Origin of the sequence: Mesorhizobium sp. LNJC394B00 (genome assembly GCF_000502555.1) — a bacterium.
Classification (GTDB): domain Bacteria; phylum Pseudomonadota; class Alphaproteobacteria; order Rhizobiales; family Rhizobiaceae; genus Mesorhizobium.
Genome location: NZ_AYWH01000009.1, coordinates 1 through 168317 on the forward strand (window position 1 = coordinate 1; position 168317 = coordinate 168317).

Consider the following 168317-nt stretch of genomic DNA (forward strand, 5'->3'; position numbering starts at 1 on the left):
CCATGCTGCCGATGGCCGAGGCACCGGAAGCCGACCGAACGGCACAGGGCCAGGCCTTCGAGACCTTCCGCCACAGCTACAATGAGGAACGTCCCCATGAGGCGCTGGGCATGGATACGCCCGCCCAGCACTACCGGTCCTCACAGCGCGCCATGCCCAGGACACCACCCGAGCCCGTCTATCCGGCCGAGGCCTCGGTCCGCCGCGTGCGCCACAATGGCGAGATCCGATGGAATGGCGGCTTCATATATGTCTCGCAAGCGCTGGCGGGCGAACCGGTCGCTGCGTTGGAGACCGAAGACGGACAATGGACACTCTCATTCCATGCCCACCCGCTCGGCATCATCGACACACGGCACATGAAGCTTGTCCGCCGCAGCGCCGCGCCAACCAATCCGCTTGGCGCTGCGGCGGACGCATAGGGGGAGAGAAGTGTCACCTATGTATCCGGTTCAAAGTGTTACCCATCTATCGGCTGGACAANGCGGACGCATAGGGGGAGAGAAGTGTCACCTATGTATCCGGTTCAAAGTGTTACCCATCTATCGGCTGGACAAGCCTTTGCTTCGGAGGACGGGCGCCGGTTCGGACAGCTTTGCGCCCTTCCTCTACCCCGTCGATCGGGGGAGAGGTGTCGAGAGAAGCTCGACGGAGTGGGGGGCGACCCTGGCGGGGCAAGACCACCACCGCGACGAGACCTTGACCGGGCGGAGCTTGTCGTACACACGATTTGTGACGATTTCGGAGAACAAAAATGGCCGCCGCAGACGACATCGCTCTGATCCAGAAACAGGAAGAGACGCTGGTCTTCCCGGCCTTCGACGAGGCCGTCGCCTTCAAGGTCGGCGCGGCGATCCGCGAGCGGGCGCTGGCCGAAAAGCTGCCCATCATTGTCGATATCAGGCTGTGGGATCGGCCGCTGTTTTATGCCGCGATGCCCGGTTCAAACGCCTCCAACCCCGACTGGGCACGACGCAAGATCAATGTGGTCAAGCGCTACCTCAGGAGCACCTATCGCCTGGTGCTGGAACAGCAGCGACCGGACCGCACCTTCAAGGTCGGCGAGGGGCTGGATATTGCTGATTACGTACTGGCCGGCGGCGGGTTTCCGGTGACTGTAAAGGGGGCTGGCGTGATCGGCGTCATCGCCGTCTCCGGCCTGCCGGAACGCCAGGACCACGGCGTCGTCGTCGATGCACTGTGCGATCATCTCGGCGTTGATCGGACACAATTGGCGCTGCCGCCGGAAGATAAATCGTGACGCTAGCGCTGCCCCTCATCCGCCTGCCGGCACCTTCTCCCCGTATAGTGACGGGGAGAAGAGAAGCACCCCAACGCCGGCGAACCCCTCTCCCCGTCTCTATACGGGGAGAGGGTAAGGGTGAGGGGCGGCGCCGGCTTTTCGGAAGCTCGCAAACCGCGGATGGCGGCCAATTATGACCGTGCTCGACCCAAAATCCTTTCTCATCTCGATCTTCAATGCCGCCGTTGCCGCTGCCGATCCTGAACGGACCATCCGGGATCATCTGCCGGCCAGGCCGAAGGGGCGGACCATTGTCATTGGCGCCGGCAAGGGATCGGCGCAGATGGCGGCGGCATTCGAGAAGGTGTGGGACGGGCCGATCGAAGGGCTGGTCGTCACCCGCTACGGCTATGGCGCCAAATGCGAGCGCATCGAAATCATCGAGGCGGCACATCCGGTGCCGGACGCTGCCGGTCTTGAGGCGTCGCGGCGCCTGCTCGAAAAGGTGCAAGGGCTGACTGCGGACGACCTGGTAGTGGCGCTGATATCGGGCGGAGGATCGGCGCTGCTGCCGTCGCCTGCCGCCGGCCTGACGCTCGCCGATGAAACCGCCGTCAACGAGGCGCTGCTTGCCTCCGGCGCGCCGATCGCGGCGATGAACACAATCCGCAAGCATCTCTCGACCATCAAGGGCGGCCGGCTGGCAGCTGCCGCCTGGCCGGCCAGACTGGTATCACTGGTTGTCTCTGACATTCCCGGCGACAACCCGGCGCTGGTGGCCTCCGGCCCGACCGTGCCCGACTCCGGCAACCGGGCCGATGCGCTGGCCTCGATAGCGGCCTACGGCATGAAACTGCCCGACGCCGTCATGGCGCACATCAACTCGCCAGAGGCCGATGCGCCAGATCTGGATGACCAGCGCTTTTCACGCAATGAAGTGCACCTGATCGCCTCGGCTGGCGTGTCGCTGGAAGCGGCAGCCGCTGAGGCAAAACGGCAGGGCATCGAAGCCGTCATCCTCTCCGATTCCATCGAGGGCGAGGCGCGCGAGGTCGGTGGCGTGCATGCAGCCATTGCGCGCGAAGTGGCGACGCGCAACCGGCCGTTCAAAAAGCCGGTGCTGATCCTGTCCGGCGGCGAGACGACCGTGACCTTGCGGGCCCCTGTTGACGGAAAAAGGGGCAAGGGCGGCCGCAACTCCGAATTCCTGCTCGCCTTTGCCATCGGCATCAGCGGCGCGGAAGGTATTCATGCACTGGCCGCCGATACCGACGGCATCGATGGCTCGGAAGACAATGCCGGCGCCTTTGCCGACGGCTCGACCGTCTCGCGCATGCGTGCCGCCGGCGTCGACGCCAAGGCGATGCTGGCCGGCAACAATGCCTGGACGGCGTTCAACGCGATCGGCGATCTGTTCGTGCCGGGGCCGACGGGTACGAATGTGAATGATCTGAGGGCAATCCTGATCAGTTAATTCGGCCGTGGCGGCCGAAGTTTCCAACGTTGGATTCACGACCGTAGGTGATTGGCTGAAGCAACTCAGCTTCGTCGCTGAGGCTTTCGCTCATCTCACGACCCCATCAGCCGCTTCACCTCTTTCATATCCTTTAGGAACCGCTCGCGCTCAGCCTCCTTGTCCGTCGGCTCGTGAATGCGCAGGATAAAGGAGGGCTGGATGGTGATGAACACGCGCAAGCCATCCTCGCGTTCGATCAACTGGCCGCGCATTTTCGTCACGGCAATGGCCTTGCCCAGCAGCGACAACGCCGCCGTTGCCCCAAGCGCCACGGCGAGGTCCGGCTTGATCAGCTCAAGCTCCCGGCCGATCCACCAGCGGCAGGCCTGGACTTCGCCGGTATTTGGCTTCGAGTGGATGCGGCGCTTGCCGCGCGGCTCGAACTTGAAGTGCTTGACGGCGTTGGTGACGTAGACTTTTTGCCGGTCGACGCCTGCGTCATCGAGAATCGCATCGAACACTTTGCCCGCTGGCCCGACAAAAGGTTTGCCGGCGAGATCTTCCTGATCGCCAGGTTGTTCGCCGACGAAGACCACTTTGGCGTCATCCGGCCCCTCGCCGAACACGGTCTGTGTCGCGTCGCGCCAGAGCGGGCAGCGACGACAACCCTTTGCAGCCTCGCGCAAATCGGAAATCGTCTTGGCATCGTCTTCATCCGGCGCCTCGGCCGGCTCGGGCTTCGGCCAATGTCTTGCCTGCAGCTTGGCGTGGTGCGGCGCCGGCGTTGTCGGCAGTCTGGCAATCATATCCCTGGCGGCCTCGTCCGCTCCTGCGATCAGATCTGGAATGAGCGAGGCCTCGGGAAGGTTCCGCCAATATTTCTTCGGCATCTCCTTCTGCATCGCCTTCACCTTGAGCCGCGCCGGGTTGAAGATGTTTTCGAAATAGGTCCGCCACAACGCCTCGGTGTCGTCCTGATCGGGTGCATCGCCCTTGGCCGCACCCGGCCCGATCGCCAGCCTTTCGCCGTTCCAGTCGGCGGAGGCATAGGGCGTCAGAATGGTCCAGCGCATGCCGGTGAACCGCCGGACGAAGAAATCCGCGTTGCGCTCGACAATGAAATGCTCCGGCTCGAACCAGGCGACGTAGCGCTCGTTCTCGCCGTCGCCGATCTTCCGGAAGCGTACGAAGGCATGCATCTTATGGCTGTCGCGCCGCACCGCCTTTTCCATGGCTTCGAGCCGCCTGGTGTCGGGATCGGATGCGATCGCCAGCAGTTTCGGCTCAGTGCGCAGGCGCCAAAGCATCCAGTAGAGAAAGGCAAACCGGCCGGGGTCGGAGTGGCAGAAGGCGGTTTCGGCATGGGCGATGAACTCGCGCGGGACGGTAAGCTGCGCGCCCTCTGGCACCGCCGGCAAGGCATCTTGAGGATCATTGGCGTCGGACCCGACACCCCAACTAATATCCTCAGGCCGGACCTCATTCAGCGCCAGACGCCGTGCCGCATCGCGCCAACCGGCGAAATCGGTCTGGCTCGCTAGCCGGACAGTGTATCGGGCAAGGTCGAGCTGAGCCGGCTGCATGGTCAAAACAGCGACAGTTGTTCGCAGGACTTTACGATCGTGTCGCGCAGGCCTGTCTTGTCGGTGAGTCCGCCCGGCGACCAGCCTTCGGCGATGATGAAGGGCCTCAGCTTGGCGATCGAATGGCAGATCCGTCCGACATCTTCCAGCCGCATGCGTCGGTGGCGGCGGGTTTCAAGGATCTTCGCCACCACCTTGGTGCCCAGACCCGGAACCCGCAGCAGCGCTTCGCGGTCGGCGCGGTTGATGTCGACGGGAAACCTCGCCCGATTGCGCAAAGCCCAGGCGAGCTTGGGGTCAATGGCGAGATCGAGCATGCCGTCGCTGCTGCCGGCGAGGATTTCCGGCTGCGAAAAGCCGTAGAAACGCATCAGCCAGTCGGCCTGATAGAGCCGGTGCTCGCGCATCAGCGGCGGTTTTTGCAGCGGCAGCGACGATGACGAATCCGGGATCGGGCTGAAGGCGGAATAATAGACGCGCCGCAGGTGATAGCTGCCATAGAGCCGCGCGCTGGTGTGCAAAATGCCGTCGTCGGATGTTTTGTCGGCGCCGACAATCATCTGCGTCGACTGACCTCCGGGCGCAAAGCGTTCGCGCTTCTTGGTCCTCAGCGTCGGCTCGGCTTTTTCCTCCATCTTCCGGCGCAGGTTCGCCATGGAAAGCCGGATCGTTTCCGGCTTCTTCTCCGGCGCCAGTTTCTTGACGCCCTCATCGGTCGGCAGTTCGACGTTGATAGACAGCCGATCGGCGTAGAGCCCGGCCTGCTCGACCAGTTCGGCCGAGCTTTCCGGAATGGTCTTCAGATGAATATAGCCGGAGAATTTTTCGTCCAGCCGCAGCCGCCGCGCCACTTCCACCATTTCGGCCATGGTCTCGTCGGGCGAACGGATGACGCCGGAGGACAGGAACAGGCCTTCGATGTAGTTGCGCCGATAAAAGTCCATGGTCAGCTGCACCACCTCGTCGATGCTAAAGCGGGCGCGGCGCACATTCGATGACGAGCGGTTGATGCAGTAGCTGCAATCGTAAATGCAGAAATTGGTGAGCAGGATTTTCAGGAGCGAAATGCAGCGGCCATCCGGCGCGTAGGAATGGCAGATGCCCATGCCTTCTGTGGAGCCGATACCGCCGGATTGGAGCGAATCCTTCTTCGCCGAGCCGGACGAAGCACAGGAGGCGTCGTATTTGGCGGCGTCAGACAGGATTGCCAGCTTTTCACGGACGGTGGGCGCGCTCATCTGTTCATGATATGTTCTTGAAGGCTGCAGCGCCACCTCATTTGATGCAGGCGGCGAAAAAGTGATCGCCGCCCGCCGTCAGGGCAATCAGAGACCGTTTCGAAATTCGCTCTGGCGAGTCATATGGTGGTGGTTTCGAGAACCGAAGCGCAGCGGACATTTGGTCCGTGAGCATCGGAAGCGCAGAAACCACCATCGATGGCCGCCGGAGTAGAATTTCGAAACGGTCTCTCAGACCTCGTGCAGGTAGAGGTGGTAGTCCAGCTCGCTCACCGTACGCGCGACGCGCAGATACTCCGACTGCTTGATCGCCACGAAGGTGCGATGCAGATCCTCGCCAAGCGCCTCTTTCAGGAAGCTCGAGGCCCGCGCCGCCTCGATCGCGGCGCGCCAGTCGACCGGCATGGTCGTGCGCGTGACAGCGGCTTCATAGCCATTCCCAGTGGTTTCAGGGCCGGGGTCGAGGCCTTCGTCCAGACCCTTGATGATGCCGGCCAGCACCGTTGCCGCGATCAGGTAGGGATTGGCGTCGACGCCCGACGGCCGGTGCTCGATGCGCCGGTTCTTGGCGTCGCCGGCCGGCACGCGCAGCGCCACCGAACGGTTGTTGACGCCCCAGGTCGGCGCCACCGGCGCATAGGACTGCGAGACGAAGCGCCGCCAGGAATTGGCGTGCGGCGCAAACACCAGCATCGATTCGGCCATGGTCTGGATCAGCCCGCCGAGCCCCTGCAGCAGCGGCAGCGACCAGCTTTCGCCGCCGGCTTCGGCAAAAACGTTGCGGCCGTTCTTGTCCTGCAGCGAAACATGGAAATGCATGCCGGAGCCGGCATATTTTTCGATCGGCTTGGCCATGAAGCAGGCGGTAACACCATGGCGGCGCGCCTGCGCCCGCACCAGCCGCTTCAACATGACGAGGTCGTCGGCCGCCCGCATGACATCCTTGCGGTAATTCAGCGTCAGCTCGTACTGGCCGGGCGCGTATTCCGAAATCACCGTTTCGGCCGGAATGCCTTGCGCCTTAGCCGCGGCATAGATGTCGGAAAACAACGGCTCCATGCCGTGCAGATGGTCGACGGAATAGACTTCCGTCTTGGCCGAGCGGCGGCCGTCGAGCACGGCGTCCGCCGGTTTTACCTTGCCGTCGGCGTCACGCTCATTGGCAAGCAGGAAAAATTCGAGTTCGAAGGCGCCGGCGGGATAGAGGCCCTTGGCCGCCAAGATGTCGACCTGCCTGGCCAGCGCCAGCCGTGGGTCCGACGACATAGGCTGTCCCTCGAGATGGTACATCGCCATCAGCAACTGGCCGCGCGGCGGGTTCGTGCCGTAAAGCGGCACCAGCGTGCCGGGGATCGGCCATGCCCTGAGATCGCCGTCTCCAGTCGTCCAGATCAGCCCGGTTTCGTGCACATCCTCGCCGGTGATGTCGAGGCCGAGGATCGAGATCGGCATGTGGCGGCCGCCCTCGAAGATGCTTTTCAGCTCATGCCGGCGCACGATCTTGCCGCGGCCGACCCCGTTGGCGTCGGTCAAGACGATATCGAAGGCTTCGATTTCGGGATGGGCGTCGAGAAAGGCTTGCGCCTCGGCGGGCGTCGAGCCCGAAGGTGAAGTCATGATTAGTGTACTCGAGTTTGGCTTGGCAGCTTGTCTCATGCCGTCAGCCTTGCCGCAACCGTGGCGAAGGCGGTGATCAGCCGGTTGACCTGGGCGCCGGTGGTGGCCGGTGAGATCAGCATCATGTTGTGAAAGGGCGCGATCAGCACGCCCTGGTTGACCAGCGCGACATGGATAGCCGCCTCAAGCTCCGGCGCATGGGCAGTCTCGGCTTCGGCGCCGTTCCTGAGCGGGCCAGGGGCGCAGATGAACTCGACGCGGGCGCCGACGCGGGCGACATGCCAGGGCAGATTGTAGCGATCGATGACGCCGGTCAGCCCGGCATCGAGCCGCAGGGCGAGGCGATCCATCCGGGCATAATTCTCCTGCGTCATCACCTCTTCGAGCGTTGCGCGCATGGCTGCGAACTGCAGCGGGTTCGCCGACAGCGTCGTGCCCATGCCGGAATAGCCCGGCTCCTTGGTTCGATTGTAGTCGGCATAGCGCGAGGCGACCTCGTCGCTCATGCCCCACACGCTTGCCGGCACTCCGCCGGCGATCGGCTTGCCCAGCACGAACAGGTCGGGCTGCAGCCCGAATTTCCTGGTGTAGCCGCCGGGTCCAGTCGAAATCGTGTGCGTCTCGTCTATCAGAAGCAGCGTTCCGGCCGCGCGCGTCAGTTTGCGCAAGGCGTCGTGAAAACCCGGATCGGGCAGCACCATGCAGGAATTGGTCAGCACCGGCTCAGCAATGACGCAGGCGACATCCTTGTCCTTGAGCGCTGCTTGCAGCGCGGCGACATCGTTGAATTCAATGACCTTCGCCGTCTTGGTCAGGTCGCGAAACTCACCCGCCAGCCCCGGCCGATTCACGGGCTTGCCGTCGACCATCCGGACCATCGTCTCGTCGACCGAGCCGTGATAGCAGCCGTTGAAGACCAGTATCTTTTCGCGGCCGGTGACGGCGCGGGCGACGCGCAGCGCGAAGCGGTTGGCGTCGGTGGCGGTGGTGGCGATCTGCCAGAACGGCAGACCGAAACGCTGAGTGAGCAGCGGCCCGATGGCCAGCGCATCTTCCGAAGGCAGCATATAGGTCAGGCCGCGCCCGGCCTGGCGGCGGATGGCGCGCGCCACCGGCGGCGGCGAATGGCCGAACATCGAGCCGGTGTCACCGAGGCAGAAATCGTCCAGCCTGTTGCCGTCGATATCCGTGATGGCGGCGCCCTTGGCGCTTTCGACCAGGATCGGGAATGGCGTCGGCCAGTCGTTCATCCAGTGCATCGGCACACCGCCGAAGAAGCCTGGCAGGCCGTTACCGACCTTGGCCTGCGATTTCGGCCGCGCCTTGCGGAAGGTGTTCGCCTCGCTTGTCCGCAATGCAGCGATGCGGTCACGGCTGATACCGCCAATGGACGCCTTTGAACTGTTCGTGCTGTGCATGAAATCCCTCTCGGCCGGCACACTACCCAATTGGCGACGGCAACCGCAATTGGCCGTGTTGGTGCGCTGCATTGGGTCAGCAGCAAGTTCGGCAGACTTGACCTTCCGGCGCAGTCGGGCGCCAATGCGATCGGGTCTGTGGTTTGGGGAGAAAAATGCGGACGATCATCTGCGCTATTGCGCTACTCTTGTCGGCCGCTGCGGCTTCCGCATCGGGCGGCGTCTGGTGTTCCGTCGATGACAAAGCGGTGCAATTCGAGGTCGGCGCCGGGGTCACCAGAGGTATGGGCGGCCCGACCTTCAATTTTCGCGGCGATCTCGAGATACTTGGCCGGCCGGAAGGCGACAGTCTGCGCAAGACCGTCTTCGAGGATTCCGACCTCACCCAGTACTGGCTGGACGACAAGGAGTTGCGGCTGAACGTCTACCACGAGCATCAGCTCGGAGATAAATTCAACTCTGTCGAACTGACGATCCTGACCAAGACCAGTGACGAGGGCGTCTATGACGGCCGGTACACGCTTGCCGTCTACGACAACGCCGCCGACACGGAACAGGACGGCAAGCCGAAAGAATTGACCGGCAAGGTGTCGTGCGGAGCCGAATAGGTCACGCCGAGATATCGATGACGCCGCAGTCGCCGGCGGCACTGCCGAAGGCGACCCGGCGCTCTTCCTTATCCCACATCATCGCGGTGATGGCGCCCTTGCCCGGGCGGCGCAACAGCACCTCTTTGGCATCGGTAAAGCGCACCGCCATGACCATGCCGTCATCATAGCCGACGGCGACGACATCCTGGCTCGGATGGCAGGCAACCGATGTCACCATGGCGTTGCCGCGCGTGCCGAGCTCCAGCGGCGCCTTGCCCATCGGGCCGTCCTTGCCCGAAAACGGCCAGACGATCGCCGCCGGCGCGCCGGAACTCGCCAGCCATTTGCCCTTCACGCTCCACGACAGGCTTTTGACCTTGCCGGGATAGCCGGTCATGCGCATGTGCTTGCCGTCGGCGAGCTTCCAGCCATGCAGCGCGTTTTCCTGCATGGTGGTGACGAGGAAGGCGCCATCCGGCGAGAAGGTGACGCCGGTATGGGCACCGGCCCATTCCAGCTCCACCGGCTTGCCGTCGGCGGCCGGGAAATGCAGCGTCGCGCCATTGTAGCGGGCGACGCCGAAGCGTATGCCCTTGGGGGAGAAGGCCAGCCCCTCGACCGAACGCGGATGGGCAAACTCTTTGGTCTTGCCGTCGGCAAAGCGCACGAACGCAGTCTTGCCTGTGGCATAGGCGATAGCGCCTTGCGGCCCGGCGGCGACGCTGGTGATCCACTTCTTGCCGGCGCTCGCCAATTCGCCGACGGTGCCACCTGCGGTGACAGCAAAAATCTTGCCGTCCTCGCCGCCGGTGATCAGGCGGTCGTTGGCGGCGTCATGGAACGTGGAGAGCAGGCCGTCATTGGCCTGAATTGTCTTGTGGCCGTTGTCGAGCCTATGAACTGTCCCATCGGCCAGCGCATAATGCGGCACGTTGTCGAGGAAGACGGCGGCAAGGCAGTGACCTTCCAGGTCGAGGGGAGCAACTGTGGGCATCAGGACCATTCCAATGAAGCTGTCACCACTCCCGGGAAGCCATTGAGGCGGCCAGGCCTGGCGTCAACCTTCCCCTTTGTGGGAGAAGGTGGATCGGCGCGCAGCGCCGAGACGGATGAGGGGTGTTGGACGGATCGCCGTCGGTGCCGAGCTGGAGCACCCCTCATCCGACCTCGCTTCGCGAGGCCACCTACTCCCACAAGGGGAGAAGGAAGAGCGGGCAGCGCTAGCGCCATAGAGTCCGGAAATCAAGCCGCCTGGCAGGCGTCAAAGCTCTTCTTCAGCCGTTCGGCGTCAAGCTCGCGGCCGATGAACACCAGCCGGCTCTCATGCTTTTCGCCGTCTTTCCAGGCGCGCTGGTGGTCGCCTTCGATGATCATGTGCACGCCTTGGATGACATAGCGCTCGTCGTCGCCCTTGAGCGCGATGATGCCTTTCAGCCGCAGGATGTTGGGACCTTCCATCTGAGTGATCTTCTCGATCCACGGGAAGAATTTCTTCGGGTCCATCTCGCCGCCGCGCAGCGACACCGACTGCACGGTCACGTCATGGATGTCGGAGGGATGCGCGTGATCGTGATGATGATGGTCGTGATCATGGTCGTGGTGATCGTGGTCGTGATCATGGTGGTCGTGATCATGATCGTGCGCCTCGAGAAAATGCGGATCGTTTTCCAATGCGCGCGACAGGTCGAAGGCGCCGCGGTCGAGCACTTCGGACAGCGCCACGCCGGCGCGCGTGGTGCGGTGAATCCTGGCCGCCGGGTTGATGGCGCGGATGGTCGCTTCGACCTTGGCCAGCTCTTCGGGCGTCACCAGGTCGGTCTTGTTCAGCACGACAACATCGGCAAACGCGATCTGGTCCTCGGCTTCCTTGGAATCCTTCAACCTGAGCGGCAGGTGCTTGGCGTCGACCAGGGCCACGACAGCGTCGAGTTTGGTCTTGGAGCGCACGTCGTCGTCCATGAAGAAGGTCTGCGCCACCGGCACCGGATCGGCGAGGCCGGTGGTCTCGACGACGATGGCGTCGAAGCGGCCGGGACGGCGCATCAGGCCTTCGACGACGCGGATCAGGTCGCCGCGCACCGTGCAGCAGACGCAGCCATTGTTCATTTCGTAGATTTCCTCGTCGGATTCCACGATCAAATCATTGTCGATGCCGATCTCGCCGAATTCATTGACGATGACGGCATAACGCTTGCCATGGTTTTCCGACAGGATGCGGTTGAGCAGCGTCGTCTTGCCGGCGCCGAGATAGCCGGTGAGAACGGTCACGGGGATTTGCGTCTGTGCTTCGCTCATATCTTGCCTCGAAATGGCTGGGCCACGGAATTGCGGGCCGCAAGAAGGGATTGTTGGCCTGATATAGGATGTGTGCCGGCCTTTTGCACGAGGCAAACCGCCTGGGTGTTTGACCCAGGATTGACGAAGCGGATGGGTAGACCCGAGAGGCCGAGTGCGAGGGATGCCGATCATCAACGTGTCGCTGGAAACGCCTCTTCGTTGACCTGTGCTGAGCCGCGCCGCGTCAAACCGTTGCAATCGCCTTGGCGGAAACTCGTTTGTCATCTAACTGAAATAAACATCTGGCATCACCATTTCGAGCACCACAAATGCTTGCCGGCAAAGCTGTTTCGAAAGCCGGAATCTTTTTGATCGTCGATTGCCAACCGGCCGGCTGCGTCTATGCTGCACGCACCGGTACGGCCGAAGAGGGATCACCATGGCCAAGGCGGACAAGACTGCAACGATGAGCCGGCTGCATTCGGCGGCAAGGCTGGCAAGGACCGCGCTGGCGGCGCGGCTTCTGGCGCACGGCTTCTATGCCGGCCAGGACCAGATCATGCTGACGCTCGACCGCGAGGACGGCCAGACGCCCGGCAATCTCGCCGGCCGCCTCGGCGTGCGCCCGCCGACCATCACCAAGACCATCAACCGGCTGCAGGCCCAGGGCTTTTTGGAAAAGCGCGCTTCTTCCGCGGATGCACGCCAGGCGCATATCTTTCTCACCGACACCGGCCGCGAGATCATCCACGCCATCGAGAAGTCGGTGAAGAAGACCGAGAAGCAGGCGTTGAAGGGCCTCGACAAGAAAGAACAGAAGACGCTGTTCAAGCTGCTCGCCCGCATCGAGGCCAATTTGTCGAACGAGGAGCTGGTGCTTGTCGACGACGATGGCGACATCGACGATTGATCTTCCTCACCTAGGCGGCTACCGAAGGCCCGCGCACCAGGGTCGACCAGCGGCCGGGCGTCAGGCCGAATGCTTTCTTGAAATGCCTGTTGAAATGGCTCTGGTCGCTGAAGCCGGCGCCAACGGCAATCTCGGCCAGCGGCTCGCCCACCTCGATCATCCGTCTTGCCTTTTGCAGCCGGCGCATCAGCAGGAACCGATGCGGGCTGGTGGAATAGGTCGCGCGAAAATGGCGTGACAGCGCATAGCGGTCGAGCCCGGTGACGGCTTCCAGCTCATCGGAACGAACGGACCGCTCGGCATTCTCCTCGAGATAGCCGCGCGCCAGCGCTGCCGCACGCGAGGCCGACTTCCCCATCGGCTTTGCTTTCTGTCCCGCATGACGCCCCAGATGCTGCGCCAGCTCCGCAACGAAATCGGCGACGAACAGCTCGTCCAGTTCCTCATCGAGCGGCGACAGGGCCGAAAGCAGCGTGCCACGCAAGGCAGGATCGCTGACCACAGCATCCCTGACGAAAGGCAGCGGCGCGCCGTCGAGGCAGTCGAGCAGCAGTGAGGGTTCCAGATAGAGGATCCGGTAGCGCAGACCATCCTCGGTCCCGGCGCCGCCATCGTGCACTTCGTCGGGATGCAGCACGATAACCTGGCCGGGCAGGCTGTGGTTGACAGTGCCCCTGTAGTGGAAGCGCTGCACACCGGAAAGCGTCACGCCGACGGCAAGTGTATCATGACGGTGCAGGTCGAAGGCGTTGCCATGGAAATGCGCCTCGATGCGCTCGATGCCGGTGCTGCCTGGCGCCGAGACGATCCGGTCTTCATCCGCGCACGAACGTCCAAGACCCTGTGTCGCCTCACCGTCTAGATCGTGCGTCATCACCTATCCCTGCCCTTCATGGGCGTGCTCCGGAGTCCTCATTTTGGTGTTCGATACGAAATTTGCAATCGTGCTGCGGGACGATCTCGCCGTCTGGCAAAAGCTCAACGTCACGGCCTTCCTGAGCAGCGGCGTCGTCGCGCAATTCCCCGACATTATCGGCGAACCCTACCGCGACCGCGCCGGCAACCTTTACAATCCTCTGTCCATCCAGCCGGTCATCGTGCTTTCGGCCGATGGGCCGACGCTCAACTCCATCCACCGGAAGGCGCTGGAGCGGAGCGTGACGGCGTCAGCCTATGTCGAGGAGATGTTTGCCACCGGCTTCGATGCGGCCAACCGCGCCGTCTTCGCCGAGTTCGGCCCTGAGGACGCCAAGATCGTCGGCATCGCGCTGCGTGCCGACAAGAAACTCGTCGACAAGATCACCAAGGGCGCCCGCATGCACGCCTAATTCAGCAGGAAGCGTGTAACGGCGCTCATGAATTCAGTCGGCCGCTCGACGTTCAGCATATGGACGCCCGGAAGCAGTGTAAGCGTGGCGCCGGGGATGCTGGCTGCGATCGCCTCGCTGTGGCTTGCCAGCGTTACCTCGTCGTCTTCTCCACCGATCACCAGAGTGGGGGCGGTAATGAGGGAGACAGTCCGGCGCAGATCGCAATCGCGTACGGCGGCGAAGCATCCCGCGAGACCTTGGGGCGGCGTCGCCAGGACCATCGCGCGGAACGCGTCGACGGTTTGGTTTGGGCCGGCAAGCATCGAGGCGGGAAACCAGTTGTGCATGAACATGTCCGCGGCGGCCGACATGTCGCTCGCAGCAAGGACAGTACGGATCTGCTCGTCAAAGTAAGAAGCCGGCCCGAGATGTGGCGAGGTGTTGGAAAGGATGAGACGCTCGATGCGGTCCGGGGCATGGATACCCAGCCACTGCCCTACGAAGCCGCCCAGCGACAGCCCGCAGAAATGCACGCGGGCGATCTGAAGCGCATCCAGCAGCTCAAGGACGTCGCGGCCCAGCCGATCGAGCGAATAGGCTCCGGCCGGAGCATCGGAACTGCCGTGGCCGCGCAGATCATAGCGCAGCACCCGGAAAGATCCGGCAAATTCCGCAAGCTGCCGGTCCCACATATGCAGGTTCGTCGCAATGGAATTCGAGAGCACAAGCACAGGGCCGGCCCCCGCCAGCTGATAGGCGATCCGGCAGCCGTCGCGCGTCGTAAAATAAAGCGTGTCAGTCATCTGGTCCTCATCTCACCCTGGCGAAAGGAGTTCGATGCTCCCGCCGCCCTTTGAATGAGCCACCCTAGGCCTCGTAATTATCCAGGAAAATTACTATGATTGGACAATCTCAGTAGGTTTTGGCGATAATGAATGGTCTAACTCCACGACCTACGGTGCTTTGACGCCGTGGCAAGCGAGGGCAGCTTCCAGGCGGCCGCCCTTGCCTTGAACCGATCGCATCCATCCGTCTTCGCCGCTGTCGCACGCCTCGAGCAGTTGCTCGGGCTCACACTTCTCGACCGCAGCGGATATCGGGTGGGGCTGACGGAGGCGGGCCGCGAGTTTCACGCGCGAGCGCAGCTGACATTGCGCGAGCTCGACCATCTGCGAACCTATGCGGGCCAGTTGGCGAGTGGCGAGGAGACGGTCCTGCGTGTGGTCGTGGGTGATCTGTGCCCGCGACCGCAAATCCTGCCTATGCTCAGCGGCTTCTTTGCCGAACGCACCGGGACACGCCTGCACCTGGAGTACGAGGCGGTCGGCGGTCCGCTCGAACGGTTGATGGAAGGCGAGGCTGACCTCATCTTCCATCGCACGGATCCTTCCGATCCGCATCTCGAGCGGATCCATCTCTGCGCGGTGCCCCTCGTGCCGGTGGTGGCGCCTGGGTTCCTTCCGTTCGCGCCTGGCCGCGAGATTGCGCCGGAGCAGATGCGGCCCTTCACCCAGTGCGTGATCCGCGACACGGCGCGGCGGCCGTCGCCGGAGAGCTATTTCCTCGTCGACGGTGCGCATCAGTGCTCGGTGCCGGATCATCTGATGAAGAAGGAACTGATCCTTCACGGATTGGCCTGGGGCCATCTGCCGGCATGGCTGATCGAGGACGAACTGCGGGATAGGAGGCTGATCTCGATCGCTGGTGCACATCTGCCCGGCCGGACGGAGATCCTGGCGGCGGTGCGCCGGCGCGACCGACCGCATGGACCCGTCGCCGAGGCGTTGTGGCTTCATCTCCAGGCGCAAGTGGCATCCGACGGCAAAGCACCGGGATGTCAGAACGTCGCAGCGGAACGCAAAGCGCCTTAGCTGGCATCGGATCGGCCTGCGCTGAACCTGTCTCAGACGCCTGTTGTGCCAGTCGCTTTTGGCTTGCCGGGCGCTGGAGATTGCCGCAAAGGTTAAGCGTTGATCCTCCCTGCCCGGCCTGACATTTGAACGTTCCCGCAAGATCAGACGAAAGCGCAACGCCGCCCGCGGCGATGCTGTTCATGCTGTCCACCTATGTCTTTTTCACCTTTCTCGACACATCGAGCAAATATCTGGTGCTGGCCGGCGTCTCGGCGCTGATCGTCGCCTGGGCCCGCTTCACCGTCCATGTCCTGCTTGTCGGCGTTTTTCTGCGCGGCTGGCGCGAGCCGTCGCGCTTCCGCGCCAACAATCTGTCGGCCCACATCCTGCGCGGCGGACTGCTGTTCGGCTCGACCATGTGCAACGTCATGGCGCTCAAGACACTGCAATTGGCCGAGACCACCTCGATCTACTTCTTCGGCCCGATGGTGATCACCGCCCTTGCCGGTCCGCTGCTCGGCGAATGGGCGGGCTGGCGGCGCTGGCTGGCGATCCTGACGGGTTTTGTCGGCGTGCTCGTCATCACAAGGCCGGGCGTCGGCGTTTTCGGTGTCGGCCACCTCTTCGCGCTCGGCTCCATGCTGTCGAACTGTTTTTACGTCATCATGACGCGTCGCATGTCGGCCAGCGAAAGCTCGGAAAGCCTGATCCTGTTTTCGGCGCTGGCGCCGGCCGTGCTCCTTTTGCCGATGCTGCCGTTCTCGCATCAGCTGCCGCAGGATGGCTGGCATTGGGTCATACTGGTGATGCTGGGCGTGTTTGGCGCCGGCGGCCACTGGCTTCTGGTGCAGGCCTATCGCCTGGCAACCACCACGGCGCTGGCGCTGTATCCCTATTCGCAGATGGTCTGGATGATCCTGTCCGGCTGGATCATCTTCCACCAGTTCCCCGACCGCTGGACGCTGGTGGGTGCTGCCATCATCGTCGCCAGCGGCCTTTACATCATCCATCGCGAGCACCGTTTGCGGCTGCGCAATCGCACGACCGTCGATGCCGAGGCGGAGGCGCTGGCGAAAAAACTTTGATTTGCTCCGAATCCGATGGCATAACGCCGCATTTAAAAAATTTAAAAACTCGGGGAGCCAAGGGCTGGCACAAAAGATCAAGCTTTCGACGATCGCGGATGCGCTTGGCGTGTCCACGGCCACCGTCTCCCTCGCCTTGCGCGACAGCCCGCTGGTCGCCGGCGCCACGCGTGACCGCATCAAGGAACATGCGCGGGCCATCGGTTATATCTACAACCGCCGCGCCGCCTCACTGCGCACCTCGCGCTCGGGCATTGTCGGCGTCGTCGTGCACGACATCATGAACCCGTTCTTCGCCGAGATCCTGCGCTCGATCGAAAGCGAACTCGATCGCAGCCGGCAGACCTTCATCCTGTCCAACCATTATGACCAGCTGGAAAAGCAACGCACCTTCATCGATACGCTGCTGCAGCTTGGCGCCGACGGCGTCATCATGTCGCCGGCCATCGGCACGCCGGCCTCTGACATCGTCATGGCCGAGGAAAACGGCCTGCCGGCGGTGCTGATCGCACGCAGCGTGGAAGGCGCCGACGTGCCGGTGTTTCGCGGCGACGATGCCTATGGCACGGCACTTGCCACCAATCATCTGATCTCGCTCGGGCACAAGCGCATCGCCATGATCGGCGGCACCGACCAGACCTCGACCGGGCGCGACCGCTACCAGGGCTATCTCAACGCCATGGAGGCCGCCGGGCTTGAGGTCAGGCCGTCCTGGCGCATCGCCGGGCCGCGCACCAAGCAGGGCGGATTCGAGGCGGCTGGACAGTTTCTGGCGCTTAAAGACAAGCCAACCGCCGCTTGCTGCTGGAATGATCTGGTCGCCATCGGCCTGATGAACGGCATTGCCCGCGCCGGCCTGGTGCCGGGCGCCGACATCTCGGTGACCGGTTATGACGATCTCGAGGAGGCGGCAATCGCGACACCGGCGCTCACCACAGTCTGGAATGGCCAGCGAGAGGTCGGCCGCCGTGCCGCCAGCGCGCTGCTCGACAAGCTGAACGGACAGGCGGTACGGCCGTCACAGGAACTGATCAAGCCGGAACTGCATGTGCGCCAGTCGACCGGCAAGCCGGTGGAGCGTGCATGACCAAGACTGATGCGTTGCAGACCGTCGCCGTTCTGGTGCCAGGACATTTCAACGACCATGCGGTCGAGCGCATCGACCGCACCTTCAAGCGGGTCAAGATAGAGCGAGCCGATCCCGCCCTGGTCACCGAGGAGATGCGCCATGACGTGCGCGCCATTGCGTCCTTTGCCGGCGTCAATGCGGCATTGATGGATGCATTGCCCAACCTCGAACTCATCGCCTCCTTCGGCGTCGGCTATGATTCGGTCGATGCCGGCCATGCGGCCAAGAAAAACATCATGGTCACCAACACCCCCGATGTTTTGACCGAGGAGGTCGCCGACACCACGATCGGCCTTTTGCTCAACACCGTGCGTGAACTTTACAACGCCGAGAAATGGCTGCGCGACGGCAGTTGGGTGAAGAAGGGCAACTATCCCCTGAGCCGGCTGACCTTGCGCGGTCGGCATGTCGGCATTTTCGGCATGGGCCGCATCGGCCTTGCCATTGCGCGCCGGCTGGAAGCGTTCGGGCTGCCGGTGGCCTACCACAACAGGCGCAAGGTCGAAGGTCTGGCTTATGAATACCACCCGACGCTGAAGGGCCTTGCCGAAGCGGTCGATACGCTGATTTCCGTAGTGCCGGGCGGCGCTTCCACGGAGAAGGCGGTCAATGCCGAAATCCTGGCGGCGCTTGGCGCCAACGGCGTTTTCGTCAACATCGGCCGTGGCAGCACGGTCGACGAGGCAGACCTCGCCGCAGCGCTTGCCAACGGCACCATCGCCGCGGCCGGGCTCGATGTTTTCGCCGATGAACCGAATGTGCCCAAGGCTTTGCTGGAGGCGCCCAACACCTCGCTTTTGCCCCATGTCGGTTCGGCCTCGCACCACACGCGCCGCGCCATGGCGGATCTGTGCGTCGACAATCTGGTATCCTGGTTCAGCGAGCGCCGGCCACTGACCCCGGTGCCGGAGACGGCGCAAGTCAAGCCACGAAGCTGAGCGGCTGTCTGCCACACTCGTTAACGTCGGCTTAACGCTTTGGAATCATTCTGCATCTGCGCCGGGGGGCGCGGAGTGCAAGATGACGAAACTTCCGGCATTGATTGCGGCAGCGGCACTTTTCGCCGGCTTTCAGCTGTTTCACGGCGGCAGCAGTGAAAGTTCGGCCAATGAAGCAAGGCCGGCAACCACCTTCAGGCTGGTCGCCAATGGCGACGAAGGCGACTGCGCGGTTAGCCGCGGCGCCGCGATTGACGATGGCCTGTCGCTGTTGACCGTGGCGCCGAACTGCCGCGGGTTGCTGCCGGGGATCGAGCGGGCAAAATTCTGGCGAGAGGGCGAGGACGGCACGATCGCGTTCAGCGCCGACGGCACCGACCCGATCGTCACCTTCTCGGTTGCGGATGGCGACGGCTACGAATCCTACGCTCCGGCCACGCCGCTGCTTTCGCTGGCGACAACCGGCGAACGGGATCAATCCGCCGGCAATTGATCGTCGGGATTTATTCCGCCGCCGCCCGCGCGCCGGCCTTCGCCGCCGCATGCAGCCGCACCGCATCGCCGAAGGCGCGGAAGATCTTGGCCGAGTTGTTGTCCGACTTGACCCAGTATTCGGGGTGCCATTGCACGCCGACGGCGAAGGCGCGGGCGTCCTTCACCGAAACTGCCTCCACCGTGCCGTCGCCGGCAACCGCCTCGACCTGCAGCTTCGAGCCGAGCCGGTCGATGCCTTGGCGGTGCAGCGAGTTGACCTTGATGTCGCCGGCGCCAAACACGCCGGCCAGGCAGCTGCCCGGCTTGATCGAAATGGTCTGGTGAATGGCGAAGCGTTCGTCCTGGTTGTCGCTCACCGGCGCGCGATGGTCGAGCGAGCCTTCGCGCTCCTGGATCTCGGTGCCAAGCGTGCCGCCCAGCGCAACGTTCAACTCCTGGATGCCGCGGCAGATGGCAAGCAGCGGCACGCCGCGCTCGATCGCCTTGCGGATTAGCGGCAGCGTGGTGGAATCGCGCGCCGGGTCGTAGGGGCCGTTGGCTTCGCTGGCGTCGCCGCCATAGAGCGATGGATGCACGTTGGACTTCGAGCCAGTGACCATGACACCGTCGACCGAAGACAACAGCTCGTCGAAGTCGAGCCGGTCACCGAATGACGGCACCAAAAGCGGGAACACGCCGGCGCCGGAAAGTGCTGCCTCGATATATTGCTGCGGGACGGCATGCCAGGTGTAGTTGTCGAACTGACGGACGTCGGTTGATATGGCGACGAGCGGCTGGTGCATTTTGGGTCCGGATTCCATTTGGCGCGAAGCGAATAGCTATTGTGCCTGCAAAATAGGCGATCCGAAGGCGCTTTTCCATGGCAAGTTTCGCCATCTCGCATGGGCCACGCGGCGAACGTTAGACTATAGTTGCAGGCTGGCCGGCCGGCCCGCGGATTTGTCGCCAGCGCCGCCGTCAAATCCCGCCACCATGCTGGACTCGACCTTTTGCCCGTGTATTGTTTCGGGCAAATCGATACCGGACGTGAGGAGATGTCCCTGATATCGGTTGTTGGTCCAATAGGGAGGAACTGCATGGATCGTCGTTCATTCATCCGCAAGGCCGGGGTCACCGGCGTGGGCGCAGCGGCGGCTGCCGCTACGCTAGCCGCACCGGCAATCGCCCAGTCCAATCCGAAAGTGACGTGGCGGTTGGCGTCATCCTTTCCCAAGTCACTCGATACGATCTATGGCGGCGCCGAAGTCTTCTCCAAGATGCTGTCTGAGGCGACGGACGGCAATTTCCAGGTCCAGGTCTTCGCCTCCGGCGAACTCGTGCCCGGCCTGCAGGCCGCCGACGCCACCACTGCCGGCACCGTCGAGGCCTGCCACACGGTGTCATACTATTATTGGGGCAAGGACCCGACATGGGCGCTCGGTGCGGCGGTGCCGTTCTCGCTCAACGCGCGCGGCATGAACGCCTGGCACTATCATGGCGGCGGCATCGACCTGTTCAACGAGTTTCTTGCCACGCAGGGTCTTTTCGGCCTGCCCGGCGGCAACACCGGCGTGCAGATGGGCGGCTGGTTCCGCAAGGAGATCAACACCGTCGCCGACCTGTCCGGCCTCAAGATGCGCATCGGCGGCTTTGCCGGCAAAGTGGTGCAGAAGCTCGGCGTCGTGCCGCAGCAGATCGCCGGTGGCGACATCTATCCGGCGCTGGAAAAAGGCACGATCGACGCCGCCGAATGGGTCGGCCCCTATGACGACGAGAAGCTCGGCTTCTACAAGGTCGCGCCCTACTACTATTATCCCGGCTGGTGGGAAGGCGGCCCGACCGTCCATCTCTTGTTCAACAAGGCCAAGTACGAGGAGCTGTCGCCCGCCTACAAGTCGCTTGTGCACACCGCCGCGCAGGCGGCGGACGCCAACATGCTGCAGAAATACGATTTTCTCAATCCTGCGGCGGTGAAGCGGCTGGTGGCCGGCGGCGCGAAATTGCGCCCGTTCAGCCAGGACATCATGGCCGCCTGTTTCGAGAAGGCCAATGAGGTCTACACCGAAATGGAAGCCACCAACGCACCGTTCAAGAAGATCTGGGACTCGATCAAGGGCTTCCGCAAGGAGCACTATCTGTGGGCGCAGGTGGCCGAGTACAATTACGACACCTTCATGATGGTCCAGCAGCGCAACGGCAAACTGTAGGCTGGGATCTGTCCCTTCTCCCCGTCACTATACGGGGAGAAGGTCCCGGCAGGTGGATGAGGGGCGGCGCAAACTTCGGCGATCGATCGCCTTGGGCTTGGTAGCCGCCCCGAAATTATAGCTTATTTTTCCGAGCGTTGACGCTACCCCTCACCTGCCTGCCGGCATCCTGTCCCCGTATAGTGACGGGGAGAGGGGCGCGGTCATCGCCGTTTCGCCAATCGCCAACGCCGCAGGATTGAGGCTGCCCTTCATTCCATGCCCGGCACCACCAACACCTTGACCTCGCCGGGCGCTGCCGGATTGGCGATCACCGAGGCGGCTTCCTCCAGGCCGACCTGCCTTGAGATGAGCTTGTCGATCTCGATTGCGCCGGACGCGACAAGGTCCGCCGCCCGCCTGTGGGTGAAGGGGTTGATGAACGAGCCGAGAACCTTCAGTTCGCGAAACAGGATGTCGAACGGTTCGAAGGGCACTTTCACGCCTTGCGGCATCACGCCGACGATCACCACCGAGCCGCCGGACTTCGCCAGCCGCATCGATTGTTCGACGGTATCGGGGACACCGGCGCATTCGAGCACCACGTCGGCCCCGCCGGGCACAAGGCCGGTTGGGCCGGCGATCGCCTCGATCGGGTCGACCGCGTTTGGGTCGACCGTCGCCGTTGCACCGAGCTCTTCGGCGAGCGCACGGCGGGAGGCCTGCCGCGTCGACAGGATGATGGTCGCCGCTCCTGCGAGCCTCGCCAATTGCACGGTAAGCAGGCCGATGACGCCGCCACCAAGCACCACCACGGCAGCGCCGGGTCTGATTCCGGCGAGGTCGACAGCGTGCAGGCAGCAGGCCAGCGGCTCGCAGAAGGCGCCATGCGTTGGCTTGAGGTTCGCAGGCAGAAGAAAGGCCTGGTTCTGCGGCATCACGACGTAGTCGGCGAAGCCGCCGTCGCGATGGATGCCGATGGCCCTGAGATTGCTGCACAGATTGACGCGGCCGGCTCGGCAATGACTGCAGCGTCCGCAGAAGATGTTGGGATCGCCGGTAACACGGTCACCGATGGCGATGCCGGAAACCGCGTCGCCGACAGCCTCGACGATGCCGCAGAATTCGTGACCAAGCGTCACCGGCGGGCTCGAAGGGAATTCGCCGTGGAGGAGGTGACGGTCGGTGCCGCAAACGCCGCAGGCTTCGACGCGCACCAGAACGTCCTGCGGTCCCGCAACAGGCTTGTCGACCTCCCGTAGCGCAATGCTGCCCACGGCTTCCAGGCGCACGGCTCTCATGACATCCTCACTCAGGTTCTCAGTGTTCACACATCAGTTGAAGTTCGGCGGCTGCGACAGGTCGGTCGCCGGCGCCGCCGGCTTGGCGGGCGGCGTCTCGCCGAAATTCGGCGGCTGCGAGAGATCGTTCGACGGTGGCGCCGCAGGTGATGGGCCACCGTTGGCTGGTGGTGGTGTGCCGAGAGGCGCAAGGCCTGGCATATCAGGCAAGTTGATCTCGATCGTTCCCGGATCGACGGCCGCACCCTTGTAGCGCATGACCATTTGCGGGAAGGCGATGGTCAGCCCGATCATGATCACCTGGATGCAGACGAAGGGCACGGCGCCCCAATAGATCTGGCCGGTGGTCACCGGCGCGATCTGCTTGCCGGTGAGGCGATCGAGATAGGGCACGCGCGCGGCGACAGAGCGCAGGTAGAACAGCGCAAAGCCGAAAGGCGGGTGCATGAAGCTTGTCTGCATGTTGACGCCGAGCAGCACGCCGAACCAGATCAGGTCGATGCCGAGCTTATCGGCAGCCGGCGCCAAGAGCGGTACGATGATGAAGGCGAGCTCGAAGAAGTCGAGGAAGAAGGCGAGCACGAAGACCAGGATGTTGACGCCGATCAGGAAGCCGACTTCGCCGCCCGGCAGCGACGTCAACAAATGCTCGACCCAGACGTGGCCGTTGACGCCGTAGAAGGTCAGCGAGAACACCCGCGCGCCGATCAGGATGAACAGCACGAAGGAGGAAAGCCTGGTGGTCGACGCGAGCGCCTGTTTGATGACATCCAGCGACAACCGCCCCTTCATTGCCGCCATCGCCAGGGCGCCAACCGCGCCCATGGCGCCGCCCTCCGTCGGGGTGGCGATGCCGAGGAAGATGGTGCCCAGCACCAGGAAGATCAGCGCCAGAGGCGGGATCAAAACGATGATCACCTGCTGCGCCAACCTGGACATCATGTTGATGTTCAGACCCTTGTCGGCGATCGCCACGATATAGATCAGGATCACCCCGATGCTGGCGCCAAGGATATCGGCATTGTCGCCATGCGCCGGCGCAAGGTAGCGATAGGCCGCATAGGAAGCCGCGACTGCCACCAGCAGTGCCGCGAGCAGCGACAGCACGCCGTGGCCAAGCGTGCGGGCCGCCAGCGGCAACGCCGGCATCGAGTTCGGCCGGACGATCGACATGATCAGGATGTAGAGCGTGTAAAGGCCGGTCAGCACCAGGCCGGGGATCAGCGCGCCGGCATACATGTCGCCGACCGAACGGCCGAGCTGGTCGGCCAGAACGATCAGCACCAGCGACGGCGGGATGATCTGGGCGAGTGTGCCGGATGCCGCGATGACGCCCGACGCCAGTCGTCGGTCATAGCCGTAGCGCAGCATGATCGGCAGCGAGATCAGGCCCATGGCGATGACCGAAGCCGCGACCACGCCCGTGGTCGCGGCAAGCAGCGCGCCGACGAAAATCACCGCATAGGCAAGGCCGCCGCGAACCGGGCCGAACAGCTGGCCGATCGTGTCGAGCAGGTCCTCGGCCATGCCCGATCGTTCCAGCACGATGCCCATGAAGGTGAAGAACGGGATTGCCAAGAGCGTGTCGTTCGACATCACCCGGCTGCCGTAGAAATTGTCGGGCAGCGCATGCAGCAGCGGCCACGCCAGGTTGATCGAGCCGCCCGAATAGGGCGACAGCACGACACCGATGAAGAAGAACATCAGGCCGTTGGCGGCGAGCGAGAAAGCGACGGGGTAGCCGATCAGCAGGAAGATGATCAGCGAAGCGAACATGATCGGCGCCATGTTCTGGGCGATGAACTCGATCATGGGCGCGCCTCCTGGGCGAGCGCCTTGGCTTCTTCGGCAAGGGCTTTCGCCTCGAGCTCGGCCTGTTCGTGCACCGAGATGAACGGATTGGGATCGTCCATGTCGCCGCGCATGATGGCGATCTTCTTGATGATCTCGGAGATGCCCTGCAGCGCCAGCAGAAAGAAGCCGACGAGCAGGATCGCCTTGGCCGGCCAGATGATCAGGCCGCCGGAATTGTTCGACATTTCGCCGCTGCGGAACGACAGCGACACGTAGGGTATAAAATAGATCACCATCAGCGTCACGAACGGCATCAGGAAGAAGACATGGCCGAGCAGGTCGATCCAGTGCTGCACGCGGCGCGACCACATGCCGTAGACGATGTCGATGCGGATATGGTCGTTCTGTTTCAGCGTGTAGGCGGCGGCCAGCATGAAGGCGGCGCCGAACAGGTACCACTGCAGTTCCAGCCAGGCATTCGACGAGACGTCGAAGACCTTGCGGATGATGGCATTGGCGGCGCTGACCAGGATTGCCAGCAGGATCAGCCACGATATCCACCGGCCGATGAACTCGTTCATACGGTCGATCGTTCTGGATAGAGCGAGCAGCCCTGCCATGCATTTCCTCCCTGAGGTCGAAGGCGCGCCGGCTCCCCTATTTTCCGTCGCGCCGCTGTGGCCCAACGGTATGCCGTGCGTGGTTCGGCGGGTCAACATGGCATGGGCGCGATCAACGCCGTCGTGACGGGAGGCAGGGGATAAGTGCCGACCGGCTGCTGCGTCATGCAACCAAAGTCTGACAGCGGATGCGGCGATCAGGCGATCTTCTGCTGGTCGCGGCCGGGACCGATCAGCACAAGTGCCGCGACCAGGAACAGATACATCCAGCCATCGCGCCATTCGATCGGGAAATAGCCGGCCCATAGCGACTCCGCCATGCCGAAGGCGGCCGCACCGAGCGCGGCCCGAGGCGGAGAGAGATAGCCGCCCACCGCCGTCACGAACAGGATTTTCAGCCCGTAGACGAGGCCGGAGCCGAAGCTGACATTGCCGTAGTAAAGGGCGGCCATGATTCCGGCCAGCGCGGCGCAGAAACCGCCGAACAGCACCGCATGCCGGAACACTGCGCGCACGTCCACGCCGCACATGGCAGCCGCTTTGGGATCGTCGGAGACGGCGCGCCAGCGGCGGCCGAAGCCCGAGCGGGCAAACGCCCATGCAGCGAGCATGATTGCCGCCAGAACCACCGCGCAATCGATGAGCTGGATCAGCGTCAGCGTCGCCTGGAAGCCGGCATCCTGAGCAAAAACGATGGGCTGCGCCAGCATCGGCGGCAGCCACCAATCATGCGTGTCGGCGGCGATACGGCTTGCTTCCGACAGCACCAGCAGGATGCCGAGCGTCGTCACCACAATGGCATTGGGCGTGCGGTCGGCCAGCGGTTCGAAGACGCTGCGCGACAGCACGTGGCCGATCAGCGCGGCATAAAGGAAAGCCGTGACGACGCCGAGCACCACTGCCGCCAGCAAGGTCAGCCACAATACCTGATAGCCGAAGGCCACGGTCAGGATCATCGTCTGGCCGCAAAAGGCGAACAGCGCGCCATAGGCGAGATTGGTCCGGTGCAGGATGCCGTTGGTCAGCACGTAGCCGAAGGCAAGCAGCGCATAGAGCGCGCCGGAATGCAGCCCGTTCAGCACCTGCTGGAAGAAATAGAGCATAGACAGCTTTCCGGGCGCTGGAGCCCGCGCCAATGTTTGCATCCTAGAATCTAACTTGTCAAATGCGGTTTATCGGTTAGATTTCTGATATGACGGTATCTTGGACCTCGCATCGCTTCACCGGCGGCATTCTTGCGCTCGATACGGCCAACACCGTGGTGTTGCGCAACGATCCGGAAAAGACCTTCGACCGTTTTGACGATCCGGCCGAGATCGCGCGCTTCGCCGATGCCGCAAGCGGCTTTCGCGGCGCCGAGCTTGGCGGCAGACCGCTGGAGGCGACCTCGCCGGACAGGATCGCCCCGGTGGTGCTGGCGATCCGCGAGACGACCGACCGCCTGTTTCGCGGCGCGGTGTCGAAAGGCGCGCTTGCCGCCGGCGACCTCGCCGCTTTTCTCAAGGCCTGCGCCGACGGCCTCGATCGGAGCCCGGCCGAAATCGGCGCCCCGGGCAGACCGTTCGGCGATCCGGCGACGCCGATCGCGTTCGAGGCGGCGCTGGCGGTTTCGGCCTTGTCGCTGCTGCGCGACGACACGGTCGCCAGGCTCAGGATCTGTCCCAATTGCAGCTGGCTGTTTCTCGACAGGAGCCGCAATTCCAGCCGCCTTTGGTGCGATATGGCTGTGTGCGGCAACCGCCAGAAAGCAAGCCGTCACTATCGCCGCCGCCGCACGGCGGCACATGAGGTCAACAATGCCTAGGGTTGTTTTTCGTTCGATCCTTGTCGGTGCTGCGCTCATTGCAGCCGTTGCGCTTGGCGCCTGCCGCGACACCGGCGGCGACGGCAAGCTGTTCGAGGTTTCCGGCAAGGTCGTCGTCTTCAATTACCGCCTCGCCCGGGCGACCTATGTCGTGACGCTGCGGCCCCTGCAGCCGATGGGCGAAGGCCAGGTTGCGGTCGCCAGCTTCCAGAATCCGGCCGGCGGTTCTCCCCTGGTGATCGAGCAGAAGGTCTGGCCGAAGCTCGACAAGGTCAGCCTGGAAAGCCCGGCGCTCACCTGTATCGTCAAGGACAAGCCCTATGCGATTTCGATCAGCATCAGGGGTCCTGACGGCACGTTCCTGCAGAAGATCGACACGACGCTGATGTCGAGCGAGGACCAGTCGATCCTTCCCGACCGGCCGCTGGTGGTCGACCAGCTCTATACGGCCAATCCCGATCTTGCCGGCCATCCCGACGGCAAGCTGCCGGGTGAGCCGAAGCCGGATTGCTCGAAAGGCTGACGCGTCTTTGCCCGGCGCGACTGCGTGGAAATTTCTGGTCGCCGGACAACCGCCGCGGACCGATTTCGTGCCGGATACGCGACGGCAGCGGATCGTTCGTTGCGCTTTGCCTGGCACTTTCGATTTCGTTTGACCTGCCTTGCAAGCGGAGAAAGACTGCGCCATCTCACTCCTACGTTGGCTGCGCGCCCCGGTGCTGTCTCCGCAGAGGAAATGCCTGATGACGCTGCACGACGTCGCGCTCGACGACAAGTTCGATCTCGGTAAGGAGCGCATCTTCCTGTCCGGCGCACAGGCGGTCATCCGCATGCTTTTGATGCAGCGCGAGCGCGACCGCCAGGCCGGCCTCAACACGGCCGGCTTCGTGTCCGGTTATCGCGGCTCGCCGCTCGGCGGCCTCGACATGCAGCTGTGGCGGGCGAAAAAGCAGCTGGCGCAGGCCGACATCGTTTTCCAGCCCGGCCTCAACGAGGAGCTTGCCGCCACCGCCTGCTGGGGCTCTCAGCAGACGGGATTGCTGGGTGAAGGCACGCATGACGGCGTGTTTTCGGTCTGGTACGGCAAGGGGCCGGGCGTCGACCGCTCCGGCGACGTTTTCCGCCACGCCAACCTCGCGGGATCGTCGAAGTATGGCGGCGTGCTTGCGCTGATGGGCGACGACCATATGGCCGAATCATCGACCAATGCGCACGCCACCGAATTCCTGTTCGTCGACACCATGGTGCCGATCCTCAACCCGGCCGGCGTTCAGGAGATCATCGACTACGGCCTCTACGGCTTTGCCATGTCGCGCTTCGCCGGCACCTGGGCGGCGATCAAATGCGTCAAGGACAACATCGAATCCTCGGCCTCCGTCGATGCCGCGCTCGAGCGCCTGAACATCGTCGTGCCGGAGTTCGATATGCCGCCCGGCGGCCTCAACATCCGCGATGAGATCGACATGCTCGGCCAGGAGGAGCGCCTGCACGAATACAAGCGCGCCGCTGCGTCCGCCTTCATCCATGCCAACGGCCTGAACCGCATCGTCTATTCGGGCGGGCGCGCGCCGAAGCTCGGTATCATCACGCTCGGCAAAAGCTATCTCGATGTCCGCCAGGCGCTGGAAGATATCGGCATCGACGAGGCCGCCGCCGGCCGCATCGGCATCCGCCTGTTCAAGGTCGGCTGCCCGTGGCCGCTCGACCTGCAGCATATCTCAGAATTCGCCCGCGGCCTCGACACCATCGTCGTCGTCGAGGAGAAGCGCTCGCTTATCGAGGTGCAGCTGCGCGAAAACCTCTACGGCACCGCCACGCAGCCGACGATCGTCGGCAAGAAGGACGAGCGCGGCGACTGGCTGTTCCCGGCCAAGGGCGCGCTCGACCCCAACGAGATCGCCATTGCGCTGGGCGAGCGCATCCTGCGCACAATCGGCTCTTCGGAAGAGATCGCTGCCAAGGTGGCAAAGCTGCGCCAGTTCCAGGCGATGCTTGCCGACACCAGCGATATCGGTTCGCGCACGCCGTTCTTCTGCTCCGGCTGCCCGCACAATTCCTCGACCAAGGTGCCCGACGGCTCGATCGCCGCCGCCGGTATCGGCTGCCATTTCATGGCGCTGTGGATGGACCGCAACACGGTCGGCTTCACCGCCATGGGCGGCGAGGGCGCACAATGGGTCGGCCAGGCGCCATTCTCCAAGCGCGGCCACATTTTCCAGAATCTCGGCGACGGGACCTACAATCACTCCGGCACGCTGGCGATCCGCTTCGCGCTGTCGACCGATGCCAACATCACCTACAAGATCCTCTACAACGACGCCGTCGCCATGACCGGCGGTCAGCCGCATGAGGGCGGCCTGACTGTCGACATGATCGCCAGGCAGGTGCGCGCCGAAGGCGTCGAGCGCATCGCCATCGTCACCGACGAGCCGGAGAAATATGCGGGGAAGGCCGAATTCCCCTCCGGCGCCACCATCCACCACCGCGACGACCTCGACCTCGTCCAGCGCGAGCTGCGCGACGTCAAGGGCGTCTCGGTGCTGCTCTACGACCAGACCTGCGCCGCCGAAAAGCGCCGCCGCCGCAAGCGCGGCACCTTCCCGGATCCCGACAAGCGGGTCTTCATCAACGAACTGGTCTGCGAGGGCTGCGGCGATTGCGGCCTGCAATCGAACTGCGTCTCGATCCAGCCGGTCGAGACCGAGTTCGGCCGCAAGCGCAGAATAGACCAGTCGAGCTGCAACAAGGATTTCTCCTGCGTCAACGGCTTCTGCCCGTCCTTCGTCACCGTGCACGGCGCCAAGATCAGGAAGGCCGAAGGCATTGCCGGCCGCTCCGACCCGCTTGACGGCGTGCCGGTGCCGGCCGAATTCCCGCTCGGTAGCGAGGGTTGGGCGGCGATCATCGACGGCGTCGGCGGCACCGGCGTCGTCACCATAGGTGCTGTGCTCGGCATGGCCGCCCATCTCGAGGACAAGGGCTGCGGCATGATCGACATGGCCGGCCTCGCCCAGAAGGGCGGCTCGGTGTTCACCCATGTCCGCATCGCCCGCACCCCGGACGACATCCACGCGATCCGCGTTTCGGCCGGCAAGGCGGACCTGGTGCTCGGCTGCGACCTCGTCGTCTCGGGCGCCAAGAAGGTGCTTGGCGCGGTACGCGAAGGCCATACCATCTTCCTCGCCAACACCGCCGAGATCATGCCTGGCGAGTTCGCCCGTTCGGCCGATTTCTCGCTGCCGATCGAGCGCCTGAAGAAGGCGATCCGTGCTGCCGCCGGCGAAGACAAGACCCATTTCTTCGACGCCACGCGCACCGCCACCCAATTGTTCGGCAATTCGCTCGGCGCCAACATGTTCATGCTCGGCTTCGCTTTCCAGCATGGCGGGCTGCCGCTGTCCGCGCAAGCCGTTGAAAGAGCGATTGAATTGAATGGCGAGGCGGTGGCGATGAACATCGCCGCCTTCCGCTGGGGCCGGCGCGCCGCGCATCAGCCGGAGTTTGTGCGCGGCCTCATCGCGCAACCGAGCAAGGCCACTGAGATCGCCGAGACGCTGGACGATATCATCGCCCGCCGCGTCGCTTTCCTCTCTGCCTATCAGAATGCCGCCTATGGCAGGCGCTATGTCGAGCGGCTGGCGGTCCTGCGTGCCGCCGAGGCAAAGGCCGTGCCCGGCTCGACCGCGGTGACCGAGGCAGCCGCCAAAAATCTGTTCAAGCTGATGGCGATCAAGGACGAATATGAGGTGGCGCGGCTCTACACTGACGGCTCCTTCGCTATGGAGCTGTCAAAACAGTTCCAGAGCTACGAAAAGCTCGAATTTCATCTGGCGCCGCCGATCATGGGCAGGCGCGGCAATGACGGCAAGCCGAGGAAATCGAGCTTCGGCCCGTGGATGATGAAGGGTTTTCGCCTGCTGGCGGCGCTGAAAAGCCTGCGCGGCACGGCCTTCGACGTGTTCGGCTACAGCGCCGAGCGGCGCATGGAGCGGCAGCTTCTGGCCCGCTATGAGGCCGATCTGGAGCTTGTCGCCAAAGCACTTGCGCCAGGCAGGATCGAGGCCGCCATCGCCCTTGTCTCGGTGCCGGCGCTCATTCGCGGCTACGGCCATGTCAGGCAAGCCAGCGCCGAAAAGGCAGAGGGCGAGCGCACAAGGCTTGTCGAGCGGCTGGCCAACACGCCGGCGCGGCCTGAACTTCAGGCCGCCGAGTGATCGATACGCCTTGTTTACCTGAACACGAATTTTCGCGGTTTACGCCGATGGAGCCGACTTGACGCCAGGCGTCGGAACGGCATCTCTAAACCTTTCTTAAGGCGAATGTGACATGACTGCGGTTCGTGCGACACCGCAGGCCATGCAAGAAAACAAAGCCGCAGAGATAGGTGAGGACGTCTATGCTGGGTTCGTGCGATCGTTGTTCAACGATCCCGGGATCCTGCTGATTGGCGCATTTTGCCATGGCCTCATCGGCATTCTGGTTTATTTTACCTCGGGGCATCCGGCCTATCTTGCATTGGCCGCGCTTATGCTTGCGGCGGGGCTTTACCGTTACTACGGCATCCGCAAAGGCCTGCGCATAGGCAGTTTCGAAACTTATGAACAAGCCAAGAAGTGGGAACGCTACTACCTGGTTGGCGGCACCATCCAGGCTTTCTTCATGGGGCTTTTCTGCTTCACCTCAATCTATCTCATTCCCGATGTCTTCGGGGAAAGCGCCGCCATCGCCGTCATAATGGGCTCGACGGTGACCATTGTCGGCCGCAATTACGGCTCCAAGACCATGGTTGCGGTGCAGGCCTTCACGGTCGTGCTGCCGATCGCGGTCGGGCTGATGCTCAAGGGACATCTCGGCGATTTCATCCTCGGCCTCTACATCGTGCCGTTCATCTTCATCATCACCCGGATGGCCAGCCACGTCCGCACCGTGCTGTTCAACGCCATTTCGGAGCGCAAGACGGCCGCCAGGCTCGCCGAGCGCTTCAACCGCGCGCTCAACACCATGTCGCATGGCCTGGTCATGCTCGGCCCCGACGGCAAGGTCGTGGTCGGCAATGCCGAAGCCGCGCATCTGATGTCGCTGCGCTCGCCTGACCAACTGCTCGGGCGGTCGATCCATTCGCTGCTCCTGCGCGGCGTCGCCGGAGGCATGCTGGCGCCGAAAGACTGTCGTTATGTCGAAGCGCAGCTGACGCGCGCCTTGCGCGAGGGCCGCGACCGCAAGGTGCTGGTCTCCTTCTCCAATGGCCAGCACTATGAGTTCTCGGCCCGCGAAGGCAATCAGGATCTCGGTGTCATCACCTTCGAGGACGTCACCGCCCGCGTCGAGGCTGAGGAAAAAATCCGCTTCATGGCGCGCTATGACAGCCTTACCGGCCTGCCGAACCGCGCGTATTTCCATGAGCTGGTCGGCGAGGCCATGGCGTCGGGCAGCCGCGACCGCCTGTGCGCCCTGGCGGTGCTCGATCTCGACGATTTCAAGAGCGTCAACGACACCCTCGGCCATCCGGTCGGCGACGGACTTATCTATGCCGTTGCCGAGCGGCTGGCGGCCGTCGCCGGGCAAGGCGTCAATGTCAGCCGTTTCGGCGGCGACGAGTTCATGATCTTCTTCGACCGCGTCGAGGATGAAAGCCATCTGACGGGCCTGCTCGACCAGATCTTTGCCGATCTGCAGGGCGAGGTCGACGTCGCAGGCCACGGTCTGCGCATCCAGGCAAGCGCGGGCGCCGTGCTGTCCAGGGTCGACGACACCGATGTCGACGCCATGATCGTCAAGGCCGATCTGGCGCTCTACAAGGCCAAGGAACTCGGCAAGAACAACTGGCGGCTGTTCGAGGCAGCGATGGATGCGGCGTTCCGCAACCGCCAGCTGATGAAGGCCGACCTGCGCACGGCGGTCGAAGGCAAGGCGCTGCGGGTGGTCTATCAGCCGATCGTGGCGATGAACACCATGCGCATCGCCAGCTGCGAGGCCCTGTGCCGCTGGGATCATCCCGATCTCGGGCCGGTTTCGCCCAGCATCTTCATTCCGCTGGCCGAAGAAATGGGCATCATCTCCGAGATCAGCACTTTTGTGCTCGCGGCTGCCTGCGCCGAATGCGCCAAATGGCCGGGCCAGACCAGCGTCTCGGTCAACCTTTCGGCCAAGGATTTCCGCAACCGCGACGTTGTCCAGAAGGTTCGCGACGCGCTTGCCACTTCGGGGCTCGCCGCCGGCCGCCTCGAGATCGAAGTCACCGAAACCGCGCTGCTCGACGACAAATCGCTAACGCGCCAGTATATCGAGGAACTGAAGCAGCTTGGCGTGCGCATTGCGCTCGACGATTTCGGCACCGGCTATTCAAGCCTGAGCTACCTCCACAAGCTGCCGCTCGACAAGATCAAGATCGACCGTTCGTTCCTGATGGACGTGACCCAGAACAAGCGTTCGCTCGACTTGTTGAAGGGCATCGTCGACCTGACCCGCGTGCTCGGGCTGACCGTCACCATCGAAGGTGTGGAAACCTTCGAACAGCTGAAGATCCTGGTGCATTCGGTCAAGCCGGACCTCGTCCAGGGCTTCCTGTTTGGCGCAGCACTTAGTGCCTCGGGCATAGAGACCATGTCCAACGTGACCTGGCCTTTCGCCGCCGAGCTGCGGCCGGCGGCAAAACTCGCCACGCCCTGACCCGTCATTAAATTGCGCTTGAAAAGCCCGTCTAAAAAGCGTTGTATTGTCTAGACGTTAACTGATTGTTAAGGTTAATGATCGGTAAACACAGACGATTAGAGTTTCATCTTCTTGTTCCTTCGGTCGTCCGGTATTGTTCTCCTGCGGCGGTACGAGGGGAAGTAATGGACACGCATCAGTCAGGTGTGCTTTCGGGTGCGGCAGTCAAATCTGGCCCGCCTTCCCTGTTCGCCCGCAACGTCCTCGACGTCCTCGAGCGTGTCGAATACCGGCGCTGCGAAAGCGGCGAGGATCTCGAAGCGGTCTACCGGCTGCGCTACAAGGCCTTTCATACACACGGCCTGCTTGACACCATTACCGAACAGAAGCTCGTCGATCACCTTGACGAAGTGCGCAATTGCTACTGTTTCGGCGTCTTCATGGATGGCGAGCTGGTCAGCACCGTCAGGCTCCACCATTTGACCCGTGAGACCCCCGAAGCGCCGATCATGACCGTTTTCGGCGACCGGCTGCTGCTGCGGCTGGCGCGCGGTGAGACCTTCATCGACCCGAGCCGGTTGGCGATCGATCCGCAAATGTCGTCGGCCAACCGCGCCCTGCCCTATGTCACGCTGCGGCTCGCGGTTATCGCCAACACCTTCTTCAACGCCACCAGCTGCATTTCGATGATCCGCGAGGAGCACACGGCCTTCTACCATCGCATCTTCGGATCGGTGCAGGTCGGCGAGCCGCGCCTCTACCCGCCCTTCACCATGCCGATCTTCTTCTATGAATCGATCTGCGAGCAGAACATGGCCCCGACGCTGGAGCGCTTTCCCTTCTTCCAGTCGACGGCGCTGGAGCGGCGTATGCTGTTTGCCAAGGCGCCGGCCGGCGAGCTCGCGCCGCTGACCATCCTGCCCACCGCTAAATATTTTCGCGAAGCAGCGTAATGTCGGCAAAGCCGGCGCACTTTAGCGCCCGGTGCGAGGAGCTTTCCGGCCGCTTCGGCGTTCTGGACGTCACGACCCCGACGCGGCCATAGAAAGGAACCGACATGCATATTCCCGAGCTAGCACTGACCCCGCTGATCTCGCTGATTGCCGGCGTGCTGATCCTGGTGATGCCGCGGCTGCTCAACTACATCGTCGCGCTCTATCTGATCGTCATTGGGCTGCTCGGGCTGTTTCCGCATCTAGCCGGTTGAAACGCAAAACCCTCAACGTTCGACGTTAGGCCGGCGACAAGCCCTGCCGCCGGCTTTCAACATTCCTTTGAGGCTGTTGTCACTGGTCGTGCGGCAATAGCGCCATTGCTCTTGGCCCGGCTTTTCGCTATGTGCCTCAAAGATGTCTTCGAAGGGGTATTCCTATGGCTGATCACACGCCGACCGGTCCTGTCGAACTGGGCGCGAAGATGGACTATGCCGAACATGACCGCACCTATCATGGCTTTCTGACGCTGGCCAAATACGGCTCGCTGTTCTGCGGCGCCCTGCTCCTGGCCATGGCTTTCGGCTTCTTCGCAGGCGGCTTCTTCTCCGCGACCATCCTGTTCGTGCTGATCCTCGCCCTCGGCGCCTTCATTCTCCGATAGTCTCTTCAGACCCTTGCCAAGGGCGTAGCCGGACATCCGGCCGCACTCTTTCGCAAAGCCGCACTCTTGCGCAAACAGGTTCCAGCCGAAAGGATCATGCGGTGGGACAGACGGTTTTCATCCCTCGCGAGCTCGATGCCAGCGAGCCTCGTGTCGCGGCCTCGCCCGATACCGTGAAGCGGCTGGCGGCGCTGGGCTTCGACGTCACCGTCGAGACGGGCGCCGGCACCAGGTCGCGCATCCCCGATGAGGAGTTCGCCAAGGCGGGTGCCGCGATCGGCAAGGCTTCGAATGCGAGCCGGGCGGATGTGGTGCTGAAGGTGCGCCGGCCGACCGACGCCGAGCTGAAGGGCTACAAATCGGGTGCGGCGGTCATCGCCATCATGGATCCCTACGGCAATGATGCCGCGGTCGCGGCGCTTGCCGAGGCTGGGGTCACCGCCTTCTCGATGGAATTCATGCCGCGCATCACCCGCGCCCAGTCGATGGACGTGCTGTCGTCGCAGGCCAATCTCGCCGGCTACCAGGCCGTGATCGACGGCGCATCGGAGTATGACCGCGCGCTGCCGATGATGATGACGGCGGCCGGCACGGTGCCGGCGGCGAAGATCTTCATTATGGGCGTCGGCGTTGCCGGCCTGCAGGCGATCGCCACGGCGCGCCGTCTCGGCGCCGTCGTCACCGCCACCGACGTTCGTCCCGCCGCCAAGGAACAGGTGGCGTCGCTCGGCGCAAAGTTCCTCGCCGTCGAGGACGAGGAGTTCAAGGCGGCCGAGACCGCCGGCGGCTACGCCAAGGAAATGTCGAAGGAGTACCAGGCCAAGCAGGCAGCGCTCACCGCTGAGCACATAGCCAAGCAGGACATCGTCATCACCACGGCGCTGATCCCCGGCCGTCCGGCGCCGAAGCTGGTGTCGGCGGCGATGGTCGCCTCGATGAAGCCGGGCTCGGTGATCGTCGACCTCGCCGTCGAGCGCGGCGGCAATGTCGAAGGCGCAGTTGCAGGCCAGGTGGTGACCACGGCCAATGGCGTGAAAATCGTCGGCCACCTCAACGTGCCCGGCCGCGTCGCCGCATCGGCCTCGCTGCTCTACGCCAGGAACCTGTTCGCCTTCCTCGAGACGCTGGTCGACAAGACCAGCAAGACGCTCGCCATCAACCGCGAAGACGATCTGGTCAAGGCGACGATGCTGACCGACGCTGGCCGCGTGGTGCATCCGGCCTTCGCCAAGGCGGCGGAACAGCCCCATGTCGAACCGGCGGCCATTCCGGCGGAGACCATGGTGGCTGATGCCACGCCGAAGAAGGCTGCACCGAAAAAGGCGTCCGACAAAGCCACTGCCGGCAAGTCCGCCGCCAAGCCGAAGGGGATCGCGTGATGGATCAGACCTTGCAGAAAGCCCTCGATCAGCTTGACCAGGCAAGTGCCGCCGTCCGGCTGGCTGTGCAGAACCTGGCCAATGCGCCCGGTGGCGCCGATGCGGCGGGCGATGCCGCGCACGCACTGTCCGGCGGCGCCATCGATCCCTTCGTCTTCCGCTTCGCCATCTTCGTACTTGCGATCTTCGTCGGATACTACGTCGTCTGGTCGGTGACGCCGGCGCTGCACACGCCGCTGATGGCGGTCACCAACGCCATCTCCTCGGTCATCGTCGTCGGCGCGCTGCTGGCCGTCGGCATCTCGGCCTCCGGCATTGCCACCGGCTTCGGCTTCGTCGCGCTGATGCTGGTCTCGGTCAACATCTTTGGCGGCTTCCTGGTCACCCAGCGCATGCTGGCCATGTACAAGAAGAAGGACCGGTAGAGAGCCATGAACGCCAACTTCGCGTCCTTCCTCTACCTGGTCTCCGGCGTCCTGTTCATCATGGCGCTGCGCGGCCTGTCGCATCCGACCACCAGCCGCCAAGGCAATCTCTACGGCATGATCGGCATGGGCATTGCCGTTGCCACCACGCTGGCGCTGGCGACTCCGTCCGCCGGGCGCTTCGGCCTGATCGTGCTTGGTCTGGCCATCGGCGGCGGCGTCGGCGCCGTTACAGCGCGCCGCATCGCCATGACGTCGATGCCGCAGCTGGTCGCCGCCTTCCACTCGCTGGTCGGCCTTGCCGCCGTCATGGTAGCGGCAGCCGCCATCTACGCGCCGGAAAGTTTCGGCATCGGCACGAATGGCGACATCCACGCCCAGGCGCTGATCGAGATGAGCCTTGGCGTTGCCATCGGCGCCATCACTTTCACCGGCTCCGTCATCGCCTTCCTCAAGCTCGATGGCCGCATGTCGGGCAAGCCGATCATGATCGGCGGCCGTCACATCATCAACGCGGTCCTCGGCATCGCGCTGATCGTGCTGATCGTGCTTCTGGTCACCACCGAGGCCAAGCTGGTGTTCTGGCTCATCGTCGCGGCGTCGCTGGCGCTCGGCGTCCTCTTGATCATCCCGATCGGCGGCGCCGACATGCCGGTCGTCGTCTCGATGCTGAATTCCTATTCCGGCTGGGCGGCGGCCGCACTCGGCTTCACGCTTGGCAATCTGGCGCTGATCATCACCGGCGCTCTGGTCGGCTCGTCCGGCGCCATCCTGTCCTACATCATGTGCAAGGGCATGAACCGGTCGTTCATCTCGGTCATCCTCGGCGGCTTCGGCGGCGAGACCGCGGCGGTTGCCGATGACGGCATCGAACGCACGGTCAAGCAGGGCTCGGCCGACGACGCCGCCTATCTGATGATGAACGCACAGAAGGTCATCATCGTGCCGGGCTACGGCATGGCGGTCGCCCAGGCCCAGCACGCGCTGCGCGAAATGGCCGACAAGCTCAAGGCCAATGGCGTGGACGTCAAATACGCCATCCACCCCGTGGCCGGCCGCATGCCCGGCCACATGAACGTGCTGCTCGCCGAAGCCAATGTTCCCTATGACGAAGTGTTCGAACTGGAAGACATCAACTCCGAGTTCGCGCAGGCCGATGTCGCCTATGTCATCGGCGCCAATGACGTCACCAATCCGTCCGCGCGCGACGACAAGTCGTCGCCGATCTACGGTATGCCGATCCTCGACGTCGACAAGGCCCGCACCTGCCTGTTCGTCAAGCGCTCGCTCGGCTCGGGCTACGCCGGCATCGACAACACGCTGTTCTACAAGGACGGCACCATGATGCTGCTCGGCGACGCCAAGAAGATGACCGAGGAAATCGTCAAGGCCATGGATCACTGATCCCGCCGCAACTTTCCACTGGAAGGTTGTCGGTCCATCATCGGAAACAAAAAAAGCCCGGTTCGACCGGGCTTTTTATGTTGAAGACCGGTTCAGCGGCTGGTCAGGAAAACCGCTTCCTCGTCGTCGCGCTGCCTGCCGCCCAGTGCTGCCGCAGCGCTGGCGATGAAGGCGCCGATAACCAGCGACAGGGCGCCAAGCAGTGCGAAGGTGGCGCTGCCTTTCCGGGCGGCGTCGGCGGCCTGCTTGGCCTTGACCTTGGCGTCCTCGACCCTGGCCACCAAGGCGTCGACACGCGCCTTGGCGTCAGCCTCGGAAAGCCCGGTGCGGGCGGCGACGAGCTGCGACAGATAGGTCTTGTCGTCAGCCGAAATTTCGCCTGCCGCCGCACTGGCGATGAGGATGCGCGAAGCCTGCCCGGCCGCAGCCGCATCGCTGTCCGGATTGGCCGCCGCGAGCCTGGCGGCATCAGCCGGACGGAACAGCGTATCCACGAGATAGGATGTCGCATTGTCGGTCGGTGCGCTGCCGGCATTGGCGGACGCGCCGGCCGAAGCACCCATGGCGGCGCCCGAGGCAACAGTAGAAGCCGCCTGCACGCCTGAACCAAGCACTGCCGACAGCGCCGACCCGAGAATGCCGACGACCAGCAATGTCGCCAGCGCCCAGGCGAGGAGGCCGTGCGCGGTGTCACGGAAATAGACCTCGTCGGTGTGGATGCCGACCCATTTGGTGCGCAGGCGTCCGGCAAGATAGCCACCGACCCCGGAGGACAGCCATTGCACGATGATGAGCCAGATGGCGCCGGACACCGCGAAGGTGGTCAGCGAGGCACTGGCGCCGGACCACGGCGAGACCATGGTCAGCCCCAGCCCCGAACCGAGCAGCATGAGGATGAAGGTCAGCGTCGAGGCCGCGAAGGCGCCGGCGATGATCGGACCCCAGCTGACGGCCGGGGCGGAGGATTCTGTTGAGGCGGATACGTCGACAGCCGATACGGTGGACTGCATCGACGCCTCCTACCGTACGAACAGCATGATGAGAATGATGATCGGGATCGGAATACCGAGCAACCAGAGCAAAATACCGCGTCCCATAAAGAGCCTCCCTGCGAGAAATTGATCGATGTCGTCACAATGTTCCTGAGCGATTTCCGTTCCGAGGAGCAATGAAATGATTTGCTTGCCGGGAACGGAACTATTTTCCGCGCGGCCCGAGGCACGACTGCGAAACTGTGGATTGGTTCACGGAGTTCCACATGGGCTGCCGTGTATTGTTGGCTCGGTGAGCCGGGGGTAGCATGAGCGATCCCGCCGTCGGATGTCGTCAACGGAGACGCTGATGCCCAAGACTGTCGCATCGCTGGCTTACAAAAAGGCGCAGCCCAGCCAGGCGGTGGTGATCGTGCATGGCATGGGCGAGCAGCGGCCGATGGGTACGCTGAGGGGATTCGTCCAGGCGGTCTGGAGCAGCGATCCCACCCGTGCTCCACCCTACGCCCAGATTCCCGATCCGGCCGTTTCCGGCGCCACGATCAACCAGAGCTGGATCACGCCCGACAGCCGGACCAAGTCACACGAGCTGCGCCGCATCACCACGCCCTACGACGTCGATGGCCGCCGTACCGATTTCTACGAGCTTTATTGGGCCGACATCACGCAAGGCACGACGCGCGGCCGGCTGGCCGCCTGGGTGACGAACCTGTTGTGGCGCAAGCCCGCCGACATTCCGCTCGACGCCCGCAAGCTTTACGTCGCCACACTTCTGATCGTTATCGTCATTCTGGGCGCAGCACTCGTGCTGGCAACATCGGTCTGGCAACAGGCCGTTACCTTGACGACCGGCCTGATGATCACCACCCTCGCTTCTTTTGTCATCTGGGCGGTGGATCAGTTCGCCCTGCCCTATTTCGGTGACGTCGCCGCTTATGTGCGCGCCGAGGCGGCGACGATCGAGAAGCGTGCGCTGATCCGCGACAGAGGCCTGACGTTGCTCAAGACGCTGATGAAGGACGATGCTTACGACCGCATCGTGCTGGTCTCGCACAGCCTTGGGTCGATCATCGCCTATGATTTGCTGCAGATCCTGTGGGCCGAGTTCCGGCCGCGAAGGCTGGAAGCGGTCCGCGACAAGGCCAAACTGGCGGCGGTCGAGGCCGTCGACAAGGCAACGCTCGGCTCTGATGGGTCAGCGTGGCCAAAGAACCTTGAAGACCTCGCCGGATTCCGGCGCGGTCAATGGGCGCTCTACCAGCAGCTTCGGACCAAGGACGCCGACCACCCGCTGCCCTGGAAGATCAGCGATTTCGTCACGCTTGGCAGTCCGCTCTCCCACAGCGAATTCCTGGTGACCTACAATCTCGCGGAATTCAGGCGTGGCCTTGCCGAGCGCCTGTTCTCGGCTTGCCCGCCGATTGCCGATGACGGGCGCCCCGGCGGCACCGTGCTTTACCGGGAAGGACACAGCCAAGGCAAGGCGCAGCGCGCGGTGCATCATGGCGCGGTGTTTGCGGCAACGCGCTGGACGAACGTCTACGACCGCGGCAATGGCTGGGCGACAGGCGATCCGATTTCCGGTCCGATGACGGAAAACTTCGGCCCCGGTGTGGAGAACATCCAGATCGAGCTTCGCAGCTCACTTGGCCGTATCTTCACCCACACGCTTTATTGGTCATCGACGGCAAACGGCGTCGAAATCGCCCTGCCGGCGGGCACCGCGCCGCGCTCGCATCTGCAAGTGCTGCGCGACGCCGTCGATCTCGGGCGAAAGCTGGAACCGAGTTGAGTGGCGGCGTTGAGAACGGTTCATCGCAAACGCTGGAGATTGGCTGAGGCCTCACCCACGTCATCCTAAGGCGAAGCAGGAGCGAAGCTCCGTCGCGAAGACCCTAGGATGACGAAGCGATGGGCGCGCAGCCATCAAATGTCCAAATTGGCCACCGACAGCGCGTTGTCCTGGATGAATTCGCGCCGCGGCTCGACCTCGTCGCCCATCAGCCGCGAGAACAAGCTGTCAGCATCGGTTGCGTCATTCACCTTGACCTGCAGCAGCGAGCGCACATTCGGGTCGAGCGTGGTTTCCCACAGCTGCTCGGCATTCATCTCGCCGAGGCCCTTGTAGCGCTGCATGGTCAGGCCCTTGCGGCCGGTCGCAAACACCGCGTTGAGCAGCGCCAGCGGCCCCGAAATGACTTCGGATACATCCTTGCGGCGCAGCACCGGCGGTTCGCCATAGACCTCGGTGAGGCGCGGCGCATAGCGATCGAGCTGGCGTGCGTCGGCTGAATTTATCAGCCCGGCGTCGATCTGCGCAAATTCCTTGACGCTGCGCACCGTGCGTTCGAACACGTAGCCGCCGACGCCTTCATTGGAGGTCGACAGCCGGCCGGTCCAGCCGCGCTCGGTGTCCTCGGCAATGATGTCGAGGCGCTGGGCGACGCGTTCGGCCATGGCATTGGCGCGGCCGAGGTCGTTTAGCACATCGGCGTTGAGCGCGCCGGCGATCGCCGCCTGTTCGACCACGCCCCTGTTGTAGCGCGTGTGCAGCCCGTTGATGAGCTGGCGCACGGCCAGTGCATCATCGATCGAGCCGCGCAGATCCTGTCCGGCCCGCGCCTCGCCGGAGGCAAGCGTCAGCGACGCCTCCTCCAGCCCGGAGCCGATCAGGAATTCCTCGAAGGCGCTCTCGTCCTTGATGTATTGCGAGCTCTTGCCGCGCGTCACTTTGTAGAGCGGCGGCTGGGCGATGTAGAGATGGCCGCGCTCGATCAGCTCCGGCATCTGGCGGAAGAAGAAGGTGAGCAGCAAGGTCCTGATATGGGCGCCGTCGACGTCGGCGTCGGTCATCAGGATGATCTTGTGGTAGCGCAATTTGTCGGCGTTGAACTCGTCCTTGCCGATCGAGGTGCCGAGCGCGGTGATCAGCGTGCCGATCATCTCGGAGCCGAGCATGCGGTCGAAGCGGGCGCGCTCGACATTGAGGATCTTGCCGCGCAACGGCAGGATCGCCTGGTTCTGGCGCGAACGGCCGCCCTTGGCCGAGCCGCCGGCGGAATCACCCTCAACGATGAAGATTTCGGATTTCGCCGGGTCGCGCTCCTGGCAGTCGGCGAGCTTGCCAGGCAGAGAGGTGACGCCGAGCGAGCTTTTGCGGGTGATGTCTCGGGCCTTGCGCGCGGCTTCGCGCGCCGCAGCCGCCTGGATCACCTTGTCGATGACCACCTTGCCCTCGGTCGGGTGTTCTTCCAGCCAGGTGCCAAGCGCCTCGTTGACCAGGCCTTCGACCACCGGTCGGACTTCCGACGAGACCAGCTTGTCCTTGGTCTGCGAGGAGAATTTCGGGTCGGGAACCTTGACCGACAGCACCGCCGTCAGGCCTTCGCGGCAGTCGTCGCCGATCAGCGCCACCTTTTCCTTCTTGGTCAGGCCCGACGATTCGCCATAGCCGGTGATCTGGCGCGTCAGCGCGCCACGGAAGCCGGCCAGATGGGTGCCGCCATCGCGCTGCGGGATGTTGTTGGTGAAGGCCAGCACGTTCTCGTGGTAGCTGTCGTTCCACCACATCGCCACTTCGACGGTGATGCCGTCGCGCTCGGCCTTGATGGCGATCGGCTTGTCGATCAACGGTTTCTTGACCCGGTCGAGATATTTGACGAACTCTTCCAGGCCGCCATCATAGTGCAGCTCGTGGCGCACGAGATCGGCATGGCGGGCATCGGTCAAAATGATGCGCACGCCGGAATTCAGGAAGGCGAGCTCGCGCAGCCGGTGCTCCAGCGTGCCGAAGTCGAACTCGACCATGGTGAAGGTTTCGGCCGACGGAAAGAAGGTGATTTCGGAACCGCTGCGGCCTTCATAGGTGCCGGGCTGCTTGTTCTGCTCATAGCTGCCGGTCGCCTTGAGCGGCGCATCGGCATTGCCATGCGTGAAGCTCATCTCGAAAATCTGGCCGTTGCGGCGGATTTTCAGCTTCAGCCAGGCCGACAACGCGTTGACCACCGAGACGCCGACGCCGTGCAGGCCGCCAGACACCTTGTAGGAATTCTGGTCGAATTTGCCGCCGGCATGCAGCTGGGTCATGATCACTTCGGCCGCCGAAATGCCTTCTCCGGTGTGGATATCGGTCGGAATCCCGCGGCCATTGTCGATAACGGTGACCGAACCATCGGGATTGAGCGTCACCGTGACCAGGTCGGCATGGCCGGCCAGCGCCTCGTCGATGGCGTTGTCGACCACCTCATAGACCATGTGATGCAGGCCCGAGCCGTCGTCGGTATCGCCGATATACATGCCCGGCCGCTTGCGGACAGCGTCCAACCCCTTCAAAACCTTGATGGAATCGGCGCCGTATTCGGCCTCAGCGCCGTTGGCGTTGTCGCTTTGATCGCTCATGAAAACCTGTCTGATTGATGCCGCATGCCCAGCGCGAAAAAATGGCTTCGAATCACGCCGCTTTGATGTCCTAGATATAGGCGCAAAAGGCGGTTTTTCCAAGGTTTGCGGGCATTTCAGGGCTGATTCCCGAGCTGGCAGCCGGCTATTTTTTCGCGGCTTTCAATTTGGCCAGAAGACCGCGCAGATATTTGATCGTGGGTTTGTCCCTCGGCGCCAGTTTGCCTGTGCGGTCAAGCTCCAGCGTCAGGTCTAACGCCTGCGACAACACAGCCTTCGGATTCTTCGCCACATAGGCATAGTTGATGTAGGCCTGTACCAGATCGAATTGCCAGATCGCATTGTCCGGATCGGACAGGGCCAACCGCTGGCGGATGGCCAGGCTGGCTTCGAAGGCCTTCTTCGAGCCCTCATAGTGGCGCTGCTTGGTCTCCAGCAGGCCTATTTCCTCGAACGTGATCGACAGGTCGCGCTGCCAATCGGAATTGCCCGGGTCGAGCTTTGCCAACCGGTCGGCAATGACGAGACTGTCCTGGTAGTTCTGCAAAGCACCGGCGATATCGCCCTGGGCATCAAACACGCCGGCAATTTTTTCCAGACAGACCGACAGGTCGCGCTGCCAATCGGTGTTGCCTGGGTCGCTGGCGGCAAGGTCTCGCGCCGTGGCCAGCGCCTGCTGGTAGGCCTCCAACGCGAGTGGCCAGTCCTTCTGGTCGCCGTAAGCATTGCCGATCTTGGCGTAACCGACCGACAGGTCGCGCTTCAAATCGGTGTCGTTTGAGTCGCGGCGCACCAGCGCTTCGGCGATTATTTGGCTCTTGTTGTAGGCGTCGAGCGCGCCCGCAGCGTCGCCACGCTCGCGCAGGACGTCGCCGATCCTGGTGTAGCTGACGGAGACGGCGCGCTGATGCCTGGGGTCGTCGGGGTTGTTCTGCGCCAGCGCCAGCCGAATTCTCAGGCTCTCTTCGAATGCAGTCTGGGCGCCATCCAGCTGGCCGGCGGTGCGGGCAAGACCGCCGATTTCGTCGTAGGTAATGGTCAGGTCGCGCAGCAGATAGACGCTGTTCGGCTCGGCATCGGCCAATTGCTGCTTGATGGACAGGCTTTGCTGGTAGGCTTGGGCTGCCGCACCCACATCGCCTTGCGTGGCCAGCACATTGCCGATCTTGTCATGGGCCATGGCGAGATCGCCGAGCCAGTCCTTCTTGTCCGGCACGTCTGTGGTCAGGCCCTGCAACATGTCCTTGGCCGCCTCATAGTTTTGCAGGGAGGCCGGCAGATCGCCTTGCGCCATCTTGATGTTGGCGAACTTGATATGGCCGATGGCGAGGTCGCGCTTGACGCTCGGATCGGTTTCCTGGCGCGCTCGCTGCTCAAGATTGGCGACCAGCGCCGCAAAGGCGCGGCCGGCGGCGTCGGTGTTGCCGACCGTTGTGTAGAGGATGCCGAGCTCTTCCAGCGTGCGGCTTTGGCGGTCGGCCTGTTCCAGGCTGAGCGAGGTCTGCCCGGCTTCGCCATAGAGCGCCAGCACCGTTTCATAGTCCTTGATGGCGGTTGCATAGTCCAGGGTGGCACGCGCCGCGCCGCCCGAGAGAAATCGCGTCGCGGCTTCGGACAGGGTGCGGCTGACGAAATTGGCCTTCAACGCCTGGCGCGAGACATTGTCGACGTCGGCGGCCTTGGCGAGGATCACGCGTGCACCATCGAAAGCGCCGAGCGCCAACTGTTCCTCGGCCTGGCGGCGCAGTTCGGTCACCTGCGGGTCGTCGGCGGCCAGCGTCTTCATCTCGCCGCGCACCTTGACGAAGGCGTCGGCCGCCTCGCGCAGCTTGGCGTCCAGGCTTTCGCCGGAGAGATGGCTGGTGTCGGAACTGATCAGCGCGCCATAGAGCGGCGCCAGCGGCATGTCGGCATCGCTGGCGACCCGTTCGACCGCGCCGCGCATTTCCGGCGTCACATCGGCCATGGCAAGCAACAGCCGCTCGCGCTCCGGCAGTTGTTCCTTGGCCGCCGAGGCGAAGAACAGCTTCGGCAGCCCGCTCTCGACGTAGGGCAGCTGTTTTCCGCGCGAAAGGTCGTAGACCTCCTGCTGCACCAGCGTCAGCACCGAGCGGATTTCGAGCCCGTCGGTGCCGAGGTATTTGATCAGCGCCGCTGTAAAGGGCGAATTCGCACCGGTACCGTCGGCAGCCGTCTCGCCGGGCGCCGCCGAAAAGGCGAACAGGATGTTTTCCGCCTTGCCGACGCGTCCGAGGCCCGGCTTGATCTTGTCCACCAGGTCCTTGATCAGCGATGTGGCGCCACGCCCGTCGCCGTTGCCGCCTGTGAACGGATCGCTGCGGCAGGCGTCGAGCACGATCAGCCCGACCTTCGCCGTGGCGGCAACCGCATCGCGCACTTCCTCCAACGGCAGGCTGGTCTCCTCCAGCTGGTCGAGCGAGGAGGCATCGGCATCGACCGGCAGAAGACGGTTGTCGCCGGAGATTTCGACGCCATGGCCGGAGAAATACACCAGCGCCACGTCGGCGCCCATGGCGTCCTCGCGAAAATCGTCGAGAGCCCGGCGCATGCGCCTGAGATCACGATTGGTCTCGACCACGACCTCGAAGCCGAGCTTCTTCAGCGCCACTTCCATCACCTCGCCGTCATTGACAGGATTGGCCAGCGGCCGCACCAGCCGGTAGTCGTCCTCGGCAATGACCAACGCCACGCGCCGCTCCGCCACCGCTGTGGCGGTGGTCGCAAGCATCAACAGCAAGGCAAACAACAGGCGCAAATCGAACCGCCCCCGGCTCAGTCACCTGCCGACCATTCCACCTCTTTATGGCATGAGCAAGCCGCGGCCGGCTGCGTTACGTAGCCCGCATCGGCTTCAGCGCCCCGCTCCAGCGCGAGAGCTCGTCCAGCATGGTCTTGGTCCCACCCTCTACCTGCTCACTAGCCTGGAAGGAGCCGTCGCTCTCCAGCAGTTTCTGATACATCGGCAGCGCGACGCCTTCCGAGATGGGCATGACGCCCACCGCGGTCAGCAGCGGCTTCAGCGCCTGCGCGGCGCGCAGGCCTCCGGAAACGCCGCCATAGCTGAAGATGGCGGCTGGCTTGTATTTCCATTCGCGCGCAAGGTAGTCGATGGCGTTGACGATCGCAGGCGCCACGAAATAATTGTACTCCGGCGCAACGAACACGAAGGCGTCGGCGGCATCAATGACCTTCGACCAGGCTTTGGTGTGGTCGTTCTGGTAATTGCCGAGCCTGGGGTGATGCGGCTCGTCCAGAACCGGCAGATGGAACGTGGCAATGTCGGTCAGCACCGGTTCGAATTTGCCGTGCTCGCGGGCAAAATCCTCCAGCCAGTGGGCGAAGACCGGCCCGGCGCGGCCCGGCCGCGTGCTGCCGATTATGATGTTCAGCTTGTGCTTCAAGCGGACTCTCCTGGGCGATTGGCAGTAGCTGTTGGTAACTGTCACCTATGGCAGAGTGTCCAACCGGACAAGCCGCAACCGTTTCACCGGCGGTCACGATCCGATGAACACACCGTCTGTCGGGCACACCGGGCGCTGCAGCGTTTCAGTTTGCCGTTCGGTCACATGGACGCCCGGATTGCCAGCCACTACATCTGAGCTATCAGCGGAGCACCTCATGGACACGCAGCCCGTCCCCTTCGTGCCGCCGGCGCCCAGGCCGCGCACGACGCCGCCTTCGACGCTGGAGATGATGCGGATCGTCTACCGCAATCCGCTCGAACTGTGGGGCGAGCACACCTACAACGAGCCCTGGATTTCGGCGAATGGCGTCGGCGGGCATCTGATCGTCGCCAACGATCCCGGCCTTATCCGCCACGTGCTGATCGACAACGCCAAGAACTACAAGATGGCGACGGTGCGCCAGATGATCCTGCGACCGATCTTGCGCGACGGGCTGTTGACCGCCGAAGGCGAGGTGTGGAAGCGCTCGCGCAAGGCGATGGCGCCGGTGTTCACGCCGCGGCATATCTTCGGCTTCGCCGAGCCGATGCTGCGCCGCACGATGCAGTTCGTCGCCCGCTATGACGAAGGCGGCATGACCGATGTCGCCCATGACATGACGCTGCTCACCTACGATATCCTGGCCGAGACGCTGTTTTCGGGCGAGATTGCGGGCGAGCCCGGCAGTTTCGCGCAGGAGATCGACCGCCTGTTCGAAACCATGGGCCGTGTCGATCCGCTCGACCTGTTGCGCGCGCCCGAATGGCTGCCGCGGCTGACCCGCATCCGCGGCCGCAAGACCATGGCCTATTTCCGCAAGATCGTCACCGATACGGTCAAGATGCGCGAGGAGCGGCTGAAGCGCGACCCCGACACCGCGCCGCAGGATTTCCTGACGCTTCTGCTGCGCGCCGAAGGCCCCGACGGGCTGACGCGGGCGGAAGTCGAGGACAACATCATCACCTTCATCGGCGCCGGCCACGAGACCACCGCGCGGGCACTGGGCTGGACGATCTACTGCCTCGCCGAAGCGCCGTGGGAGCGTGAAAAGGTCGAGCGCGAGATCGAGGCCGTGCTGGCGCGCGAACCCGACCCAACGAAATGGCTCGACGCAATGCCGTTCACCCGCGCCGCCTTCGAGGAGGCGCTGCGGCTTTATCCGCCGGCGCCGTCGATCAACCGCGAGCCGATCGAGACGGAGACCTGGAACGATCTGGTGCTCCCCAAGCGCGCGGCCGTACTGGTCATGCCCTGGGTAGTGCACCGCCACAGAAAACTGTGGGACATGCCCGACGCCTTCATGCCCGAACGCTTCCATCCGGGAAACCGCGAGAAGATCGACCGCTTCCAGTATCTGCCGTTCGGCGCCGGTCCGCGCATCTGCATCGGCGCCAGCTTCGCCATGCAGGAGGCGATCATTGCGCTGGCCGTCATGCTGTCGCGCTTCCGCTTCGACGTGACGGCCGAGACCAAGCCGTGGCCGGTGCAGAAACTGACGACACAGCCGCAAGGCGGCCTGCCGATGCAGGTCACGCGGCGCGTTTAACGGCGCAACGCCTTGTTACGCGATCCCGGCAGGCTTGCGCTGGAACTGGCCTGCGGCGCGGAAGCGCCAGAGATAGCTGGGCAGGATTGTGCCGATAGACTGCGGCTGGATGTCGAGGCCGGCAAGGTTCCGGTTGGCCTTGTTGGCCTCCTCCGACACAATATTGGGCTGGCGCAGCAGCAGCACCTGGTCCTTGGTCAGCAACGGGTTGGGCAGCAGGCCGAGGATCGAGGCCTGCAGATTGGCCATCCACCACGGCACCGGCACCAGGAGCCGCTTGCGCTCGATGACGGTGAGCAGCTCTTCCATGCACTGCTTGAAGGTGAGCACTTGCGGCCCGCCGAGTTCATAGATCTGGCCGCCCTTGATCTTGCCCTCGACCGAACGCGCCACCGCTTCGGCGACATCGCCGACATAGACCGGCTGGAACTTGGTCTGGCCGCCGCCGATTAGCGGCAGCACCGGCGAATAGCGCGCCATGTCGGCGAAGCGGTTGAAGAAACTGTCCTCGGGTCCGAAATTGATCGACGGACGGAAGATGACGGCGTCCGGGATCGTCTCCAGGACGGCCTTTTCGCCGAGCGCCTTGGTGCGGGCATAGTCGGATTCGGCGTTGAGGTCGGCGCCCAGCGCCGAGATGTGGGTGAGCCCTGCGCCGACCGAGCGTGCGGCTTCGGCGACGGCGCGGGCGCCGAATTCGTGCACGGTGTTGAATTTCTGCCGGCCGCTTTCATGCGGGATGGCGACCAGATTGATGACATGGTCGGCGCCCTGCACGGCGCGGTCGACAGACCAGCGCACGCGCACATTGGCCTGCACCGGCTGGATCTGGCCGACATTGCCGAGCGGCTGCAGATGTCCCGCTAGATCGGGCCGGCGCACCCCCACCCTGATGCGGTAGCCGCGCTTGGCCAGCGCCCGCAGGATGTGGCGGCCGACGAAGCCGGAGCCGCCGAAGACGACCACGAGCTTGGGGATCTGCAGGATTTCGGTCATGGCTGGCTCCGGCGCTCGAAAGCTTGGCTGAAGCCGTTTCATAGTCCGTTTTGGGCCAAAGGCAAAGGGTGACGCGTCGTCGCTGCCACCCTCTTATGGACCCTTCAGAACGCCTTGCCGAGGCGCGCGTCGACCGACTGGCGGTTGCCGCCGCGGATAACGAAGAACAGCAGGATCGCCGCCCATAGAAGCGACTTTTCAGCGCCGGAAAAGCCCTGGCCGACAGTGATCCAGTGGAACCAGACGGTGACCAGCAGCACGATCATACCGGCAAAGGCTGCGGGCCGAGTCAACAGGCCGATGGCGATCAGAATGCCGCCGAAGAATTCGGTGTAGGACAAAAGCAACGACCAGAACGCGCCGGGATAGAAGCCGAGGCCTTCGACCATCTCGGCGGCGCCGAAAGGGTTGGTGATCTTCTGCGAGCCGTGAATGGTGAGAAACCCGCCGGCGACGACGCGCAGAAGGGTTTCGGCGCCGTCATGCAGCGACGAGTACAGGCGGCCAAACACCGGAATGATCAGTCTGCCGCGGGAGCGTCGGTGGTTGCGGACATCGTAGCTCCTGTTGTTGTGATGACCTCTCGCAAACGCCCGATGGTTCCGGCAAGTCAAGTTAACACGAACGCAGAAAACCCCGCCGAAGCGGGGTTTTCCGGGTGACGCAACTGTCGGGACAGAGCGCAACGCGGCGGATAACCTGAGACGGCATACGCCCGCCCGGGCCCTAAACGCATCCGACAGAAGACACCGACCGGGCAAACCCGACCCGGCAGCTATTGGTCGTTGCGATCGGTAGAAAGGTTCAGCCAGGTCGCGTAAAAATTCGTTGTCGCAGGACTGCTTCAGCCCGAATAGCGCTCGGCGAATTCGGAAATGCGCTGCACTACGGCTTTGGAGGCATTGATGCCGCGCGCCTGCGCCTTCTCGGCCGCTTCGGCCCGCGCCCGGCCCGGCACGTGCACGCCAAAGCGCCGGCGCAGCCGGTCGAGCTGGTCCTTCATGCGCTGCTCGAAATCCGGGTCGAGCAGCTTGGGCTCGACAGCGAGCACGAACAGGCCGGTTCCGGGGCTGTCCGGTCCGCCGGAGAACCACGGCGCGTCGAGCGACCAGTTGGCGCCCGACAGGCCGGCAGCCAGGACTTCGACCATCAGCGCGATGTTGGCGCCACGCTGGCCGCCGAAGGCCAGCATGGCGCCCTTCATGGCCGCGGCCGGATCGGTGGTCGGATTGCCGCTGGCGTCCAGCGCCCAGCCTTCGGGGATCTTCTTGCCGTCCTCGGCCGCCTTGCGGATGTTGACGAAGGCGGTGGCGCTCGACGACTGGTCGATGACCAGCGGCGCGCCATCGGCGGCGGGTGCCGCAAACGACATCGGGTTGGTGCAATAGACCGGCTTGACCGAGCCCGAGCCTGCCAGCACCGCCGGCCCGTTGGTGGCGGCGAAGGAGACCAATCCCAGCTGCGCCAGACGCCCAGTGAAATAGCCTAGTGCGCCGCAGGTATAAGCGTTCTTCTGCGAGAAGATGGCGACGCCGAACAGCTTTGCCGCCTTGGCGAGGTCGTCGATGGTGCGGTCGAAGCCGGTATGGGCGAGGCCGCCACGCGCATCGGATTGATAGACGGCGAGCGCCGGCCTGGTGATCACGGGATCGGCATTGCCGTCGATGCGGCCGGCTTCCAGCGCTTCGAGGTAATCGATGAAATGGGTCAGCCCGACGGTCGAAAGCCCTTCCGCCTCGGCGGCAATGATCGAGGCGGTGAGCGACTTCGCCGCCTCCTCATTGGCGCCGGCGCCGAGCGCCGCCATCCGGCACAGCCCTGTTGCCTGGTCGAGAGAGAGTTGCATGGTGCGGACCCGATTGGTGGTGAGTGATTAGGGAGTAGTCAGTAGGGAGTAGCGAAAGCAAGCGGTTTCCCGGTCATATGCTGACTACTCACTACTGCCTACTCACTATTCCCTAGCCCACCTTGTTCGGTATGCGCGCCTCGATCTTGCTGAATGCAAACACCAGTATGCCGGTGATGATCATGTAGATCAGCGCCAAAAGCAGCAAGGGTTCGTAGGTGAGGTAGGTGTCCTGCCGGACCTTGGACGAGACTGCGAAGATGTCGATGACGCTGATCGTCGCCACCAGCGGCGTCGACTTCAGCTGCAGCACGGTTTCGCCGGTCAGCGTCGGCAGCGCCCGGTAGATGGCCTGCGGCAGCCAGATGCGGCGGAAAATCTTCCAGCGGCTCATGCCGAAAGCGCGGGCCGCCTCTAACTGCCCCTTCGGCACGCCGGCAAAGGCGCCGCGCATCACTTCGCCCTCATAGCCGGCGAAGGACAAGGTCAGCGCCAGCACTCCATAAGGCCAGGCTTGCCTCAGATACGGCCACATCCAGGATTCGCGGATCCAGGGAAATTGCGGAAACAGCGAGCCCAGCCCGTAATAGAGCAGCCATAGCTGGATCAGCAGCGGCGTGCCCCTGATGACGGTGCAGAATGTCCTGGCGGGCGCGGAAAACCAGAAAAAGCCGGCGGCCTGCGCGAGCCCGAGCGGCACGGCGAGCAGGAAGCCGAGAAAGCAGGTGACGGCCAGGATCCACAGCGACCGCCAGATGCCGAGAAGCCCCATTTCATAATATTGCGGCAGCCAGTCCCAGCGCATGAAGAAGGCAGCGCTCAGCACCAGCCCGATCGCGATCAGGATCAGCACGATGCGATGCGGCTGCAGCCACAGCGACGTCCGCGCGGCAACATTGATGATGATCGCTTCTCCGGCCATCAGCGCGCATCCTTGAGCGACGGCATACCGCGCCGCGACCAGGCCTCGAGGCGGCCGATGAGCAGGTTGGAGACCAGCGACAAGATGAGATAGAGCACGCCCGCGGCGAAAAAGAAGGTGAAATAGGCTTTGGTGACGCCCGCCGCCTGCCGCGTCGCCAGCGCCAGTTCGTAAAAGCCGACGACTGCCAGAAGGGCCGTATCCTTGGTGGCGATCAGCCACAGATTGGCGAGCCCGGGTATGGCGAAGGGCAGCATCGCCGGCAAGGTGATGCGCCGCAGCATGAGCCCGGGTGACATGCCATAGGCGCGAGCGGCTTCGATCTGGCCCTGCGGTATGGCCAGGATGGCGCCACGGATCACTTCGGTCGAATAGGCGCCCTGGACAAAGCCGAGCACGGCGATGCCTGCCGCAAGGCCGCTGACGTCGACGCGCTGGTAGCCCATTGCCGTCAGCGCCTGGTTAATCAGGTCTGTTCCGGCATAATAGAGCAGCAGGATCAGCACCAGTTCGGGCACGGCGCGCACGATGGTGGTGTAAACCGCCAGCAAGTCGCGTACGACCGGCCCGCCGTAAAGTTTGCCAAAGGCGCCACCGGTGCCGATCAGGAGACCAAGGACCGTGGCGCCGAGCGCGATCTCGATCGAATGGAGCAGCCCAAGCAACAGCGTGCCGCCCCAGCCCGGCGGATTGGGCGAGAGAAGTTCTATGATGCCGGCCGCCGAGGCCGAAAGAAGTGCGTCGATCAGCGTCGCCCCCGGATTGCTGGCTTCAACCACCGCCGACGGCAGCGTCGGTGGCAGCATGTCTGGGAAAGGTCGGGCAGGAGGGGCATGGCGTTGGCGCCGTGCCCCTCAGCTCATGCGAGGATCGTCAGTTCGACTGCGCGCCGCCACCACCGTAAATGTCGAAATCGAAGTATTTCTTCGATATCTCGTCATATTTGCCGTTCGAGCGGATCGCCTTGATGCCGGCGTTGATCTTGGCCTTAAGGTCGGTGTCTTCCTTGCGCACGCCGGCGCCCACGCCCGGTCCGAGCACTTCATCGTCCGGAGCCACCATGCCCTTCAGATCGCAGCAGGCCTTGCCCTGGTCCGACTTCAGGAATGCGTCGAGCGCGATCGAATCCGCCTGGACGGCGTCGAGGCGGCCTGCGGCCAGATCGTTGTTGGCTTCGTCCTGGGTCTGGTATTCCTTGATCTCGGCGGCCGTGGGGCCGAAATGCTTCTTGGCATAGGCCGAATGGGTGGTCGACACCTGCACGCCGAGCACTTTGCCCTTGAGATCGTCCGGCGTGGCGCCGAATTTCTGGTCCTTCGGGCCGATGATGGCGGTCGGCGTGTTGTAGTACTTATCCGAGAAGTCGATGGTCTTCTCGCGTTCGGCGGTGATCGACATCGAACTGGCGATGACGTCGATCTTCTTGGTCGTCAGCGCCGGGATGATGCCGTCCCAGGCGACAGGCGTGATGACGCAGTCGAGCTTCTCCTCGGCGCAGACGGCGTCGATGAACTCGATTTCCCAGCCAACCCATTTGCCGGAAGCGTCCGGCGAGGTGAAGGGCGGATAGGGCTCGGCGGCGACACCGATCTTGACCGGATCGGCCTTGGCCACGCCCATGGCGGCAACGCCGAGCAGCAGCGCTGCGGCGAATGTTTTCAGAACAGTCTTCATGTCACGACTCCCAGTTTGTTGTTGGTTCCCGGTTTTCTTCCGTCCCGGCTTGTCCTAGCCGATGTTGCGGATGAACTGCTTCAGCCTTTCGGATTTCGGTGCGCCGAATATCTGCTCCGGCGGCCCCTCTTCCTCGACCAGCCCGTTGCAGAGGTAGACGACATGGGTCGCGACCTCGCGGGCGAATTTCATTTCATGCGTGACCAGCACCATGGTGCGGCCCTCGCGCGCCAGGTCGCCGATCACCTTCAGCACCTCGCCGACCAGCTCCGGGTCGAGCGCCGAGGTCGGCTCGTCGAACAGCATGACGCGCGGGTTGATGGCCAGGGCGCGGGCGATCGCCGCGCGCTGCTGCTGGCCGCCCGAGAGATAGGCCGGATAGACGTCGCGCTTTTCGGCCAGGCCGACGCGCGCCAAAAGCTTTTCGGCTTCCCTGATCGCCACGTCGCGCCTGACGCCCAGAACATGCACCGGAACCTCGATGACGTTCTCGATCAGCGTCATGTGGCTCCACAGGTTGAAGTTCTGGAACACCATGCCGAGCTTGGCGCGGATGCGTTCGATCTGCCGGCGGTCGGCGGGCACGGTGTGGCCGTGGCTGTCGGCCTTGAGTTTGATCTCCTCGCCATTGACGCGGATGATGCCGCTGGTCGGGTTTTCCAGGCAGTTGATGCAGCGCAGCAGCGTCGACTTGCCGGAACCCGAGCCGCCGATAATGGCGATCACCTCGCCGTCGCGCGCCGACAGCGAAACGCCTTTCAGCACATGCAGATGGCCGAATTTCTTGTGCAGGTTCTCGACATGGATGGCTTCGGCGGCGCCGTCCTGCGCCTTGCCGGATTGGACTGCGGCGGTTCCCGCCGCGCTCACCGGGGAACCTCTGCCCCAGGGTCCACGGCAGATCGTCGAACGTCTATCCGGCTAATCAACATACGCTGTAATGCCCACTCCAGACTTCAGCATGGACCCAACAGCGCGAGCCCGTCAATCCCGCTCATTACGGCACTTGCGGCCTTATTGTGCAAGTGTATAAATAGCCTCCGATGAAAATTTTTCCATTTTTTTCACCTTGAACACGGCATTGAAAAGGGCACTGATGAGCGCTTTCGGATCACAATCCATGGCGGCGCCGTTGCGGCGCGTGCTGATGCGGTCGGCGGCCAATGCCATGCGCGGTGCCGACCGGGCTACCTGGCACTATGGCCCGGGTTTCGACCCGGCGAAAGCGGCGGCGCAGCACGCGGCTCTCGCTGAGCTGGTGACGGCGTCCGGCGCCGAAATCGAATGGATCGATGACAAGGCCGACGGGCTGTCGGATTCCGTATTCACCCACGACCCGTCGCTGATGACCGACCGCGGCGCGCTGATCCTGTCCATGGGCAAGCCATTGCGCGCCCGGGAGCCATCGCTGCATGAGGAAACCTACACACGCCTGGGTATTCCCATCCTCGGCCGCGTCCAGGCTCCCGGCCAGGTCGAAGGCGGCGATTGCGTATGGCTGGATGCCAGCACGCTGGTGATCGGGCGCGGGGTGCGCTCCAACCAGGAAGGCATACAGCAGGTTTCCAACCTGCTGACGCCGCTCGGCATTTCCGTCTACGGCTTCGATCTGCCGCTGTGGCAGGGCGAGGAGGCGTGCCTGCATCTGATGTCGGTGATCAGCCCGCTGGCCGACGACCTGGCCCTGGTCTATTCACCGCTTTTGCCGGCGCCGTTCTATCAGTTGCTGAAGGCGCGCGGCATCCGGCTGGTGGAAGGCGACGCCGAAGAGTTTGCCGCGTCCAACGGCCTCAGCCTGAACGTGCTGCCGACCAGCCCGCACAAGGTCATTGCCGTCGCCGGCTTTCCCAAGACCAAGGCCGCGATGGAAGCCGCCGGCTGCACGGTTCAAATCTTCGAGGCGGATGCCCTCTGCATCGCCTGCGAAGGTGGGCCGACATGCCTGACGCGGCCCATCCTGCGGCAATGAATGAGCGCCGCAAGTTCCGCCGCGAGGGCGAGGAGCGGCGGCGGCAGGATTTGATCGACGCGACCCTGGACAGCGTGGCCGAACATGGGCTGGAGGGCGCCAGCCTGCGCACCATCGCACTGCGCGCCGGCGTCACCGCGGGGCTGATCCGGCACTATTTCCCCGGCAAGGAAGACTTGCTGCAGGAAGCGTACGCGGCGCTGATGGGCCGTATGACCGAGCAGGCGAAGGCAGCATTGCTCATGGAAGACGCCGCGCCGCGCCAGCGCCTTGCGGCCTTCGTTACCGCCAACCTCAACGCCCCGATCATCGATGCACGCGTGTTTTCGCTCTGGGCAACCTTCATCGGCCGCGCCGGCGCGGATCCGAGCCTGGCTCGCGCCCACCGCGAAGGCTATCTTGGCTTTCGCAACGAGGTGGAAGCAGTCGTTGCTGAAGTGCTCGGCGCCGAGCAGCGCAGGCCAAACGCAAATGAACTGCGCCGCCATGCCATTGCCATCAACGCGATCATCGACGGGCTCTGGATCGAAGGCTGTATGGCCGCAGAGATGTTCTCGCCTGGCGAATTGGCGGCGATCGGCGTCAAAGCCATAGAGGCCGAGCTCGGCCTCGCACCGCAAAAGGGAGAGAAGCCATGACCACCATCGGCGAAGCGCTGATCACGCTGCTCGAAGCGCATGGCGTCGACACCGTTTTCGGCATTCCTGGCGTCCACACTGTCGAGCTTTACCGCGGGCTGGCGCGTTCAAAGATACGCCATGTCACGCCGCGTCACGAACAGGGCGCCGGCTTCATGGCCGACGGCTATGCCCGTGCCAGCGGCCGGCCGGGCGTTGCCTTTGTCATCACCGGACCGGGGCTGACCAACACCATCACCGCAATGGGCCAGGCGCGCGCCGATTCGGTGCCGATGCTGGTGATTTCGGGCGTCAACGCGATGCCGACGCTGGGAAAGGGGCTGGGCTTCCTGCACGAACTGCCGGACCAGCGCGGCATGATGGAGAAGGTGGCGCTGTTTTCGCAGCGTGTCACCGAGGCCAGCGAATTGCCTGGCGCTTTGGCGCGGGCCTTCGCGCTGTTTTCGTCGTCGCGGCCGGGCCCCGTCCATATCGAGATCCCGACCGACGTCATGGTCAAACCGGCCGACGGCATCGCTGCTTCGCTCACCAATGCAGCGCCGCCGGCGCCGGATGGCGCAGCCATTGCCGAGGCAGCCAAACTGATCGCAGCCGCGCGCCGGCCGCTGATCCTTGCCGGTGGCGGCGCCAAGCGCGCCGAACAGCCACTGCAGCGCCTGGCCGAGCGGCTCGGCGCACCTGTCGTCCAGACCGCCAATGCGCGCGGTCTGCTGCACGCGCATCCGCTTTGCGTGCCGGCCAGCCCCAGCCTGAAGGCGGTGCGTGCGCTGATGGCAGACGCCGATCTGGTCATCGCCGCCGGCACCGAATTCGGCCCGACCGACTATGACGGTTACAGCGATGGCGGCTTCGTGCTGCCCGCCAATCTGATCCGCATCGATATCGGCGCCGACCAGCTCGCCCGCCGCCCGGTGAGCGTCGGCATCCAGGCCGATTGCGCGGAGGCGCTTGGCGCACTGCTTGGCGCGCTCCACCCTGATCATGCCGCGGCGAAGGACGGCGAGAGCCGCGCAGCCGCGTCGAGAAAGGCGGCCTTTGCCGAGCTCAGCCCGGCCTATGCCGCGCAGGTGCGTGCGGTGGAAACCATTCGCGACGCGCTGCCGGGCGCCATCATCGTCGGCGATTCCACCCAGCCGATCTACGCCGCCAACCTTTACTACGACCATGACCGGCCAGGCGGCTGGTTCAATGCCGCCACCGGTTTCGGCGCGCTCGGCTACGGACCACCGGCGGCGATCGGCGCAGCCCTTGCCATGCCCGGCGTGCCGGTGGTCTGCCTCACCGGCGACGGCGGCTTCCAGTTCACCTTGCCGGAGCTGGGCGCGGCGCTCGATGCACCCGCACCGGTCATCTTCGTCGTCTGGAACAACAGATGCTATCGCGAGATCGAAACGTCGATGCTCGATGTCGGCGTCGAGCCGGTCGGCGTGTCGCCGGCGCCGCCGGATTTCTGCAAGCTGGCCGAGGCCTACGGCATATCAGCCGAACGGCTTGCCGGTACTGCCGGTCTCGCCGATGCGCTCAAACGCGCACGCGCAACGGGCATGCCTCACGTCGTCGAAATCACCATCGACTGACGCTTGACCGCGCGCTTTACGTCAATGCGCGGGTCAGAAGGGGGCGGTCGGCGACTTCGAGCGATGCAAAGACGCAACAACTGCCATGTCGAGATGTCGGTTGAGTGATCGTGCAAAAGGCGCGACGCTCTGCGTCGGCGCGGCACGACAAGCGACATAATCATAAGAAACGACAGGAGCGTCCAGGATGACGGAAACAGTTCAGGGCAAGCATATCGTGGTGACCGGTGGCACCGGGGCGCTGGGTGCCGCGGTCGTCGGCAAATTGCTGGGGGACGGCGCGATCTGCCATGTGCCGAATGCCCACGCGTCGGCCCCCTCGCATTTCCCCTTCGCGGCCCATGATCGCGTCCGGCTGGCGCACAATGTCGATCTCGCCGATCCTGCCAAGGTCGATGCCTTCTATGACAGCGTCCCCGAATTGTGGGCCTCCATCCATCTGGCCGGCGGCTTTGCCATGGCCCCCGTCGAGAAGATCGAATCCGCATCCTTTGCCGAAATGATGGACACCAACGCCCGCACCGCCTTTCTGTGCTGCCGCGCTGCGGTGCGCTCCATGCTGGGCTCGAACACAGCGGGCCGCATCGTCAATGTCACGGCACGCGCCGGGCTCGATCCGCGCCGAGGCGCCGGCATGGTCGCCTATACCGCCAGCAAAGCGGCGGTGGCGGCGATGACCGTGGCGATGGCGGAAGAGCTGAAGCACAAAGGCATACTGGTCAACGCGGTGGCGCCCTCGACGCTCGATACGCCAGCCAACCGCGCCGACATGCCGGACGCCGATTTCGGCAGATGGGTCAGCCTCGAAGCCGCCGCCGAGGCAATCGCCTATCTGGCATCACCGGCCAATCTGGCAATGAGCGGAACGCTGGCGCCGCTCTACGGCCGCGCCTGAAGTTCCGCCGCGCAGAGCGGCTCATTTGGTTTGGCTTCCGATGGCGGCCTTTGCCGACCTCGCCTGATCTACAGCGGAGGTTGGCCATTCAATCATGGCGACCCGCCGACGCCTCCACGGCATTAGAAGGGCTGCGACTACGTCAGGTTCGAGACGCCCGCTTCCACGACCTCGACTGCGTCGCCGATGGCGATCGTGCCGGCGTTGTTGGGAATGGCATTCTGGCCGAAAATGATGCCGCCCTTGGCGGAGCGGTGGAGTTTGCCAAGCGTCTGCAACGGCTCGCGCGGGTCCGGCTGCTCGCCGCTCAACGGATCTCGGGTGGTGATGACGCAGCGCGAGCAGGGCTTTGCGATCCGCAACTCCACCGTGCCGATGCGGATCGTCTTCCAGCTGTCTTCAGGCCATGCGCCGTCTGCGTCGACGACGATGTTTGGCCGGAACCGCGCCATCTCGATGGGCCTGGCAAGATGGCTGTTCAGATGGTTCAGCGAGCCTGTCGTGGCGATCAGCAGCGGAAAACCGTCGGCAAAGCCGACGAAATCGCCGGGCTGGCCGAATTCCGCATCGACCGGCCGGTTTTGCGGATCGTCGAAATAGACGAGATCGACAGGCCGGCCAAGAATAGCCGAGAGATAGGCGCCGGCGGCCGGATCGCCCGGCCGCGCGGCAGCCATATCCTTCCAGATCTTGACTTGCCGGAGCGCGGTGCCGGGAGCCGGAGCCTCGACGAAGTGCGAGCCATGCCTGTCATGTTTCAACAGGATGCCCGTTCCGCGATGCTCGACGTCGATCGTCGTCATATCAGGTATCTGGCGAATGGTGAGGAACTGCCCATCCTTGTCGACGACCATCCAGCGGCGGTCGCCTTCCATGCCCATTGTCTCGATGTCGGCGCTCGGCACGGCATGGCCGCGCAGGCTCTTGACCGGATAGCGATAGAGTTCGACGACCTTCATCGCGCATGCTTCTCCGTTGCCCGAAGGGCCGGACTTCCGTGTTTACGTCTGCAACGACGGCCGAGCCTACAACCGCGCGTGTGGAATTGAAGGGGTTGCACAGTCTTAGTCTAGTGCCAATCGCGCAGCCGAGCATGAAAAACCCGCGAGCCTTGCGGCCCGCGGGTTTTCTTGTTCAGGCTGCGCGCGAGGCGCAGCCGAGGCTTACGCTTGCGCGAAGCGGCTTACGCGCTGCGCGCAAAGCGGCTTAGCTGCCCTGCTTCTTCAGCGCGGCGCCAAGGATGTCGCCCAGCGAAGCGCCGGAGTCGGTAGAGCCGTACTGTGCGACGGCTTCCTTCTCTTCGGCGATTTCCAGCGCCTTGATCGAGACCTGCAGCTTGCGGGTCTTCTTGTCGAAGGCGATGACGCGGGCGTCCAGCTTCTGGCCGACCGAGAAGCGCTCGGGGCGCTGCTCGTCACGGTCACGGCTGAGGTCGTTGCGCTTGATGAAGGTCTCTATGCCGCTGTCGACCAGCCGCACTTCCAGGCCGCCATCCTTGATGCCGGTGACTTCGCAGGTGACGACCGCGTTCTTGCGCAGTTCGCCTGAAGTCGCCGCTTCGCCGACCGTATCCTTGGCCAGCTGCTTGATGCCGAGCGAGATGCGCTCCTTGTCGATGTCGACGTCGAGCACCTGCGCCTTGACCATGTCGCCGCGATTGTACTCTTCGATGACCTGCTCACCCGGACGGGTCCAGTCGAGGTCCGAGAGGTGCACCATGCCGTCCACGTCGCCTTCAAGGCCGATGAACAGGCCGAACTCGGTCTTGTTCTTGACCTCGCCCTCGACCTGGCTGCCGACCGGATGGCTCGCGGCAAAAGCCTGCCACGGATTCTCGAGCGTCTGCTTGAGGCCGAGCGAGATGCGGCGCTTGGCCGGATCGACCTCGAGCACGACCACGTCGACTTCCTGCGTCGTCGACAGGATCTTGCCGGGGTGCACGTTCTTCTTGGTCCACGACATTTCCGAAACGTGGATGAGGCCTTCGATGCCCGGCTCCAGCTCGACGAACGCGCCGTAGTCGGTGATGTTGGTGACGGTACCCTTGATCTTCTTGCCGATCGGGAACTTGGTGCCGATCTCGGACCACGGATCGCTCTCGAGCTGCTTCATGCCGAGCGAGATGCGGTGGGTTTCCTGGTTGATGCGGATGATCTGCACCTTGACCGTCTGACCGATGTTGAGGATCTCGGTCGGGTGGTTGACGCGGCGCCATGCCATGTCGGTGACATGCAGCAGGCCATCGATGCCGCCGAGGTCGACGAACGCACCGTAATCGGTGATGTTCTTGACGACGCCTTCGACAACCTGGCCTTCTTCGAGGTTCTGCACGATTTCCGAACGCTGTTCGGCGCGGCTTTCCTCGAGCACGGTGCGGCGCGACACAACGATGTTGCCGCGGCGGCGATCCATCTTGAGGATCTCGAAGGGCTGCGGGTTGTGCATCAGCGGGGAGACATCGCGGATCGGGCGGATATCGACCTGGCTGCGCGGCAGAAAGGCCACGGCGCCGTCGAGGTCGACAGTGAAGCCGCCCTTGACCTGGTTGAAGATGACGCCTTCGACGCGCTCACCCTTGGTGAACTTCTCTTCGAGCTTGACCCAGCTCTCTTCGCGGCGGGCCTTGTCGCGCGACAGGACGGCTTCGCCCAGCGCGTTTTCGATGCGCTCAACCATAACCTCGACCGTGTCGCCGACCTTGAGCGTCGAGTCCTTGCCCTTGACGCCGAATTCCTTCAGCGGCACGCGGCCTTCGACCTTGAGGCCGACATCGATGATGGCCATGTCTTTTTCGATCGCCAGGATCGTGCCCTTGACGACCTGACCTTCGCCGGAGTGACCGGTGGTAAATGATTCTTCGAGCAGGCTCGCGAAATCGTCGCGAGTGGGATTTGCAGCTGACATATTTTCTCCTGGAGTGCCCCGCATCTGAAGCGGAACGGGCGCCGTGGGTTAGCGTTGCGTTGGCCTGCCGGCGTTCCGGGCTACAAAAGCCCTGGGCCGCCTAAGCGGCAATTCCGGCGCATGAAGAATGCTGGCAGGCTGGTTCGTGCCCGATATGGGTATTTTCTTCGCTTCCGGCAATCGGTGGAGCGGGAAAACCCTGGATCAGGCTTTGTCTCTCTTAGCCAGGGCGTCGTCGATGATCGCTTTGGCCGCTAGAAACGCGGCCTCTATAGCCATTTCGGAGGTATCAAGCAAGTGCGCGTCCGCCGCCGGCTTCAGCGGCGAGTCGGCGCGGCCCATGTCGCGCTCGTCGCGCCGCACGATATCGGCAAGGATTTCGGCGTAATCGGCAGTGCCGCCAATGCTCTCGATCTCCGCCAGCCGGCGCTGCGCGCGCACCTGCGCGCTCGCCGTCACATAGAGTTTTATGTCGGCATCGGGGCACACGACGGTGCCGATATCGCGCCCGTCGAGCACCGCGCCTGGCGGTGTCCTGGCGAAATCGCGCTGCTTTTCGACCAGGATGCGCCGGACGGTAGGGTAAATCGCGACCTTCGAGGCCGCCTCGCCAACCGCATGCGCCGACAGCACCGCACGGTCGAGCTTTGCCAGATCGACCTGGCGTGCGGCGGTTTCGGCTGCTGAGACATTGTCGAGTGGCAGCGCGTGCCGGATCAACGCATAGGCGACGGCGCGGTAGGTGAGGCCGGTGTCGAGCAGGTTGAGGCGGTAGTGGTCGGCCAGCCGTCGGGCCAGCGTGCCTTTGCCGGCGCCGGCGGGACCGTCGATGGCGATGGTGAAGGTCATTGGCGGGCCAACACGAAAGACAGACGCCGCGATCCTTCGCGCCCCCCTCTGTCCTGCCGGACATCTCCCCCTCCAGAGGGGAGATCAGAAGCTTCTGCGCCCCACTCTTTCCTGCAATTTCGAAAACTGGCGAAAGCCGCTGTGACGGCCGATCTCCCCCCTTGAGGGGGAGATGTCCGGCAGGACAGAGGGGGGCGCTGTCCCGCCGACATCTCTGCTTGCTTTGCGCTTGGCATCAACCTACCCGATCTCCGCACCGAGCCCCGTCATCAGACCCATGAACTCCGGGAAACTCGTCGCGATCATGGCGGCGTCGTCGATGGTCACCGGCTTTTCCGTTGCCAGCCCCATTACCAGGAAGCTCATGGCGATACGATGGTCGAGATGCGTCTGCACCGTCGTGTCCTGGCCATTGGGATGGCCGCCCAGCCCCTTGCCGCCGGGCTTTCCGCGCACCGCGAGCGAAGCTTCGCCTTCGGCGCAGTCGACGCCGTTGAGCTTCAGCCCATTGGCAACCGCTGCCAGTCGGTCGGATTCCTTCACCCGCAGCTCTTCCAGCCCCTGCATCAACGTCTCGCCCTCGGCGAAGCTCGCGGCAACCGCCAGCACCGGATATTCGTCGATCATAGACGGCGCCCGCTCGGGCGGCACGGTGACGCCCTTGAGCTCGGAGTAGCGCACGCGCAGATCGGCAACATCCTCGCCGCCGGCATTGCGCGGGTTCAAGATGTCGATCTGGCCGCCCATTTCCTGCAACGTTAGAAGCAGGCCGGTGCGGGTGGGGTTCATCAGCACGTTCTCGATGACGATGTCCGAACCCGGCACGATCAGTGCCGCGACCAGCGGGAAGCCGGCCGAGGAGGGGTCGCCGGGCACGGCGATGGTCTGCCCCGTCAATTTGCCCTGGCCCTCGATGAAGATGTGGCGCACGCCGCGCTCGTCGGTCTCGACCGAGAGATTGGCGCCAAATCCCCTAAGCATCTTTTCGGTATGATCGCGCGTCATCACCGGTTCGATCACGGTGGTGATGCCGGGCGTGTTGAGGCCTGCCAGCAGCACGGCCGACTTCACCTGCGCCGAGGCCATCGGCACGCGGTAGGTAATGGGTGCGGCGTGTTTCGGCCCATGCAGCGTGATCGGCATGCGGTCGCCCGGCGTCGCCTTCAGCACCTGCACGCCCATCTGGCGCAAGGGTTCGAGCACGCGGCCCATCGGCCGTCCCGACAGCGATGCGTCGCCGATGAAGGTCGTTTCCATGTCGTAAGTGCCGACGAGGCCCATTGTGAGGCGGGAGCCGGTACCGGCATTGCCGAAATCGAGCGGGCCTTCCGGCTGCAGCAGCGCGCCATTGCCGGTGCCGCGGATCACCCACTCGGCGCCGCGCTTCTCGATATGCGCGCCCATCGCCTTCATGGCGGCCGCCGTGCGCATCACATCCTCGCCTTCGAGCAGGCCGGTGACGCGGGTTTCGCCGGAGGCAAGGCCGCCGAACATCATGGAACGGTGCGAAATCGACTTGTCGCCCGGCACGCGAGCGGTGCCGGAAAGGGCGGATGATTTGCGGGCGGTGGCCGGCTTGGCAGCGGCGGCGTGAGACATGGAATTTCCCTGGACGGAATGCCGGCGCACCGGCGCTTTTCATTTGTTGCGGCGGTCTCGTATCACGGCGGGCACGAATGGTCATCCCCATGGTCGTCGCTTGGCGCGAGGCCTTTCAGTGCTTGGTTTTGTGACGCCGGCTTTTCGCTTTGACAGCGCGGTAAACTGTGGTTAAGGGGACCACTCTTTTACTGACGAGGCTTGACGTGGCAAAAAACGAACTTGGCACAAAGCGTGTCGACCCTGAAACGGGCCGAAAATTCTACGACCTGAACAAGGACCCTGTCGTCTCGCCCTATACGGGCAAGACGTATCCGCGTTCCTATTTCGAGGACGGCAAGATCGCCGCCCTCGAAGAGGAAGAGGAAGTGGCCGAGAAGGAAGTGGACGCCGAGGAAGAAGAAGGCGTTGAAGTCGTCTCGCTTGAAGAGGCCGACGAAGACGTCAAGGCCGGCGACGAGCTTCCCGACCTGGGCGACGACGAGGACGATGTCGATCTAGGCGACGATGAGGACGATACTTTCCTTGCCGACGAAGAGGAAGAAGACGACGATGTCGCCGACATGATCGGCGTCGGCGACGACGACGACGAAGTCTAAGAACGCTTCGAACGCATGCATTTAGCGGCGTTCACGGGCTATGACGAAAAAGCGGCCCTCGAAGGCTTGATCTTCAGGGAAGGCGGGGTTAGAAGCCGCCTGCACTAAACGGCGCGGTCCTGAAACCCGCGCCGGACCTCTCGCCGGCAACGGCGACGGCTGACTGCCGGAGTGGGGCCATAGCTCAGTTGGGAGAGCGCTTGAATGGCATTCAAGAGGTCGTCGGTTCGATCCCGATTGGCTCCACCAAACAGTCTCTTTCCGACGCTCGGTTTCGCGGCATTCATGCTTGTCGCCTGCCAGTCGGCGCCTGAACCATCATCGCCGCCCGCACCTCAGCCCATGGAGCCTGCCGCGATCTCTGCTCCTGATGGTGCGGCGGTCCTCGATCCATCCGTGCGGGTTATGCCGCCCGGCGAAGGCGTCCCGGCCAAATATGTCGCGTTTTCCGGCATATGGGGCGGACAGCTGGACGGGATGTATGACGGCAAGCTCGCCGTGCTGACGATTACGCGCGGCGGCAATGTCACCGCCACCTATGCCTGGGGCGATGTCGCCGACAACAAACCGGGCGTGGCCGATGGCGAAGGCAAGATTTTCGGCAACACGTTGAAACTGCGGCGCCTTCCCAATGGCGCGGACGTCAGCGCGGTCATTCAGGCGGACGGAACGCTGGCCGTCACCTATGGGCTTGCCGACCGAACCTATACGGGCACGTTCACCAAGCAATAATCGCGAGAGCTAATCTTCCGGGGGAGCCACGGCTGGCCCCTTCCCTTGATCAGTGCAATCCGAATTCGCGCAGCAATTCTTCACGGTAGCGCACGAAGCGGCTCTCGCTGCGCTCGCGCGGGCGTGGCAGGTCGATGTCGATCAACCGCGCCGCGCCGCCTTTCTCCTTGGGCAGGATCAGCACCCGGTCAGCCAGATAGATCGCCTCCTCCAGATCGTGGGTGACCATCACCATGGTGACGTTCTCCTCGCTCCAGATGCGCGCCAGTTCCTCCTGCATGCCGATCTTGGTCATGGCGTCCAGGGCCCCCAGCGGCTCGTCGAGCAGGAGGATCTCGGGCTGCACGGTGAGCGCCCGGGCGATGCCGACGCGCTGCGCCATGCCGCCGGAAAGCTGGCTCGGAAAAGCATCGGCGAATTCGGCAAGGCCGACCAGGGCGACGTAGAAGCGGGCGCGTTCCTCGGCCTGCCTCTTGGGAACACCGCGCACTTCGAGGCCGAACGCGACATTGCCGAGCACGCTCAGCCACGGCAGCAGCCGCGGCTCCTGGAAGATCACGGCACGCTCGGCGCCGACGCCATGCACCGGCTGGCCGTCGATCGCGACACCGCCGCTGTCGGCCGCCTCCAGCCCGGCCAGAATACGCAGCAGCGTGGTCTTGCCGGAGCCGCTGGCGCCGACAATGACCAGGCATTCCCCCGAACGAATGTCGAGGTTGAGCGTCCGCAGCACGGCAAGCTGGCGCCCGCCGAGGCTGAAGGATTTGGACAGGTCGCGGATCGAGACCTCCCCGCCGCGGTTGGAACCGGTCATCTCATCTCTCAGCTATTTCAGAGCTCAGTTGATCTTGGTTTCGCCGGGCCGGTACAGAATGTCGGCGGCTTTCAGCTTGCCCTTGGCCAGACGGCCGTCGCGCTCCAGCACGGCGACCCAGAAGTCGATGTCGCGGTCGGTCGCCTGCGCACCTTCGCGCAGACCAAAGCCGGTCCAGTAGCGGGCGAGATCGCCGTTTTCACCGCGCTTGTCGAGGATAGTGGCCAGCACCTTGCGGGCTTCGTCCGGGTTCTGGCGCGACCAGTCCGAGGCGCGCGCCGACTGTTCGACGAAGTTGCGCGCCGCATCCGGGTTGGCGGCAATGAAGTCGCGCCTGAGTACGACGAAGCCGCCGGCGAGTTCGCCGAGCACCTGCGTGTCGTCGAACACGCCGCGCACGCCGCCATTGGCGACCAGCGCGCCGGCAAAGGTCGCCTGCCAGTAGCCGAGGCCGGCAATGTCGACCTGGCGCGAGCGCAGCGTCTGCTCAAGCTGCGGGCCGGGCACGACAATGAGGTTGGCGGCGGTCGGCGGCAGGCCGACGCTGTGCAGGGCCTCACGCACCGTATAGTCGAGATGAGCGCCGAGCGTGTTGACCGAGATGGTCTTGCCGGCAATGTCGGCGATCGATTTGATCGGGCTGTCTTCCAGCACGTAGAAGACGCTCTTCACATCCTTGTTGATACCGTTGCTCGGATACGCCGCGACGAAGTCGTTGCCGCCCGAGATCGAGTTGATCACCGCCGCGGTGGCGGCCGAGCCGATGTCGACGCTGCCGGAAGACAGCGCAAACAGCGATTCCGGTCCACCCGAGGAATAGCCGACATTCTCCAGCTCGACGCCGAGCCCTTTGAAGTAGCCGAGCTCGTCGGCCAGCTCATGCGGGGAGATGCTGCCACGGCTGGCGAGGTAGCGGAACTTGACGGCTGCGGCTTGCGCAAAGGCCAGGCGCGGCAGGCCGGCGGCGATGAGGCCGGCGGCAAGCGGCGCGCCGGCAAGCAGCGAACGGCGGGTGATTTTCATGATCGGGTCCTTGTGAGGTAAACGGTGAGGGGCGGACTGCTCAGTTGACAGGATTGCTCCAGCGACAGAGCCGCCGCTGCAGGGTGACCAATGCCTGGTTGGCGATCAGGCCAAGCCCGGCGAGGATGACGATTGCCGCAAACATCAGCGGGATCTGGAAATTGTACTGCGCGTTCATCACCTGGAAGCCGATGCCCTTGTTGGCACCGATCATCTCGGACGCGATCAGCAGCAGCAGCGCCGTGGTGGCGCTCAGCCGCAAGCCGACGAAGATCGACGGCACGGCGCCCGGCAGTACGACGCGGCGAAACACGGTGAGCCGGCTCGCACCATAGACGCGCGCCATTTCAAGCAGCTTGGGATCGACTTCCTTGACGCCGCTGGTGGTGTTGAGCAGCAGCGGAAACAGCGTCGCCCAGAAGATGACGAAGATCTTCGAGGTCTCGCCAAGTCCCAAGAGCAGGATGAACACCGGATAGAGCGCCAGTGCAGAGGTCTGCCGGAACACCTGCAGGATCGGATCGAGCGCGGTTTCGACCGGGCGCACCTGGCCCATGAACAGGCCAAGCGGAATGGCGACGGCGACGGCTGCGGCAAAGGCGATGCCGGCGCGCTGCAGGCTGATGGCGATGTCGCCGAGCAGGCTGCCGCCGGCAAGCCCCTTCCAGAGCGCTTCGACGATCATGTCGATCGGCGGCAGCACCGCCGCGTTGACCCATCCGACGCTGCTCGCCACCTGCCAGAGCGCCAGGAAGCCGGCAAGCACGCCGTAGCGCTTCAGGAAGCGAACAGCAGCCCGGCCGCCGAGGCGCAGAAAGTCGGTGCCGAGCCCGGTTTCGCCACCACTGCGGCGAACCGTGATTTGCCGATCGATGTGCTGCAACGTCATTGCTTCACCCCTTCGATGCCAAGGTCATTCGGCGGCAAGGACGGTCGAGCGGGCGACGGTCCATGGATTTTCCGGGCGCCTGAGGCCGAGATTCTCGCGCAGCGTGCGGCCTTCGTAAGCCGTGCGGAACAGGCCGCGCCGCTGCAGCTCGGGAATGACCAGGTCGACGAAATCGTCGAGCGCGCCGGGCAGCCAGGGCGGCAGGATGTTGAAGCCGTCGGCCGCCTCGCTGGTGAACCATTCCTCCAGCTGATCGGCGACCTGCGTGACGCTGCCGACGATGGCGTAGTGGCCGCGCGCCGTCGCTACCCATTGGTAAAGCTGGCGGATGCTGAAATTGTGCTCGTCGGCAATCTGCCGGATCAGCGCCTGGCGGCTTTTCATGCCTTCGGTTTCCTTGCTCGGCGGCAACGGGCCGTCGAGCGGATAGCCCCTGATGTCGAGCGTCTGGCCGGCCAGCCCGTTGAGGAGCGCAACACCGTCCTCGGGCAGGATAAGGTCGTTAAGCTGTTGGTATTTGGCGCGGGCCTCGTCCTCGGTGCGGCCGACAAAGGGCGCGACGCCCGGCATGATCAGCACCTGGTCGGGATCGCGGCCGACTTCAGCCACGCGCGCCTTGATGTCGCGGTAGAATTCCTGCGCCGTCTCGAGCTTCTGATGGGCGGTGAAGATGACCTCGGCCGAGTGCGCGGCAAGCCCGCGTCCGTCTTCCGACTGCCCGGCTTGTACGACAACCGGATGCCCCTGCACCGGGCGCGGCACGTTGAGCGGACCCTTGACGCTGAAATGCTCGCCCTTGTGGTCGATGTCGTGCAATCTGTCCTTGTCGTAGAAACGGCCCGACTGCTTGTCGCGGATGAAGGCGTCATCCTCCCAGCTGTCCCACAGCGCCTTGACCGTCTCGACATGCTCATGCGCCCTGGCATAGCGCTCGGCATGGCTGGGCTGGACGTCGCGGTTGAAATTGCGTGCCGTTTCGTCGCCGGCCGAGGTCACCACGTTCCAGCCGGCGCGGCCGTTCGACAACAGGTCGAGCGAAGCGAATTTGCGCGCCAGCGTGTAAGGCTCCTCATAAGTGGTGGACGCCGTTGCGATGAAGCCGAGATGCGTCGTCAGCGGCGCCAGCGCCGCAAACAGCGTCACCGGCTCGAAACCGGCGATCTTGGCATTGCCGCCCTCGCGGGCGCCGAGGCCGACGGTCAGGTTGTCGGCCAGGAAATAGGCGTCGAACAGGCCGCGCTCGGCGGTCAGCGCCAGTTGCTTGTGGAACTCGAAATTGGTGGCCCCGTCGGCCGGCGCATCGGGATGACGCCAGGCGGCGATATGCTGCCCGCCGCCGGGCAGGAAAGCGCCGAGCTTGATCTGCCGCGGCCTGCTATCGGACTTGCTGGCTCGAGTCATTTGCAGGCGTCCTTCTGGTCTATGCGGGATGGAATGTTGCGTCGCGGATCGTTGGTTTTCAGGCGGCAAGGACGACGCTGTAGGGCACGCCGGCCACCCGGCATGCCTCGGCGACCGCCTGCCGGGCTCGCGCCTTGACTGCCTCTGACACCAGCACGCCATCTGCAAAGTCCTTGTCCGAGGCGTAGATCGCGGTCGGCAGGGTCTGCGCCTCGAAGAAGCCGAACAACGGCCGCAACTGGTGTTCGACGACTAGCGAATGACGCTCGCCGCCGCCTGTTGCCGCCAGGATGATCGGCTTGCCGCGCAGCGACGACGGGTCGAGCAGGTCGAAGAAGTGCTTGAACAGCCCGGTGTAGCTGCCCTTGAAGGTCGGGGAGCCGACCACCAGCACGTCGGCGCCGAGCAGCTGCTCGATAATACCGCGCGCCGCCGGATCGAGATCGCCAAGCTGTCTTGCAGGCGCAAAGGACGGGCCGAGATCCTCGATGTCGAAAACGCTCAAAGCCGAGCCGGCCCGGCTCGCCACCTCACCGGCGATGTGGCTGACGAATGCCTTCGTCTTGGACGGACGGGTCAGGTTGCCGGACAACCCCACCACCAGCTTTTTTGACATCCGAGGCTCCTTCTCGCAGACGCACTATCCGCATTAAGCCTACCGATTTTGTAGAATTAAATGAGCGAGAAGATTTCAAAACCGGGCTCTGAAGCGAATGGAGTTTGCGGTACATCGCCTTTGGTTGGTTCATTTGGCCCCAAAAGCGCCGCGGCAGATGCTGACGCGGTCGCGCAAGGCATCGCCGGGGACCATGGCCTTGGTCCTTTGCGCACCGATGGGTATCGTTGCGAAACCGTCAAGGGCCGGCGGCATTGACACTGCGTTGTGTGAGTGTCGATTGAACCCGATCGCGTGGGCGACGAAGTAGGCAACTGGAATCAAAGAACAGGATGCGCGCATGAAAAAGATCGGCTTTCTTTCCTTCGGCCATTGGTCGCCCTCGTCGCAATCGCAGACGCGCTCGGCGTCCGACGCGCTGCTGCAGTCGATCGACCTGGCCGTCGCCGCCGAGGAGCTGGGCGCGGACGGCGCCTATTTCCGCGTCCATCATTTTGCCCGCCAGCTCGCTTCGCCGTTTCCGCTTCTGGCCGCGGTCGGCGCCCGCACCAGCCGCATCGAGATCGGCACCGCCGTCATCGACATGCGCTATGAGAATCCGCTGTATATGGCCGAGGATGCGGGTGCTGCCGACCTGATCGCCGGTGGCCGGCTGCAGCTTGGCATCAGCCGCGGTTCGCCGGAGCAGGTGATCGACGGCTGGCGCTACTTCGGCTACGTGCCGCAGGACGGCAAAAGCGATGCCGACATGGCGCGCAACCATGCCGAGGTGTTTCTGGACGTGCTGCGCGGCGAAGGTTTCGCGCAACCCAATCCGCGGCCGATGTTCCCCAATCCTCCGGGAATGCTGCGGCTCGAGCCGTTCTCGGCCGGCCTGCGCGACCGGATCTGGTGGGGCGCCGCTACCAACGCGACCGCCGAATGGGCGGGCAAGCTCGGCATGAACCTGCAAAGTTCGACGCTGAAGTTCGATGAGGGCGGCCAGCCGCTCCACATCCAGCAGGCCGAACAGATCCGCGCCTATCGCGCGGCGTGGAAGGCGGCCGACCACACACGCGAGCCGCGCGTGTCGGTCAGCCGCAGCATCTTTGCGCTGGTGAACGACCGCGACCGCGCCTATTTCGGCGGCGGCAGCAGCGAAGATCATTTCGGCTATATCGAGCCTGAGAAGCTTGCCGTCTTCGGCCGCTCCTATGCCGCGGAGCCCGATGTGCTGATCGATCAGCTGAAAGAGGACGAAGCGATCGCCGAGGCCGACACGCTGCTTCTGACCGTCCCCAACCAGCTTGGCGTCGAGTACAACGCCCACGTCATCGAGGCGATCCTGAAGCACGTCGCGCCGGCTCTGGGCTGGCGCTGACAAGAGGCGCCAGCCGCCCGGCAAACAAAGAGATAGACCGTTTCGCCGGCAAACGGTGAAACGCTCTAAGGGCAGAGGCGGCTAGGCATCCGCCTTGAAGGTCTGCTTCTGCTGGCCTAGCCCCTCGATGCCCAGTTCCACCACATCGCCGGGCTTCAGGAACACGGGCGGCTTCATGCCCAGCCCAACGCCGGGCGGGGTGCCGGTGGAGATGATGTCGCCAGGATGCAGCGACATGAACTGGCTGAGATAGGAAACGAGATAGGCGACGCCGTAGACCATGGTCCTGGTCGAGCCGTTCTGCATCGTCTTGCCGTTGACCGTCAGCCACATTTTGAGGTTCTGCGGATCGGCAACCTCGTCCTTGGTGACAAGCCACGGCCCGGTCGGACCAAACGTGTCGCAGCTCTTGCCCTTGGTCCACTGGCCCTGGCGCTCGGCCTGGAAGGCGCGCTCGGACACGTCATGGGCAACGGCATAGCCGGCGACATAATCCAGCGCATCGGCCTCGCTGACATATTTGGCTTTTCTGCCGATGACCACGGCGAGTTCAACCTCCCAGTCGGTCTTTTCCGAGCCGCGCGGGATCAGCACATCATCGTCGGGGCCGACAATGGCCGAGCTCGCCTTCATGAAGATGATCGGCTCCGGCGGCACGGTGGCGCCGGTTTCGGCGGCATGGTCGGAATAATTCAGGCCGATGCAGATGAACTTGCCCGTGCCGGCGACGCAGGCGCCGAGGCGCGGCTTGCCGGAAACCGCCGGCAGCGAGTTCGGATCGAGCTTCGACAATGTCTCGAGCGACGCCGGATCGAGCGCCTTGCCAGCAATGTCGGTGACATGACCCGAAAGATCGCGGATCGTTCCATCCGCATCGAGCAGGCCGGGGCGTTCGCTCCCTATCTCGCCATAGCGCAGCAGTTTCATCTTGCTCTCCAAATTGCGGCCCAAGGCCGTTTTCAAAACTCGCTCCGCCAAGCGATGACTGGGCGGACTCTGGCTATCGGACCCGACCTAGGGCAAGCCGGACTTTAGAACTGTTCGAGCCTGGACCTGCGGATCGAGGCTATTGCTCAGATCGACCAGCCGCCGTCGATATTATAGGCCTGGCCCGAGGTGTACGTGGCGCCGGCGAGGTAGACGGCAAGGTCGGCGATTTCCTCGGGCGTGCCGAGACGGCCCATCGGCTGGCGGGCAATGAAGGCTGCGCGGGCCGCCTCGTAATCGCCCTGCGCATGCATGCGGTCCTGCAGCGACGGGCTCTCGACGGTGCCGGGGCAGATGGCGTTGCAGCGAATGCCCTTGGCGACATAGTCCGCGGCAACCGCCTTGGTGAGACCGATCACGGCCGCCTTGGAGACGCCATAGGCGAAGCGGTTGGGCACGCCCTTGCCGGCGCCGGCGACGGACGACATGTTGATGATCGAGCCATCGCCGCGCTCCAGCATGCCGGGCAGTACGGCCCGAATGGTGCGGATCATGGCGCGGACATTGAGGTTGAAGGCGAAATCGAGATCGGCGTCCTTCATCTCGAGGATGGACCCGGAATGGACGAAGCCGGCGCAGTTGAACAGCACGTCGACGCGGCCGATTTCGGCGAAGCCGGATGCCACCGCATCGTCGTTGAGAACGTCGAGCTTGCGGGTCTTGATGCCGGAGGTCTTGGCGAGTTCGGCCAGCAGCGCCTCGTTGATGTCGGTGGCGTGCACGACGGCACCTGCCTTGGCGAAGGCCAATGCGCTCGCTCTGCCGATGCCTTGTGCCGCCGCGGTGACGACAACGACCTTGCCTGCCAGATCCGCCATGCGTTTCTCCTCGCCCTCTTTGGCCACTTCTCGGCCCGATTTACTGCCGGCTGACCGGGGCGTCCCGTGCCAGACAGGCGCGACTATGCGGCCCTGCACAATCCATCAGTCCAAAATAACAAATGTTTTTTCTGGTTAAAGAACACACGTCCGGGCGTCAAGCCCGAACGCAATCACCTTCACGACGGCCGATGTAATGCACATCGCTTGCTCTGATGCAACAACATGTATGACAACCGGGCAACGAGTGACGCTGCCATGGTTCGCTCAAGCACAGCGCGTTTCAGGCGGCATTAGTCGCCGTATGGCACCCAGACGTTCTTCACTTCGACGGCGCGGCGCAGCAGGGCATCGCCGGCGGCCTCGTCGGACGCCCAGTCGAGGCTGCGGCCGTTGCCGGTCCAGACGCGCTTGAGATTGCCGACGGAATCGGCCTCCGCTTTGGCGCAAGTGTCGGCATCGGCAAACAGCCAGAGCCCGTCGACATCGTCATGCTTGGCCAGCACGCCGGCAAGCTCCGCCGTGCGGCCGGTGACGATGTTGATGGCGCCTGCCGGAACGTCGGAATATTGGATCACCTGGTAGAGATCGGTGGCGAGCAGCGGGTATTTTTCCGACGGCACGGCCACCACCGTGTTGCCCATGGCAAGCGCAGGTGCGATCAGGGAGATCAAGCCGAGCAGCGGCGCGCTGTCCGGGGCGACGATGCCGACGACGCCGACCGGCTCGTGCAAAGCGAGCGTGACGGCGCGGGCCGGTGGCTGATGCACCCTGCCCTCATACTTGTCGGCAAGGCCGGCATAGAGGAACAGGCGCTCGATCGATTGTTCCACTTCCTCCCGCGCGGCCTTGGCGTTGGCGCCGGTCAGTTCGGACAAGCGTGCGGTAAATTCGCCGGTGCGGCCGGACAGGTTTTCGGCGAGATAAAAGAGCACCTGGGAACGGTTGTAGGCGGTCGCTTCCGTCCAGGCCTTGCAGGCGCAGGCGGCGGCAACGGCGTCGCGGATGTCCTTGCGGCTGCCGAGACCGACTTCGCCGGCCAGCTTGCCCCTGGCAGTGGCGACAGAAAGCGAATAATTACCATCGGGCCGCACCTGCTTGCCGCCGATGAACAGTTTGGCCGTACGATCGATGGCGCCGCCATCCGATTGCTCGACGGGCTGCGCCGAAGAGGTCGCCGGCTTGATCACGGGACCAAGCGGCAGTTTTGCCGAGAGATATTCGAACATGCCCTCGCGCCCGCCCTCGCGGCCAAAGCCGCTTTCGCGATAGCCGCCGAAGCCGCAGGCGGCGTCGAACATGTTGGTGCCGTTGATCCAGACGACGCCGGCCTTCAATTGCGGCGCGACATGCAGCGCGAGATTGATGTTTTCGCTCCACACCGAGGCGGCCAGCCCATAGCGCGTGTTGTTGGCGAGTTCGACCGCTTCCTCGGTGTTGCGGAAGGTCATGGTGGCCAGAACCGGACCGAACACCTCTTGCTGCGCCAATATATTTGCCGGCGAAACACCGGTGGCGAGCGTCGGCAGGTGGTAGTAGCCGGAAGACGGCAGCACCGCGTCGGGCTGCCAGCAGACGGCGCCCTGTCTGGCGCCTTCGGCGACCAGACCCTTGACGCGATCGAGCTGTGTGGCGTCGACCAGCGGTCCGATATCGGTGTTCTTGTCGAGCGGGCTGCCGACGCGAAGCCGGCTCATCCTGACCTTGACCTTTGCGATCAACGCGTCGGCAATGCCTTCCTGCACCAGAAGCCGCGAGCCTGCGCAGCAGACCTGGCCCTGGTTGAACCAGATGCCGTCGACCAGTCCTTCGACGGCGCTGTCGAGATCGGCGTCCTCGAAGACGATGAAGGCCGATTTGCCGCCAAGCTCCAATGACAGCTTCTTGCCCGATCCAGCCGTGGCTTTCCTGATGATCTTGCCGACCTCCGAAGAGCCGGTGAAGGCGATCTTCTGGATGCCGGGATGGTTGACGATGGCGACGCCCGCTTCCGGCCCGCCCTGGACGATGTTGACGACGCCCTTGGGCACGCCGGCACGCTCGCAGATCTCGGCAAACAGGATGGCGGTGAGCGGCGTGAACTCGGCCGGCTTCAGCACCACCGTGCAGCCGGCGGCGAGCGCCGGCGCAACCTTCCAGGCCAGCATCAGCAGCGGGAAATTCCATGGGATGATCTGGCCGACAACGCCGACACCCTTATGGCCTGGGAAATCCTTGTCCAGCGCCTGTGCCCAGCCGGCATGATGGATGAAATGGCGGATGGCCAGCGGCACGTCGATGTCGCGGCTTTCGCGGATCGGCTTGCCGTTGTCGATTGACTCAAGCACTGCGAACAGGCGCTGATGACGCTGCATCGCGCGGCCAATGGCGTAAAGCACTTTTGCGCGCTGGTAGCCCGAGGATGCCGACCATTTCGGTAAGGCCCTGATGGCTGCGGCGACGGCTGCGTCGATATCGGCGGCGCCGGCATCGGAGATCTTGGCCAGCAGCTTGCCGGATGAGGGTTCGCTGGTCTCGAAGGTCTTGCCGCCGCCTGCTGCCTTCCAGCCGCCGTCGATGAACAGCGCCTTGCCGAAATCGCGTCCGGCAAGCCAGGCATCGGCCTCGGTGCGGGCTTCCGGCGCCGGGCCGTATTCCATGGCGTGATAGCGTTCGAGAATGTTCATGACGCGCTCCAGATAATCGTCTTGGCAGGCGCTCTGTGGCGCCCCCCTCTGTCCTGCCGGACATCTCCCCCACAAGGAGGGAGATTAGCCTTCGCGCCTGTCGGCTCTGAAACGTCGACAACTGGCGAAATCGCCGACGTTAGCCAATCTCCCCCCAAGTGGGGGAGATGTCCGGCAGGACAGAGGGAGGCGCGAAGGAACACGACGTTCAAGGCCTTCATCCGCCTCACGCCATTGCGTGGCGGTGATTGGCCGAATAATGCCCGGTCAGATGATGCTCGAGCTGGCGCTCGATATCGGTGAGGAGGCTCGAGGCGCCGAAGCGGAACAGGTCTGGCTCCAGCCAGGGCCGGCCGAGCTCCTCCTTCATCAGCACCAGCCAGTCGAGCGAGGCCTTGGCGGTAGAGATGCCGCCGGCCGGCTTGAAGCCGATGAGAAAGCCGGTCTCCTCGAAATAGGCTCGGATGGCGCGCACCATGGCAAGGCCGACGGGCAGCGTGGCGTTGACGCTTTCCTTGCCGGTCGAGGTCTTGATGAAATCGGCGCCGGCCATCATCGCCACCATCGAGGCTAGCATGACATTTCGCAGCGTGGCGAGGTCGCCGGTGCCGAGAATGACCTTGAGATGCGCATCGCCGCAGGCTTCGCGCATCGAGACGATCTCGTTGTAGAGCTCCTGCCACTTGGCGCCGAAGACCAGGCCGCGCGGGATGACGACGTCGATCTCGTCCGCGCCGTCGCGCACCGATGCCTCGATCTCCTGCAGGCGGGTCGACAGCGGCGCAAGGCCGTGCGGGAAAGCGGTGGAGACGGCGGCGACATGGATGCCGGTGCCGCGCACGGCATCAACAGCCGTCGCGACGAATGGATGATAGACGCAGACCGCCGCCGGGCGGATTTTTTCGCCCTCGATGCCAAGCCCCTCGACGATGTCGCGGCGGAACGGGTTGATCGCCTTGGCGCACAGGCGGCGCACGCGCTCTTCGGTGTCGTTGGAATTCAGCGTCGTCAAATCCATGCAGGAGACGGCGCGCAGCAGCCATGCCGCCTGGTTGTCGGCCTTGATCGAACGACGCTTGGTCAGGCTGGCGACGCGGCGCTCCAGCGCCGAGCGATTGACCGAGCGCACCGATTCCATGAAGCCGAGATCGAGCCGCATGCCGGTGTTGCGGGCGATGCCATGCGATTGCGGAACGGGCGTGTTGGCTGCGGCACGCGCCGGCAGCGGCGTGACCTTGGACGCGCCGAGATCGGCTTCGCGGATTGTGCTGCTCATCTCCTGCCCTTTCGCTCGACGATTTTACGTCGTGGTGCGTGTCGTTGCTCCCGGACCGCACGGCGGCTTTAGGCGACGCACACCGAAGATAGCCCGTGAAGCATCGCTTCACGAGTCCTTCAAGCGGTCATAGCGGAAAAAGGCGGCGAAAGCAGCTGAATTTTGACCGCATGGTCAAAATTCCAATCGAGAAGCAGGCGCCGAGGCGCCTGCTGATGTCAGCCGACGAAAGCGCGCTCGACGACGAAGGTCGAGGGATGGCTGAGCGAGCCCTCATGGAAGCCGAGGCCTTCGGCCATTTCCTTGACGTCCTTCAGCATATGCATCGAGCCGCAGATCATGATGCGGTCCGTCTCCGGATTGAGCTTCTCGATGCCGAGGTCGGCGTAGAACTTGCCCGAGCCGATCAGCGCCGTGATGCGGCCCATGCGCGCCGATTCTTCGCGGGTCGTCGAATTGTAGAGGGTGACGCGGCCGCCGGTCAGTTCGCCGATCAGGGGATCGTTCTCGAGCGCGGCCACCAGTTCCTGGCCATAGGTCAGTTCGGCATTGTCGCGGCAGGTGTGGGTCAGGATGACCTGATCGAATTTTTCGTAGGTATCGGGGTCGCGCAGAAGGCTGGCGAAGGGCGCGATGCCGGTGCCGGTCGAGATCATGAACAGGCGCTTTGCCGGGGTCAGCGCGTCGACAACCAGCGTGCCGGTCGACTTCTGGCGCATGATGACGGTGTCGCCGACCTGGATCTTCTGCAGTTCGGAGGTCAGCGGACCATCCGGCACCTTGATCGAGAAGAATTCCAGCTCTTCGTCCCAGGCCGGGCTGGCGACCGAATAGGCGCGGTACACCGGCTTTTCGGCATTGGGCAGCCCGATCATGACGAACTCGCCGGAGCGGAAGCGCAGCGACTGCGGACGGGTGATGCGGAACGAGAACAGGCGGTCGGTGTAATGCTTCACCGAGACGACGGTTTCGGCATAGACATTGGCCGGAATCGGAAACTGCAGCGGACGGGCGCCGGCTGTGTTGAGTGCGGATGTGGTGTTCATCAATCCAACTCTGTCTTGCCCACGCCTGTGCGGGCGCCAAACCGTTTCCTGCGCGCCCAGACCATTCAGGTCCCGGCGAGCCGTTCACACACTCCAAAGCAGTGAGCTCTTGTGTCCCAAATTTATTAGTATACAAACGATATTTGTGTCAAGATACCACGCTAAAACAGCTTTCCAAACTGCGGCATATTCGTAGTTCCGCCATTTCGGATTTCGACAATGAAAGAGAATTTTTCGGTGAAGCAGCCGGATTCCGCAGGCGACGTCGTTGCCGGCATCGATGTTGGCGGAACCTTCACCGACCTCATTTTGATCGACGGAAATGACGGCGGAAAGGTGCATATCGCCAAGACGCCGACGACGGTCGACAACCAGGCGTTCGGCGTGGTTTCAGCGCTGGGCGCCACAGGCTTTGCCATAGACGGCATCGACCTCATCGTGCATGGCACGACCACCACCACCAATGCGGTGCTGGAACGCAGGCTGGCGAAAACCGGCATGATCACCACGCGCGGTTTTCGCGACGTGATCGAGCTTGGCCGCCGCACACGGCCGCAGCCCTACGGCATGACCGGAAGCTTCGTTCCGATCATCCCGCGCGATCTCCGGCTCGAAGTGTCGGAGCGCGTCGAGGCGTCGGGCGCGGTGCGCACGCCGCTCGACGAGGCCGAGATGCGCGACGCCGTGAAGACGCTGATCGGGGCCGGCTGCGAGTCCCTGGTCATCCATTTCCTGCATTCCTACGCCAACCCTTCGCATGAGCGGCGCGCGGCCGAAATCGCCGCCGAGCTTTGGCCGAACGGCTACATCACGACTGGCCATGCGCTGCTGTCGGAAGCCCGCGAATTCGAGCGCGGCGTGACCGCCGCGGTGAACGCCTCGGTGCAGCCGATCCTCGAGCGTTATGTCGAGCGGCTGCGCAAGGAATTGGCTGCCAAGGGCTATGCCCGCGACTTCCTGATCATGAACGGCAATGGCGGCATGATCTCGGCCCGCTTCGTCACGCGCGAGTCGGCCAAGACCGTGATGTCAGGCCCGGCTTCGGGTGTCATCGCGGCCGCCTATACGGGCAAGCGCGCCGGCTTTGAAAACCTCGTCACCTACGACATGGGCGGCACCTCGACCGATGTGGCGCTGATCCGCAACGCCGAGCCGGCGGTCTCCAACGAGATCGAGATCGAATATGCGATGCCGATCCATGTGCCGATGGTGGCGGTGCATACGGTCGGCGCCGGCGGCGGCTCGATCGCGCGCGTTGATGCGGCCGGCCTGATCCAGATCGGCCCGGAAAGTGCCGGCGCCAATCCCGGTCCGATCTGCTACGGCCGCGGCGGCTTGGAGCCGACCATCACCGATGCCAATCTGGTGCTGGGACGGCTGGCGCCGAAAAAACTGCTGGCGGTCGAAAATCCGGTCACCGTCGAGCGCGTCACCGGCATCTTCGAAGACAGAATAGGCAAGGCCACCGGCCTCTCCGGCGTCGAGGCGGCGGGTGCAATCCTGCGGCTCGGCAACATGAAAATGGCCGGCGCCATCCGCTTGGTCTCGGTGTCGCGCGGCCATGATCCGCGTGATTTCGCGCTGTTCGCCTTCGGCGGCGCCGGGCCGCTGCATGCAACCGCGCTGGCGCGCGAACTCGGCCTGCCCCGCGTGCTGGTGCCGGCCCGTCCGGGCATCACCAACGCGCTCGGCTGCGTCGTGGCCGATCTGCGCCATGACTTCGTCAACACCATCAACCAGCCGGTCGCCGTGCTTGATGAAGCCCGGCTTCGCGAGGTGCTGGAACGTCACCGCGGGGAAGGCGAGGAACTGATCGGCAAGGAAGCGGTGAAGCCGGAAACGATCCGCGTTACGCACTCTGCCGACATGCAGTTCGTCGGCCAGACCCACATCATCAACGTGGCGCTGCCGTCTTCATCGGTGACAAGGCAGGAGTTGCAGGCGCTGTTCGAAAAAGCCTATTTCGCCCGCTTCAAGGTCGAGTTGCCGGAGATCCGCGCCAATCTGGTCAACCTCAACACGTCGGTGACGGGCGTGCGGCCGGCAATCGACCTGTCACGGCTGATCGACCCGGCCGGACGTACAAAGACGCTAGACGAGGCGCTGCGCGAGACAAGGCCGGTCTGGTATGCCGGACGCTGGCACGATACGCCGATATACGCACGCGAAAAATTGCCGCTCGATGCCGTTATCCAAGGGCCGGCGATCCTCGAACAGATGGACGCCACCACCGTGCTCGAACCCGGCGACCGCGCAAGATCGGACGCCGACGGCAACATCATCATCGACATTGGCGAGGCCTGAGATGCAAAAGCTCGACGCCATCACGCTTTCGGTCCTGCAGGCAGCCTTGCAGCAGGTCTGCGACGAGATGGATCTCACTTTCTCCCGCGCTGCCTTCTCGCCTGTCATCGCCGAGGCCAATGACCGCTCCGACGGCATCTACTCGGCCGTCGATGGTTCGTTGATCGCACAAGGCAGCCAGGGCCTGCCGGTGTTCGTCGGCGTCATGCAGTATTCGACCAAAACGGTGATCGAGATGATCGCCGACGGCCGTTGCCTGCCGCCTGAGCCGGGCGACATCTACATCGTCAACGATCCCTATCTCGGCGGCACGCATCTCATGGACGTGCGCTTCGCCATGCCAGTCTACCGCGACGGCAAGATATTTTGCTGGCTATCGAATACCGGCCACTGGCCCGATATCGGTGGCTCGGTGCCGGGCGGCTTCTCCGCCTCCGCCACAGCCGTCGAGCAGGAAGGCCTGCGGCTGCCGCCGGTCAAGCTGTTCAAGAAGGGCGTGCTCGACACCGAAATCTACGCCATCATCTGCTCCAACATCCGCGTCGCCGACCAGCGCATCGGCGATATAAGGGCGCAAGCCGCGGCACTGTTGATCGGTCAGGACCGGCTCAATGGAATCCTCGATCGTTACGGGGACGAAACCGTCGTCGGGGCGATCGCCGAACTGCGTCGCCGCGCCGCCGAGCAGATGCGCGCCAACATCTCCGCCATTCCCGACGGCACCTACAGCTCGAAGGCCTTTGTCGACTCGGACGGCGTGGTCAACGAGCCGCTGACCATCGCGCTCGCGGTGGAGAAGAAGGGCGATACGCTGACCTTCGATTTCACAGGTTCGTCAAAACCCTGTGCCGGGCCGATGAACAGCGTGCTGGCGACGACATTGTCGTCGGTCTATCTCGCCATGCGCCATATTTTCCCTGATGTGCCGATCAGCGCCGGCGCTTTCGAGCCGCTGATCGTCAAGCGGCCGGAAGGCACGTTCCTCGACGCCAAATACCCGCGTCCCGTCTCCGGCTGTGCGGCTGAAGTCTCGCAGCGCATCGCCGAGGCGGTGTTCGCGGCGATGGTGCAGGCGCTGCCGGAAAAGGTGACGGCCGCGCCCGCCGGCTCCAGCGGCAATTTCGCGCTGGGCGGCAACGATCCGGCGCGCGGCCGCGACTATGTGATGTATCAGATCTCCGGCGGCGGCTATGGCGGCAATTCCGGCCATGACGGCCTGACCAATGGCTGCTCGACCATCGGCATTTCGAAATCGCCGCCGGTCGAGATCATGGAGCAGGCCTTTCCGGTTCTCTACCGCCACTATGCCTTGCGCGAAGGCTCGGGCGGCGCCGGCAAGCAGCGCGGCGGCTTCGGCCTCGCCTATGAGGTCGAGATATTGCGAGGAGAGGCGCGCGCGTCCTTCGTCATGGACCATGGCCGTTTCGGCCCGCAAGGCGCGCTCGGCGGCAAGGACGGCGCGGTGAACACGGTGACCGTGTTCCGCGACGGCGAGGCACATGTGCCGCCGCATCTGTCCAAGGAACAGGACATCGCGCTCAAGGCCGGCGACCGCGTGAGGGTCGGCACGCCCGGGGGCGGCGGCTATGGCGATCCGCGTGAGCGCGACCCGAAACTGGTCGCCGAAGACATCAGGCTTGGTTACTACACCGTTGAACAAGCCAAAGAGCTGTTCGGAACCTGACAGCCGACAGGCCCGAGCCGCGTCAGGTCTGCAGCTTGGCCTTCAGCGCATCGGCGAATTTTTGCGCGATCTTCTTGAAGCCGGCGGGATCGGGATGCAGTTCGTTGGCCCAGTCGGCCACCTTCAACGTTCCCTGCGTGTCGACCAGATGGAAATTGTTGTTGGGATCGTCGGCCAGGCGCTTCACCACATCGCGGAACGCCGCCAGCGCGTCGTGAACGATGACCGTGCCCTTGGCGACCGTCCAGTTGCAGAAATCGAGCGACGGTTTCAGCCACGGGCCGACACAGGACGGATGCGCTCCGTTCGGGATCGGAAAATCATAGCAATGGCCAAAGATCGGCACGCCTGGCGCGACGCGGTCGCGCAGCGCGAACAAATCGAGATAGCAGGCCTCGACCATGCCGAGCGCCTTGGTGAAGCGGTTCTTGTTCAGCCCGGGGGCGTGGCCGTCATTGAAGTCGAGGAAGATGCAGAACTGGTCGCCGGCAATGTCGTTGCCACCGGCAGAGAACAGGATGGCATCGGGCTTGCCGTCCAGCCAGTTGGCCTTGTTGCGCAGGGCGGCGATCATGCGCTGCTGCTTGGGCAGCGACATCTCGTCGGTCGCCGCATCGCCATGATGGGCAAGGTTGAGGATGGTCGGCGGCATCGAGCCGATGCGGCGCAGCTGCGCGATCACATCGGTGTCGACGAACGGAAATCCGTTCCCGGTGAGCGGATAGTCGAACCAGGAATCGCCCTGCGCCAGCATCACCAGCGGCCGGTTGGCGACGGCCGCCTCGAGATTGCCGGCACTTTCCCTTGCGGTTTCGAGCCGCTCGATGTTGGCCTGGTGAACCCTGATGCGCTTGGCGATGTCGTCGTCTATGCGCCGCTGCGCGGCTTCCTGCACGAATTCCTGCTGGTCCATCCCCAGGTCCCTCCCACGACCGTCTACTTCCAGCTGAGCATGCGCCCATGTCCATGATCGGTCTGTAATTTAGATCACAGTAAGATTCCTGGGGAAGGACGGCTTGCCACGCCGTGATCGCCGCAGAGCATGTCGTTTCCGTCTCCGTGGGGCCTGCAAAAGACCATAGACTTCTATCCTTGTTTTCGCGCAATTCCGGACGGGAAACCGCCAACACCTTCCCTGGAATTGCTTAGTCAACGGAGATCAGGAACATGCGTCTTTTCGGTCGTTTCGTGCTTGCCGCTTCCGCCGCCCTGCTGCTTGGGACCGGTGCTGCCTCCGCCGAGAAACTCAGGATCGGGACCGAGGGCGCCTATCCGCCCTTCAACTATGCCAATTCGGACGGCACGCTGGGCGGCTTCGACATCGACCTCGGCAAGGCGCTGTGTGCCGAGATGAAGGCCGAGTGCGAATTCTCCGTACAGGATTTCGATGGTTCCATTCCGGCGCTGCAGGCCGGCAAGTTCGACGCCATCATCAACATCACCATCACGCCGGAACGGGCCGAGAAGGTCGAGTTCACCCACAAATATTACCAGACGCCACCGGCCATCGCCGTGCCGAAGGATTCGACCATTGCAGGCACGTCGCCTGACGATCTGAAGGGCAAGGTGCTGGGCGTGCAGAGCGCCACCATCCACCAGAATTTCGCCGAGAAGAAATACTCCGGCTCGACCGTCAAGGCCTATCCGACCGGCGACGACGCCCGCACCGACATGGCCAATGGCCGGCTGGACGCGATGATGGACGGCTCGATCATCCTGACCGAATGGCTGAAGAAGCCCGATGGCGCCTGCTGCAAATTGCTCGGCACGCTGGCCGCCGATCCGGCCATTCATGGACCCGGCGTCGGCATCGCCCTGCAAAAGGGCAACAAGGAACTGGCCGACAAGTTCAATGCCGCCATCGACGCCCTGCGTGCCAACGGCAAGTACAAGGAAATCAACGACAAATACTTCTTGTTCGACGTCTACGGAAGTTAACCCCTTCACCGCTCCTACCTCGGCAGCGCCATCAGGCGCTGCCGTTTTCATGAGATGACGGAGAAGTTTCTTGGTTGAGCGGCGCTCCCCTTTCTACACCAGCATCGTTGGCCTCGGCGCCACGATGGGCCGGGTCGGCGGCGATTTCGTCTCGGCCAAAACTTACTCCGGCATTGCCGACGAGCACCTGAACACGCGCAAGAATGTCGGCGTGCAGGATCTCAGCACCATGGGCAAGATGGACATCAAGGGGGCGGAAGCCGAGGCGCTGGTCAACCACATCATCGTCAACGATGCGGCCGCGATGAGCCCCGGCCAGGTGCGCTATTCCACCGTCTGCCGCGACGATGGCGGCATCATGGACGACCTCACCGTGTTCCGGCTGGGATCGGAGCATTTCATGCTGGTGACCGGTTCGGTCAACCGGCTGAAGATGCTGCCCTGGCTGCAGCATCATGCTGAAGCGCGAAAGGCCTATGTCACCGACATCACGGCGGCCGTCGCCTTTCCGACGATACAGGGGCCGCGTTCACGCGAGCTGCTGAAAGCACTGGTTTCGGATGCCGATCTCGATGAGTTGAAACGCTGGGCGTTCACTTCAGGGCGCGTCGGCGAGACCAAAGTCCTGATCTCACGCACCGGGGTGACCGGCGAGCTCGGCTTCGAACTGTTCGTGCCGGCGGACGAGGCCACTTCCGTCTGGGACGCGCTGATGCGGACCGGTAGCGATTTCGGCCTGAAGCCATACGGCGTGCTGGCCATGTTCACGCTCGGGCTGGAAAAGGCCTATCCGGCGCATGGCATCGACATGGACGAGAGCCGTACGCCCTTCCATGTCGGGCTCGATCGCTGGATCAAGTTCGACAAGGGCGAGTTCATCGGCCGCGAGGCATTGCTCACAATTCGCGGCAAGGGGCTCGACGAACGCTGGACCGGGCTGATTCTCGACGGTGACAAGCCGGCCGCGACGGATGCCAGGGTTTTCGCCGACGGCGAGGATGCCGGTGTCGTCACCTATAGCGATCACGGCTATTCGCTGGGCAAGGTGCTGGCGACCGCGCATCTGCGGCTGCCGTTCACCGCCATCGGCACCGAACTCAGCACCGACATTGACGGCAAGCGGACACGCGCGGTGGTGGCGCCGATGCCGTTCTTCGATCCAGAAGGCACGAGACTGCGCGCCTAGGCGAGTTTCGCCAGCAGCCGCATAAACGTAGCGGCCTCCTTGGCGGTCAGCGGCGCCAGCGTTTCCTGGGTGATGGCGCGGGCCAGCGGGATCAGCCGCTCGATCGCCTCGCGTCCCTCTGGCGTGAGGTTGACCAGCAGCCGCCTCTTGTCGACCTCGTGTTTGGTCAGATCGACCAGGCCACGCGCCTTCAGCCGGTCGATGACGCCCTTGACCGTCGCCGCATCCATGGCGATCAGCGTGCCCAACTGGTTCTGCGAGGTCTCGCCGACGTCGTGCAGCTTGGCAAGTGCAGCGAATTGCGGCGGCGTCAGGTCGCTGATCTGGGCGGCAAAGATCGAGACATGGCGCTGATGCGCCTTGCGCAGGATGAAGCCGACCTGCTCCTGCAGGCGGTAGTCATGTTCGTCGGGCTCTTCGGCCTCGACGAGCTTGAGAAGATTGTCCCCGCCGCTCATCGCAAGCCGTCCCAGGCCTTGATGTCGCCGACCGCCAGGCCGCCCATGCGGTCGTGCACGCGGGGGCCGCAGCTCATGGCGAGGCAGAACAGGATTTCGTCGGCGCGCGGCCCGTCGCTGAGACCGACCTCCATGGCGTCGAAATGGCTACGCACATAGGCGGCGTTGGTGTGGCCGAGCGGCACGTCGAGCCGCGAGCCGAAGGCGCCGACCTTGGTTGCCGACGGCACGATCGCCTTGGCGTCGCCCAGCCGCTCGCGCATGGCGTAACCGCCCGGCACATGCCACAGCGCGCCGTGTTCCAGCTCCCCTGACGAACCGACGATGGTGCCCTTGCCGTAGGCGTCGATCTGCTTGATGTCGCCGCCCAATGCGGCAATGAGCTTGTCGGTGAGCAGCAGGCCGAGCGGCTTCAGATCGTCCATGGCGCTCTGCAGTTCTTCGACGTAGCGGCCGGCGAACGGGTTCTTCACCAGGGCCACGGCTGCAGCGCGGCGGCGCGGCAGAGCAGCGACCGGCCCGCCATCGTGAAAGATCTCTTCGGTCAGAACCGCGATCTTGCGGATCGGAAACTCAGGCATGGGCAACTTCCTTCCCTGGATTTTTGTTGGGCGCGGCAAGCGCCATGGAACCACTGATGCGGGCTTCCCCACCTAGAAACAGCGCCGATGCGGCAATCAGGCCGCGCCGGCGAAAATCTTCGGCGACGGCAAGGCCATTGTCCAGCGCCCGCTCCACATCGCCACGCGCGAGCATGCCGACGGCTTGTGTCACCAGCCGCGCGCCGAGATCGCTGTCGGGCGCCAAGTCCTGCGCGGGAATGCGCTTGATGGCGGGATTGCCGGGCAGGTCGACGGCGTTGGCAATGAGTGTCGCGGCCGCATCGGCCTCGGCGCCGGTGTGCGCCAGCACGGTGACGGCGTCGGCAATGCCAAGCGAGAACGAACGGCCGCGCCAGCCGCTGGTGGCGACGCCGCGCACGCCGTCCGCCGAGCGAATGGTGAGGCGGTCGGCCATGCCGTTGCCGGTGCCGGCGATCGCCAGGTTCATCGACTGGCCCTTGCCGATATGGAGGGCGCTGTCGCCGCCATTGTTGACATAGGCCCGGTCGAGCTTGCGACCGGCAAGCAGCGCGGCGAGCACTTCGTCGGCTACTGATCCGGCGACGGCGGCCATCGGCGTGATGAAGCATTCCGCCAAGGGCATGACGGCTGCTTCCATGCGCCGCGCCGTCGGGCCGGCGAAGGTGCGCGGCGCCAGGAAAAATGCCGGCAGCCGCAATTCGGGAAGCTCCTCGACCAACTCGATCAGGATCGTCTGGAAGCGCTCGATCGCCTGATCGTAGGCGGCACGACACTCAGCCGCCTCACCAAAGGCCTCGACGATCAGGTCGATCGGCCCGTGGTTGAGGTGCAGCCGCTTGCCGTCCTGCAGCCAGTGGACTTGCGGGCCTTGCATCAAGAGGCCCCGTTCGAGCCGACGCGGCGCAACTGCGCCAGCGGCGGCCATGGATTGTGGGCCTCGGCGCCTGAGCCGCGGCGCGGGTTGAGATATTCGCCGCCTTTGGCAACGATATCCTCGACGCTGCGTATCTCGGCCTCGTAGCCGCCCAGCCGGACATAGTCGTCGCGGCGTAGCGTGAATTCGATCGGCGCCACCAGCGCCGGCGTCGGCACATAGCCGAAGGCGCCTTCCGGCACGCGCATGACGTCGACCATCAGCGTGATGCCGCCGCCCGGCCAGACATAGACCGGCGCGCCGCCAACGGTAACATAGGTATTCAAGCCCTGCACCGAGCGGGTGAGATTGACCGGGTTTTCGGTGACGCCGGCGCGCAGCGAACCGCCGGCGCCGCCGATGAACAGCACGGTGCAGAGCGCCGGCTCGCAATTGTCCTCGATCAGGCCGACCGATTTCTGCAGCCGCTCGGGGAACGGTTTTTCCACCGGCTTCAACTCGTCGTCGAGCTCGTAATAGGCGAACTGCTCGCCGGTGGTCGACACCATCAGCAGCGACAGGCCGGGGCGGGCGCCCTTCTTGGCGTTCCATTCGCCGAGGATCGACAGCGGGTCGGAAATCGAGGTGCCGCCCCAGCCGAGGCCGGGCTCGGAAACCTTGAAATAGCGGCCCGGCGTCGAACGGCGGCCGATGATCTTGATGCCGGTATCCTGCCAGCCCAGCACCTTGCCGGCCTGATGCTCGGAGACGACGCCGGTGATATGGTCGTCGACCACCACCACCTCGTCGACAAGGCCGCGCCATTGCGTGGCGAACATGCCGATGGTGGCCGACCCGCAGCCGACCCGCATACGGTGTTCCTGCTTGCCGTCGATGACAGGTGGTTTGCCGGCTTCGACGATGATGGTGGCGCCGCCATCGATGGTCAGTTCGACCGGCTTGCGATTGCACAGACTGAGCATCGCGTCGCAGGTTGCCCGGCCTTCGGCCTTAGAGCCACCGGTCAAATGATGCACTCCGCCGAGCGACAGCATCTGCGAGCCGTATTCGCCTGTCGTGACGTGGCCGATCGGCTCGCCTTGCGCGCGCACGATTGCCGTTTCGGGACCGAGATGGCGGTCGGTGTCGATCTTCACCTTGACGCCGCAGTACGAAAAAATGCCTTCGGTGACCACGGTCACCAGATCGACCCCCTCGACCTCCTGGCTGACGATGAAGGGAGCCGGCTTGTAGTCGGGATAGGTGGTGCCGGCGCCGATTGCAGTGACGAAGCGGCGGCCGGTGTTGACCAGTTCGCCGTCCCATTGCTCGCCCTCGGCAGTGAAAGGCACGACCGCGGCGCCGCTCTCTGCCGCATGGTCGAGGATGGTCAGCGGGTCCATACGCACGATGCGGCCACCGACATTGCCGTAGCGGTCGCAGGCGCCGGTGCGGCCATCGGCGATGTAGCACATCACCGGACAGGCATCGCAGCGGATCTTTTCCGCCACCAGCTTTTCGCCCGGATCGTGGGTTTCGAAGCGTTCGGCAAGCTCGCTCATCGGCGTGCCTCCTTGTCGCGGATGCCATCTTTTTCGCGGATGGCGGCGCGGATGCGCGCCGGCGTCGCCGGAACCTTGGTGATGAGAACGCCGGTGGCGTGGCGTATGGCGTTGAGGATGGCGGGTGCGGTCGGGATCAGCACATGCTCGCCCAGGCCCTTGGCGCCGAACGGTCCCTCCGGATCGGGAACCTCGATCAATATGTGCTCGATCTCAGGCACATCGCCGATGGTCGGGATGAGATAGTCGTGCAAATTCTCGGTGCGACCGGGGATGTATTCCTCCATCAGCGCCATGCCGATGCCTTGCGCGATGCCACCTTCGATCTGGCCTTCGACCAGCAGCGGGTTGATAGCCTTGCCGACATCGTGCGCGGCGGTGATTTTCAAGAGCTTCACCGTGCCGAGCTTGAGATCGACTTCGAGTTCGGCGATCTGCGCGCCATAGCCATAGACGGCGTAAGGCTTGCCCTGGCCCTTGGCATCGAGCGGCAGCGTCGGCGGATCGTAGGTCTCCTCGGCGCGGAAGACGAAACCGCCCGCATCGACATCGAGGGCGGGGAGATCGATGCGCCGAGTGGCTTCGCCCTCGCGAATGACGATCACCGGACCGTCCAATTGCAGGGCAGCTTTCTCCGAGACATTGGCAAAACGCAGGATCTTTTCGCGCAAGGCGCGGCCGGCTTTTTCGGCCGCCTTGCCGGTGACAAAAGTCTGGCGCGAGGCCGATGTTTTGCCGGCGTCCGGGCTGATCGCGGTGTCGGCGCTTCTCAGCTTGAATTTTTCCAGCGGCAGGCCGAGTGCGTCGGCGCAGATCTGGGCGATGACGGTGTTGGAGCCCTGGCCGATATCGACGGCGCCCTGGTGCAGGATGACGTCGCCGTCTGGCGAGATACCGACCCTTATGGTCGACGGATTGGGCAGCGAGGTGTTGCCGCAGCCATACCAGCAGGACGCGATGCCGACGCCGCGCCTTTTGCTCGTATTGGCATTGTTGAATGTATCTGCGTCGACCTTCGCGCGAGCCCAATGCGGCCGCAAGGAGTCGAGGCACTCGAAGATACCGACTCCCGACTCCAGTCGCTGTCCGGTAACCGTTTCGGATCCGTTCCGAAGGCAGTTTCTCAGGCGAAAATCGAGCCGGTCCATGCCGAGCTTGCCGGCAAGCTCATCATAGAGCGTCTCCTGCATGATCGTCGCCTGCGGCACGCCGAAGCCACGGAAGGCGCCGGAAATCGGCCCGTGGGTGTGGATGGCGCGGCCTTCGGCGCGGTAATTCGGCGTCGCATAGGGACCGGAGGCATGCACCGGCACGCGGTTGGCGACAGTCGGCCCCCAACTGGCATAGGCGCCGGTGTTGAAATCGCCGGAAAAGATCATGCCGGTGACATGGCCTTCGGCGTCAGTGCCGATGGTCGCCTTCATCTCGGCGGGGTGGCGCTTGGTGGTCGACATCATCGATTCGGTGCGGGTGTAGGCAAGCGCCGCCGGCCGGCCGGTTTTCAGTGCCACAAGGCCGATGAGCGGCTGCAGCGACACGTCGAGCTTCGAGCCGAAGCCGCCGCCGGTCGCGGTCGGCACGATGCGCACCTTGTCGACGGCAAGACCGAGCACCTTTGCCGTTTCGTCACGGTCCATATAGGGGGCCTGGGTGCAGGCGACGACGACCAGCGTGTCGCCGTCCATGTAGGCATGGCCGGCTTCCGGCTCGATATAGGCGTGCTCGACATAGGAGGTGTCGATGGCACCGGACACCGTGTAAGCAGCCTCGCCAAGCGCCGCCTCGGGGTCGCCGCGCTCGACAAAGCCCTTGGTCAACAAATTGGCCGGGCGGTTCGCGTGGATGAGCGCAGCCCCTTCTGCCTGCGCGTCGCCGGGCTGCAGAAAATGCGGCAGCTCGGTCCAGCGGACCGGGAAATCCTGGAGGTCGAGATCGAGCATGGCCTCGCGCTCGCCGGCGACCAGCGCCACTGCCTCGCCGCGCAGCCGCGCAAAGCCTTCGGCCAGCGCCGGCTGGTCGGCAAACGGGCCGATGACGCCGAAACAGTTTTTTCCCGGGATGTCGGCGGCGGTGAAGACGCCGGCGATGCCGGGATGCGACTTCACCCAGCCCTCCAGGTCGCCGAAGGCGAAGCCGGCATGATAATGCGGCGAGCGGACCACCAGCACAGCCAGCGCATCGGCGGGAAAGGAATCGCCGCCGAATTTTTCAGCGCCGGTGACTTTTGGCACGCCGTCGAGCCGGACCGGGGAGGCGCCTACAGCATTCCCTGTGGTTGGCATTCTACGTTCAAAGTTGAATTCCAACGAATGACGTTGGCGCTGCCCCTCACCCTTACCCTCTCCCCGTGAAGAACGGGGAGCGGGGAGCGTCGGCGCTGGAGCACTTCCCTTCTCCCCGTCACTATACGGGGTGAGGGTGCCGGCAGGCGGATGAGGGGCAGCGCCGTCGGTCGACGTCTCGAACCGTCCCGCATCCATCACTGCCGCGATGATCTTTCTGTAGCCGGTGCAACGGCAGAGGATGCCGCCCAGCGCATCCTGCACCTCGGTCTCGGTCGGATTCGGCGTGCCATCCAGCAGCGCCGTTGCCGCGACCAGCAGCGCCGGCGTGCAGATGCCGCATTGCGCGGCGCCATGCGCCAGGAAAGACGCCTGCAGCGCCGACAGCCGGCGATCGGCGAGGCCTTCGACGGTCGTTACGGACGTCCCGGCTGCGGAGGCCGCCGGCATCAGGCAGGCGCAGACGGCGTCGCCGTCGACCAGCACTGTGCAGGCGCCGCAATCGCCGGCATCGCAGCCAACCTTGGTGCCCGTCAGCTGCAATTCGTCGCGCAAAACCTGCGACAGCCGGCGCAGCGGCGGCACATTGACCGAGACGGCGGCGCCATTGACGGCGAAGGCGATCTCGGCGCGCTCGATGCCGAGGCCCGGCACGAGGTCGGGCAGGGCTTCAATCATCTCAGAGTGGCTCATGCCGCCACCATGCTGTTGTCGTTCGTCAGCCCGCAGGCCCCCAGCACGGCGCGAGCGACAAGCTCGCGCGCTGCGTCGAGCCGGTATTCGGCGCTGCCGCGCACGTCGGCAATCGGCGAGAGCTCGGCCATCGGCGCGGACAGGAGAGCATCGGCGAGTGCCGGGCCGACAGGCTTGCCCACCAGCACGGCTTCGACAGCGGCGAGCCGCCTGGCGACGGCCGAGCAGGACCCGACCGCGACAGCGGCTTCCATGACTATGCCACTCTCGGCAACGAGGCGCGCCGCCACCATGGCGATGGAGATGACGAGGTAGCGCCGCGCACCGAGCTTGACGAAGGCCGACGTGCCGGCAGAGGCCCGCTTCGTGATGCGGATGGCGGTGACCAGTTCGCCCGGCAGCAAAGCGGTGCGGCGGTTGCCGAGAATGAACTCCTGCAGCGGCAGATGACGCGTCGCGGCTGCAGAGCGCAGCTCGACCTCGGCGTCCAGCACCAGCAGTCCCGGAACGCCATCGGCGGCAGGCGAAGCATTGCAGAGATTGCCGGCGATCGAGGCGACATTCTGGATCTGCAGGGAGCCCACTTCGCGCGCGGCCTGCTTCAGCGCATCGAAAGCCGCCGGCAATGGATGGCGGACAAGGTCGGTCCAGGTGGTGCGGGCGCCCAAAACCCAATGGGTTTCGGTCTCGGCAATGCCGCGCAGCGAGACCAGGCCGTTAATATCGAGAACATTGTCGCGGAACGGTTTGGCGCCCTGCGCCGGATAGAAATCGGTGCCGCCGGCAAGCACGCGCCAGGCGCCCTCGCCCAGCAGAGCGAGCGCCTCGTCGAGCGTGGCGGGTTTCGCGTAACGGATCACGCTTTGCCTTCCAAAAAAATAGGCCTTCCCATTGGGACCTTCAAAAGGTGGGGTCTTCCCGAACCCCGCCAATGTCTGATCAGGCCAAATTCATTCGTATGCAAATGATATCAAGCTGGCGGAAATTGTCAAAGCCGGAGTTTAAGGGAACCCGGCCGCCAAGCATTTCTTACGCTTGCAGAGGTTGACGCAGGCGGCCATCCGGTCAAGTTTCAGCATCCGGTCGCATCAGCGGCGTATTTCACTCGATCCCCCGTTCGAGACTAGAAGAGGAGAGGCGCCATGGCCGACGAAGCGCTTGTTGTCATCGACCTGCAAAACGACTTCTGCCCCGGCGGCGCACTGGCGGTTGCCGGCGGCGACGAAATCGTGCCGCTGGTCAACGATCTGATTCGGCATGCCGAGCATGTCGTGCTGACGCAGGACTGGCACCCGGCCGGACATTCGAGCTTTGCCTCCAGCCATCCGGGGGCGCAGCCCTTTAGCGCGATCGAGATGCCCTATGGGCCGCAGACGCTGTGGCCGGACCATTGCATCCAGGGCAGCCTCGGCTCGGATTTTCACTCGGGGCTCGCCTGGACCAAGGCCGAGCTGGTAATCCGCAAGGGATTTCGCCCTGATATCGACAGCTACTCCGCCTTCTTCGAGAACGACCACAAGACGCCGACGGGGCTCGCCGGCTACCTCAAGGAGCGCAGCATCGACAGTGTGACCCTGGTTGGCCTGGCGACCGACTTCTGCGTTGCCTTTTCGGCCCTCGACGCGGTCAAGCAAGGCTTCAAGACGACGGTGCGGCTCGACGCGTGCCGCGGCATCGATCTAAACGGTTCGGTCGAGGCGATGCTGAAGAGGATGCGCGATGCCGGGGTGAAGCTCGAAGACCCGATCTCGGAGTGACTGGATCGTGACGCAGCGAGGGGGCTGCACACAGTTGGGGAAGGCTTTCGCGGCAGGTGTACTCGCTTCCGCTGTGTCTCCGCAAATGGCCTTCGCGGCCGAGGCCCGCGGCCTGCCCGATGCTGCCATGTCGCTGTGGTGGGCGCTGCCTTTCGCCGGCCTGCTGCTCTCGATCGCCACCGGACCGCTGCTGTTCCACCATGTCTGGGAGCATCATTACGGCAAGATCGCCGCCGGCTGGGGAGCGCTGGCGGTCATCCCGCTGATGGTTGCATTCGGCGTTCCGGTAGCCGGTGAAGCCGTGCTGCACACGCTGCTCACCGAATACATGTCGTTCATTATCCTGCTGTTCGCGCTCTACACCATTTCGGGCGGCATCCTTGTCGCCGGCAACATCCATGGCACGCCGCTGGTCAATGCCGGGCTGCTGCTCGTCGGGGCGATGCTGGCCTCGGTGATCGGCACCACCGGCGCCTCGATGATCCTGATCCGGCCGATGCTGCGCGCCAACGACAACCGGCAGTTCAACGCCCATGTCGTCATCTTCTTCATCTTCCTGGTGTCTAACATCGGCGGCTCGTTGACGCCCTTGGGCGACCCGCCATTGTTCGTCGGCTTCCTGCGCGGCGTCGACTTCTTCTGGACGTCGGCGAACCTCTGGCGCGAGACGCTGTTTACCGGCGGCCTGGTGCTGCTTGTCTTCCTGGCCATCGACATCATGCTGCATCGCCGTGAAGGCGGCGCGCCGAAGATCAAGGATCCGACGCCGGATACGAAGGTGCGCCTTCGCGGCCTGGCCAATCTGCCGTTGCTGGCCGGCGTCATTGCCGCGATCCTGCTTTCAGCTGCCTGGAAGCCGGGCGTGACTTTCTCCATCCTCGGCGTCGGCCTCGAACTGCAGAACCTGGTGCGCGATGCCATCATCCTGGCGCTCGCCGGGCTGTCGCTTGTCGTTTCCCTCAAGAGCCATCGCGAGGCCAACGGCTTCACCTGGGGCCCGATCGCGGAGGTGGCAAAACTGTTTGCCGGCATCTTCATCTGCATCGTGCCGGTCATTGCCATCCTTCGCGCCGGCCATGACGGCGCGCTGGCGCCGCTGGTGGCGCTGGTGACGTCACCCACCGGCCAGCCCAATGATCTCGCCTATTTCTGGCTGACCGGCGGGCTGTCGTCCTTCCTCGACAATGCGCCGACCTATCTGGTGTTTTTCGAACTCGCAGGCGGCGACGCGCGGCACCTGATGACGGAGGCGGCCTCGACGCTGGCCGCGATCTCGGCCGGCGCGGTGTTCATGGGCGCCAACACCTATATCGGCAATGCACCCAACTTCATGGTCTACGCCATTGCCCGACACCGCGGTGTGAAGATGCCGGGCTTCTTCGGCTACATGGCGTGGTCGGGCCTGGTGCTGATCCCGGTTTTCCTGATTGCGGGTTTTTTGTTCTTTGCGTGATGCGAAGGGCGCTGGGCCCTTACCTACCCCTTGTGGGGAGGTCGGACCGAAGGTCCGGGTGGGGGTCGGTGCCGCCCCCACCCGGCTGCTTCGCAGCCACTTGCCGGGGCGAGCCACGGGTCCCGCCCGTCCTTCGGACCCCCACAAGGGGGAGGGTAATCTTAGCCGACGCCTACATATCGGCGCACCGCCGACGGATCGGCGCGAAGCTGTTCGACATCCACCGTCTCGCGGTTACGGCCGTTTTCGATGAAGCAGACGCGGTCGGCGACGGACAGCACGGCGTCGACGCGCTGTTCGACCAGAATGGTGGAGACACCTAGCTCACGCAGCTTCACCACCGTCTCGCGAATCTTGGCGATCATCGACGGCATCAGCCCCTCCGTCGGCTCGTCTAGCAACAGCACCTGCGGCTCAAGGCAAAGCGCACGGGCCATGGCCAGCATCTGCTGCTCGCCGCCGGACAAAGTGCCGGAGCGCTGGCGCAGCCGCTGGCGCAGCAGCGGGAAGAGATCGAGCACCCTCTCGCGCGTCGCTCTGCCCTTGCCGCGCGCCATCAGACCGATCTCGATGTTTTCCGCCACCGTCATCTCGGCGAACAGCCGCCTGCCTTGCGGTACATAGGCGACGCCGGCCTTGGGCACCTCATGCGCCGGCAGGCCTGTCAATTCCTTGCCGGCGAGCCGNGTTCAGACGTGTGCTCTTCCGATCTTTGCGGTACATAGGCGACGCCGGCCTTGGGCACCTCATGCGCCGGCAGGCCTGTCAATTCCTTGCCGGCGAGCCGGATCGAGCCGGCGCTCGACGGAACCAGCCCCATGATTGCTTTCAGCGCCGTCGTCTTGCCGGCGCCGTTGCGACCGAACAGGCACAGCACCTCGCCCTTGTTGAGCACGAGATCAAGCTCGTAGAGCACCTGAACCTCGCCATAGAAGCAATCGAGCCTGGAGATGGTCAGCGCTTCAGTCTTGTGGGCTTCAGTCTTGGGGGCCTCAGTCTTGGGGGCCTCAGTCTTGGGGGCTTCGCTCATGGCGCCGTCCCCAGATAGGCTTCCTGCACCTGTGTGTTGGCGCGAACCTGTTCGGGCGAGCCTTCGGCCAGGATCCTGCCGGCGTTGAAGACCGTGATGCGGTCGGCCAGCTGCATGACGACCGGCATGTTGTGCTCGATCAGGAGCACGGTGGCGCTCTTGGCAATCTCGCGCACCAGTCCGATGAAATTGTCGATCTCGCTGTCGGCCAGCCCCTGCGTCGGCTCGTCGAGGATCAAAAGCCGCGGCTTAAGCGCCAGGCCCATCGCGACTTCCAGCAGGCGCTGGTGGCCGTAGGAAAGCTGGCCGGCCGGCATATGGGCGCGGCCGGCAAGTCCGGTGCGTTCCAGCGCGGCCATGACGCCGGTGCGCACCGCAACTTTCGAGCGGCCATCGGTCAGCGTGCGCTGCACCGGCAGCGCGACATTATCGTAGGCAGAGAGGTTGGCGAAGACGCTGGTGATCTGGAAGGTGTAGGCGATGCCCCGGCGCACCCTGAGATAGGCCGGCTGGCTGGTGATGTCGGCGCCGTCGAAGACGATCATGCCGGACGATGGCTGAATGCGGCCGCTGACCAGGCTGACGAAGGTGGTCTTGCCGGCGCCATTGGGGCCGATGACGGCGCGGATCTCGCCCGGCATCAGCTGAAAATCGACACCGTCGACGGCGCGCAGGCCGCCGAAACTGCGCGCCAGGCCTTTGGTGGTCAGCAACGGCATCATGGGAGCCACCCGAGCCAGCGCTGGCGGATGGTGCCCAGAATGCCTTTGGGGAAAAACAGCACCAGCAGGATGAGCGCAATACCGACTATCAGGAGATAGGCGGAGGTGTAGCCGCTGGCGGTGTCGATGACATAGTACATGAACACCGTGCCGAGCAGCGCGCCCAGCGTCGTTGCGGCGCCGCCGAGCAGCACCCAGAGCAGCGGCAGGATGGAATACTGCACCGAGGCAAAGCTCGAGCCGACATAGCCGAACAGCAGCGCATAGGCCGCACCCGAGGCGGCGCAGATGGTGCCGGAGACGACGACGGCGATCAGCTTGTTGGAGAAGGTGTCGTAGCCCAGCATTTTCGTGCGCTCCTCGTTCTCGCGCACCGCGACCAGCACGCGGCCATAGCGGGAGCGGACGATGGCGAGGGTGATCAGCAGCACGACCGAGAACAGCGCCAGCGCGCTCATGTAGCGCACGGTCGGGTTGGTTAGGTCGAGCGATGTCGCGCCGAAGGCCAGAACCCGCGCCGGCTGCGGCACGACCAGACCCTGGTCGCCGCCGGTCCAGGCGGCGAAATAGAGGATGACGAGGTAAAACACCTGCGCGAACATCATGGTAACGATCATGAAGGCGACGCCGGTGGTGCGCAGCGCCAGCAGGCCGATCACCAGTGCCAGCAGCGCGCCGCAGGCGATGCCGGCGAGGAAAGCGAAAGGCACGTTCCAGCCGAGATGGATGACGGCGAGACCAGCGCCATAGAGCCCGGCGGCGAAGAACATGGCGTGGCCGAGGCTGAGCAGGCCGACATAGCCGAACAGCATGTTGTAGCCCATGGCGAACACCGCCAGCACCATGATGCGGGCGACGAGGCCGTGATGATAATCCGGCAGGACGAAGCTCAGGGCGAACAGCAGCGCGATGGCGCCGATGTGCAGAGCATAGGCTTTTGCCGGCGAAGCTTCGCTCATCGCGGCGCCTGCCCGAACAGGCCTTGCGGCCTGAACACCAGCACCATGGCCACCAGCAGCGTGGCGATGATCTTGGCCAAAGTCGGCGAGAAGAACACCGAGATGATGCCGTCGGACAGCCCGATCAGCACGGCGGCGACGACCGTGCCGCGCAGCGAGCCGAGGCCGCCGATGATGACGACGATGAAGGACAACAGCAGCGGGTCCTGCCCCATCAGGTAGTGCGCCTGACTGATCGGCACGATCAGCACGGCGGCGATGGCCGCCAGCATGGCGCCGAGCGCGAAGACGCCGGCATAGACGCGGGCGACCGGAATGCCGAAGGCCTGCGCCGTCTCGCTGTCATATTGGGTGGCGCGCATGATGAGGCCGATCTTGGTGCGCGTCAGCACCAGCCAGGTGGCGATGAGCAGAAGGGCCGAAGCGGCAATGATCGACAGCTTGTAGCCGGAATAGCCGAACCAGGGCAAAAGGATGCGGTAGCTGAAGGGCGGCTCCACCGGGCGCGCTTCCGGGCCATAGAAGCTCAACGCCAGCTGCTGGATGATGTAGAGCATGCCGATCGTGGCGACGATGGTGGCTTCCGGATTGTAATTGACCCGGCGCAGCACAAGCCGCTCGGCTACCAGCGCAATGGCGCCGACAATCAGCGGCGCAATCACCAGCGCCGCCAGGAAGCCGAGCGTGGGATGGCCGGGTATCGCCGTCGAGATCGCCCAGGCCAGCACCGCGCCCAGCATGAAGAACTCGCCATGGGCGACGTTGACGACGCGCATGACGCCGAACACCAGCGACAGCCCAAGCGCCGTCAGCGCCAACACGGCGGAGGTGACAAGGCCTTCGAGGGCGGCGAGGAGGAGGTGGGGTCCGAAATGCATTCAGGGCGCCCTTACCCTCCACTTGTGGGGAGGGTGACCGCGCAGCGGTCGGGTGGGGGTTGGGCACGGGCCGTCGCGACCCCCACCCCGTCTCGCAAGCTTCGCAAAGTGCGAAGCTTGCGTGCCGACCCTCCCCACAAGGGGGAGGGTAAGGCGCCTCACAGCGCCTGCGTCGTATAATCCCCTTCGGCCTCGTAAAGCCCGTCCTCGATCTTGGTCTTGTGGACGACATTCAGCTTGCCACCTTCGACCTTGGAGATGTTCTGGATGCCAAAACACTGGTGGATCTTGCCTTTGAAGGTCTTCGGCCCCTGCGGATGCTCCGGCCCTTCGGCGAATTCGGTCAGCGCCTCGGTCGCCTCGACCAGCTTGGCGCGGTCTTCCGGGCCCTTGTAGCCGGCGTCTTCCATCGCCTTCTTGACGACATAGAGCGTCTCCCAGCAGCCGAACATGTGGGCGGCGGTGGAGACGTCCTTGGGGTCGCCAACGGCAGCGCCATTTTCGTCGATGCCGACGGCGGCGCGGTAGGCTTTCTGCGCGGCCGAGTCATTGGCCTGCGCATAGCGCGGCGAACCTTCCCAGAAATGGCTGCCGTCCAAAAATTCGAGGCCGGGGCTATTTATGTCGGTGGCTTCGAGCGAATCGATAAAGCCGAACAGTTGCGGCCGGTTGGAGCCGTAGAACTCGCCGAGTTCCTTGACGAAGGTGAGCACGGCCGGGCCGACCATCACGTGGTAGATGACTTCGGTCTCGGCGGGTATCTGCGGGAAGTATTTCGTGAAAGATGACTCTGTCGGCGGGATGGCGATCTGGGCGATGACCTCGGCGCCTTGCGCCTTCAGCGCCGGCGGCAGGTAGTCGCGATGGTCGTAGCCGAAGGCGAAATCGGGGAAGATCTGCGTCACCTTCTTGCCGGCATTGGCCGCGATCCATGGCGCCATCGACTGGATCTGGCTCTTCACATCGGTGATGCCAGGCTGGAAGACATAGCGGTTGAGCTTGGTCGAAGCGACGTGGTGGCCTTCGCTGACGACGAAATACGGGATCTTGTTTTCGCCGGCGGCCGGCGCCGAGCCGATCACCACATGCGAGAACAGCGTGCCGAAGACGATGTCGGTCTTGTGCTGGGTGGCGAACTTGCCGACCACCTCGGCGCCACGGCCGGGATCGGTGCCGTCATCCTCGATCACCAGTTCGACAGGTCGGCCATTGATGCCGCCGGCGTCGTTGATCGCCTTGACCGCGGCGGCACTGGTCTTTTCATACCAGCGGCCATAGGCGGCGCCGATGCCGGTGCGGTGCGACTGGAAGCCGATCTTGATTGGCGCCGAACTCTGCGCCTGGCTGTAGCGGACGAAGCCGGGCGCGAGCGTCAGCCCGGCGCCGGCGGCGAGACCTTTCAGCGCGGTGCGGCGGCTAAGGGTGGATTTGGAGAGATCGAAAAACCCATTCTTGTCAGTCACGGCAGTTCCCCTGTTTTTGAGTTTTGACTGTCTGTAACGAGGCAAGGCCACTCCCTTGCAGGAGGGGCAGAAATTGCATGTGTACAAACTAAATCACCAAAGCACAGAGCTTGCAAGCGGGCTTTCCGCAAAGGCATATTGATCAGCTTGTCTCATCCGGCCGTCGGCGTGGCAAGCAACCACAGGCCGAAGATCGTGTAGGCAATCATCAGCATGGTGAGCGGCAACTGGCTGAGGGCGGCGCGCGATGGCACCTGGTGCAGTCGCCAGGCCAGTCCATGGGCAACGAGCACCGCCAGCATGTGCCCGGCGATGATGATGCCGGCCTGCAGGTTCCACAGCCACCAGGCGGAGTGGGCCCCGGCGACGATGCCGGCCTCGATCTGCATGTCGGCGGCGCCGAACAGGTTCCATCCCAGCGCGAACGGGTCGGACAAAGCGGCGATCGCATACTGGCCGTCGACCAGCAGCGCCGTCAGATAGTGCGCGACATGATAGGCGAGCGCGATCGGTACGATCGACCAGACCAGCAGCCCGGCGGCCTCGCCGTGGGAATGTCGGCTGCCGGCAAGGCGCTGGCCGAGTATGACGGCCAGCAGGAATGCCGCCGCGAGCAAGACGAAGGTCAGCACGAGGCCAAAGCTGCTTATGCCGATGAGCGCGGTGCGGCCGGGATATTCCAGCGGGTTGATGCCGAACAGGCCGAGCCAGAAGAAGGTTTTCGACAGGCCGTCGAAGGACACCGATGACAGGCTGAGCAGCAGGAAGGCGATACCGCTTGCCGGCAGGGGCGCTGCGCCGAGCAGTTTTGCGCCGGGCCAGCAGAGAGCGAGGCGGCCGTGTTCATCGCGCTCGACGATGGCGAAACGAGCCACCATGGCGAAAAAGATCGTCAGGAATTCGCCGCGCCGGCTCCAATCGCGGTAGCCGAAGGCGAGCATGGCGATGAAGGTAAGCAACCAGTAGAGGCCGGCGGCATAGGCCAGCCGCGCCGGATCGTCGGGCGCCGGATAGATCAGTTCGAACCAGGCGAAGGCGAAGAACAGGATAACGGCCGGCCAGCAGCCGAGCCATGAAGGCAAACGCGATTCCTGTCCCTCACCGCCACGAAGCTCGAACAGGCGGCTTACGATCCGCCACGGGCCATACCATGGGTTCAGCCACGACCAGAGATCGCCGAACAGGCCTTGGGCGATGGCAAGGCCGACCCAGAGCAGCGTCCAGATGGTTAGCGGCAGCGGATTGGAGAGCGGGTCGCGGCTGCCGAACAGGCCGGCGGCGATGAGGGTTGCGAAGCCGGCAAAGGAGATGAGGCTGATGATTATGCGGGCGGTGTCGGCGAATGGGAAGAGCGGCAGGCGGCGGCGCCAGAAGCGGTCGAGGGTTGCGGGTGGCAGCAGGGCGAGGACGAGGAAGCTGACCGCGACGGCAAGCGCGCCGCCGGCGATGTAGTAGCCGGTCGGGAGGAGGAGGACGTGGCCGCGGTCGGAGGCGTGGGCGAAGGCAGGGGTGGGGAGGAGTGTGAGGGTGGGGGAGCAGGCGACATATGTCAGCCTGACGCGATCCTTCACACCCCCCTCTGGCCTGCCGGCCATCTCCCCCGCAAGGGGGGAGATTGGATGTCGCCGGGGCTTTCGCCAACTTTCAAGGGTGAAGAAAGAGGCGCGGTACTCGACGCTGCCAATCTCCCCCCTTGCGGGGGAGATGTCCGGCAGGACAGAGGGGGGTGGGCGGGAACTCACGCTATCGCGATTTCCATTTCGTCCAGCAAGGCACCCGCCGACCCTCAAACCTTGACCAGCTGCTCCACGCGATCCTTCGCCCCAAAAATCCGGAGATAGCGCTCGATCTCCTTCTTGTCGCCCGTCGCTTTCGCCGGATTGTCCGACAGCTTCACCGCCGGCCGGCCATTGGCCTCCGTCACCTTGCAGACCAGCGATATCGCATCCAGGCTGTTGGTTTCGGTCGGCGCGCAGGCTTCGAAATCGTTGGTGAGGTTGGTGCCCCAGCCGAAGGACATGCGCACCTTGCCCTTGAAGTGCCTGTAGGTCTCCTCGATGGTTTCGACCTCGAGACCGTCGGAGAAGATCAGCAGCTTCTGCCTGGGGTCCTTGCCCTTCTCGCGCCACCAGTCGATGATTTTTTCGCCGCCTTCGATCGGCGGCGCGCTGTCGGGGCGGAAGCCGGTCCAGTCGGCGACCCAGTCCGGGGCGTCGCGCAGGAAGGATGCGGTGCCGAAAGCGTCGGGCAGCACGATCAGCAGGTTGCCGCCGTAATAGCGCTGCCAGTCCTGCAGCACCTTGTAGGGTGATTCCTTCAATTCCTTTTCCGACTTGGCAAGGGCGGCAAAAACCATCGGCAATTCATGCGCGTTGGTGCCGAGCGCTTCGAGGTCGTTGTCCATCGCCAGCAGCACGTTCGAGGTGCCGGTGAAGGCTTCGCCAATGCCTTCCTTGAGCGCCTCGACGCACCAGCGCTGCCACAGGAAGGAATGGCGGCGGCGGGTGCCGAAATCGGAGATGCGGATGCCGGGCAGCGCCTTCAAGCGTTCGGTCTTGGCCCACATCTTCCCCTTGGCGCGTGCATAGAGCACGTCAAGCGCGAAGGGACCGAAGGCGCGCATGGCGGCGCGGGAACGAAGCTCATTGATGATCGCCAGCGCCGGGATTTCCCACAGGGTGGTGTACATCCAGGGACCGCTGAAGGAGAGCTCGTACTGACCGTCGCGCTTGGACAGCTCGTAGTCGGGCAGCCGAAAACCTTCCAGCCAGGCGAGGAATTCCGGCTCGAAGATCTGCTTGCGGCCATAGAAATTGTTACCGCCAAGCCAGATCATCTCCTTCTTGGAGAAGCGCAGCGTGCGGGCATGGTCGAGCTGGTCGCGCAATTCGCCTTCGTCGATGTCGTCGGCAAGCCGCACCGAGGTGGTGCGGTTGATCAGCGAAAAGGTGGCGTCGACCTTGGGGTACATGCCCCAGATCATCTGCAGCATCAGAAGCTTGTAGAAATCGGTGTCGAGCAGGCTGCGGACGATCGGGTCCAGCTTCCAGGTGTGGTTGTAGACGCGCCGCGCTATATCGGTTCTTGCCATGTCCTGCCGTCGCCTTCGCTGCTCACGTCTGTCTTACGCAATTCCGGACGGAAAACCGCCGCACTCGTTTCCTGGAATTGCCTGGCAAGAGCTTAGTAGCATTGAATTTTTGAAAGCGCTTCCCGCTTTCCGGGCTGGCCCGACAAAAAGCAGTCGCTCCGGTCCAGCCTCAACTCTTGGCGCCCACCACCCGCAGCGCCGGACGCTTCCGGCGGCTGCCGGTGCGGCCGGCCACCGGCGCGTCGGCGCGGCTGTCGGCCTGTTCCTTTTCGGCAAACAGCCAGTCGACGAACAATTGCACGATCGGCGCCGAACGCATCTCGTTGCGGCAGACGACGTAGAAATCATCGACCGCCGGCACCGACAGGCTGAACGGCGCCACCAGCAGGCCCCTGGCGAGCAGCATGCTGGCGGTGACGGAATCGCCGAGCGCCACGCCATGGCCATGCACCGCGGCTTCGATCGCGGTGCGGGCGTCGCCGAGATGGTGACGGCGGCCACGTTCGAGGTCGAGCCCATCGGCGGCGGCCAGCCAGGTGTGCCATTCGCGGCCATCATCGCCATGCAGGATGACATGGCCAGCAAGATCCCGGCAGATGCGGAGCGGCCGGTTGTTGATCAACGTCGGGCTGACCACCGGGAACAGTTCGAGGCCCGACCATTTGCGCATCCAGCAATCGGTCCAGCTGCCGTCGCCATAGAGCACGCAGAGATCGACCTGTGGGGCGCGGATGTCCTTGGGGTCGTTGGACGGGATCAGCGTCAGCCTGATGTCGGGGTATTGCGCCATGAAGCTGCCGAGCCGCGGCGTCATCCACAGAAGCAGCAGCGCCGGCACGCAGGAGACCGACAGCGTACCGGCGCTGGCTGGCCTGGTCATGCGCTGGGTGGCGGCGGCGATGCCGTCGAAGGCGGTCGAGACCGCCGGCAGCAATTCGGCGCCGTGCGGGGTGAGCTTTACCCGCTGTCCGGTGCGTTCGAACAGTTTTACGCCGAGTGATTGCTCGAGCGCCTTGATCTGGTGGCTGATCGCGCCGTGGGTGACGTTGAGCTCACTCGCCGCCTTGGTCAGCGAGGCATGCCGCGCCGTCGCCTCGAAGGCGCGCAAGGGATTCAAGGGGGGCAGACGCTTGGCCATGAGCAACCGGATACTCTGTGAGATTTTCTCACAATCAGCACCGTAACAATATCAATTGATTTTTCAATGCGGCTGCCGGACACTTTGGCAGGTCAACAGCATCAATGACGTGAAATCTACAGGCAGCCAGCGGGACAGCGACCCGGCCGGATAATGGTCAGTTTGCAGACGCTGCCGCATGCACCAGCCCGGCAGGAGGAGACCGACATGGGTTATGACAGAGGCAAGCTTGACGCGCTGCGCCGCAAATATGGCGAGAGCCATGGCGGCGAGATGTTCGACCCGAAGTTCCGCAAGGTCGCCGACAAGATCTTCTCCAAGAGCGGCACCCGACTCGCGCCCTATGCCGGCATCCCGACCTTCCTTGCCGCGCCCTATCGCGAAATCGCAGCCGACAATCCCGATTTCGGCGATTTGCAGGTGGCGATCATCGGCGTGCCGATGGATCTCGGCGTCACCAACCGGCCCGGCTCGCGCTTCGGGCCCAGGGCACTGCGCGCCATCGAGCGCATAGGCCCCTACAATCATGTGCTGGAATGCGCGCCGACGCATGAGCTGCGCGTCGCCGACATCGGCGATACGCCGTTCCGCAGCCGCTACCGGCTGGAGGTCAGCCACGAAGACATCGAGCGCCGCACCAACCAGATCGTCGATGCCGGCGTGCTGCCGCTATCGGTCGGCGGCGACCACTCGATCAGCCATCCGATCCTGAAGGCGGTCGGCAAAAAGGCGCCGGTCGGCATGATCCATATCGACGCCCATTGCGACACAAGCGGGCTGTTCGACATGACCAAGTTCCATCATGGCGGACCGTTCCGCAACGCGGTGCTGGACGGCGTGCTCGACCCGACCCGCACTATCCAGATCGGCATCCGCGGCTCGGCGGAGTATCTGTGGGAGTTCACCTATGAATCCGGCATGACGGTCGTGCATGCCGAAGAGGTGACGGGTCTCGGCATCCCGGCCATCATCGAGAAGGCGCGCAGAATAGTCGGCGACGGCCCGACCTACATTTCCTTCGACGTCGACAGTGTCGATCCGGCCTTCGCGCCGGGTACCGGCACGCCGGAAATAGGCGGCCTGACGACGCGCGAGGTGCTCGAACTGCTGCGCGGCTTGAAAGGTCTCAACATTGTCGGCGGCGATGTCGTCGAGGTGGCGCCGCAATATGACGCGACCACCAACACCGCCCATGTCGGCGCCCAGGTCCTGTTCGAGATCCTGAGCCTGATGGTGTTCAGCCCGGCGATCACCGGCAAGGGGGCCTGACGGATTTCACATGCAAAGGCGGCCGCCGCGCTGGAGCCGGCGGCCGTTTCCAAAACAAACAAGCTTCCAGAAGGGGAATACCAATGACAATCCAAATGAAATCAACCATCGCCGCCGCGCTGATGCTCGCCGGCCTCGGCTTCGCCTCCCCGGCCAATGCCGACGCCGTCGACGACATCACCAAGGCCGGCGCCATCAATGTCGGCATCTTCTCCGACTTTCCGCCCTTCTCCTCGGCCAGCGCCGATATGAGCATCAAGGGTTACGACGTCGACGTCGCGCAGGCGATCGCCGATTCACTCAAGGTGAAGCTCAATCTGGTCAGCGTCACCGGCCAGAACCGCATCCCGTATCTCACCGACAAGCGCGTCGATATCCTGATGAGCGTCGGCTATTCCAAGGAGCGCGAGGAGGTGATCGATTTCGCCGCCGCCTATGCGCCCTATTACATCGCCGTCATCGGTCCGGCAGCGCTTTCGATCAAAGGCAAGGAAGATCTCGCCGACAAGTCGATCGCCGTCAATCGCGGCACGCTGGAGGATACGTCGCTGACCGAAGCGGCGCCGGCATCGGCCGACATCAAGCGCTTCGACAACTACAATTCCGTCATCCAGGCCTTCATCTCGGGCCAGACCCAGCTGATGGTGGTCGGCAATGATGTCGGCGCCCAGGTGCTGGCCAAGCAGGACGCGCTGAAGCCGGAGCAGAAGTTCCAGCTTCTGACCTCGCCTTCGCATATCGGCCTCAACAAGAAAGAGGACCGGCTGAAGACGGCGGTCAATGATGCGGTTGCCAAGATGCTGGCCGACGGCAAGCTCGATGAGAGCTCGAAGGCCTGGCTGAAGACGCCGCTCAATCCCGACAACCTCAAGGATTGAGTTTTCTCGTGGCCTTTGCCTGGCTCCCAGGCGCTGTGGGCGACATCGCGCGCGGCGCGGCCACGACGATCCTGTTGATCGTCGTGACCACGCTCGTAGGCACGCTGCTCAGCATCCTGGGCGCTGCCGGCCGGCGCAACGGCCCGGTATTCGTGAAGCGCGCCATCGCGGTCTATGTCGAGGTGATGCGCAACACGCCGTTCCTGGTGCAGCTGTTCTTCATCTTCTTCGGCCTGCCCAGCCTCGGCATAAGGCTCGATCCGATCCTGGCCGCCATGCTGGCAATGACGCTCAACATGGCAGCCTACACCATTGAAATCGTCGGCGCCGGTCTCGATGCCGTGCCCGGCGGACAAACGGAAGCAGCGCTTGCACTGGGCTTGAGACCGCGCCAGGTGTTCATCAAGATCGTGCTGCCGCAGGCGCTCAAGGTGATCTACCCGGCGCTGACCAGCCAGATCGTCATCATGATGCTGGAATCGGCCGTGGTGTCGCAGATCGCCGTGCGTGAGCTGACCTATGAGGCCGACATGCTGCAAGCCCGCACCTTCCGCTCCTTCGAAACCTATTTCGTCGTGACCCTGGTCTACCTCGTCCTGTCCATGGCCTTGCGCCGGCTGCTGGTCACAGGCGGGCGCCGCGTATTGGGGGCAGGTGTCACATGATCGAATTCACCTTCTGGGACATCGTTCGCAATCTGCTGCTCGCCGCCCGCTGGACGGTGCTGTTGTCGCTGGCCGCCTTTGTCGGCGGGGCGCTGGTCGGGCTGATCGTGCTGTTCTTCAGGATCGCAGAGAATAAATGGAGCCAGCGGGTCGCTTCCGGCTACATCGCCCTGTTCCAGGGAACGCCGCTGTTGATGCAGCTGTTCCTGATGTTCTTCGGCCTGCCGATGCTCGGCCTGCGCATCGAGCCATGGACGGCAGCGGTGCTCGGCCTGACCTTCTTCGCCAGCGCCTATCTGGCCGAGATCTGGCGCAGCGGCGTCGATGCGCTGCCGCGCGGGCAGTGGGACGCTGGCGCCAGCCTTGGGCTGCACCGTCTGCAGGAGCTCAGGCTGATCATCCTGCCGCAGGCGTTCTCGATCACAAGGGCGCCGATCGTCGGCTTCCTGGTGCAGTTGATCAAATCGACGGCGCTGACCTCGATCATCGGCTTCGAGGAGCTGGTCAGAACCTCCAACGCCATCAACAACGCCACCTTCGAACCGTTCAAGGTCTACGGGCTGGTGGCGCTGATCTTCTTCGTCATGTGCTTTCCACTGACGCAATACGCCCGTACGCTCGAACAACGAGCGGCGGCCCACTGACGCCAGGCGGCGACAGTGCGTGAAGGGAACCTGCCGGAATAGAACGGCATCAACTGAGGAGAAACCAGATGAACAGACTGATTGGAAAATCCCTGACACGGCGCGGCGTGCTTGGTGCGGGCCTCGCTACAGCCGGCGTGCTCGCCATGCCGTCGATCCTGCGCGCGCAGGACAAGTCGCTGAAGGTCGGCGTCTATGGCGGCTATTTCAAGAAATCCTTCGACGAGCACGTCTTCCCAGATTTCACCAAGGCCACCGGCATTGCAGTGGAATCGGTCGCCGAGCCGACCGGCGAAGCCTGGCTGGTGCAGCTCGAACAGGCGTCCAAGGCCGGCCAGGCGCCGGCCGACCTTTCGATGATGTCGCAGACCTCGACGCTGAAGGGCCAGTCGACCGAATTGTGGACGCCGCTCGATACGTCGAAGTTCAAGCACTACAACGACCTCTTGCCGCGCTTCGTCAACAAATATCCGGATGGCCGGGTCGCCGGCATCGGCGCCGTCGCCTGGTGGATCACGCTGGTCTCCAACACCGACGTCTACAAGGATGCGCCGACCTCATGGGAGACTCTGTGGGACAATGCCAATGAGGACAAGCTTGGCCTTCTGGCACTTGCCTCGAACTCGTTCCTGCTCGAAGTGACAGCCAAGACCTTCATGGGCGGCACCAATGCGCTCGACACCGAGGACGGACTGAACAAGGCGTTCGAAAAGCTCGCCGAGCTCAAGCCGAATGTCCGGCTGTGGTATCGCGACGAGGCGCAGTTCGAGCAGGCGCTGAAGTCGGGCGAGATCCCGATGGGCCAGTATTATCACGACGTCACCGGCCTCGCGGTCGCCGACGGCTTCCATGTCCGCTCGACCTTCCCGAAGGAAGGCGGCATCCAGGATTCCGGCAATTGGGTGCTGTCGCGCGCCTCGACCAAGGTCGACGAGGCGCATGCCTTCATCGACTATATGAGCCAGCCGTCGATGCAGGGCCTGATGTCGCGCAAGGTCGGAACCACGCCGACGCTGAAGAAAGAGGTGCTCGACCTCAAGCCGGAAGAGTTCGCAGCCGTGTCGTCGGATATCGATCCGATCATCCCGCGCTACGACCTCTATACGTCGAAGGCCGACTGGATCAACCAGAAGTGGACCGAGCTGATCGTCGGCTGAGCCGTTCGATCCGTCTGAACCACAGCGGCCGCCGGCATAGTCCGGCGGCCCCTTAGCAAACCCTCCAAGGGATGAGCATGTCCGGACTAGACATCAACGCCGTCACCAAAAAATTCGGCAACTTCGCCGCCGTCGACAATGTCCAGCTCAACGTGCCGCATGGCACGTTCGTGTGTCTGCTCGGCCCGTCGGGCTGCGGCAAGACCACGCTGCTGCGCATGATTGCCGGACTGGAGGAGCCGACCAGCGGCGCCATCGTGCTCGACGGCGAGGACATCACGCCTTTGCCGACGCACAAGCGCAATCTCGGCATGGTGTTCCAGTCGCTGGCGCTGTTTCCGCATCTCTCCGTCGGCGACAACATCGCCTATGCGCTGCGCATTCGCGGCGCCTCGAAGGAGGAGCAGAAGAAACGCGTCGACGAGTTGCTGGGCCTCATCCATCTGACCGGCTTTGCCGACCGTCCGGTGGCCAAACTATCGGGCGGTCAGCGCCAGCGCGTGGCAATTGCGCGGGCCTTGGCGCTGTCGCCGAAACTGTTCCTGCTCGACGAGCCGCTGTCGGCGCTCGACGCCAAACTGCGCGAGGCCATGCAGGTAGAACTGCGCCAGTTGCAGCAGCGGTTGGGCATCACCACCATCGTCGTCACCCACGACCAGCGCGAAGCCATGACCATGGCCGACCTGGTCGTCGTCATGGGCCACGGCAGGATCCTGCAGGCGGCGCCGCCAATCGAGATCTACCGCAAGCCGGCCGACGCCTTCGTCGCGGACTTCATCGGCATCACCAATCTGCTGCCGGCCGAGATCGACAGCACCGGGCGCACCACCATTCTGGGCACAGCCATTCCAGGTCTTGCCATGCCGGCGGGTCAGACCAAAGCTTCTGTATCGGTCCGCCCCGAGGATGTGCATCTCGGCAGCCCCGGCGGCTCGGCCATCACCGGCGAGGTGAGTTTCGTGCGCGATCTCGGCGGCACCATCGAGACCTTCGTCGACGTCGGCGGCACCAGCATCATTGCGGTGACGACGCCGCGCGAGCGGCATGACGTGCCGGTCGGCGCCAAGGTCGGCGTAACATTGCCGCCGGCAAGCTGCGTGGTGCTCGGCGCATGAGACGCGAAGCCCCGAAGTCGCTAGCCGACTACACGCCGCTGTTCTTTCCGGCGCTGATGCTGGTCGTCTTCTTCGTCGTGCCGTTCTCGACGATGATCGCGGTCAGCTTCTTCAAACGCAACCCGTCCGGTTTCTACACGCCGGATTTCGTGTTCGACAATTACGCCCGCTTCCTGTCGGTGTTCTTCGGCGGCGTGCTCGGCTTTTCGCTGATGCTGGCGGTGCTGGTCGCCGTCTGCTGCGTCGCCATCGCCTTCCCCTTCACCTACCTCCTGACCCGCCGGCCGCGCCGCGTGCAGACGCTATGGCTGGTCGGCCTGCTGTCGGTGCTGTCGCTGTCGGAAGTCATCATCGGCTTTGCCTGGTCGACGCTGTTTTCGCGCACGGCGGGCATCACCAATCTGTTCGTGGCGATCGGGCTGATGGACAAGCCGGTGGCGCTGCTGCCGACCTTCGGCGCGGTGCTGACCGGCATGGTTTACCAGGCGCTGCCCTATACGATCCTGGTGCTTTACCCCGCTTTGGTCCGCCTCGATCCGACTCTGTTAGAGGCCGCGCGCACGCTCGGCGCCTCGCCTATCCGGGCCTTCTTCAACGTCGTCGCGCCGGCGCTGCGCAACACCATCGTGGCGACGCTGATCATGGTCTTCGTCTTTGCGCTCGGCTCCTATCTGCTACCGCAGATTCTGGGACGCCCGCAACACTGGACGCTGTCGGTGCTGATCACCGACCAGGCGATCTACCAGTCCAACATGCCGTTCGCAGCCGCGATGGCGGTGTTCCTGGTGCTGATCTCGCTGGCGCTGGTCGGACTGACGCTGCTCGTCGGACGAAGGGAGAACGCCCTATGACCGCGACCTTGCTGCGCCGTGTCTATTTCACCATCGTCGCTTTGTTTCTGGCGGCGCCGCTGATCGTCGTCGCCGGCGTGTCGGTGAATTCGCGGCAGGAGCTCAGCTTCCCCCCGGTCGGCTTCTCGCTCGCCTGGTACGCCCAGATCTTCACCGATCCGGAATGGCGGCTGGCGCTGATCCATTCGGTGACGCTGGCCGTCTGCTCGGCAGCCATTGCCGTGGCGGTCGCGCTGCCGCTGGCCTGGTTCCTGTGGCGGCGCATCGCGCCATGGGCGAACATCTTCCAGGTGCTGGGGCTTGCCCCCTTCATCCTGCCGCCGGTCATCACCGCGCTCGGCTTCCTCTCCTTCTGGGCGACGGTCGGGCTGTTCGGCCAGTTCTTCACCGCCATCATCAGCCACGCCATCTTCTTCGTGACGCTGCCGCTGGTGACGCTGTCGCTCGGCTTTGCCTCGATCGACCGCTCGCTGGTCGAGGCCGCGGCGACCATGGGCGCCGATGACCGCACAGTGCTGAAAACCGTGGTGCTGCCGTTGATCCTGCCCTACCTCGTCTCGGGCTACGCCTTCGCCTTCGTCTTGTCGCTCAACGAATACATCGTCGCCTACATGACGATCGGCTTCACCACCGAGACGCTGCCCATCAAGATCTTCAACGCGCTGCGCTACGGCTACACACCGACCATGGCTTCGGTGTCGGTGTTCTTCGTCGCGGTGGCGGCACTGGTGTTCGGCTCGATCGCCAGGTTCGGCGATATACGCAGACTGCTCGGCGCGATGTCGTCGGACGGGAGCTGAGCGCAATCATTCTAAGTAACAGCACCAGTACAGCACCCCTCGATCGCTGCTCAGACCACCAATGCCATGAAGGTGCTGAGTGCACCCTATGCACTCGCGCAGGCGGCAGCTTCGCGCCTTTGCTGGCCGTTCAGAAGTCCGGGCTGGCCGCCCGAAAGCGGTCGTCCTAGCAGATGACTTGCTCATACGCTTGAGTTGACCGGCCGAATGTTCGCGGAGGAATAACGCGCAGCCTACGACTGAGCGCCGCCTCGTCGACGGAAAGAGCTAGAAGACTCGCCGCTCGGCTGATCTGATCGAGTAGCAGCCGGTGGTGGCCTGAGGTCTAGCTAAGATGCGATCGCTGCTCCATCGGAGGCGATTTGCGATTAACTGACATCATCCCACAATTCGTTCCATGGAAGCGCGTTGTATCGAACGGGGTGTCAGGCGATTGGAAAATGCAACGATCTTGTTCAAGAGCCCGGGAATCACGATCGCCTTGCCTTGTCCTAGTGCCCGCAGACCGCTTTCGGCGACAGGACGGGGCTTCATCGTCAGAAGGCGCAGAATGGGCGAAACGGGAGCGCCGGCCGCTGCATCGAAGCCCGTTTCGGTGTGCCCGGGGCAAAGACTGGTGACGACCACACCTTGCGGGCGAAGTTCATCGTGCAGAGCCTCTCCAAAAGCCAGCACATAGGACTTCGTCGCTGCGTAAGCGGCAAAGGTGGGAACAGGCTGGAGCGCCAGGAGACTCGCAATGAGAAGGATCTGGCCGGATCCCCGGGCTGCCATGTCTCGCCCGAAAACATAGCTCAGTTCGGTGAGCGCCGTGATGTTGAGCTGTATCATCTCGGTGGTACGCTCGATCGGCGTTTCCAGAAATTCGCCGTGCAACCCGTATCCGCATTGTTCACCAGAATGTCGATCTGCAGCGACCTCGCTTCCAGGCTGCTTTTCAAATGGTCAGCGGCTCCAGGCGCGGCAAGGTCGACTGGCTCGACGAGGATGTCGACGCCATGATTCCGGCGAAGTTCAGCGGCGAGCTTTTCCATCGGCTCGCGTCGCCGGGCTGCGAGCACCAGATTGACCTTCTGCGCCGCCAGCAGCTCGGCAAATTCGAGCCCGAGCCCGCTAGATGCGCCTGTGATCAGGGCCCGTTTTCGCGGGACGCCATGCTTTTCACCAGCGGAGATTTGCGTTCCCGTGTCATCAGCGTGTGGCATCTTTCTTCCTTTCAATTGAACGGGCGACATCGCGCGCGGATGCCATCATGTTTCTGCGCGATATGCCCCCGCGTGCTGTTGGACGAACTCCAGAACACCGAGCGGCGGCATTTTGGCGACCTGTTCGACGTCGGCGGTCAGCCGATCATAGCGGTTCTGCTGGATGAGAAGCGCCATCGTGGCCAAATGAGCGAGCACATGTCGGGTCAGCATGCCGCTGTCCTCCAGCGCCTTACGCCAGGGTTCCCAAGGCACGTCCACGTAAGTGATCGACCGCCCAAGCGCCTGGGAGAATTCCTCGGCAATGTCATGCATATCCTGCGAACGAAGGCCGGTCAGTTCATAGATTTTGCCGATGTGCTCGGCTGGTGCCTTCAGCACCGTCGCGATGACCCTCGCGACATCGTCACTTGCGATAGGCGAGATCTTGCCATTCCCGAAGGGGAGGCGAATTTGCTGATGTTGATGGATCGACTGCATGGAAAGGCGAAGGAAGAAGGTATCGAGGAACGCTGTCGGACGGATATGCACAACGGGCAGGCCGGACCAGTTCAGCGCCTGCTCCGCAAGCCAGTGCAGCTTCTGCTGCGGGCTGTCGGTGGTCGACGTGATACCCATCTGCGATACGGTCATTTGCGAGATGTTCACGAACGCACCAACTTGGTGATGTTTCGCGACGGCGGCCGCATTGATCGTTGCCTCAAGGTAGGACGGCGATACGCTCATTCCGAAGTAGACCCGGTCGCAGCCTTCAATCGCGCGATGCGCAGCTTGAAGATCGAGAAGGTCGCCAACCGCGATCTCCACTCCTCGTTCCGCCAGCTTGGCCGATCGCTCATCGGCCTTGCGGACCATCGCCCTTACCTTAAGTCCGCATTTCACCAGCTGCTCGCACACGGCGTAACCGACGGCGCCGGCAGCACCAGTGACCAAGATCGGGTTTGTCATTTCCTACTCCTTGCAGGTCGATGCCGAGCATGTCCCGGCAATTTCGCCTGAATTCAAATCTGACCACCTGCTTGCAGGCTTAGTTGGAACGCGTCGTCGGTATGGTCTTGACGAAGGCCAACATAATGCCCGCGAGACCCTGCGTTGTTAGCGCAACATGATATTCAGAAGGCGATCGACCGGTTTCCCGAACGGCGGGCGGAAAAGTTTGAGGGCGTTCCACCGGCCCTGGGCGTAGACGCCCTTGGCGTGGCTAAGACGCTTGAAGCCTTCGATGCCGTGATAGGCACCGATGCCGCTGGTGCCGATGCCGCCGAACGGTAGATCGTCCTGCGCGACATGCATAATGGTGCCGTTTATCATGGCGTTGCCCGACGTCGTGTTGTCCAGTACCTTGCGTCGGTCCGCGTCATTGCCGAAGTAGTAGAGCGCGAGTGGTCGGGGCCGGGCGTTCACATAGGCGATGGCGTCATCGATTCTGCCGTAGCTCAAGATCGGCAGGATGGGACCGAAGATCTCCTCGTGCGCGATCTTCATCTCGTCGGTGACGCCGAGCACGACGGTCGGCGCCAGGGTGTGAGGACGACGGGTTGCGTCGCCGGGCCGGTGTCCAACCTCAATGATCCGTGCGCCGTGGGCGCGAGCGTCGTTGATCAGGTCGGTCAGCATCGAATATTGCTGGTCGTTGACGATTGAAGTGTAGTCCGCGCTCGTCGGGCCATCGGGGTAGGCAGTCTTCACCAGCCTGTCGTAGCTCTCGACGAAGGTGCTGACCTCGGATTCGTGGACAAGGGCGTAGTCCGGGGCGATGCAGGTCTGCCCGCCACTGAGAAGCTTCCCGTATACGATCGCGGACACCGTGCGGTCACACACGCTACCCTTGGAGACAATGGTCGGGGACTTGCCGCCGAGTTCGAGAGTGACGGGGACGAGGTTTTTGCTAGCCGCCTCCATCACCGCTCGCCCCACGGCGGGGCTCCCGGTGAAGACGAGATGATCGAACGGCAGCGAAGAGAATGCGGAGCCGTCGCCATTGACAAGGGTGACCTGTTGTTCGGGGAAGATCTCGCGGAGCATCGAGGCTAACACCGCGTTCGTCGCCGGCGTTAGCTTCGAAGGTTTGAGCATCACGCGGTTTCCCGCTGCGATCGCGGTAACCACCGGCATCATCGACAGGTTGACGGGGTAGTTCCACGGCGAGATGACGCCGACCACGCCAACGGGCTGGTACTCGATCCAAGCCCTGCCGAATTGCATGAGGAGCGAAACATGGCGCCGCTCCGGCCGCATGAACCGGCGCAGGTTCTTGCGAAGATAGTCGATCCCGCCGACAACGCCGAAGATTTCCATGATCGCCGTCTCGTGCCGCGAACGATGGCCAAAGTCTGAATCGATCGCAGCCTCTATCGCGTCACGACGATCGATCAGGGCCTTCTTGAGTTTGGCGAGATCGGCGCGGCGATGGGCGAGTGACGGAGAACCGTCGCGCAGGAATGCGGCGCGCTGTGCATCGAGGAGCGCAGCGAGCTGCTCTGCATCGACGTTTTTTGTGATGGCATTCATGACGAACTCTATGTAGACAGAGGAAACATGACGCCTATCTATGCTCCAAAGTGAACGCTGTCAACATATGTTTACATGGGACACTTCAAATGCAGAAAACAACACCGGAACGGCCCTACCACCACGGCAACCTTCGCCGCTCGCTCATCGACACGGCCTTGGAGGTGATGCGGCAGGAGCGGAACTGGCAGTTCACATTGCGGGAAATCGCGCGACGCGCTGGCGTGAGCCACGCGGCGCCGTACAAGCACTTTCCCGACAAGGGTGCATTGCTCACCGCGCTGGCATTGATTGGGTTCGATCAGTTGCGCGCAGCATTGATTCAGGCGCAGTCGAACGCTGGAGGGGAGCCGCGCGAGGCGCTGTTGCCCATGGCGCGCGCCTATATCGATTTCGGCGTCGACAATCCCGCCCTTTATCGCCTGATGTTCGGCGCGGAGAGCGGCTACCAGTGCGACGTCCATCTCGGCGAGAGTGCGATCAGCGTGTTCAACACAGTCATGGATGTCCTGGCCCGCGGCCAGGCTGAAGGTGTATTCCGCCGACGGCCGGTTCGCGATTATGCAACGGCGTGCTGGTCGCTTCTTCACGGGATGACCATGCTGTCAATCGATGGCCTGCTAATGCCCGAAAAGGTTGGCTTGGAGCCGCTGAAGGCTGCATTTGGGTCACTTATGGAGGGGATCGCGAGCGAGGGAATGTGAAGCGCCCGATCTCCCGTCAACGCAAGGGCGTTCCGAAGAGTGCGGCGGCAAGCCAAACCGATAGAGGCAAGCTTGCCGGCCTGTTTGGTGGATTCCTGCCCTAAGCAGACATTCTGCTTCCGGTCCAAAAGGCGACAACCAGACATCTGCTCTGCAGTGACTGCTTCGGGCAGTTGGCGGACCGCTTGGTGCGTCTTCAATGGCTGAAGACGAGCGGCGGTGCGATGCGGTCCCGCCGCAGCCAGCGCGCGAGCAGCAGCACCGCCACCACGGCCAGACCCGACGCCAGGCCGATCCAAATGCCGACGCCGTGCAGGCCGAAATGGAAGGCGAGCAGCACGCCGAGCGGCAGGCCGATGCCCCAATAGCCGATGGCGGCATAGATCATCGGCAGCTTGGTGTCGTGCAGGCCGCGCAGCATGCCGGCGGCAACGGCCTGCGCGCCGTCGAAGATCTGAAACAGCGCGGCAAAGGCCAGGAACGACACGGCCAGCGCGATCACCCTGGCATTGGCCGGATCGGTCATGTCGATGAAGGCGCTGATCAACAGATGCGGCCACAGCACCATCACCAGCGCCATCAGCGCCATGGACGAGACGCCGATGACGAAGGCGGTCCAGCCAGCGCGCGAAACGCCTGCCGGATTGCCTGCGCCATGCGCCAGCCCGACACGCACGGTGACCGCCTGGTTGAGGCCGAGCGGCACCATGAAGGAGATCGAGGCGATCTGGATGGCGATGGCGTGCGCGGCGAGCGAATCCGCATCGATCAGGCCCATCAGCAGGGCTGCGGCGTTGAAGATCGTCACCTCGAAGGCGAGGATGCCGGCGATCGGCATGCCGAGCCGCAGCAGACCCTTGAAGCGCGGCCAGTCGGAGCGCCAGAAGCGGCCGAACAGGCGGTAGCGGCGGAACTTCTTCTCCAGCATCACCACGGCTGCCAGGCCGCAGAACATCAGCGTGCTCGACAGCGTGGTCGCCAGCCCCGAACCGGCAATGCCGATCGAGGTGACGCCGAGATTGCCAAACATGAACACCCAGTTGAAAAAGGCGTTGCAGGCAACGGCGACGAAAACGATGACCAACGCCCAGCCTGGCCGCTCCAGCGCCGAGATGAACGAGCGCAGCACGATATAGCCGTAGAAGGGCAGCACCGCCCATTCCAGCCAGCGCAGATAGATGCCGGCCTGATGTGCCAATGCCGGCTCCTGGCCCATGGCCAGCAGAATGGCCTCGCCATGCCACAGCACGATCCAGATCGGGATCGAGATCAGGATCGCCAGCCACAGCCCTTGGCGCACGGTGCGACGCAAATCGCGCACCGAATAGCGGCGGCGGCCAAGCTCGGTGGCGATCATCGGCGAGGTCGCCAGCATCAGGCCAAGGCCGAAGATCAGCGGCATGAAATAGAGGTTGGCGCCGAGCGCGCCGCTGGCCAGCGTATCCGCGCCCAGACGCCCCATCATCATGACGTCGGTGGCGGTCATCGCGGTCTGGCCGAGATTGGTCAGCACCATCGGCCAGGCCAGCGCCAGCGTCGCCCTGATTTCCTGACGCCAAAGATTTTCCGGCGCACGAGCGCCGGCTTCGATCGCAGACATTGTCCTGCTCTTTCCGGTTGCGGCGCGTCGGCAACGAGGCCGGAAGCCGCACTTCCAAACGGCAAAACCTTCGGTTTCGCAGCGTTTGCGTCGTTCTATTGGACGAAATGCGGCATGAAGGCAAGGGAGGACGGGCAGCCGGCGATTGAGCCAGAGGCGGGAACCCTCCTATCCGGCTGCCTTTGGATCAACCGATGCTTTCGCCGCCGTCGATCACCAGCGCCTGGCCGGTCATGAAGGATGAGCGGTCCGAGACGAGGAACAGGATCGCTTCGGCGATCTCTTCGGCGCTCGCCCAGCGCCCCATCGGGATCTTGGTGCGGACATAGGTCTCGATCGCCTCGCGTCCGCCCATCTGGGCGATGAACGGCTCGTTGAAAGGCGTGTCGACCCAGCCCGGGCAGAGCGCGTTGACGCGCACATTGTGGCGGGCATAGTCGAGCGACATCTGTCTGGTCATCGCCACCACCGCATGTTTGGACGTGGCATAGGCGATCATCTCGCGGTCGTAGAAGACGCCCGAATTCGAAGCCGTGTTGAGGATGACGCCGCCGCCTTGCGCGACCATCGCCGGCATGGCCAGCCGCGCGGCCAGGAACTGCGCCCGTACATTGATGCGCCAGGACGCATCCATGCCATCGACCTCGACCTCGGTCAGCGTGCCGCCGACCTGAATGCCGGCGTGGTTGTGCAGGATGTCGATGCGGCCATACTTGCCGAGCGTGCCTGTGATGAGCTGCCCGACCGCCGCGTCGTCAGAGACGTCGGTGACAATCGCCTCGGCCTGCCCGCCCACTGCCCGGATGTCCGCCGCTGTCGTCTCGCCGCTGGTCTTATCCCGGTCGGCGATGACCACCACAGCGCCTTCCCTGGCCATGATCATGGCGCCGGCTCGGCCGATGCCGGAACCGGCGCCCGTCACCACGGCGATGCGGTCTCTAAGGATCATGAATTTGTCTTTCAGCTGGATGGCTTGTTCAGTTTGACGGCTGGCGCTGGCGCAGCTGCCATTGGGCAAGCACCACCAGAAGAACCGAGGCGACGAGCACGATGGTGGCGATGGCGTTGATTTCCGGCGTCACGCCGCGCCGGATCGAGGCGAAGACATAGATCGGCAGCGTCGTCTGCGCGCCGGCGACGAAGAAGGCGACGATGAAATCGTCGAAGGAGAAGGTGAAGGCGAGCAGGAAGCCGGCGATCACCGCCGGCATGATCTGCGGCAGCACGATCGAGCGAAACGTCGTCAGCGGCGTGGCGTAGAGATCGCTCGAGGCCTCGACCAGGTTGCGGTCGAGGCTGGCGAGACGCGTGCCGACGATCATCGTCACCAACGCCATCGAAAACAGGCCGTGGGCGGCGATGATCGATCCATAGCCGAGCGACAGGCGCGGCGGCTGGTCGTTTGGCCAGATCGAGGCGAGGAACGGGTTGAGCACGCCAAACAGCTGGACCAGCGCGACAAGCGTCGAGATGCCGATGACGACGCCGGGAACGACGATCGCGGCACCCATCAGCGCGTCGAAGACGGCGCGGGTTCTGAGCCCGACCCGCGCCAGGCCGAGTGCCGCCGCCGTGCCGCACACCGCCGCCAGAAGGGCGCTGGTGGTGGCGATGAACAGGCTGTTCTTCAACGCCTCGACCAGGAACGGGTTCGACAGCGCCGTGCCGTACCACTGCACCGAAAAGCCGGTGAACTCGCTGGCATGGCGGCCGGCGTTGAAGGAAAACAGCACGACCAACGCGATCGGCAGATAGAGGAAGGCGAAGACGGCTGTGACGAAGGCGCGCATCAGATCAGATCCACCCTGCGGGCGCCCGACACCCGTGTCGAAATGCGGTTTGCCGCGATCAGCACCACCACCGAAACCGCCACCAGCGTGATGGCGATGGCCGATCCGAACGGCCAGTTGCGCGACTGCAGGAACAGGTCGACCAGCGCATTGCCGATGAAGAACACCTTGCCGCCGCCAAGCAGCGTCGGGATCAGGTATTCTCCGAGCAGCAGGATCATGACCAGTGAGAAGCCGGTCATGACGCCCGGCAGCGACAGCTTCAGCGTCACCCCCAGAAAGGTTGAGAGCGGGGTCGCGCCGAGATCGGCGGAGGCTTCCAGCAGCCTTCGGTCGAGCCGCTCGAGACTGACATAGATCGGCAGGATCATCAGCGGCAGATAGCCATAGACGATGCCGAGCAGCACGGCGCCCGGCGTGTTGATCAGCCTGACATCCTCGATACCGACAAAGGCCAGCAGCGCGGGAATGCCGCGTCCGCCCAGAATGTACATCCAGGCATAGGTACGCATCAAAAGGCTGGTCCAGAACGGAATGACGACGAGCGCAAGCAGGATCAGCCGCCAGCGTTGCGGCGCCTTCAGGGCAAGGTAGTAGGCGACGGGGTAGGCGACGAGCAGGCAGGCAAGCGCGCCCACCGGCGCCAGCATCATGGTGTTCCAGAAGGCAGTCGCCCGCGCCGGGAGGTTGGCATATTGCGCCAGCGTGAAGGCGGCCTGGTAGCCGCCCTCCGGCGCCCGCTCGCCGACGCTGAACACGGCAATGGCGACGAACGGCAACACCAGAAACACCACCAGCCACGCTGTAGCCGGAGCGAGCAGCAGCGCTGTCAGGATGTTATACCGAAATCTGTTGCCGTGCATGGAAACCGCCCCGATGCCGGCGGACATAGGCCCACCGGTTTCCGTTTGCGTCAGGCCGGCCTCAAGCCGACTTGAAGCGCGCCATCAGCTCGGCGCGGCCGGGATCGGTCAGCGTCGCCGCCGCACCGAATTCCAGCGGTGTCAACAGGTCGGCCGCCGGATAGAGGATCGGATTGTCCAGCACTTCCTTGGGCAGCAGCTTGTTGACGCGTGCGTCGGTCGACGGCGCGCCGTTGGCCAGATGCTCCTTCACCGCGACCTCAGGGGTCATCAGATAGTTGAGCAAGGCATAGCCGGCCGGCTTGTTCGGCGCGTCCTTCGGGATGGCGTAGAAATCGGTCCAGATTTCGCCGCCCTCCTTGCCCAGCACATAGGCGATCTCCGGGATATCGCGATGCAGCTGTGCGCCGTCATTCGTCCAGCACATGGTCATCCAGGCGTCGCCCGCCCGCATGCCCGGCTGGTAGTCGGACGAGACCGCGAACAGATGCGGCTTGACCTTGAGCAGCAGCTCCTCGGCCTTGGCGAGTTCGTCCTGCTTCAGCGAGTTGAAGGAATAGCCGTGATATTTCAGCGCGTTGCCGATTGTGGTCAGCTGGTAGTCGTGGACCATGGTGCGGCCATCGCCCTCGGCCATGGCGACGTCCCAGAATTCCTTCCAGCTGGTCATCGGCTTGGCCAGCTTCTTGGTGTTGACGGCAAAGCCCGTGGTGCCCCAGTTCTTCGGCACCGCGTAGGTCGTGCCGTCGATCGTGCCTTCCGAGGTGAAGCGCGGGTCCTCCTGGGAGCTGTCGAAATTCGGCAGCTTGGCCATGTCGAGCGGATCGATGATGCCGAGTTTCTTGTAGGTCGAGATCGTGTAGTTGGTCGGCACGAACAGGCTCCAGCCCGAGGCGCCGGCCTGCAGCTTGGCCAGCATCTCCTCATTGGAGCCGAACACGTTGACCTCGACGGCGACGCCGGTGTCCTTCTTGAAATTCTCGAAGGTCTGCGGGTCGTGATAGTTCGGCCAGGTGGCGATCGACATGCGGTCGCCGAGGTTTTCGGCGGCGAAGGCCGGCGTCGGCATGATGCCGAGCTCGCGCGCCATCACCGCGGTTGCGATGCCAAGGCCGGTGAGGCGGAGGAAGTCGCGGCGGCCGATCGAGCCGCGCTTCAGGCGCATCAGCTGGTCGACGAAGTTCTCAGGGCTAATCGGCAGTCCGTCACGATATGATTTCGACATTTTTTGCTACCCTCTGGTTGGTCCCGTTGTTCTTGGTCTCCGGAAACGCCAGCGGCGTCCCGGAGGCAAAGCCGATGGCGACGGGTTCACCCGGCTTGAAGAGGTTGCCATGGCCGATCACATGGTCGGCCTTGGCCAGCAGCGTTCCGATGCCCTGCACCTCGATGGCGTATTCCGCCGTCGAGCCCAAGAAGATCCGGTTGCGCACGATGCCCTTGAAAGGGCTGCCTTTGGTGGCGCCGAGGCTTAGCGATTCAGGACGCAGGCTGACAGAAACGGTCTCGCCCTGCTGCAAGGCGGTTCGTTTGCGCGCGGCAATGACGGTTCCGTCCGCCAGCGCCACATTGACAAGATCGCCTGTATGCCCGGCAACCTTGCCGCTCAACAGATTGGTCTTTCCGACGAAGTCGGCGACGAACAGGTCGGCCGGCTCGTCATAGATCTCGCTCGGCTGGCCGAGTTGTACGATGCGGCCGCCATTCATGACGCAGACGAAGTCGCTCATCGACAGCGCTTCCTCCTGGTCGTGGGTGACCAGCACGAAGGTGATGCCGATCTCGCGCTGCAGGTTCTGCAACTCGATCTGCATATCGGTGCGCAGTTTCTTGTCGAGTGCCGCCAGCGGCTCGTCGAGCAACAGCACCGCCGGCTTGTTGACCAGTGCGCGCGCCAGCGCGACGCGCTGCTGCTGGCCGCCGGAGAGTTCGTGGATCTTGCGGCGGCCATAGCCGGCGAGCCGCACCATTTCGAGCGCCTCGCCGGCGCGCCGGCCGATTTCCTGCGACGACAGGCGTGGCTGTGCCTGGCGCAGCCCGTAGGACACATTGGCTTCCACATCGAGGTGCGGAAACAGCGCGTATTGCTGGAACACCATGTTGACCGGCCGACGATAGGGTGGCGTTCCGGCCATGTCCCGGCCACGGATGAACACCTGGCCTTCGCTCGGCTGCTCGAAGCCGCCGATCATGCGCAGGCATGTGGTCTTGCCGCAGCCGGACGGTCCGAGAAGGGCGACAAAGGCGGAGGGCGGCACAGCCAGATCGATGCCGCTGACAGCGGTCACGGCGCCATAGCGCTTGGTGACGCCGCGAAACTCGATGTCGGGCACTGCGGTCAAAGTGCTGGCTCCAGCAACAGGGCTATTTCAGGACGCTACCAGAGCCAATGGCGGCTAGTATATACCTCGCTGGTGGTATATCTGATCTATTTTCTCGTTTAAGGGGGTATATTTTGAGCGCATCTCGCAGCGACGAATACAGCCGGCTCGCTGCCCTTGTCGCGGCAACGCGAGAGACCAGCGGCGACCTGTTCGGCCAGGCTATGGTCGATTGGTTGAGGCAGCATGTCAGCTTCGACCACTGCGTGATCTTCGGCTATCGCGGCGCTTCGCGGCCGCCGTTGCTGTTCGAAACCTTCTCGCCTGACGAGAGCCATGTCTTCGTCACGCTTTATCAGGAAGGGCCTTACCTGCTCGACCCGTTTCATCACGCGGCGGTGGAGCGCAAGGAGGGGTTCTGGCGCATGCGCGAACTGGCGCCCGACCGCTTCTATGCCAGCGAGTATTTTCGCACCTACTACAGTCAGACAAGGCTCGCCGAGGAGGTCGGCTTCTTCGTGCCATTGCCCGGCAAGGATGCGCTGGTGCTGTCGCTGATGCGATTGCAGGCCTCCGGCCCCTTCGGCACCGCCGATGCCAGGCTGCTGCGCGACATGGCGCCGGCGGTCATCAACTTCGCCCGGTTGCGCTGGCCCGCACTTGCGGCCGAGGAGCAGGACGAAGCGGAGCAGGGCGAGACGATCGCCGCCGTCAACGAGTTCGACCGCGCCCACATTTGGGAAAGCCTGTCGCTGACCCCGCGCGAAAAGCATGTCGTCGATCTGGTGCTGCAGGGGCATTCCACCGAGTCGATCGCGAGAGCCATGCGCATCGTGCCGGGAACGGTGAAGGTTCATCGCCGCAACATCCATCGCAAACTCGGCGTCAAATCCCAAGCCGGGCTGTTCGCCCGCTTCATTGAGATCATCGAGAGCCGGCGTTGAAATCGCTGAGGCAGACATCGTTCACTTGCGGGCAACAGACTGCTACGGATTACCCGAAACCAGTCGCTTCCTCATACGCCCCGGAGAGCAGACGATGGCATTCAGGCGCAGAAAGAACACGGCCGCGATCCCTCGCACGGTGCCGGCTTTCGAGCACATCGTCACCGAGGCGAGCGACAGTTTCCTGTGGCGGCTCGACGACTATCCCTGGGAGCGCAATGTCTGGAATTTTCATCCGGAATACGAGATCCATCTCCTGAGGAAGTCTTCCGGGGTCGCGCTGGTCGGCGATCACATCGGCGAATTCGGGCCGGGCTACCTGAGCATCGTCGGCGGCGGGCTGCCGCATGACTGGGTGACATCGGTGCAACCCGGCGAGCTGATCGAAGGACGCGACATCGTGCTGCAATTCGATCCGCAGCGGCTGCGCGGCTCGGCGGGACTGCTGCCGGAGCTGCGCGAACTAGAACCGTTCCTGGAGCGATCGCTGCGCGGCATCGTCTTCCATGGCCGCGCCGCGCTCGACGGCGCTGCGCTGATGGAAAGGATGGGCACCGTGCACGGGCTCGCCCGGTTTTGCCTCTTCCTCGAACTGGTCGATCTGCTGGCCAGGACAGACGAATACGAGCTTTTGTCCTCGCCGGATTTCTCACCCGCGCTCGACGCAACCTCGCTGGACATCATCCAGCGCACGCTGACCTATCTCTTCCAGCACTTCGCCGAGGACCTGAAGCTGCCGGAGGCGGCGGAGCTGGCGGGGATGAGCGAAAGCACGTTTTCGCGCTTCTTCCAGAAAAACACCGGCAACAGTTTCAGCGACCACATCGCCAAGCTCCGGCTCTGGCAAGCCTGCAAGCTGCTGGCGGACACCGATATTCCGATCACCGACATCTGCTTCCAGGTCGGCTACATGAACATCGCCAACTTCAACCGCGCCTTCCTGCGCAAGCACCGGATGACGCCAACATCTTACCGCAAGCTGTCGAAGCAGCGGATGACGATGCGCGCCTGAAAACCGGCCTTCCTCACTCCATCGGTACTCATGTGACAGAGGCTGTGCAGGCGGGCCGGATTTTGCAGCGCACAATGCATAAAAGTACAGGTCTGCTGCAACGGGGCTTCTAGCGCGGCCTTTAGCAACTCCTCATTTTGGCGATGGGCGGCTTGTCGCTCGGGCGATGGCGAGGATCGCGCAACCGAAGACTTCCGCTTCCTGCGACTGTTCCTGGAGGAGTAAATCAATGAAACCAATTCGGCTCGCTGCGAGCATAAGCGCAGCTTTCATGCTTACCACGACCCTCTCGACCATGGCGCTGGCGGCGCCGGTCTGCTCGGCGCCGGTCAAGGTGCTGGCGCAACCGCGTGACGGGCTGACGCTGCTGGAAGCGTCCAAGGACGAGTTCCAGAAACTGGCCGGCGCCAGCTTCCAGATCGACTATCTCAACGAGAACGACCGCCGGGCAAAGTCGCGCGCCGATGCGTCCACGGTCGGCAACTACAACGTCTACTATGTCGACGAAGCCAATGTCGCGCTGTTCGCCTCGTCGAAATGGATCGTGCCGCTCACCGACTATTACCCGGCTGACTACGACTACGCCGATTTCGACCCGGGCCGGCAGAAGGTCGCCACCTATGACGGCAAGGTGTGGTTCGCGCCGCTGACCGGCGGCGGCGACCTGATGGTCTACCGCAAGGACATTCTGGAAGCCGCCGGCATCCAGCCGCCGAAGACGCTGGACGAGTTGATCGCCGACGTGCCGAAGCTGACCGATCCCGACAAGGGCATGTACGGCATCGCGCTGCGCGGCGCGCGTGGCTCGGGCGCCAATGTCTGGCGCTGGATGCCGTTCTTCAAGGCCTATGGCGGAAAATGGTTCGACGGTGACAAGCCGGCTTTCAACTCCGAGGCCGCGGTCAAAGCGACCGAGACCTATCTTAAACTGTTCAAGGATTCAGCGCCCGGCACGCAGACCGGCAGCTGGGATGAATCGACCGGCGCCTTCCTGTCGGGCCAGGTTGCCATCTTGGTCGAATCGACGCCACTGTCGGGCATGGCGGTCGACCCGAAGACCTCGCAAGTGGTCGGCAAGATCGGCTTCCTGCCGCCGCCCTCGCCACTGACCGGCGGCGGCTACGGCCACGGCCTCGCCATCGCCGCCAAGGCCAATGCCGATGACGCCGCGAAGCAATGCGCCGGCCTGTTCATCGCCTGGGCGACGTCGAAAGAGAACGAGAAGCGCCGGCTCGACGCGCACCAATTCGGCGAGCTCAACCGCACCAGCGTGCTGTCCAGCAAGGAGTTCGCCGACATCTATGGCGCCGATCTCGGCCAGGCGCTTGCCGATACCGGCAAGGTGACGGCGGTGAACTTCTGGCAGGATCCGCGCTGGCCGGATCTCGGCGACCGCTGGGGCATCATCCTGGAAGAGCTGGTCACCGGCACGCGCACCGACGTCAAGGGCGGCCTCGACGAACTCGAGGCCTACGCCAACGAGCTGGTGAAGAAGAAGTAATCCTCCCGCCCGCGGCGCGCGGTCCACGGCATTCGACCGGATGCCGGGACCTGTGCGCCGCGGGTCTCTCCAAAAGGGCACAGCCCGAGGATAGGCAATGCGCCGACGCTCTTCCCTGCCCGTGACGTTTCTGGTTCCGACGCTCGCCATTCTTCTGGTGCTGTCGATGGTGCCGACGCTGTACGCCATCGTCATTGCGCTGCAGAACCGCGAGCTGAGCTCGTCGGACTATTCCTGGGTCTGGCTGTCGAACTTCATCGACCTGTTCGCCGACCGGCGTTTCCTCAACGCGGTCTGGGTTTCGGTGAAGTGGGAAATCGTCACCGTGGTGGCGACGATGATGGTGGCGATCGGGCTCGGCGTGCTGATGTTCGAAGTAGCGTCGCCGCGGCTGCGCAACATCTACTGCCTGCTGTTCATCATCCCGGTGCTGTTGCCGCGTGTCTCGGCGGCCTTCGTGTGGAAGTTTGCCTATCATCCGCTCTACGGCATCGCCACCTATCCCTACAGGCTGATCACCGGCGGGCTGATCTTCGACCCGCTGTCGAAGCCGTCGACGGCCCTGTTTGCCGTCGCCTCGGTCGATGTCTGGCAGTGGGGACTGTTCTTCGCGGTCATCGTGCTGAAGCTTCTGGAGACCTTGCCGCCGCAGCCGATCGAAGCGGCGCGGCTCGACCACGCCCAACGCTGGCAGATCCATGCCTATGTGACCTTGCCTATGCTGAAGGCGCCGCTGATCAGCCTGATGTTCGTCAAGATGATCGAATCGCTGCGCTCCTTCGACCTGATTTATGTGATGACGCGCGGCGGGCCGGGCGTGGCGACCGAGACGCTCGACATGTACGCCTTCTCGCAAGGCTTCATCGAATCCGGCAAGGTGTCCTATGCCTCGGCCATGGCGGTGCTGATGATGATCGCGACTGTCATCACCTTCACCATGCTGTGGAAGCGGGTGCAGGCATGAGGCCGTATCGCATGAGACCGGGCCGCCTTATCGGCAAGATCATCCTGGCCTTCGCCGGCTTCATGGCGGTGTTTCCGCTCGCCTGGACGGCGGTCAATTCGCTGAAGAACAATGTCGACATCATCACCCGCGTGCCGCGCCTGGTGTTTACCCCGACCTTCGACAATATCAGCTACATCATCGGCCGCGACAGCGTAATGACCGGTCTCTATAACTCGGTCATTTCCTGCGGCGTCGCCGTGCTGATCGGCGTCATGCTCGGCCTTCCGGCAGCCTATGCGGTGGCGCGCTATCCCAATCGCTTCGCTGGCGACATCCAGTTCTTCGTGTTGTCGCTGCGCTTCCTGCCCCCGGTGGCAGTCGCCATTCCGCTGATGGTGATCTGGCTGCAGATCGGGCTCTACGACACCTTGCCGGCGCTGATCGTCACCTATTCGCTGCTCACCATCTCGGTGATCATGTGGCTCGCCATTCCCGCCTTCCAGGCCGTGCCGAAGGAAATCGAGGAAGCCGCTTTCGTCGACGGCTACGGCGCTTACTCGGTGTTCTGGCGCATTGCGCTGCCGGTAGCGGCGCGCTCGCTGATCGGCGCCGTCGCCTTCAGCTTCGTGCTGGTGTGGAACGAATTCCTGATCGCGCTGATGCTGTCCAGTTCCAACGCCAAGACATTGCCGATCGTCGCTTCCGAACTTTCACAGCAAGGCATGAACGTGCCGTGGGGAATCCTCAACGCCTCGGTCGTGCTGTTGTCGCTACCGCCGCTGCTGTTCCTCGGCGTGCTCAGCGGCTTCCTGAATTCCGTTTTCCGGCAAAAAAAGACTTGATGCGAGGACTTACCTATGCGGGCACTGGTGCTTGAGAAAAAAGGCGAACTGTCGCTGCGCGAGATCGCGCTGCCGCTCGACGTCGGACCGGGCGATGTCAAGATCGCCATCCACACGGTCGGCGTCTGCGGCAGCGACGTGCACTATTACACCCATGGCGCCATCGGCAGCTATGTCGTGCGGGCCCCGATGGTGCTCGGCCACGAAGCCGCGGGAACGATCGTCGAGATCGGCGCCAATGTCGGCACGCTGAAGGTCGGCGACCGCGTCTGCATGGAGCCGGGCGTGCCGAACCTGTCGTCGCGCGCGACCAGGCTCGGCATCTACAATGTCGACCCTGACGTCTCCTTCTGGGCGACGCCGCCTGTGCATGGCGTGCTGGCGCCCTATGCCGTGCACCCGGCCGCCTTCACCTACAGACTGCCGGACAATGTCACCTTCGCCGAAGGCGCGATGGTCGAACCCTTTGCCATCGGCATGCAGGCGGCGCGCCGCGCCCGCATCGTGCCTGGCGACGTCGCCGTCGTCGTCGGCTGCGGCCCGATCGGCATCATGATCGCGCTGGCGGCGCTGGCCGGCGGCTGCTCGAAGGTGCTGATCTCCGATTTTTCCGCACCCAAGCTCAAGATTGCCGCGCAATATCCCGGCATCGTGCCGGTCAATATAGGTGAGCAATCGCTGGTCGACGCAGTCTCCGCCGCGACCGACAATTGGGGCGCGGATATCGTGTTCGAGGCGAGCGGCAGCCCGAAGGCATTCTCCGACCTGTTCGATGTCGTGCGGCCGGGCGGCGCGGTGGTGCTGGTCGGACTGCCGGTCGAACCGGTCAGCCTCAACGTTCCGGCGGCGATCTCCAAGGAAGTGCGCATCGAGACGGTGTTCCGTTACGCCAACATCTTCGACCGCGCGCTGCAGCTGATCGCCTCGGGGAAGGTCGACCTCAAGCCGCTGATCACCGGCACTTATGATTTCTCGGACAGCATCGAGGCCTTCGAGCGGGCGGCGCAAGGCAAGCCGCAAGACGTCAAGCTGCAAATCCTTCTTACCGGCGAGAAGGGCTGACCATGTCCGCGATCGTTTGCTCCCATGTCGACAAGGCTTACGGCGCCACTACCGTCATCCGAGACCTCAATCTCTCGATCGAGGAGCACGAATTCGTCGTATTCCTCGGCCCGTCCGGCTGCGGCAAGTCGACCTTGCTCAGGATGCTGGCCGGACTGGAGGATATCAGCGGCGGGGAAGTGTCGATCGGCGGCAAAGTGGTCAACGATCTCGAGCCCGGCGAGCGCGGCATTGCCATGGTTTTCCAGAACTATGCGCTCTACCCGCATATGACGATCTTCGACAATATCGCCTTTGGGCTCAAGCGACAGAAAGTGCCCCCGGCCGAGATCCGGAAGCGGGTCGAGGCGGTGGCAACGACGCTCGGCCTCGAACCTTACCTCGCCCGCAAGCCGACCGAACTTTCCGGCGGCCAGCAGCAGCGCGTGGCGATTGCGCGCGCCATGATCAAGACGCCGAAAGTGTTCCTGTTCGACGAGCCGCTGTCGAATCTCGACGCCAAACTTCGCAACCATATGCGGGTCGAAATCGCCCGCCTGCACCAGTCGCTGAAGACCACTACCGTCTATGTCACCCACGACCAGCTCGAAGCGATGACGCTGGCCGACCGGATAGTGCTGCTCAGGGATGGCGTCATCGAACAGATCGGCTCGCCGGCCGAGATCTATCGCCAGCCGGGCAATCTGTTCGTCGCCGGCTTCATCGGTACGCCGAACATGAATTTCATCGACGTGGCCGTCGGGCGGAAGGACGAACGCTGGACGCTGACAGGCGGCGGCTCGACCTTCTTCATAGAAGGCCTGGGCTTCGATCTGCGCGGCGTCCATCGCGCCGTGCTTGGAATCCGACCGCCGGACCTGAAGACCGCCGGTGCTCAGAGCATCAATCTTCTGCAAGGCACCGCCGACCTCATCGAGTTCCACGGCAATGACGCGCTGGTGACGTTCGCCTGCGGCGGCAAGGAGGTCGGCGCGTTGGTATCGGCCCGCGAATGCCCGGCGTTGCGCGCGCCTGTGCGCTACACATTCGAGGAGGAGAGCGTGCATCTGTTCGACGCGGCGACCGGCGCATCCTTGCGCCGGCGAGAGGAGGCCTAGATTTGGTACGCAATTCCGGACGGAAAACCGTTTCGCGCTTTTCCTGGAATTGCTCTAGTTGATGGCGTCGAGCGCCTGCCGCTGGCGGTGCATTTCGAGGAAGATCCTGTAGTCGCGGTCGAAGCGGCCTGACGCGGTCGGGTTCGAGGTGCGCGCCCTGCCGCCTTGCTGCATGGCGACGCAGGCGGCATTCAGGTCCGGGAACAGGCCAGCGGCAGTGGCGGCGACCATGCCGGTGCCGAGCAGAACGGCTTCGTCGGCCAGCGGCTCGATCACCGCGCAGCCGGTGGCGTCGGCATAGAGCTCCATCAGCAACGGGTTCTTGGTGTGGCCGCCGGTGACATGCAGCGTGTCTATGAGATAGCCGTTCTCGTTCAGCGCCTCCAGCACATGGCGCACGCCGAGCGCGATGCCGACGGCGGTGCGCCAATACAGCTTGCACAGACTGTCGAAGGAGGAATCCAGCGTCAGCCCGCTGACCACACCGACCGCATGCGGATCGGCAAGCGGCGAGCGGTTGCCATGGAAATCCGGCAGCACATGCAGCCTTGCCGCCAGCTTGTCACCTTCGGTGCTGCGCAGTTCGGCGACGCGCCTGGCGATTTTTGCATGCATGGCCGCGTCCGGCTCGCCGCCGGCGCCGTGCCAGCGGATGATATGGTCGAGCAGCGCACCGGTCGCCGACTGGCCGCCTTCCGACAGCCAGAGTTTTGGCAGTGCGGCGCCATAGTATGGACCCCAGACGCCGGCGAAAGGCTGCGGGTCGGGCGACATCGCCATGACGCAGGACGAGGTGCCGGCGATCAATGCCAGATGGCGGCCGATATTCTGCTCGTCGCCAGCAAAGCCGCCGAGCACGCCAAGCGCGCCGGCATAGGCATCGATGACGCCGGCGCCGACCCGACAGTTTTCGCTCAAGCCCAACTCCGCCGCCGCTTCAGGGGTGAGCGTGCCGATGTCTGCGCCGACAGCACTTGCCTTCTCCGGCAGGCTGCCGTGTTCGAACAGATCGCCAAGCCCGACCCTGTCGAAGAAGTCACGGCGCCAGCCGGTTTCCTCATGCGCCAGATAGGTCCATTTGGCGGTCAGCGTGCATTGCGAGCGCGCCAGCGACCCGGTCGCCTTCCAGGTCAGGAAATCGGTGAGGTCGAATAGGTAGCCGGCTTCATGCCAAGTTCCCGGCAGATTGCGCTTCAGCCACATCAGCTTCGGCGTCGCCATTTCCGGCGACATGACGCCACCGATATAGTCGAGTACGGCGTGGCCGCTATCGGTGCATTCATCTGCCTCGGCGATGGCGCGATGGTCGAGCCAGACGATGGTGTCCCAGCGCCGTTCGCCCGTCACCGAGACGCTGAGCTGGCCGGCATTCCTGTCCAGCACCACCAGCGAGCAGGTGGCGTCGAACGACATGCCGACAATATCGTCGGCTGACACACCGGCCTTTTCGCGCGCGGCACGCACCGCGATGCACACAGCCGACCAGATATCCTGCGAATTGTGCTCGGCGTGATCGGCCTGCGGCTGGTTCATGACGATCGGATGCTCGGCGCGGCCGAGCAAGGTGCCTGACGTGTCGAGAATGCCCGCGCGGGCGCTCCCGGTGCCGACATCGACCGCGCAAACGAAGCTTTTCGTCAAGATGCTTTTACTCTCGCTCCCTAGAGCCGGATGATTTCAGGTCTGTTCGACCTGAAATCTGAATCCGTCTCTAAATCAAAGAAGTAGAGCATGATGTCGTCCGAAAACCGCTTCACACTTTTCGGCATCATGCTCTAGCCTGCAATCAGATCGGGCAATTGCAGCATGTCCGCGAATATAAAGTCCGGTTCACTCGACGCAAGCCGCGCTTTCAAGGCCGGGTTGCCGGCGTGCGAACCGCCGGTGAAAGCAAAGACGCGCATACCGGCCGCACGCGCCGCCGCGATGCCGGCAGGGCTGTCCTCGATTACGATGCAATTACCGGGATGCGCGCGCATAGCAGCGGCGGCATGGAGAAAAAGATCCGGCGCCGGCTTGCCGCGCGCGACCATGGCAGCGCTGAACAGATGGGGCTCGAGCAGGCCGAGCAGGCCGGTAACGTCGAGCGCATAGCGAATGCGGTCGAGCGTGCCGGAGGAAGCGACGCAGCAGGGCACGCCCAGCTTCGGCAGGATGTCGCTGATGCCGGGAATCGGCTTCAGCTCCTCGCGGAATTTGCGCATCAGCTCGACGCGCATATCGGTCAGGTGCACGTCGGTGATGTCGATGGTGAAATCGCGAAGAAGTATCTCGCGCACGCTCTTCATGCTCTTGCCGAGGAAATGCTCGTAGGCCGCATCCTCGCTGACCGAGCCCCCGGCGGCAGAGATCATGCCGAGCAGAGCCGAAACCGACAGCGCCTCGCTGTCGACCAGCACGCCGTCACAGTCGAAGATGACCAGTTCGGGCGTCATTGCGGCTGGCGTCAGAGCTTGCCGGAGATGTAGCGCGTCAGCGTCGCGCGCGTGCCATTCGCCCACAAGACGTTGAGCGCATGGGCAAAGGCCTCGGCGAACGCCGCCGAGCGGCCGACATCGCCATAGATGTCCTCCATCGCAAGCCAGGCGCCGGGCGCATCCTTCGCCGCCTTGGCGGTTGCCTGCAGCCGGTCCCAGCTGGGATCGTTGGCTTCGATGTCGGCGCCGCTGTCGGTGGTGCCGAAGCAATAGCGGCACCACAGCGCCGATTCCAGCGCGAGACCCGCAACGCTCTTCCCGGCTTTCAGCCGGTCGGCGATGGTCGGGATGATGAATTTCGGCTGCCGGTTGGAACCGTCGAGGCAAAGCCGGCGGATGGTGTCGCCGATCTTCGGGTTGGAAAAGCGGTGCTCGATGAGCTGGTAATAATCCTCCAGCACGGTGTCCGGCACCGGCGGCACGGTCGGGATGATCTCGTCATGCTCGAGCTTGGCGAGGAAGCCGCGCACCAGCGGCTCCTGCATCGCCTCATGGACGAAATGGATGTCCATCAACCCTGCGGGATAAGCGATCGTGGCATGACCGCCATTGAGGATGCGGATCTTCATCAGCTCATAGGGCGCGACATCCCTCACGAATTGCACACCGACCTTTTCCAGCGGCGGGCGGCCGTCGGTGAAACGGTCTTCCAGCACCCATTGCTTGAACGGCTCGCAGAACACCGGCCAGTTGTCCTCGAGGCCGAACTCGGTGGCGAGAATGCCGCGCTCGCGGTCGGAGGTGGCGGGGGTGATGCGGTCGACCATGCCGTTGGGAAAGGCGACATTGTCGCTGACCCAGTTTGCCAGATCCTCGTCGATCAGCCGGGCGAGGCCGATGACGCCATCCGAGGTGACATGGCCATTGTGAGGGATGTTGTCGCAGGACATGACGGTGAACGGCACGATGCCGTCGGCCCGGCGGCGCATCAGCCCGGCCAGGATGAGGCCGAACACCGTCTTCGGCGTCGTACCTGCCTGCGCGTCGGCAACGATATCAGGATGGGTCGGGTTGAACTTTCCCGAGGCCGGATCGATGAAATACCCGCCTTCGGTGATGGTCAGCGAGACGATCTTGATCGCCGGATCGGCGAGCTGGTCGATGATCGCATCCGCATCGCCGGGCGTCAGGAAATCGATCATGACGCCGGTGACGCGGGCGCTCATATGGTCGGAATCCTGCTCGACCACGGTGGTCAGCCAGTCCTGCTCCTGCAGCTTGGAACGACCGATTTTTTCGCCCTCGAAGACCCCGGCGCCGACCAGCGCCCAGTCATGGCCGATGCCTGCATTGAAGAGATCGTCGAGGTAGACCGCCTGATGCGACCGATGGAAATTGCCGACGCCGAAATGGACGATACCGGGTTTGAGCCTGGAGCGATCATATCTGGGACCGGCGACCTTGGCGGGGAGTTCCGAGAGGATCGAGGAGGAGAGTTTCACGGTCATTTTTCTACCCTTTTGGCCGGGCTGCGGCCTTCGTGATCCCGGCCCATCAACTCATCCATTGGCCGCCATCGACATTGTAGGTCTGGGCGACGATGTATTCGGCGTCGTCGCTGGCCAGGAAGACCGCCATGCCGGTCAGGTCCTCCGGCTTGCCCATGCGGCCATAGGGCACGCCCTCACCGACCAGCCGCCTCTTCTCGCCTTTCGGCCGGTTCTCATATTTGGCGAACAGCGCATCGACCTCATCCCACATATCGCTGTCGACGACGCCGGGCGCGATGCCATTGACGTTGATGCGGTGCTTGATCAGATCGAGCCCGGCGGACTGGGTCAGCGAAATCACCGCGGCCTTGGTGGCGCAATAGACGGCGACCAGCGGCTCGCCGCGGCGTCCTGCCTGGCTGGCGATGTTGATGATCTTGCCGCCCTTGCCCCTTGCGATCATCGAACGCGCCGCTGCCTGCAGCATGAACAAGGTGCCGGCGACGTTGACGGAGAACAATTTGTCGTAGCTTGCTTTGGTGATCTCGACGATCGGCGCCAGGTCGAACAAAGCAGCGTTGTTGATCAGTATGTCGAGGCCGCCGGTCTTTGTTTCGACCGCATTGACCGCCGCCTGGATCGAAGCGAGGTCGCTGACGTCGAGCCTGACCGGATAGGCGTTGGCGCCAATCTCGGCGACCGTCTTTTCGGCAGCCGCCAGATTGATATCGGCAATGGCCACCGTGGCGCCCTCGCGGGTGTAGGCTTCGGCAAAAGCCCTGCCGATGCCGCGCGCGGATCCGGTGATCAGCGCCGATTTGCCTTTCAGTCTCACTGCGTCAGCGCCTTTCCATCGGGGCCGAAGCGATGCATGCGGACCTTGTCCGGCGTCAAATAGATGGTGTCGCCGTGGCGTACGGCCAGTTCGCCATCGGCGCGTACCGTCAGCGGACCGACGCCGTCGGCCTGGACATGCAGGAAGGTGTCGGAGCCCAGATGCTCGGCGACGCCGACGAGGGCTTTCCAGTCACCCGCTGTGGTCGATATCCCCATATGCTCAGGACGAATGCCGATGGTCTTGGCGTTGTATTTGGCCGCCGGCGCACCTTCGATCAGGTTCATTTTCGGCGAACCGATGAAGCCCGCCACGAATAGGTTCTTCGGCGACTTGTAGAGTTCCATCGGCGAGCCGACCTGTTCGATGTTGCCGGCGTTGAGCACGACGATCTTGTCGGCCATGGTCATGGCTTCGATCTGGTCGTGGGTGACGTAGACCATCGTCGTCTTGAGCTGATGGTGGAGCTCGCTGATTTCGAGCCGCATGGTGCCGCGCAGTGCGGCATCGAGGTTGGACAGCGGCTCGTCGAACAGGAAGGCCGAGGGCTGGCGCACGATGGCGCGGCCGATGGCGACGCGTTGCCGCTGGCCGCCGGAGAGCTGGCCGGGCCGGCGTTCGAGATAGTTGGTGAGGTTGAGGACCCGGGCTGCGTCCTTCACCTTCTTGTCGATCGTCGCCACATCCTCGCCCGCCATCTTCAGCGGGAAGCCGATGTTCTTGGCCACCGTCATATGCGGATAGAGCGCATAGGACTGGAATACCATGGCCAGCTTGCGCTTGGCCGGCGCCTCGCCGGTGACGTCACGGCCATCGATGTTGATGGTGCCCCCGCTGGTGTCCTCGAGCCCGGCAATGAGGCGCAGCAACGTGGACTTGCCGCAACCCGACGGCCCGACGAAGACGACGAACTCGCCATTCTCGATGACGAGGTCGAGGCCTGGAATGATGACCGTCGATCCGAAATGCTTGGAGACGTTCTTGAGCGTGATGTTTCCCATGGTTTCCTCCCCGAGGGGTTATTTGGCCGGATTGCTTCAGGCAACGTCCGTTATTTTACCGCGCCGAATGTCAGGCCGCGCACCAGCTGCTTCTGGCTGAACCAGCCCATGATCAGGATGGGGGCGATGGCCAGCGTCGAGGCCGCCGAAAGCTTGGCCCAGAACAGGCCTTGCGGGCTCGAGAACGAACTGATGAAGGCCGTCAGCGGCGCCGCCTCGGTGGTGGTCAGGCGGATGGTCCAGAAGGCTTCGTTCCACGCCAGGATGATGTTGAGCAGCATGGTCGATGCGATGCCCGGCACGGCCATGGGGGTCAGCACATAGACGATCTCGCCCCACAAGGTGGCGCCGTCCATGCGTGCCGCTTCCAGGATCTCGCCGGGGATTTCGCGGAAGTAGGTGTAGAGCATCCAGATCACGATGGGCAGGTTGATCAGCATCAGCATGATCATCAGGCCGATGCGGCTGTCGAGCAGTCCGGCATCGCGGAAGATGAGGTAGATCGGGAACAGCACGGCAACCGCCGGCATCATCTTGGTCGAGAGCATCCACATCAGGATGTCCTTGGTCCACTTGCCCGGCGAGAAGGCCATCGACCAGGCGGCCGGAACCGCGACTATCAGGGCCAGGATGGTCGAGCCGACCGAGAGCAGCACCGAGTTGAAGAAGAACTTGAAGTAGCCGCTCTGCGCCTGGACCTCGGTATAGCTCTCGAACGTCCCCGACGGGATCAGCGCGAAGCCCTGGATGGCCTCCTGCTCCGACTTGAACGAGGTGATGATCGTGTAGAGGATCGGGAAGAAGATCAGCAGCGCGACGATCCAGGCGGCGCCTGTCGCAATGACCTTGTGTTGGGTGGTGACTGCACGTGCCATCGTATCCTCCCTTACTTGTCCAGGTTCTTGCCCACCGCGCGCATGGCGAAGAAGGCGACGATGTTGGCGAGAATGACGGCGATGACACCGCCGGCCGATGCCTGGCCGATTTTGAACTCCAGCAATGCCTTCTGGTAGACGAGGAAGGGCAGGTTGGTGGAGGCATAGCCGGGTCCGCCATTGGTGGTGACCAGGATCTCGGCATAGACCGACAGCAGGAAGATGGTCTGGATCAGGATGACGACGGTGATGGCGCGCGACATGTGCGGCAGCGTCAGATAGATGAAGCGGCTGACGAAGCCGGCGCCGTCCATCTCGGCGGCTTCCTTCTGCTCGCCGTCGAGCGACTGCAATGCGGTCAGCAGGATCAGCGTGGCGAAGGGAAGCCATTGCCAGGCGACGATGATGATGATGGCCAGCATCGGATGCTGCCCGAACCAGTCGATCGGTTGAGCCCCGAAGAAGCGCGCAATGTCGGCAAAGACGCCGTATTGCGGGTGCATGATCATGTTCTTCCAGACAAGTGCAGCCACCGGCGGCATGACGAAGAACGGAGAGATGACGAGGATGCGGACGATCCCCTGTCCCCACATCGGCTGATCGATCAACAGCGCCAGCATGATGCCTCCGATGACGGTGATCAGCAGCACGCTGCCCACCAGGACCAGCGTGTTGAGGATCGACTGCAGGAATGCCGGGTTGGAATAGAACAGCGAGTAATTCGAGAACCAGACAAACCCGTCGCGGATCGGATTGAGCGGATTGTACTGCTGGAAGGAGAACCAGATCGTGAGTGCCAGCGGCACGATCATCCAGACGAACAGCAGCACCACGGATGGCGCCAACATAAAGCGGGCAAGCGAACGGGTCTGCTGAGTAGCCATGACGGTCACCCTTCACTAGTCGGACTGAATTTTCACAGCGGGGAAAAAGCGGCCGCCCGAACTGGGACTCGGGCGGCCATCGCCGGTCAGGAGGCGACCGGCGTTCGGCACCGGGAGGAGCCTTACTTGATATAACCGCCTTCGGTCATGGTCGCCGTGGCGGCGTCCTGCGCCTGCTTGAGCGCGTCGTCTACGCTGGTCTGGCCGGCGAGCGCCGCCGAGAACAGCTGGCCAACGGTTGTGCCGAGGCCCTGGAACTCAGGAATGGCGACGAACTGCACACCGACATAGGGCACCGGCTTGACCGTCGGATGCGCCGGATCGGCGGCATTGATCGAGTCCAGCGTCATCTTGGCGAACGGGGCCGCCTTCTGGTACTCGGGATTGGCGTAGAGCGAGGAACGCGTTCCCGGAGGAACGTTGGCCCAGCCTTCCTTGGAAGCGACCAGTTCCGCATAGTGCTTGCTGGTCGCCCATGAGACGAACTTCTGGGCGGATTCCGCCTTCTGCGTGCCTGCGGGGATCGCCAGCGACCATGCCCAGAGCCAGTTGGCGCGCTTGCCGAGGCCATTGTCCGGCGCCAAAGCATAACCGACCTTGTCGGCCACCTTCGAGGCCTTCGGATCCGAGACGAAGGACGCCGCCACGGTGGCGTCGATCCACATGCCGCACTTGCCCTGCTGGAACAGAGCCAGATTCTCGTTGAAGCCGTTGGACGAAGCGCCTTCCGGACCGTCGGCCTTCATCAGGTCGACATAGAACTGCAGTGTGTTCTTCCATTCCGGCTGGTCGAACTGCGGCTTCCAGTTCTCGTCGAACCAGCGGGCGCCAAACGAGTTGGACATGGCCGTCAGGAACGCCGTGTTCTCGCCCCAGCCGGCCTTGCCGCGCAGGCATACGCCGTTCACGCCATTGGCGCGGTCGGTCATCTTGTCGGCCGCCTGCTTGATGAAGTCCCAGGTCGGGGCGTCGGGCATCTTCAGCCCCGCCTTCTCGATCAGGTCCTTGCGGTACATGACGAAGGAGCTTTCGCCGTAGAAGGGCGCTGCATAGAGCTTGCCGTCGACCGACAGGCCGCCGGCGATGGCCGGGATGATGTCCTTGGCGTCATAGTCGTCGCCGAGCTTGTCGAGCGGCAACAGCCAGTTCTGCTTGGCCCAGATCGGAACTTCGTAGGTGCCGATGGTCATGACGTCGTACTGACCGCCCTTGGTTGCGATGTCGGTGGTGACGCGCTCGCGCAGCACGTTCTCTTCGAGCGTGACCCAGTTCAGCTGGATGTCGGGGTTCGCCTTGGTGAAGTCGTCCGTCAGCTTCTGCATGCGGACCATGTCGCCATTGTTGACCGTGGCGATGGTGATGGATTCGGCGTGTGCGGCAAAAGCGAAAGCGCTGGCCGACAACAAGCCCAAAGTGAGCGTGCGCAGTTTCATCAAATTCCTCCCATGAACCAAGATGAGCATTTGCCTTGGTAATGGGCAATTACTCACTTGGTGTTAATTATGTCAAGCCGGATTCGATGCTGCAGCGCAGCACACGGGGCAGGTGCGACATTGCGCGCGTAGAGGATATTGAATGGATTTGGGAAGCTGTTTGCACGGGATGTGAGAGCGGGTTGATGCCGACCCATCGCAACCCAATCATGGGCCCAGCCCGTCAGCCGTGGGACGGGTAGCTTCCCACGGAATATTCGAAAACCCTGCCGTCGCGTGTTTGCTTGGCTCTGGTCAGCACTTCCGTCACCTGGATCCAGCTGGGCTCGTCCTTGCGCAGCCTAACTTCCCGGCCGATTACCTTCACGGCAGCTTGAAACGGCGTAAATGCTTCGATCACGTGCGTCGTGCGCACGGTGTTGTTTTCGATTTCTTCGACGCGATAGACTTTCATCAGCCGGCTGATCGACCCTGTTTCAATCTGCAGACGATTGATCCTGCTCAATTGGGTCGTCACAAGCACAAGCCTATGCCGGGCGAGTGATATCGACAGCGTTTTTGTCAAGCTTGGTTAACCGAGTGGCCCGATCGCAGCTGTTTGTCCGCGAAAGCGAGCATTCGTCGCGGATCCATGGCTCGCTTTGCATCTCGGAAATCAATCCGCGAATCGCTCGCCCTCAGGCGCAGGCGATCTCGGCCAGGATCCAGTCCCGGAAGGCTTTTATCTTCGGCACGTTGCGACGCGCCGTCGGGTAGACCAGCCAATAGGCGTGGCCGTCGTCGCCGACCAGGTCGAAGGGCTGGATCAGGCGGCCGGCGGCGAGCTCGGTCTTGAACAATGCGGTGGTCAGGATCGCAACACCATGGCCGGCGATGGCCGCGTTCGCCTCATAGGCCTGCGCGCCCATGCTGGTGCCGGTGCGCCTGGCAAGTTCGTCCGCCGGGACGCCGGCAAGGGCGAACCATTCCCGCCACCAGATGTCGCCGGGATCGAGAATGGGCAGCTTGAACAGGTCGGCGGGTTCGTGGACGCCACCTATGGTGGCAGCGAGTGCCGGGCTCAGCACCGGGGTGAAATCGGCCTTGAACAAAAGATGGGTCTCCACTCCAGGCCACTTGCCGCTGCCGGAGCGGATAGCGATGTCCATGTCCTCGCGGGCAAAATCGATCACCCTGTTCGAGGTATCGACGCGCACCGCCAGCGACGGATGCGCGACCTGGAAGGAGCCGAGATGCTGCGCCAGCCAGTTCGAGGCAAAGGTCAGCAGCGTCGAGACGCACAGCACACCATCGGCGCCCCCACGCGCGGCGGAGTAGGCGCTTGAGAGCAGGCTGAACGCCTCGCTGACGGCGGGCGCCAGGCGCTGGCCGGGTTCGGTCAGCACGATCTGGCGCGGCTGGCGCAGGAACAGCGGCGAACCGATGCGCTCTTCCAGAAGCTTGATCTGATAGCTGGCCGCGGCCTGCGTCATGCCGAGTTCCTGCGCGGCCTTGGTGAAGGAGAGATGCCGCGCGACGGCTTCGAAGACCCTGATGGCCTGCAGCGGCGGCAACTGGGCGAGCTGTGGTGCCTTGAGATCGGGCATAAGCCCTCCTTATGGGTCGTGATCGACGTTTGATTGGCGGCAAGAGCCAATCAGGCCGATATCTGGTGTCAACGATCAATCAAGTTCAAGCATAGCGGAGGCTGAAGATCATGACCACGGTACAGCAAAAACTCCATTCCACCCCGGCGCAGAGCTGGTTTTCCCTGCTGGCGCATGAATTCTCCCTGCTTGTGCACCGCCGGCGCGGCTACATCGACGTCCGGGAGCTGTCGCCGCATTTGCAGCGCGACATGGGCTTCCTCGACGGCAACGACCCGTCCGGGCGCTGCAAATAACGTGTTGGATTTTATCGATGGGCTGCTTAATTGGTAATCAGGCACCGTCGAGCAGGGCCGTGGCGGTCCGCTCGTCGGTGATGAGGCCATTGACCAGCCGGCGGTTCACCGCGGCCAGGATGCCCGGCAATTTGCGCTCGCCCATGGCGAGCGCAATGACCAGCGACTTTTCGCGTGACGGCAAGGCTGCCGACGATACCCGGTCGTTGGTGATGCCCTCGATCATGCGGCCTTCCCGATCGAACACCCAGCCGACGATCTCGGCGACGCCGCCAGCCTTTTGCAACGCCTTCAACTCGCTTTCCGAGATAAAACCGTCCTCGTAGAGCGGCGCCTTCGGGCCGAGATCGCCGATGCCGACAAAGGTCACGTCGGCTTCCGCGGCCAGCGCCAGCGTCGGTTGGATCATCGGCTGGGCAAGCAGCATCTCGCGCTCTTCCGGCGACGAGGCGATGACCGGCAGCGGCATCGGGAACGAGCGCGCCTTGACCCGGTCGGCCATGGTGAAGATGACGTTGTAGAAGGCGGCCGAACCGTCGGGCGAGATGTTGCCGGTCAAGGACACAACCTTGTGCTGCGAGCATTCCATCGGCGGCAATTGCTCGATCGCCGCCTTCAGCGTGCGGCCGGTGCCGATGGCCAAGACGATGGGCGTCGGTGACCGCAGCCGCCGCTCGATCTCGGCCGCAGCCGCCTCGGCAATGCCGATCGTGGTCGAGGATGAGGTTGGATCGCTCGGCACCACTTCGACGAGGTCGAGCGCGAAGCGTGACTTCAGTCTAGCTGCGAGATCAAGGCAATTGGCGATCGGGTGATCGACGCGAACCTTGATCAGCCCCTCCGACACCGCCAGCGACACCAGCCGCTGCGCCGTCTGCCGGGAAATGCCGAGCGTGGCGGCGATCTGGTCCTGGGTGTTGCCGGCAACATAATAAAGCCAGCCGGCGCGCGCTGCCTCGTCCAGCCTGCTGCTGCCGCCGTCTTGCCGCGAATTCAAAATGTGCCTCCAGCCCTGCCCCTTTGCCCGCCCTTAGGCGAAGCGTCATAGTCTTGCAGGGAATGTGTCGGCGCGCAATTGTCTATCGGCAGGGCAATTGCTTGCTGCTTCGATCCGGCCGCCGCGCGGCAACCAACCAAGCGAAAATCGCCAGCGGACGGGCTCGGCGGTTTATCTCCTGATACAAACGCTTTAAGGGGATCGGCAAAAGGAGCCTCGCATGACGCCGAAAGCGGTTTTCTGGGATATGGACGGCACGCTGGTCGACAGCGAGCCGCTGCATGAGGCGGCCTTGGTGGCGGCGCTGCGCAGCGTCGGTATCACGCCGCCGGCCGACCTGCATGAGCGGGTGCTGGGCGTCGCCGCCGCGCCGGTCTACGAGATGCTGCGCAGCGAGTTCGGCCTCGACCTGCCCTTCGACGACTGGATCGTGCGCAAATACGATCACTACATGCCGATGGCAGAGACGCTGAAGCCGCGCCCCGGCGCGATCGAAGTGTATAACGAATTGCGCGCGCTCGGTGTGCAGCAGGCGGTGGTGTCCAATTCCGACCGGGTGATCGTCGATGCAAATCTGAGCGCCGTCGGGCTGATCTATCCCGGCATGCGCACGATCAGCCGAAACGACGTGCGCGAAGGCAAGCCGCATCCCGAACCGTTCCTGCGCGCCGCGTGGCTGGCCGGCGTCGATCCTTCAGACGCGGTGGCCGTCGACGACAGCGTTACCGGCGCCACATCAGGCCTGGCCGCGGGGATGCGGACGATCTTCTGGCCGGAAGCGCCGATGGCAGGACCCAAGGGCGCTGTCGTGATCAACAGTGCGGAAGAGTTGCGGGCTCAGTTGGGACTCTGAGTGAGCCTATGAACGTCGGCGCTGCCCTTCATCCCCCTGCCGGGACCTTCTCCCCGTGAACGGGGAGAAGGGTGAACTCATTCAGCTCCGGTACACCGGCTCTTCCTCGTCGAGGATCGCCTTCAGCTCGGCAAGGTGACGCTCTGCCTGGCCGGGATAGTCGTCCATCTCGCCGGCGGCCTTTTCGGCAATGGCATCGGACAGCGTGCGCAGCGGACGGCCGGTCCACAGAGCCTTGATGTAGGTTTCGGCGGCGCGCTCGAAATAGAACATGCGGTTGAAGGCGTCGGCGACGGTGTCGCCGATGACCATGACGCCGTGATTGCCCATCACCATCACTTTGACCTTCGGGTCGGTGAGCAGTTGCGAGCAGCGCTCGCCTTCCTCCTCGAAGGCCAGCCCGCCATAATGGGCATCGACGACGTGGCGGTTGAAGAACATGGCCGAGTTCTGGTCGATCGGCGGCAGAGTCGAGTCGGCCAGCGATGCAAGCACAGTGGCATGAATGGAATGCACATGCATGGCGCAGTGCGCATGCGGCACGTTGCGGTGAATGGCGCCGTGCAGACCCCAGGCGGTCGGGTCGGGCGCATTCGGGCCGGACAATGTCTCGGGATCGTTGGCGTCGATCAGCAAAAGGTCGCTCGCCTTGATGCGCGAGAAATGCACCTGGTTGGGGTTCATCAGGAATTTGCTGCCGTCCTCGTTGACCGACAGCGAGAAGTGGTTGGCCACGGCTTCATGCATGTTGAGCCGCGCCGTCCAGCGGAAGGCGGCGGCCAGATCGACGCGCTCCTCATAGTAGGGCAGGTTGGTCAGCGGCTCTTTCTGCAAACGGGCGATGCTCATCAAAAATCCTCCATTTCCCCGAGAATGCCGCGCCCAATGCCGACCAGCAACCGGTAAGTACTGGGTCAGGCCGCCGAGCGGGCCGACTGCAGCCCGCCATGTTCGACGATGAAGTCGATGACTTCCTGCAGTCCCTTGCCGCGCGATAGATCGGTGAAGCCGAACGGGCGCTTGCCCCGCATTCGGGCGGCGTCGCTCTCCATGACATCGAGGTTGACGTTTACATAGGGCGCCAGATCGCTCTTGTTGATGACCAGGAAATCGGAACGGGTGATCGCCGGCCCGCCCTTCCTGGGGATTTCCTCGCCCTGGCAAACCGAGATGACATAGAGGGTCAGGTCGGCAAGGTCCGGCGAGAAGGTGGCGGCAAGATTGTCGCCGCCGGATTCGATGAAGACGATGTCGAGATCGGGGAATTTCCTGTTCAGCCCGGCGATCGCCTGCAAATTGATCGAGGCGTCCTCACGGATGGCGGTGTGCGGGCAGCCGCCGGTCTCCACGCCGACGATGCGGTCCTCAGGCAGCGCCTGCAGGCGAGCCAGCATCATGGCGTCTTCCTTGGTGTAGATGTCGTTGGTGACGACGGCGATGGAGAAATCGTCGCGCAGCGCCTTGCAGAGCTTTTCGGTTAGCGTCGTCTTGCCGGAGCCGACGGGACCGCCGATGCCGATGCGCAGGGGACCGTTGGCCTGAGTCATAGCGAAAAATCCGTCATGCCGAAAAACTCCGTGATGGCGAGGATGGCGAAGCTGAGTCCGATCAACAGGCAGAGCGGCGAATAGAAGCTGACATCGAGCCGCGCAAAAGGCTGTTCCGGCGCCAGACGGCGCCACCACGGCGTGAAGCCGGCAATGCCGCGGCCGAGGAAGACCAGCCCTATGAGCAGCGCTGTGGCGGCAAGGCCTTCCCTTGGAAAGGGGGTGGCGAAGACCCCGGTCAGCGCCAGCGGCCACAGGGTTGCGAGGCACAGGCACGCGGCAACGGCGAAACAGGCAAACGGCGTCGGCATCTCGTCGACGCCGCGAAAGCCGACGACGGCGTGGGCGCAGGAGACGCCGTCCCTGCCCGGCCAGATGCCGCCAAGGCCCCAATAGACATGCAGCGCGGTGATCAGCAGCAGGACGGCCGAGAGGGCGAAGGCGAGGACGATCATGAGCGGAACAGCCTGGAATACTGCGTCTCGTGCTTCATCGCCATGATGTCGGAGATGAAGGCGCAGCCGCCGAGATCGTCCAATGTCGAGCCGGCGGCGCGCGCGGCCGTCGACAGCGCCAACGGCTCGAAGCCGGCGAGCAAGGCCATGGCGTCCGTCTGGCCGACGATTCCGAGTCGGATCGCCGCCTGGACGAGGTTGGAGAAGAAGGCCTGCAGGAAGGCCGACATCGCGTCCTGAATCGCGATGCCGTTGCCGCCGGCAACGGCGCCGACGGCGACACAGTAGGCGCATTCGGCCGGCAGGCGGCCCAACACCGGATTCGCCCACGCCGCTGCCGCTTTCAGGAAGGCGGCGCCTTGCAGCATGGTTTCGGTGTGACGCTCACGCGAGCCGGCCAGCGCTTCGGCGAGATCGGCAATTTCATGGAGATCGCCGCCGTCGCGGGCGCGACGCCAGGCTTCCGTGAAGAGCACGGCGTCGTTCCAGCCCGAGCCCATCTCGACCAGCGTCTCCAGCCAGAAGGCGAGGCTGGCGGTATCGGCAACCAGCCCGTCTTGCCCGGCGCGTTCGAGACCATGGCTGTAGGCAAAGCCGCCGACCGGAAAGGCCGGCGACAGCCACGCCATGAGCCGCAGCAAAGCGATGCCGGATGGCTGGTCAGTCATGATCGTGATGATGCCCGTCATGGGAATGGCTGTGCGAATGCGACTCGCTGTGTGCGTGGGAACGTCCATCATGGGAATGCGCTTCGGCGTGCGCATGCGCATGGCCATGATCGTGACCATGCGCACCTTGGGCGGAATAGGCGCCGCGCACCGGCTTGAACGGTTCGGAGACTTCGCGCACCGTGGCGCCCAGCCCTTCCAGCATAGCCTTGATGACATGGTCGCGCAAAATCAGGATGCGGCTGGGCTCGATCGCAGCCGCCAGATGCCGGTTGCCGATATGCCAGGCAAGCTCCGTCAGATGCACCGCATCGCGGGCGCGGATATCATAGACCTCTTCGGGTGCCGCGGTGATCTCGACCTGGCCGCCATCCTCCAGCACCAGCCGGTCGCCATCGTTCAAGGTCACGGGCTCGGGCAGATCGACCAGCACCTTGCTGCCGTCGGCAAGCTCAATGGCGCGGCGGCGCAAATGACGCTCGTCATGGGGCAGGACGGCACGGCCGGATGGGGCCGTGGTTCCGGCAGTGCCGGCAGGCACCACCGAGACGGCGCGCGGGAACTTGGTGAAGTCGGTGTTCAGGTTGAGTTTCATCGCATGGCTCCACCGTTAGCCTGGGCTCTCGCACGGGCAGGCCGCGCCAGGACGCGGTCGAAATACGCGTTGACGCGCTCGGATTCGATCGGAAATTTTCCGGCGCGGGCCCAGCCGCCCATGTCGCCCAACAGCACGTCGACGGCGGAAAACCGGTCGCCCAGCGCAAACTCCCGATCCTCCAGCCGGCCGTCGAGCGCCTTGGCCTCCGAGGCGAAATCGTAGGCGGCGGCGGGGCCGACATCGACCCGCACGTCCTTCGGCAACAGGAAGCGGTGGCGCAGCTTGTTCCACAGCGGCGCTTCGAACTCGGACTGGGCAAAATGCATCCAGGAATCCATTTCGGCGCGTCCGGCCACACCTGGATTGGCGCCCATGCCTTTGTCGGCGTGCTTGTCGGCGAGATAGACGCAGATTGCCGCCGAATCAGTCACCGTCAGTTCGCCATCGATCAGGATCGGCACCTTGCCCGACGGGTTGAGCGCATAGGCTTCGGGCGAACGCAATTTGACCTCGACGAATTCATAGGGCTGCCCGAGTTCCTCGAGCATCCACAGAACGCGGCTGACGCGGGATCCACGCGATCCGATGGCCTTGTACATGGTTGAACCCTCTTTCCTGCGACCCTAAACCATAGCCACTGTTCAGACGATGGTGTCGAAGAGCCGCAGGATGAACGATATCTGATAGATCAGCGTGCCGGCGACGAAGGCGATGTGGAAGCGGCGGTCACGCACCAGTATGGCGGCGATGCACAACACCACGAAAACCGGCGTTCGGAACAGATATTCATTGCCGTAGCGGGCGAAATGCTCGGGACCCTTCAGCAGCGTGTCGACGACGTCGAGCAGATAGGTCGTCGCCAGCAGGCCGAAGAACCAGCCACGGCGTGAATAGAAGAAATCCTCGTAGCTGGTGTAGTCGAGCATCGAATCCGGAAACAGCAGCGCGCACAGCAGGAACAGCGTGATGGCGTAGAAGATCAGGAACAGGTACTTGCCGAAAGTCCAGACCTCTATGGTGTAGAGGCCGAACTCCCACCACCAGAAATGCACCAGCAGCAACAGCATGGAGGCGACCCAGCCGAGGTGCACGGGATAGAGCCTGTACTGGCCGGGATGCTGGACGATTCGCGCCACCCCCGACAGCAGGCGAGCGACGCCAAGTCCGATCACCATGCCCATGACGATGCGGATATGCGGGAAGATGTCGTGGGCGGAGGCTATTTCGGTGACCATGACCTGCTACGCGGTTTCTTTGAGCCGCATATTGCGGTGGGACCGACCGGCTCGCAATGGAATTTGCCGGGTCGATCAAATCGCCCCTCGCCTCAAAACAGGAAATACCGCTGCGCCATCGGCAGCACGGTTGCCGGCTCGCAAGTCAAGAGTTCGCCATCGGCGCGAACCTCATAGGTTTCGGGATCGACCTCGATATGCGGCGTGGCGTCGTTGAGGATCATCGAGTGCTTGCCGATGCCGCCGCGGGTATTTTCCACCGCCACGAACTGCTTGTCGACGCCGAGCCTGCCATGCAGGCCGGACTCCAGCGCCGCCTTCGAAACGAAGGTCACCGACGAGTTGGTCCTGGCCTTGCCATAGGCGCCGAACATCGGGCGGTAGTGCATCGGCTGCGGTGTCGGGATAGAGGCGTTTGGGTCGCCCATCGGGGCTGCGGCTATCATGCCGCCGATCAGCACCATGTCCGGTTTGACGCCGAAGAAGGCTGGGTTCCACAGCACCAGATCGGCGCGCTTGCCGACCGCGATCGAACCGATGTCCCTGGACAGGCCATGCGCGATTGCCGGGTTGATGGTGTATTTGGCGATGTAGCGGCGGACGCGGAAATTGTCGTTGTTGCCGGTCTCCTGCGGCAATGACCCGCGCTGGCGCTTCATCTTGTCGGCGGTCTGCCAGGTGCGGATCGCCACCTCGCCGACGCGGCCCATTGCCTGCGAGTCCGACGAGATGATCGAGAAGGCGCCGATGTCATGCAGAATGTCTTCCGCCGCGATGGTCTCCTTGCGGATGCGGCTTTCGGCAAAGGCGATGTCTTCGGGGATCGACGGCGACAGATGATGGCAGACCATCAGCATGTCGAGATGCTCGGCCAGCGTGTTGACGGTGTAGGGCCGGGTCGGGTTGGTCGAGGACGGGATGACGTTGGGCAGGCCGCAAACCTTGATGATGTCAGGCGCATGGCCGCCGCCGGCACCCTCGGTGTGGAAGGCGTGGATGGTGCGGCCCTTGATGGCGGCGACGGTGTTCTCGACGAAGCCGGATTCGTTCAGCGTGTCGGTGTGGATCATCACCTGCACGTCGTAATCGTCGGCAACCGACAGGCAGCAGTCGATGGCCGCCGGCGTCGTGCCCCAGTCCTCGTGCAGCTTCAGCGAGCAGGCGCCGCCCAGCACCATTTCCTCGAGCGCCGCCGGCAGCGAGGCATTGCCCTTGCCGGACAGGCCGATGTTCATCGGGAAAGCGTCGAAGGACTGGATCATGCGCGCCATGTGCCAGGGTCCCGGCGTGCAGGTGGTGGCCAGCGTGCCATGCGCCGGGCCGGTGCCGCCGCCGAGCATGGTGGTGATGCCCGACATCAGCGCTTCGTCGATCTGCTGCGGGCAGATGAAGTGGATGTGCGCGTCGAAGCCGCCGGCGGTCAGGATCTTGCCCTCGCCGGCGATGATCTCGGTACCGGGGCCGATGATGATGGTGACACCGTCCTGCGTGTCGGGATTGCCGGCCTTGCCGATCGCCGCGATGCGGCCGTCCCTGAGACCTATATCGGCCTTGAAGATGCCGGCAGTGGCATCGACCACCAGCGCGTTGGTGATGACCGTGTCGACCGCGCCGCCGGCGCGCGACACCTGGCTCTGGCCCATGCCGTCGCGGATGACCTTGCCGCCGCCGAATTTCACCTCCTCGCCATGGACGGTGAGGTCCTTTTCGACCTCGATAAACAGCTCGGTGTCGGCCAGGCGCACTCTGTCGCCGACCGTCGGGCCATACATCTGCGCGTAGGCGGCGCGGGTAATTCTAGCCATCAGTCAATGCTCCCCAAACGAGAGTCCGGCCGCAGCCGAACTCCACATCGTCGCCATCCAATGGTCATGCAATGACCCGCTTGGCGACACCTTCTGATCCCATTTGGCCGTTGAGGTGGACGTGCCACCCCAAACCGCCCGTTTGCCAAACCCTTGGCCAAATCGATGAAAGGAAAATACATGCGCAAAATCATCGTTCTTGCAGCCGCCGCCACGCTGGCCTCCGCAACCGTAGCCGGCGCCCAGCAACAGCCCACGCCGCAACCGAAGCCGGCGGCGCCCAGCGCTCAGCCGGCGGCGCCGGCGATCCAGAAGGTCAACATCGTCGATATCAGCGAATTGCCCAAGGCCACCCAGACGCAGGTCAATCAGGTGATCGCCCAGCGTGGCGATGCCGGGCTGCAGAAACTGCGCTCTTCGATCGACGCGACGCCGCAGATCAAGTCGGCGCTCGAAGCCAAGGGGCTCACCTCGGCACAGGTGGTCGCCGCCAGCATGACCACCGATGGCGCGCTGACCCTTGTCACCAAGAAGGCAAGCTGAAAGAAGCGCTTGGCGGGCCGGCACCCGGCCCGCCAGCCCACAGGGAACCTTCGCCCGACAGGAGGCGTTTCGTTCCTTTGGCGCCGAACGGCGTTGCACAGAAAAGTCCACCAGGAGCGAGCAATGCCTGTCTTTGCCGACACCAGATGGCTCCAGAGCCTTGCTGCCTGCACATTTCTCGCAGCTTTCGGCCCGCAAGCCGCGCAAGGTCTTGAAAGCGCTGACGCCGTCAACCGGGCCGACACCGTCAACAGGATCGTCGGCTCCGATGTCCGGCAGGAGGAGGCGCGGACGGAACCACAGACCAACAAGATCATCACCGCGATCGAGCGGACGCGTGAGAACATCGGCGCCGTGCGCAAGACGTCCAAGCTCGATACTGTGGATATCGTCTTCCTCACCGACGCGGCGCGCAGCGAAGGCGGCCCGCCGCCGGCGGTCGAGAGCAAGGTCGAACAGCATCAGGACGACATTGCGGAACTGCGCAAGGAGATCGACGCCAACGCCTTGCTGTTCAACGCCATCGATTCGCGGCGCGTGCTTACGGAAGACGTCCTTGCGGTGGAATTCGACGGCTCGGCAAGAATCGTCATCTACGCGGCGGCCAGGCCGTCGAACTGACCTCAGGGCGCCCGACCCCGTCGATCTCACAGCCTGCCCATGATCTTCTGCTGAAAACCGTAGACCTCGCGTTTTCCTCCGAACGGCACCAGCGTGACGTCCCGCTCTTGTCCCGGTTCGAAGCGCATCGCGGTGCCGGCGGCAATGTCCAGACGCATGCCGCGCGCTTTGTCGCGATCGAATTTCAACCCCTCATTGGTCTCGAAGAAATGGTAGTGGCTGCCGACCTGGATCGGCCGGTCGCCGCTGTTGGCCACCTTCAGCGTCACCGTCGGCAGCCCCTTGTTGAGCTCGATGTCGCCGCTTGCGGTGATGATTTCGCCGGGAATCATCGTTAGCCTCACAAAACGCCGAAGACCAGGCCGCCGCCGACTGCAGCACAAGCGGCGCCAGCGGCGCGGGCAAGCCCGCGAAAGCGCATGCCGAGGCCAAGGCCGGCAGCGATGCCCATGGCATGGAGAAGTGCGGTGGCAACGGCAAAGCCGGCCATATAGTCAAGCCCACCTGCATTTTCCGGCACTTCGGTGCCATGGGCATGGCCATGGAACAGCGCGAACAGGCCGATGATGGCGACTCCGGCCGAGACCGGCAGATCGACCGCCAACGCCACCAGAAAGCCAAGCGCGACGACGGAGGCAAGGATGCCCGGTTCGACGAAAGGCACCGGCACGTGGAGCATGCCGAGCGCGCCGCCGACCAGCATTACGCCGACAAAGGCCAGCGGCCAGGCCCATATCGCCTTGCCGCCCTTGAGCGCCGCCCAAAGGCCGACGGCGACCATGACGGTCATATGGTCGAGGCCGGACAGCGGATGCGCGAAGCCCGCCGCGAAGGACGAGGTGGTGCCGATGCCGACATGGGCATAAGCGGGCATCGCCGCCGCCAGCAGCAGGATCGCTGCAAGCGTGGTGCGTTTGGTTGAAGCAGAGATCATCGGTCTTCCCTTCGAAGTCACGAAAACAATCACGCAGCCTTGCGCGGGCCGCAGCCCTCGGCCTTGAGCACGCGTTGGGTCGAGGCCGGATATTTCACCAGTTTCTCCACTGGGCGGATCGGGCGTGCGGAAAAATTGCCGCCGCAGTTCGGGCAGACGCCGCCCAGCACATGTTCAGCGCAGTCAGCGCAGAAGGTGCATTCAAAGGTGCAGATCAGCGCGTCCGCCGCTTCCGGCGGCAGGTCCTTGTCGCAGCATTCGCAATTCGGTCGCAGTTCCAGCATCGTTTTCTCCTCACCTGATCGGTTCGTGCACGGTCACCAGCTTGGTGCCATCGGGAAAGGTCGCCTCGACCTGCACGTCGTGGATCATCTCGGCGATGCCTTCCATCACCTGCGCGCGGGTAACCACATGGGCGCCGGCCTCCATAAGTTCGGCGACCGGGCGGCCGTCGCGGGCGCCCTCGACGACGAAATCGGTGATCAGCGCGATCGCTTCGGGGTGATTGAGCTTGACGCCGCGTTCCAGCCGCTTGCGCGCCACGATCGCCGCCATGGCGATGAGCAGCTTGTCCTTTTCACGCGGCGTCAGGTTCATGCGCTTTCCTGGATTTGGCCTGGATTTGGCTCAGAGTGACCATAATTTGGGCAGACCCGCCCGCCCGTTGAGCAGTTCGACGAGCGGAACCAGCCGCTTGCGCAGCTGGTAGCCGTCCTCGGCAAACAGCCTCGCAAGAAGCTTGCCAGATTTTTTGACGCTCCAGGCGCTGGCATCGCCGTCGGCGCCGATGATGTCGCGGGCCGCATCGAGCAAGCCTTCGGCCTGCGGCGAAATCATCAGCAGCGTCGCAGCGGCAATGGCGCCGCCGGCGACCGCCGGGCGGCCAAGTGCCGCCGCGATAGCCGGCCCGATGCGGGAATCCTCGGCATGAACGAGCGCACCATCCTGGCGGACACGCCAACGGTCGTGGAAATGGCCGTGCGCGGCCTCTTCGCCCATGGCGAGGCGGCCGAATATGGTGGCTTCAAGCAGCAACGCCTCGGCGCCTGCGGCAAGCTCGACCTCGAGCGTGCGGGCAAAGGCCGAGCGGTCGAAGACGATGGTTTCCTGGGGCAGCCAGGCGATACGCCCGCCCGCGCCGACGCTGAGCTTCACCCGAACTTCGGCGCGGTCGCTAGCGGCACGATAGATCTTTTCGCAGGCCTGGGTGGTTATCGAGGCGGAGGCACCTGGCCCGACATCGATTTCCCAGCCGAGCCGATCGCCGCCGGTCAGACCGCCGGCGGTGTTGATGAGCACGGCTTCGAGCGGATCGGCCGCAACGGCCGGCATGCGGATTTTGGCCGAGCCGTCCTGATAGAGGCGCAAAAGCCGGGTGCGTCCATCCCTGACGCCGCACGCAAGCCGGGCCGCCCCGGCCGCGCGCTGGGCCGGAAGAGCTGGGATCAAGACATGCTGCAACGTATCCACGGCGCTAACGTTAAGCACTCCCGGCGCTTTGTCGATATGGTGCTTGTTGATATAGCTTGTTGCTTGACAGCGTTTCCGTTTCTATAGAGGGAGCCTCTTTGGAACGGTCATGCTGCGCCTGGCGGGTTTTTGAAGGCGACGGCGATTTCAGTCCAGGCAACAGGGGCGCCAACCAATCGGCACCGCGACGTTATAAAATTGGGGAAGGAATCGAATGGCTGACGAGCTGGCAACGGAAATCATCGCCAAGATCAGGGCACATGCGGAGCCCGGTGGCGAAGAGATCACCACCAATACGGAATTGACCGCGCTTGGCATCCATTCCCTGGAACTGACCGAGATCATCTTCGATCTCGAGGAGCAGTACGGCATCGAGATCGAGATGAACACGGTCGATGCCTGGAGCAATCTCAAGAATGTCGGCGATATGGTTGAGGCTGTTCGCGCGCTGATTGCGAAAAAAGCCTGAGCTGAATGCAAAAGCGCGTCGTCATTACCGGCATCGGCGGCATATGCGGGCTCGGCGCCAATGCGCCTGCAATCTGGAACGAAATGCGGGCCGGCCGATCGGCCATCGGTCAAATCAGCAATCCCGGTTTGCATGATTTGAAGGTCAAGGTCGGCTGCGAAATCAAGACGCTGCCCGACCATGGCATCAGCCACAAGCAGACCGTGTCGATGGACCGCTTCAGCCTTTTGGCGACGATTGCCGCGCGCGAAGCCATGCAGCATGCCGGCCTGACATCGACTGAAGCAACCACCTACCGGATGGGCGCGGTTGTCGGCGTCGGCGTCTGCGGCTGGGAGGCGATCGAGGAGAACTATCGCGCCATCCTGGTCGACGGCAAGAACCGGGCCGGCATCTTCACCGTGCCGAAAGTGATGCCGAGTGCGGCGTCCGGCCATGTCAGCATGAATCTCGGCCTGCGCGGGCCGGTGTTCGGCGTCACTTCGGCCTGCTCCTCGTCCAATCACGCCTTTGCCTCGGCGGTCGACCAGATCCGGCTCGGCCGCGCCGATGTCATGGTCGCCGGCGGCACCGACGCGCCGCTGCTCTGGGGCATCCTGAAAGGCTGGGAAGCCCTGCGGGTGCTGGCGCCCGATACCTGCCGGCCGTTCTCAGCCGATCGCCAGGGCCTGTCGCTCGGCGAAGGTGCTGGAATGGCGGTGCTGGAAACCTATGAACACGCCATGGCGCGCGGCGCGACCATTCTGGCCGAATTTGCCGGCGCCGGCCTTTCCGCCGACGCTTCCGATATCGTCGCGCCGACAGTCGAGGGACCGACGGCGGCGATGCGCGCCTGCCTGGCGGACGCCGGGCTCAATCCCGAGGACGTCGATTATCTCAACGCCCACGGCACCGGCACCAAGGCCAACGACCAGATCGAGACGGCGGCAATCAAGCGCGTCTTCGGCGACCATGCCTACAAGCTGTCGGTGTCGTCGACCAAGTCGATGCATGCCCATTGCCTCGGCGCCTCGGGCGGCCTGGAAATGATCGCCTGCGTGATGGCGATCCGCGAAGGCATCGTGCCGCCGACGGCCAATTTCCGGCAGGCCGACCCCGACTGCGATCTCGACATCACGCCGAATGTGGCGCGCGAGCGCAAGGTGCGCGCGGCGATCAGCAACGGTTTTGCCTTCGGCGGCACCAATGCCGTGGTGGCGTTCAAGGCGGTCTGACGGCAAGCGACTGGCCCTGAGCGACTGGCCCTGAATGACTGCGAAGACGGTGTGCGCACCGTCGGCCGGTTGATCGGCAAAGACGCCGAGGATAATCCTTCGCAACCCGCCAAACGGCGCGAGACCGCGCCAAATTCCCGACCGGAGCTTTCGATGACCGACCTGTCCGTCTTTCCGATCACCAAGCGCTGGCCGGCACGCCACCCCGACCGTCTGCAGCTCTATTCCGCGACGACGCCGAATGGGGTGAAAGTCTCGATCGCGCTGGAAGAACTCGGCCTGCCCTACGAGGCGCATCTGGTGGATATCGGCAAGGACCAGAGCTGGACACCGGAATTCCTGTCGCTGAACCCGAACGGCAAGATACCTGCGATCATCGACCCCGACGGGCCGGGCGGCAAGCCGCTCGGCCTGTTCGAATCCGGCGCCATCCTGCTCTACCTCACCGACAAGACCGGCAAGCTGATCCCGGCCGATCCGGCGCGGCGCTACGAGACCATCCAATGGGTGTTCTTCCAGATGGCGGCGATCGGACCGATTTTCGGACAGGTCGGGTTTTTCAATAAATTCGCCGGGCGCGAGATCGCCGACAAGCGGCCGCTGGATCGCTACCGCAATGAATCGCGGCGGCTGATCGGGGTGCTGGAGACGCGGCTGAAGGGTCGAACCTGGATCATGGACGGCGACTATACGATCGCCGACATTTCGATGCTGGGCTGGGTGCGCAATCTGATCGGCTTCTACGAGGCGCGAGAACTCGTCGGCTTCGACGACTTCCCCACCGTCGCGGCATGGCTGGAGCGCGGGCTGGCGCGGCCCGCGGTGCAGCGCGGCCTGACCATTCCCGCCAGAAATTGACCTCGGCCGGCCGAAGCAACCAGGTCTATTTCGCCTTGGCCTTGCTTTTCGAGCCGCCCTTGCCGATGACGGACGCAGCGAGCGACGCGGCGCCCCTGGCTGTCGCCGCCACCGCACCAGCGGCGACATTGGCGGTCGCCTTGACCGTGCGCATGGCCCCGCCGGCCATCGAGCCGCGGCTTGCCGGCTTCTTGGGTTTGGCGGTTTTCGCCGCCACCTTCGCCGTCGCGACCGGTTCTACCTTCTTTGGCGCCGCTTTGCCGAAAGCCGGCTTTGCGTCCTTGGACCGCTCGGCGATCGCCGGGCCGGCGCCTGCCTTGGCCTGCGTGGCCTTTGCCTGCCTGGCTTTGGGTTGAGCGGTCTTGCTCTTGGCGGGTGTTTTTGCCTTGGTTGCCATCTGACGGTTCCCTCACGGCGGCACGATTGCCGATGAGAGATAACGACCTGAAAGTCTTAAGGTTCCCGTTCCGAAGTCCAGCGAACTATGCGGGATCGCCAACAACCAGGTCGGCGGACCTGCGACGGCCGAGCACGCGATCGATGTTGGGCATGTCGTTGGAAGCGATCCAGGCGCGGGCGTCTTCGTCGGAGCGGCCATGCTCGTGCCAGCGCACCAGAAGGCGGCGCTCGAGTTCGGCCCGCGGCACATCGACAAAGATGGTGAAGTCGAACAGCGGCGCCAGCCGCGACCACGGCTCCTCGTCGAGCAGGAGGTAATTGCCTTCGACCAGGATGAACTTGGTCTCGGCGGCAACGATGGAGGCGGCGGCGCGCGACAATTCCATGCTGCGGTCGAACACCGGAATGGCGATGTCTGGCTCGCCCGAACGGATGCGCTTCAACAGCGTCTCGAAGCCGGCGAAGTCGAAAGTCTCCGGCGCGCCCTTTCTTGACCGCAGGCCGCGCTGGTCGAGCACGATGTCGTCATAGTGGAAGCCGTCCATCGGCACGACTTCAGCCGCGCCCTCCGGCAACAGATCATGCAGGCCGGCCGAGAGCGTCGACTTGCCGGCGCCGGGCGGGCCGGCAATGGCGACGATGAAGCGTTTCGCCTTGCCGGCGCGCTTGAAGATGGTGGCGGCGAGGTGGGCGATTTCGGACATTGGGCGCTTCCAGTTATGCTTTGCATCTTGTCGGCAGTTCGAGGAAATTTCAAACCGCGATTTGGGCAATCTCACGACATCCGCCACGTCAGCGCTGCCCCTCGTCGCCCTGCCGGTGTCCAGCCGACAGATGGGTAACACTTCTCCTCCCAATGCGTCCGCCGCAGCGCCAAGCAGATTGGTTGGCGCGGCGATGCGGCGGACAAGCTCCATGTGCCGTGTGTCGAGGATGCCGGCAGGCAGGTGAGGGGCAGGGCCAGCGTTCGAAAATCAGCCGGGCTGGCCGATCCGCAGGAAATCGCTGTCGAACCTGACATCGCGGGTCGAACCATCGGCTCCGGTGAGACGCATGTGACCTGAGGCTGGCCCGATATCGCGCGGCGGCTCGCCGCTCGTGAGCGGCAGCGTGCCGATGACATGGCGGAAGGAGACTTCGCCGCCGAGGGTAAAAGCGGTCGCGACCCCTTCGCGCTTCAGCCAATTGTCGCCGATCGATGCGGCATGGCCGATGGCGGCGCGGCCGTCCTCGATGCCGAGCACGCCGCGATGGCGGCTGCTCCACGGCGCGTAGTCGCGGCCGCCATTGCTGAACCACAGCATGGTGACCGGCAGCTCCGCCGGGTTCTTCAGCACCAGCACCAGATCCTGTTCGGCCCGGCGCGCCAGCGCCGTCCAGCCCGGACCGCCATGATCGGCTTCGACCAGGGTGATGAAATCCTCGCGCTCATCCTCCATGCGGTAGTCGGTGAGATCGAGCGTGCCGCCGCCAGTGGCTGGAAAGCGCGTCAGATCGGTCGAGCGGGCGGGATAGGAAAGCTTGAAGCGGCCGCGGGCCGGATCGGGCTCCAGCGGTGCGCCCAGTGTCCCGGCAAAGCGCTTCGGCGAAAAGGCGAGCCGGCCGCCATCGCGCATCGCCGCCATCGGATGGTGGGCGGCGGAGACAGCGCCGGAACCGCCGGAAAAGACATGCTCCTGATAGAGGAAGGGATGACTGTTGCGGAGCGTGAAGATCTTGTCGACCGTCGCGCCCATCACCGTGCGGCGCAACCGGAAGACGGCCCGCCAGCCGTCGGATGTCGCTTCGCTGGCCGTGACATCCCAGGCGCTGTTGGCCGGCCAGCCATGCAGCGGTGCGGCCTCGATGTCGCTGGCCGAAAACGGTGCGCATAGGAAATCGCCAGACAGCCGCACCGTGCCTTCAGGCAGGTCCGGCGGCAGCGTCTCGCCGGCATCGATCCAGGGCGCGCGGTGCAGCGGCTTCAGCTGGCGGCCATCGCTGTCGACCGTCATGTCGGCGATATGGCCGACAGTGAGATCGAGCGTGACCGAAATGCCCTTTGCCTTGATCGTGACCGTATCCATCCGCGCACCTGCTGATTCCGATGGCAGCGAACAAACCCGCTCCGCGACGGATGCGCAAGCACAGCGACCGGCATTTTGCATCAGGGCGATTTTTACCCTCCCCCATGTGGGGAGGGTCGGCGAGCGCTCGACGCGAAGCGGAGATTGTTCGACGGGGCGGGGGTAGCGCCCTACAAGGACCCCCACCCCGATCCGCTACGCGGATCGACCCTCCCCACGAGGGGGAGGGTGGACGCCTACTGCCGTTTGTACTCCCGGACCGGCGACTTGGTGCCGTCGGTGTAGGTGACCTGCACCGCCATTGATGTCACGTTGTCGGCGACCTTGAAGTAAGGCTGGTAGTCATAAGGAATGGCGTAGGGGTCCTTCTTGTCGCAAGGCGGCAGCTTGATCTCCTTGTCGAGCGCCGTGCCGTTCAGGCTGTAGCGCACCTCCTTGATGCCGCAGCGGAATGACAGCATCTGGGAGAAATAGACCAGGCCGTGATTGCCGCTGGCGTCGAAGGCGATCCACGACGTCCAGAACTGGTCGAGGATCTGTTTGTTGCCCTGTTGCAGCGCCGCGTCCGGATCGAAACTTATGTCGAACGGCCCGGTCTCGCGGCCCCTGAGATCGAGATATTTGACCCCGATGGTGGTGGCCGTGGTGCTGTCGGGCAATTCGAAGCTCGGATTGGGCATCGGCTTGCCGGTGCGCTGGTCGTTCATCGCCATCAGCCCGGTGTCGGTGAACGGACCTGACACACCCATGCGCCAGGAAATGCCGGTCGCGGCCTCAGGCAGCGAGATGGAGATCGTCCAGCCGGCATTGGAGCGCATCGGCGTCAGCGTCGGGGCAAAGCGTGCTGGGTCGAGCACGTCGCCAAGCGCCGTCAGGCGGGTACGGCTGCGGTCGAGCCAGTCGGCGAGCTGCGTCTGGTCGACGAAATATTTGAGCAGCCCGCCTTCCTTTTCATAGGAGACGAACCTGGTCAGCGCCTCGGCCTCGCTGCGCTTGTCGGACAGCGACTGGACGCCGAGGCGATCCTCGGAAAACTCCTGCGCGAGCAGGTAATAGGCCGGTGCGAAATCCGGATTGGCCGCGATGAAGGCGTTGAGCTTGTCGAGACGTTGGGCATCGTCGAACTGCAGGATATGGACCAGCTTGATCGACAGCGCCTTGGCCTTGTCGGCCAGGGCGCCGAACACTTCGCGGGCGCCGGCCTTGCCGTCCTGCACGCGCAGCAGGGTGGCGAAGCGTGTGTAGGGATCGACGGCGTCGACGTCGAAACCGGCGAAAGCGAGATAGGAGCGCCGCGCATTCAGCATGTCGCCGGAAAGCTCGTAGACGCGGGCATTGTGATAGAATTCGTCCGGCCGCTTCGGCCCGGCGATCGTCCCGCCCTGCGCGGCCAATGCGGCAAAGCCCTTGGCGATGGTGTCGATCGAGGCGGCGATCTGCTCGGTGGTCGCCTGAAGCTTATCCGCCTGCTCGGCCTGTTTCTGCTGGCCGGCAGCGAGCGTTTCGGTCGTCTGCTTGACCGCCTCTACCGACTTTTGCGTCTGCGCGCCCTGCTCAGCCTGCTGCTGCTGGGTCGACGCAATTTCCTCGGTCTTCTTCGCCACCGCGTCGGTCGATTGCTTGACCTGGTCGACCGCCAGCTTCGTCTCGGTTACCGTTTGCTCGATCCTGGCCACCCTGGCCGAGACGATGCCCATCTGCTGCTGCAACTGGGCGATGGCCGGCACCAGGCCGGCGATCACACCGTTCTGCGAATTGGTCTGCTGCTGCAGGCCATAGACGCCGCCGGCGACGGCGGCAGCGCTGGTGGCAAAGATCAGCGCCGGCAGCGCCTTGGCGGCCAGCACCAGCCGCAGAACGATGGCAATGGCGATGATGGCGGCGGCAACCGAAGCGACCAGCGCGATATAGGCGGCGAACGGCGCCAGCGGATTGAGGATGTCGGAAGCAGCGCCGCCGATGAAAGCGACGCTGCCGGCCCATTTGCCGGTGCGGCTGAGCGAAGCCCTGATAAGAGTTGGCGCAGCCGCGCCGATGTCACCGGTCATTGTCAAATCCCCAAGCAATTGCCGCCTCTATAGCAGCACCGCGACCCCGCAGGCAAAACAGGACAGGAAGCAGGCGATTTCGGGGCGGGTGGGCGGATGTCGAGGTTGCCGTTTCAGCGCCGATGGTTGGCGAAGCCGAAGCGACATCTGATCTCCCCCCTTGCGGGGGAGATTGGCAGCGTCATCGGCAGCTCCGCCGTTAACCAAATGGACGAACACAATGGGTTAGGCTAGGTTCCGGCCCTCTCAGCAACGCCGGACTTGCCTTGCCAAACTTCCATTTCCCCTCCCTCAAACAAAAATTCGTCGCGGCCTTGCTGCTGCTCGTCTTCGTTGCCGGCTGCAGCACCACCGCGCCGCCCGACAGCGTGCTGGCGGTGCCGGCGCCGCAGGAGAAATATGCCGCCATCGTAATCGATGCCGGCAGTGGCAAGACGCTGTTCGAGGTCAGTTCGAGGGCGCAACGCTATCCGGCGTCGCTGACCAAGATGATGACGCTCTACCTGCTGTTCGAGGCGCTGGAGACCGGCCGCGTCTCGAAGGAAACCCGGATCCCGGTCTCCGAGAATGCCGCCCGGCAGCCGCCGACCAAATTGCGCTTCAAGCGCGGCGAGAGCATCGATGTCGATTCGGCGATCCGGGCGATCGTGGTCAAGTCGGCCAATGACGTGGCGGTGGCGGTGGGCGAATATCTCGGCGGCTCGGAGAACCAGTTCGCCGCCATGATGACCTCGAAGGCGCGCCAGATCGGCATGAGCAGCACCGTCTTCCGCAACGCATCGGGCCTGCCCGACGATGGCCAGCACACATCGGCGCGCGACATGGCGACGCTGGGGATGGCGCTGCGCGCCCGCTTCCCGCAGCAGTTCCACTATTTCTCCGAAAGCGACTTCATGTTCCGCGGTCGGCTGGTGCGCGGCCACAACGACATGCTCGGCCGGGTGCGCGGCGTCGACGGCATCAAGACCGGCTATATCAGGGCATCCGGTTACAATATCGTCACGTCCTACAATGCCGACGGCCGGCATCTGATCGTGGTGGTGATGGGCGCCGACAGCGCCCGTCAGCGCAACGACCATGTCGAAGCGCTGATCCAGCGCAGTCTTTCGCCGACGCTGGCCGATACCAAGACGCGGCTGATGTTTGCGGGAGACCAGCCGGCAGCATCGCCGCTTCCCGGCCTGCCGCCGCCTGGTTTGCCGGCGCAGTGGTCGCAGTTGCCTGGTTTACCGCCGCAATAGAACCCGTTGTTGGGTGGAGGAACTCTGAAACGCCGGCGGGACAGCACCCCCCTCTGGCCTGCCAGCCATCTCCCCCTCAAGTGGGGAGATTAGCAGCTTCGGCGTCTCGCCTCTTTTTCGTGTTTGGCGAAGCCATGGCGACATCTGATCTCCCCCCTTGAGGGGGAGATGTCCGGCAGGACAGAGGGGGGGGGTCGTGAAGGATCGCTGCCTCATCTTAACTCTGCAGCAGGCGCAACAGCACTTCGGCGGTCTGGTTGCCGAGCAGCAGGCGAGCGAGGCCCCGGGGGGCTGCGCCGCCACAGGCAATTGCAGCAGGCATTCATCACAAGCGCTTGCACAAGCCCCCAATCTTCACCGCCACAGTGGCTATGGCGTGCCGGCTTGGCGTATCGTGGGCGCGACAGCAGGAGCCGGCATCATGAGCCCAAAACCATCCGAACAGGCCGCCAATGAAAACGACAGCGGCGGCGAGTATTTCGAGGCGCCGACCGACCACGACGCCGAGCTGGTGGCCGACGAGGCGCTGGAAGCGCCCGATGTGCCGGACTCCGAACCTCATGGCCGCCTGAAGCCGAAGCGGAAACCATCGGCGATATCGGGCCGCAAATTCCGCAAGCGCGACCTGGTGCGCATCGACGACCTGCGGCCAAGCCTGGCCGACCGCATCCGCTCCGACCATCCCGACCTGCCGCGCGGCGCCCGCATCAGCCGCGAAGAGCTCGGCCGCTACCGCATGCGCTACATGGAGGAGTTGCTGCAGCAGGAGCATGGCGAATTCTCCGAGCTCGACCGCCAGGTGGTCGAATCGATCGCCAGGCAGGACACCATTTCGGAAAACTCGGAAGAGGAGTTCGAGGAGCACCGCTCGTTCGCCGACCGCGTCTCCGACAACATGGCGGCTTTCGGCGGCAGCTGGTGGTTCCTGATCTCGTTCGGCAGCGTGCTTGCGGTGTGGATCGGCATCAATTTGATCGCGGGCGTGAGCAGCGCCTTCGACCCCTACCCCTTCATCCTGCTCAACCTGCTGCTCTCCTGCATCGCCGCCATCCAGGCGCCGATCATCATGATGAGCCAGAGACGGACGGAGGCCAAGGACCGCCTGCGCTCCTTCAACGACTACCGGGTGAACCTGAAAGCCGAGCTGGAAGTGCGCCACCTGCACGAAAAGCTCGACTACCTGATCTCGCGCCAATGGACGCGGCTGGCCGAAATGCAGCAGATGCAGTTGGACGCGATGCACGAGCTGACGGGGGCGAAGAAGGCGAAGCGGGCGCCACGCAGGGTGCGCAGGCGGGTGGCGAAGGTGGAGGTGGCGGGGTGAGTCCCCGGCTGAGGCTGCAGGGCGGACGCGAACTTGCCAGGCCGCGCAAGGTGGCTTCGAAAATATCGCCACGCCAATTGCCCGTTGAAGCCCGGCGCGGCTTCCGCTAAGAAGCCGTGGCTGGCCGGCCTATCGGCTGGTTCGTTTTCAGGTTCCTTGAAGGCACCCGTAGCTCAGCTGGATAGAGCGCTGCCCTCCGAAGGCAGAGGTCACAGGTTCGAATCCTGTCGGGTGCGCCATTTTCGTTTGAATTTCAATGTATTAGATGGCCATAGGCGAAATGCTCTTGCGCAAGGCAATATGCCCGTAAGCAGTGGAGCGAGCTTTGGCCACTGGCTGACTGACGTCGACGGGTACAAGTGTGCGTTGGATTCATTGATTTTTGCGGAGGCGGCGCGCCCCATGATCCAAGGGAACGGTTGAGCGTTGCTCCTGGAGGCAGCACTCAAACCGTTCGGTTCGTGGTGGTTTTGACCGGTATGCGCCCAATGTCGGTCATTGAGCAAGCCATAGTTGCATCCGAAAGCGGACACTTCCGCCACCGGCCACCTTTGCGCTTACCGGCTATCCCAACGGAGCAACAGGCGGTTACGCTCGACGCCGCTCGGCGCCTCGGTAATCGACGCTCTTCAAAATTCAGACTGGACCCGGTGCCCCTACTGACGAAGCCAGTAGCACTAACGCCTTCCCGCCCTGGGCCGCGTTCGCTATGTCTGGCCGCGCCGTCCGCCTTGGATCCACCTGATGTGCCCAGGACAGCTTGTATGACCACAAGCTAATATGCTACCTTGCACAATGCGCGGATTGCTGGCACTTGGAATGCTGGTTTTGGCGGCTACGACAGCAGCCGCAGGTGAGCAGTTGTTCGACTCCATCGCCGCCGGCGACAAGGGTGCCGTGGAGCAAGCCCTGGCAGGCGGTGCCGACGTCGACAGCCGGGCGCGCGACCAGGCAACGCTGCTCATCGCTGCAGCGCTCGATAACCAGCCGGAAATCGCCGACTTCTTGCTGGCCAAGGGTGCCGACATCATGGCGCGTAACTCGGGCGGCTTTACCCCGCTTCATGCGGCGGCCTTCTCGGGCAGCCTGCCGATCGCCAAGCTGCTGCTGGAAAAAGGCGCGGTGCTCGACGATGCCGCCAACAAGGCGGGTGCTACGCCGTTGCTGGTGGCCGGCGAGGAAAACCACATTGAACTGGCCGAGTTCCTCATTGCGAAAGGTGCCAATGTGAACCATGCCGAGGGGCATGGCTACATGCCGATAACGCGCGCATTCTGGAAGGGCAACACGGATATCATACGACTTTTCAAACGCCATGGTGCTACCTGCCAAGCCAAAATTCTTGGCGAGGCGAACGCGGCGAAGTGCGCCGAGATCCACGATTAACGGAGGATACAGATGAGCACGATGATCAAGCCACGACTGGTTCGGAGTTTGGGGACGGCTGCCCTGGTCGCGGTAGCTGTGGTCGCCGGCGCGGGATCGGCATGTGCCGACGATTCGGTAAACACCGGCTATTTTGGTGGTGTGGCGATCATGGGCTACGACACGGTCGCTTACTTCACTGACGGCAAGGCCGTGAAGGGCTCCGAAGAGTTCACTTATGAATGGCTGGGGACACCTTGGCATTTCGCCAGCAAGAAACACCAGGAAATGTTCATGAGCGAACCGGTCAAGTACGCTCCTCAATATGGCGGGTACTGCGCCGGCGAAGTCGTGGGCGGGGGGGTCACGGTCAATGTCGATCCTGAGGCATTCAAGATTATCGACGGCAAGCTCTACCTGATCTACGACGTCGACAATGCGGATGATTTCGCCGCGCATGCAGCTGAAAATATCCCGAAAGCCGATGCCAACTGGCCGAAGGTCGCGGCCAATTTGGAACTCGATCACTATCATTGAGACGCGCGTGTGCGTCTACCGAACCACGGTGAAGTGAAACACCTTGCTTGTATTGGCATAGGAGTAGCTTTTGCCGGCTGCGTCGTTGCGTCTGTAGACGGGACCACAGTCGGGGCGACCGAACAGGTTCTCGCTCTGCTCGCACAACAGATCGCCATCGACGTAGACGGTCTCGGTGACTAGCCGCGTCGTAGAGCGGAAGGCCGCCTTGCCGTCGCTTCCAATCTGAAGGAAGGCTGGTTGGAGACCGGGTTCGATCTGGCCTTGCAGTGTATGGCCAATGACGAGGGACGCGATCTCGGCACCCTTTAACTGGTCCTGTTCGGCCGGGGTAAAGCCGAAGCGCCATTGGGGTAGGCCCGCCTGGCGCAGTGCGGCGACGAGTATCGCCAGATCCTGCGGATTCCGAAAATGTGCATGAGTCATCTCCCACCCAGCCAAAGAGTCCACGTAGCTGGACCCTGCTACGAGGCGGAGCCCCTCGGCGATTGCGGCTTTCGCATCCGGTAGGCGGCCGCCCCGGACATACGCCGCAGCGAGCGTAAACCGAAAGTTGCCAACCGTGGACGCATCGTCGCGTGTGTGCTCGAGAGTCTCGATCGCTTTCTCGACATTGCCCTGGAGCAGAAAAACCAGCCCAGCAGTTTCCCGGTTGATCGCTGAGAGGTCGGGGTCGAGCCTGAGCGCCGTCTCGACCGCAGTGGCTGCCTCGGCATGATTGCCGGCGTATAACTGAACATATCCAAGGGCTGCTTGCGCCTCTGCATCGCCCGGACCGATTGAAACAGCCTTCTTGGCAGAGGCAATCGCATCTTCGTAGCGGCGATTCACGACCTGCATGATCCCAAGAATAGCATAGGGCGACGAAAGGTCAGGGTCGAGTTCCAAAGCTCGGCTCGCCTTCTCATAGGCTCTCTTTCGTGCTGGCGCGCTCTGGATGACGTCGTTGAAGGCCTCCCGCCAGATATAGACTGTGGTGCGCGCGTCGGCCGCGAAGGCTTCGGCAAAGGCGGGGTCAAGCTCCTCCGCCTTGTCGTAGAGCGCAAGCGCCTCCCGCAGCCCGGCCTGCAGGACGCTGCGTGACGCCGTCTCGGCTTGTAGATAGTAATCATAGGCCTCGAGATTGCTCGTCGGCGGCCGCGCCATGCGCTCGCTTTCCGCTGCCGAAGGTTGCATGCCAAGCGCCTTGGCGATCTCGCCGCTCATCTCGTGCTGGACGGCAAACNTCGCTTTCCGCTGCCGAAGGTTGCATGCCAAGCGCCTTGGCGATCTCGCCGCTCATCTCGTGCTGGACGGCAAACACGCCGGCCATGCCACGGTCGAACCGGTTGGCCCACAGATTGTCGCCCGTTGCCGTATCGATGAGCTGGGCATTGAGGCGAATCTGCTCGCCCGTGCGGCGGACGCTCCCCTCGACAACGAAGCGGACGCGAAGGTCGCGCGCGACGTCCGCCAGCGCTGCAGGCTTGTTCTTGTAGGCGAACACCGAGTTGCGCGCGATGACGTCCAGACCGGACAGCTTGGTGAGGTCGGTGATCAGATCCTCGGTGATGCCGTCAGCGAAATAGTCCTGGCCTGGATCGCCGCCGAGGTTTGCAAACGGCAGCACGGCAACCGATGGCCGCGATGGCACTGAGAACTTCTGCCATGCGAAAATGCCGGCAATCGCGGCGATCGCCAAGGCGGCGGCGCCTGCCAGGATGATGACGCGCGAGCTCGGCCGGTGTGGCGCGGCCGTGACCTTTCCCGATGCTGCGGGATCCAGCAGCAATCGATAGGCGCGAACCGGATCGGCGATGTTCTTGAGGCGCTGCTCGCCAAGACTGGCAAAGCCGACATCAACCTTGTGAACGGCATGATCAAATGCGGTTCCGGAGATACATACACCCCCCGGCTCGGCCATAGCCTCGAGGCGCGCGGCGATGTTGACNGAACGGCATGATCAAATGCGGTTCCGGAGATACATACACCCCCCGGCTCGGCCATAGCCTCGAGGCGCGCGGCGATGTTGACGCCATCGCCGTAGATGTCATTTTCCTCTACGATGACATCACCGAGATTGACGCCGATGCGAAACCGGATGTGGCGGGGGTCGGAGGTGCCCGGGTCTCGGACAGCCATCCGGCGCTGAATCGCGGCAGCGCATTGGACGGCATCAACGACGCTGGCGAATTCGACCAGCGCCCCGTCTCCCATGAGCTTGATAATCCGACCGTGGAATTCCTTGATCGCGGGGTCGACCAGTTCTCGACGGCAACCCTTCAGTCGTTCGAGCGTGCCGACCTCATCCTCGCCCATGAGCGTGCTGTAGCCGACCACGTCGGCAGCAAGGATCGCGGTAAGCCTTCGCTCCATACCTGCCTGCGCCCTCCTTGGTCGATCAAGCGGCTTCGCGCAGCCTATTCTACTCCCGCATCGGACGCGAGTGTGTGCGTCCGTTATGACGCGCGTGTGCTTCTACTGAACAACCGTAAAGTGAAACACCTTGCTTGAGTTGACGAAGGAATAGCCGCCGCCTCCATCGTCGCGGCGTTTATAGACGGGTCCACAGTCGGGGCGCCCGAACATATTCTCGCTCAGCTCGCACAATAAGTCGCCATCGACACGGACGGTCTCGGTGACTAGCCGCGTCGTAGAGCGGAAGGCCGCCTTGCCGTCGCTTCCGATCTGAAGGAAGGCTGGTTGGAGACCGGGCTCAAGCTGACCCTGCAGAGTATGGCCCAGCACCAGCGAGGCGATCTCCTTGCCCTTCAAGCGGTTGTGCTCATCGCCGGTGAAACCGAACGGCCATTCGGGCAAGCCCGCCTGCTGCAACGCGTCGACGATGAGAGCCAAATCCTGCGGGTTACGATATTGGGCACCGTTGAGTCGGTATGCGGACAATGAATCGAAACCTGGTGTGGACATGGCACCTAGCCCCTCGGCCACTGCCGCCCTGGCATCCTGCAGGCGGCCGGCGCGGGCGTAGGCGGCACCAAGCGTGATCGTGAAATCTCCGACTGACGGCGCATCGTCGCGGGTGCGTTCGAGGGCCTCGATCGCCCTGTCGTTGCTCCCTTGAATTAGAAAGACCAGACCGGCAATTTGCCGGTTTACAGGTGAAAGGTTGGGATCGAGCCTGAGCGCCGTCTCGACCGCTTCGGCAGCCTCAGCATGACTGCCGGCGAACAGTTGCACGTATCCCAGGGCTATTTGCGTCTCAGCATCGCCGGGGCCGAGTGCGACGGCTCGCTCGACCGAAGCGATGGCTTCCTCGTAGCGGCGATCCACGACCTGCATGATCCCAAGAATAGCATAGGGCGACGAAAGGTCAGGGTCGAGTTGCAAAGCTCGGCTCGCCTTCTCATAGGCTCTCTTTCGTGCTGGCGCGCTCTGCATGATGTCATTGAACGATTCACGCCAGATATACACCGTCGTGCTTGCATCCGCCGCGAAGGCTTCCGCAAAAGCGGGGTCGAGCTGCTCGGCCTTGTCGTAGAGCGTGAGCGCCTCCCGCAGGCCGTCGCGCCGACCGGTCCGTGCTGTCTGCTCGGCACGAAGATAGAAGTCGTAGGCTTCGAGGTTTTCGGTCGGCGGCCGCGCCATGCGTTCGCTTTCCGCTGCCGAAGGTTGCATGCCAAGCGCCTTGGCGATCTCGCCGCTCATCTCGTGCTGGACGGCAAAC

152 protein-coding genes, 2 tRNA genes and 7 pseudogenes are annotated in these 168317 nt (G+C 63.7%); 67 read left to right on the forward strand and 94 right to left on the reverse strand.

Going from position 1 to position 168317, the window contains the following annotated elements:
• The 3 genes and pseudogenes from X751_RS140180 to X751_RS140170 form a co-directional block, all read left to right on the forward strand.
• A pseudogene (locus X751_RS140180) lies at nucleotides 1–422 on the forward strand (integrase core domain-containing protein); the annotation flags it as partial.
• Between the two features lie 332 nt (nucleotides 423–754).
• On the forward strand, nucleotides 755–1261 hold the full coding sequence (locus tag X751_RS140175; RefSeq protein ID WP_023695952.1) for a heme-degrading domain-containing protein: 507 nt from the start codon (nucleotides 755–757) through the stop codon (nucleotides 1259–1261).
• A 175-nt stretch (nucleotides 1262–1436) separates the two neighbouring features.
• Nucleotides 1437–2717 carry a glycerate kinase gene (locus X751_RS140170; protein ID WP_023732621.1) on the forward strand — a complete coding sequence of 427 codons (1281 nt, stop codon included), beginning with the start codon at nucleotides 1437–1439 and terminating at the stop codon, nucleotides 2715–2717.
• Between the two features lie 95 nt (nucleotides 2718–2812).
• On the opposite strand, the gene X751_RS140165 is transcribed toward X751_RS140170, so the two are convergent.
• The 4 genes from X751_RS140165 to X751_RS140150 all read right to left on the reverse strand — a co-directional run bounded on the left by X751_RS140165 (nucleotide 2813) and on the right by X751_RS140150 (nucleotide 8555).
• On the reverse strand, nucleotides 2813–4282 hold the full coding sequence (locus X751_RS140165) for a UdgX family uracil-DNA binding protein (protein WP_023745810.1): 1470 nt from the start codon (nucleotides 4280–4282) through the stop codon (nucleotides 2813–2815).
• Between the two features lie 2 nt (nucleotides 4283–4284).
• Nucleotides 4285–5520, reverse strand: coding sequence for a putative DNA modification/repair radical SAM protein (locus X751_RS140160; protein WP_023745811.1), 1236 nt, complete (start codon nucleotides 5518–5520; stop codon nucleotides 4285–4287).
• Nucleotides 5521–5751: 231 nt separating this feature from the next.
• The gene (locus tag X751_RS140155) at nucleotides 5752–7137 is read right to left on the reverse strand and encodes a glutamine synthetase family protein (protein ID WP_023683505.1); all 1386 of its coding nucleotides are present in this window, start codon (nucleotides 7135–7137) and stop codon (nucleotides 5752–5754) included.
• A 35-nt stretch (nucleotides 7138–7172) separates the two neighbouring features.
• Nucleotides 7173–8555 (reverse strand): aspartate aminotransferase family protein, encoded by a 1383-nt coding sequence (locus tag X751_RS140150; protein ID WP_023683506.1) that lies wholly within the window; start codon nucleotides 8553–8555, stop codon nucleotides 7173–7175.
• Nucleotides 8556–8710: 155 nt separating this feature from the next.
• Here X751_RS140150 and X751_RS140145 point away from each other — a divergent pair, with 155 nt between their 5' ends.
• Nucleotides 8711–9163: a hypothetical protein gene (locus X751_RS140145; protein ID WP_023683507.1), complete on the forward strand. Its 453-nt coding sequence runs from the start codon at nucleotides 8711–8713 to the stop codon at nucleotides 9161–9163.
• A gap of 1 nt (nucleotide 9164) precedes the next feature.
• On the opposite strand, the gene X751_RS140140 is transcribed toward X751_RS140145, so the two are convergent.
• Together X751_RS140140 and X751_RS140135 are read right to left on the reverse strand one after the other, a co-directional pair.
• Nucleotides 9165–10139, reverse strand: coding sequence for a WD40 repeat domain-containing protein (locus tag X751_RS140140; RefSeq protein ID WP_023683508.1), 975 nt, complete (start codon nucleotides 10137–10139; stop codon nucleotides 9165–9167).
• Nucleotides 10140–10387: 248 nt separating this feature from the next.
• Nucleotides 10388–11440 (reverse strand): GTP-binding protein, encoded by a 1053-nt coding sequence (locus X751_RS140135; RefSeq protein WP_023689243.1) that lies wholly within the window; start codon nucleotides 11438–11440, stop codon nucleotides 10388–10390.
• A gap of 421 nt (nucleotides 11441–11861) precedes the next feature.
• On the opposite strand from X751_RS140135, the gene X751_RS140130 reads away from it, so the two are divergent.
• Nucleotides 11862–12332 carry a MarR family winged helix-turn-helix transcriptional regulator gene (locus X751_RS140130; protein WP_023671361.1) on the forward strand — a complete coding sequence of 157 codons (471 nt, stop codon included), beginning with the start codon at nucleotides 11862–11864 and terminating at the stop codon, nucleotides 12330–12332.
• Between the two features lie 10 nt (nucleotides 12333–12342).
• Here the strand turns inward: X751_RS140130 and X751_RS140125 are convergent, their stop codons facing one another.
• Nucleotides 12343–13206: an AraC family transcriptional regulator gene (locus X751_RS140125; RefSeq protein WP_023736881.1), complete on the reverse strand. Its 864-nt coding sequence runs from the start codon at nucleotides 13204–13206 to the stop codon at nucleotides 12343–12345.
• A 46-nt stretch (nucleotides 13207–13252) separates the two neighbouring features.
• On the opposite strand from X751_RS140125, the gene X751_RS140120 reads away from it, so the two are divergent.
• Nucleotides 13253–13660 carry a DUF2000 family protein gene (locus X751_RS140120; protein ID WP_023745812.1) on the forward strand — a complete coding sequence of 136 codons (408 nt, stop codon included), beginning with the start codon at nucleotides 13253–13255 and terminating at the stop codon, nucleotides 13658–13660.
• On the opposite strand, the gene X751_RS140115 is transcribed toward X751_RS140120, so the two are convergent.
• Nucleotides 13657–14445, reverse strand: coding sequence for an alpha/beta fold hydrolase (locus tag X751_RS140115; RefSeq protein ID WP_023745813.1), 789 nt, complete (start codon nucleotides 14443–14445; stop codon nucleotides 13657–13659). The genes X751_RS140120 and X751_RS140115 overlap by 4 nt on opposite strands.
• A 141-nt stretch (nucleotides 14446–14586) precedes the next feature.
• Here X751_RS140115 and X751_RS0134040 point away from each other — a divergent pair.
• The 5 genes and pseudogenes from X751_RS0134040 to X751_RS140095 form a co-directional block, all read left to right on the forward strand.
• A pseudogene (locus tag X751_RS0134040) lies at nucleotides 14587–15513 on the forward strand (LysR family transcriptional regulator); the annotation flags it as partial.
• Nucleotides 15514–15695: 182 nt separating this feature from the next.
• Complete coding sequence (locus tag X751_RS140110) at nucleotides 15696–16580, forward strand: DMT family transporter (RefSeq protein ID WP_032893164.1); 885 nt, start codon at nucleotides 15696–15698, stop codon at nucleotides 16578–16580.
• Nucleotides 16581–16644: 64 nt separating this feature from the next.
• Nucleotides 16645–17667 carry a LacI family DNA-binding transcriptional regulator gene (locus X751_RS140105; protein WP_023671355.1) on the forward strand — a complete coding sequence of 341 codons (1023 nt, stop codon included), beginning with the start codon at nucleotides 16645–16647 and terminating at the stop codon, nucleotides 17665–17667.
• Nucleotides 17664–18647: a 2-hydroxyacid dehydrogenase gene (locus X751_RS140100; protein ID WP_023671354.1), complete on the forward strand. Its 984-nt coding sequence runs from the start codon at nucleotides 17664–17666 to the stop codon at nucleotides 18645–18647. Before X751_RS140105 ends, X751_RS140100 begins: the two co-directional genes overlap by 4 nt.
• An 82-nt stretch (nucleotides 18648–18729) precedes the next feature.
• Nucleotides 18730–19140, forward strand: a complete 411-nt coding sequence (locus X751_RS140095; protein WP_023683514.1) for a hypothetical protein — start codon at nucleotides 18730–18732, stop codon at nucleotides 19138–19140.
• A 10-nt stretch (nucleotides 19141–19150) separates the two neighbouring features.
• Here the strand turns inward: X751_RS140095 and X751_RS140090 are convergent, their stop codons facing one another.
• Nucleotides 19151–19924, reverse strand: a complete 774-nt coding sequence (locus X751_RS140090) for a gamma-glutamyl-gamma-aminobutyrate hydrolase family protein (protein WP_023671352.1) — start codon at nucleotides 19922–19924, stop codon at nucleotides 19151–19153.
• Between the two features lie 294 nt (nucleotides 19925–20218).
• On the opposite strand from X751_RS140090, the gene X751_RS140085 reads away from it, so the two are divergent.
• Nucleotides 20219–21328 (forward strand): TRAP transporter substrate-binding protein, encoded by a 1110-nt coding sequence (locus tag X751_RS140085; protein ID WP_023671351.1) that lies wholly within the window; start codon nucleotides 20219–20221, stop codon nucleotides 21326–21328.
• Nucleotides 21329–21579: 251 nt separating this feature from the next.
• Here X751_RS140085 and X751_RS140080 read toward each other — a convergent pair whose 3' ends face one another.
• The 4 genes from X751_RS140080 to X751_RS140065 all read right to left on the reverse strand — a co-directional run bounded on the left by X751_RS140080 (nucleotide 21580) and on the right by X751_RS140065 (nucleotide 26125).
• On the reverse strand, nucleotides 21580–22608 hold the full coding sequence (locus X751_RS140080) for a zinc-dependent alcohol dehydrogenase family protein (RefSeq protein WP_023745815.1): 1029 nt from the start codon (nucleotides 22606–22608) through the stop codon (nucleotides 21580–21582).
• A gap of 33 nt (nucleotides 22609–22641) precedes the next feature.
• Entirely contained in the window at nucleotides 22642–24420 is a 1779-nt protein-coding gene (locus X751_RS140075) for a TRAP transporter large permease subunit (RefSeq protein ID WP_023683516.1), read from the reverse strand.
• Nucleotides 24417–25022 carry a TRAP transporter small permease subunit gene (locus tag X751_RS140070; RefSeq protein ID WP_023671348.1) on the reverse strand — a complete coding sequence of 202 codons (606 nt, stop codon included), beginning with the start codon at nucleotides 25020–25022 and terminating at the stop codon, nucleotides 24417–24419. Before X751_RS140070 ends, X751_RS140075 begins: the two co-directional genes overlap by 4 nt.
• 197 nt (nucleotides 25023–25219) lie before the next feature.
• Nucleotides 25220–26125 (reverse strand): branched-chain amino acid ABC transporter permease, encoded by a 906-nt coding sequence (locus X751_RS140065; RefSeq protein ID WP_023695936.1) that lies wholly within the window; start codon nucleotides 26123–26125, stop codon nucleotides 25220–25222.
• Between the two features lie 89 nt (nucleotides 26126–26214).
• Here X751_RS140065 and X751_RS140060 point away from each other — a divergent pair, with 89 nt between their 5' ends.
• The 10 genes from X751_RS140060 (at nucleotide 26215) to X751_RS140020 (ending at nucleotide 38281) form a co-directional block, all read left to right on the forward strand.
• Nucleotides 26215–26826, forward strand: a complete 612-nt coding sequence (locus X751_RS140060) for a CGNR zinc finger domain-containing protein (RefSeq protein ID WP_023745816.1) — start codon at nucleotides 26215–26217, stop codon at nucleotides 26824–26826.
• Nucleotides 26807–27349 (forward strand): hypothetical protein, encoded by a 543-nt coding sequence (locus X751_RS140055; RefSeq protein ID WP_031198512.1) that lies wholly within the window; start codon nucleotides 26807–26809, stop codon nucleotides 27347–27349. The genes X751_RS140060 and X751_RS140055 overlap by 20 nt, the downstream gene beginning before the upstream one ends.
• A 220-nt stretch (nucleotides 27350–27569) precedes the next feature.
• The gene (locus X751_RS140050) at nucleotides 27570–31040 is read left to right on the forward strand and encodes an indolepyruvate ferredoxin oxidoreductase family protein (RefSeq protein WP_023745818.1); all 3471 of its coding nucleotides are present in this window, start codon (nucleotides 27570–27572) and stop codon (nucleotides 31038–31040) included.
• Nucleotides 31041–31182: 142 nt separating this feature from the next.
• Nucleotides 31183–33495 carry an EAL domain-containing protein gene (locus X751_RS140045; protein ID WP_023671343.1) on the forward strand — a complete coding sequence of 771 codons (2313 nt, stop codon included), beginning with the start codon at nucleotides 31183–31185 and terminating at the stop codon, nucleotides 33493–33495.
• Nucleotides 33496–33662: 167 nt separating this feature from the next.
• A complete protein-coding gene (locus tag X751_RS140040) occupies nucleotides 33663–34430 on the forward strand; it encodes a hypothetical protein (RefSeq protein WP_023671342.1) in 768 nt (255 codons plus the stop codon).
• Nucleotides 34431–34534: 104 nt separating this feature from the next.
• The gene (locus X751_RS1000000166065) at nucleotides 34535–34684 is read left to right on the forward strand and encodes a DUF3096 domain-containing protein (protein ID WP_023671341.1); all 150 of its coding nucleotides are present in this window, start codon (nucleotides 34535–34537) and stop codon (nucleotides 34682–34684) included.
• A 164-nt stretch (nucleotides 34685–34848) separates the two neighbouring features.
• Nucleotides 34849–35073: an aa3-type cytochrome c oxidase subunit IV gene (locus X751_RS140035; RefSeq protein ID WP_023745819.1), complete on the forward strand. Its 225-nt coding sequence runs from the start codon at nucleotides 34849–34851 to the stop codon at nucleotides 35071–35073.
• 101 nt (nucleotides 35074–35174) lie between these two features.
• Entirely contained in the window at nucleotides 35175–36452 is a 1278-nt protein-coding gene (locus X751_RS140030; protein ID WP_023745820.1) for a Re/Si-specific NAD(P)(+) transhydrogenase subunit alpha, read from the forward strand.
• Nucleotides 36449–36877: a proton-translocating transhydrogenase family protein gene (locus X751_RS140025; protein WP_023671338.1), complete on the forward strand. Its 429-nt coding sequence runs from the start codon at nucleotides 36449–36451 to the stop codon at nucleotides 36875–36877. The genes X751_RS140030 and X751_RS140025 overlap by 4 nt, the downstream gene beginning before the upstream one ends.
• Before the next feature lie 6 nt (nucleotides 36878–36883).
• Nucleotides 36884–38281, forward strand: coding sequence for an NAD(P)(+) transhydrogenase (Re/Si-specific) subunit beta (locus X751_RS140020; RefSeq protein WP_023745821.1), 1398 nt, complete (start codon nucleotides 36884–36886; stop codon nucleotides 38279–38281).
• A 92-nt stretch (nucleotides 38282–38373) separates the two neighbouring features.
• On the opposite strand, the gene X751_RS140015 is transcribed toward X751_RS140020, so the two are convergent.
• A complete protein-coding gene (locus X751_RS140015; RefSeq protein ID WP_023732634.1) occupies nucleotides 38374–39291 on the reverse strand; it encodes a membrane protein in 918 nt (305 codons plus the stop codon).
• A 331-nt stretch (nucleotides 39292–39622) separates the two neighbouring features.
• Between X751_RS140015 and X751_RS140010 the strand changes: the two genes are divergently transcribed.
• A complete protein-coding gene (locus tag X751_RS140010; protein WP_031193857.1) occupies nucleotides 39623–41065 on the forward strand; it encodes a hypothetical protein in 1443 nt (480 codons plus the stop codon).
• Nucleotides 41066–41199: 134 nt separating this feature from the next.
• On the opposite strand, the gene gyrB is transcribed toward X751_RS140010, so the two are convergent.
• The 3 genes from gyrB to X751_RS139995 all read right to left on the reverse strand — a co-directional run bounded on the left by gyrB (nucleotide 41200) and on the right by X751_RS139995 (nucleotide 47093).
• A complete protein-coding gene (gyrB, locus tag X751_RS140005) occupies nucleotides 41200–43671 on the reverse strand; it encodes a DNA topoisomerase (ATP-hydrolyzing) subunit B (protein WP_023745823.1) in 2472 nt (823 codons plus the stop codon).
• A 145-nt stretch (nucleotides 43672–43816) separates the two neighbouring features.
• Nucleotides 43817–46447 carry a caspase family protein gene (locus X751_RS140000; protein WP_023745824.1) on the reverse strand — a complete coding sequence of 877 codons (2631 nt, stop codon included), beginning with the start codon at nucleotides 46445–46447 and terminating at the stop codon, nucleotides 43817–43819.
• A 76-nt stretch (nucleotides 46448–46523) separates the two neighbouring features.
• Complete coding sequence (locus tag X751_RS139995; RefSeq protein ID WP_023745825.1) at nucleotides 46524–47093, reverse strand: NADPH-dependent FMN reductase; 570 nt, start codon at nucleotides 47091–47093, stop codon at nucleotides 46524–46526.
• Nucleotides 47094–47310: 217 nt separating this feature from the next.
• Here X751_RS139995 and X751_RS139990 point away from each other — a divergent pair, with 217 nt between their 5' ends.
• Nucleotides 47311–48681 (forward strand): cytochrome P450, encoded by a 1371-nt coding sequence (locus tag X751_RS139990; RefSeq protein WP_023745826.1) that lies wholly within the window; start codon nucleotides 47311–47313, stop codon nucleotides 48679–48681.
• Between the two features lie 15 nt (nucleotides 48682–48696).
• Here X751_RS139990 and X751_RS139985 read toward each other — a convergent pair whose 3' ends face one another.
• The 8 genes and pseudogenes from X751_RS139985 to X751_RS1000000167580 form a co-directional block, all read right to left on the reverse strand.
• Nucleotides 48697–49677, reverse strand: a complete 981-nt coding sequence (locus tag X751_RS139985) for a complex I NDUFA9 subunit family protein (protein WP_023745827.1) — start codon at nucleotides 49675–49677, stop codon at nucleotides 48697–48699.
• Nucleotides 49678–49781: 104 nt separating this feature from the next.
• Nucleotides 49782–50233, reverse strand: a pseudogene (locus X751_RS139980) (DoxX family protein).
• A 288-nt stretch (nucleotides 50234–50521) separates the two neighbouring features.
• A complete protein-coding gene (locus X751_RS139975; RefSeq protein ID WP_023745829.1) occupies nucleotides 50522–51523 on the reverse strand; it encodes an Ldh family oxidoreductase in 1002 nt (333 codons plus the stop codon).
• A gap of 112 nt (nucleotides 51524–51635) precedes the next feature.
• Entirely contained in the window at nucleotides 51636–52445 is an 810-nt protein-coding gene (locus X751_RS139970) for an ABC transporter permease (RefSeq protein ID WP_023745830.1), read from the reverse strand.
• Nucleotides 52445–53110: an ABC transporter permease gene (locus X751_RS139965; RefSeq protein WP_032893169.1), complete on the reverse strand. Its 666-nt coding sequence runs from the start codon at nucleotides 53108–53110 to the stop codon at nucleotides 52445–52447. Before X751_RS139965 ends, X751_RS139970 begins: the two co-directional genes overlap by 1 nt.
• 208 nt (nucleotides 53111–53318) lie before the next feature.
• Nucleotides 53319–54119, reverse strand: a complete 801-nt coding sequence (locus X751_RS139960; RefSeq protein ID WP_023671323.1) for a transporter substrate-binding domain-containing protein — start codon at nucleotides 54117–54119, stop codon at nucleotides 53319–53321.
• A gap of 54 nt (nucleotides 54120–54173) precedes the next feature.
• Nucleotides 54174–54989: an ABC transporter ATP-binding protein gene (locus X751_RS139955; protein WP_023671322.1), complete on the reverse strand. Its 816-nt coding sequence runs from the start codon at nucleotides 54987–54989 to the stop codon at nucleotides 54174–54176.
• 144 nt (nucleotides 54990–55133) lie between these two features.
• Entirely contained in the window at nucleotides 55134–55289 is a 156-nt protein-coding gene (locus X751_RS1000000167580) for a hypothetical protein (protein ID WP_196815015.1), read from the reverse strand.
• Here X751_RS1000000167580 and X751_RS139950 point away from each other — a divergent pair.
• The 4 genes from X751_RS139950 to X751_RS139935 all read left to right on the forward strand — a co-directional run bounded on the left by X751_RS139950 (nucleotide 55216) and on the right by X751_RS139935 (nucleotide 59198).
• Complete coding sequence (locus tag X751_RS139950; RefSeq protein ID WP_023725952.1) at nucleotides 55216–56088, forward strand: dimethylarginine dimethylaminohydrolase family protein; 873 nt, start codon at nucleotides 55216–55218, stop codon at nucleotides 56086–56088. The genes X751_RS1000000167580 and X751_RS139950 overlap by 74 nt on opposite strands.
• Nucleotides 56058–56726 carry a TetR family transcriptional regulator C-terminal domain-containing protein gene (locus X751_RS139945; RefSeq protein ID WP_023745831.1) on the forward strand — a complete coding sequence of 223 codons (669 nt, stop codon included), beginning with the start codon at nucleotides 56058–56060 and terminating at the stop codon, nucleotides 56724–56726. Before X751_RS139950 ends, X751_RS139945 begins: the two co-directional genes overlap by 31 nt.
• Nucleotides 56723–58303 (forward strand): 5-guanidino-2-oxopentanoate decarboxylase, encoded by a 1581-nt coding sequence (locus tag X751_RS139940; RefSeq protein WP_023745832.1) that lies wholly within the window; start codon nucleotides 56723–56725, stop codon nucleotides 58301–58303. Before X751_RS139945 ends, X751_RS139940 begins: the two co-directional genes overlap by 4 nt.
• A 187-nt stretch (nucleotides 58304–58490) precedes the next feature.
• Nucleotides 58491–59198: an SDR family NAD(P)-dependent oxidoreductase gene (locus tag X751_RS139935; RefSeq protein ID WP_023745833.1), complete on the forward strand. Its 708-nt coding sequence runs from the start codon at nucleotides 58491–58493 to the stop codon at nucleotides 59196–59198.
• Between the two features lie 137 nt (nucleotides 59199–59335).
• On the opposite strand, the gene X751_RS139930 is transcribed toward X751_RS139935, so the two are convergent.
• From X751_RS139930 to aroA, 4 genes are all read right to left on the reverse strand, one after another.
• Nucleotides 59336–60157, reverse strand: a complete 822-nt coding sequence (locus X751_RS139930; protein ID WP_023732646.1) for an MOSC domain-containing protein — start codon at nucleotides 60155–60157, stop codon at nucleotides 59336–59338.
• Nucleotides 60158–60404: 247 nt separating this feature from the next.
• Nucleotides 60405–62102, reverse strand: coding sequence for a 30S ribosomal protein S1 (rpsA, locus tag X751_RS139925; RefSeq protein ID WP_023671316.1), 1698 nt, complete (start codon nucleotides 62100–62102; stop codon nucleotides 60405–60407).
• 204 nt (nucleotides 62103–62306) lie between these two features.
• Nucleotides 62307–62951, reverse strand: coding sequence for a (d)CMP kinase (gene cmk, locus X751_RS139920; protein WP_023745834.1), 645 nt, complete (start codon nucleotides 62949–62951; stop codon nucleotides 62307–62309).
• A gap of 240 nt (nucleotides 62952–63191) precedes the next feature.
• Entirely contained in the window at nucleotides 63192–64550 is a 1359-nt protein-coding gene (aroA, locus tag X751_RS139915; RefSeq protein WP_023671314.1) for a 3-phosphoshikimate 1-carboxyvinyltransferase, read from the reverse strand.
• Nucleotides 64551–64756: 206 nt separating this feature from the next.
• On the opposite strand from aroA, the gene X751_RS139910 reads away from it, so the two are divergent.
• The 3 genes from X751_RS139910 (at nucleotide 64757) to X751_RS0134050 (ending at nucleotide 65881) form a co-directional block, all read left to right on the forward strand.
• Nucleotides 64757–65149, forward strand: a complete 393-nt coding sequence (locus tag X751_RS139910) for a TIGR02300 family protein (protein ID WP_023671313.1) — start codon at nucleotides 64757–64759, stop codon at nucleotides 65147–65149.
• A gap of 173 nt (nucleotides 65150–65322) precedes the next feature.
• Nucleotides 65323–65398 (forward strand) — tRNA-Ala (locus tag X751_RS139905).
• Between the two features lie 147 nt (nucleotides 65399–65545).
• Nucleotides 65546–65881 carry a hypothetical protein gene (locus tag X751_RS0134050; RefSeq protein ID WP_245259937.1) on the forward strand — a complete coding sequence of 112 codons (336 nt, stop codon included), beginning with the start codon at nucleotides 65546–65548 and terminating at the stop codon, nucleotides 65879–65881.
• A 49-nt stretch (nucleotides 65882–65930) separates the two neighbouring features.
• Here the strand turns inward: X751_RS0134050 and X751_RS139900 are convergent, their stop codons facing one another.
• The 5 genes from X751_RS139900 to msuE are packed head-to-tail and all read right to left on the reverse strand — an operon-like array spanning nucleotide 65931 to nucleotide 70624.
• Nucleotides 65931–66695: an ABC transporter ATP-binding protein gene (locus X751_RS139900; RefSeq protein WP_023683542.1), complete on the reverse strand. Its 765-nt coding sequence runs from the start codon at nucleotides 66693–66695 to the stop codon at nucleotides 65931–65933.
• Between the two features lie 24 nt (nucleotides 66696–66719).
• The gene (locus X751_RS139895; protein ID WP_023671310.1) at nucleotides 66720–67718 is read right to left on the reverse strand and encodes an ABC transporter substrate-binding protein; all 999 of its coding nucleotides are present in this window, start codon (nucleotides 67716–67718) and stop codon (nucleotides 66720–66722) included.
• 40 nt (nucleotides 67719–67758) lie between these two features.
• Nucleotides 67759–68607, reverse strand: a complete 849-nt coding sequence (locus tag X751_RS139890) for an ABC transporter permease (RefSeq protein ID WP_023683543.1) — start codon at nucleotides 68605–68607, stop codon at nucleotides 67759–67761.
• 24 nt (nucleotides 68608–68631) lie between these two features.
• Nucleotides 68632–70008, reverse strand: a complete 1377-nt coding sequence (locus tag X751_RS139885; protein ID WP_023745835.1) for an LLM class flavin-dependent oxidoreductase — start codon at nucleotides 70006–70008, stop codon at nucleotides 68632–68634.
• Nucleotides 70009–70066: 58 nt separating this feature from the next.
• A complete protein-coding gene (gene msuE / locus X751_RS139880) occupies nucleotides 70067–70624 on the reverse strand; it encodes an FMN reductase (RefSeq protein ID WP_023683545.1) in 558 nt (185 codons plus the stop codon).
• Nucleotides 70625–70684: 60 nt separating this feature from the next.
• Here msuE and X751_RS1000000167585 point away from each other — a divergent pair, with 60 nt between their 5' ends.
• Together X751_RS1000000167585 and X751_RS139875 are read left to right on the forward strand one after the other, a co-directional pair.
• A complete protein-coding gene (locus X751_RS1000000167585) occupies nucleotides 70685–70882 on the forward strand; it encodes a hypothetical protein (RefSeq protein ID WP_155923261.1) in 198 nt (65 codons plus the stop codon).
• An 82-nt stretch (nucleotides 70883–70964) separates the two neighbouring features.
• Nucleotides 70965–71984: an LLM class flavin-dependent oxidoreductase gene (locus tag X751_RS139875; RefSeq protein ID WP_023745836.1), complete on the forward strand. Its 1020-nt coding sequence runs from the start codon at nucleotides 70965–70967 to the stop codon at nucleotides 71982–71984.
• Between the two features lie 81 nt (nucleotides 71985–72065).
• On the opposite strand, the gene X751_RS139870 is transcribed toward X751_RS139875, so the two are convergent.
• The 5 genes from X751_RS139870 to X751_RS139850 form a co-directional block, all read right to left on the reverse strand.
• Entirely contained in the window at nucleotides 72066–72911 is an 846-nt protein-coding gene (locus X751_RS139870; protein ID WP_023729743.1) for a fumarylacetoacetate hydrolase family protein, read from the reverse strand.
• 146 nt (nucleotides 72912–73057) lie between these two features.
• Nucleotides 73058–73789 carry an SDR family oxidoreductase gene (locus X751_RS139865; RefSeq protein WP_023745837.1) on the reverse strand — a complete coding sequence of 244 codons (732 nt, stop codon included), beginning with the start codon at nucleotides 73787–73789 and terminating at the stop codon, nucleotides 73058–73060.
• 293 nt (nucleotides 73790–74082) lie between these two features.
• Nucleotides 74083–76455, reverse strand: a complete 2373-nt coding sequence (locus tag X751_RS139860; RefSeq protein WP_023745838.1) for an aldehyde dehydrogenase family protein — start codon at nucleotides 76453–76455, stop codon at nucleotides 74083–74085.
• 226 nt (nucleotides 76456–76681) lie between these two features.
• A complete protein-coding gene (gene deoC / locus X751_RS139855; RefSeq protein ID WP_023703681.1) occupies nucleotides 76682–77731 on the reverse strand; it encodes a deoxyribose-phosphate aldolase in 1050 nt (349 codons plus the stop codon).
• 218 nt (nucleotides 77732–77949) lie between these two features.
• Nucleotides 77950–78777: a ferredoxin--NADP reductase gene (locus tag X751_RS139850; RefSeq protein WP_023700427.1), complete on the reverse strand. Its 828-nt coding sequence runs from the start codon at nucleotides 78775–78777 to the stop codon at nucleotides 77950–77952.
• A 219-nt stretch (nucleotides 78778–78996) separates the two neighbouring features.
• Between X751_RS139850 and X751_RS139845 the strand changes: the two genes are divergently transcribed.
• On the forward strand, nucleotides 78997–81081 hold the full coding sequence (locus X751_RS139845; RefSeq protein ID WP_023745839.1) for a hydantoinase/oxoprolinase family protein: 2085 nt from the start codon (nucleotides 78997–78999) through the stop codon (nucleotides 81079–81081).
• Between the two features lies 1 nt (nucleotide 81082).
• Entirely contained in the window at nucleotides 81083–82765 is a 1683-nt protein-coding gene (locus X751_RS139840; RefSeq protein ID WP_023700429.1) for a hydantoinase B/oxoprolinase family protein, read from the forward strand.
• 22 nt (nucleotides 82766–82787) lie between these two features.
• Here X751_RS139840 and X751_RS139835 read toward each other — a convergent pair whose 3' ends face one another.
• Nucleotides 82788–83678 carry an SGNH/GDSL hydrolase family protein gene (locus X751_RS139835; RefSeq protein ID WP_023689203.1) on the reverse strand — a complete coding sequence of 297 codons (891 nt, stop codon included), beginning with the start codon at nucleotides 83676–83678 and terminating at the stop codon, nucleotides 82788–82790.
• A gap of 254 nt (nucleotides 83679–83932) precedes the next feature.
• On the opposite strand from X751_RS139835, the gene X751_RS139830 reads away from it, so the two are divergent.
• The gene (locus X751_RS139830; RefSeq protein ID WP_023700430.1) at nucleotides 83933–84703 is read left to right on the forward strand and encodes an ABC transporter substrate-binding protein; all 771 of its coding nucleotides are present in this window, start codon (nucleotides 83933–83935) and stop codon (nucleotides 84701–84703) included.
• A 70-nt stretch (nucleotides 84704–84773) separates the two neighbouring features.
• Complete coding sequence (locus tag X751_RS139825; protein ID WP_023745840.1) at nucleotides 84774–85889, forward strand: aminomethyltransferase family protein; 1116 nt, start codon at nucleotides 84774–84776, stop codon at nucleotides 85887–85889.
• On the opposite strand, the gene X751_RS139820 is transcribed toward X751_RS139825, so the two are convergent.
• Genes X751_RS139820 through X751_RS139795 form a run of 6 tightly spaced genes read right to left on the reverse strand, consistent with a single transcriptional unit; the run spans nucleotide 85886 to nucleotide 93181 of the window.
• A complete protein-coding gene (locus tag X751_RS139820) occupies nucleotides 85886–86347 on the reverse strand; it encodes a MarR family transcriptional regulator (protein ID WP_023671294.1) in 462 nt (153 codons plus the stop codon). The genes X751_RS139825 and X751_RS139820 overlap by 4 nt on opposite strands.
• Nucleotides 86344–86928 carry an amino acid synthesis family protein gene (locus X751_RS139815; protein ID WP_023683555.1) on the reverse strand — a complete coding sequence of 195 codons (585 nt, stop codon included), beginning with the start codon at nucleotides 86926–86928 and terminating at the stop codon, nucleotides 86344–86346. Before X751_RS139815 ends, X751_RS139820 begins: the two co-directional genes overlap by 4 nt.
• Nucleotides 86921–87805 (reverse strand): thiamine biosynthesis protein ApbE, encoded by an 885-nt coding sequence (locus tag X751_RS139810; RefSeq protein ID WP_023683556.1) that lies wholly within the window; start codon nucleotides 87803–87805, stop codon nucleotides 86921–86923. Before X751_RS139810 ends, X751_RS139815 begins: the two co-directional genes overlap by 8 nt.
• A complete protein-coding gene (locus X751_RS139805; protein WP_023739686.1) occupies nucleotides 87805–89346 on the reverse strand; it encodes a hypothetical protein in 1542 nt (513 codons plus the stop codon). Before X751_RS139805 ends, X751_RS139810 begins: the two co-directional genes overlap by 1 nt.
• Nucleotides 89343–92306 (reverse strand): molybdopterin-dependent oxidoreductase, encoded by a 2964-nt coding sequence (locus X751_RS139800; protein ID WP_031244161.1) that lies wholly within the window; start codon nucleotides 92304–92306, stop codon nucleotides 89343–89345. The genes X751_RS139805 and X751_RS139800 overlap by 4 nt, the downstream gene beginning before the upstream one ends.
• A gap of 11 nt (nucleotides 92307–92317) precedes the next feature.
• Entirely contained in the window at nucleotides 92318–93181 is an 864-nt protein-coding gene (locus tag X751_RS139795) for a xanthine dehydrogenase family protein subunit M (RefSeq protein WP_023745842.1), read from the reverse strand.
• Between the two features lie 282 nt (nucleotides 93182–93463).
• Here X751_RS139795 and pncA point away from each other — a divergent pair, with 282 nt between their 5' ends.
• Entirely contained in the window at nucleotides 93464–94078 is a 615-nt protein-coding gene (gene pncA / locus X751_RS139790) for a bifunctional nicotinamidase/pyrazinamidase (protein WP_023683560.1), read from the forward strand.
• 85 nt (nucleotides 94079–94163) lie between these two features.
• A complete protein-coding gene (locus X751_RS139785) occupies nucleotides 94164–95531 on the forward strand; it encodes a sodium:proton antiporter (RefSeq protein ID WP_050592398.1) in 1368 nt (455 codons plus the stop codon).
• Nucleotides 95532–95692: 161 nt separating this feature from the next.
• Here the strand turns inward: X751_RS139785 and X751_RS1000000167125 are convergent.
• The 9 genes and pseudogenes from X751_RS1000000167125 to gcvA all read right to left on the reverse strand — a co-directional run.
• Nucleotides 95693–96217: pseudogene (locus X751_RS1000000167125) on the reverse strand (ATP-binding cassette domain-containing protein); the annotation flags it as partial.
• A gap of 26 nt (nucleotides 96218–96243) precedes the next feature.
• Nucleotides 96244–96561 (reverse strand): annotated as a pseudogene (locus X751_RS1000000167130) (ATP-binding cassette domain-containing protein); the annotation flags it as partial.
• Complete coding sequence (locus tag X751_RS139780; RefSeq protein WP_023745844.1) at nucleotides 96558–97283, reverse strand: ABC transporter ATP-binding protein; 726 nt, start codon at nucleotides 97281–97283, stop codon at nucleotides 96558–96560. The pseudogene X751_RS1000000167130 and the gene X751_RS139780, both read right to left, overlap by 4 nt.
• Nucleotides 97280–98242 carry a branched-chain amino acid ABC transporter permease gene (locus X751_RS139775; protein WP_023745845.1) on the reverse strand — a complete coding sequence of 321 codons (963 nt, stop codon included), beginning with the start codon at nucleotides 98240–98242 and terminating at the stop codon, nucleotides 97280–97282. Before X751_RS139775 ends, X751_RS139780 begins: the two co-directional genes overlap by 4 nt.
• Nucleotides 98239–99120, reverse strand: coding sequence for a branched-chain amino acid ABC transporter permease (locus tag X751_RS139770; RefSeq protein WP_023745846.1), 882 nt, complete (start codon nucleotides 99118–99120; stop codon nucleotides 98239–98241). The genes X751_RS139775 and X751_RS139770 overlap by 4 nt, the downstream gene beginning before the upstream one ends.
• A 158-nt stretch (nucleotides 99121–99278) precedes the next feature.
• A complete protein-coding gene (locus tag X751_RS139765; RefSeq protein ID WP_023745847.1) occupies nucleotides 99279–100583 on the reverse strand; it encodes an ABC transporter substrate-binding protein in 1305 nt (434 codons plus the stop codon).
• Between the two features lie 152 nt (nucleotides 100584–100735).
• On the reverse strand, nucleotides 100736–102178 hold the full coding sequence (locus tag X751_RS139760; protein ID WP_023745848.1) for a hypothetical protein: 1443 nt from the start codon (nucleotides 102176–102178) through the stop codon (nucleotides 100736–100738).
• Nucleotides 102179–102369: 191 nt separating this feature from the next.
• Entirely contained in the window at nucleotides 102370–103674 is a 1305-nt protein-coding gene (gene pncB / locus X751_RS139755; RefSeq protein ID WP_023745849.1) for a nicotinate phosphoribosyltransferase, read from the reverse strand.
• A 169-nt stretch (nucleotides 103675–103843) separates the two neighbouring features.
• Nucleotides 103844–104812: a transcriptional regulator GcvA gene (gcvA, locus tag X751_RS139750; protein WP_023745850.1), complete on the reverse strand. Its 969-nt coding sequence runs from the start codon at nucleotides 104810–104812 to the stop codon at nucleotides 103844–103846.
• Nucleotides 104813–105019: 207 nt separating this feature from the next.
• Here gcvA and speB point away from each other — a divergent pair, with 207 nt between their 5' ends.
• From speB to X751_RS139710, 8 genes are all read left to right on the forward strand, one after another.
• Entirely contained in the window at nucleotides 105020–106081 is a 1062-nt protein-coding gene (gene speB, locus X751_RS139745) for an agmatinase (protein WP_023695895.1), read from the forward strand.
• An 83-nt stretch (nucleotides 106082–106164) separates the two neighbouring features.
• Nucleotides 106165–106959: a transporter substrate-binding domain-containing protein gene (locus X751_RS139740; RefSeq protein ID WP_023745851.1), complete on the forward strand. Its 795-nt coding sequence runs from the start codon at nucleotides 106165–106167 to the stop codon at nucleotides 106957–106959.
• The gene (locus X751_RS139735; RefSeq protein WP_023745852.1) at nucleotides 106956–107624 is read left to right on the forward strand and encodes an amino acid ABC transporter permease; all 669 of its coding nucleotides are present in this window, start codon (nucleotides 106956–106958) and stop codon (nucleotides 107622–107624) included. Before X751_RS139740 ends, X751_RS139735 begins: the two co-directional genes overlap by 4 nt.
• The gene (locus X751_RS139730; RefSeq protein WP_023695893.1) at nucleotides 107621–108268 is read left to right on the forward strand and encodes an amino acid ABC transporter permease; all 648 of its coding nucleotides are present in this window, start codon (nucleotides 107621–107623) and stop codon (nucleotides 108266–108268) included. Before X751_RS139735 ends, X751_RS139730 begins: the two co-directional genes overlap by 4 nt.
• A 77-nt stretch (nucleotides 108269–108345) precedes the next feature.
• Nucleotides 108346–109425: an extracellular solute-binding protein gene (locus X751_RS139725; protein WP_031247249.1), complete on the forward strand. Its 1080-nt coding sequence runs from the start codon at nucleotides 108346–108348 to the stop codon at nucleotides 109423–109425.
• Nucleotides 109426–109502: 77 nt separating this feature from the next.
• Complete coding sequence (locus X751_RS139720) at nucleotides 109503–110540, forward strand: ABC transporter ATP-binding protein (RefSeq protein ID WP_023671274.1); 1038 nt, start codon at nucleotides 109503–109505, stop codon at nucleotides 110538–110540.
• On the forward strand, nucleotides 110537–111391 hold the full coding sequence (locus X751_RS139715) for an ABC transporter permease (RefSeq protein WP_023745854.1): 855 nt from the start codon (nucleotides 110537–110539) through the stop codon (nucleotides 111389–111391). The genes X751_RS139720 and X751_RS139715 overlap by 4 nt, the downstream gene beginning before the upstream one ends.
• Nucleotides 111388–112191, forward strand: a complete 804-nt coding sequence (locus X751_RS139710; protein ID WP_023671272.1) for an ABC transporter permease — start codon at nucleotides 111388–111390, stop codon at nucleotides 112189–112191. The genes X751_RS139715 and X751_RS139710 overlap by 4 nt, the downstream gene beginning before the upstream one ends.
• A gap of 378 nt (nucleotides 112192–112569) precedes the next feature.
• Here X751_RS139710 and X751_RS01000000164155 read toward each other — a convergent pair.
• From X751_RS01000000164155 to X751_RS139700, 3 genes and pseudogenes are all read right to left on the reverse strand, one after another.
• Nucleotides 112570–113396: pseudogene (locus X751_RS01000000164155) on the reverse strand (SDR family oxidoreductase).
• Nucleotides 113397–113441: 45 nt separating this feature from the next.
• Nucleotides 113442–114344 (reverse strand): NAD(P)H-binding protein, encoded by a 903-nt coding sequence (locus X751_RS139705; protein ID WP_023745855.1) that lies wholly within the window; start codon nucleotides 114342–114344, stop codon nucleotides 113442–113444.
• 147 nt (nucleotides 114345–114491) lie between these two features.
• A complete protein-coding gene (locus X751_RS139700; RefSeq protein ID WP_023745856.1) occupies nucleotides 114492–115907 on the reverse strand; it encodes a coniferyl aldehyde dehydrogenase in 1416 nt (471 codons plus the stop codon).
• 89 nt (nucleotides 115908–115996) lie between these two features.
• On the opposite strand from X751_RS139700, the gene X751_RS139695 reads away from it, so the two are divergent.
• The gene (locus tag X751_RS139695; RefSeq protein ID WP_023745857.1) at nucleotides 115997–116611 is read left to right on the forward strand and encodes a TetR/AcrR family transcriptional regulator; all 615 of its coding nucleotides are present in this window, start codon (nucleotides 115997–115999) and stop codon (nucleotides 116609–116611) included.
• Between the two features lie 196 nt (nucleotides 116612–116807).
• On the opposite strand, the gene X751_RS139690 is transcribed toward X751_RS139695, so the two are convergent.
• The 6 genes from X751_RS139690 to X751_RS139665 all read right to left on the reverse strand — a co-directional run bounded on the left by X751_RS139690 (nucleotide 116808) and on the right by X751_RS139665 (nucleotide 123206).
• Complete coding sequence (locus X751_RS139690; RefSeq protein WP_023745858.1) at nucleotides 116808–118211, reverse strand: MATE family efflux transporter; 1404 nt, start codon at nucleotides 118209–118211, stop codon at nucleotides 116808–116810.
• Nucleotides 118212–118398: 187 nt separating this feature from the next.
• Nucleotides 118399–119160: a glucose 1-dehydrogenase gene (locus X751_RS139685; protein ID WP_023745859.1), complete on the reverse strand. Its 762-nt coding sequence runs from the start codon at nucleotides 119158–119160 to the stop codon at nucleotides 118399–118401.
• A gap of 28 nt (nucleotides 119161–119188) precedes the next feature.
• The gene (locus X751_RS139680) at nucleotides 119189–120001 is read right to left on the reverse strand and encodes an ABC transporter permease (RefSeq protein ID WP_023671267.1); all 813 of its coding nucleotides are present in this window, start codon (nucleotides 119999–120001) and stop codon (nucleotides 119189–119191) included.
• Nucleotides 120001–120891: an ABC transporter permease gene (locus X751_RS139675; protein ID WP_196813865.1), complete on the reverse strand. Its 891-nt coding sequence runs from the start codon at nucleotides 120889–120891 to the stop codon at nucleotides 120001–120003. The genes X751_RS139680 and X751_RS139675 overlap by 1 nt, the downstream gene beginning before the upstream one ends.
• Nucleotides 120892–120925: 34 nt before the next feature.
• Nucleotides 120926–122089, reverse strand: a complete 1164-nt coding sequence (locus X751_RS139670; protein WP_023711362.1) for a spermidine/putrescine ABC transporter substrate-binding protein — start codon at nucleotides 122087–122089, stop codon at nucleotides 120926–120928.
• On the reverse strand, nucleotides 122070–123206 hold the full coding sequence (locus tag X751_RS139665) for an ABC transporter ATP-binding protein (RefSeq protein WP_023745860.1): 1137 nt from the start codon (nucleotides 123204–123206) through the stop codon (nucleotides 122070–122072). The genes X751_RS139670 and X751_RS139665 overlap by 20 nt, the downstream gene beginning before the upstream one ends.
• Nucleotides 123207–123319: 113 nt before the next feature.
• Between X751_RS139665 and X751_RS139660 the strand changes: the two genes are divergently transcribed.
• The 7 genes from X751_RS139660 (at nucleotide 123320) to ugpC (ending at nucleotide 130589) form a co-directional block, all read left to right on the forward strand.
• Entirely contained in the window at nucleotides 123320–124129 is an 810-nt protein-coding gene (locus X751_RS139660) for a LuxR C-terminal-related transcriptional regulator (protein ID WP_023745861.1), read from the forward strand.
• A 94-nt stretch (nucleotides 124130–124223) separates the two neighbouring features.
• The gene (locus X751_RS139655) at nucleotides 124224–125141 is read left to right on the forward strand and encodes an AraC family transcriptional regulator (protein WP_023745862.1); all 918 of its coding nucleotides are present in this window, start codon (nucleotides 124224–124226) and stop codon (nucleotides 125139–125141) included.
• Nucleotides 125142–125370: 229 nt separating this feature from the next.
• Nucleotides 125371–126642, forward strand: a complete 1272-nt coding sequence (locus X751_RS139650) for a sugar ABC transporter substrate-binding protein (RefSeq protein ID WP_023693095.1) — start codon at nucleotides 125371–125373, stop codon at nucleotides 126640–126642.
• A 97-nt stretch (nucleotides 126643–126739) separates the two neighbouring features.
• A complete protein-coding gene (locus X751_RS139645; RefSeq protein WP_023745863.1) occupies nucleotides 126740–127606 on the forward strand; it encodes a sugar ABC transporter permease in 867 nt (288 codons plus the stop codon).
• 11 nt (nucleotides 127607–127617) lie between these two features.
• Nucleotides 127618–128430, forward strand: coding sequence for a carbohydrate ABC transporter permease (locus X751_RS139640; protein ID WP_023671259.1), 813 nt, complete (start codon nucleotides 127618–127620; stop codon nucleotides 128428–128430).
• A gap of 15 nt (nucleotides 128431–128445) precedes the next feature.
• Nucleotides 128446–129492 carry an NAD(P)-dependent alcohol dehydrogenase gene (locus X751_RS139635; RefSeq protein ID WP_023700456.1) on the forward strand — a complete coding sequence of 349 codons (1047 nt, stop codon included), beginning with the start codon at nucleotides 128446–128448 and terminating at the stop codon, nucleotides 129490–129492.
• Nucleotides 129493–129494: 2 nt separating this feature from the next.
• Nucleotides 129495–130589, forward strand: a complete 1095-nt coding sequence (ugpC, locus tag X751_RS139630) for a sn-glycerol-3-phosphate ABC transporter ATP-binding protein UgpC (RefSeq protein WP_023700457.1) — start codon at nucleotides 129495–129497, stop codon at nucleotides 130587–130589.
• A gap of 54 nt (nucleotides 130590–130643) precedes the next feature.
• Here the strand turns inward: ugpC and X751_RS139625 are convergent, their stop codons facing one another.
• From X751_RS139625 to X751_RS139580, 10 genes are all read right to left on the reverse strand, one after another.
• Nucleotides 130644–132230: an FGGY-family carbohydrate kinase gene (locus X751_RS139625; protein WP_023700458.1), complete on the reverse strand. Its 1587-nt coding sequence runs from the start codon at nucleotides 132228–132230 to the stop codon at nucleotides 130644–130646.
• A 134-nt stretch (nucleotides 132231–132364) separates the two neighbouring features.
• On the reverse strand, nucleotides 132365–133024 hold the full coding sequence (locus X751_RS139620; protein ID WP_023745864.1) for an HAD family hydrolase: 660 nt from the start codon (nucleotides 133022–133024) through the stop codon (nucleotides 132365–132367).
• Nucleotides 133025–133035: 11 nt separating this feature from the next.
• Nucleotides 133036–134514 (reverse strand): mannitol dehydrogenase family protein, encoded by a 1479-nt coding sequence (locus tag X751_RS139615; protein WP_023689169.1) that lies wholly within the window; start codon nucleotides 134512–134514, stop codon nucleotides 133036–133038.
• A 46-nt stretch (nucleotides 134515–134560) separates the two neighbouring features.
• Entirely contained in the window at nucleotides 134561–135331 is a 771-nt protein-coding gene (locus tag X751_RS139610; RefSeq protein ID WP_023745865.1) for an L-iditol 2-dehydrogenase, read from the reverse strand.
• Nucleotides 135328–136332, reverse strand: a complete 1005-nt coding sequence (locus tag X751_RS139605) for an ABC transporter ATP-binding protein (RefSeq protein ID WP_023689168.1) — start codon at nucleotides 136330–136332, stop codon at nucleotides 135328–135330. The genes X751_RS139610 and X751_RS139605 overlap by 4 nt, the downstream gene beginning before the upstream one ends.
• Nucleotides 136333–136382: 50 nt before the next feature.
• Nucleotides 136383–137207, reverse strand: a complete 825-nt coding sequence (locus tag X751_RS139600; RefSeq protein WP_023671250.1) for a carbohydrate ABC transporter permease — start codon at nucleotides 137205–137207, stop codon at nucleotides 136383–136385.
• An 11-nt stretch (nucleotides 137208–137218) separates the two neighbouring features.
• Nucleotides 137219–138091: a sugar ABC transporter permease gene (locus X751_RS139595; RefSeq protein ID WP_023671249.1), complete on the reverse strand. Its 873-nt coding sequence runs from the start codon at nucleotides 138089–138091 to the stop codon at nucleotides 137219–137221.
• A gap of 122 nt (nucleotides 138092–138213) precedes the next feature.
• Complete coding sequence (locus tag X751_RS139590) at nucleotides 138214–139524, reverse strand: sugar ABC transporter substrate-binding protein (RefSeq protein ID WP_023745866.1); 1311 nt, start codon at nucleotides 139522–139524, stop codon at nucleotides 138214–138216.
• Between the two features lie 223 nt (nucleotides 139525–139747).
• The gene (locus X751_RS139585) at nucleotides 139748–140029 is read right to left on the reverse strand and encodes a hypothetical protein (RefSeq protein ID WP_023745867.1); all 282 of its coding nucleotides are present in this window, start codon (nucleotides 140027–140029) and stop codon (nucleotides 139748–139750) included.
• 172 nt (nucleotides 140030–140201) lie between these two features.
• On the reverse strand, nucleotides 140202–141110 hold the full coding sequence (locus tag X751_RS139580; protein ID WP_023671245.1) for a LysR substrate-binding domain-containing protein: 909 nt from the start codon (nucleotides 141108–141110) through the stop codon (nucleotides 140202–140204).
• Nucleotides 141111–141220: 110 nt separating this feature from the next.
• Between X751_RS139580 and X751_RS139575 the strand changes: the two genes are divergently transcribed.
• Complete coding sequence (locus tag X751_RS139575; protein WP_023745868.1) at nucleotides 141221–141406, forward strand: hypothetical protein; 186 nt, start codon at nucleotides 141221–141223, stop codon at nucleotides 141404–141406.
• A gap of 37 nt (nucleotides 141407–141443) precedes the next feature.
• Here X751_RS139575 and X751_RS139570 read toward each other — a convergent pair whose 3' ends face one another.
• The gene (locus tag X751_RS139570) at nucleotides 141444–142403 is read right to left on the reverse strand and encodes a sugar-binding transcriptional regulator (RefSeq protein WP_023689163.1); all 960 of its coding nucleotides are present in this window, start codon (nucleotides 142401–142403) and stop codon (nucleotides 141444–141446) included.
• 220 nt (nucleotides 142404–142623) lie between these two features.
• Here X751_RS139570 and X751_RS139565 point away from each other — a divergent pair, with 220 nt between their 5' ends.
• A complete protein-coding gene (locus X751_RS139565; protein WP_023745869.1) occupies nucleotides 142624–143256 on the forward strand; it encodes an HAD family phosphatase in 633 nt (210 codons plus the stop codon).
• A gap of 81 nt (nucleotides 143257–143337) precedes the next feature.
• Here X751_RS139565 and X751_RS139560 read toward each other — a convergent pair whose 3' ends face one another.
• The 8 genes from X751_RS139560 to ureC form a co-directional block, all read right to left on the reverse strand.
• Nucleotides 143338–144105, reverse strand: coding sequence for a class II aldolase and adducin N-terminal domain-containing protein (locus X751_RS139560; RefSeq protein ID WP_023745870.1), 768 nt, complete (start codon nucleotides 144103–144105; stop codon nucleotides 143338–143340).
• A gap of 65 nt (nucleotides 144106–144170) precedes the next feature.
• Nucleotides 144171–144803, reverse strand: a complete 633-nt coding sequence (ureG, locus tag X751_RS139555; RefSeq protein ID WP_023671240.1) for an urease accessory protein UreG — start codon at nucleotides 144801–144803, stop codon at nucleotides 144171–144173.
• Nucleotides 144800–145258 carry a DUF3995 domain-containing protein gene (locus tag X751_RS139550; protein ID WP_023745871.1) on the reverse strand — a complete coding sequence of 153 codons (459 nt, stop codon included), beginning with the start codon at nucleotides 145256–145258 and terminating at the stop codon, nucleotides 144800–144802. Before X751_RS139550 ends, ureG begins: the two co-directional genes overlap by 4 nt.
• Nucleotides 145255–145926 carry an urease accessory protein UreF gene (locus X751_RS139545; RefSeq protein ID WP_023745872.1) on the reverse strand — a complete coding sequence of 224 codons (672 nt, stop codon included), beginning with the start codon at nucleotides 145924–145926 and terminating at the stop codon, nucleotides 145255–145257. Before X751_RS139545 ends, X751_RS139550 begins: the two co-directional genes overlap by 4 nt.
• Entirely contained in the window at nucleotides 145919–146521 is a 603-nt protein-coding gene (ureE, locus tag X751_RS139540; RefSeq protein ID WP_023745873.1) for an urease accessory protein UreE, read from the reverse strand. The genes X751_RS139545 and ureE overlap by 8 nt, the downstream gene beginning before the upstream one ends.
• Nucleotides 146518–147123 carry a glutathione S-transferase family protein gene (locus X751_RS139535; RefSeq protein ID WP_023745874.1) on the reverse strand — a complete coding sequence of 202 codons (606 nt, stop codon included), beginning with the start codon at nucleotides 147121–147123 and terminating at the stop codon, nucleotides 146518–146520. Before X751_RS139535 ends, ureE begins: the two co-directional genes overlap by 4 nt.
• Before the next feature lie 42 nt (nucleotides 147124–147165).
• Nucleotides 147166–147759, reverse strand: coding sequence for a hypothetical protein (locus X751_RS139530; protein ID WP_023683601.1), 594 nt, complete (start codon nucleotides 147757–147759; stop codon nucleotides 147166–147168).
• Nucleotides 147760–147851: 92 nt separating this feature from the next.
• Nucleotides 147852–149567, reverse strand: a complete 1716-nt coding sequence (ureC, locus tag X751_RS139525; RefSeq protein ID WP_023689156.1) for an urease subunit alpha — start codon at nucleotides 149565–149567, stop codon at nucleotides 147852–147854.
• 177 nt (nucleotides 149568–149744) lie between these two features.
• Between ureC and X751_RS139520 the strand changes: the two genes are divergently transcribed.
• Entirely contained in the window at nucleotides 149745–150107 is a 363-nt protein-coding gene (locus X751_RS139520) for a hypothetical protein (protein WP_023671233.1), read from the forward strand.
• Between the two features lie 123 nt (nucleotides 150108–150230).
• Nucleotides 150231–150728, forward strand: a complete 498-nt coding sequence (locus tag X751_RS139515; protein WP_023689155.1) for a hypothetical protein — start codon at nucleotides 150231–150233, stop codon at nucleotides 150726–150728.
• Nucleotides 150729–150754: 26 nt separating this feature from the next.
• Here the strand turns inward: X751_RS139515 and X751_RS139510 are convergent, their stop codons facing one another.
• The 5 genes from X751_RS139510 to X751_RS139490 are packed head-to-tail and all read right to left on the reverse strand — an operon-like array spanning nucleotide 150755 to nucleotide 153111.
• Nucleotides 150755–151060: an urease subunit beta gene (locus tag X751_RS139510; protein ID WP_023671231.1), complete on the reverse strand. Its 306-nt coding sequence runs from the start codon at nucleotides 151058–151060 to the stop codon at nucleotides 150755–150757.
• An 8-nt stretch (nucleotides 151061–151068) separates the two neighbouring features.
• Nucleotides 151069–151662, reverse strand: coding sequence for a HupE/UreJ family protein (locus X751_RS139505; protein ID WP_023693078.1), 594 nt, complete (start codon nucleotides 151660–151662; stop codon nucleotides 151069–151071).
• A gap of 29 nt (nucleotides 151663–151691) precedes the next feature.
• Entirely contained in the window at nucleotides 151692–151946 is a 255-nt protein-coding gene (locus X751_RS139500; RefSeq protein WP_023671229.1) for a DUF1272 domain-containing protein, read from the reverse strand.
• Nucleotides 151947–151956: 10 nt separating this feature from the next.
• A complete protein-coding gene (locus tag X751_RS139495; protein WP_023693076.1) occupies nucleotides 151957–152259 on the reverse strand; it encodes an urease subunit gamma in 303 nt (100 codons plus the stop codon).
• A gap of 30 nt (nucleotides 152260–152289) precedes the next feature.
• Complete coding sequence (locus X751_RS139490; RefSeq protein ID WP_081725398.1) at nucleotides 152290–153111, reverse strand: urease accessory protein UreD; 822 nt, start codon at nucleotides 153109–153111, stop codon at nucleotides 152290–152292.
• Between the two features lie 235 nt (nucleotides 153112–153346).
• On the opposite strand from X751_RS139490, the gene X751_RS139485 reads away from it, so the two are divergent.
• The 3 genes from X751_RS139485 (at nucleotide 153347) to X751_RS139475 (ending at nucleotide 155673) form a co-directional block, all read left to right on the forward strand.
• Nucleotides 153347–153601, forward strand: a complete 255-nt coding sequence (locus X751_RS139485) for an acyl carrier protein (protein WP_023671226.1) — start codon at nucleotides 153347–153349, stop codon at nucleotides 153599–153601.
• Nucleotides 153602–153606: 5 nt separating this feature from the next.
• Nucleotides 153607–154815, forward strand: coding sequence for a beta-ketoacyl-[acyl-carrier-protein] synthase family protein (locus X751_RS139480; protein WP_023671225.1), 1209 nt, complete (start codon nucleotides 153607–153609; stop codon nucleotides 154813–154815).
• Nucleotides 154816–154968: 153 nt separating this feature from the next.
• Complete coding sequence (locus X751_RS139475; RefSeq protein ID WP_023693074.1) at nucleotides 154969–155673, forward strand: glutathione S-transferase N-terminal domain-containing protein; 705 nt, start codon at nucleotides 154969–154971, stop codon at nucleotides 155671–155673.
• 25 nt (nucleotides 155674–155698) lie between these two features.
• Here X751_RS139475 and X751_RS139470 read toward each other — a convergent pair whose 3' ends face one another.
• From X751_RS139470 to X751_RS139455, 4 genes are all read right to left on the reverse strand, one after another.
• A complete protein-coding gene (locus X751_RS139470) occupies nucleotides 155699–156070 on the reverse strand; it encodes a hypothetical protein (protein WP_023671223.1) in 372 nt (123 codons plus the stop codon).
• 85 nt (nucleotides 156071–156155) lie between these two features.
• On the reverse strand, nucleotides 156156–156776 hold the full coding sequence (locus X751_RS139465) for a nucleoside triphosphate hydrolase (RefSeq protein ID WP_023671222.1): 621 nt from the start codon (nucleotides 156774–156776) through the stop codon (nucleotides 156156–156158).
• A 270-nt stretch (nucleotides 156777–157046) separates the two neighbouring features.
• On the reverse strand, nucleotides 157047–158138 hold the full coding sequence (locus tag X751_RS139460; RefSeq protein WP_023693073.1) for a hypothetical protein: 1092 nt from the start codon (nucleotides 158136–158138) through the stop codon (nucleotides 157047–157049).
• A 236-nt stretch (nucleotides 158139–158374) separates the two neighbouring features.
• A complete protein-coding gene (locus X751_RS139455; RefSeq protein WP_023693072.1) occupies nucleotides 158375–160186 on the reverse strand; it encodes a peptidase C14 in 1812 nt (603 codons plus the stop codon).
• 266 nt (nucleotides 160187–160452) lie between these two features.
• Here X751_RS139455 and X751_RS139450 point away from each other — a divergent pair, with 266 nt between their 5' ends.
• The 5 genes from X751_RS139450 (at nucleotide 160453) to X751_RS139430 (ending at nucleotide 164653) form a co-directional block, all read left to right on the forward strand.
• Entirely contained in the window at nucleotides 160453–161427 is a 975-nt protein-coding gene (locus tag X751_RS139450) for a D-alanyl-D-alanine carboxypeptidase family protein (RefSeq protein WP_023745875.1), read from the forward strand.
• Between the two features lie 421 nt (nucleotides 161428–161848).
• Nucleotides 161849–162751, forward strand: coding sequence for a DUF1003 domain-containing protein (locus X751_RS139445; RefSeq protein WP_023745876.1), 903 nt, complete (start codon nucleotides 161849–161851; stop codon nucleotides 162749–162751).
• Nucleotides 162752–162913: 162 nt separating this feature from the next.
• A tRNA-Arg gene (locus tag X751_RS139440) sits at nucleotides 162914–162990 on the forward strand.
• Nucleotides 162991–163546: 556 nt separating this feature from the next.
• Nucleotides 163547–164137, forward strand: coding sequence for an ankyrin repeat domain-containing protein (locus X751_RS139435; protein WP_023695862.1), 591 nt, complete (start codon nucleotides 163547–163549; stop codon nucleotides 164135–164137).
• A gap of 12 nt (nucleotides 164138–164149) precedes the next feature.
• Complete coding sequence (locus X751_RS139430; protein ID WP_023707420.1) at nucleotides 164150–164653, forward strand: YHS domain-containing (seleno)protein; 504 nt, start codon at nucleotides 164150–164152, stop codon at nucleotides 164651–164653.
• A 15-nt stretch (nucleotides 164654–164668) separates the two neighbouring features.
• On the opposite strand, the pseudogene X751_RS01000000164160 reads toward X751_RS139430, so the two are convergent.
• Together X751_RS01000000164160 and X751_RS139425 are read right to left on the reverse strand one after the other, a co-directional pair.
• Nucleotides 164669–167008, reverse strand: a pseudogene (locus X751_RS01000000164160) (adenylate/guanylate cyclase domain-containing protein).
• Between the two features lie 102 nt (nucleotides 167009–167110).
• A partial coding sequence (locus X751_RS139425; RefSeq protein WP_023699418.1) for a tetratricopeptide repeat protein occupies nucleotides 167111–168317 on the reverse strand: 1207 nt, incomplete at its 5' end.

Excerpts from the sequence above, each read along its gene's own strand:
- X751_RS139685 (WP_023745859.1), bottom strand. The coding sequence starts at position 119,160 with ATGATCCTTAGAGACCGCATCGCCGTGGTGACGGGCGCCGGTTCCGGC.
- X751_RS139710 (WP_023671272.1), top strand. The coding sequence starts at position 111,388 with ATGACCGCGACCTTGCTGCGCCGTGTCTATTTCACCATCGTCGCTTTG.
- X751_RS140140 (WP_023683508.1), bottom strand. The coding sequence starts at position 10,139 with ATGCCCACAGTTGCTCCCCTCGACCTGGAAGGTCACTGCCTTGCCGCC.
- X751_RS139515 (WP_023689155.1), top strand. The coding sequence starts at position 150,231 with ATGCCTGTCTTTGCCGACACCAGATGGCTCCAGAGCCTTGCTGCCTGC.
- X751_RS139640 (WP_023671259.1), top strand. The coding sequence starts at position 127,618 with ATGAGACCGGGCCGCCTTATCGGCAAGATCATCCTGGCCTTCGCCGGC.
- X751_RS140080 (WP_023745815.1), bottom strand. The coding sequence starts at position 22,608 with ATGAGAGCCGTGCGCCTGGAAGCCGTGGGCAGCATTGCGCTACGGGAG.
- X751_RS139970 (WP_023745830.1), bottom strand. The coding sequence starts at position 52,445 with ATGGCCGGAGAAGCGATCATCATCAATGTTGCCGCGCGGACGTCGCTG.
- X751_RS140130 (WP_023671361.1), top strand. The coding sequence starts at position 11,862 with ATGGCCAAGGCGGACAAGACTGCAACGATGAGCCGGCTGCATTCGGCG.
- X751_RS139505 (WP_023693078.1), bottom strand. The coding sequence starts at position 151,662 with ATGATCTCTGCTTCAACCAAACGCACCACGCTTGCAGCGATCCTGCTG.
- X751_RS139465 (WP_023671222.1), bottom strand. The coding sequence starts at position 156,776 with ATGTCCGAAATCGCCCACCTCGCCGCCACCATCTTCAAGCGCGCCGGC.
- ureE (WP_023745873.1), bottom strand. The coding sequence starts at position 146,521 with ATGAAACTCAACCTGAACACCGACTTCACCAAGTTCCCGCGCGCCGTC.
- X751_RS140020 (WP_023745821.1), top strand. The coding sequence starts at position 36,884 with ATGAACGCCAACTTCGCGTCCTTCCTCTACCTGGTCTCCGGCGTCCTG.
- X751_RS139940 (WP_023745832.1), top strand. The coding sequence starts at position 56,723 with ATGACCACCATCGGCGAAGCGCTGATCACGCTGCTCGAAGCGCATGGC.
- X751_RS139895 (WP_023671310.1), bottom strand. The coding sequence starts at position 67,718 with ATGAAAATCACCCGCCGTTCGCTGCTTGCCGGCGCGCCGCTTGCCGCC.
- X751_RS139460 (WP_023693073.1), bottom strand. The coding sequence starts at position 158,138 with ATGGATACGGTCACGATCAAGGCAAAGGGCATTTCGGTCACGCTCGAT.
- X751_RS139945 (WP_023745831.1), top strand. The coding sequence starts at position 56,058 with ATGCCTGACGCGGCCCATCCTGCGGCAATGAATGAGCGCCGCAAGTTC.
- gyrB (WP_023745823.1), bottom strand. The coding sequence starts at position 43,671 with ATGAGCGATCAAAGCGACAACGCCAACGGCGCTGAGGCCGAATACGGC.
- X751_RS140155 (WP_023683505.1), bottom strand. The coding sequence starts at position 7,137 with ATGACTTCACCTTCGGGCTCGACGCCCGCCGAGGCGCAAGCCTTTCTC.
- X751_RS139805 (WP_023739686.1), bottom strand. The coding sequence starts at position 89,346 with ATGAGCGAGCTTGCCGAACGCTTCGAAACCCACGATCCGGGCGAAAAG.
- X751_RS139975 (WP_023745829.1), bottom strand. The coding sequence starts at position 51,523 with ATGCAACTCTCTCTCGACCAGGCAACAGGGCTGTGCCGGATGGCGGCG.
- X751_RS139645 (WP_023745863.1), top strand. The coding sequence starts at position 126,740 with ATGCGCCGACGCTCTTCCCTGCCCGTGACGTTTCTGGTTCCGACGCTC.
- X751_RS140085 (WP_023671351.1), top strand. The coding sequence starts at position 20,219 with ATGGATCGTCGTTCATTCATCCGCAAGGCCGGGGTCACCGGCGTGGGC.
- X751_RS139930 (WP_023732646.1), bottom strand. The coding sequence starts at position 60,157 with ATGAAGGTCGTCGAACTCTATCGCTATCCGGTCAAGAGCCTGCGCGGC.
- X751_RS1000000166065 (WP_023671341.1), top strand. The coding sequence starts at position 34,535 with ATGCATATTCCCGAGCTAGCACTGACCCCGCTGATCTCGCTGATTGCC.
- X751_RS139740 (WP_023745851.1), top strand. The coding sequence starts at position 106,165 with ATGACAATCCAAATGAAATCAACCATCGCCGCCGCGCTGATGCTCGCC.
- X751_RS139535 (WP_023745874.1), bottom strand. The coding sequence starts at position 147,123 with ATGTACAAGGCCATCGGATCGCGTGGATCCCGCGTCAGCCGCGTTCTG.
- X751_RS139830 (WP_023700430.1), top strand. The coding sequence starts at position 83,933 with ATGCGTCTTTTCGGTCGTTTCGTGCTTGCCGCTTCCGCCGCCCTGCTG.
- X751_RS140050 (WP_023745818.1), top strand. The coding sequence starts at position 27,570 with ATGACGCTGCACGACGTCGCGCTCGACGACAAGTTCGATCTCGGTAAG.
- X751_RS140165 (WP_023745810.1), bottom strand. The coding sequence starts at position 4,282 with ATGCAGCCGGCTCAGCTCGACCTTGCCCGATACACTGTCCGGCTAGCG.
- X751_RS139815 (WP_023683555.1), bottom strand. The coding sequence starts at position 86,928 with ATGCCTGAGTTTCCGATCCGCAAGATCGCGGTTCTGACCGAAGAGATC.
- X751_RS139785 (WP_050592398.1), top strand. The coding sequence starts at position 94,164 with ATGGCCTTCGCGGCCGAGGCCCGCGGCCTGCCCGATGCTGCCATGTCG.
- pncA (WP_023683560.1), top strand. The coding sequence starts at position 93,464 with ATGGCCGACGAAGCGCTTGTTGTCATCGACCTGCAAAACGACTTCTGC.
- X751_RS139485 (WP_023671226.1), top strand. The coding sequence starts at position 153,347 with ATGGCTGACGAGCTGGCAACGGAAATCATCGCCAAGATCAGGGCACAT.
- X751_RS139455 (WP_023693072.1), bottom strand. The coding sequence starts at position 160,186 with ATGACCGGTGACATCGGCGCGGCTGCGCCAACTCTTATCAGGGCTTCG.
- X751_RS139615 (WP_023689169.1), bottom strand. The coding sequence starts at position 134,514 with ATGACCGTGAAACTCTCCTCCTCGATCCTCTCGGAACTCCCCGCCAAG.
- X751_RS139545 (WP_023745872.1), bottom strand. The coding sequence starts at position 145,926 with ATGACTGACCAGCCATCCGGCATCGCTTTGCTGCGGCTCATGGCGTGG.
- X751_RS139865 (WP_023745837.1), bottom strand. The coding sequence starts at position 73,789 with ATGGCGGATCTGGCAGGCAAGGTCGTTGTCGTCACCGCGGCGGCACAA.
- X751_RS140145 (WP_023683507.1), top strand. The coding sequence starts at position 8,711 with ATGCGGACGATCATCTGCGCTATTGCGCTACTCTTGTCGGCCGCTGCG.
- X751_RS139480 (WP_023671225.1), top strand. The coding sequence starts at position 153,607 with ATGCAAAAGCGCGTCGTCATTACCGGCATCGGCGGCATATGCGGGCTC.
- X751_RS139435 (WP_023695862.1), top strand. The coding sequence starts at position 163,547 with ATGCGCGGATTGCTGGCACTTGGAATGCTGGTTTTGGCGGCTACGACA.
- X751_RS139850 (WP_023700427.1), bottom strand. The coding sequence starts at position 78,777 with ATGAACACCACATCCGCACTCAACACAGCCGGCGCCCGTCCGCTGCAG.
- X751_RS139560 (WP_023745870.1), bottom strand. The coding sequence starts at position 144,105 with ATGAGCATCGCCCGTTTGCAGAAAGAGCCGCTGACCAACCTGCCCTAC.
- X751_RS139690 (WP_023745858.1), bottom strand. The coding sequence starts at position 118,211 with ATGTCTGCGATCGAAGCCGGCGCTCGTGCGCCGGAAAATCTTTGGCGT.
- X751_RS139840 (WP_023700429.1), top strand. The coding sequence starts at position 81,083 with ATGCAAAAGCTCGACGCCATCACGCTTTCGGTCCTGCAGGCAGCCTTG.
- X751_RS1000000167580 (WP_196815015.1), bottom strand. The coding sequence starts at position 55,289 with ATGGCATTGGCCGCCGACCGCATCAGCACGCGCCGCAACGGCGCCGCC.
- X751_RS139675 (WP_196813865.1), bottom strand. The coding sequence starts at position 120,891 with ATGTCCGCCGGCATCGGGGCGGTTTCCATGCACGGCAACAGATTTCGG.
- X751_RS139495 (WP_023693076.1), bottom strand. The coding sequence starts at position 152,259 with ATGAACCTGACGCCGCGTGAAAAGGACAAGCTGCTCATCGCCATGGCG.
- X751_RS139935 (WP_023745833.1), top strand. The coding sequence starts at position 58,491 with ATGACGGAAACAGTTCAGGGCAAGCATATCGTGGTGACCGGTGGCACC.
- X751_RS1000000167585 (WP_155923261.1), top strand. The coding sequence starts at position 70,685 with ATGAGCGAGAAGATTTCAAAACCGGGCTCTGAAGCGAATGGAGTTTGC.
- X751_RS139990 (WP_023745826.1), top strand. The coding sequence starts at position 47,311 with ATGGACACGCAGCCCGTCCCCTTCGTGCCGCCGGCGCCCAGGCCGCGC.
- X751_RS140110 (WP_032893164.1), top strand. The coding sequence starts at position 15,696 with ATGCTGTCCACCTATGTCTTTTTCACCTTTCTCGACACATCGAGCAAA.
- X751_RS139650 (WP_023693095.1), top strand. The coding sequence starts at position 125,371 with ATGAAACCAATTCGGCTCGCTGCGAGCATAAGCGCAGCTTTCATGCTT.
- X751_RS140015 (WP_023732634.1), bottom strand. The coding sequence starts at position 39,291 with ATGCAGTCCACCGTATCGGCTGTCGACGTATCCGCCTCAACAGAATCC.
- X751_RS139720 (WP_023671274.1), top strand. The coding sequence starts at position 109,503 with ATGTCCGGACTAGACATCAACGCCGTCACCAAAAAATTCGGCAACTTC.
- pncB (WP_023745849.1), bottom strand. The coding sequence starts at position 103,674 with ATGGCAAGAACCGATATAGCGCGGCGCGTCTACAACCACACCTGGAAG.
- X751_RS139655 (WP_023745862.1), top strand. The coding sequence starts at position 124,224 with ATGGCATTCAGGCGCAGAAAGAACACGGCCGCGATCCCTCGCACGGTG.
- X751_RS139780 (WP_023745844.1), bottom strand. The coding sequence starts at position 97,283 with ATGATGCCGTTGCTGACCACCAAAGGCCTGGCGCGCAGTTTCGGCGGC.
- X751_RS140060 (WP_023745816.1), top strand. The coding sequence starts at position 26,215 with ATGACGGTATCTTGGACCTCGCATCGCTTCACCGGCGGCATTCTTGCG.
- rpsA (WP_023671316.1), bottom strand. The coding sequence starts at position 62,102 with ATGTCAGCTGCAAATCCCACTCGCGACGATTTCGCGAGCCTGCTCGAA.
- X751_RS139985 (WP_023745827.1), bottom strand. The coding sequence starts at position 49,677 with ATGACCGAAATCCTGCAGATCCCCAAGCTCGTGGTCGTCTTCGGCGGC.
- X751_RS139475 (WP_023693074.1), top strand. The coding sequence starts at position 154,969 with ATGACCGACCTGTCCGTCTTTCCGATCACCAAGCGCTGGCCGGCACGC.
- X751_RS139870 (WP_023729743.1), bottom strand. The coding sequence starts at position 72,911 with ATGAAACTGCTGCGCTATGGCGAGATAGGGAGCGAACGCCCCGGCCTG.
- X751_RS140115 (WP_023745813.1), bottom strand. The coding sequence starts at position 14,445 with ATGACTGACACGCTTTATTTTACGACGCGCGACGGCTGCCGGATCGCC.
- X751_RS140035 (WP_023745819.1), top strand. The coding sequence starts at position 34,849 with ATGGCTGATCACACGCCGACCGGTCCTGTCGAACTGGGCGCGAAGATG.
- X751_RS139550 (WP_023745871.1), bottom strand. The coding sequence starts at position 145,258 with ATGATCGTCCTCGCCTTCGCCCTCTCGGCCGTCCTGCTGCTGATCACC.
- msuE (WP_023683545.1), bottom strand. The coding sequence starts at position 70,624 with ATGTCAAAAAAGCTGGTGGTGGGGTTGTCCGGCAACCTGACCCGTCCG.
- X751_RS139500 (WP_023671229.1), bottom strand. The coding sequence starts at position 151,946 with ATGCTGGAACTGCGACCGAATTGCGAATGCTGCGACAAGGACCTGCCG.
- X751_RS139595 (WP_023671249.1), bottom strand. The coding sequence starts at position 138,091 with ATGGCTACTCAGCAGACCCGTTCGCTTGCCCGCTTTATGTTGGCGCCA.
- X751_RS139775 (WP_023745845.1), bottom strand. The coding sequence starts at position 98,242 with ATGAGCGAAGCTTCGCCGGCAAAAGCCTATGCTCTGCACATCGGCGCC.
- X751_RS140040 (WP_023671342.1), top strand. The coding sequence starts at position 33,663 with ATGGACACGCATCAGTCAGGTGTGCTTTCGGGTGCGGCAGTCAAATCT.
- X751_RS140070 (WP_023671348.1), bottom strand. The coding sequence starts at position 25,022 with ATGGCAGGGCTGCTCGCTCTATCCAGAACGATCGACCGTATGAACGAG.
- X751_RS139900 (WP_023683542.1), bottom strand. The coding sequence starts at position 66,695 with ATGACCGGTTCCAACCGCGGCGGGGAGGTCTCGATCCGCGACCTGTCC.
- X751_RS140170 (WP_023732621.1), top strand. The coding sequence starts at position 1,437 with ATGACCGTGCTCGACCCAAAATCCTTTCTCATCTCGATCTTCAATGCC.
- X751_RS140160 (WP_023745811.1), bottom strand. The coding sequence starts at position 5,520 with ATGAGCGCGCCCACCGTCCGTGAAAAGCTGGCAATCCTGTCTGACGCC.
- X751_RS139770 (WP_023745846.1), bottom strand. The coding sequence starts at position 99,120 with ATGCATTTCGGACCCCACCTCCTCCTCGCCGCCCTCGAAGGCCTTGTC.
- X751_RS139820 (WP_023671294.1), bottom strand. The coding sequence starts at position 86,347 with ATGAGCGGCGGGGACAATCTTCTCAAGCTCGTCGAGGCCGAAGAGCCC.
- aroA (WP_023671314.1), bottom strand. The coding sequence starts at position 64,550 with ATGTCTCACGCCGCCGCTGCCAAGCCGGCCACCGCCCGCAAATCATCC.
- X751_RS139810 (WP_023683556.1), bottom strand. The coding sequence starts at position 87,805 with ATGCAAGGCCCGCAAGTCCACTGGCTGCAGGACGGCAAGCGGCTGCAC.
- X751_RS140010 (WP_031193857.1), top strand. The coding sequence starts at position 39,623 with ATGCCCAAGACTGTCGCATCGCTGGCTTACAAAAAGGCGCAGCCCAGC.
- X751_RS139670 (WP_023711362.1), bottom strand. The coding sequence starts at position 122,089 with ATGTCGAAATCATATCGTGACGGACTGCCGATTAGCCCTGAGAACTTC.
- X751_RS139760 (WP_023745848.1), bottom strand. The coding sequence starts at position 102,178 with ATGGCCGGCAGGCCAGAGGGGGGTGTGAAGGATCGCGTCAGGCTGACA.
- X751_RS139705 (WP_023745855.1), bottom strand. The coding sequence starts at position 114,344 with ATGACAAACCCGATCTTGGTCACTGGTGCTGCCGGCGCCGTCGGTTAC.
- X751_RS139605 (WP_023689168.1), bottom strand. The coding sequence starts at position 136,332 with ATGGGAAACATCACGCTCAAGAACGTCTCCAAGCATTTCGGATCGACG.
- X751_RS139565 (WP_023745869.1), top strand. The coding sequence starts at position 142,624 with ATGACGCCGAAAGCGGTTTTCTGGGATATGGACGGCACGCTGGTCGAC.
- ugpC (WP_023700457.1), top strand. The coding sequence starts at position 129,495 with ATGTCCGCGATCGTTTGCTCCCATGTCGACAAGGCTTACGGCGCCACT.
- X751_RS139445 (WP_023745876.1), top strand. The coding sequence starts at position 161,849 with ATGAGCCCAAAACCATCCGAACAGGCCGCCAATGAAAACGACAGCGGC.
- gcvA (WP_023745850.1), bottom strand. The coding sequence starts at position 104,812 with ATGGCCAAGCGTCTGCCCCCCTTGAATCCCTTGCGCGCCTTCGAGGCG.
- X751_RS139430 (WP_023707420.1), top strand. The coding sequence starts at position 164,150 with ATGAGCACGATGATCAAGCCACGACTGGTTCGGAGTTTGGGGACGGCT.
- X751_RS139890 (WP_023683543.1), bottom strand. The coding sequence starts at position 68,607 with ATGACGTTGCAGCACATCGATCGGCAAATCACGGTTCGCCGCAGTGGT.
- ureG (WP_023671240.1), bottom strand. The coding sequence starts at position 144,803 with ATGACTCAGGCCAACGGTCCCCTGCGCATCGGCATCGGCGGTCCCGTC.
- X751_RS139835 (WP_023689203.1), bottom strand. The coding sequence starts at position 83,678 with ATGGACCAGCAGGAATTCGTGCAGGAAGCCGCGCAGCGGCGCATAGAC.
- X751_RS140100 (WP_023671354.1), top strand. The coding sequence starts at position 17,664 with ATGACCAAGACTGATGCGTTGCAGACCGTCGCCGTTCTGGTGCCAGGA.
- X751_RS139800 (WP_031244161.1), bottom strand. The coding sequence starts at position 92,306 with ATGATTGAAGCCCTGCCCGACCTCGTGCCGGGCCTCGGCATCGAGCGC.
- deoC (WP_023703681.1), bottom strand. The coding sequence starts at position 77,731 with ATGAGCAGCACAATCCGCGAAGCCGATCTCGGCGCGTCCAAGGTCACG.
- X751_RS139875 (WP_023745836.1), top strand. The coding sequence starts at position 70,965 with ATGAAAAAGATCGGCTTTCTTTCCTTCGGCCATTGGTCGCCCTCGTCG.
- speB (WP_023695895.1), top strand. The coding sequence starts at position 105,020 with ATGGGTTATGACAGAGGCAAGCTTGACGCGCTGCGCCGCAAATATGGC.
- X751_RS139530 (WP_023683601.1), bottom strand. The coding sequence starts at position 147,759 with ATGGTCACCGAAATAGCCTCCGCCCACGACATCTTCCCGCATATCCGC.
- X751_RS140095 (WP_023683514.1), top strand. The coding sequence starts at position 18,730 with ATGACGAAACTTCCGGCATTGATTGCGGCAGCGGCACTTTTCGCCGGC.
- X751_RS139470 (WP_023671223.1), bottom strand. The coding sequence starts at position 156,070 with ATGGCAACCAAGGCAAAAACACCCGCCAAGAGCAAGACCGCTCAACCC.
- X751_RS139715 (WP_023745854.1), top strand. The coding sequence starts at position 110,537 with ATGAGACGCGAAGCCCCGAAGTCGCTAGCCGACTACACGCCGCTGTTC.
- X751_RS139510 (WP_023671231.1), bottom strand. The coding sequence starts at position 151,060 with ATGATTCCCGGCGAAATCATCACCGCAAGCGGCGACATCGAGCTCAAC.
- X751_RS139575 (WP_023745868.1), top strand. The coding sequence starts at position 141,221 with ATGACCACGGTACAGCAAAAACTCCATTCCACCCCGGCGCAGAGCTGG.
- X751_RS139590 (WP_023745866.1), bottom strand. The coding sequence starts at position 139,524 with ATGAAACTGCGCACGCTCACTTTGGGCTTGTTGTCGGCCAGCGCTTTC.
- X751_RS140045 (WP_023671343.1), top strand. The coding sequence starts at position 31,183 with ATGCAAGAAAACAAAGCCGCAGAGATAGGTGAGGACGTCTATGCTGGG.
- X751_RS139700 (WP_023745856.1), bottom strand. The coding sequence starts at position 115,907 with ATGAATGCCATCACAAAAAACGTCGATGCAGAGCAGCTCGCTGCGCTC.
- X751_RS139730 (WP_023695893.1), top strand. The coding sequence starts at position 107,621 with ATGATCGAATTCACCTTCTGGGACATCGTTCGCAATCTGCTGCTCGCC.
- X751_RS140135 (WP_023689243.1), bottom strand. The coding sequence starts at position 11,440 with ATGAGCGAAGCACAGACGCAAATCCCCGTGACCGTTCTCACCGGCTAT.
- X751_RS139950 (WP_023725952.1), top strand. The coding sequence starts at position 55,216 with ATGAGCGCTTTCGGATCACAATCCATGGCGGCGCCGTTGCGGCGCGTG.
- X751_RS140065 (WP_023695936.1), bottom strand. The coding sequence starts at position 26,125 with ATGCTCTATTTCTTCCAGCAGGTGCTGAACGGGCTGCATTCCGGCGCG.
- X751_RS139600 (WP_023671250.1), bottom strand. The coding sequence starts at position 137,207 with ATGGCACGTGCAGTCACCACCCAACACAAGGTCATTGCGACAGGCGCC.
- X751_RS140175 (WP_023695952.1), top strand. The coding sequence starts at position 755 with ATGGCCGCCGCAGACGACATCGCTCTGATCCAGAAACAGGAAGAGACG.
- X751_RS139680 (WP_023671267.1), bottom strand. The coding sequence starts at position 120,001 with ATGCGCGCCTTCGTCACAGCCGTCTTCGCCTTCCTCTATCTGCCGATC.
- X751_RS139960 (WP_023671323.1), bottom strand. The coding sequence starts at position 54,119 with ATGAAGACTGTTCTGAAAACATTCGCCGCAGCGCTGCTGCTCGGCGTT.
- X751_RS139860 (WP_023745838.1), bottom strand. The coding sequence starts at position 76,455 with ATGAACATTCTCGAACGCTATCACGCCATGGAATACGGCCCGGCGCCG.
- X751_RS140090 (WP_023671352.1), bottom strand. The coding sequence starts at position 19,924 with ATGCACCAGCCGCTCGTCGCCATATCAACCGACGTCCGTCAGTTCGAC.
- X751_RS139635 (WP_023700456.1), top strand. The coding sequence starts at position 128,446 with ATGCGGGCACTGGTGCTTGAGAAAAAAGGCGAACTGTCGCTGCGCGAG.
- X751_RS139520 (WP_023671233.1), top strand. The coding sequence starts at position 149,745 with ATGCGCAAAATCATCGTTCTTGCAGCCGCCGCCACGCTGGCCTCCGCA.
- X751_RS139695 (WP_023745857.1), top strand. The coding sequence starts at position 115,997 with ATGCAGAAAACAACACCGGAACGGCCCTACCACCACGGCAACCTTCGC.
- X751_RS139580 (WP_023671245.1), bottom strand. The coding sequence starts at position 141,110 with ATGCCCGATCTCAAGGCACCACAGCTCGCCCAGTTGCCGCCGCTGCAG.
- X751_RS140150 (WP_023683506.1), bottom strand. The coding sequence starts at position 8,555 with ATGCACAGCACGAACAGTTCAAAGGCGTCCATTGGCGGTATCAGCCGT.
- X751_RS139620 (WP_023745864.1), bottom strand. The coding sequence starts at position 133,024 with ATGACGCCCGAACTGGTCATCTTCGACTGTGACGGCGTGCTGGTCGAC.
- X751_RS140075 (WP_023683516.1), bottom strand. The coding sequence starts at position 24,420 with ATGATCGAGTTCATCGCCCAGAACATGGCGCCGATCATGTTCGCTTCG.
- X751_RS139885 (WP_023745835.1), bottom strand. The coding sequence starts at position 70,008 with ATGACTCGAGCCAGCAAGTCCGATAGCAGGCCGCGGCAGATCAAGCTC.
- X751_RS140055 (WP_031198512.1), top strand. The coding sequence starts at position 26,807 with ATGAGGTCAACAATGCCTAGGGTTGTTTTTCGTTCGATCCTTGTCGGT.
- X751_RS140125 (WP_023736881.1), bottom strand. The coding sequence starts at position 13,206 with ATGACGCACGATCTAGACGGTGAGGCGACACAGGGTCTTGGACGTTCG.
- X751_RS139845 (WP_023745839.1), top strand. The coding sequence starts at position 78,997 with ATGAAAGAGAATTTTTCGGTGAAGCAGCCGGATTCCGCAGGCGACGTC.
- cmk (WP_023745834.1), bottom strand. The coding sequence starts at position 62,951 with ATGACCTTCACCATCGCCATCGACGGTCCCGCCGGCGCCGGCAAAGGC.